We start from the raw sequence: 228325 nt of genomic DNA on the forward strand, positions 1-228325 counted from the left end.
CTACTGTCACGATCAGAAGCGTGCGCCCCAGCTTGAAATTGGCCGGGGCTCCGGCATGGGTGCCGGGCACGATCTCGCCCTCGTCGCCTTGTGTGCGCAAACGGATCGGCAGGACCACAAACATGGTCAGGAACCAGATCACGACGTAAAGAACGATGGCGGCGGTAATGGACATCAGACTTGTTCCAGTTCCACCAGAGTACCGGTGAAGTCTTTAGGGTGCAGGAACAGAACCGGCTTGCCATGCGCGCCGATCTTCGGTTCGCCCGTCCCCAAAACGCGTGCGCCCGAAGCTTGCAGTTGGTCACGTGCTGCAAGGATATCGTCGACCTCATAGCAGATGTGGTGGATGCCTCCCGACGGGTTCTTTTCAAGGAAGCCTGCGATGGGCGAGTTGTCACCCAGCGGGTACAGCAGCTCGATCTTGGTGTTGGGAAGTTCGATGAACACAACGGTGACGCCGTGATCGGGTTCGTCCTGCGGTGCGTTGACCTTTGCGCCAAGTGTGTCGCGATATTGTGCGCTAGCGGCTTCAAGGTCCGGCACGGCGATGGCTACGTGGTTCAGGCGTCCGATCATCTTGTCTCTCCCAATTCAAATTCTGAGCTGCTTATGCCCAAGCGGCCCGATTAGGGCAAGCGGCACTGTGCCACAGGCCCGGATTGCCGCTGCGTTTCGCAGGTTAACCGGTTGTTAGGTAGTTTTGCGTCAAGGTGATCCCTGAAAGGAGCATGAAGATGAGCGATGATCTGGAAAACTTCATGATGACCCAACCTCCGACGGCTGATCGCCCCCTGAACGGGATGACTGTTTTGGTGGTCGAAGACAGCCGATTTGCGTCCGAGGCGATACGCTTGTTGTGTTTGCGGTCAGGTGCGCGCATCCGCAGGGCGGACAATCTGGCCGCTGCTCATCGACACCTTCGCGTCTATCGTCCGACGGTCGTCATTATTGATATGGGGCTGCCGGATGGATTTGGCGCCGATCTGATTGAAGAGCTCTCAGGCGACGCAATCCGTGTGCCCGTCATCCTTGGGATGAGTGGCGACGCCGGGACCTGCGATGCGGCACTTGAGGCAGGGGCGGATGGATTTTTGGAAAAGCCAGTCGAAAGCTTGGCAGAGTTCCAGCAGGCGATCCTACAAGTCTTGCCGCAACAAGAGGGGCCGGTTATCCCGCGTTCCCTTCCGAACGAGGTGGTCGCCCCTGACGCATTGGCGTTGCAGGATGACCTGTCCCATTTGGCGCAGATCATGCGTGAAGGCGATGAAAGTGTAACGCAGGACTATATCGCACAGTTTCTTGGTGGCTTGGCGCTGTCCGCCCATGATCAACCCCTTGCTGCCGCAGCTAAGCGCCTTGCAGCGTCACGACTTGCGGGAAGATCTACCGGGGCTGAGATGGCCCATGTGACTCATCTGATCGACGACCGACTAAAAGAACGACGACATCTTTAAGGTGAATTTCAAAGTTAACCGGCACGAAATGGACTTTCGCCTTCCTCATTTCCGCCCTTTTTCGGGTGCAGATTGGAAAATGAGGAAGGGTGTAACATTCAATTTGCGAGGTTGAAGTCGTGAAAGATCTGATCAAGAAGTTTGCTGATGAAGAGCTGGGCAATGCCGTTATTGACTGGACCGTACTAATTGCGGGCGCAGTTATGATGGTGACTGCGGTGGTTCTTGCGGTGGTCGAACCGAATGCTCCGGTAAGCGAAGCAGTTGGTGACACTATCCAAACGCAGCCCTTGGCAGGTTGACCCGTCCTTATTTAAACGTTCTGTTGTTATGAGTATCGGGCGCGCTTTTCGAAGCGCGCCTTATTCTTTTTCAAGATCGGTTCAGGCGATAATGCTAGGCAATCCGGGTGACAGATCCAAACCCGGGAAAACGGTGCTTTCGATCTCGGACGGAGTGGCGCTGAACAGACCCTGCATTGCCGCCGCCGCATAAAGCCGAATGTCCGCCGTGGGCATCAAGTCGCGGCGGTTGTACAGATCTTCTTCCGCCAGACCTGGCCAATCTCCATAGATGGTCCCCCCGCGTATCGCGCCGCCTGCCATGACAATCGTACCACCTGTTCCGTGATCGGTGCCCTTGCTGCCGTTTTGACGGACCGTGCGGCCGAACTCGGTCATGGCCATCACTGTGGTCGTGTCCCAGATCGGGCCAAGCTCGGCTTTCAGCGTCATGATGGCATCCTGCAGATTGAGCAGTGCCCGCTTGAAGTTTCGCGCTTGTCCCACGTGTGTGTCCCAACCGCCGATCGAGAATGACGCGATGCGCGTATCTTGCTTCAGCATGTCAGCGGTGAACGACGCGATGCCCTTTGTGCCAGCGTGTTCCTTGGCCATCATCATCGCGTCAGACATAATCTTGGCGGGATCGTCCGGAATTTCATCCGCATTCAGCAGAAGTTCGGGGTGCAGTACATCAGTCAACTCAACCGCTTCCCCCAGCGCCGCCGAGAACAGTGGGTCACTTGCATGCACCTTTTCCATCAGAACGCGCGTGGCTTCGGACAAGGTCAGCGTCACATCCGGAGACCAACTCGACGTTGCCGCGTCCCCGCTGAGGATCAGAAGATCCTCGCGGCCCACGGCCAAAGCGGTGCGTAGTTGCGATTCGGGCATCGTTTGCACCAATCGATTCAGCCATCCATCGCGAATTGCGCCGTTCTGGCCGACACCGGCCTCAAGAATATCCTGCCCGTCGAAATGACTGCGTTTGTCGCGATAGGGTGTGGACACAGCCTGGCCAAACGCCAGTTCACCAGTGCGCCAAAGGCCGTGTAATCTATCGGCTGCAGGGTGCAGCGCGTAGAAATCATTCAAAGGCAGGGCCGGGTCATCCGACGACAAGCCCGGCCTAAGGCCGGCAAACAGCGGATCGCCCACTGGCCGTACAAGATCCAGCCCGTCCATACCACCGCGCAACACGATCACCACCAACCGGTGATCGCCGGGGGTGGCAGCCAGGCTAACCGGCGTAACAAGGGGGCTCGCCGCCAGAGAGCAGCCCAGTACGCCCGCATTTTTCAGGAACGCGCGTCGGGAAATGGAGGAATGTTTCGTCATGGTCAGTCTCCTTCCTAGCGGCGCTGAAACTCGGGCGAGGACAGGATGATCCCGATCCCTTCCCAGCGTGTCTCAGCTGCGCGAGCTGCGAATTGAGTCATCTCGGTTGCCTGACCTGCCAGCGCGATCTCAACAAAGTCGCGCGGGTCTGGCAGTGTGACATCCAAAGATGATGGGGCTGAGACCGCCCATTGAATGCGCGCAGCAAGACCCTGCGGGGTGATCCAATGTGCGGCGTCCTCGGGCCAGCCATCAGGTCCGCCGGGGCTTTCCCAGGGTTGTCCCATCAGTGCAAGGGGGGCAAAGAACACCAGTTTGCGGTCTCTGCGATTAAGCGACGTCAACATGTCAGCAGGAACATCCAAAGCACGTACAGCTGAGGCCACGAAATCAAAGGGCTGCTTGATCTTCATTTGCTCCGGTGCCCATGCGGCGGGATGATCTAGCAGGGTTTCATAAAGGGCCATAAGGTCGCCATCGCTTTCGGTGAAGCGGACGGTCAGGGCGTCGACCAACTCCGAGTCGGGATCGTCTGACACGAAATGAGTGGCCAGCTTGCGCGCGATATGGCGTGCCGTGTCCGGGTGGCGGGCGATGTCGTCCAGCGCCTCGAAAATATCCTTGATCCGAGGTTGTTGACGGCCATAGGACTTGCCCAGCACGATCTCGGGCCCTGGATTTCCGTTCTTTGGACGAAAACGATAACGGCCGTCTTTACCCAAAGCGAGCCCAGCAAGAAGGTTTGCGAACGCGCGCACGTCGTCTTGGGTATATTCCCCGTCCACCCCTAGGGTGTGAAGCTCTAGAATCTCGCGGGCTAGGTTTTCGTTCAGGCTGCGCTTGCCTTGCATCGCCAGCTTGCTGCCTTCCCCGGCCGAGGCAAACTGATCCAGATAGTGCAGCATCACCGGATGGGTGGAACTGGCGCGCAGCATATCGGCAAAGCGTCCGTTGACATGCGGGCGCACGACATCTTCGGGAAATGTTGCCGCTGCCCGTTTGAACCGAGGCCCCTTGCCAATCACCGTGAAGTGGTCAGCCCAGAAGCGCACCAGCCGCTCGCGAAATGCATCATTCGCCGTTGTGCAGCGGTTCATAGACGCCAGAAACCATGCGGCCCGCTTGCGATTCAGTTCTTGGTATTTTTCCTTGCGGGCGGCCTTTGCGATCTCAAGTCCCGGCCCGCCTTTTCGGCGTGCATTACGAAAGGCGTTGGTCAGGTTTTGGACTTCCTGAATGTCGTCGTAAATATCGACAAAACCCGGGATTGGAAAGCGCGCAGCCTGAGTGTCCGGCCCGGCCAGCATATCCAACATCTGCCGCGTTGAGGCCGGAGGTTTCACCCCCGGTCTCGGCCCATAGCCAAAGCGGTTTTGTGCAATAACTGGATCAAAAGGCATCAAATTCTCCTGGCGCCAGACTGGCGCGCACAGGGTGTGCGAGCAAGCCTGATTATGCCAGGGGAATTATTGATATGCGATGACAGTGATCAGATCACTCTTGCGGAATGACTCGTAGATGCAGTTCGCGCAGCTGTTCGTTCATCGGCTCGCTGGGTGCGTTCATCATCAGGTCTTCGGCGCGCTGGTTCATCGGGAACATCATCACTTCGCGGATGTTGTCCTGATCGGCCAGCAGCATCACGATCCGGTCGACACCGGCAGCACATCCACCGTGGGGCGGGGCGCCGTACTGGAATGCGTTGACCAGAGCACCGAAACGCTTTTCGACCTCGTCTTTGCCGTACCCGGCCAGTTCAAAGGCTTTGAACATGATCTCGGGCTTGTGGTTCCGGATCGCACCCGACACCAGTTCATAGCCGTTACAGGCCAAGTCGTATTGATAGCCCAGAACCTCGAGCGGATCGCCATTCAGCGCGTCCATTCCGCCTTGCGGCATCGAGAACGGGTTGTGTTCAAAGTCGATCTTGCCGGTTTCTTCGTCGGCTTCGTAGATTGGGAAATCCACGATCCATGCAAAGGCGAAGCGGTCCTTGTCGGTCAGGCCCAGCTCGTCCCCGATGACGGCGCGGGCGCGGCCTGCGACGCCTTCAAAGGCTTTCGGCTTGCCGCCCAAGAAGAAGGCTGCGTCGCCCACGTTCAGACCCAGCTGCTGGCGAATGGCCTCGGTGCGTTCCGGGCCAATGTTCTTAGCCAGCGGACCAGCGGCTTCCATGCCACCTTCGACTTCACCGGATTTCAGCTTGGCTTGTGCTTCTTTCACCGTGATGCCCAGCTCTTGTGCCACGCCATCTGCGGTTTTCTCGCGCCAGAAGATATAGCCCATGCCGGGCAGACCTTCTTGCTGAGCGAACTTGTTCATGCGGTCACAGAACTTGCGCGAGCCACCTTTAGGGGCCGGGATTGCGCGCACCTCGGTGCCTTCGTTTTCCAGAAGCTTCGCGAAGATCGCGAAGCCCGAGCCGCGGAAGTGATCCGAGACGATTTGCATTTTGATCGGATTGCGCAGGTCCGGCTTGTCGGTGCCATACCACAACGCGGCGTCCTTATAGGAAATTTGCGGCCAGTCCTGATCGACTTTGCGACCACCACCGAACTCTTCGAACACGCCTTTCAGAACCGGCTCGATCGTGTCGAACACGTCTTGCTGCTCAACGAAGGACATCTCCATGTCCAGCTGATAGAAGTCGGTGGGCGAACGGTCGGCGCGCGGGTCTTCATCGCGGAAGCACGGCGCGATCTGGAAGTATTTATCGAAGCCGGCAACCATCATCAGCTGTTTGAACTGCTGAGGGGCCTGCGGAAGCGCATAGAACTTGCCCGGGTGTAGACGCGACGGCACCAGGAAGTCACGCGCACCTTCAGGCGACGACGCGGTGATGATTGGTGTCTGATATTCGCGGAAGTCAGCACCCCACATGCGTTTGCGCATCGAGGCCACAACGTCCGAGCGCAGCTTCATGTTTTCCTGCATCACCTCGCGACGCAGGTCCAGATAGCGGTATTTCAGGCGGGTTTCTTCCGGGTATTCCTGATCGCCAAAGACGATCAGCGGCAGCTCGCCCGCGTCGCCCAGAACCTCAAGGTCACGGACGAATACTTCGACTTCACCGGTCGGGATCTTGTCGTTCACCAGATCGGCATCACGCGCTTTGACGTTGCCGTCGATGCGGATACACCATTCGGACCGCACCTTCTCCATTTCAGCGAAGACAGGGCTGTCAGGGTCACACAGAACCTGTGTCACGCCATAATGGTCGCGCAGGTCGATGAACAGGATGCCACCATGGTCGCGGACACGATGGACCCAGCCCGATAGGCGGACGGTCTCACCGACGTTAGATTTGTTCAGTTCAGCACAGGTGTGGCTGCGATAGGCGTGCATGTCAGGCTCCCACGAGCGGTTCTATAATCTCGAGCCGATACACCTGCCTTGGAAGACAAAGTCAAGCCGCAGAGGCAGCAATGGCGAAAAAGAGCTCCAACTAGGTGCAATTTTCTTGGCCTTCGTTACGCAATAAAGAAGAATCCCGCCTGAACCCGTAACAATGATGGGTTCAACGCAAACAGGGCTTGCAGAAACCCCGCTGGTGTCTATAACCCACGACAATTTGCGCGCGGTTGGGATTCCCGCGTGCGTTCAGTCTGCCGATGGGGGTTACCATGCCGAAAAGAACCGATATCAACTCGATCATGATCATCGGCGCGGGGCCCATTATCATTGGGCAGGCCTGCGAGTTTGACTACTCGGGCGCACAAGCCTGTAAGGCGCTGCGCGAGGAAGGCTACCGGGTCATTCTGGTGAACTCAAACCCAGCGACGATCATGACCGATCCGAATATGGCCGATGCAACGTATATCGAGCCGATCACCGCCGACGTCGTTGCCAAGATTATCGAGAAAGAGCGCCCCGACGCGCTGCTGCCAACCATGGGCGGCCAAACCGGTCTGAACACCGCGCTGGAACTGGATGATCTGGGTGTGTTGGACAAGTTCAACGTCGAACTGATCGGCGCAAAGCGCGACGCGATCGAAATGGCAGAAGACCGCAAACTGTTTCGTGAAGCGATGGACCGTCTGGGCATCGAAAACCCGCGGGCGACCATTGCAACGACGATGGAAGAGTGCATGGACGCGCTGGAAGATATCGGCCTGCCCGCCATCATCCGTCCCGCCTTCACCATGGGCGGCACCGGCGGCGGTGTGGCGTATAACCGCGAGGAATACGAACATTATTGCGGCACTGGCCTTGATGCCTCACCGGTCAACCAGATCCTGATCGACGAAAGTCTTTTGGGCTGGAAAGAGTTCGAGATGGAGGTGGTGCGCGACACTGCCGACAATGCGATCATTGTCTGTTCCATCGAAAACATTGATCCGATGGGCGTGCACACGGGTGACTCGATCACCGTGGCACCCGCTCTGACGCTGACTGACAAAGAATTCCAGCTGATGCGCACCCACTCGATCAACGTGCTGCGCGAGATTGGCGTGGAAACTGGCGGCTCGAACGTGCAGTGGGCTGTGAACCCCGCTGATGGCCGGATGGTCGTCATTGAAATGAACCCGCGTGTGTCGCGTTCGTCGGCGCTGGCATCGAAAGCCACCGGTTTCCCGATTGCGAAAATCGCTGCGAAACTGGCTGTCGGCTATACGCTGGACGAGCTGGACAATGACATCACCAAAGTCACGCCGGCTTCGTTTGAGCCGACCATTGATTATGTCGTCACCAAGATCCCGCGCTTTGCCTTCGAGAAATTCCCCGGCGCCAAGCCCGAATTGACCACCGCGATGAAATCCGTGGGCGAGGTAATGTCGATTGGCCGCACGATCCACGAATCGATGCAGAAAGCTCTGGCGTCGATGGAAACCGGCCTGACCGGATTCGACGAGGTCGAGATCGAAGGCGCCCCGGAAGAGGCCGCCATCGTAAAGGCCATCTCGGAACAGCGCCCTGACCGCATCCTGAAAATTGCTCAAGCGATGCGTCATGGCATGTCGAACTCGGATATCCAGCGCGTGACGTCCTTCGACCCGTGGTTCCTTGATCGTATCCGCGAGATTGTGGATGCCGAAGCTGTCGTCCGCGAAAACGGCCTGCCGACAGAAGCCGAAGGTTTGCGCAAGCTGAAGATGTTGGGCTTCACCGACGCCCGTCTGGCCAAGCTGTCGAGCCGCTCCGAAAAAGACGTGCGCGATGTACGCCGGAACGCGGGTGTGAACGCCGTGTTCAAACGCATCGACACATGCGCGGCAGAGTTTGAAGCGCAGACGCCTTACATGTACTCGACCTATGAAGCGCCGATGATGGGCGAAGTGGAATGCGAGGCCCGCCCCTCCGACCGCAAAAAGGTTGTCATTCTGGGTGGCGGTCCTAACCGGATCGGGCAGGGGATCGAATTCGATTACTGCTGCTGCCACGCCTGTTTCGCGCTGACGGACGCGGGTTACGAGACCATCATGGTCAACTGTAACCCTGAAACCGTGTCGACCGATTACGATACCTCGGACCGCCTGTATTTCGAGCCCCTGACCTTCGAACATGTGATGGAGATCCTGCGTGTTGAGCAGGACAACGGTACGCTGCACGGTGTTATCGTTCAGTTCGGCGGTCAGACCCCGCTGAAACTGGCCAACGCGCTGGAAGCCGAAGGCATTCCGATCCTTGGCACCACGCCGGACGCCATCGACCTGGCCGAAGACCGTGAACGTTTCCAAGACCTGGTCAACAAGCTGGGCCTGAAACAACCGAAGAACGGCATCGCCTCGACTGACGAACAAGCGCTTGCGATTGCTGAAGAGATCGGTTTCCCGCTTGTGATCCGCCCGTCTTACGTACTGGGTGGTCGCGCGATGGAAATCGTGCGCGACATGAGCCAACTGAAGCGCTACATCGCCGAAGCTGTTGTTGTGTCCGGTGACAGCCCCGTTCTGTTGGACAGCTATCTGTCTGGCGCGATCGAGGTTGATGTCGACGCGCTTAGCGACGGTGAAGATGTACACGTTGCGGGTATCATGCAGCACATCGAAGAAGCCGGCGTTCACTCGGGTGACAGCGGCTGTTCGCTGCCGCCCTACAGCCTGAGTGCCGACATCATCGCCGAGCTGCGTCGCCAGTCGCGCGAGCTTGCACTGGCCCTGAACGTGGTTGGCCTGATGAACGTCCAGTTCGCAGTTAAAGATGGCGAGATTTATCTGATCGAAGTGAACCCGCGTGCCTCGCGCACCGTGCCGTTCGTGGCCAAGGCGGTTCTGTCGCCCATCGCCTCGATTGCTGCACGCGTCATGGCAGGCGAAAAGCTGGACGCTTTCGAACTGGTGAACCCGGAAATCGACACCTACGCGGTGAAAGAGGCAGTTCTGCCCTTCGCACGTTTCCCCGGCGTGGACACGATCCTTGGCCCGGAAATGCGCTCGACCGGCGAGGTTATGGGCGCGGACAAGGACTTCGCCATGGCATTCCTGAAAGCCCAGCTGGGCGCGGGCACTATGCTGCCGACCGAAGGCACTGTGTTCCTGTCGATCAAGGATGGCGACAAGACCCCGCAGCTGGTTGAAACAGCCCAGCTGTTGACCGAACAGGGCTTCCGCATCATCGCGACCTCGGGCACTGCCAAGTTCCTTGCCGAAAATGCGGTCGAGGCCGACGTTGTTGCCAAGGCCTACGAGCCGGGTCGCTCGATCATCGACATCATGAAGGATGGCGAAGTGCATCTGGTTATGAACACCACCGAGGGTGCTCAGTCGGTCAATGACAGCCGCCAAATGCGCAACGTCGCTCTAATGGACAAGATACCTTACTACACCACTCTGGCCGGCAGCCATGCCGCAGCCCTTGCTATGAAGACTCGCGGTGAACGCGAGATCACTGTGAAAGCGCTGCAAGAGGCGTAAGGGAACCCCAAACGAACTGAACTTCCAAGGGCGCGGCACTTCCGCGCCCTTTTTCGTGCTCGGGGTGAAAACCTCACCGCATCTGTTTGACCTGTGTTATGCTTCCGGAAAAGAGAAGGAGAGCAGTGATGAAACCCTTTGCCCCGATGATCGTACCTGTCGCATGTGTTGGCCTTTTGGCAGGGTGCGAGGCGTTCAATCCGACCACCACCCCCACGACAAACGTCACCGACTTACCGCTGATGGGCGGATATCGTACCCCTGCAGATGAATGCGAAAAGCTGGGCGAGAACGAACTGACGGTCAATTACCTGGACCATACCGCCGATCTGGTGGGCTGTCCGGAAGACTATGAAGGTCTAGGTGTGTTCCAAGCGGACACGGGCGGCATCGAGGTCGCTCGTATTGATGGCTGGGTATTGTTCAGCGTCCCGAGCGGGAATTAACCGTATAGCTGCTGCGCTTGTGAGAATGACATCAGCTTTTTGCTTTTCTCGTCCCACAGGTGCAGTCGTGCACTGGCCAGACTTTCGCGGATCGTCATGCGATTGATCGTCGCCAGGTATTCGTTTTCTTTCAGGACTTCTGTCAGGCGATAGAACGGGATACGGCTGTGCAGGTGATGCACATGGTGAATGCCAATATTCGCGCTGAACCACTGAAGGATGGCGGGCATCACATAGTGCGAGCTGCCATGCAGTGCCGCATCGTGTAGCTGCCATTCTTCTTCAGCCTTCCAGTGCGTCTCTTCGAACTGGTGCTGGATATAGAACAGCCACATGCCAGCGGTGGCCGCTAGCAATGTGGTGGGCAAGAAGATCAACAGGACGGGCATCAGCCCTCCGAAATACCAGATCACGACAAGCGCTGCGACGATGACAAGGTTTGTCCCCATAGCGCTGATCCAATACCGCGCGGCGCTCATCAATCCGAACGGAAGGCGGTTTTGCAGCAGAAACAAGTATCCGGGTGCAAAGCCGAACAGAGTGATCGGGTTGCGATACAGCCGGTACTGGAACTGACGCATTGGCGACAGAGCTTTGTACTCTTCGACGGTCAGGGTCATGATGTCCCCGATTCCGCGTTTTCCAAGGTTGCCGGCCGAGTTGTGGTGGATGGAGTGGGTGCGTTTCCAAACGTCGTAAGGCGTCAAGGTGACGACCCCGATCACCCGACCAACCCAATCGCTGACTGTCCGATTTTTGAAGACCGAGCCATGCCCGCAATCATGCTGGATGGCAAACAGGCGCAGAAGGAAAGCGGCGTTGAACAGTGCAATGCCAAGGCTTAGCCACGGGCTGATCGACAGGCAGTACCATGCAAGTGCCCAGAGAAGCAGGAAGGGAACCGCACTGACTGCCAGCTCGAAGGTGCTGCGAAGCGTGCTTGGTTCGCGATACTTGGCAAGTGTTCGGACCCAGTCGCGTGCTGTGGTCTCATCTTGTTCTGGCAGCGGTATCTGTGAAAGCTCTGTCATGGGCCTGCTTTTGTGGTGTCAGGCCATTCGGATAGACTATCGGGTCAACATATCAAGCGAATAATGAAATATGTAGGGAACTCTCCTTTAGCGAGAATTCAAATCCGTCCACGCAAAAGAGCAGAAAATAGCTCAAGCACAGGCTTCTCTCTTATGCAGTTGATACGGTGAAAATGCTGGTTTGGAATACTCCAAAACCAGCTGTCAGTGCACGCTGTGTCAGTTGCAGGATTGGATGCCGCGTGCGGCGATCTCTTTCCAGTTTTCACCCAGCACGTCTTTAGCCCGGATTGCGGTCTCATAGCCCGGATCACGCGGCTTCAACATGCGGACGTACAGGTTGGCCTCGTGCGCGCCGGTTAAAAGAACCTTCTGATTTCCAAAATAGGCCACCGTGGCTCCATTGGCAGTGTTTCCGTATACATTGGCGCTGTCATACGCGTCTGCATCGGTGCGATTCAGGACGGTGGCGCGGGTGCTGTCGGACGAAGATGCCCCCAGTATTACAAATCGGTCATGGCCACGACGTAATGTCTCGACCGCGGCCAGTTCCACCTCGACTCTGGCCGCTGCTACGGGACCGCATCCGGCGGCTGCCGACGTCCTTAGAACAAACTGGCTTTGCAGATCGTTGGTGGATTTGCACCCCGCGCTTGCCGCCACAGTAAGGGCACACGCCAATCCAATAAGTCGCTTCATTTGGAAATGCTCCGAGTGGTTCGGCACCAATCTAGCCGAGCGCCCCGCCAGAGCAACCCTTGCGCCAGGATTAAGACGCGAGCTGCCCCCACAGGTCATACTCACCGGCCTCGTCGACCTCGACAGACACGATATCTCCAACATTCAGGCCTGCGGTGCCCTCGTCGATGAACAGGTTGCCGTCGATCTCGGGGGCGTCGGCTTTGGTGCGGCAGGTGGCAATTCCGTCTTCGTCGATGTCGTCGACGATCACGTCCATGACCTGACCGACTTTCGCCGCCAGCTTAGCTTCGGAAATCGCCTGCGCTTTCTCCATGAAGCGTTCCCAGCGGTCTTGTTTGACCTCGGCAGGGACGTGGTCGGGCAGGTCGTTCGAGCGTGCGCCCTCGACGTTTTCATATTGGAAGCAGCCGACGCGATCCAGTTGCGCCTCGTCCATCCAGTCCAGCAGGGTCTGGAATTCTTCTTCGGTCTCGCCGGGATAGCCGACGATGAAGGTCGAGCGCAGGGTGATGTCCGGGCAATCTGCACGCCACGCTGCAATCTCGTCCAGCGTTTTGGATGCTGCCGCTGGGCGGGCCATGCGCTTTAGCGTATCCGGGTGGGCGTGCTGAAAGGGGATGTCCAGATAGGGCAGGATCAGCCCGTCCGCCATCAGCGGGATCAGATTGCGCACATGCGGATAGGGATAGACATAGTGCAAGCGCACCCAAAGGTCCTTGCCCGCGCCCAAAGCCCCAAGATCACGCGCCAGATCTGTGATATGGGCGCGATGCCCACGTTCGTCCGCGTGTTTGATGTCGACGCCATAGGCCGAGGTATCCTGCGAGATCACCAGAAGCTCTTTCACACCAGCATCCACCAGCTTGCCTGCTTCGCGGACAACCGCATGGGCCGGACGGCTGGCCAGTTTCCCGCGCATGTCAGGGATGATGCAGAACTTGCATTTGTGGTTACAGCCTTCTGATATCTTCAGATAGCTGTAATGGCGTGGGGTCAGGCTGACGCCCGTGGCGGGCAGAAGGTCGATGAACGGGTCGGGGCTGGGTGGCACAGCACCATGCACCGCGTCCAGCACCTGTTCGTATTGATGCGGGCCGGTGACGGCCAAAACGCTGGGATGGGTGCCGCGGATATAATCCTCTTCCGCGCCCAGACAGCCGGTGACAATTACTTTGCCGTTTTCGTTCAGAGCTTCGCCGATCGCTTCAAGGCTTTCGGCCTTGGCGCTGTCCAGAAACCCGCAGGTGTTCACGATCACTGCATCCGCGCCAGAATAGTCCGGGCTGATTGCATAGCCTTCGGCACGCAGGCGCGTCAGGATGCGCTCGCTGTCGACCAGAGCCTTCGGGCAGCCAAGGCTGACCATGCCCACGGTGGGTTGGCCATCGCGGGCGGGCTCGGAAAAGCGGGCCTTGGGGGCAAGGTCGGGACGCAGGTTGGGCGGATTTACAGGATCTGTCATGGCGGGCCGTATAGCTAAAGCTGTGGACTATGGGAAGGGCGCGGGGCCGGAATGCAAAAGCGCGCCCGGTGGGACGCGCTTTCGAAAATCTGTGTCGATGGTGCTTACCGCTTGCGATCGCGACGCGAGGACATGGGTTGGAATGCCACGCCCACATGGGCTTCGCAGTACGGTTTGCCCTGCTGAACGGCCAGGCCGCAGAACCAGAAGTCGTCGGTGGCCGGATCGCCCACGGGCCATTTGCAGGTCTTCTCGGTCAGTTCCATAAGGTTCAGACGCTTGGCGTCTTTTTCGATTTCGCTGACCTTGGCCAAAGCCTCGGGGCTAATCTCGTTGGCTGAAGGCTGCGGGGGCAGGGGTTGGCCTGCCGGAATGATCGCTTTGCGTGCGGGTGAAACGGGCTTTGCTTCCGCCGCCGGCGCTGCTGCTGGTTTCGGCGCAGGCTCGGCTGCTTTCTTTGGGGCTGCCTTGGGCTTGGCCGCTGCCTTGGGCTTGGCGGCTGTCTTGGCCGTGGCTTTATCGCCTGCGGGGGCTTTGCTTCCGCCGCTCGAGCGGTTGGACAGGCCCAGACGGTGCACCTTGCCGATGACCGCATTGCGGGTCACACCGCCAAGTTCTTTCGCGATGACCGAGGCCGATTGACCCTCGCCCCACATCTTTTTCAGGATTTCAACGCGCTCGTCGGTCCAGGACATGCTTTTTTCCCGTCTGCTTGGGGGTGGCCGGATCCGGTCAGGCCCCTTTGAATTCACAAGCCCCTATTCTAGTCACCCGCGCGGCGGATACAAGCCAAGAAGCCGCTTTACTTGGCCTGCCGCCCTTCACGCCACGCCAGAATGGCACCGCCAGCGACGATAATGCCCGCCCCAAGCGCGCTGAGCCAGCCCGGCACCACGCCGAACAGGCCAAAATCGTAGAGTGCCGCGAAGATCAGCGTGGCATAGGAAAACGGCACAACAAAGCTGGCATCCGCGCGCCGGATCGCTTGCACATAGCATGCCTGCGCCGAGGCCATCATGAATCCAAGCGCTGCCAGCACACCCCATTGCGCTGGGGTGGGCGACTGCCAGACAAACAGCACCGCGCAGGATGCGATGGTCAGACCGATTGCGTTGTTGATGACAAGGATCTGCAAAGGGGCCTCGCGCCCGGCTAGTCGTTTGATGAAGATGGTTTCAAGTCCCAGCAACGCGGCTGCCCCCAACGCCAGTAATGCGGCTGGGTCAAAGCTGGATGCGCCGGGGCGGATCAGGATCAGCGCGCCGATCAACGCCATCGCAACGGAAAGCCACCGCCACGGGCCGACCCGTTCGCCCAGCAGAGGGATCGCCAGCAACATGGCGAAGACCGGGTTCAGGAAAGAGATCGCTGTGGCATCGGCCAGCGGGATCAGTGTCGCGGCGGCGAACATCAGGGTCACGCCAGTAAACCCAGCGGCAGATCGTGCCACGTGTAGCTTGATATTGGGCCGCGTGATCTTCAGTCGTCGGATCAAGGCAAATGTTCCGATGGCCAGAAACGCAAAGGTGAAGCGTCCATGGGTAATCTGGAATGGGTGCAGTGGATCGCCCAACAGGTCTTTGCCCGCCAACTTAGCCATCAGGGTTGTGCCCGCGATAAACACGGTCGCCACCAGCATGAAGCCGACGGCGGCTAAGGGAGAGTTGCGCGTTTCCATCTGTTCCTCCTACGCGCGCGTACGCAGATTGAAAAGGCTGGACAGCGCGGGTGTGATCCCCTATCTCGCCCACATGATCAAACGCACACATATCGCTGAGACCCGACGCCGACGCACCCGCGCCTGACGTCCGTCCCCGTTTGATCCTGCGCACCGTTTGCGCAAACCCACCCAAAACCATCTGGAAAATGTTGACTTGAGGCCTGCCATCCGGCACCCAAAGGCTTCTTTTTGAAGAGGATACCACTATGATCCCGTCGCTTCTGCCGACCTATAACCGTGTAGACCTTGCCTTCGAGCGGGGCCAGGGCAGCTGGCTTGTCACGGATGGGGGCGAGCGATACCTGGATCTGGGCGCGGGCATCGCGGTGAACGCGCTGGGCCACGCCCATCCTGCATTGGTCGAGGTTCTGGCCGAACAGGGTGCGAAGCTGTGGCATGTGTCGAACCTCTATAAGATCCCGCAGCAGCAGACGCTGGCGGATCAACTGGTTGATCTGACCTTCGCCGACACCGTGTTCTTCACCAACTCGGGCACCGAAGCGTGCGAGCTGGCTGTGAAGATGGCCCGGAAGTACTGGAGCGATAAAGGTGAAGACCGTGCGCGGATCATCGGTTTTGATGGCTCGTTCCATGGCCGCTCGTCCGCGGGGATCGCGGCTGCGGGTGGCGAAAAGCTGACCGCAGGCTTCGGTCCGCTTCTGCCCGGTTTCACCCATCTGCCGTTCGGAGACCTTGATGGTCTGACCAATGAACTGGCCGAAGGTGACGTGGCCGCCGTGATCATCGAACCCGTTCAGGGCGAGGGCGGTATCCGCCCCGTGCCAGATGACGAATTGAAAGCCATCCGCGCCGCCTGTGATGATGCTGGCGCTCTGCTGATCTTTGACGAAGTACAGTGCGGCATGGGCCGGACCGGCAAGCTGTTTGCACATGAGTTCTCGGGCGTGACGCCGGATATCATGATGGTCGCCAAAGGAATTGGCGGCGGTTTCCCGTTGGGCGCTGTTCTGGCGACCGAAAACGCGGCAAGCGGCATGGTTGCAGGCACCCACGGGTCGACCTATGGCGGCAACCCGCTGGCCTGTGCCGTGGGCTCGAAAGTGACCGAGATTGTCGCCGATCCCGAATTTCTGGCCGAGGTCAGCCGCAAGGCAGGCCTATTCCGTCAGAAACTGGAAGGGCTTGTCGCCGCCCATCCCGACGTCTTTGAAGGTGTGCGCGGGTCTGGCCTGATGCTGGGCCTGAAATGCAAAGCGACCAACATGGACGTGCTGGCGAATTGCTATGATGCGAACCTGCTCTGCGTTCCTGCGGGCGACAACGTGCTGCGCATCCTGCCCGCACTGACCATTGAAGACGAAGATATCTCTGAGGCGATTGTCCGCCTTGAAACCGCTGCCAAGGCTGTGGAGGGCCAGAGCGCATGACACATTTCCTTGACATCAACGCCACAGATACCAGCGACTTGAAAAGCATCATGTCCGAAGCGCACCGGATCAAGGCCGCGCGCGCTGGCCGCCCCAAGGGGGCATTGGATGACGAAAATCCGTTGGACGGCCATATGGTCGCGCTGATCTTCGAAAAGCCCTCGACCCGGACGCGCGTCAGCTTTGATGTAGGCGTGCGCCAGATGGGCGGGCAGACGATGGTTCTGTCAGGCTCGGAAATGCAGCTGGGCCATGGTGAAACCGTTGCGGACACCGCCAAGGTGCTTAGCCGCTATGTGGACATGATCATGATCCGGACCTTCGAAGAGGCGACCCTGCTTGAGATGGCCGAGCACGCCGACGTGCCGGTGATCAACGGGCTGACCAACCGCTCGCATCCCTGCCAGATCATGGCCGATATCCTGACGTATGAGGAACATCGCGGATCCATCGAAGGCAAGAAAGTGGTTTGGGCAGGCGACGGCAACAATGTCTGCGCCTCTTTCCTGCATGCTGCGGGCAAGTTCGGCTTCGACCTGACCTTTACCGGGCCCGAGCCTCTGGATCCGGAAATGGCCTTCGTGGAAGAAGCCCGCGCCAAAGGCGTGAATGTCGAGATCGTGCGCGATCCCGTGAAAGCCGTGGAAGGCGCCGACCTTCTGGTGGCCGACACTTGGGTCTCGATGCACGATGCGCCCTCGGCCCGCGAACGTCGCCACAACCTGCTGCGCCCCTATCAGATCAATGACGAATTGATGCGTCACGCCAAGCCGGACGCTCTGTTCATGCACTGCCTGCCCGCGCACCGGGAAGAGGAAGTGACGAACTCGGTCATGGATGGCCCGCAATCGGTGATCTTTGATGAGGCCGAAAACCGCCTTCACGCCCAGAAGGCCGTGATGCGCTGGTGTTTGGGGAAGTAAGCGGCACTCAGCTCCAATAGAAAAGGGCGCCCGCTAAGGCGCCCTTTTTGTTCGTAGATCCGTTTGCTTACGCCACGATGGCGTTCAGGATGTGGAAGATCACTGCTGACATGATCGCAGCTGCTGGCACGGTGATCACCCATGCTGCCACGATGGTCATGAAGTGCGAGCGGCGCACCAGTTTGCGGCGGCGGCGCTCTTCTGGTGCGATCCGCTTGGCATCGGGACGTGCGGCGCGTGAGTTGCGCAACCGGCGCTCCATGTGGAACTCGCGATAGAAGCCAACGCCAAAAACGCCACCCACAGCAATATGGGTCGAGCTAACGGGCAGGCCCAGCCAGCTTGCGACGATCACAGTGATCGCTGCCGACAGCGCTACGCAATAGGCGCGCATCGGGTTCAGCTTGGTGATTTGGCTGCCAACCATGCGGATCAGTTTTGGGCCGAACAGCATCAGGCCAAAGCTGATGCCAAACGCGCCGATCACCATGACCCATGTCGGGATCGATACTTTCGCGGCAAAGTCGCCCACGCTTTCTACGTGCACGATGGCGGCGAGCGGACCAACAGCGTTCGCCACGTCGTTGGCGCCGTGCGCGAATGACAACAGCGCGGCCGAGAAGATCAGCGGTAGGGCAAAGAGCGTCTTCAGCGACTTGGTGCGGTTCTCAAGCCCTTCAGCCTGACGGGCAATAAGAGGTGCGGTGACAACGTAAGCGACTGCTCCGACGGCTGCGCCAATCAGAAGCGCTGTGCCAAGGTCAATCTTGATGATCCGCTTCAGGCCTTTGATCGACAGATACGCACCAAATGCGGCTGCCATAATCCCGATCAGAATTGGCACCCAACGCTTTGCAGCAGCAATCTTATCCTCCTGATAGACAATCTTGTGCTTGATCAGGGCCAGGAACATGGCAGCAACGACGCCGCCCAGAACCGGTGAAATCACCCAGCTCGCTGCGATCTTTCCCATGGTTGGCCAGCTTACTGCTGCAAAGCCTGCAGCCGCGATACCAGCCCCCATAACGCCGCCCACAACCGAATGTGTGGTCGAGACCGGAGCACCGACCCACGTGGCAAGGTTCACCCACAGCGCAGACGAGATCAGCGCAGCCATCATTGCCCAGACAAAGGTGCGCGAGTGTTCGAAGCTCGAGGGGTCAATGATCCCTTTCGAAATAGTCGACACAACGTCTCCTCCAGCTAAAAGTGCACCGGCACTTTCGAATAATGCGGCAATAACGATAGCGCCCCCCATGGTCAGCGCGTTTGCACCAACGGCCGGGCCCATGTTGTTGGCCACATCGTTCGCGCCGATGTTCAGCGCCATATAGGCCCCAAACGCGGCGGCGATCACGACAACAAGAGAGGTTGGTGTCTGCCCAAAGAACACAGCCGCACCAAGGGCCGCGACTACGATAAAGGCCAAAGCCACACCCATCCCAACCAGCGGACGGGCCACCAGTTGCGTTGCATATTCCACTTGGGTGATTTTGTTCAGGTCCTTGTCCAGTGTTTTCCACTGGTTGCCGCTGTTCTCGCCGCTCATGTCCCATCCTCGCAAGCTGCTTGTCACACGGCTGTTGTGCAGCCGTTACAATTCAGCGCCTGCGCTAGCTTGTCAGGTCCGCGATTGCAACAGATTCTGTGATGGAAATGCCATGTGGCTTGGGCGGATCAGAAATCACGCAACAGTTTGCGCAAACCTTTTTCCTGCACCATTTCGGCAGCCTCGTCCGGTGACACCCATGTGCGTGTGCGCTCGTCGGCCTCGGGGAAGTCACTTTTCAGCTTCTCGACTTTCAAAGGGAACACGGTTGCTGAACAGTGGGCTAGCTCGCCGTCATCCAGCTCTTTGGCATAGCTGTATTCGCCAATGGGTGCGCGATCCAGCTGACCTTTCTTTACCCCGGCCTCTTCCCAAGCTTCCTGGGCAGCGGCATCGGCGTCATTCTTGCCTTCCATCGGCCAGCCTTTTGGAAGGATCCAGCGTCCGGTCCCGCGAGAGGTCACAAGCAAAACTTCCTTATCATCGCCATGGCCACGATAGCACAGCGCCGCAACCTGAGAGCGGCTGGGGCGTTTCAGCATTGGCGATAGGACTTCGTCCCAAGCTTGTTTCAAAAGCGACGACATAAGGGGCCTGTGGATTTCTTGCTCATTCTTTTACTTGTTGCGCTGTTAAATAGCTGTTTTTGCCGAAATTACAAGTAAATGGACCGTGATTGAGCATCCAAGGCCGGTTCTTGTGGCTATTTTCCCCTTGGTTTGGCACGAAGCGTTGGGTCCGCCACGGTGGGATCTTCGGGCCACGGATGCTTTGGATAGCGCCCGCGCATGTCCTTGCGCACATCGGCATAGCTTGTGGCCCAAAAGTTCGGGATGTCCGTCGTGGTCTGCACCGGTCGGCGGGCTGGTGACAGAAGTGTCACGCGCAGTGGGGTCTTGCCGACAGTGGGGTGGCGGGTGACTCCGAACATCTCTTGCAAGCGCAGGCTGATTTCGGGCGTGTCGCTGGAATAGTCGATAGGCGTTTTGTGACCCAAAGGCGTGATGAAGTGGGCCGGTGCCTCGGCGTCCAGCCGCGACATCTGGTTCCAATCCAACATTGCACGCAGGGCATCGAGGAGCTCAAACTTCTTCCAGTCAGCCGTCGTCTTCACGCCGGACAAGTGCGGCAGTAGCCAATCTTCAAGCGTCGCCATCAGGGCGGGTTCAGTCATTTCGGGTAGCCTGTCTTCGCCGGTCCGCACAAGCTCGACCCGCGCGATGAACCGTTTCGCGGCAGCCGAGGGTCGCAGCCCCATGTCGCGCACACCGTCGAGCATCGCGGAGGCCACAGCATCCCGCGGCGCGTCCTTCCAGATGCGGTCATCCAGTACCATCGCGCCCAGACATTCCTGCCGTCGCGCGATCACGCGACCTTCGCGTTTGGACCATGCGCAATTATCGACCCACGCGATCTGGTCCTCAAACAGCTCACGCACTTCGCCTTCGCTGATCTGGACCGCTTGTCGCACGCGCGCCTCGCGCGGATTGCCGTCCGTGTCGGTGATTACTAGCAAGCGCGACCCGGCCAGAGCATCACCTTCGTCCATGATGGCCCCTTTGCCACCAGACATGACGAAACGCGGGATGTCACCGGGGCGGCGCAGTGCCACCCTGTCGGGATAGGCCAAGGCGGCCATTTGTGCTGCACTTAGGTCTGGGCGGGCATCCCCTGCCATCCGGCGCAGGCGCTTTGCCTCGGTCCGAATGCGCTCAACGCCACCGCGATTGGCCTGAATGCCCCGCTTTGCTGCAAAGCCCTTCGGGTCGCGGATCGCCTCACACCGCAGGGTCAGGTCCATCGAGGCCCCACGGGGCAGGGGATCGCGGTCGCCCCAAAGCGCGGCCAGATCGGCAGCGTCCGAACCAGCGGTTAGCAGCATATGCCCAAGGCGTGGATGCAGCGGCAGACGCGCAAGTTTCGTACCGTGATCGGTGATCCGTCCGGTGTCATCCAGCGCCCCAAGCCCACGCAGCAGCGCCTGCGCTTCGGCCAACACGCCTTCATTGGGCGGCGTCAGAAACGCCAGCCCCGTGCCGTCTGGACTGCCCCACCCGGCCAGTTCCAACGCCAAGGGGGCAAGGTCTGCGGTTTCGATCTCGGCGGGCGCGAAGGGGGGCATCCCGCCGTCCTCGCCCTTAGTCCACAGCCGATAGCAGGTGCCGGGCGCGACACGTCCTGCACGACCGCGTCGTTGTTCGGCTTCGGCTTTGGACACGCGCTCGGTCACCAGTCGGGACATGCCTGAACCGGGATCGAACCGAGCGCGCCGCGCCTGTCCGGCATCCACCACCACGCGAATGTCCTGAATGGTCAGCGATGTTTCGGCGATTGCGGTTGCCAGCACGATCTTGCGGCCTTCTTTCGCGGGCTGAATGGCGGCGCGCTGGGCGGCGAAGTCCATCGCGCCGAATAGTGTGTGCAGGCGGCATTCGCCGGGTAAACGTCCCTTTAAAGCAGCCTCGCAGCGTCGGATTTCACCTTCGCCGGGCAGGAAGACCAGCACACCGCCTTTTGTTTCGGCCAACGCGCTCAGCACCAGATCCGCAGTCGCCTCGGCTAGCCGGGTGCCTTTTGCCAGGGGCCGCTCCAAGTGTCGCGTCTCGACGGGATAGGCACGCCCTTCGGACCGCACAATCGGCGCGTCGTCCAACAGCCGTGCCACTGGGTCGGCGTCCAGTGTGGCAGACATCACAACCAGCTTCAGATCATCGCGCAGTGCACCCATCGCTTCCCATGTCAGCGCCAGCCCAAGGTCCGCATTCAGGGATCGCTCGTGGAATTCGTCAAAGATAACTGCGCCGACGCCCTCAAGTGAGGGGTCAGATTGCAGCATCCGTGTCAGGATGCCTTCGGTCACGACCTCGATCTGGGTGGATTTGGATACCTTCGCCTCGCCGCGAATGCGGTAGCCGACGGTCTCGCCCGCACGCTCGCCCAGCGTTTGCGCCATACGCTCGGCGGCCCCACGGGCGGCTAGGCGACGTGGCTCTAGCATGATTAGCCGGCCGCTAAAGGATCCCGCTTTGAGCATCTCCAACGGAACAACCGTCGTCTTGCCTGCGCCCGGGGGGGCCATCAGCACCGCGCGCCCCTGATCGTGCAGGGCGGCCAGCAGATCTGGGATCGCGTCATGGATGGGCAGCAGGTCCGTCATCCTGCCCTTATCCGACGCCCCGCGCGCCGGGTCCAGCCCGGATCACCGCGCGCGCGGGCGCTAACATCATCCCGGCCTCTGGACAGGGGCGCGGCGGCGCGGCATGAACGGGGGCAAGAAGCGGAGGCGACATGGACATTCAGGATCTGGCCAAACGAGTGATTGCAGGCGAACGCCGTGCCTTGGCGCGCGCCATTACTTTGGTCGAAAGTGGCCGTGCAGATCACCGTGCGCAGGCGGTTGAGCTTCTGGAAGCCACAGCTCCTGAAGGTCGTCAGGCCCTTCGCATCGGTCTGTCCGGAACGCCTGGCGTTGGTAAATCGACCTTTATTGAAGCGTTTGGCATGTTCCTGATCGAAAAGGGCCTGAAGGTTGCGGTGCTGGCTGTGGATCCAAGCTCGGCCCGATCTGGCGGGTCTATTCTGGGCGACAAAACTCGCATGGAAAGCCTGAGCCGCGAGAAGAATGCCTTCATCCGTCCTTCGCCCTCGCAGGCGCAGATGGGCGGCGTGGCGCGCCGCACCCGCGAGGCTGTCGCGCTCTGTGAAGCCGCAGGCTTTGATATTGTTCTGATCGAAACCGTGGGTGTCGGCCAGTCCGAAACCATGGTCGCCGAGATGTCCGATCTGTTCCTTCTACTCCTCGCCCCTGCCGGTGGCGACGAGCTGCAAGGTGTCAAACGCGGCATCATGGAGATCGCCGACCTGATCTTGGTGAACAAGGCCGATGGCCCGCTGAAAGAAACTGCGATGCGCACCTGTGCGGATTATGCGGGCGCGCTGCGCTTGTTGCGCAAGCGCGTCTATGATCCTGAAGGTTTCCCCAAGGCGCTGATGGTGTCTGCCGTCACCCATAACGGCTTGCCTGAGGCGTGGGAGACGATGGAAGAGCTGGTCGCATGGCGGCGCGAGCATGGCCACTGGGAAAAGCGCCGCGCCGCGCAAGCCCGCCATTGGTTCGAAGAAGACCTGCGCATCGGCCTTTTGTCTGCGCTGGAAACCGGTGACGCTCGCGCGCAGATCGATGCGCTGGGCGGGCGGGTGTCTGCGGGTGAACTGTCAGCTTCACGCGCAGCGGACGAGATGCTGGCCTTTCTGAAATTGGCATCTGACAGCTGAAATCTGCCACCTGCCATCAGGGGTTGATTGGCGCTAACGGCTGGGTTAGCGTAACCCCGAAACATGCAGGAGAATGCAGGATGAATCAGTTCAGGACCCCACCGCGACACTAGACGCTGGTCCTGTTGGGCTGTCGTCAGCCCCGATTATCCTTTGTATTTCCTTTTAGCGCATGGAGCGCATCATGTTTCGGTTTTTCGAAAATCTTATCGACCCATTCCGTCCCTCGCCGGATGAAACCCCGCCTGCTACGCTGTGGGCCTATCTGAAAACGCAGTATGACGGTTTCGGAAAACTCATGGCGTTTATGGCCGTGTCAGGTGTCATCGTCGCATTGATTGAAACCAGCCTGATCTTCTATTCGGGCCGTGTGATCGACCTTATGGATGGGACCGACGCGCAGGGTTTTTTCCAAACCCATGGGCTCGAGCTGCTGCTCGCGGCCTTGTTCATTCTGTTCCTGCGCCCCGCCACCATCGGCCTGAACCACCTGCTGCTTGAGCAAACCCTTGTGGGCAACCTGCATGATCAGGTGCGCTGGCGGGCACATAAGCATCTGCTTGGTCAAAGCATGGGCTTTTTCCAGAACGACTTTGCCGGGCGGCTGTCCAACCGCGTGATGCAGCTGGGCGGCGCGGTCGAGGACGGCACCTATATGGCGTTCGAAGGCATCTGGTACGCGCTGACCTATGTGATCGCTGCGGCCCTTATCCTCAGCCAGATCGACCCGCGCTTGGCCGCGCCGCTTCTGATCTGGCTGGTGCTTTATGTGATCTACACGCGCTGGGTCGCGTTACGTGTGGCATCTGCGTCCGAGAAATGGTCTGACGCGCGGTCGCTTCTGTCGGGGCGGATCGTCGATGCCTATGCCAATATCGAAAGCGTTAAACTGTTCAGCCAGGGCGAAAGCGAGGAACGCTATGTCCTCTCGGCCCTCAAACGCCACCGCCTGCGGTTCCAGCGTTTCCTGCGCCTGATGACGGAACTTAGCTTCGGTCTGAACGTGCTGAACGGGCTGCTGATCACCGGCGTTCTCGGCACCTCGATCTGGTTCTGGACCCGTGGAGTTGTGACCGTGGGCGAGGTCGCGGCGGCATCCGCCCTGACCATCCGCCTGAACGGCATGTCCGGCTGGATCATGTGGGTCACCGTGCGGCTGTTTGAGCATGCGGGCGTGATCCGCGAAGGGCTGCGTTCGATCTCGGTCGAGCACGAGGTGGTTGATGCCCCCAACGCTCCTGCGCTGGTGCTGACCAAGGGCGAGATCCAATTTGACGGGCTGACCCATCACTATGGCAAAGGGTCGGGTGGGTTGGACAACGTGACCTTGGCGGTGCATCCCGGCGAAAAGGTCGGGTTGGTCGGGCGCTCGGGCGCGGGCAAGTCGAGCCTTGTGAACCTGCTGCTGCGTTTCCGCGATCCCGAAGGCGGACGCATCCTGATCGACGGTCAGGATGTGGCAGGTGTCACGCAGGATAGCCTGCGCGCGCAAATCGGTATGGTCACGCAAGACAGCTCGCTTCTGCACCGCTCGGTGCGCGCGAACCTGCTGTACGGTCGCCCTTCGGCCACCGAGGCCGAGATGATCGCCGCCGCTGTGCGCGCCGAGGCGCATGACTTCATCCAGTTGCTGGAGGACCCGAAAGGGCGCAAGGGCTATGACGCCCATGTGGGCGAGCGCGGCGTGAAACTGTCCGGAGGCCAGCGCCAAAGGGTCGCCATTGCCCGCGTTATGCTGAAGAACGCGCCTATTCTGGTGCTGGACGAGGCGACATCGGCGCTGGATAGCGAGGTCGAGGCCGCGATCCAGAAAACGCTCTATGGCATGATGGAAGGCAAAACCGTGATCGCCATCGCCCACCGCCTATCCACCATCGCCCAGATGGACCGCATTGTCGTGCTGGATCAGGGACGGGTGATCGAAGACGGCAGCCATGATGAACTTCTGGCCGCCAAGGGCACCTATGCGGGGCTTTGGGATCGCCAGTCGGGCGGTTTTCTGGCCGACGAGTAAACAATTGCAGCGGGGCAGAATTTTCCTGCCCCGCTGCCCCGCGACTCACTTGACGTCCCCCGATTAGGCGTCTATTGACCGCGGACGGAATTCGGGGCGCTGCCGTGGCAGTGCCCGTTTGTATTGACCGGCTGGACGTGAGCGGCGCGAGGGCGCGCTGAAATCTCACCAATCTGGCCCGAGAGAGCAAGGATAAGAGCCATGTCGCGTGTTTGCGAACTGACCGGAAAAGGCCCGATGACTGGCAACAATGTCAGCCACGCCAAAAACAGAACCCGTCGCCGGTTTCTGCCGAACCTGAACGACGTGACGCTTCAGTCGGAAGCACTGGGTCGCGCCTTCAAACTGCGCATCTCGGCTGCTGCCCTGCGTTCGGTAGATCACCGTGGTGGTCTGGACGCGTTCCTGGCAAAAGCCAAGAACGACGAACTGTCGGCCAACGCCCTGAAGATCAAGAAAGAAGTTGCGAAAGCTCAGGCAGCCGCCTAAGCCCCGCGCTTTTCTGGATCGACCAGATTTTGAACCGCCCCGGCTTTTGGCTGCGGGCGGTTTTCGCATGTTCTGCACCTGTTACATTTTGTCACTTGTTCCCCCTGAAAAAGAGGCATAGCTACAAGCCATGATCCGAGTGGCTTTCGCATATGTTCTGGCCTTTGCGCTGACTATCACCAGCTTTGCGCTGGCGGATGCCCGTGGTGAAAACCCGGATATAGGTGGTGCGTTTGAAATGGTGCTGTGTACCGGCACCGGCATGACCACCATCACGCTTGGTCCGGATGGCGAACCCATCGAATCGGTGCATCTGTGCCCCGATGGCACGTCGATCTTTGCGGCCTCGTTCACGCTTCCTGCCATGGATGCGCCCATTACGCGGCTTGTGGCCCAAACTGTCCCTTCGCAGGTCACGCCGCTTGTTGGGCGCGATGAACTGTCCCCGTCTGCCCGAGGTCCCCCGGCGCTGGTCTGATCCCTTCAATCAAGACCAAATCCAAGACCTAAGGAAAAGACTATGTTCCGTATGAAAACCGTTCTGGCTGCCGGTGCAGCTGCCCTTATCGCTATGCCTGCTTTCGCAGGTGACATCATGATCAATGACGCCTATGCGCGTGCCTCGGGCATGAACGCGAAGGCTGGCGCTGCCTTCTTCCATATCATGAATCACGGTGCTGAAGATGACCGCCTGATCGCCGCAAAATCGGGTGCGTCCAAACGGGTCGAGCTGCACACCCACAAAGATCTGGGTGACGGCGTGATGAAGATGATGGAAGTTGAAGAAGGCTTCCCGATCCCCGCTGGTGGCATGCACGCCCTGCAACGCGGCGGAGACCATGTGATGTTCATGGGCCTGACCGCACCCTTTGTTGATGGTGAAGCCGTGACTGTGACGCTGGTATTTGAAAAAGCCGGCGAGATGACCGTCGAGATCCCTGTCGATCTGAAACGCAATCCGATGGGTGGCGGCATGCAGCACGGCAAGCCCGAAGACGGGAAAATGGGCGAAGGTCACGGCGCGATGAACATGGGCGACGGCAAGTCGAACTAAGCACCGCCTTTCAGAATTGGGGGTGCGGGGCGTCAATGCGTCCCCAAGCCCCGTACCCCTAAAGGGGTTTCGTCAACCCCGGACGGCCGTAGCGTATAGCTGCGGCCTTTCCTGTTTTGGGACTGGCTGGTTAGCCCAAAACCTCGTCCACCCAAGTCGGCACAATCTGGGTCGCGGGTCCGAAACGTGCATCATCAAAGATGCCTGCCGTGTCGGATGGCTCCAGATTCAATTCCAGCGTCGGAATGCCCAGGGCACGCGCTTCGCCGACAAACCCAGCTGCAGGGTAAACGGTGCCCGAAGTGCCGATGGCTACGAACAGATCCGCCGTTTCCAGAGCCAAATAGATCTCGTCCATCTGATATGGCATCTCGCCGAACCAAACGATATCGGGTCGGGTGCGCGGGGCGCTGCAACTGGGGCAGGGCGCGGTCGAAGACATCTCGGGCGGGGCAGGCCAGCGATGGTCGCACGCGGCACATAATGTACCGGCCAGTTCGCCATGCATGTGGATCACATCACGCGCGCCGCCGCGTTCATGCAGGTCATCCACATTCTGTGTGACCAGCGTTACGAGGCCTTTGTACTCGGTTTGCAGACGGCCCAAGGCTCCGTGCGCTGCGTTCGGCGCTGCGTCCAAACAATTGGCGCGCCGGGCGTTATAGAACGCGTGCACCAGTTCTGGATTGCGGGCAAACCCTTCGGGGGTAGCCACGTCTTCCAAATCGTACTTTGTCCAAAGCCCGTCTACGTCGCGAAACGTCCCCAACCCGCTTTCAGCCGAAATGCCCGCGCCGGTCAGGATCAGGATATGTGTCATTTGAAGCCGCCATAGATGTCCATTGCCTTTTGCAACAGATCAAGCAACGCAGCCACTTGCAAGGGATCCTGCGCGGCGATCTCGCCTTGGGCGGCAAAATTGGCCACGCGCTGTTCGCCCTGCGCCACGGCCTCAAGATCTTGCCACGAAAAGCCCAGCCGCACCGGGGCCAGAGGCATCGGTCCTGCCACCATCGCGGCCCGCCCCTGTGACACAGTCAACGAAAAGGGCGCATCGTTCAGCCAGATCTCGGCGCGCAGTTCGTCCAGAGGTCCTGCGGCGCGCTCGATCGCGCCGGCCAGCACCGCAGTCCGCGACGACGGTGCATCAGTTGGAGCGGCATCCTCGGGCACCGAGATGTCCCGGCCAAACCGTGCCAGTTCAAACAAGATCCCACGCGTCGCTTGCCCACGATCCGTCAGCGCATAGACGCGACCGGATTTCGAGACCAACCCAGCCTCAACCAACTCGGCCAGGCGGGCAGACAGCATATTGGTCGCGATCCCCGGCAACCCGTCGCGCAGCTTTCCAAATCCCGATGGACCTGCGTGCAGCTCGCGCAGCACATGCAGCGCCCAGCGATTACCCAGAAGGTCGAGGGAGAGGGAAATTGGACAGTTTAGAGAGTAAGGCTTTGCACGCGACATGCGCTGCTTTTGACCCAGTGCAGAAGGGGCTGCAAGGGACGATATGCACCTTAAGCGAAACAGCGCCCGTTGACCTGTTCGTTATGCGCAGAGCATCCTAGTTGTATGACGCTGAAACGCCCGATTCATCCAATGCCAGAAGATATTGACCAACGGTTGAGGGCCGAGGGGCTACGAGGCGCTTATGATGCTCGCCCCCCCTATCAACGCAACGATTATCTCGGCTGGATTGCTCTGGCGAAACGTTCTGAGACACGACAGAAACGCATCGACCAGATGTGTGACGAACTGGCAGGTGGGCATCTCTATATGAAAATGGTCTGGCGCAAGGGCTAGCGGGTGACAGCCTGCAGCTGCGCCTTACAACCACCCAATGTCCACACGCGATAGCTGCCATGCGAATGGGTTTTGCCGCCTGGGCGATCTTAGTCGGCGAGCGGCGCTGAGCCAGCACCGCGTCGCCCAAAAAGCGCCCCGCCTTCTCACGTGTCTGATGAATCACTCGGCGTTGAACACAAATAAGGTTTCACCGTTGATTTTGTAATCGTTGATCAGCGCCTTCGCTGTGTCCGACACAAGCCACGCTTCCAGTTCTGCCGCAAGTTCGGTCCTTACGTGCTCGTGTTTGTCTGGGTTCACGGGCAGATAGGCGTATTGGTTGAACAGGATTGCATCGCCCGCATAAAGCAGCGCCAGATTGCCTTTGTTGCCAAAATTCAGCCAGCTTGCCCGGTCCGCCATGATATAGGCTTCCAAACCTGCGGCTGTGTTCAGGGCCGCGCCCATGCCGGCCCCAACGGCATTGTACCACGCACCCTCTGGCACGATCTTGGCCGCCGCCCACAGGCTGAGCTCTTTCTTGTGGGTGCCGCTGTCATCCCCACGGCTGATAAAGGGGGCTTGTGCGGCCATGATCCGCCCTAGCGCGTCAGCGGCGCTTTCGGCGTCCGCGATCATCGCGGCATCCGTGGACGGGCCGATGAAAACGAAATCGTTGTACATGATCTCGCGGCGGTGCATGCCATAGCCACCCGCCAGAAACGTGTCTTCGGCCTTGCGAGAATGCACAAGAATTGCGTCCACGTCGCCTGCCTCGCCCAGTTTGATCGCTTGACCAGTGCCGACGACCAGAAGCTGAACCTCGATCCCGGTATCTTCCTTGATCTGGGGTAACAGAATGTCGGACAGACCCGAGTTATGGAACGACGTGGTGACCGCAAGCTTCATCTCGTCCGCGAAAGCGCTGCTGGACAGAAGGGCTGAAGTGAGGGCGGCGACAATGGTCCGTTTCATTCGACGATATCTCCTTTGAGGAATGCTTGTGCTTGTGCGCTGGGGGCGCCGCCGAAAAACACATCGGCAGCACGGTGTTCGTGGATGTTGCCGTTCAGAAGGAACAAGACCTCGGTTGCCAGCCGTCTGGCCTGACCCATGTCGTGTGTCGACATGATCAGTCGGGTTCCTGCAGCTGCCGCCCGGGTCAGGATCTCTTCGATCTCGCGGGTGGCGCGGCCATCAAGCGAGGCGCAAGGCTCATCAAGGAACAGAAGTTCGGGTCGGGTGATAAGCGCGCGGGCAAGCGCCAGCTTTTGCCGTTCGCCGCCGGACAGGTGCGGGGCAGGGCGGTCCAGCATATCGCCCAACCCAACTTGTTCAGCCGCCTGCGCAGCCTGTTCGTTGGCCTCGGACCGTTTGTGACCTGCCAATCGCAGAGGATAGGCCAAGTTGCCCAGTACAGACCGGCGCATCATTATTGGGTGCTGAAACACAAATGCCTGATGGGCCCGAGCCTCTTCAGGGGGGCAGGCCCAGTGAATGCTGCCGCCTCCTAGTCGTGCAATGCCATGCATCATGCGCAGAAGCGATGTTTTACCTGCCCCATTTGGACCGATAACAATGGTTACGCCCTTGGCTTGCAGTTCAAGGTCTACGGGGCCGACAAGGGTCTTGCCAGCGCGGCGCAGCATGGCACCTTCCAGCGTGACGGGGAAAAGGTTGCTCACCAGCGGCCCCCCCGTTCAGTCTGCCCGATCATGTGGATGGCAAGGTTCACGGCGATTGCCATAGCGATCAGCACAAAGCCCAGACCAAGGGCCAGTGCGAACTCGCCCTTGCCAGTTTCAAGCGCGATGGCTGTGGTCAAAACCCTTGTGTGGTGGTCGATATTGCCGCCCACCACCATGATCGCTCCAACTTCACCAATGGCGCGGCCAAACCCTGCCAGTGCTGCCGTCAAAAGCGCGCGGCGTCCGTCCCAGAGAAGAGCTTGCACCCGCTGCGTTTGAGTTGTGTTCATCGAGATCAGAAGATCGTGATAGTCGGACCAAAGCTCGCGCAGGGCCTGATGGGCAATGGAAGCGATCAGCGGCACAATGATGATGACTTGTGCAATTATCATCGCGGTCGGCGTGAATAATAGGCCCAAGACCCCAAAAGGACCCGATCGGCTGAGCATCACATAGACAATCAGGCCGACGACAACCGGAGGAAGTCCCATAAGCGCGTTTAGAACGGCAATAGTGATCCGGCGCGCGCGAAACCGGCGTACGGCCAAAAGCGCACCAAGTGGTAAGGCGATGCCCGAAGAAACGATAAGCGCCGTCAATGTGACATACAAAGACCTTAGCGTGATTTCGACCAAGTCCGCGTCAAGCGTGACAAGCAGCCAAAATGCTTCGGTTATCCCGAACCATATTTCCAAGATGTCATCCCCTAACGCGTTTCGCAGGTGCATGGTCAGAATGTCCGACCCGCTGTTGACCGATCAAACATATCCCGGGCAAATCCAAAATAGATTTCTGTCAGGAAACCAGCAACTTGGACATTTTGACCGTCTCGCCGCCGCCTCCCGTGCCAATGCTTGCCAATTCGACCAATCATCAAACTACATTGCTGCCCTGATACTGGCGTGCGGGGTGGAGTCTGCTAAGCTTGCAACAGCTGTAAAACTCATGCCTGGAAGGACGCGATTTGAACTCTGTCAGACTGAAGCTCTTGGTGCTGGCTTTGGCGCCCTTGGGGGTGCTTTTGCCGCTGCTGATGTTGCTGGCAATGGCGCGCTGGACCGCGGATTATGACGAGCTTCTGATCTCGAAAGTCGACAGCGATCTTCGTATTGCCGAGCAATATCTGGGGCGCATTCTGGCCGGTACCGGGGCAGGAGTTGAAGCGATTGCGGATTCGCGTGCGTTCGAGGAGGTACTGGCCAAAGGCGATGACAGTCGCGCCGCCTTTATGGAAAAGGCACGCACTGACCAAGCGCTTGATTTTCTGTATTACCTGCCTGAAGGCGACGCTGTACACGCGCGCCGGTGGCCGGTCATTCAGGCCGCGCTGAATGGCCAGAGATCTTCGCAAATCGACATCTTCTCGGCCGATGATTTGGCAGCCTTTCCCGAGCTGGCAAACCGTGCCCGCATCGATTTGATCGATACACAGGCGGCCGTTCCAACAGATCGCACTGTCGAAGATCGCGGCATGGTTATTCACACTGCCGCCCCGGTTAATCTACCGGATGATCGGGGTGTTCTGGTTGGTGGGATCTTGTTGAACCGTAACCTTGATTTCATCGATACGATCAACGCGCTGGTCTATCTGAATGCCGCCACCAATGGGGATCGACAGGGGACGGCAACGCTGTTTCTTGAAGATGTCCGCGTATCGACAAATGTAAGGCTGTTCGAGGATGTGCGTGCGTTGGGGACCCGTGTTTCGGCCGAAGTTCGGGCTGAGGTTCTGACCGAGGGGCAGACATGGCTCGACCGCGCCTTTGTCGTGAACGACTGGTATATTTCCGGCTATCTTCCGTTGATCGATAGCTACGGCGAACGGGTCGGAATGCTATACGTTGGGTTTCTGGAAGCACCGTTTTCACAAGCTAAGCGCGCGGCTTATTTGGCTATGCTGGCCTCTATGGCGGCGGTTCTGATCCTGACCGCGCCGTTGTTCTTAAGGATGGCGCGCGGCATTTTTTCTCCGCTTGAGACGATGACAAGCACCATGAAACGGGTGGAGCATGGTGATCTTACCGCGCGGATTGGTGATGTCGGAAGAGAAGACGAAATTGGGCAGGTTGCAACCCACCTAGACACGCTTCTGGATCAGGTGCAGGAACGAGACCGAGCACTGCGCAGCTGGGCAGACGAGCTTAACGACCGGGTCGACAGGCGCACTGCCGAATTGCGCACCGCCAAGGACAAGTTGGAAGAGACCTTCCAGCAATTGGTCACATCCGAGAAGTTGGCCTCGATCGGTGAGATTACGGCGGGCGTGGCCCATGAAATCAACAATCCCGTGGCTGTGATCCAAGGCAATGTGGACGTGATGCGTCAGACATTGGGTGCAGATGCTGAGGATCTGAAAACCGAACTGGACCTGATTGATCGTCAAGTACAGCGCATCGATGGCATTGTGGGAAAATTGCTGCAATTTGCGCGTCCAACCGACTATTCAGCGACGGGCGAAGGTGTGGAACTATCTCAACTGGTCGAAGATTGTCGTGGCCTGATCTCTCATGTGCAGCCACAAGAAGACGTGCGCGTCACAACCGATTTCGCGGCTGCTCCGAACGTGGCGATCAGTGCGGGCGAGATGCAGCAGGTGGTGGTGAACCTGATGGTAAACGCCGTGCAAGCAATGAATGGTGTCGGAGAGATGGTGCTGACCATTCGGCCTGCCCGGCGTGACACTCAGGATGGTGTTGAACTGACCGTGGCCGACAGCGGGCCAGGGGTCGATGCGGACAATCTGAACCGTGTGTTCGACCCATTTCACACGACGAAGCTGGGTGAAGGCACTGGGCTTGGACTGTCAATTAGCCAGACTCTGATCCAACAGGCCGGCGGGACAATATCGGTGGCGAACCACCCCGAGGGCGGTGCTATCTTTACCGTCTGGCTTCCCGAGGCTAAGCGCGACAACTTGGACTAACCAAGTCCATCACATCCCCCACGAGGCGCATTTTCGGTCAACAGTCTTGCGTGACACGCCAAGACGTCGCGAGGCTTCGGCACGATTCCCGTCACAGGCATCCAGCACGTTCAGGATGTGGCGCTTGGTGACAAGATCAAGCGTCTCGATGGCTCGGCTTCCCGTGACTTGCCCGCCGCCTGCGAACTCTTCCGGGAAGGCGCCAAGGATCACTGAGCGTTCGATCATATTGCGCAGCTCGCGCACATTGCCGGGCCAGTCATAGCGGCTGATTTTCAGAAGCGTGTCATCATCCAAATCCAGATCTGGCAACGCCAGTGTTTTCGAGAATTGCCCCATGAACAGCGCTGCCAATTCGACGATATCTTCCGACCGATCTTTCAGGGGCGGCATATCGATATTGACCACATTGATCCGGTGATACAGATCTGCCCGGAACGTGCCTTTGGCCACGGCCGCTGGCAGATCGGCGTTGGTCGCAAAGAAGAACCGCAGGTTCAGAGGGATGTCACGTTCAGCACCAACTGGGCGGATACGCTGATCCTCTAAAACGCGCAGCAATGCGGCCTGCATCTTTTCGGGCATTTGTGCAATTTCATCCAGAAACAGCACACCGCCGTCGGCCAACAGAAACAACCCGTCCCGCCCTTGCCTGTCTTCGTTGATAACCCCGAACAGGTCTTCAGCGCATTTGGATTGCGAGATTGCGCCACAGTTCACCGCGACAAAGGGCTTGTCGGCACGGTCTGACATGGCGTGCAATGTGCGTGCTGCGACCTCTTTCCCTGTACCGGATGCACCGGTGAACAGGACCGGGGTTGGCATTGGGGCCAACCGGGTCAGCATTTCACGCACGTTGTTGATCGGGATAGAGTTCCCCAACAAGCGCCCGCGCGCCGTCCCGCCTTCGACCGAAAGTTCGTGCTTCAGAAGCGAATTGTCTCGGCGCAGGATTTTGCGATCCAAGGCGCGGGCCACCGCATTCAGGATCTGATTGGCGCGGAATGGTTTCAGCACGAAATCTGCTACGCCCACGCGTAAGGCTTCAATCGCGGTTTCCAGATCGGCATAAGCCGTGATCAAAATGGCATCTGAGAACAGACCGACTTTGCCCTGTTCCCGTAACCAGTCCAGCCCGGTTTTTCCGGGCATGATGTTGTCTAGGATCACAAGATCAAAATGGTTCCGGTCCAACGCATCCGAGGCTTCCATGGCCGAACCCGCTTGCTCCACCCGCTTGCAGCGCGGGGTCAGGATCTTGGTCAGGAAGTTTCGCATACCGGGTTCGTCGTCGATCACAAGGATCGACGCGCCGGCAAGGCTTTCTCCGTATTCGTCACGCATGATCGGACCTTAGTTTCTGACTGCAGCACCAGAATAGCGGTCGGACGAGGAATAGCCCAGCGTTCCAAGAATATTGCTGGCACCAATGGCAATCACGATGATCGCCACAAAGCCCAAAAGCATCGCTTTCATCTTTGTTTCTCCGTCTTGGCGCCCAAATGTGGGTCGCCGAAAATTTCTGATGTCCGCCGCCGCGTCCAAGGTCGTGGCGCGGCGGCGGACTGATTACTCAGCAGGGGTTGGGGCTTTGTTGCCGTCCGTATCCCGTTCGGCCGCTTTGTATTCTTCCAGCCAGATCGAGTGGTGTTGCTCGGCCCAGGCTTCGTCCACCTCGCCCGAGCTCATCGCGTCGTAAGCGCCTTCCATACCGACCGAGCCGATATAGATATGCGCCAGAACGATGGCCATCAGGACAAAGGCAAGGATCGCATGCCAGGCTTGCGCCAGTTGCATTTCCTCTTGCGGGGCAAGCTGCACGGGCAGCTCTCCGAACCCGACCAAATGCGGTAGGCCAGTGGCGTTCAGAAGATCAAATGTCTTGGCGAACAGCGGCAGGTCGAATGGGAACAATAGCGATACGCCGGTCAGCGAAATCGAACCTCCGAACAGTACAACTGACCAGAAGATCATCTTCTGACCCGCGTTGAACTTCTTCGCAGGAGGGTGATCGTGGCCAAACAGAATGCCGCCGCCCTTCTTCAGCCAGTGAAGGTCAGTGCGATTGGGGATGTTGTGAACAACCCACATCACAAAGATCATCACAAGACCAATGACGAAAGCCCAGGACACGTTGTTATGCACCCATTTTGACCACTCCAGCAGGAAGGCGTTGGCGCCCTTTCCAAAGACCGGAACAAGGAACACGCGGCCAAACAGGACCAGCAGTCCGGTAACTCCGAGCAGGATGAAAGATCCAGCCAGAAGCCAGTGACCGAAGCGCTCGATCGCTTTGAAGCGGGTTACGGTGGTTCCAGCGCGGCCATCGTCGATCTTGATCCGACCATGAAGAACATAGAAGGCCAGAAGCGCGACCAAAGTTCCGACCAACAGCCATCCGCCATAGGTTCGAAGCGTGGTGTCGCGGAATTCGAGCCAGCGCATGCCGCCGTCCTGAACCAGAACAGTTGCGACATCGCCACCGGCCGAGACCTTTACGTTCGCTGATCCATAGCGCAGGGCGCGCCATGTTTCGGCGTCCGACACGCCGCCCAGTGTGCCAAGTTGTGCAGCAATGTTTGCCGCACCGTCCGGGTCGCCCACGGCATCAGACCGAAAGCTGTCGTCAATCTGTTGTCCGGCCTGACGGGCCAGAATGTCTTCCAGCGTTTGCGCGCCGCCTGTGGCGGAACGGTCGACTGCCGGAGTGTCTTCCTGCGCGAACCCGGCCGGGGCCAGTGTAAGCATCAGGACAAGTGCGAGTGCCATGCGCAGCATGGTCGCTCCTCCTTGAAAAAGTGTTTGAAGCGGGGCGGCCCCGTTGCAGGGCCGCCCCATGAAGTGATCAAGACCGATCAGCCGCCCTTACGCTGATAGGCTGTACCCCAGCCCCAAGCGCCTGAGCCGAAGCCACGGGCCACCACACGCTCGCGATAGATGTTCGACACTTCGTCGCCATCCCCCGCCAGAAGCGCCTTGGTCGAACACATCTCGGCACAGATGGGCAGCTTGCCCTCGGCCAGACGGTTGCGTCCGTATTTGGCGAACTCGGCGGTCGAGTGGTTTTCTTCAGGGCCACCGGCGCAGAAGGTACATTTGTCCATCTTGCCACGGCTTCCGAAGTTGCCAGCCTGCGGGTACTGCGGCGCGCCGAAGGGGCACGCGTAGAAGCAATAACCACAACCGATGCACAGGTCTTTCGAGTGCAGCACCACACCGTCATCGGTCTGGTAGAAGCAGTCGACCGGGCAAACGGCCATACAGGGCGCATCCGAACAATGCATACAGGCCACCGAGATCGACCGTTCGCCGGGCTTACCATCTTCGATGGTTACAACACGGCGGCGGTTGATACCCCAAGGCACCTCATGCTCGTTCTTACACGCGGTTACACAGGCGTTGCACTCAATGCAGCGCTCGGCGTCACAGAGAAACTTTGCTCTTGCCATTCTCTTTCCTCCTTACGCTGCCCAGATTTTGCAGAGAGTCGTCTTCGTCTCTTGCATCTGGGTCACTGAGTCATAGCCATAGGTCTGCGCGGTGTTGGTGCTTTCGCCCAACACATACGGATCAGCCCCGTCGGGATATTTGTGCCGCAAGTCTTCGCCTTGGAAGTGACCGCCGAAGTGGAACGGCATGAAGGCAACGCCTTCGCCGACCCGTTCGGTGACCATTGCCATCACTTTGACCTTGCCGCCTTCTGGACCTTCGACCCAGACCTGTTCGCCATCACGCACACCAAGGTTGTTGGCGTCACGTGGGTTCACTTCGACAAACATGTCCTGCTGAAGCTCGGCCAGCCACGGGTTCGACCGGGTTTCATCCCCGCCGCCCTCGTATTCAACCAAGCGCCCCGAGGTCAGAACGATCGGATACTCTTGCGAGAAATCGTTCTTCTGGATCGAGGCATACAGCGTCGGCAGACGATAGTCGTGACGGTCTTCATAGGTCGGATAATCCGCCACAAGATCGCGACGCGGCGTATACAGCGGCTCGCGGTGCAGCGGGATCGGATCCGGGAAGGTCCATACGACAGCACGCGCCTTTGCGTTACCAAACGGCGCACATTCGTGCTTGATCGCAACCCGCTGGATGCCGCCCGAAAGGTCGGTTTTCCAGTTGGTCTTCGGACCAGCAACCGCATCAATCGCGGCGCGTTCCTCATCCGTCAGATCACCGTCCCACCCAAGGTCCATCAGCATCTGCATCGTAAACTCGGGATATCCGTCCTGGATTTCCGAGTTTTTCGAATAGACGCCTTCGGCCAGCAGGTTGTCACCGTCACGTTCCACACCGAAACGGGCGCGGAAGGTCAGGCCGCCTTCGGACACAGCTTTCGACATGTCGTAAAGGTTCGGCGTTCCGGGGTGACCCATTTCCGCCGTTCCCCAGCACGGCCACGGCAGACCGTAATAGTCGCCATCCGCTGGACCACCCACTGCTTTCAGCGTGGTGCGGTCGAACGTGTGCTGGTTTTCCATGTGCAGCTTGATCCGCTCGGGGCTTTGACCCGTATAGCCGATCGTCCACAGACCCTTGTTGAATTCACGCGTAATGCTTTCAACATTGGGGGTGACATCGTCTTCCATTTCAATGTTGCGGAAGAAGCGATCCGACCAACCGAACTTCTTGGCAAACAGGCCCATGATCACATGGTCTGGCTTGCATTCGAACAGGGGGTCGACGATCTTTTCGCGCCACTGAAGCGAACGGTTCGACGCCGTGACCGAGCCACGAGTTTCGAACTGTGTCGCTGCCGGAAGCAGATAAACGCCATCGGTGCGATCATGCAGAACGGCCGAGACGGTGGGATACGGGTCGATCACGACCAGCATGTCCAACTTCTCCATCGCCGTTTTCATTTCCGACTGACGAGTTTGCGAGTTCGGCGCGTGGCCCCAAAGAACCATGGCACGCACCTTGTCGGGGTTGTCCATATTCTCGGGATCTTCCAAGACGCCATCGATCCAGCGGCTGACAGGAATACCCTTCAGGTTCTGAAGGCTCTTTTCCTTACCGTCTGCGCCGGTCACCTTGGCAAACTGACCAGCCAGCCAATCGCCATCTTCGCCCCACACACGTGCCCAGTGGGCCCATGCGCCACCCGACAGACCGTAGTAGCCGGGTAGGGTGTGGCTGAGAACGCCAAGGTCGGTTGCGCCTTGCACGTTGTCGTGGCCACGGAAGATGTTGGTTCCGCCACCTTCAGCACCCATGTTCCCCAGCGCAAGCTGAAGGACGCAATATGCGCGGGTGTTGTTGTTGCCGTTGGTGTGCTGCGTACCACCCATACACCAAATCACGGTGCCGGGGCGGTTGTTGGCCAGCGTGTGCGCCACACGGCGAAGCTGTTCACCGGGGGTGCCGGTGACGCGTTCGACCTCTTCCGGCGTCCACTTCTTCACCTCGTCACGGATCTGATCCATGCCCCAGACACGGGTGCGGATGAACTCTTTGTCCTCCCAACCGTTCTCGAAGATGTGCCACAGAAGACCCCAAACAAGGGCCACGTCCGTACCGGGACGGAAGCGGACATATTCGTCAGCATGGGCGGCCGTGCGCGTGAAGCGCGGGTCGCAGACGATCAGCGGTGCGTTGTTTTCTTCCTTGGCCTTCAACACGTGCAGAAGCGACACGGGGTGTGCTTCGGCCGGGTTGCCACCAATGATGAAAATCGCGCGGCTGTTGTGGATGTCGTTGTAGCTGTTGGTCATGGCGCCGTAGCCCCATGTGTTTGCTACGCCAGCCACAGTTGTCGAGTGACAGATACGTGCCTGGTGATCCACGTTGTTCGTGCCCCAATAGGCCGCGAACTTGCGGAACAGATACGCCTGTTCGTTCGAGTGTTTGGCCGATCCCAGCCAGTAAACGCTATCCGGGCCACTTTCTTCCCGAATGTTCATCATGCCGTCGCCGATCTCGTCGATCGCTTGCTCCCAGCTGATGCGTTTCCACTCGCCGCCCTCTTTCTTCATTGGGTACTTCAGGCGACGTTCGCCATGTGCGTGTTCGCGCACGGATGCGCCTTTCGCACAATGAGATCCAAGGTTGAATGGGCTGTCATAACCGGGTTCCTGACCGGTCCAGACACCATTTTGAACTTCTGCAACGACCGTGCAACCGACCGAGCAGTGCGTACAGATCGACTTCAGAGTCTCTACTGCGCCATCGGCAGCCGTAGCAGCCGTAGCTTGCGTCACCGTACCTCCGGTGGCGCTGATTGCGGCAAGACCACCAATGGCCAGGCCGCTGCCACGCAAAAACGCGCGGCGGTCGACAGATTTCTCTGCGACATCGGAAAGGATACTTGTCCGCTGGGGGCGTCTCGCAACCCCGTTGGTCTTTTTCCTCAGCATGTTAACCTCCCTTGCTACCCCACTGGGGCTGGCTGGGTTGATGAATACCTTTGGCAGTCGGGCCTATCGCAACCAGTCGCCGCAGGTGCGGGTCGTTCGGCCTGTCAGAAACGGGCCGATGCGAAATAGGCGCGGGTCTGCGCCGTGTCCTGCAATTTGGTCGATTGCAGATCGGGCTCGGCGGCTGCTTCAGCCTCTTGCCCGCTGGCCATGACGGTCACTGCAGCCGCGGGGGCTGCCGTTCCGGCCAGTTTCAGAAAGTCGCGGCGGCTTGTCGCTTCCTTGTCCTTCTGGGTCATGAGAGTTCCTCCTCTCTGTTGGTGGCGGTTGCCCGCCGGGTCTTGCGGATCACTCCGCGCTCATCCGAAAGCCTTCGGCCTCGATCTCCATGAACACGCGGCCAACCTGACCGACGGCGGCATAGAGAACCGAGTTCTTCGCGGCTTCCAAATCTGTGAAAAAGTGACCGGCCCACGGGCCGATATGAGTGTTAAAGAACGCCTTCTGATCGGCCACGTCGCGCGCCTGCCCGAAGCGGCCCACGATCATCGCGCCCATCATCTCCATCAGTGATGCGATGTTGTCTTCTGGCTCATAGACATTCTCGGCGCGGGTCAGCCCGCGTGCGGCCATGTCCTGACGCAGCTTCGCCAAGGGCTTTTCGTTCAGGAAGCCGGTCAGATAATAGCTGGCATAGGGCAACAGCTCGCCGCGACCCAAGCCGATGAACAGCTTGTTGAACTCGCTTTCAACAGCTGCAGGTTTGGACAGTTTGGCGATCTTGGCCAACGCGTTGATCGCCACACCCAAGGGCGTGTCATCGCCGGTCAGTCCAGCCGTCATCAACAAGGTATCAGCGTTTGCAGGCGCAGACAGCAGAAGGCCAAGGAAGTTGTAAAGGTCCGCGCGCAAGCGGTCTTCATCAGAGACGCGAATGTCTTCAGCTGCACTCATATCGGTGTCCTTACTCATGCTCATGCGCGCGCCGCGTCTTCGGGCGCGTCGGCGTGTGTCTCAAATACAAATCGCATCCGGCGCGAAGGCACGAATGCGTCTGGGTCTTCTGGGTCGTCAAAAGTCGGGGGCAGGGCATGGGCGTCGGTTGCGGTCTCGGCCACAAGTACTGGCGCTTCATCCTCGGGCTCTTGAATCTCGGGGGCCGGGTCTTCTTCCTCGACAGCGTCGATTTCATCGGCCTTGGCAGCTTCTTCCGCGCGACGGGCCAGTTCCATCACATGTTCGGTCATGCCCTTGCCGACTTGATATGCAGTTTGCATGTTCTCGACGATGAAACTTGCGTCGTTAAAATCTTCGCCGTAATCCACCAGCCCATCGACATTGGCCAACACTGGGTTCAGACGCCACAACCGGCGCAAGGCACGGGTGCGGATGCGGGCGGGAACGGCGTCGGTCAGGAAGACTTTGAAGTCATCGCCTTCCTTCAAAGTGTCGGGGTCGGGCAGTTCAAGTTCGGCCAGAATGTCTTCGTCCGTACGCTCCGCCAGTTCGGCTTCTCGCTCGGCTTGTTCTTCTACCTCGACAAGGCGTGCGGCCTCTTGCTCTTCAGCCTGAACAGCAGCTTTTCGACGGGCCCAAAAGTCGCTCATTGCAACCGCTCCTTCTTGGCCTGAACAGGCGAGCGATACACATCGGCCAATTGCGAGATCCGGGCATCCCCGATCCCATCTTCAACAAGGCCAATGTCCTTCTTGTCCCGCTTGCGTTTCTTGAACACCTCTTCGCGGTGATGAGCGTCAACGAAATCGCTGACCCAAGCATGCACGGCGGGCGGCATAGCGATCTTTTCAACGATGTCTTCGCCATTATCCGCGTAATCCTGCGCCTCATAGGGCGAAGCCGTCAGCAGCACCACATCCAACGGGCGGGCCGCATCATCGGTTTCACGCAGTACGGCATAAAGCGAGGGTATCTGTGCATTCAGCCCGTGCAGATAGGCCTCGGTGTCGGCGCCATGCAGTTCGAGCGTTGGTGTGGCAGCGTGATAGAAAGTCACCTCGCCATCTTGGCGCAGAACCCGCCAGTCCGCTTGTCCGGCACCCGGCAATACATCCACGGCTTTCCAGACCCAGGCAGCCCAACGGGTCACACCTAGCGTGCGACGCAGAACGACGCCAACTGGCATCGTGTCAAACCTGTTCGGATCATGGATCACGGTTTGGATGTCCTCCCTTTCGTCATCCTGCTGCATGCTTGGGCACACGAAAACGGCTAATTGTGGCTTCGGTGGTATTCGGGACAATTTGTCGACGCTCCAACGGGCGGGGTGGCGGCGTGGGTCGAATTGTCCATCCCGACAAAATCAATCGGATTATTGGCGCGCGCACCAAACGACGAATCAACGACCGTTTTTCGGGCGGACCTGCCCAAGGGGCACCGAAGAAAACCAGTTTACGCCCGCCCGAAATCATGGCTAGTTGATTGCCGTTCAGCGCTTCAAAACGGGGCTGAAACGCAGAACAATCCTATGGGGGGAAACTTGGGTAAGACACTGATTTTATGCGACTGTTCGGGAAGCCAGGTCATCGATTCCTCGGCGCTGTCGGACGCGACCGGTGCCCCGGTCTCAAAGCTGCATTCCGCCCTTTGCACAACGCAAATCGAACATGCCGCGGCTGCCATTTCGGGTGGAGACGCAATTATTTGTTGCACTCAAGAACAGCGCCTGTTCGAGGCCTTGGCCGACGAAATCGAAGCCCCCGCACTCCCCGTTCTGGACCTGCGCGATCGGGCCGGATGGTCCAGTGATCCGGCCTCGAAACTACCCAAAATGGCCGCGCTGGTGGCCGAGGCTGCCCTGCCTGCCCCATCGGAAAAGGTGATGGATGTGCGGTCCGAAGGGTTGTGTCTGATCATCGGGGCCGAGCCCGTGGCGATCCCCGCTGCCGAGGCACTGAAGGAGCATCTTGGGGTCACGGTTCTGCTGACTGATGGCTCTGATTTGCCGGTCACGCGCGCCTATGACGTGATCCGAGGACAGCTGAAAACTGCCCAAGGCGCGTTGGGGCAATTCAGCGTCCAGATCGACGCGTTGGAGCAGTTGGAACCCGGAGGTCGCGGTGTTCCTCAGCTGACCGCACCGCGTGATGGCGGACGGTCCGAGTGCGACATCATTCTGGACCTGACCGGTGGCACCCCCTTGTTCCCCGCGCCGGAAAAACGCGAGGGATATCTGCGCGCCGATCCCGCCCATGCGCCCTCGGTTTCCGAGGCCGTGATGAAGGCGTCTCACCTTGTCGGAACCTTTGAAAAGCCCCTGTATATCAAAGCGGAACCCCTGCTCTGCGCCCATTCCCGCGCCAGCCAAACAGGCTGTTCGCGTTGTCTGGATGCTTGCCCAACCGGGGCCATCCAACCGAACGGAGATCACGTGGTGATCGACCCGATGATCTGCGCCGGCTGCGGGGCGTGTTCGTCGCTGTGTCCGTCGGGCGCAATCAGCTATGATGCGCCTCCTGTTGACCTGACTATGCGGCGCACCCAGACATTGGCGCGCGCCTATCTGGAAGCGGGCGGCGAGGCACCGCGCCTGTTGGTGGTAAACGATCACGGGTCCGAGATGATCCGCTTGTCGGCGCGCTTTGGTCGCGGCCTGCCTGCTGACGTGATCCCCTTGGAGATCCCCGCACTCGCCGCCTTTGGTCATGCCGAGATGCTGGCCGCATCTGCCGCCGGTTTCGCCGATGTCACCCTTCTGATGGCGCCCGGCGTGGACGCTGATGTCATCGCCTACGAGGTCGATCTTGCCCGCGCCATGGGCGCAAAGGTGACGCTTCTGGATGCCAGCGATCCCGACGCCATGTCGGACGCGCTTTACGATGCTGTTAGCCCCGCGCCTATCGCGACCCCGGTGCGCCCAGTGGGCAGCCGTCGCCAGATTGCACGACAGGCGGCAGTTGCCTTGAACCCGGAAGCCGAGGTGCTGCCTTTGCCAGACGGCGCACCTTATGGTGCGACGGTGATAGACACCGATGCATGCACGCTTTGTCTGTCTTGCGTGTCGCTTTGCCCCTCGGGCGCGTTGGGCGACAATCCCGATCTGCCGCAGCTGCGCTTTCAGGAAGACGCGTGTCTGCAATGTGGTATCTGCGCCTCGACCTGTCCGGAAAAGGCCATCACACTTGCGCCGCAAATGAACCTGACCCCGGCGGCCTTGGATCAACGGGTGCTTCACGAGGAAGAGCCCTTTGCTTGTGTTGAGTGCGGCGCGCTGTTCGGCGTGAAATCAACCATTGAGAAGATCACCGAGAAGCTTGCGGGCAACCATGCAATGTTTTCCAATCCGGAAGCTGTGCGCATGATCCAGATGTGTGATGACTGTCGTGTAAATGCGCAGTATCACGCCAAGAACAATCCGTTTGAAGGGGGTGAACGTCCCCGCCCGCGTACCACGGCAGACTACCTGTCCAAGCGGCGCGATCACTGAATAGGAGTCCCCATGAGCGACGATTTCAACATGTCGATGCGCAAGTTCCTGAAACAGGTCGGCGTAACCTCGCAACAGGCCATTGAAGAAGCCCTGCGCAACGCCCCCGAGACCGAAGGCAAAACCTTCAAGGCCCGCGCGGTCATCACCATCGACGAGCTGGGCATGACCCACGAGGTCGAAGGCGACATCAAGGCACAGGAGTAACCCGTGACCCGAGAACAGGTTCTGGACGCGCTTAAGGGCGTGAACGATCCCGCTGGTGGCGACATCGTGTCTTCGGGCACGATGCGCGCGCTGAATGTGGATGGCGACGCAGTGCGTTTCGTGTTGGAAATCGATCCGGCACGGGCCGAGGCCTATGAGGCTGTGAAGGCGCAGGCCGAGGCGGCTTTGGCTGCCATCGGGGCCACCGCGAATATCGTCATGACCGCGCACAGCGCTCCTGCCGCGCCGCCCGATTTGAAGCCGCAATCTGCTGCCGCCCCCAAGGGGCCAGAAAAGATCCCCGGCGTGGATCGCATTCTGGCCATCGCCTCGGGCAAGGGTGGGGTCGGGAAATCTACTGTGTCTGCCAATCTGGCCTGTGCCTTGGCCGCTGAAGGGCGTCGCGTAGGACTATTGGATGCGGATGTTTATGGCCCGTCACAGCCGCGTATGCTTGGCGTTTCGGGGCGGCCCTCCAGCCCGGATGGAAAGACCATTCTGCCTTTGCGCAATCACGGCGTAACAATGATGTCGATTGGCCTTATGACCAACGACGATCAGGCCGTGGTCTGGCGCGGACCGATGCTGATGGGCGCGTTGCAACAGATGATGACACAGGTGCAATGGGGCGCGTTGGACGTGTTGATCGTGGACCTACCGCCGGGCACCGGTGACGTGCAGATGACACTGGCGCAAAAAGCCCCTGTAGACGGGGCCGTGATCGTCTCGACCCCGCAGGATGTCGCTCTTCTGGACGCCCGCAAAGGTATCGACATGTTCAACCAGATGAACGTGCCGATCCATGGTATGATCGAAAACATGTCGACCCATATCTGCTCGAACTGCGGGCACGAGGAACACACGTTTGGCCATGGTGGTGTCGCTGCTGAAGCCGAGAAGCTGGGTGTGCCGCTTCTGGCTGAAATCCCGCTGGACTTGCAGATCCGTTTGGCCGCCGACGGAGGCGCGCCGATCGTGACCAGCCAGCCCGACAGCCCGCAGGCCGAAGCCTTCCGCAAAGTTGCGCGTGCCCTGATCGACGGGGGCCATGCATGACCGACGCGCTGGTCTTTCCTCCTATGATGTCAGGCCACGCGGTCAGTGGTGTCAGCGATGCGTTCGACACAGCACAGGCCAAGGCGGCGATGGGCTGTGACGCTGGGTTGATCGTCTATAATCTGGGGGCCAACAGCCTGTCTGCGGCTTTGGTCTTTGCGCCCGAGGTGCCCCTGTCGCGGGCCATGTCCATGCTGCCCACATGCGCGGTTGGATTTCAAAACGCTCTTGGCGCGCTTGCCCCGCCCGAGGTTGCAGTGCATTTGGAATGGGGCGGTGGCATCCGCGTGAACGGTGCGCGGTGTGGCACGTTTCGCGTAGCGGCGTCGGACCCGAATGTCGACGAAGTGCCGGACTGGTTGGTCGTGGGGTTCACCCTGCCGCTTTGGCCCGAAAGTGACCGCCCCGGCGACACGCCCGACGCCACAGCGCTTTATGCCGAAGGCTGTGCCGATGTAGAGGCGCCCCGCCTGCTGGAAGCTTGGGCACGCCACACATTGAACTGGATCAATCGCTGGGAACAGGACGGACCTCGCATGTTGCATGAAGAATGGCGCGGCTTGGCGCATGCGATGGGTGAAGAAGTCAGCCTGAACGGTATGACTGGCACCTTCATGGGTGTTGATGAGAACTTCGGAATGCTTTTGCGCGATGACGAAGGCACCACCCATCTTATTCCGCTGAGCGGCCTTCTGGAGACCCACTGATGAAACTTGCTATTGCGACCCATCTTGATGAAAGCGACACGCGGGTCTTCGCCAATCATGCGCGCACTGGGGAATGGTGCATCTCGGGCGGGTTCGAGTTTTCGAACTGGTCCCAAGGTGATCTCGTTGGCAAAGCACGTCAGGCGTTCTCAAACGGCTGGATTGGACTGGACACCGGTGGGCGCGTCACCTTCGTCGCTGTCACCGCCGTTGAGCCTGTTGAGATCGAGCGGCTGACCGATCAATTGGCGCAGCATTTCGTGACATATTATGGCGCGCCGGACATCGATGCGGCTCGTCCTGTAGCGGCTGAAGAGATCGCTCATATGGCCGACCTGTGCGACGAACATGAAGACGGTACGCTTCTAACCGTCGCGCGCGAACTGACCGATGCTGGTGTTCGCGAAAGCTATCGCGCGATCCAGCCGCAACAGGCAGAACTGGACCAGTTCGCAGTTCATGGATCTCTGGACGAATGAATTAGCGGTCGGTGTTAGCCGACCTTGGCTCGCAAGAACGACTTTCTGGGGTCGTAGCCCCACAAGCTGAGCAGGAAGAAGCCTGCCGTGCAAATAGACACCCACAGAAGCGCGACTGGTTCCAGTTTGAGGTAGAGCGCAAAGCGTATCAGCTCGACCGCGTATGTGAACGGGTTCCAGACCACCACAGCCGCGATGTAAGGCGCGTTTTCCTGCATCTGCCAAAGCGGATAAAGCGCGGTGGACAGGAAGAACATCGGGAAGATGACGAAGTTCATGACGCCGGCGAAGTTCTGAAGTCTGCGGATCATGGCGGACAGGAAAAGCCCCATAGCGCCCAGCATCAACCCGACAACGAACAGGGCAGGCAGCACCGCAAGATAGCCGCTCCATTGCATTCGGATATCGAACACCCAAGCGATGGCCAGAAAAACGACGCATTGCAGGACGGATACAAAGGCACTCGCCAGAAGCTTTGCCAATAGGATCCACCAGCGGGGAACCGGCGCGGTCAGCAAAAGCCTCATTGACCCCATTTCTCGGTCATAGACCATCGAAAGCGAGGACTGCATCGCGTTGAAAAGCACGATCATCGCGCAAAGACCGGGGACGATATACGTCTCGTAGCGGATATAGGTTTCGTATGGGGGGATGATCGACAGACCGAGAGCAGCACGGAACCCTGCGCCGAAAATAAACAGCCAGACCAGTGGTCGGACGAGCGCGGCAAGGAAGCGTTCGCGCTGGTGCAAAAAGCGTAAGAGCTCGCGGATGATGATGGCTTTCAGACAGATCATCATAGCTGAGGTCTTTCGTGGCTTGCATAGTGTCTCGAAAGCTCTTCTGCGCCTCCAAGTTCAGAAAACTTCCCACGACTAGCGATCTGACCTGATTGCAAAACGATCACGTCATCCTCGGGCCAAAGCTCATCCAAAAGGTGGGTAATCCACAGGACCGTCACGCCCTGAGCGCTCATGCCATGCACCGCGTCAACGATGGCTTGCTTGGACGCGGGATCAAGCCCGGTTGTGGGCTCGTCCAGCAGCAGGATCTTGGGGTTGGGCAACAATGCGCGTGCGATCTCAAGCCGGCGACGATGCCCGCCATTCAAGTCACGCACCGAGCTTTTCTCGCGCCCTTCAAGACCGAACTGCGCAAGAAGCTTTTCGATCCGGTCAGCTGGGTTCTTCATCCCGTGCAACCCAGCGAAGTAGCGCAGGTTCTGAGCAACTGAGAGTTCCAAATCCAAGGCGGATTGTTGAAAAACCATGCCGACGTCACGCAACCCCGCGCGTGTTTGTGACATGGATTGCCCCATCACCCGGACGTCACCGCGATCAGGCAGCAAAAGGCCCGCGATCAGGTTGAAGATCGACGATTTCCCGGCCCCATTAGGGCCGAGAAGAGCTGTAAATGACCCTTGATCCAACTGAAGTGAAAACTGAGATAGAACCTTGCGCGGCCCATAGCTCAGATCCACGGTTTCAAGGGTTACTGCATTGGTCATTTAATCTCGATCTGTATCGCCTGGCTTTCGCCGGTGCTGCTCGGAATGCGCAGCTCGTATTTGCCGGGTTTGATCGCGACGAAGCCAATTTCCATGGTACCCGCGTCGTCAAACTCGATCGAGTGTAGCGCGTAGGGGCGGATTTCCAACCCTTCGATGACAACTTCATCCACCCAGATCGCGCGAAAGAAATCATTCCCGGCCAGACCAATTTCGCCCGACCCATCTGCGGTGAACTCGACCTCGTAATATTTGCCGGATTTCAGTTTCCACGGAGCATCAGCAAGGGGTTCGCCGACGGACAGGATAACCTCGGGCAGGTCAACCTTGTTCGAGCCCGACAACAGTCCGGCCATACCCAGACCGTCATCATCGTCATCCGCGAATGCGGTTCCTGCGGCCAGAAGACTGGCAAGGATAATGGCTTTTTTCATTGGGAACTCCTTAATTGGTCGGGCGAGCAACCGCGCCCCAAGGGAAGCGGCCCACTTTGATCGATTTGATGGCTTTATTGGTGGCAAGGTCGATGACGCTGACGTCACCCGACACACCATTGGTCGTGAACAGCTTTGTGCCGTCTGGCGAAAATGCCATGTGCCAGACACGGCGACCCACCAGAACGTAATCAAGCACCTCGTAGGTTGCGGTATCGACCACGGCGACGTGATTGGATGGACCGAGTGCCACATAGGCGAGGCTGTTGTCTGCGTTCAACTCGACCCCAACGGGCTGAACCTTGTCGGGGTGAACGCCGGTGATCTCGAACGCGATCTTGGCGATCTGGCTTTGATCGGACGTGTTGAACACAGCGACCGTACCGCCGATTTCTGAACTGACCCAAAGCTTGGATCCGTCATCGGTGAACTCGGCATGGCGCGGGCGGGCATCGACAAGTGTGTTGGCGTAGATGCTGTTGGTTTCCGTGTCGATCCAGTGCGCCATATTGGTGGTTTCAGACGTTGTGATCGTTGTCTTGCCATCCGGGCTGACCGCCATCCCCTCGGGCTCGACGCCTACGTTGATCTGCGCGATCACGTGATGGGTTTCGGTGTCGACGACGGTGGTCACGGCGTCATCTTCATTGGCGATGTAAAGCAGCTTGCCATTGGGATGCAGCGCGAATTGCTCGGGATCTTCGCCGGATGGCAGATCGTGAATGATTTTACCGGCCTCGACATCAAGCACCTGAACCGAGTCGGAATCCGAAGCGCAGATGTAAAGATACTTGAAGTCGTTCGAGAACAGGATGCCACGCGGCCGTTCGCCGACCTCGTATTCTTTGACGACTTCCAACGTATCAACGTCGATCACGGAAACCGTATCGCTTTTTTCGTTCGAGACCCAGATCTCGTCACTGAAGGCCGTGGCAGGCATCAGGGCGATCAAAGCCGCCAGACAGGTGTTCAATCTCATAGCTCTATTCTCCGAATGCTGTGCATTGGCTTTCAGGTTCGTCAGCGCCAAGGCTGTCCAATTCGTTTTTCGCGTGCAGGAACCCCTCAAGCGGGGCCATCGCGACCAAAGCTGAGGCATGGGTCAGGCCAATAGGTTGACGCATCTGGCCGTTCCAATTGCGGAAGGATAAGGGACGACCCTTGAAACCAGCCAGTTCGATTCCGTCCAAAAGGAACGCGCGGATCCCGTCGATTGGCGCAAAGTTCGTTCTTAGATGGGCCTCGTCCACGGCCCGCAGTGCGGCCCAGGCAGCATAGTCGACGTCTTGCATGGTGCGCCCAGCCAAATCGTGAAAACGACTTTGCAGTTGGGCGGCACCCCATTGTTCATTCACCCGGTTCCAGCCTGTGGCACGCAATCCGTCACCGCCCAGAATGGGGCGCGGGGCCCATGTGTTATAGGCAAGGTATCGGGCGAAATCATTGTGTTCGTCGGCGACAAACAGAACGTCATAGTCGCCGAGCTTTTGCGTCAGCAGGGGCACCTCGGCACCAGCTTGCCTGCGCAAGTCACCGTCCAGCACCCAAGGTTCTTCTGCCGCGATGCTCAGGCCAAATTTGCGCGATGACTTGCGCAACGCATCAGCGAACATGGCATCTTCAGAAGCGGCCCCGGTGACAAGCGCCAACGCGTCCCAGCGTTTTTTCAGCACGAACTGCATCAACGCGTCTGTTCGCATCGCATAGCTTGGCAATGTGTGGAAAAGCGTGGGCTGGCAGTTCTCACCTCGCAAATCGTCGTCATAAGACCGCACGTTGAAAAAGAGCCGCGCTTCGGTTCCGTCAACAAGGCTGGTCATTTCCGAGGCGCTCATATCCAGCAGCACATAGGGCGCGGTGCTTCCCTGCAAAGCCTCACGCGCTGCCTCCAGATCGCCTTCGTCCAGATCGACCGTTTCCATGACGAACTGATATCCCATGAAGCCGCCGGTGGTGTTGTTATCTGCAACAGCCAGATTGGCGCCAGCAAGGCCTAGGTCTTTAGGGATCGGATCAAGATTTGACAAGACAGGGCGATCAGGAGTGGCAATCCTGAGATAAAGCACATTTATGTCGCGCTGATTGTCCGCGGCGCTTGCCGCACTGGCAAGCAACCCGACAAGCAACACGATGACAAGTGATTCCAACAATCGCGCCATCTGATCCTCCCTGCAAAAGCAGTGTCTCTGATTGGTAAACCTTCGAGTAGTTGGACAAAGGTCGAATAGTGCGCTCGCAGCAAGCCAATTAAAAAGTTTCAAAAGCTTGGAGGAGACACAATGAAACTCTCGACACGGATGCTTGTGCCACCGTTCATTCTGGCCGCTGCTGCTGCCTTTGCCCATGGCGACGTTGCCCCTCAGGCCGTCGATACGTCTGCACTTCCCAGCCTGGGAGAAGAATGGCTAGAGGAAAACCCATGGCGGGATCCAGCTGGCGAGAGCTGGCAGACTGCCATCGATATTGGAGCGTCTGGCTACAACCAGAACTGCGCACGCTGTCATGGGTTGGAAGTCGTATCTGGCGGGCTTGCCCCGGACCTGCGTTACTTAAGCGCGGATTGGGACGGCGATGAATGGTATCTTGAGCGGTTCCGCCACGGGATGACACAGAATGGGATCACAAAGATGCCCGCCTTCGGAGATCTTCTGGGACAGGAAGCCGCTTGGGCCATCCGCACCTATGTTGAAACCCGCCCAGATGACGGTGCCTTTGACGACCATCAGACCCGCCTGTCTGCAATCCGCGATGCGCTGAAAGACCGCGCAACCGAAGTCGAAGGTGGTGCTGACGCGTCGTCCCTGAGCGATGAAGTGGCCGCACTTCGGACCGAACTGGCCGACATCAACGCCTCTGCGGAAACTGGTTCCGACGCTCCAGTGGCTGAATCTGCAGTATCCCGCGCAGCACTTGCGCTGGATGGCAGCGCCGGCAGCTTCGCCAAGGCGGCCGAGCTTCTGACCATCGGCCTTTCGGCGGCGAACTGATCGCTTTGCGTCTCGGTATCCATATCGCATTGGTGCTCGGCCTTCTGGCCGGCACCATCGGACATGCGCTGGCAAGATGTGAGGATCTGGCCAAGGGCTATGGTGATGTGATCCCGAAGCGCTCGGACACACGGATCGATGTCGGGCAGGACTTCGATACGATCCTTGAGCGTGGTTTTCTAACCTTTGCTGTCTACGAAGATTTTGCGCCGTTCTCGTGGGAGGACGGCGGCAAACCCAAAGGCATTGATATCGAGATCGCGCGTATCATCGCCGAGGATATCGGTGTCGAGGCCCGTTTCAATTTCGTCGCGGCGGACGAAAATGTAGACGCGGATCTGCGCAATCAGATTTGGAAGGGACCACTGATTGGCGGGCAGGTGTCAAACATCATGATGCATGTTCCCTACAGCAAGGATTTGCAGTGTCGCAACGAGCTGGTGGTCCTGAACGGTCAGTATTTCAACGAGACACTGGCGACCGCCTATCGCATCGATGTGTTCCCCGATGATCCGCCAACCACGCCCTATTATCGTTTCCACAAAGTGGGCGTCGAGAACCACACCATATCGGATTTCTATCTGTCGAATTTCAATGGCGGCATGTTGCTTTCGAACATTCGCCACTATCCTGAACACGAAGATGCCTTCACAGCGATGGGAGCTGGTGAGGTTGATGCCGTCATGGGTGTGAAAAGCATCTTGGAGCATCTGGATCAAAGTGATGACATAGCAGTGGCCACACCGCCGCTTGTAAACTTCGCGCTCAACACATGGACGCTTGGAGTTGCTGTGCGTCATAATTTCCGAGAGCTGTCTTACGCCGCCGATTACGCGATTGCAGATGCGCTTGCGGACGGACGGATCACCGCGATCTTCGAGAAATACGGGGTCAGCCACGCCCCCCCGGATTACTAGGCACTAGCCCAACCGGATCACCGCGCCGTTTTGGCTTTCCAGCCAAACCTTGGTAATGCCCATTGCATTCAGATCCATCGCCTCGATCTTCGCGCGTTGAATAAGCGAAAGCGCGGTTGAATACGCGTCCGCGAGCGCTGAGGTCTGCGCCTGAACCGTGACGGTTTTCCAAACCGGAGCTTTTCCGAATGGATGCACGATATGGGCTTTCCCATTGGCGCGTCGCATCGCGCCCGGCGCGCTGGTTGCAAGCCCCAGATTGCTGAGATCTGTGTGTGTCAAACGTTGGGCATCGCCGTTCTCGATACCCAACCGCCAGTCGCCATCACCGGCTGCGAACTCTCCGAGATTGACCAGATGTGCAGCATGTCCCCGGTGCTGTAAAAGACGAGACAGCTGATCGCTCGCATACCCTTGGGCAATACCATTCAATGTCAGGGCAGTGCCCGGTTGTTTGAACCGGATCAGATCGTGCCTTACATCGACGGTATCAAAACCAGCAGGAGAGATTGGGTGGGTGTGCTTGGCTTGCCAGACTGATTGAACAGTCGGATCAAAGACCCCGTCGGTCGCGGCCCAAACGCATTTGGACTTCTCCAACAGGGTGACCAGATCTTTCGGCGGATTGCGCAGTTCGCCATCCCGGTTTAACCGTGAGATGGCCGAGCTTGGACGGAAGAGGCTGAACACTTGTTCCAGCCGTTCAACCTCGGCTTCAATCGCGGCAAAGCTTCGTTCGTGGTCTGCGCCGCTGTCGTGAAACACCACCGACAGATCGGCCCCAAAGCCACGCCCACGCCACTCGCGTCGGCTTGGCGTGTACCGCGTCAGGGCAAACGCCCCCAGTGCTGCGGCTCCAAGCTTGATAACATTTCTACGTTGCATCATGACGCCCGCGCCCTTTTCTTGTCGGTCACAATCAGGGGCACGCACTTGTTGCGGTCTTCGTAGATATCGACGCAATCCAGGCATCCAAAGCACTCGGAGTAGTCGATCTTACCCGATGGTTTGATAGCCTTGTATTCGCATTTGACTTTGCACAGCTGGCAGGGTGATCCGCAGTCCGCCCGGCGCGCGATCCAAGGGGTCAAGCGCAACCACCCGCCGATTGCCATAAGCGCACCAAGAGGGCAGAGGTAACGGCAATACGCTTTGAACACGACCGCCGACGCAAATAGGCAGATCACAGCGTAGAACACGTAATACCATTCGCGTTGGAAGAAGACCGAGATGGCTGTTTTGAAAGGTTCGACCTCGGCGGCGGTTTCAACGTGTTCCGGGCGATAGAACAAAATCGTGACCAGACCAGCCAGTACAACGTATTTCAGGAGCTTCAAACGTCGGTCCCATGTGCCCGAGATCGTCAGTTGCCGGACGCCCAAACGTTTGGCGACGGCCCCGATGAATTCCTGCATCGCACCGAAGGGGCAAAGCCAGCCGCAAAACAGCGCGCGTCCCCAGATGAAGAACCCGACGATCGCGGCAATCCAGATCAAAAGTGAAAACGGATCGTAGAGCAGAAAGCTTAGGGACTTTCCGGCCAGCGCGGCGGACAGGGTGGCAATCGGTGTCAGGATCGAAAGCTGGCCTTGGCCCCACCAGCCGACGAACCCCAATGTCACGGCAAGTGCACCATAGCGCACCAGTCGGTATTCAGGACGTTTCACGAAACGTCGGTTGAATGCCATGATCGCAAAGATCAGCGCCAAGAACGCTCCCAGTATCAACAAGTCTCCGCGGCGGTTCACCACTGCACTTTCGAACGGAGACAAAGGCTTGGGCGGTGTCAGCACATCAAAGAAACGTTCATCTGCGCGGACTGTCCAACTGAAGCGTGCCTGTCCCATCTCTGGCTGAAGCATCCCGTGTTGACGAACAGCTAGAAGGGTAAGTTGCCAGTCGCGCACAGGATTGAATCCCAGACGACGATCCAGCCGCAGCACCATCGCAATCCCATCAGGTACATCATCGTTTAGGTCGATCAGAAGGTCAGCATCCATGGCGGATACCGGAAACTCGTCTTGGGTCGCCTCGATCCAAGCGGGCGCAGTGTTTCTGACGAAATCCTCTGATACCAAGCCGTGGTCCCCGGCCTCGATCAGCAGCAATGTTTGGTCATCGGGCGAGATTCTTGCCAGCCGCTCCCAATCGCGCAGCATTCGGTTGCCCATAACCGCGCGCGCGACCGAAGGTGCCGTCACGTCCACGATCCAAAGGTCTATGAACGGGTCGCTGTCGGCTGCGTCAGGGTGGGGATCGTCGTTTTGCCATGTTGTGCCTGCAAACTCGGCCCGCACTTCGCCGTGCGTAGCCACCACATGCCGCACCAGCCCTTGTTCAACCAGCTCTTGCCACGTGAAGTCGAGGTCCTGATCAGGCTTCAGAACCACTTTTTCCTGTGGGCGGGCGATGCCCTTCAGCTTCTCGCGGGCGACTTCGCGCGCGGCGGCCATAATGCTTTCATGCGCGATCCTGACCGAGGCCGTCGCCTTGGTCACACCGTCCAGATAGACCAGTGATCCGCCGCCGGATGTCCCATAATTGGTGCCGATGGTGATGGGGGTGTTGATCGAGAGACCGCGGTATTGTTCAAGGAATTGTCGGAAAGGCGCTTCGCCCAGACCAGACACGAAAATGGGTTCGCTTTGATTAAGCAGCTTCACGTCGATGAACCCGCCATCCATATCGAGCACCACCATGATGTTGATCGCAGCCCCTGAAAACCCGGGAAGTGGTGATATGGCTTCGGATTGAATGACGTATCCCCCGCGTGCCCCGCTGCCGTTCAGCAGTTCCCAGACCCCGTCGATATCTGTCGGTTCGCCAAGGCTATAGGGTGCGATCACGGCATCCCGAAGCTCGGCTTCGTCGACCAGGTCGGCAGCCGCCCATTGAACCCCCATTGCAAGAAACAACACTGTTAGAGTGGCGCGAAACAGGCCGTGGATGATGCTGAACTTGGTCACAGCGCGGCGAACTCCACGCCGTTCTGGGGCACATTACGCAGTTCGTAGCATTTTGCCCCAAGCGCCTCGGCCTCGTCCTGAGCATGGGTTACAAGTACCAACGCGCTTCCGGTTTTATCCAAAAACGCGCGTGTAAGCTTCAGCATCTCTTGCCTGAGGCTCTGATCGAGCGAGGTAAATGGTTCGTCAAGCAGCACCAGCGGCGTTGGAGTTAAAAAGCACCGCGCCAGGGCCAAACGCCGCTGTTGCCCGACGGAGAGCTGACGCGGATAGTGATCTGCTTTGTCTTGCAAGCCGACTTGGGAAAGGGCCTCTTGTATGCCGTTTTCGTTCGAATTCGGATGGAAAATCTGAAGATTTTCTCTGGTCGTGCGCCAATCCAGTAGGGTCGGGTTTTGAAACATCAAAGCAATTTCATCGGGAGCTTCGCGCGTGCCCACAAAACGCTTGTCCAGCCCAGCAATAATCCGAAGCAACGTGGTTTTACCCACGCCAGAGGGGCCAAAAATCGCGACCCGCTCACCCTGTTTCAGGTCCAGATGGACGTCTTCCAAAACAGTGTGACCCGCGAAGGACTTGCGGTGAAGGTCAAGCTTCAGCATCGACGCGCCACCTTCCTACCCGCTTTTCACTGGGCTGCATGATCGCAAACTCAATGAACAGGATGCAGATGACGAAGCTGAGGGCATAGGCCAGCACGCCCGTCACATCGAACAGCGAAAACTGAGTGTGAATTTGCCGGCCAATCCCGTTTGGACGGCCCAAAAACTCGACCACCAGTACGATCTTCCAGATGACCGAGAAGCCGGTTCTTGCCGCCGACACGATATGCGGGAACAGCTCGGGGAAAATGATGTGGCGCAGCTTGGTCAGCGGGGACAGCCGATAGACGTTGGCCAGATCACGCAGAGCCGAAGACGAGTTGCGCGCGCCCTCGCGAATGATCGTGGTGGTCATGGGCACTTTGCTGAGCGTGACGGCCAAGACCGCTGCAAATTCGTTTAGACCGACCCAGAGGTAACACAGGACGATCAGGACAAGCGCGGGAATGTTCAGAAAGATGATCAGCCACGGATCAAGCCACGCGTCCAAGCTATCTGATCGGCCCATGGCGTAACCAAAAGCGCCGCCGATTAGCATCGCCAGCCCGAACGCCGCAGCCACGCGCCAAGCCGTGGCAACCAGATTTTCCTGTAGTTTGCCCTGCTGCCACAGCACGCTCATTTCGTGAAAGACTTGCAATGGGGACGGCAAAACCTGCGGATCACCCAACAAGACCGAGAGGCCGTTCCAAAACAAAAGGAACAGCCCCAAGGAAAAAATGCGTATGCTTGTGTTTCGGCGCATTGTCTGCGTCAGCTGCCGATGAACAACCCAGCTGGAAGAGATGTGGCTTTGCCGACAAGATCTTCACCACCAAGTTCGCCCATAAGCTTCAGCATATCCTGAACCGCATCGGTGTCGATCTCGGTTCCGGCGGGGATGCCGGCAATGAACCCGGCCTTAAGCGCCTCGAACTGAGCTTCGTTCTTGGGCTTCATACGCGGGCGGACAACGTCCCAGGCCGCGGCGTCGTTGCGCAGAATGTCCTTGGCTGCGCGCGAGGCGTTATAAAGCGCCTCGGACAGTTTGGGGTCCATTTCGCCGTTTACGATGTAACCCAGAAGGGGTGTCGTCGTGCTTAGACCAAGCGTTTCGGCAGCTTCTTGGACCGAGATGATCTCGACCAGACCTGCGGCCTTGGCTTTCGCCTGGAAGTGCCAGAAGTTGATCACCGCATCGACTTCGCCCGTGAGTGCGGATTTGAACATTAGCGGCGGTGCGCCAAATTCCTGGCTGGTCATGCCCTCAAGATCCAAGCCGCCCGTCTTTTCGGCATAGGCCTTCAGGATGAGCCAACTTTTGTCCAGCGGACCGCCAGCGATACCAACCTTTTTGCCTTGTAGGCCTGCCAGATCAGTGATGCCGCTTTCTGGCTTCACCATGATGCCGCCGACGGCGGTGGAGTAAGGAATGAATTTCAGATCGCGCCCTTCGGCGCGCTGTCGCGCAGCCCACACAACATCCGACACCATCACGTCGATCTCGCCGCCAAGGAAAGCAATGTCAGACGCGTTCCCGCCGCCCATCGGGACGACTTCGAGCGTGAAGCCATTTGCCTCGTCTAGACCGTTATGCTTGATCGTGTCGAGTTCCCAGTTCACCGTGCCAAACGACAAGGCACCAAGTTTGATGACAGGCAGGTCTGCCGCCAAAGCCACCTGTGCGACACAGGCAAATACCGCGCTGAACGCGGCCTTCTTGAATCTAAACATAACAGTCCTCCCTGTTTGTAAGCAGCGTAGGCAAACAGGGGTCGCATCTTCTATACGACCAATTGGCAATACCTTTCAGGCTCACTTTCCGCGAGTTTTTTGGGCGACAGGAATCTGGAGTTTCTGTCGTCTCGGAATGGGAGGACACAATGAAGAAATTACTTTTGGCGACGACAGCGACACTGATCGCTGCAACGGCGTCGATCGCTGGGGTGACCGAAGAGGACATCGCCAACGATCAAACCATCACCACACAGATCGTAAGCAACGGGATGGGGCGTCATCAACAGCGCTACAGCCCATTGGATCAAATCAACAAAGACAATGTGAAGAACCTGGTTCCGGCCTGGGCCTTTTCGATGGGGGGCGAGAAACAGCGCGGGCAAGAATCCCAGCCGCTGATTTATGACGGTGTCATGTATGTGACCGGTTCGTATTCGCGCATGTATGCCATCGACATTAAATCCGGTGAAGAGATCTGGCAGTACGACGCACGTCTGCCCGAAGGTATTCTGCCCTGCTGTGACGTGATCAACCGCGGTGGCGCAATTTATGGCGACAAGATTTATTTCGGTACGCTGGACGCACGGATCGTCGCGCTGGACCTGAAGACAGGTGACGTTGTCTGGAAAGACAAGATCGCAGACTACAAGGCTGGCTATTCCTATACCGCTGCGCCGCTTATCGTGAATGGACTGGTTGTCACCGGCAACTCGGGTGGCGAATTCGGTATCATCGGTGAAGTGCAGGCGCGCGACGCCGAAACTGGCGAAGTGGTCTGGACCCGCCCGGTGATCGAAGGTCACATGGGAACACTGAACGGTGAAGAAAGCACCATGACCGGCGAGCTGAACGCGACTTGGCCTGGTGACCTTTGGAAAACCGGTGGTGGCGCGACCTGGTTGGGTGGCAGCTATGACGCGGACACGGACACGCTGGTCTTCGGCGCGGGCAACCCTGCTCCTTGGAACTCGTGGCTGCGTGGTGCTGGCGACACCAAGGACGGAACTGCCGACAACCTGTATGCCGCGTCGCGGATCGGGATCGACCCGGCCAACGGTGAGATCAAGTGGCACTATCAGACCACCCCGCGCGAAGGCTGGGATTTTGACGGCGTGAACGAAGTGGTTCCGTTTGTCGATGCAGAAGGCAACAAGCGCTATGCAACGGCTGACCGGAACGGGTTCTTCTATGTTCTGAACCGTGAAGACGGCGGGTTTGTTTCGGCATCACCCTTCGTGAAAGACATCAGCTGGGCTGAAGGGATCGACGAAAACGGCCGTCCGATCTTCAACGAAGAAAACCGCCCCGGCAATCCTGCCGATGCGGCTGATGGCGGCAAAGGCGATGTTGTGTTCTCGGTTCCGTCCTTCCTGGGTGGTAAGAACTGGATGCCCATGGCACACAGCCCGGACACTGGCCTGTTCTATGTTCCGTCGAACGAATGGGGCATGGACATCTGGAACGAGCCTGTCAGCTATAAGGAAGGCGCGGCCTATCTTGGTTCCGGCTTTACCATCAAGCCAATCTTTGAGGACTACATTGGTTCCCTTAAGGCGATCGACCCGAATACCGGCGACATCAAATGGGAATACAAGAACGATGCGCCTCTTTGGGCGGGAGTAATGACCACCGCGGGTGGCCTTGTCTTCACCGGCACTCCTGAGGGCTATCTGAAAGCCTTCGACGCCGACACGGGCGAGGAACTTTGGAAGTTCCAAACCGGCTCGGGCATCGTTGGCCAGCCCATCACCTGGGATCAGGACGGCGAACAGTATGTTGCTGTTGCCTCTGGCTGGGGTGGCGCGGTTCCGCTTTGGGGCGGTGAGGTGGCCAAAAAGGTCAACTTCCTGAACCAAGGTGGCTCGGTCTGGGTCTTTAAAGTCCCGACCATTAACTGACCCAAGTCAAACTTTGCAGAGCCCGCGCCTTGTGGGCTCTGCACTTTCGTTATTAGATTAAAGGCGAAAATGAAAATGGCTGAGGTCGTTATGCCGAGTTTCGGTGAAACAAGTGAACTGAGATTGTTGTTGATCGACGATCACCCGTTGTTTTGCGATGCGATGGCTATGACGGTAGGTGAGATTTTCGACGCGCCACTGATCCAGACCGCGGCAACGCTTAAAGAAGCATTGAAGCGTGTCTCTGACACTCCACCTGACCTAATCGTGCTTGATTTGAACCTTCCGGACGTAGACGGCGTTGATGGACTGATCAGGCTGCGCTCGGCTGTGCCTGATGCAAAAATCGTTGTGGTTTCGTCGATGTCGGACAACCGTGTGACCTCAAGCGTTCTTGATTCCGGGGCAGTTGGGTTCGTCCCCAAGGGCAGCCCCCGAGACGAGCTTGTCCGCGCATTCCAGATCGTCGCGGATGGGGAAATCTATACACCCGAAGACTTCGTTGCACCGCAGGGGGATTTCCTGTCGCAGGAAAACCAGGACGTGGTCGAGAAGCTCTCGAGCCTAACACCTCAGCAGTCGGTCATTCTAAATTTGATCTGCGAAGGCAAGCTTAACAAGCAGATCGCCTACGACCTTTCCATCGCCGAAACGACGGTGAAAGCGCACCTAACCGCGATCATGCGCAAGCTTGGCGTTCAAAACCGGACACAAGCTGTATTACTCGCAAAAAAAGTCAGCTATGCTTCGCTTACGGGGGAAACTGGCGAAGGCTAGATTTCCAGGGAGGGGAACTGATTGAGCGAGTCTGACGCGCGTATCGTCGTGACCGTATCGGTCGACTTGTTGGCTGAAACGGACCCGGCTGGAAAGCTGGTCGAGGCATTGGGGGACGACCCTTATGCCTGCATTATCGTTTTGGCCTCGCCTGACGTTGAGCTGGAAGACTTCACCGCAGAACTGCAGACCCATCTGAACGCCCCGCATATCTTGGGCGCACGCACGGCAGGTGAGATATGCGATGAAGGCTATAGCGAGCACCGGATTGTCGCGCTTGGCTTCCCGCAGTCCCACTTTACCGCCAGTGCCCGCATGTTCGAAGCGCTGGACGACGCCGATGAAGTCGCAATTGGTCGCGAGGTTCTTGCGCTGCGCCATAGTGCTCAGGCGCAACGACATGATTTCAAGAATGAGTTCGCGTTTCTTCTGGTGGATGGCCTGTCACGCCGCGAGGACGCATTCGTCCTGAACATCTCGACGGCGCTTGGATCGACCCAATTGTTCGGAGGGTCATCAGGCGACGGATTGCGGTTTGAAAGCGCGCCAGTTTTCTACAACGGACAGGTCCGCAACAAAGCCGCAATCGTACTGGTCGTCCGCAGTAATTGTCGGTTCGAGGTGTTCCGCGAAGACCATTTTGAATCCTCTGAGAAACGCTTGGTCGTGACCGGCGCAATCCCCGAGAAGCGCCTTGTAACCGAGATCAACGCCGAGCCCGCAGCCCCAGAATATGCGCGCATTGTTGGCATTGACCCGAACCAACTGTCGCCCTTCATCTTTGCCTCGCATCCGATCGTAGTTTCTGTGGGCGACCAACACCATGTGCGCGCGATCCAACGAGTCGAAGAGAACGGGCATCTCAGGTTTTTTGCGTCAATTGACGAAGGGATGGTGCTGACGGTTGCAAAAGCCCGGAACATCTCGGAACATTTGAAAGAGGTGCTTGAAAGGCTTTCAAATGAGCGAGAACCAGACCTGATTTTTGCCTGCGACTGCATTCTTAGACGGTTAGAAGCAGAGCAAAAACAAGAAGTTACCAGCATGTCTGCTGAGCTGAAAAAGCACCGTGTCATAGGGTTTTCAACCTATGGCGAACAGCACAATATGCTGCATGTAAACCAAACCCTTACAGGAATAGCGATCTATCCACCTGACCATGAGTGACCCGCATTCGACAGATGGCCTATTGAAGGCAACCGACAGCCTTGAGCGTGAGAACGAGAAGCTCAAGGTCATTGTCGACAAGCTGATGTCACGCGTGGAACGGGCGACCGTCGACAGTGCAAAAGGGTATATGCATTTCGAGCGCGCGATCGCGTTGGAAGGCGAAGTCCAACAACGCACCAGCAAGCTGGAAGAAGCGCTGGACGTGCTTCACGCCACCAACGCACAGCTTGCCACCGCTCAGCGCGAGGCCGAGAAAGCCCGGCAAGATCTGTCGTCAGCGGTTGAAACAATTCAGGAAGGCTTTGCAATTTTTGACGCCAGCGAGACTCTGGTGATGAAAAACTCGCGATTTTCGACCATGTTTTCTGACGTTGTTGGCGAGATCAAGCGCGGCATCAGTTTTGAGAACTACCTGCGCCTGACAGCTGGCAGCGCACATATCGTGCGCCCCGGCGGGATGTCTATTGAAGATTGGGTGAACCGGCGCCTCGAGGTTCACGAAAGCAATTCGGTGAACTTCACGCTCGAGCTGAAGGACGACCTTTGGCTGCAGATCAGCGAGCAGAACACACCAGATGGCGGCACAATTGTCCTGCAAACCGACATCACCGATCACACGCGACTGGAACGAGAAGAACGCGCCAAAATTTTGGATCGGCAAGCCAAGATCGTCAAAGCAACGCTTGAGCATATCGAGCAGGGCGTTTTGATTTTTGACGCGGATCGAAAACTGATCGAGTGGAACGATGCTGCCATCGAAATCTTGAAAATTCATCGCAGACTAGCGCGGGCTGGAATGCGCTTGGCTCGGTTTGAACGGCTTTTTGAGCCCGGCGTGGTGTTTACCCCGGAAAGCCAGCCGCAAGTGGTGTTCGAGTGGGCGTCGATCCACAAAAACCGTGAAATCCTGCGTTGCGAATTGGAGGCCATGAATGGGTTCCAGTATGATGTTGTCGGGCAGGAAATGGCCGATGGATCGTTCCTTGTGTCCTTCAACGACGTCACGAAGCTGCGACAGACCTACAAGGATCTGCATCAGGTCAATGAAACCCTCGAACAGCGTGTTGTCGAAAGAACGGATGAGCTTCGAGCGGCCCGGGATTCTGCAGAACGCGCCAACGCGTCGAAATCGCGATTTGTTGCAGCGGCCAGCCATGACTTGTTGCAGCCGGTGAATGCCGCCAAGCTGTTCATCTCGTCCTTGGAACACACAGATCTTGATCCCAAACAGGGGTCTATTGTCGGGCGGATCTCGCAAAGCTTTCACTCGGTCGAAACGATACTGGGCGCTCTTCTGGACATCTCGAAGCTCGATTCCGGGCAGGCAACGCTAAACATCTCAGAGTTTTCGTTGGCGCAGATCTTCGAGCGCCTGCTGGAAGAGTTTTCAGGTGCGGCTGCCGCGAAGGGACTTGAACTGTCCGTCGTACCCACATCGGTCCATGTGAAATCTGATCCCGTATATCTTCGCCGCATTCTGCAAAACCTCGTCTCAAACGCGATCCGTTACACACAGACTGGCCGCGTATTGGTTGGTGCGCGCCATCGCAACGAAGGTATCGATGTGTATGTCATCGACACTGGCATCGGGATACCTGCTGAAGAGCAAGAGCTGGTCTTCAAGGAATTCCACAGATCCGACCCGAGCCAAGCAAGTGAATCTGCGATGGGGCTGGGGCTTGCGATTGTGGAACGCGCCTGTGTGATGTTGCAGCATGATCTGGAGCTAACCTCGGCTGTTGGTGTGGGCACGTCCATTCGCGTTTCGCTGCCGATTGCAGAACAGCAAGAGCTGGCCATCGAAACAGTGCAGCCCAGCCGGGATATCCCCGCGTCATTAAAGAACGCGCTGATCATGGTGATTGAAAATGACCCGACGGTGCAGGACGCGATGGAGCGGGTGCTTGAGGATTGGGGCGCAGCGCCCTTGATTGCAGCCTCGCAAGAAGAGGCCGAAGCACAGATTGAAGAGCTGGGCATTCTGCCCGATGTCTTCCTGGTGGATTACCATCTGGACGACAACAAGAACGGGCTTGATCTGATTGGAAATCTTCGGGGCAATCACGGTCCGCTGTTGTGTGTGTTGCTGACGGCGAACAGATCGCCCGAACTGGCGCGCGATGCGCTGCAGCAGGGTGTTTTTCTGCGCTATAAACCGCTTGATGTCGAAGACTTGCAAGATCTTATTGGCGGCTTGTTGGCAAGCCGTCCGCATGCTCAGACCTGAGGATCAACCTCCAACAGGATGAAAGAAAAAAAACCCGCCTCGTAGGAGGCGGGTTTCGAGTTCTCGTGACAGCCAGGGAACTGCCACGGCGGGAGTAGTCCTAGAAGAAGCCCAGCTTGTTGGGGTTGTAGCTCATCAAGATGTTTTTGGTCTGCTGATAGTGACCCAGCATCATCTTGTGGTTTTCACGCCCGATACCGGACTGCTTGTAGCCACCAAAGGCCGCATGTGCAGGGTAAGCATGATAGTTGTTCACCCATACGCGACCCGCCTCGATGGCGCGGCCAAAGCGGTAGCAGGTGTTGGCATCACGCGACCAGACACCGGCACCAAGACCGTACATCGTATCATTGGCGATCTGCAGCGCTTCTTCTTCGTCCTTGAAGGTCGTCACCGACACAACCGGGCCAAAGATTTCTTCCTGGAAGACACGCATCTTGTTGTGGCCCTTCAGGATTGTTGGCTGCACATAGTAGCCACCAGAAATGTCCCCGTTGAAACGGGCTGCATCGCCACCGACCAGAACTTCGGCGCCTTCTTCGCGACCGATGGACAGGTAGGACATGATCTTGTCTTGCTGTTCCTTGCTGGCTTGTGCACCGACCATGGTGTCGGCCAGACGCGGGTCACCTTGCTTGATCGCTTTTACGCGCTCGATGCAGCGGGCCATAAACTCTTCATAGATGTCTTCCTGGACAAGCGCACGGCTTGGGCAGGTGCAGACTTCACCTTGGTTGAAGGCAAACAGAACGAAACCTTCGATGGCTTTGTCCAAGAATGCGTCATCTTTGGCCATCACGTCCGAGAAGAAGATGTTGGGGGATTTACCGCCCAGCTCCAACGTTACGGGGATCAGGTTTTCTGTCGCGGCTTGCATGATCACACGGCCAGTTTCAGTCGAACCAGTAAAGGCGATCTTGGCGATGCGGTTAGAACGCGCCAGCGGGGCGCCAACTTCGGCACCGTATCCGTTTACGATGTTCAACACACCATCCGGCAGCAGATCGGCGATGATCTCCATCAGAACCATGATTGCAGCGGGGGTTTGTTCGGCCGGCTTCAGTACGATGCAGTTACCAGCAGCCAGTGCAGGTGCCAGTTTCCACGCTGCCATCAGGATCGAGAAGTTCCACGGAATGATCTGACCCACAACGCCCAGCGGCTCGTGATAGTGATAGGCAACGGTATCGGCATCGATTTCCGACATGGTGCCTTCTTGGCTACGCAGAACACCAGCGAAGTAACGGAAGTGGTCAACTGCCAGCGGGATGTCCGCCGCGGTCGTCTCGCGGATCGGCTTGCCGTTGTCCCATGTTTCTGCCGTCGCGATGATATCGAGGTTCTCTTCGATCCGGTCAGCGATCTTCAAGATAAGATTCGACCGCTCAGTCGCCGAGGTTTTCCCCCAAGCTTCTTTCGCGGCATGTGCAGCGTCCAATGCCAGCTCGACATCTGCAGCGCTTGAACGGGCAACTTCACAAACGACCTCTCCTGAGATCGGCGTGATATTGTCGAAATACTTGCCTTCAACCGGCGGAACAAATTTGCCGCCAATATAGTTGTCGTAGCGGGTCTTGAAGGGCGAGGCGAAAGCGCCTGCCTCTTGAGTCATCTCATTCATAACGTCTCCTCCCAAGATTGGTGAATGAAGTTCAGATGGCGAAATCATGGACCCAGTAAGGGGTTTCGACACCCCCGACTTTGGTCGGACATCCAGGAAGTGGATTGAAAAACGCTTGCGGGTTACTCTGTTTCTGACTTTTGAAACGCCGCCGGTGGCCCGCGGCCAGCAGCTTCAAGTAACTATGTCATGTGGGCGCAGATAGTCAGGAGATACCAATGACCCTGAAGAAGTTTGTACAGACCAGCATTGTGTTGTTGTTTTCCATTGGGGCTGCCCATGGCGACGACCGCGAGATGACGTCAGATGAGTTCGGCACGCATAACCCCGAAGAACTAACGCTTCACGGTGCGTTGGCACGACTCGAACACGGCGAAGCCCACCCGATGGAATACGCCATGGGGTACTTCGCAGCAAAAGCCGGACTGCATGACGAAGCAAAGAAACTGTTCGAAGGGGCCGTGGATGAATACGCAAGCCCGCAGGGTATGACATGGCTGTCGTGGATGGCCGACAATGGTCTGGCGGGGCCCGAAGACCCAGAGGCTGCCGCCGAATGGGATCGCAGGGCTGCCGAAGCCGGTAGCGAGGTCGGCATGTTTAATCACGGCCTGAACCTACTGCGTGGACGTGGTGTCGCTCGCAACGAGGAAGAGGGGCGCCGCATGATCGAATCCGCCGCAGCGATGGGCCAGCCACGCGCGCAACACCTGATCGACAATGACTATGATCTGGAAAGCGTCACGCCAGATGCGGACAGCTGGAAATACAACCCGCTTGCTTTCTAGCCAAGTTCAGCGGACATCAATACAGGATCGCCAGAATGGAAAACTATGCAGACCTGATGTTTCGCGGGCAAGTTGCCGAGATTCAGAAGGCCGAAGGGTGTCACGGCATTCACAAGGCCAATTATCAGCGGCGCACTCAGGCAGCGCTTAGCGATGACGACATGGCCTTCATCCAAACGCGTCAAAGCTTCTATATCGCCAGCGTGAACCCCGATGGATGGCCCTATATCCAGCATCGTGGTGGCCCGGCCGGATTCCTGAAAGTGCTCGGCCCGACCCGGATTGCCTGTCTTGATTATGTTGGCAACCGACAGTTCATTACCATGGGACATGTTGCAGAAGATCCGCGTGTCTCGTTGTTTTTGATGGACTACATGCGTCGTGGGCGCATGAAGCTGCAAGGGAACGCAACGCTGGTACGGCTCGCAGATGCTGATCCGGCGGTTCTGAAGCAGTTTCCAACCGAAGGAACGCCGGCTGAACGGTTGTTGGTCATCGATATTGCCGCAATGGATTGGAACTGTCCAAAATACATCCCGACCTTTGTGCCTGTCGATGTTGCGAATGCCGCAACCGAGAGCTATGCAGCCGAACTTCAGGCAGAAAACGACGCGTTGAAAGCTGAATTGGCGGCCCTAAAGGCAAGCCGCTAATAGCCTAGATCCACCCTCAGACTACAGCGCCTCTACGACTAAAGTCGTAGAGAGATAGCTTTGTTTTGTTGACATGCGTCAAACGGGCCGCAGGCGCTGCATTCTATGGTCGGGCATCAAATCGGAGGTTCCAATGAAACATCTCGCCCGCACTTTCAGCTTTGTATGCCTTGCAGTTTGCGCATCCCCCGCCTTGGCTGAAACCACTTTCGAAAAGATCAAGATTGAAGCTGGCGAAAAGCTGTTCAATTCGGAATGTCGCAAGTGTCATGCCGCAGATGCTTCGGGTCCCAGCTATGGCCCGCCGCTTGAGAATATCGTTGGACGTGGCGCTGGTATGGTTCAGGATTATGACTATTCGACCAGTCTAGAAGCCTCGGGCATCGTTTGGACACCCGCCGCGTTGCGCGCTTGGATGGAAGACAATGACGGCTTCATGCCCGGTACGAAGATGCGCCATGTCGGCATCGAAGACCGCACGGTACAAGATTTTATCATTGCCTATCTGTCGAGCATCACCACTCAGGACAACGCGGCGATTTCTGAATAACCTTTTAGCGCCATTGCGTTTAGACTTTAGTCGCATACTGCCAATCTAAGTTTCCAACTACGCTGTCTCCACAAACAAGGAGCCATGCGATGGTGGACGAAGTAGAAAAAGTTGTCGTAACCGAAGCCGCGTTGGCGCTGCTAGACGAAATTCGCGCCGAGCACGGGAATGTTGTGTTCAAGATCTCAGCCGGGTGCTGTGATGGCACCGGGCCCATGTGTTTCCGCGAAGCTGACGTCATGATTGGTTCGAATGACATCAAGCTGGGCGATGCGGACAATGCCGGTATCTGGGCAACCCCATCCATCGCGGATCTCTGGAAGAACTCGCAGATGATCCTTGATGCAGGGCCTGGAACCGGCGCGGGCTTTAGCCTCGACAATGGCCGAACGACTCACTTCCTGACCCGCTCGCGCATCATATCCTAGAATGAGCAACCGAGCCCGAGAGGGATGGGGTTCTACGTTCCGTCCTCTTCAGCACTGATCCCTTGTCAGTATCTTTCAAGAGTGCGTTGCTGTTCCGGAATGTCAGCATCTGCAACAACGGTCGAACATCGAATGTTCTGCCGTGGTTGTTGAAGGGTATTCGCGAATTCTGGCTGCGTAATTTCTTGAAGATAAGTGAAGATTTGTGAGCGGGGAAACCCGCCTTATGCGCCCGTACAAGCCGCTTCCAAATCGTGCGGGTTCGACCGGTCTGACCGTTGCGCGCGCATGCTCACAGCCCCGGGTTTCGACGATTGCGACCAGATTCTCAATCTGGTGCAGATCGCCTTAAAGGGGCTGATCAGGCACCTAGCTTAACCGCAGTGCTTTGACACCAGCGCGCCGAACCTTTTGTACTTCTGCCAGAACTTCTCGTCCGAGCTGCGGTCGGACTGACGTGTCGACTGGCTTTTGTGCGGGTCGCTAAAGAACTTGGCAACCTTCGTGCGTTCGCCGCCTGTCAAAGATGCGTTGGCCACTTTTTGAATGCAGCCGCACAGACTGCGCGTTGCATTCGGGCGATCCGCCTTCAAGCAGGCACGCTCAATTGTGCCGCCTGCCAATGCCGACTGACCGGGCATCATGGCTGCCGTCAGGGTTGCCGCAAGAACCACTCGTTTCATTCCATCACCTTACTAAATCTGCCTGTTCGGGTCTGTCGCCCGATTTGCTCTCAGAATATCGACAGAATGCACGGGATGCAATTTCCCCCCGACTTCAAATCTCGGTGATTGCGACGTCTGGGCGCAGCTGCAGGGTATCTTCAAGATGGCAAAGGTCGGTTGCAGGGGTCATGACCGCCGCGCTTGCCGCCGCAACGCCCCAGATCAGAGCGTCTTTCCAGTCCTCGCCCCGTGCCCGCGAAAGCGTGAAAGCGCCGACAAAGCTGTCCCCCGCGCCGATTTTGCTTTGCACCGGAACCAATGGGGTTTTCGCGTGCAGAACTTTGTCATCGGCCGCCATTACGGATCCATCCGCGCCTCGTGCCAGTACCACGCATTTTGCCGTGCCTTGCGCCACCAGAGCCTTCGCGAACTGCGCTGCATCGCGGATCGAGGGTAATGGCTGCCCCGCCAACGCCTCGCTTTCTTGGGCGTCAAGGCGCAGAACGTCCGGTGCCGTTGTCTTATCTTCCAGCAGCGAAAACAGGGCCGGGCCCGAGGTGTCCAGAGTGACTAATGCGCCTTTCCTGCGCGCCAAATCCGCCAGATCCGATGGAAAGGATGCAGGGAATCCAGGGGGCTGCGAGCCGGACAGAACCAGATGCATTCCGGGCATTGCCGTGCCCTCTAGCTGTTGGCACAGCTCGGAAATGCAAGCAGGGGTCCACACCGGGCCGGGCATGACAAACCTAAGTTGGCTGTCGTCGCTGCGATCTTTTACCACAAAAGACAGCCGGATTTCGCCTTCCATCTGGAAAATACGATGGGGCACCTGCTCTTGATACAGTAAGGCCGAAAGCTGCTGTCCACGAAATCCAGCCAGTGCCACGAATGCTTCGGCCCGCCCGCCGATCTGGCGAATGGCCCGGGCCACGTTGATACCTCCTCCACCCGGGTCCAGCACGGGCGCTTCGCAGCGCAGCTTTTCTTCCCGCCGGACAGCATCGACACTGGTCGACATGTCCAAGGCGGGGTTCAGGGTGATGGTCAAAATGTCAGATTGTTGGTCGGTCATGTGTCTCTGGCCTGTCTCAACCAAAGACTAGGCCGAGAACACGCCCGCGACAACGCCCCCTTCGTGTTACGCCGCGCGCGACGTCATTGAACGGGTGACCACATCCTGTGCAACAACAGCTGGGCTGACATCGGCATCTTTCGCGCTTGTCAGGATGTCGCCCATGGTTTTGTCCAGTGCACGCAACTTGTCGTCCACCCAGTCAACCTGATTCTCGACCCCAAGAATCTCGGTCGCCGCATTGATAATGCCGCCTCCGTTCGCAACATAGTCGGGCGCATAAAGGATGTCTCGACCATGCAGAAGCTCGGCATCTTGGGGCGTGGCCAACTGGTTGTTGGCACCTCCTGCCACGGCCTTCACCTTCAGCATCGGGATCGTGTTGGCATTCAGAATGCCGCCAATTGCACAGGGCGTGAAAATGTCGGCTTCGACAGAGTAGATTTCATCCAGCGAAACGGGTTTCGCTCCCAGCAATGTCGCGGCAGCCTTCACGCGGGCGGGATCAATATCGGTGACGATCAGCTCGGCACCGGCCGCTTTCAGGCGATGACAGAGGTTCCACCCCACGTGACCCAATCCCTGAACCGAAATCACACGCCCCTTCAATGACGTATCGCCAAGCGCATGCCCTGACACCTGACGGATCGCGTTAAAGATACCACGAGCGGTGATCGGCGAGGGGTCGCCCGATGCGAACTTGCCGTCTGCCAGGCCCGCGACATAGTGAGATTCCTTCGCCACTTCGGCCATGTCTGCGGGCGTCATGCCCATGTCTTCGGCCGTCCAGTATCGGCCCTCGCAAGCCTCAACCGCCTTGCCGAATGCGCGCAGCAGTTCGGGTGTCTTCAGCGTTGTAGGGTCGCCCATGATGACCGATTTTCCGCCGCCCAAAGGCAGCCCCGCCGCCGCGTTCTTATAGGTCATGCCCTCTGACAAACGCAGCGCGTCCGTCAGAGCCTCGTCTTCAGACCCATAGGGCTTCATCCGCAATCCGCCCGCCGCCGGGCCAAGCACGGTCGAGTGGATGGCGATAAACCCGACCAAGCCAAACTCGGCCGCTTCGACGCGGTAAACGCCTTCATGCGTGTGTGATGCCACTTGTGTGATGTTCATGGTGTCCTCCCTGTTCTTAACAGGCTAACAACGTGACTTAGGGGAATTTCACTAAAATCAGGCGTCGACTCGTGAAATGTTAGAGATTATCTAATGTCAAAGACGCCAAGACGAGAGAAACCCAATGGACGCCATCGACCGCCGTATCATCGCCGCCCTGCAAGAGAACGGACGCCAGAAGCTCGGCGACCTCGCCAGTGCTGTCGGCCTGTCCCCGACCCCCTGCGCCCGCCGCATCACCGCACTGGAAGAGGCCGGCGTCATCACCGGCTATGGCGCCCGCGTCGATCAAGCCAAACTTGGCCTGCCTGTGACCGTCTTCATCTCGGTCGAATTGGAAAGCCAGATGGGCGAGGCCGTCACCAAATTCGAGCGCGCGGTATCGCGTATGGACGAGGTGATGGAATGCCACCTGATGAGCGGAAACCGAGATATCCTTCTGCGCGTCGCCGTCGCCGACCTGACTGCGTTTGACCACTTCATGGAAGAGAAACTGATGCGCGTGGACGGCATCGCAAGAATGCGCTCGAGCTTCACTTTGCGGACTATGGTGAAGCGGAATGTTCTGCCGGTGGAGTAAGGGATGCATCGAAGTCCTTGACGGCCCTTTAAAACCACATCATATCCGGCCCATGACCGACCTGAAACACATCCGCAATTTCTCGATCGTGGCGCATATTGACCACGGCAAATCCACGTTGGCTGATCGTCTCATCCAAGAGACGAACACCGTTGCCGACCGGGACATGAAAGAGCAGATGCTCGACAGTATGGATATCGAGCGCGAGCGCGGGATTACCATCAAGGCCAACACCGTGCGGATCGAATACACCGCCGAGAATGGCGAGGATTACGTCCTCAACCTGATCGACACTCCCGGCCACGTGGATTTCGCCTATGAAGTCAGCCGCTCGATGCGTGCGGTCGAAGGGTCGCTCTTGGTCGTGGACTCGACCCAAGGTGTGGAAGCGCAGACGCTGGCCAATGTCTATCAGGCCATCGACGCGGACCATGACATCGTACCGGTTCTGAACAAGATCGACCTTCCCGCCAGCGACTGTGATCGCGTGGCTGAGCAGATCGAGGATGTGATCGGCATCGATGCCTCTGGCGCCATTCAGGTGTCCGCCAAAACCGGGCAGGGCATCCGCGAGACGCTGGAAGCCATCGTAAACGAATTGCCCGCCCCGTCCGGCGACCCGGATGCGCCGCTGAAGGCCATGCTGGTGGATAGCTGGTACGATGCTTATCTGGGCGTGATCGTTCTGATCCGCGTGATCGACGGCAAGCTGAAGAAGGGCGAGCGGATCCGTATGCTCTCGACCAATGCTGTTTATCCCGTTGACCGCGTGGGCGTCTTCACGCCCGAGATGCAGCCCATCGACGTGCTGGGTCCCGGCGAGATCGGCTTCCTGACCGCGTCGATCAAACAGGTGCGCGACACCCGCGTCGGCGACACGATCACACATGAAAAGAAGGGCACGACTGATGCGCTGGATGGCTTCAAGCCCGCGCAGCCGGTGGTGTTCTGTGGCCTGTTCCCGGTGGACAGCTCCGAGTTCGAAGACCTGCGCGACTCGATCGAAAAGCTCGCTCTGAACGACGCCTCGTTCAGTTACGAGATGGAGACTTCGGCCGCGCTGGGCTTTGGTTTCCGCTGTGGCTTCCTGGGTCTTCTGCACCTTGAAGTCATCCGCGACCGGATCGAGCGTGAATACAACATCGAACTGATCACGACCGCGCCGTCGGTGATCTATCACGTCTATATGAAAGACGGCTCGATGATCGAGCTGCACAACCCCGCCGATATGCCCGACCCGTCGACCGTCGATCACCTGGAAGAGCCGCGCATCAAGGCGACGATCCTTGTGCCGGACGAGTATCTGGGCGACGTGCTGAAACTGTGTCAAGACCGCCGGGGTATCCAGCTGGACCTGACCTATGCAGGGTCGCGCGCGATGGCTGTCTATGACCTGCCGCTGAATGAAGTTGTGTTCGACTTCTATGATCGCCTGAAATCGGTAACAAAGGGTTACGCGTCGTTTGACTATCAGATGGAGGGTTATCGCGAGGATAACCTTGTGAAGATGTCTGTCCTTGTGAATGACGAACCCGTCGACGCGCTGTCCACCATGGTTCACCGCGACCGCGCTGAACTGCGGGGCCGGGCGATGTGCGAAAAGCTGAAAGACCTGATCCCGCGCCACATGTTCAAAATCCCAATCCAAGCGGCGATTGGCGGCAAAGTTATTGCACGCGAGACTCTGTCCGCTCTACGCAAAGACGTGACCGCGAAATGCTATGGCGGCGACGCGACCCGGAAGAAGAAACTGCTGGAGAAGCAGAAGAAGGGTAAGAAGAAAATGCGTCAGTTCGGAAGAGTGGATATCCCGCAGGAAGCTTTCATTAGTGCGTTAAAAATGGACGACTAAAAGTCGTCTATTTAGCACTAATGAAAGACAGTGCGCAGCAGCGAATTGCGAAGCAAATCGCGTGCGCACCCCGTTGCAACTCCTTCGATACCGCCGCCATTCTTAATGCCCTAGCCTTCCACTCGGAGCGCTAACCCGTCGACCCATCCCAACACCCTTCCGTCCGGCTGACAAGCCGGACAGCGCCCGACCCTCCCCACGGGAGGGCGTTCCGCCCACCCAGGGCCGGGCGATGTCCTTTTGGTTCTCAGCATACCAGCTTCCGTGTCCCTAGAATTGGGGTGGCAATATCCCGACAGCAAACTATCATAGGGCGATTAAAGTTGATTTTAGCGTGGTGAGATTTGGTGAAGTATACACTCTACATTGATGAGAGCGGGGACCAAGGACTTAAAAAAATAAGATCAGGTATCAACGACTTTGGCGCCTCGCCGTTCATGAGTTTTGGTGCGGCATTGATCCCCAACACACACGCTGAAAGTCATCGTAGGGCGCTCAGGGATTTCACAACTAAGATTGGTGGTAAGTCACTGCATTGCTCAGATTTAGGTCATTTCGAAGTCGCTGCGTTTGCTAGGGAAGTAGCACAACTCAAGGTTCTTCTATTCGGCGTGATCTCGAAGAAAAGCACGCTTGGGGATTACAGAGAGAAAATCGAGGGAGAAACGCAGGCCGAAGACTATTACAATAAATGCACTCATTATTTACTCGAAAGAGTTGGGCACTGGATGTCCGAAAATGATGTCGGGTCAGATTGTGTTTCGGTGGTTTTCGAGGAGAAGCGACATAACTACCAGCGGCTTCGGTCCTATATACGACGTGTCCGCTCAAGCCCCATTGACCGGAGAGCTGCGTATCTTGCCCATATTGATCCGATGTCAATAACCGCGCAGGGGAAGTCTGATGAAGATCTTCTATCTATTGCTGATCTTGTGGCATTCTCGCTTCATCAAAGTGTTAACACTAGCAAGTCGAACTTCGGCATTGGTGAACAGCGCTATATTCGGGAATTGGAAAGAAAATTCTGGCGATGTTCAGAAACCGGAATGGTGGCGAATTTCGGTATGAAATACATCAAAGGCCCCGTAACGATGGGTCTATCTGGTTCGGAGTTGGCATTCGCGATGAAAATGTATGCAGAGCGGTCTCCCAAAGCGGATTAATTTTATTCACCTATTTCGATCTTGAGGAGTTTAACTTCCCTCCCTTCCCAATCCCCCCTATAGCTCCCTCACCCAACCTCGGAGCCCCCATGCCTTGCCCCCTCTGCGCCGCAGACGCGCCTCTATCCTCTTTCCCCGTTCCCGGCGGACCCGCTGACGCCTCGGCTGAGATCTGTGCCACCTGTGCCGCTCAGATCGACGACACGCCGGAGGAGAACCATTGGCGGGGACTTGCGTCCTCGATGTGGTCCGAGGAGGCTGCGGTTCAGGTATTGTCGGTGCGGATGCTCAAGCGGCTCGATGCCGCGTGGGCGCGGGATTTGTTGGATCAGGTTTATTTGGACGAAGACACGCAGGCGTGGGTCGACAATGTGGCCGCGGCCTCGCAACACAAGGACAGCAACGGGGTGACGCTGAATGCGGGGGACAACGTGGTGTTGATCAAGGATCTGCCTGTGAAGGGTGCTGGCTTCACGGCGAAGCGTGGCACGGCAGTGCGGGGGATCAGCCTTGTGGCCGACAACCCCGAGCATATCGAGGGTCGCGTGGAAGGGCAGCGCATTGTCATTCTGACGCAGTTCGTGAAGAAGAAGTAGGCAGCGCGGGCCCTGTGGGCTATGTCGCCCGCAAAAGGAGCCCCCCATGCGCGCACCGCTTTGGAAAATCGTCGCCACGTTTTACGGCATCATCGGTTCGACCGTCGCGTCGGTTCTGGTGGTGATCGCGCTTGTGAACGGCGTATCGGGTCTGTGGCCGCTTCTGGGCGCGGCGGCCGTTGGCTTCGTGATCGGCCTGCCGGTGAGTTACTATGTCGCGCGTGCGATGGCAGGCGATTGATCCGGATCAAAGCCGCGGTGCCTTTGGGTGCGCACAAATCTCTCTGCGAATATTATGCTAGGAGATTAACATGTTACGCCTTGCCGCCGTCATCTATATCCTTCTCGGCGCCACTCTGGCCGGGATTTTCATGGTCGCAGCCCTGACCATCGGGCAGGATACGTTGCAACCGATCCTGTGGTCCGCGATGGCAGGATTTGTTGTCGCTCTGCCCGTATCATGGGTCGTGGCCAAGCAGATCAACGGCTAAGCCACGTTTTCAGGTTGAAACAGGACCGCAGGCAGGGGTAATGCTCTGGCGTGCGGTCCCTTAGCTCAACTGGATAGAGCAGCTGACTTCTAATCAGCAGGTTGAGGGTTCGAGTCCTTCAGGGATCGCCATTCCAGATTAAGAGACAGAGACTGGGGTTCGATTGGCTTGGAGGACGGGTCTTTCTTGAGGGTGCTATCGATGCCGAAGATTGGGTCGTTACCACCCTCTGCAATTGAGAGCGAAGCCAACACACTGACTACAAATTGTGCTGCGAAGGCCGTGCGAAAAATCTGCTGTATCTAGAAAAATGCCAGCTAGTTACTGTCCTTGTGTTCTTGCCCAATTTAGAGAACAGGCGCATTATGCTTTAGAAGTCAGTTGGCTACGTACAGTCAGCGGAGGGTATCGCGCGGCTAGTCCTGCCGGATTGGCCCTTCCTTTGACGGCCTAAGTGCTTAGGGCCTATCTCACATCGATGGTGTTCACACTGCTCACATTTAGCCGCTTTCGCCGAAGGATGACGGTTTGGCGGCTGAAATGTGGAGATTAGCGAACGTCGCTCGCTCAGACATCATTCGGGTTTCTGAAATATATCCAAAAGGTTTGGTTTTCCTGACTTGACCCGACATGCGCTGTGCGGTCCCATCGTGGGAATTTATCACAATTATTTCAGATGTTTGGAGCTATTATGCCGCTAAGTGGAACCGCCGGAAATGACACGCTGACCGCAACAGCCCCTGATTACATCCTGAATGGGCTGGCTGGAGATGACACGCTAATTGGTGGCAGTACATACAACTATTTTGGCTACTACACCTACGATTTCAGTTGGATGCTCGGGTACCACGCTGTGGATCGAACCTATTTCGCCGCACCTGGTTTGGTTCAGCTGCCGGACCAGTTGAACGGTGGGTTGGGCGACGACATGCTAATAGGTGGTCAAGGATCGGATTGGTTGACTGGGGGCGACGGGAATGACCTTGTCAGAGGTCAATTGGGCGATGATTTTATGGTGAACGGGGCCGGGACAGACAGATATATCGGAGGCGATGGTCAGGATACGTTTGTAGTCGAAGCCAACGCCGGGTCGCAGAGATTTCGCATTAATCTGTCTCAGAACAAGATACTGAATGACAGTTTCGGAAAGGTCGAAAAAATCCTTGGTGTTGAACATGTCAGGGGCGCAACCGACCGTCCGAATGAACTCATTGGAAAGTCTGGCACCAACGTACTGACGGGGGGCAACAAGGGGGACAAACTGGTTGGCTTGGGTGGCGACGATGTGTTGAAGGGTGGTGCTGGGAGAGATGTCTATCTGGGCGGTCACGGCAATGACTGGGCAAATGTCGCGGCCAGTCAGGCGAATGGCATCAAAGTCAATCTGATGCAGCAAAAGGTCGTCGATGACGGATCTGGCAACACCGAGACCATCAAAGGCGTCGAAAACCTGTACGGAACCGCGAATTCCGACGTGTTGGTCGGAGACAATCGGGCGAATATTTTCGCCTCGAACGGTGGCGCGGACACTATCAACGGGAAGGGCGGGGTCGATACCTTGATTTCCGGACCCGAGGCCATGGTCGCAGATCTACGGGCTGGGACATTTTCGATCATGGGGGCTCAGGGTACGGTCAATAATGTCGAAAATCTGGTCGGATCGCTCTATGCCGCTGACACGTTGTTGGGAGACGGGGGTAACAATGTTCTGGTGGCGGGTGGTGCGCAGGTAATCACGGATTTCCTGATTGGTATCCAGCCAGGGGACGTACTGCGCGGACGTGGTGGCAACGACAAGCTGATCGGCACTGGTGTGGATGTTCAGATGTTCGGTGGCTCTGGCAATGACAGGCTGATCTCGGCTTTTGGCCACAATGATGAGTTGACAGGTGGCCCTGGTAGTGACGTGTTCGTCTTCAAAGGAAATGCGGGGGCTAGTGCGACCAGAACCGTGAAAGACTTCGAGGATGACGTGGATACGGTACGGATCAACGCCAGCGAGTTTGGACTGAACCCGAACCTGTCGGCCACTGATGTGATCAACACCTATGGGACCACGGTCAATGGACATGCTGCGTTGGACTTTGGCGGTGAGCTCATCGTCTTCGAGGGTGTCACCAACCTGAACGATCTGAGCGACGATCTGGTGCTGTTCTAAGGCGCACAGATTGCACTGTTGCCGGAGGCGCTGGGACGCTCAGCGAGTCTCGGCTTCTCGCAGTTCGGCGATCATTGTGACCAGCTCGTCCTTGGTGTTGCTGATGTGATGGGTCAGCAGCGCAGCTGCAGCGACGACGTCGCGTGTTTTGGCAAAAGCCAGCAAGCGTCGGTGTTCGTCCTTGGCAGACTCAAGCTGACCAGCGACGCTTAGGTGCATGCGCACATAGCGATCAGATTGCAGGTTTACCCGGTGCAGAAGCTCGTTCGTCAGGCCGCGCCCCGCCGCGGCATACAGCGCGGTGTGATAGTCAAAGTTCAGCGCACCCCACTGGGTCACGTCATCTTCGTCATACGAGGTTTCCATCTTGTCCAAAATATCCTCGCAGAGGTCGAAGTCGGCTTGCGTCATGTTGGGGATCGCGCGTTTGAATAGATCGACTTCGACCAGGATGCGCAGGTCGAAAATCTCGGCAATCTCGGCGATCGAGTGTTTGACCACGGATGCACCGCGATTGTTGGTCAGATGAACCAGGCCTTCAGAATCTAGGCGCTTCAACGCCTCGCGAATAGGCATGCGCGAGACGTCATATTCGTCAGCCAATGCTTCTTGCCGGATCACCTCGCCTTCGGACAGCTCGCCGCTGAGAATGCGTTCACGAAGGTCATTGGCGATGACATCCGGAAGGCTTTGGCGTGCGATCTTGCGTTTGGCGGTCATAAGGTCATCCCGGTTTATCGTTATCGGGCATTTTGGGGCGGGGGTGCAGGATGTGCAAGCGTTGGTTTAGTGCCCTCTACGCTCCCCACGTATCGCTCAGGCGATAGCCGCCGGGCCAGGGATCCTCAGGATCAAGCATGTGCTGGTGTGTCCCGGTTATCCAAGCTCGCCCCGAGATCTCGGGGGTGATCGCGGGGCGTCCATTCAGGTCAAACGTGCTGATGATGCGGCAGCGGAACTCGCTGTCGATGACGGACCGGGCGTGATAGTGATCCGTCGCTCGCATCTGTCCTTTCGCCAGAAGAACTGCCATGCGGGCGGATGCGCCTGTGCCGCAGGGCGAGCGGTCCAGCTTGCCGGGTTTGATGGCCACGGTGTTCTTGCCCGTCAGCACATCCCCATCGCGGGTCAGCGGACCCGCAATTTGACAGAACGAGATGTGGTTCCAGTCGGTCTGTGGGTGGTTGAAGCTCAGCTGCGTGTTGGCAGCATCGGTGATCTTTGCGCCAGTTCGGGCGAGGTCGCGGGCTTCGTCCGGGGTCAGTGAAAACCCAAGATCAGCAGCGTCCACAATCACGAAGCTGTCGCCGCCAAAGGCGGTGTCGACGCGCAGGGTGCCGATCCCCTCAACCTCGATCATTGCGTCCAGCTTGTCGGCAAAGCTGGCGACATTCTGGACGAAAACCCGCTCTGCCTTGCCGTTTCGGCATTCGGCGCGTACGCGGACCAATCCGCCGGGCGCTTCCAGCGTCAGGTGAGTCTCGGGTTCGGTCATGGGCAAGATGCCACTGTCCAACAGAACCGTGGACACGCAAATCGAGTTTGAGCCGGACATAGGCGGCGTGTCTTCTGGCTCCATGATGATCCACGCCGCGTCGGCGTCAGGATGTTTGGGTGGGACCAGAAGGTTCACGTGGCGAAACACACCGCCACGTGGTTCATTCAGAACGAAGTTGCGCAGGGTCTGGTCTTCGGCAATGAAATTGCGCTGCTCCCAAACCGTGTCGCCGGGGGGCGGGGCCACGCCGCCGACGATGACGTCGCCCACTTCGCCTTCGGCATGGGCGGACACCACATGGATGATCTTGCTGCTGCGCATCTGGTTCCTCGTGTTCTGGCTAGAAGCTTACATGCACTCGGCGATGACACCACCCTGTTTCGACCAATCCGCGAACCACGCCGTAAACAGCGCGTATTGCTGTTCGCAATAGTTGCGCTGGGCGTCCGACAGAGCGTCGGTTTCGTTGAAATGCAGGCGGTATTCGTCTTCGCCGTTCAGAACCAGCAGATGCTTGTAGTAGAGCACCAGATCCGTGCCCTCATCAAAGCTGGCAAGAACCCCAAAGGCAGCTTCCAGTTCCAGAGCGCGCGTGCGGGCTTCGGCGTTACCTTCAGCGGCCTTCTGGGACAGAGCCGCCAGCAGCAAAGCTTCTTTCGGAAGGGCGGTGCCAATTCCTGTGATGGATCCGGTCGCGCCGCAGTTGACGAAGCCATGATAGACCTCGGTGTCGACGCCGACCATCAGGGTCACGCTGTCGTCTTGGCTGGTGATGTGCTCGGCCGCATAGCGCAGGTCATCTTTGCCGCCAAATTCCTTGAACCCGATCAGGTTGGGGTGCTCTGCACGCAGAGCAAAGAAAAGGTCCGCTTTGGTCGCGAAGCCGTATACGGGGCTGTTATAAATGATGGCGGGCACGTCGGGTGCTGCGGACAGGATGGCTTTGAAGTGGTTCTTCTGCGCAGCCATCGACGACCCGCGCGACAACACACGTGGGATCACCATCAGGCCCACCGCGCCAACTTTCTGGGCATGAGCTGCGTGTGCCACTGCGGATTTTGAATTAATCGCGCCGGTCCCTACGACCACGGGAACGCCAGCTTGCACAAGGCGCTCAACGCCTGTCATCCGCTCTTCATCCGTCAGAAGCGGCCAGTCGCCCATCGAGCCACAATAGACCACGGCGGACATGCCTGCCGCGATCATCTGTTGTCCTTTGCGGACCAGCGCATCGTAGTCCGGTGTGCGGTCATCTTTGCAGGGGGTCATCAGGGCAGGCATTGTGCCAGCGAACACGGTTTTGGACATGGGGTTTCCTTTGTCGTTTGCGGGCCTTGCTAGGCACTAGGGTAGAGTATGGGATACTGTATCCAAAAACTAGTGATTTTTGCACTGCCAGAGGATTCTCTCGCTGGATCGCAAAGTTAAAAAACTATTTAAAGGTGTATTTAGCTGTGGTAGGCAATTTAAAGGATAGTTACTGGGATGCGTCCATAACTGCGACGTTGTGTGAATTTGAACATGCACAAGGCCACAAAAGGGGACATCAAGAGCAGATCTAGAAACTCAACACGCGTTGGGTGGAGGATGGACGCTTCTTCGCCATCTCATTCGGATCGCGCGCAAAATGGTTTCGACCTGGAGCGCGCGGGCGGGGTGAAACATGGCCACCTATAGTACCCAAGGGTGGGTTTGGTCTGGCACTGGAACCCCAATCACTTTGCTGCCGGTGACCATCGAAGATGACGACCCCTTTATGTCGCCCTACTTCACCGATGATCCCAGCGAACAAATCACCATTGACGGTACAACATATACAAATCCGCGCGGTGGCACTTATCAACTGACATTCATTGATTCAAATGGGGTCACCCACACCGAAGCATTCTATTCATGGGCCACGGGAACCACGAATATCTTTGTCCCTGCGCCGGGGTCGGCGTTCGACGACGGGTCCATAGTCACTATTCCCGGTGGATGGATTGAGTATCAATCTGGTTTCGCGTGGACGGATGTCACCTGCTTTGCTGCTGGAACACTGATCGAGACCGAAAGCGGCCCACGGGCGATCGAGGACATTCGCGTCGACGACCGGGTTTTTACGCCCGACGGCATGAAGACCGTGCGATGGATCGGAAGAAGCCCTGTCTCGACGCCCGAGCTTTTGAACAATCCCAAACTGTTTCCAATCCGCATCGTCGCCGGGGCCTTGGGGGCTGGGTTGCCGAAACGTGATTTGCTGGTGTCTCGACAACATCGGATGCTGGTCCAATCCCCCATTGCACAACGGATGTTCGGCACAACTGATGTGCTGGTCCACGCGATCAAGCTGACAGAACTTCCCGGGATCTATGTGGATCAGTCGGTCTGCGACGTGACCTATTATCATATGCTGTTTGACGATCATCAGATCGTGTTTGCTGAAGGCGCACCAAGTGAGAGCCTCTATACTGGCCCCGAGGCATTGAAGGCGATCAGCGACGAAGCGCGCGACGAGGTTCTAGCGCTTTTCCCTGAGCTTGCGAACCGGGACTATACCCCTGAGATGGCCACTTTCACGCCGGATGGAAAACGCCAAAAGAAGTTGGTCGCGCGGCATCTGAAAAACAGAAAGCCGGTCCTGTCGCATGTCTGATTATGCGTCCTGATCGGTCGGGGCAGGCGCACCACCTTCAAAGCAGTTTTCTTCGGTATAGCTGCATGGGTCTTGCTGCATTTCAAGATGCAGCCCATCGCCGGTATAGGGATGCGCGCGCATCAAGGCTTCGTCAGGATTGATGCCCAGCCCCGGCGCGTCGGGCGGGATCACAAAGCCATCTTCCCATTGGATCGTGTGGCCGATGAGGGCGAGGTGAAAATCGCCGCCCTGTTCAATGGTTTCAACCATCAGAAGGTTTGGAATGGACGCCCCCAGCTGCACGTTCGCCGCCCACTCGACCGGGCCAGCATACAGGTGTGGAGCCACAAGGGCATTGTGCGCCTCCGCGATGGCCGCGATTTTTTTGGTCTCCCAGATCCCGCCAGAACGTCCCAGCGCCGGCTGCAGGATCGACGCTGCACCTTGGCGAAGGACTTCTGCAAACTCGGCCTTGGTGGACAGGCGCTCTCCGGTCGTAACGGGGACAGAACTGGCGCGCGCGACTTTGGCCATCTCGGCGATGTTGTCGGGCGGGATCGGTTCTTCGAACCACAGCGGTTGATAGGGAGCAATGGCTTCGGCCATTCGGATCGCGCCGCCTGTGGTGAACTGGCCGTGGGTGCCGAAAAGAAGATCGGCACGATCACCGACGGCTTCACGGATCGCTTTGCAGAAAGCTACGGAGCGCGAGATGTCCTTCATCGACGGCATGTGGCCCGACCGAATGGTGTACGGCCCAGCAGGGTCGAATTTCAGTGCGGTGAAACCCTGTTCCACGCGTGTCGCTGCGGCCTCGGCCGCCATTTCGGGCGACGTCCAGAATTCGGGCAGGGCTTGACCGGGATTGGGATAGAGGTACGTGTATGAGCGCAAGCGCTCGTTCATCTTGCCGCCAAGAAGCGCCCAAACAGGCCGGTCGCGCGCTTTGCCCAGAATGTCCCAGCACGCAATTTCAAGCCCGGAAAATGCGCCCATCACCGTCGGATCAGGGCGCTGTGTGAAACCCGAGGAATAGGCGCGGCGGAACATCAGCTCGATGTTCTCGGGGTTTTCACCCTGCATATGGCGCGCGAACACATCCTCGATCACCGCGCGCATGGCATCGGGGCCGACGGCGCTGGCATAGACCTCGCCCCAGCCGGTGATCCCATCATCGGTCGTGACTTTTACAAAGATCCAATATCGCCCACCCCAGCCTGGGGCAGGGGGCGCAGTTACGATGATGTCGAGATCCTGAAGGCGCATGGGATCAGACCTTGTCGAACAGGATAACGTTGCGCCGCGCGGCCCCGGTCTTGGTGTCGGCAATTGCTTCGTTGATCTGGTCAAAGGACCAGCGGCCCGAGATCAATTCGTCCAGCTTCAACCGCCCTTGTTGATAGAGGTCGATCATCCATGGAATGTCGCGCTGAATGACCACGTCGCCCATTTTCGATCCGACCATGCCTTGACCTAGAGCCGCCAGCACCACGGGTTCATAGCTGGACATGTCACCTGAATGTGGCATGCCGACCATGACGACCTTGCCGCCGGGGGCCAGATAGCGCGGCGCAGTGTCATAGGCCGGGATCGCGCCCACGGTGACCAACACAGCATCTGCCCCGCGTCCAGCGGCTTGAATTGCAGCCTTCCAGGGATTGTCGGACGTCGCGAGCACACCATCGGTCGCGCCGAACTCCATCGCAACGGCCAGTTTTTCTTCGGACATATCCACCGCGATGATGCGCGAGGCACCTGCAATGCGTGCGCCCTGAATGGCGTTCAGGCCGACGCCGCCCGCGCCGATCACAACAACCACATCACCTGCCCGGACATTCCCTGCGTTCACCGCAGCGCCGACACCTGTAATGACGCCACATGCCAGCAGGGATGCGATGTCCATCGCCATATCCTCGGGCAGTTTCACCACTTGGCTTTGCTCGACTACGACACGTTCGGCGAAAGCTCCGGTGGCCATGGCCTGATGCATCTTGCCGCCGTCGACATCCGTGATCGGCCCGTGATCCCCATCATAGGGCGTTCCGCATGCCGTCGGTGTGCCAGACGCGCAGCTGGGGCAAGTTTGGCAGGCGCGGATCAGGGTCACGACGACTGGATCCCCGACCGACAGACCCTTTACGTGGTCCCCAACATTGGTGATCCGCCCGGCGGCTTCGTGGCCATAGACGGCAGGCAGGGACCCGCCCCACGCTCCATCCGCATAGGAAATGTCACTGTGGCAGATGGCGACGGCGTCCAGCGTCACTTCGACCTCGCTGCCTTCTGGCGGGCGGATGGCGATCTCTTCGATGACCAGCGGTTTCCCGAACTCGTGACAGACGGCGGCTTTGATCCGGTCCATGGCGGCTCCTGTTGGTGTCTTGTTTTCCGGAAGCTTGCGCGGAAAACGATGACTTGCCAACAAAGTTACGACAGGAAGGTCGGAAAACGACGTGGCGTCCGTCAGAAATGTCCGATGGCGCGCAAGAAGTCCGTGAGACACGCCGCGTACTCGGCTGGCTTCTCGACTGGCGACATGTGTCCTGTGCCGCGGATCAACTCAAAGCGCGATCCGGGGATCAGTGCTGCGGTCTCGCGCACCATGTCGGCAGGAACCGAGCCGTCCTCACTGCCCGCAATCGCGAGCGTCGGAAGCCGCAACCGCGCGGTGCTTTCGTAAAGGTCAGTGTCGGCGATGGCCTCCATGCAGCCCAAATAGCCCTGAAGAGGCGTGGCGCGCATACTGGCGCGGGCTTGGTCGCATAATTCTGGGTGGTCGCGACGGGTGGCGCGGGAAAACCAGCGTTCGATGTTGGCCTCGATGATTGCATCGATCCCGTTCTTGCGCACGGCGTCGATCCGCTCTGCCCAAATGGCCGAGGTGCCGCTCTTTACGGCTGTGTTCGAGATCACCATGCCGCGCACCAGATCCAGCCTTTCCGCCGCCAACCCCTGTGCGATGATGCCGCCGATGGACAGGCCAACGAAAACGCACTCATTGATGCCCAAATGGTCCAAAGCGCGCCCTGCGTCGGCTACTAGGTCTCCCATCGGGTAGGGGCCGTCCGGGCAGGGGCTTTGTCCGTGCCCGCGCATGTCCAATCGGATCAGGCGCAGATGATCGGGCAGTTCCGCCACCAGCGCGTCCCACATGGTTGAGTCAGTGCCAAGCGCGTGGGCGAACACAACAGCGGGCCCATCTTGTGGACCGCCTTCAACAAAGTGAAGCGCCACGCCCTGATTGTTGGGGATAGTGATCACTCCTCGTCACCCAGCATGGTCAGATGCGCCATGATCTGTCCGTGATCCGAGGCGAGCTTGTTGTAGGGTGCTTCGGGGTGAGAGCCGTCGGTGATGTGGTCATTCAGCACGCTGAAATAGGTCATGTCGGCGATGCGTTTCTGGTTGTCCGGATGGAAATGACGGCTGAGGAAAATCTGGTCGATGCTTTCAAACACGCCCCCAAAGGCCGAGGTATAGACCATGTCGCGCAGCGATTTGCGCACGAAGAGCTTCTCGGCGGAATGCAAGCGCACAGCTTCGACATTTGCCGTGATTTGCTTGTTCTCTTCACGGCTATACCGGTCGCGATCGGTCTTCGCATCATGGCGCAACATCCAAGAGTAGTTCTTGAACGGAACCTCGCCTGCGATGATTTCCGAGCTGACGGCGTGTTCGCCATCGTTGAAATCCCCCAGCACGGCGACGGGGTGCCCCGCCTTGATCTCGGCGACCACCAGTTTGCGCAGCACCCACGCCTCTGCCATCCGGCGCATGGCCGACCGGGCAGAGCCAAGAGCACGGCCAATGGCGTCATAGTTTGTTAAGTCTGCTTCGGGTGGAAAGGGCGCACCTTCGGGCCGGATGAACTCGCCCAGTTTTGATTTCAGGTGGCAGTTGAAGATGGTGATGACCTGATCTCCGACAGGTATGCGAACCTTCAAGATTGGGCGCGACAAGCGGGTCAGTGTATAATATCCGGCGTCACCTTCGTCACCGCGCAAGGCTGGGAAGGGGATGGTCAGCGGGTCCGGCAGATCCTGAATAATCTCGGGGTCTCCAACAAACCCAAATCGCGACAGGACTGCTACACCCGGTCGACGTTCGCCGGGACCGCCATCGGCCGAGTTCGGCGCGAATGCAAGGCCGTCTTTGGGCCATGGGTGAGTGGCCAGCTTCCGAAAGATCGCCTTGCGGTGATAGCGTTTGCTTTCGTCCGGAATGGTCGCGGCATTCAGATCATGGGCGCGGGTGTTGGCTTCACCAATCACATCCAACAGGGCATCTTCTTCGAAGATCTCCTGAAAGCCGATGATATCAGCGTCCAGCGACATCATTTGATCCGCCATCCAATCACGCTTCCACGCGTATTCTTCGGGCGTATAGCTTTGGAACTGGTAATACTCCTGGTCCGCACCAATCAGGTTTTTGACGTTGAACGAGGCAATCGTGAAATCAGTCATCGGGGTCTCCGGTTAAGCGAAGTGGGTAAGCGCGTCGGCGAAAAGCGGTGCGTCGACATTCCCGCCGGATGCCACCACGATCACCGCATCGCCGTCAATCATTTGAGGGTGGAACAGAGCGGCCGCCAAGGCAATAGCTCCGCCGGGTTCGATCACCAGTTTGAGACGGGTGAAGGCCTGCGCCATGGCCCGCAAGCAGTCCTTGTCCGGAACCACGATCCCGGCGCCGCAAAGGCGGCTTATGATCGGAAAGGTCATTTGACCGGGCGAGGGGGTGAGGATCGCATCGCAGATGGACCCGGACAGTTGGGTGTTCTTCTCGATCCGTCCGCTTGCAAGCGACCGAGTGACGTCATCGAACCCTTCAGGCTCGACTGGGCGAACGGTTATATCGGGCGCCTCGTGCTCTAACGCCAAAGCGACGCCGGAGGTCAGTCCGCCTCCACCACAGGGCACTAGAACCTGCGCGCTGCTTATCCCCTCTTCGCGTGCCTGATTGGCGAGTTCAAGCCCGATGGTGCCTTGGCCAGCAATCACTGCCTCATTGTCGAAGGGTTTGATCAGGGTCAGGTCCTGCTCTTTGGCCAGACGCGCGCCAATCTCGTCGCGATCTTCGGTCGCGCGGTCATAAAGGACAACTTTGGCCCCGAGCGCGCGGGTGTTGGCAATTTTAAGCTTGGGCGCATCGGCGGGCATAATGATCGTCGATGGCGTTTCGTTTTGGCGCGCGGCCAGAGCGATGCCTTGGGCGTGATTGCCCGAGGAAAAGGCGATCACACCCATCTCGCGCTGAAGCGGAGTTAGGGACGCAATCGCGTTATGCGCGCCGCGATATTTAAAGCTGCCCGTGTGTTGAAGGCATTCAGGTTTTACGAAAACGCGCCGCCCGGCGATCTCGTCCAGGAAAGGCGAGGCCAGCAGCGGCGTGCGCCGCACATGGCCCGCGTTGCGGCGGGCGGCATTGCGAATTTCGTTGATGTTCAACGCATTTTCTCCAGCCATTCATTGATGGTGGCAAGGCTTTCGGGTTCATCCAAAAACGGCACATGGCCACGGTCTGGAACTTTCGCATAGCCCATATCGGGGCGACGTTTTTGCATCTCGGCGACCGTGTCATCGGTCAGAAGGTCCGAGTTCGCACCGTGGATCAGCGCCAGCGGCAACCCATCCATCGCATCAAAGAAGGGCCAGAGATCCGGGGCAGGCTGGGCGCCAGCGGCTTCAACCGCATCGCGCAGGGCAGGGTCATAACGATTGGTCAGGCCTTTGTTGTCCTGTTCGAACAGGTTGTGGCATTCCTCAACCCAGCGCGCCATCGGCACACCCTTGAAGCCAAACCCGGCCATGAGCTTCGCACGCGCCTCGGCGGCTTCTTCGATGGTCTTAGCGCTTGGTTTGCGCCCGAGATACCCCATGATGTTGTCCAGCCCGTGTGGTGCAAGCTCGGGGCCGATATCGTTCATGCAGACACCCAGAAGCTTGTCCTTTACCGAGGCGGCAAGGCCCATGGCAATCAACCCACCGCGCGAGGTGCCAAGGATGGCGGCTTTCTCGATCCCCAGATGGTTCATCAGGAACAGTGCATCCAGCCCTTCCTGCGGCACCGAATAGGTCTTGTGATCCCCCCAATCCGACTGCCCGCGTCCGCGATAATCCATGCGGATCAGGCGGACACCCTTCAGGTGCGGTGCGACGAAGTTGAAGTCGTCCGAGTTGCGCGTCAGACCCGACAGGGCCAGAACAGGAAGGCCTTCGCCTTCGTCCCGATAGGCGATTTCAAGACCATCATTGGCGGTGAATGTCTGCATATTCCGATCCCTACTAGGTGTTTAGACGCAGTAAGCCTGAGAACCGGAATGGGGTCCAGAGGGACCTCACATAAAAAAGGCCCCGTCGCTGGGGCCCTTTCAATACTCTTTGATTTTAGATCACAGATTGTCTGGCTGCGGCATGCCCAAGACATGGAAGCCGCTGTCGACCGTGATGATCTCGCCGGTTGTGCAGTTGCCATAGTCCGAGGCCAGATAGACGGCGGTGCCGCCCACTGCTTCCAGTGTGGCATTCTGACGAAGCGGTGCGTTCTGCTCGGTATGGCGGAAGGTCTTGCGCGCGCCACCGATGGCCGCGCCGGCCAGCGTTTTCATTGGGCCGGGCGAGATGGCATTCACGCGAATGCCGTCCGGGCCAAGGTCGTTGGCCAGATAGCGCACGGAAGATTCCAGAGCTGCCTTGGCAACACCCATGACATTATAGAACGGCGTCACGCGGTTCGAACCGCCATAGGTCAGCGTCAGGATCGTGCCGCCATTGGTCATTTTTGGGGCCACGCGACGGGCGACTTCGATCAGCGAATAGCAGCTGATGTCCATCGAATGTTTGAAGTTCGCGCGGCTGGTGTCGACGAAGCGGCCAGTCAGCTCGTTCTTGTCGGAATAGGCAATCGCGTGGACCAAAAAGTCGATCGAGTCCCACTTGGACCACAGGTCGTCGAAGCCTTTGTCCAGCGCATCATCGTCCGTGACATCCATGTCGACCAGAATGTCTGAACCTACCGATTCCGCCAGCGGGGCGACTCGCCCACCGAACGCATCACCCTGATAGGAAAACGCCAGTTCCGCGCCTTCGTTTGCCATCGCCTGCGCGATGCCCCATGCGATGGAACGCTGATTTGCCACCCCCATGATGAGGCCGCGTTTGCCTTGCATTAGCCCTGCCATGTCAGTCCCTCGTTTTGTTGGTGCTTATCAGTCGTTGTACTTGCTCAGGATCATCGAGCCATTGGTGCCACCAAAGCCGAAGCTGTTGGTCATCACGCTGTCCAGCCCGGCGTTTTCGACCAGCGAGGTCGCGATCTCGCCGTCATTGATGCCAGGGTCCAGATTTTCCACATTGATCGACGGCGCGATGAAGTCGTTATCCAGCATCAGCAGGCAATAGACAGCCTCTTGCGCGCCGGTGGCACCTTGGCTGTGGCCTGTCATTGATTTGGTCGAGCTGATCGGAGGCGTCGAGCCTTCGCCAAAGACGCGGCGCACAGCTTCCACTTCGCCGACATCGCCAACCGGGGTCGAGGTGCCGTGGGCGTTAATGTAGCCAACCTTGCGGCCCTCGGGCAGCATGTCCATCGCCAGACGCATGGCGCGCTCACCGCCTTCGCCGGACGGGGCCACCATGTCGTGACCATCCGAGGTTGCGCCATAGCCGGTGACTTCGGCGTAAATTTTTGCACCGCGGGCCTTCGCGTGCTCCAAATCCTCCAGAACCAGAATTGCGCCGCCGCCACCGATCACGAACCCGTCGCGGTCGGCGTCAAACGCGCGCGAGGCTTTCTCGGGCGTGTCGTTGTACTTGGAGGACATCGCGCCCATCGCGTCAAAGAGACAGGACAGAGTCCAGTCCAGTTCCTCGCCGCCGCCAGCGAACATCACGTCCTGCTTGCCCATCATGATCTGCTCGGCCGCGTTGCCGATGCAGTGCAGAGACGTCGAGCAAGCCGAGGTGATCGAATAGTTGATGCCCTTGATCTTATAGGCGGTCGCGAGGTTGGCGGAGATCGTCGAGCCCATACATTTCGGAACCGCGAACGGCCCAATGCGCTTGGTCGCGCCGGATTTCAGCGCGGTCTGGTGGGCTGCAAACATTGCACTGGTCGACGGGCCACCGGAGCCAGCCACAAGACCGGTGCGCGGGTTCACCACGTCATCTTCGCCAAGACCGGCGTCTTCGATTGCCTGACCCATCGCGATATGCGCATAGGCCGCACCCGGCCCCATGAACCGCAACGCGCGTTTGTCCACATGTTCTTTTATGTCGATGTTCGGCATGCCAGCGATCTGGCTGCGGAAGCCATGCTCGACCATGTCAGCATTGGCGGTGATGCCGGACTTGCCAGCTTTGAGCGAGGCCAGAACCTCGTCCTTGTTGTTCCCGATGGCCGAGACAATGCCCAGACCCGTAACGACGACACGACGCATGCAGTCCCCCTTCTTTGGTCATTCACTGTCTACGCCAGTGAAGCGGGCAGGTGCAAGCACACTTGACCGCCCGGCTTGGATTGTTAGCCAATCAAACCCAAAAGTTTGTCGAGGCCAGACCACAAGATAAAGGCGGAAAGCGTTGCTGTGATCATCGCAGGTACGCCGTCTTTCCAGCTGTCAAAAATCAGATGGCAGGCAATGGCACCAAGCGATGTGCCCAGAAGGGCCAAGGCACCAAGCGGGCCTAGCAACGAGGATTGGAACCAGATTGCGATTGCGCCGAACAGCTCGACACAACCTACAAGGGCCATGATCTGCCGGTTCAGCCCATAGCTTTGGAACATGCCAAGCTGGATCTCGAAGATCTTCTTTTGCCAGCCAAATATCTTGATCGAGCTGGCAAAAAGGAAAAATGCGGATAGTAGTCCGACAAACAAGGTTACTGCGGTCATGTGCTGATCCCTCGATGCTCACTCAGGCGGTGTCGTCTGTTCTGTGGACATCCTAAGTGGGGTCAGCTCTCGCTCAATGCAACCTTCATGTCCTTGACCTGATAAATCACTTCGCCGTCGGCTTCGACGATCCCATCGGCCACACCCATGGTCAGGCGGCGAGTTTGGATCGCTTTGGTGAAGTCGATCTTATAGGTCAGCATTTTGCGGTCGGGGCGGACCATGCCGGTGAGTTTCACCTCACCTACACCCAGCGCATAGCCGCGACCCAGCCAGCCGCGCCAGCCAAGGTTAAAACCGGTCAGCTGCCACAGACCATCAAGGCCAAGACAGCCGGGCATGATCGGGTTTCCAGGGAAGTGGCAGTCGAAGAACCACAGGTCCGGGGTGATGTCGAACTCGGCCAGTACGTGACCTTTGCCGTGGGCACCGCCATCGCCTGAAATCTCGGTGATCCGGTCCATCATCAACATGGGCGGAGCAGGAAGCTGCGCATTGCCAGGGCCAAACAGATCGCCTGCCGCGCATTTCAAAAGGTCTTCCTTGCTAAAGCTAGTGGGATAGTCCGCCATTATCGCCCCATATCTTGTGTGTTTTCAGTCCAACACCCTCTAGCACCCGCATAAAGCCCGACGCAAGGGTAGGTGACGTGTCGCATGGGCAATCTAAGCCGCAAAGACCAGTTTTTATTGGCACTTACCGCCCGGACACCCTATATTCTCTTGGAAACTTCCGTTTGAGTTCAGAAGAGCCGGATCATGATGCAGGAAAAACGACAGACCGAAGCCGATTGGTTGTCCAGCGCTGGGCTGCGCCCGACGCGACAACGTCTGGCCTTGGCGCATCTCTTGATCGGGGATGGGCAACACCGCCATGTCACCGCCGAAAGCCTCTATGAGGCGACGCGCGATGGCGCGGATAAGGTGTCGCTTGCGACTGTCTATAATACCCTACGTGTGTTCTCGGATGCAGGTCTTTTGCGCGAGATTACGGTGAACGGCGCGCGCAGCTATTTCGACACAAACGTCACCAACCACCCGCATTTCTTCTGGGAAGACACGGAAGAGCTGATGGATGCGCCGGATAAAGATCTGAAGATCGCTCAACTTCCGGAAGCGCCCGCAGGGGCCGAGATTTCCAAAGTCGACGTGGTGATCCGCCTGCGCCGCAGCTGATCGGCACCTCCTTATTTTCTTACCAAAAGTATCCTGGGGTGAGCGCCCTCGGCGCGAGGGGCAAAGCCCCTAAAGGCCGCGCGCTATAGCGCGGCCCTCGGAACTTGCATAGGCGTTAGCCGATGCCAACAACTTCGAAATCAAAAATCAGAGTCTTGCCAGCCAGCGCGTGGTTGGCGTCCAGCGTGACGGTGTCGTCGGTCAGGTTGGTGACAGTGACTGGCACAGGCTGACCCTGCGGGCCGGACATCTGAAGCTGAATGCCAACTTCCAGCGGAATTTCGGCAGGGATATCACCGCGCGGGACTTCCAGAATGGCTTCGTCATGACGCGGGCCGTAAGCCTCTTCCGGGGCGATCGAGACTTTTTTCTTATCGCCCTCTTTCATGCCGGGCAGAGCTTTGTCGAGACCGGGAATAATCATGCCCGAGCCAACTTCGAACTCAAGCGGATCGCGACCTTCCGAGCTGTCGAAAACGCTGCCGTCTTCCAGAGTGCCTGTATAGTGAATGCGCACCTTCGCGCCTTGGGTGACTTCGGTCATGGGATCCTCGTGATGTCAGGAATTGAATGGACGAGGCCGAGGCGATGACGCGGCGGGTGCTCGTTTGTGGGATATGTGTGTTTAACGAAAGTTGGGCTGGATGGAAACGTCGCCTAGAACCACTGACCGGGTTCCATCAGGCCCAGATCCAGTAGTTGCTGAGAATTCCACTGGAATTTCGTGGTGTTGTGCCAGTTGAAGCTGTGGACGTCGTGCTTTGACCCGGCATTTGTTTTCAGCGCCTTGGCGGTGCGAAAACTGGCTACGGTGACGGTGATGTTGTGGTGCCACGGACAAGAAAAAGTGTTGTATTCCTCGTCATTGAAGGTGTGGTTTGCGCGCAGTTTTAGGCCCGGCTTGGCCTTGAACAGAGACACGCGGTCAATCTTGTGACCATTCAGGGGGACGTGTTCCTCGAATCGCCAGCGCAGGCCGCCGAAGAAGTCCAGCTGACGGTCCAGCGGATCGCCATCCGGGCCTTTGCGCCCATGTGCATAGTACCCTGACTTGTCGAGGCAGGCGTTCTCGAGCGACACTGCATTTGGGAATTGTCCCAAATCGTCCGCATACAAATCGACCACATAGCTGAGAACCGCGTCGCGGCGTTCTTCGGTCTGAAAGGCCACAAGCTCGCCCACGGTGCGGGATTCGCAGAAGGGGTGGAACAGGTATTCGGCGTTGAAGCAGTAATAAAGCCACGTGCCAGGGGCAGCGTCGATCACTTGATTGATCGCGTCCACGACCGCCCCGGCTGGTGAGGTGTTGAACGTGATGCGGTGAAGGGTATCTTCCAGATCTTCCGGCAGGATCAGTTCTTCGGGCGCAAAGACCAGAAGTGCCCGAAATCCGGCGTTCTGATGATGGCGGATTGTGCTTTCAACCTCGACCAGATCTTCAACGAAAATCATCGCAACGGGGCCCTTGGCCAACACCTGCCCCGAGGACTGTAGGAACTTATTAAGGTCGCTGTGGCGCATGATATGTCCCAGTGATTATCCGAGTGGATTGTAGGTTCTTGCCGATTGCTGACAGAAATTTCATGAAATCAACCTGTTTTGCAAGCGTTGCGGGCCTGATCCCTTTGCTATAACAGGCGGGAACTTGACCTCGTGCTGCAAAAACCTTGGGAAACGCGCAATGTCCGACAAGAAAAAACTCTTCATCCGCACCTATGGCTGCCAGATGAATGTCTATGACAGTGAACGCATGGCCGAAGCGCTGGGCGCGGACGGGTATGAGCAGACCGAGACGCCCGATGATGCGGACATGATCCTGCTGAACACATGCCACATCCGTGAAAAGGCCGCCGAGAAGGTCTATTCCGAACTTGGTCGCTTCAAGGGGCTGAAAGCTGAAAAGCCTGACTTGAAGATCGGTGTCGCCGGCTGTGTCGCGCAGGCGGAAGGCGAGGAAATTATGCGCCGTCAGCCGATGGTCGATCTGGTTGTTGGTCCGCAAACCTATCACCGCCTACCCACTATGATGGAGCAGGTCGCGAAGGGCGAAAAGGCGCTGGACACCGATTTCCCCGAGGAAGACAAGTTTGAACACCTGCCCAAGTTGCGCGGCACCAAGGCCAAGCGCAACCCGACCGCATTTCTGACGGTCCAAGAAGGTTGCGACAAGTTTTGTGCTTTCTGCGTGGTGCCTTACACCCGCGGCGCCGAAGTCAGCCGCCCAGCCGAGCGCATCCTGCGCGAAGCGCGCGATCTGGTCGAACGCGGCGTGCGCGAAATCACTCTGCTGGGTCAGAACGTCAACGCCTATCACGGCGCTGGGCCGGACGGCGACTGGTCGCTGGCCAAGTTGATTTGGGCGCTGGACGAAATCGACGGGTTGGAGCGTATCCGGTTCACCACCTCGCACCCCAATGACATGACCGATGACCTGATCGAAGCCCACGGCACCTGCGCTAAGCTTATGCCGTATCTGCACCTGCCGGTTCAGTCGGGCTCGGACAAGATCCTGAAGCGGATGAACCGCAGCCACACGGCCGAAAGCTATCTGCGTCTGATCGAACGGATTCGCGAAGCGCGTCCTGACATTCTGATCTCCGGTGACTTCATCGTGGGCTTCCCGGAGGAAGACGATCAGGATTTCGAAGACACCATGAGCCTGATCCGCGAAGTGAACTATGGTCAGGCCTTTAGTTTCAAATACTCGACCCGCCCGGGCACTCCGGCTGCTGAGCGTGCGCTGGTGGATGATGCGGTTGCATCCGAGCGTCTCTATCGTCTGCAAGCGCTGATCACCGAACAGCAACGCGCCATTCAAAACAGCATGGTCGGCAAAGAAGTGGGCGTTCTGTTTGAAAAGAAAGGGCGCCTAGAAGGCCAAATGGTCGGTAAGTCCGATCACCTGCACGCGGTCCACGTTCAATGTGATGCGGCAATGGGCGATCTGCGCCGTGTCCGGATCACCGATAGCAGCTCGAATTCCTTGGCTGGAGAGCTAGTGGAGTGATCCGGCAACCCGGCGATCACATGACAATCGCATGAAGTTTTGCGGATGGGGCTTGCTTGTCTCGTCCGCTCTTGGCACGATCAGGGTATAGACCTGACAGGAGACCCCATTTGGGAATAGCAGACCTGACCGCAGCACCCGAGGCCAAAGTAACCCCCGAAGTGCTGCTGGAATTTCCAGACAACCGCCTGCTTATTGATCTGTGCGGCGAGTTTGATCGCAACCTGACTCACATCGAAAGCCATCTGGGCGTGCAGATCATCCGGCGCGGCAATCAGCTTGTCGTGATGGGCGAGATGGACGCACGCGAAAAGGCGGGCGAGGTGCTGAGTGCGCTGTATACGCGGCTGGAAAGCGGCAAGGCGGTCGAACCCGGTGACATTGATGCCGAGATCCGCATGGGCGGGACGCAGGACGGCACCGGCACCCGCGACGGCGACCAGATGGAGATGTTCAAAGGCAGCGATGTCGAGATCAAGACTCGCAAAAAGACCATTGAACCACGTACCGAAGCACAAAAGGCCTATGTCCAAAGCCTGTTTAACAACGAATTGGCCTTCGGGATTGGCCCGGCGGGTACGGGTAAGACCTATCTGGCGGTGGCTGTTGGCGTGAACATGTTCCTTGGCGGGCATGTGGACCGCATGATCCTGTCGCGCCCTGCGGTCGAAGCCGGCGAAAAGCTGGGCTATCTTCCCGGTGACATGAAGGACAAGGTCGATCCGTATATGCAGCCGCTTTATGACGCGCTGAATGACTTTTTGCCCTCGAAGCAGGTCACCAAGCTGATCGAAGAGAAGAAAATCGAGATCGCACCATTGGCCTTCATGCGCGGGCGCACACTGGCGAATGCGTTTGTCGTGTTGGACGAGGCGCAGAACGCCACAACTATGCAGATGAAGATGTTCCTGACCCGTCTGGGTGAAGGTTCACGTATGGTGATCACCGGCGACCGGTCTCAGGTTGACCTACCACGCGGCGTGGACAGCGGTTTGCGGGATGCCGAGGGGCTATTGAAGGGGATCGACCAGATCAGCTTCAACTATTTCACTTCGAAAGATGTGGTGCGTCACCCGCTGGTGGCCAAGATCATCGAAGCCTATGACGAAGCCTCGCAAAAGGCGATGGCGCGCGCTGTTAAGCAGGCGCGTGACAAGTAATATGCTGATGGACATTGTTTTCGAGGATCCCCGCTGGGAAGCTGCGGGCCTGTCGGATTTGGCAGACGCTTCGGCACGTGCGGTGATCGCGCATCTGAAGCTAATGCCACCATTTGGTGACGGGTTCGAAATCAGCCTGTTGGCTTGTGATGACGCCCGCATTGCAGTCCTGAACGGCGACTTTCGTGATAAGCCCACGCCGACCAATGTGTTGTCATGGCCCTCCGAGGAGCGCGCAGCAGAGGATGCAGGTGGCGATCCGTTCCTTCCGGAAGATCCCGAACTGGGTGATATCGCCATTGCTTATGAAACCTGTTCCCGCGAGGCGGACGAGCAAGGTAAGGAATTCTCCACCCATGTCAGCCATCTTTTGGTGCATGGGGTGCTGCATCTGTTGGGTTATGATCACATTGACGACAAAGATGCAGCACTTATGGAGGGTTTGGAGGTTGAAATCCTTGGCAAGATGAACATTTCCAACCCATATGAAGAATGACGGCGCATATGCGCGAAACTGGAAAAGGACCAATGGGCGACACCGCAGACGGATCTTCTAATGCAGCGCAAAGCGCGCTGCAGGATGAAATACAACATCACAGGCCGGGATTTTTCAGCCGCATTTTCGGTGCGCGCAGTCCGGGCAAACCGGATCAGGTCGTACCCTCTGGTGCTGCGCCCGTAGGAAACGGGACGGCTCCCATCGCAGCCCCTGGCATGGTCAACCTGCGTCGGATGCGCGTGGAAGACGTCATGATCCCGAAATCCGAGATCGTGTCCGCCCCGGTGGATATCCTGAAAGACGAACTGGTGGACATGTTCCGCGAAAGCGGCTTGTCGCGTCTGCCCGTGTTCGACGGGACGTTGGATAGCCCCATTGGGATGGTGCACTTGAAGGACTTGGCTTTGAACCACGGGTTCAACGGTAGGCCCGGCAAGAAATCCGATCGCTTTGTCCTGCGCAAGCTGATCCGCCCGCTTCTATTCGTGCCGCCCTCGATGCCGATTGGCGTGTTGCTGCAGAAAATGCAGACCGAACGCATTCACATGGCTTTGGTCATTGATGAGTATGGCGGCGTGGATGGCGTTGTAACCATCGAAGATTTGATCGAACAGGTCATCGGCGAGATTGAGGACGAGCACGACCTTGAAGAAGGTGCGCTGTGGGTCGAAGAAAAGCCAGGCTGCTATCTGGTCGAAGCCAAGACGCCTTTGGACGAATTTGAAGCGGCAACTGGCGTGCGTCTGCAGCATGACGAAGCCGATGATGACGAGATCGAGACCCTGGGCGGGTTGGTGTTTGTCCTATGTGGGCAGGTGCCCGCGCGCGGCGAGGTGATTGCACATCCCGGTGGGGCCGAGATCGAAGTCGTCGACGCGGACCCCCGGCGTATCAAGCGTCTGCGCTTGCGTGTGCCGGGCCCAATGCCCGCACCTCACAAGGTTGCCGAGGCCAGCGCAGATGACGCGTCTGCAAAGAATGCCTGACATTGACGCCCGCGTGGCGCGTTTGGCTGCGCGCCCTCGGGCGCGGGTCATCGCACTGCTTTTGGCAGGCGCGTTTGCTGCACTGGGACAAGCTCCATTTCTGATCTGGGCGGCGACCTTGTTGGGGTTGCTGGCCGCGTTTCTGATGTGGCGACACAGCCCGTCCCCGCGTGCTGCCGCGCTTCAGGGCTGGCTCTTCGGTCTTGGCTATTTCACCGTCACAATGAGCTGGCTGGTCAATCCGTTTTTTGTTGAGCCAGACCGTCATGGTTGGATGGCCCCCTTTGCCCTGTTGGGCATGGCTGGGGGACTTGCGCTTTTGTGGGCGCTGGGCTGGGGGGCTGCGCGGTGGCTTTCCGGAGCTGACAACCGTCTAAGCTGGGTCGTTTGGCCAACTGGCATTAGCGCGGCTGAGCTTTTGCGTGGCAGTTTGTTCACGGGCTTTCCGTGGGGCGGGCCGGGACTGGCGTGGGTCGAAACGCCCATGGCGCTGCTGGCACGCTTGATTGGCGTGTCTGGGCTGACCTTCCTGACCGCGCTTTGGGTCGCTGTGTTGGCGGTGGCGCTAATCGGCAGAAATCGGAGAAACGTTGCCGGTGTGGTTGGACTGACCCTCGGTTTGGGGTTGGCCACAGTGCTGTCACCCACCTCCATGCCGAACGACACCCGCCACACGTTGCGCCTGATCCAACCTAATGCGCCTCAGCACCAGAAATGGGATCCCGACTATGCCGAGGGCTTCGTCCGTCGTCAGTTGGATCTAACCGCAACTCCATCCGACGGCGCACGTCCGAACCTGATCATCTGGCCTGAGACGTCAGTGCCTTATCTGTTGCAGCATGCCCAACTGCTGTTCCCGTTGGTGGCCGAAGCCGCCGCCGGGCCGCCGGTCTTGATGGGCATTCAGAGAGGCGAAGGGCAGAGATACTTCAACAGTCTGGTGCGGGTGACCCCCGACGGTATCGCGCATCCGGTCTATGACAAGCACCACTTGGTGCCGTTTGGTGAATATGTCCCCCTTGGCGATGCCATGGCCCGCTTCGGCATCCGTGCCTTTGCGTCGCAGTATGGACAGGGGTATTCATCAGGGCCGGGACCTCGGGTGCTGGACATGGGCACGCTGGGCGATGTGTTGCCCCTTATCTGCTACGAGGCCGTCTTCCCGCGCGACATCCGCAATGCGCCCAAGCGTCCGGACTGGATCTTGCAGGCGACAAACGACGCTTGGTTTGGCGGTTTTTCGGGTCCACAGCAGCATCTGATCCAAGCGCGTTTTCGCGCGATTGAGTTTGGCCTCCCGGTCATTCGGGTGGCAAATACCGGGATTAGTGCCGCGATTGATGTGAATGGAACGGTACGTTCCTCGTTGGGGCTGGGGCAGGCAGGGTATCTTGATACGCGCCTCCCCGGGGCCGCGTCGGCGACAGTTTATGCGCGTATGGGGGACTATCCCTTGGGCCTGCTGTTGATTTGCGTCGTATTCGTGACCATTTTGCGACGCGTACGCTTTTCACATTGACCTTTGCATAATTAGCCCAGATACCAAACGAGATCACCGTCACAACGGCTTCCTGGCGTGGCGGGCAGAAAAAATGGAGCATGTTTCATGTCACGACAGAATTATACCTTCACTTCGGAGAGTGTGTCCGAAGGCCACCCCGACAAAGTTTGCGACCGGATTTCCGATGCGGTTCTAGACGCGTTCCTTGCGGAAGAGCCGCAGGCGCGTGTCGCCTGTGAGACCTTTGCCACCAGCGGCATGGTCGTCATTGGCGGTGAGGTCGGATTGTCCGATCCAGAGCGCCTAAAGGTAATGATGGGCTCGATCAGTCAGATCGCCCGCGATTGTATCCGCGATATCGGGTATGAGCAGGAGCAATTCCACTGGAATACCTGCCACGTAATGAATTTCCTGCACGAACAATCGGCCCATATCGCACAAGGTGTGGACCGCGATGGCGCAGGCGATCAGGGGATCATGTTCGGCTATGCGGTGAACGAAACGCCCGAGTTGATGCCGGCCCCGATCCAGTATTCGCATGCGATCCTGAAGCGTCTCGCGGAAGTGCGTAAAAACGGCACCGAGCCGACGCTTGGTCCGGATGCGAAATCGCAGCTTTCGTTGCGGTATGAAGATGGCAAACCGGTCGAGGTCACCTCGATTGTGCTGTCCACCCAACACCTCGACGAATCCATGTCCAGCGACGACGTGCGCGCCGTGGTCGAGCCCTACATTCGCGAAGTCGTTCCTGCCGAATGGATCAACGGCGGCACAGAGTGGCACGTGAACCCAACCGGCAAGTTCGTTATCGGCGGACCGGATGGAGACGCAGGTCTGACGGGGCGCAAGATCATTGTGGACACCTATGGCGGTGCGGCCCCGCACGGTGGCGGTGCATTCTCGGGCAAAGACCCGACGAAAGTAGACCGCTCGGCAGCTTATGCCGCGCGCTATCTGGCGAAGAACATTGTTGCCGCTGGTATGGCGGAACGCTGCACCCTGCAGCTGTCCTATGCCATCGGCGTTGCCAAGCCGCTGTCGATCTACGTCGATACTCACGGCACTGGTCAGGTAGACGAAACAGGTATTGAGCGTGCCGTGGCACAGGTCATGGACCTGACCCCGCGTGGCATCCGCGAACATCTGGGCCTGAACAAGCCGATCTTCCAGCGCACCGCCGCTTACGGTCACTTTGGTCGCGCTCCGGAAGCGGATGGCGGCTTTAGCTGGGAAAAAGTTGATCTGGTCGACGCGCTGAAGAAAGCCGTCTAATCTTTGATCTAATCCACCGAAAGGGCGGGCCGTCACTTGACGTGCCCGCCCTTTGCATTGCATAGGCCCGGCCATGACCCAAGATGATGCATCGCAAAACAAACACCGCTCGGGCGCGCCATGGCGCAATTTCTACGGCCGTTTGAAAGGCAAAGGGCTGCGCGACAGCCAGCAAACCTATTTGGACGAGGATTTGGCCGCGCTCAGCCCCGGCGCTGTCGGTTGGGAAGAAAACCCCGACCGCACGCCCTTGGACCTGAAGGCGTTGTTCGACGACAAACCCGTCTGGCTGGAAACCGGCTTTGGCGGCGGGGAGCATATGGTCCATCAGGCCGCGACCTACCCGGATATCGGCATCATCGGCTGCGAGCCCTATATCAACGGCGTCGCCATGCTTCTTGGCAAAATCCGCGATGCGGGCTGCGATAACGTAGCGGTGCATCCGGGCGATGTACGCGATCTGTTTGACGTGCTGCCACCAGAAAGCATCGACAAGGCATTCCTGCTTTATCCCGATCCGTGGCCCAAGAAGCGCCACCATCGCCGCCGCTTTGTGACGCCCGAATATCTGGAGCCCTTCCACAAGGTGTTGAAACCCGGCGCCGAATTCCGCGTAGCCACCGACATCCCCGACTATGTCCGCCAAACGCTGGAAGAAGTCCCGCGCGCGGGCTTTGAGTGGCTGGGTGAACGCGCCGACGATTGGCGTACACCGTGGAGCGACTGGATCTCGACCCGTTACGAGCAGAAGGCGCTGCGCGAAGGCCGAACGCCGCACTACCTGACCTTCCGCCGGATCTGATCTCACTGGGCTTGCTTTCAAGCCCAATTGCTCTGGCTTCGCTGGAATGTCTGCGCTATCAGCGTTCTAAGAATACAGGAGAACGCCCATGTCCGGCCACGGCCCCGCCATCCCCATGACCGCCCGCAAATCCGGCCCGCTGAAGGGCACGGCCAATGTGCCGGGGGACAAGTCGATCAGCCACCGGTCTCTGATCCTAGGTGCGATGGCAGTTGGCGAGACCAACATTACGGGCCTACTGGAAGGTGAAGACGTTCTGGGCACCGCCGATGCCATGCGTGCGTTTGGTGCTGATGTGGAACGTCTGGGCGACGGCGAATGGCGCGTGAATGGCGTCGGTGTCGGCGGTTTTGCCGAACCCGAAGACGTGATTGATTGCGGTAATGCGGGCACTGGTGTGCGTCTGATTATGGGGGCGATGGCGACCTCTCCGATCACCGCGACGTTTACTGGCGATGCCTCGCTGCGCTCGCGCCCGATGGGCCGCGTGACCGATCCCATCGCGCTTTTTGGTGCGCAAAGCTATGGCCGTGACGGTGGCCGTATCCCGATGACCATCGTCGGCGCGCGTGAACCTGTGAACGTGACCTACACCACCCCGATGGCCTCGGCGCAGGTGAAATCGGCTGTGCTATTGGCGGGCCTGAACGTGCCCGGAAAAACCGTGGTGATCGAGAAAGAAGCCACTCGCGACCACACCGAACGGATGCTGGCAGGCTTCGGTGCCGAGATCACGGTCGAAGACACCGACGAGGGCCACAAGATCACCCTGACCGGTCAGCCTGAACTGAAACCGCAGACGATCACCGTTCCGCGCGACCCAAGCTCGGCCGCGTTCCCCGTCTGCGCGGCGCTGATCGTACCCGGATCGGACGTGCTGGTGCCGAACATCGGCCTAAACCCAACCCGCGCTGGTCTGTTCTATACACTGCAAGACATGGGCGCGGATCTGACGTTCGAGAACGAACGCCTTGAGGGCGGCGAACCCGTCGCGGATCTACGCGCAAAGTATTCGCCCAACATGAAGGGCATCGTGGTTCCGCCCGAACGCGCGGCTTCGATGATCGATGAATACCCGATCCTGTCAGTTGTGGCCTCGTTTGCCACCGGCAAGACTGAAATGCCCGGCGTACACGAGCTGCGCGTGAAGGAAAGTGACCGGATCGATGCGATGGCCAAGGGCCTGCGTGCCGCTGGCGTCACCGTGGACGAGGGCGAGGATTGGTGGGGCGTCGAAGGCCTTGGTCCCGACGGGGTCCCCGGCGGCTGCACCGTCGCCACCGTTCTGGACCACCGTATCGCGATGAGCTTTGCCTGCCTGGGCTTTGCCTCGCAAAAACCGGTCAATCTGGACGATGGCGGCCCCATCGCCACCAGTTTCCCAGTGTTTGAGCCTCTGATGTCTGGCCTTGGCGCGCAAATCGTACGCAGCAACGGATGAGCTTGAAACGGGCCTTCTGGGTGGTGTTTGCCGCGATGGTGCTTGTTTACTGCGCCATGGTGCTTTGGTCTTTGCCGATCATCATGAGTGACGCAAACGGGCTGATGCCGTTTGATTTGCGTCCAAGCGGATATTCCACCGAAGAAGCACGCGCTTTCCTGTTGGCCCTTAGCGATACTGGCCGGGCCCATTACTTGGGTGTTCAGCATAAGCTGGATACTCTTTATCCCGGTTTGATGGCCCTCTCTTTGATGTTGGGCTATTTTCTGTTGTTTCCGACGAAGTGGGCGGCGGGGTTTTCGGTGCTAGCTGTTCTGGCCGCTGTTTTTGACTGGAATGAAAACGGTGCCGTGGCGGATCTATTGCGCCTGGGCGCTGAAGGTATTGATGAAGAAGTTGTCTCGGTTGCAGCGCTGTTCACCATGTTGAAGTCGGGCTTTGTAACCGTCGCGTTGAGCATACTTCTTGTCGGAGTTGCCGGCATGATGTGGCGTCGTTGGAAAGGACAAGCAGCATGACATTCATCGTAGCAATTGACGGTCCCGCCGCCGCTGGTAAGGGCACCATTTCAAAAGCGGTCGCGGCGCATTTCGGATTTGCCCATCTGGATACTGGCCTGCTTTATCGTGCGGTGGGGGCGAAGACCCTGACGGGTGCTGATCCGATTGACGCGGCCAAGACGCTGACGCCCGCTGACATGCAGGGAGATTTGCGCACGCCTGAGGTGGCACAGGCAGCGTCGAAAGTCGCTGTGATTGCCGAAGTGCGCGCAGCGCTTGTCGACTTCCAGCGCAACTTCGCCACCCATGAAGTCGGGGCAGTGCTGGACGGGCGCGACATTGGTACGGTGATTTGCCCGGATGCTGACGTGAAACTCTTCGTCACCGCCAGTGCTGAGGTCCGCGCCGAACGCCGCTTTCTAGAGCTTTCCGCCAAGGACCACGACGTGACCCGCGAACAAGTGCTGGCCGATGTGATCGCGCGCGACAAACGCGACAGTGAACGGGAAGAAGCGCCATTGAAGCCAGCCGAGGACGCGGTGATTATCGACACGTCTGACCTGTCGATCGAGGACGCCGTGGCGCGGGCATGCAATGAGATCATGAACACACGCAAATGAAACGCTACATCCCGTTCGTGCTCATTTTTGGGTTTTTGTTTCTGACTTGGGGCTTTCTGTCCTTGAACCAAGTCTCCGACACGCGCGGCAAGCAGTTTGCCGCCGAGGCGCTTGAGGCGCTTGCATTGTGTGAGACGGCAATCATGCGCGGGCAACTGCCAGATGTCAGTGACTGGAAGACAGTCCGCCCCCTGTCTAGCGATAATCGCTCGGCCACGTACGTCGCACCCTCGCAAACTAAATGGATTGCAGTGAAGGTCGAGAGTGTGAAGTGGCTCGATGGGCCTCAACATAGTTGTGATATTCAGCACGTATGGAGTGAGGATTTGCTGACGCGAGCGGATGTCGCAGCGGTGGTTCTTACATTCATGGAAACACGGGCGGCGCGATTTGGGCGCGCGCCTCAAAAGCCTTTTGATCTCGTTCCTTTGTCTCAAGGAGATATCCTGTATGGCATACAAACGCGTGACCTTGTGAATGACGCCTGCCCATTGGGAACGACTATGACCGTGCTGGATGCCCCCTATCGCGTCTCATTTTCGGTTTCTGACCGATTTACGTGGTGCTCAAACTAACCATGTTCTTCTTGCGTGGTGGGTGCCGGACGCCTCACCACACTGTGCATCGTATGTGACGCGGCGCCGGGCTATGCTGGACGCAGACGGAGGTGCCTTGATGCGCAGTGTAAAAACCCTGATCCTTGCCATGATGCTGGCCATTGCGAGCCATTTGCCCGCGCTTGCGCAAGAGCAGGGCGAGCCTCCCATGACATACGAGCGGATCGGGCGGATTTTGGCCGCGATTGATCCCGAGTTGGAGCCGCAGGGGAATGGGTTTCAGTTGGTCATCGCGGGCGTTCCTTTGGTGGTGATCACCGACCCGGCGGCGGATCGGATGCGCGCGATGGTGCGGATCGGACCCGCGGGCGCAATGGATGAAGCGCTAATGCAGCGGATGTTGCAGGCCAATTTCGACGCGGTGTTGGATGCGCGATACGCGGTGGCGGGCGGGCAGATCTGGTCGGTCTTTATTCACCCGCTGTCTCCCCTTGAAACGCGGCAGTTCGTGTCGGGCCTGACCCAGACCGTTGTGGCTGCTCAGAGCTTTGGCTCTGCCTTCACGGGCGGCAGTGTTCAGTTTGGCGGAGGCGACAGTAACACGCTGCAGAAAGAGCTGATCGAGCAGCTTCAGAAGAAAGGCATCCCGCTGTAGTCACGCGGAATGCCCTTGATTTACAGGCAGAATCCCCGTAAATCCCGCCCTGTCGACAAGGTGCAATTGCCGCGACACAGGGAAAAACGAGCAGGGCCGAGGCTTCGGCCCTCTTTGTTTTGCGTCTAACCTGTTGACCAAATTGGGAAATCCAAGACCGGCGGAGACAACCGCTCGGCCCGTAAAAATGACTGTAAAGGAATGAAACGCCACATGGCTAACGCAACCATGGAGGAATTCGAAGCCCTCCTTAATGAAAGCTTCGAAATGGACACGCCCGATGAGGGTTCTGTTGTCAAAGGTAAAGTCATCGCTGTTGAAGCTGGCCAAGCCATCATCGACGTCGGCTATAAAATGGAAGGCCGCGTTGATCTGAAAGAATTCGCAAACCCGGGTGAAGCCCCTGAAATCGCCGTTGGCGACGAAGTGGAAGTCTACCTGCGCGCGGCTGAAAACGCCCGCGGCGAAGCTGTTATCTCGCGTGAGATGGCCCGCCGTGAAGAAGCATGGGACCGCCTGGAAAAAGCATACGCAGACGATGCACGCGTCGAAGGCGCGATCTTCGGTCGCGTCAAAGGCGGCTTCACTGTCGACCTTGGCGGCGCCGTAGCATTCCTGCCCGGTTCGCAAGTTGACGTGCGCCCCGTACGTGACGCTGGCCCGCTGATGGGTCTGAAGCAGCCGTTCCAGATCCTGAAAATGGACCGTCGCCGTGGCAACATCGTTGTTTCGCGTCGCGCTATCCTGGAAGAATCGCGTGCCGAGCAGCGTGCCGAAGTCATCGGCAACCTGTCGGAAGGCCAAGCAGTTGACGGCGTTGTCAAGAACATCACCGAATACGGTGCGTTCGTTGACCTCGGCGGTGTTGACGGCCTGCTGCACGTCACCGACATGGCATGGCGCCGTGTAAACCATCCTTCTGAGATCCTGACGATCGGCGAAACCATCAAGGTTCAGGTCATCAAGATCAACAAAGAAACCCACCGCATCAGCCTGGGCATGAAGCAGCTGCAAGACGATCCGTGGGATCTGGTTGCTGCCAAGTACCCGCTGGAATCGGTGCACACTGGCCGCGTGACCAACATCACCGACTACGGTGCATTCGTCGAGCTGGAGCCAGGTGTCGAAGGTCTGGTACACGTTTCGGAAATGTCGTGGACCAAGAAGAACGTACACCCCGGCAAGATCGTTTCGACCTCGCAAGAAGTCGAAGTCATGGTTCTGGAAATCGACGGCGCCAAGCGTCGCGTTTCTCTGGGTCTGAAGCAGACCATGCGCAACCCGTGGGAAGTGTTTGCAGAAACGCACCCCGAGGGCACCGAGGTCGAAGGCGAAGTCAAGAACATCACCGAATTCGGTCTGTTCATTGGTCTCGACGGCGAAATCGACGGCATGGTTCACCTGTCGGACATCTCGTGGGACGAGCGTGGCGAAGAAGCCATCCAGAACTTCAAGAAGGGCGACGTTGTCAAAGCCGTTGTTTCGGAAGTTGACACCGACAAAGAGCGTATCTCGCTGTCGATCAAAGCCCTGGACGGTGACCCCTTCGCAGAAGCCGTTGGCGGCGTGAAGCGTGGCTCGATCATCACTGTTGAAGTGACTGCAATCGAAGATGGCGGTATCGAAGTCGAGTTTGAAGGCATGAAATCCTTCATCCGTCGTTCGGACCTGTCGCGTGACCGCTCTGAACAGCGCCCTGAGCGTTTCCAGGTTAGTGACAAGCTGGACGTTCGCGTGACCAACGTCGACTCGAAGTCGCGTCGTCTGGGCCTGTCGATCAAAGCCCGCGAAATCGCAGAAGAGAAAGAAGCCGTAGAACAGTATGGTTCGTCGGATTCGGGTGCATCGCTGGGTGATATCCTGGGCGCCGCTCTGAAGCAGGACTAAGTCCTAACGCTTGAAAATTCAGGAACGGCCCTGCGCGATGCGTGGGGCCGTTTTGTTTTGAAGCAGGGCGAATCAGGCTTTTGCTTGGTCAGTGCTTCCAGAACCGGAAACGATGTGCATTTGCAGCATGGGAATTTTCGCACGGAAAACGGCTTAAATCCGTTTAATTTCCCCCAAGTTATAACCTAAGACTTGTATGCACGGGCTTGGTTTGCTCCTATACTTCGACAGAATAAGGATGCAAAATCCATTAGATAGACCAATTTGGGGGGACCAGAATGATCCGGTCTGAACTGATCCAGAAGATCGCGGATGAAAACCCGCACCTCTATCAGCGTGACGTTGAGCGCATTGTGAACACCATTTTCGAAGAGATCATTGAAGCCATGTCCCGTGGTGATCGGGTCGAACTGCGCGGCTTTGGCGCATTTTCGGTGAAGAAAAGAGATGCTCGTATCGGACGTAACCCGCGCACGGGTGAGTCGGTCGAGGTCGAAGAAAAGCACGTTCCGTTTTTCAAGACCGGCAAGCTTTTGCGGGATCGACTGAACGGCAAATAAGAGGTCCAAATGCGGTATATCCGTTACGCCTTTCTGGCGGCACTTGGTGTTGTGTTGATCACGGTGGCACTGGCCAATCGCGGCAGTGTGACGTTGAATATCTTGCCCGGCGAACTGTCGGGTTTCTTGGGGTGGAGCTGGTCCATCTCACTTCCGCTATTCGTGATTATCTTTGGCAGCGTCGTGGCGGGGATCCTGATCGGCTTTGTTTGGGAATGGCTGCGTGAACATAAGCTGCGCGCAGAAGGTGCGCGCAACCGTCGCGAACGTGACCAACTTGCGCGTGAGGTGAAAACCCTGCGTGAACCCAAGGCCCGTACTGGTGACGATGTCTTGGCCTTGCTGGACAAGACCAGCTAAAGAAGATGAGCATTTCAGTTAAGATTTGCGGGCTGAAAGACCCCGCCCAGCTTGCGGCTGCGGTCGAGGCTGGCGCGCGCTATATAGGGTTCAATTTCTTCCCGAAAAGCCCACGCTCGGTCACAGTCGCGCAGGCGGCCGCGCTGATGCTCGACGTTCCCATGGGCGTGGCTAAGGTCGCGCTGGTGGTGAACATGGACAATGCCGGGATCGAAGAAATCGTAAACGGCACAACCACCGACATGATCCAGCTGCATGGTTCGGAAAGTCCAGAGCGCGTGGCCGAGGTCAAGGCACGCTTTGGTTTGCCAGTCATCAAGGCCATCGGCATTTCCGGTCCCGAGGATGTCGCCCAGATTGAGCGGTATGCCGGAGCTGCAGATCAGCTTCTGATCGACGCCAAGGCTCCTAAGGGTGCGGATCTACCCGGTGGCAATGGCGTCCCCTTTGATTGGCGTCTGGTGCAGCGCAAATACTGGCCCTGCCCGTGGATGCTAGCCGGTGGTCTGACCCCTGACAACGTGGCCGAGGCGATCCGCTTGACCGGGGCCAAGCAAGTCGATGTGTCCTCGGGCGTAGAAAGTGCTCCTGGTGTGAAAGATCCCGCCTTGATGCGCGCCTTCGTGTCCAATGCGCTGGCCGCCAAGGTCTAGCCCTGTGCGCTTGGCGTAATGGAAGCCTAGCCGGCTTAAAAACCGCTGGAAAACCACGCCCCCCCAATCTATGCAGGTGTGAAATGCGCAGAGCGGGGGGCACCATGGCCAACGATCTTTTTAACAGCTTTATGAACGGTCCTGATGACAAGGGTCGGTTTGGCGACTTCGGTGGGCGCTTTGTGTCCGAGACACTGATGCCACTGATCCTTGATCTCGAGGCCGAGTACGAGAAGGCCAAGACCGACGACAGTTTCTGGGCCGAGATGAACGATCTTTGGACCCACTATGTCGGTCGTCCCAGCCCGCTTTATTTCGCTGAAGGGCTGACCAAACATCTGGGTGGTGCCAAGGTCTATATGAAGCGTGACGAGCTGAACCACACTGGCGCGCACAAGATTAATAATGTCCTGGGTCAGATCCTTCTGGCGCGCCGTATGGGCAAGACCCGCATCATCGCAGAAACTGGTGCCGGCCAGCACGGCGTGGCCACGGCCACCGTTTGCGCCAAGTTCGGTCTGAAATGCATCGTCTATATGGGCGCCCATGACGTACAGCGTCAGGCCCCCAACGTTTTCCGTATGCGTCTGCTGGGGGCCGAGGTTGTGGCCGTCGAAAGCGGCCGTGGCACCTTGAAAGATGCGATGAACGACGCGCTGCGTGACTGGGTGACGAACGTGGCCGACACGTTCTATTGCATCGGCACTGCGGCAGGCCCGCATCCCTATCCGGCGATGGTCCGTGACTTTCAGTCGATCATCGGCAAGGAAGCCAAAGAGCAGATGCAGAAGGCCGAGGGCCGTCTGCCCGACACGATCATCGCAGCCATCGGTGGCGGTTCGAACGCGATCGGCCTGTTCTATCCGTTCCTTGACGACGACAGCGTGAACATCATTGGCGTCGAAGCGGGCGGCAAGGGCGTGAATGAAGACATGGAGCATTGTGCTTCGCTGACCGGCGGTCGCCCCGGTGTGCTGCATGGTAACCGTACCTTCCTGCTACAGGATGATGACGGGCAAATCTTGGACGGCTATTCGATCTCGGCGGGTTTGGACTATCCCGGCATCGGGCCGGAGCATAGCTGGCTGCACGAGATTGGCCGAGCAGAGTATGTTGCGATCACCGACAAGGAAGCGCTGGACGCGTTCCAACTGTGTTGCTCGACCGAGGGGATTATCCCCGCGCTAGAGCCCTGCCACGCGCTGGCACATGTCGCGAAGATCGCGCCGAAGCTGCCCAAGGATCACATCATTTGCATGAACATGTGCGGACGTGGCGACAAAGACATCTTCACCGTCGCCAAGTATCTGGGCTTTGATATGTCGGATACAGAAGGGCGCGACGCGGACTGATCCACGTCCCTTTCAAGCGAATACCGGGCCGTCCAGTTTGGGCGGCCCGTTTCCGTTTGCCTTACAAGCTTGCTGCGATATGCCGGAACATGTCGATGTTCCCCTCGTTGACGCCATCGCTCCGAAACCCGCGATCCGCGCTGTTTAGCGTGATCACCACGCCGCGCGCTTTGTCGATATAGATGTACTGACCATAAATACCGCGCGCGTAATATTCGCCCTCAGTCGCGTCGGGGGCCATCCACCACTGATACCCATACTGCTCGTTGCCCGCTGTCGTTGGGGCAGACGGGCGGGTCGATGCCGTAACCCAGTCCGCCGGGACAATCTGCTGGCCATTCCACATGCCGTCCTGTCGGAACATCTCGCCAAAGCGGGCATAGTCGCGGGTGGTCAGGTTCAGCCCGCCCAAGACAAAGGCCACACCGTAACCGTCGGTCAGGTAGTAGGGATCAGCCTCAAGCCCCATCGGGGCGATGACGTGTTCCTGAAGCAGGTCGGGGATGCTACGCCCGGTGGCACCGCGCACGATCATTCCGATCACATGCGTGTCGATCGAGACATATTGCCAAGTTTCACCCGCAGGCGCGAAACTGTCCTGAAGCCCCGCCGCAAACTGATCCATCGACTGCCCCAACGCCAACACACGGCCCATGCGATTGATGTCCGAGTTGAAGTCCAGATAGTCCTCATTAAAGACGACACCCGAGGCCATGTTCAGAACGTTGCGAATGCTGGCCCCGTCATAGGCACTGCCTTTCAGTTCGGGCGCATATTGAACGACTGGGTCATCCAGTGATGCGATGGCACCCTGCTCCAGCACGATTCCGACCAAAGCCGAGAGATAGCTTTTCGCCATCGACCAACTGATCCGACGATCTTCCGGCGCTGTGCCAAGGTAATAGCTTTCGTGGCGCAGAAGTCCGTCTTTCAGAACCACCAACCCGGTTACCGCGCGATCCTTGATCCATGTGTTTACCGCCTCGTCGAGTACCCAGTGTGTCCCTTCAGGCAACGGGGTCACCGGAGCACTCCCCCGCGTCATGCTGCGCGTCAGAAAAGCGCTTTCCATGTTCGAAAAGTTCCCCACGATCTTCTCTTCCGAGAATAACGAGTTCACGGCCAAAAGCCGCGTGATTTGCTCGCGTTTCCAGAGGCCTACAAGGACCAGAAGCACAATAAGGACAAGCGCGGTGCGGGTAAGATATTTCAAAACGGTACGCATGAGATCTCCGAGTTTTCGGAGATTAAGGTGCCGACCAATCCACCCAACGTCCATGAAAATCTACACGACCAAGCGTCAACTTCTTGCCTTCGGGCCAGAGCGTCAGCGTGATGGCCGCGCCTTCACCTTTTCGATCATCCGCCTCCATTGACAGGTGGGCGATGGGCCCGAGCTGTGAGGCGGTCTCGATGGCCGCCAAGCAGCGGTTCTGGGTCTCGGCGGGGAAGTATTGCCACGCGATCGTGTGATAGATCATGGTCAGATGATCCGGCGCGACGGCTTCTAATTGCGCGTCCAGCCAATCGGCAGCGTCGCCCTGATCCACGTTCGCTGAGAAGATCGAGGCCGCGGCCCGGCTGCGCGCGAGCCGTTCAGGTTGGTCAGCCCACAGATAAGATGACATGCGCAACAGGTCGTCAGGATCCGTGATGTCCATCGGCATCAGATCGACCCCGCGCCGTGACTGCACCGTTGGCAGGGTGCCCGTGGGCAGATCTCCGCGCCAATCCGGGCTTAGAAGCACCTGTGCATCCGTTGGGCCCAGCCTTGTTTCCCCCGCCTGAAGTGCAAACTGATCCCACATCAGGTTCAGTCCTGCGCTGGCCCCTAATTCGAGGACATGCATGGGCAGGTTATAGCGTGCGGCCAGCCAATGACCTGCGGCAACCATGATTGCGGCACGCCGGACTTCATTGGTTTGAGGCGGAAGGTCAAGCCATCGGTCAAGTGTGGTGGCGTGGTCCGACAGCGCCACATGCAATGCGGCTTCGATCCGGTCATCGCTGGGGGCAGGGTTGGGCGGATAGATCGCCTTAAGTTCGGCGCAGTCACCGGTCAGAACCAGCGCGTGAAGCCCTGCAAGAAAGCGTAAGGGTAGGGACTGTCCGAACGCGCCGACATTGCCCTCCCAATCGAACATGCGATCGGTCAGGGGCGTGCCCGGTTTCAGCGTCGCGCCTGCGATGCGCAACACGCGCGCGGTGAACGGGCTGTCGAGCCGCGCGTTGTTGTCTGCCTGAACCTCGAAAGCTTCGCGCAATGTCACGAGAACTTGTCCATCAGTTTCTGAAGGGGGCTGCGCGCGTCTTCTTGCACTGCCTCCTGCGCGGGTTTCGGTCGGGGCTGAGGCGGTTCTTTTTTCTGGGCCTTCTGTGGAGCTGCGGATGCGGTTCCGCCCGAGGACCGGGGCGGGTTTACACGTCGTCCAATCGCGTTCATGAACTTGCCGCTGTCGCCCGCCGCAAGATCCGCTGCCCCGTCTGCGCAGCCACGCAACACATCATCCAGCCAATCCTGATCCGCCTTGGCAAAATCACGTAGTACAAATCCAGCCACTGCTGCTTTGTTGCCCGGGTGCCCGATGCCCATGCGGACGCGGTGATACTCGGCCCCGATATGTGCATGGATTGAACGCAACCCGTTGTGTCCAGCATGCCCGCCTCCGGTCTTCACCCGGCATTTGCCCGGCGCAAGATCCAGTTCATCGTGAAACACCACAATATCGTCCGGCGTCAGTTTGTAAAAACGCATAGCCTCACCCACGGATTGGCCAGACAGGTTCATGAAGGTTTCGGGGCGCAGAAGGATCACTTTTTCCGATCCTAGTTTTCCCTCACTGACACTGCCCTGAAACTTGCTGCGCCAAGGGGCAAAGCCATGGTCTTCGGCAATGCGTTCGACGGCCATGAAGCCGATATTGTGCCGATTGCCTGCGTATTTAGCACCCGGATTTCCAAGCCCGACGAACAGTTTCATATGCCACTTTTCCTTCTGGACATCGGGATCGGAACCCGAAATTATCATTTCCGGTAATCTACTTGGCCTGATCCGGCGTGGCAATTGCTGCTACGCGATCGGCCATCCAAGGAGAACAGCATGCCGCAATTCAAACTGGATGGCCTGAAGTTAAAAATCCCACAAGCTTGTATGAACGACAATATCCGGGATGCGATCACGCGAGGGAGCTACGAAGGAAATGAAACCCTAGCGACCAAGCGCCACGTCGAGGCCACGGATCGGGTGTTGGATCTAGGAGGGGGTGCTGGCTATGTCGCGTTCCAGGCTGCTCGGATCACCGGGGCCGCGAACGTAACAACAGTGGAAGCCAGCCCGGCCATGTTCAAAGCGATCGGAGAAAGCGCCGAGAAGAACGGTCTGGATGAACTTCGTGCCCTGCACGGGGCCGTTGTGCCTGACAGTCATCCCGAGGATACGGTCAACTTCGAAGTCCTGCCGGGCTTCTGGGCGTCATCGGTCGCTGTCGATGGAGAGAAGAAGAAAAAGGCGTCCAAACTGGTCTCTGTGCCTGCGATGAAGTTCTCAGACCTGCAAGAGATCGCGCAACCCACGGTCGTTACCATGGATATTGAAGGGGCTGAGGCTGATCTGGCGAAGGCGCATTGGTACCCCAGTGTTCGCATCGTCATCATGGAGATCCATCCGCAAAGCTATGGGCTTCATGGCTTGCGTCAACTGATCAGCGACATGTTCGCAAATGGGTTCGGCCTTATGCCTTGGGGGACGCGTGGCAGTGTCATGGTGTTCAAGCGTTTGGACCCCCCACCGAGCTGACACAAAAAAACGGGATCCCGAAGGATCCCGTTTCGCAACACCTTTTCAGGCAAAGCTTATTCTTCTGCAGCGACTTCATCTTCTGCTGCAGCTTCTTCACCGGCGTCGTCACCGTCATCCGACGAACGCAACGAGCTGGGGGCCGAGATGTTGGCGATGACGAAGTCACGGTCAACAGTAGTCTTGGCGCCTTCCGGCAGAGTTACGTCTGAGATGTGGATCACGTCACCGACGTCTTTACCGGTCAGATCAACAACGATCTTTTCAGGGATTTCGCCAGCCAGAACGTTCAGTTCGACTTCCGGACGTACGATGGTCAGAACGCCACCGCGCTTCAGGCCGGGTGCTTCTTCTTCGTTCTCGAACTCAACGTGAATGAACAGGCTGATCCGGCTGGTGCGGCGCAGGCGCATCAGGTCCAGGTGGGTCGGCAGATCTTTGACAACGTCACGCTGTACGTTGCGGCAGATCACGCGAACATCCTCTTCACCGTCGACCTTCAGGTTCCACAGGGTCGAAAGGAAACGACCGGCCTTCAGCTTTTTGAACAGTTCGTTGAAGGGGATGTTGATGGCCAGCGGGTCAGCGCCACCACCATATACGATACCCGGTACCTGGCCTTCGCGGCGAGCTTGACGAGCGGCCCCCTTGCCTGTCCCCGTACGTACCGTGGCTTCAAGATTCGGAATCTCACGTGCCATTGGTTTTCTCCATAATCAAATAGGTGCGGGAATCCTCCAAGGGTGTAAGCCCCGCAGTGAAGCCGTGCCTATAGACCGGATCGTGCCAGTTGAAAAGGGAATTGTGCGGTTCTGGCGTGGTTTTATTGGTGTTCCATGCGTCTGCGCTGCATGTCTCGTTCATCTGCGGCTTTTTTCGCGCGAATGGCATTTAGGGCGGTGTTGCGCCCAAAGGCAAGTCGGGTGTCCACCATCCTCTCTTCATGCTGTGCGCGGGCTTGGGCTAGCAGGGTATTTAGCTGCCCTAAACGGGTCCGCGCCTGCGTTTGCCATTGGTCGAAATGCCCGCTGGACAGGGCGGGATTCTGGCCTGTCTCGGCGTCGAGTCCGGGCAGCTGATTTAGGCGTGTTCTCAGGACTGCGATCTGATGTTCGAGCGTTGCGACCTTTGCGGCTGTATCCGAAAGCTCTGCCATAGCGCGGTCCAGTTGTAAGGCTGTCACGTCGGCAAGTTGAGATAGCGGGTCTGCCATATCAGCGCCTCAGTGAATTCTTGGCGCGTTGGCGCATGTTTTCGGCAAACCGGATCGCTGCGGCGACAGCCTGGTATTGATCGGGCGGCACTTCACTGCCGATCTCGACTGTTGCGTGCAGTGCGCGCGCGGTGGGTGGGTCGCGGTGGATCGGTACTCCATGCTCAGCCGCGATCTCGCGGATGCGGCTGGCGATCTCATCGACCCCCTTGGCGACGCAGATGGGCGCTTCGCCAGGCAGACGCGACCATTTCAAGGCAACCGCATAGTGGGTCGGGTTCACGACGATTACATCAGCATCCGGTACATCCTGCAGCATCTGATTGGTCGCGATATCATAGGCTTTCTGACGCCGTTGACCCTTCATGTGCGGATCACCTTCGTTTTGCTTGATCTCGTCCATAAGTTCCTTGTGAGACATGCGGTTTTTGCGCAGGTGTTCTTGGTGCTGCCAAAGGAAGTCGACGCCGCCGATGACCATGGCCACAAGAAGGACAATGGCAAAGAATTCGACCGACAGTTCCAACAGCAGAACCGAAACCATGCCGGGGTTCAGGGCAAGGGCCGCCAGCATGTCGGGCAGGTTGATCCAGATGAAAAACCCCAGAATGATGCTGTAGATCGACAGTTTCACGAAGCTTTTGAAAAACTCGAAAAGGCCTGAACGTCCGAATTTGTTTTTTGCATTTGATAAGGGGGAAATCCGGTTCAGTTTTGGCATCAGCTTTTCGGGCGAGATCACAAAACTGCGCGTCACCACGGTCAACCCCAGAACCGCCACCATGGGTACTAGAAGCCAGGGGGCCAGGTGCCATGCGATCGAGATAATCGCATGAGCAAAAACAGGGGCCCCTCGGCCCTGAAAGACATTTTCTGCAATCTGATCAGGCCGTTCGAGCAAAGTGGAAAACACGCCCCCAAGCCCCGTCATAGTGGACGCGCCCACTGCTGATGCAAGAAGCAACAGGACCAGGTAGGACATCGCAGTGTTCAGGTCAGAGGAACGGGCGACCTCGCCTCGTTTTCGGGCGTCGTCCAGTTTCTTCTGGGTTGGTTCATGTTGCTTACTGTCGTCGTCTTCGCCGGCCATCACCAACCTCCGAACGGGTCAATCAACAACGCTTCAAACGCGCGTTGCCAGATCGGCAGAAGCACTGGCGTAGTTAGGGCCAGCAGGATCAGGCCGCCTGCCGTAATGGCGGGTGCGCCGACAAAGGCGACCATCAGCTGTGGCATGGCGCGGTTGATGACGCCAAGTGCGACATTGTAAAGCAGGGAAACGATGACGAAGGGGGCCGCCAGCGTAAAAGCAAAGCCGAAGCTGCGAGAAATATGCTTGATGCCCCAGTCTGAAAAGCCCAGTGGGTTAGGCAGCTCGCCGACTGGAAAGACTTGATATGACAGAATGAACCCTTCGACAATCCGCACGTGCAGTCCAAGCATAACGGCCAAGGCCAGCCCCGAGATTGTCAGGACATGCCCGATGGCAGGTTGCGGGTCCGAGTTGTTTCCGCCCATCAATTGCGCAAGCGAAGTCGACTGCGCCGCAATACTGCCTGCGATCTGCAGTGTCATGATCGCCAGTCGCAGGACAATTCCGTATCCAAGCCCGATGATCGGTTCGCTCAGCAGAAATGGTGGAGCTGTCACCTCTGTTATTGCGGAGTTGATATGGCTTGCTACGGCGGGGGCGACGATAACGGTAAAGGCAAGCCCTAGAAACAAGCGCACCCGTGCGGGCACCATGGTTTCCCCAAAAGCTGGCAGAAGTGCCATTGCCGCGCCGACCCTTAAGAACACGACAAACCCCAGCATGAAAAACGCCTGAGACTGCGCCATGATCTGGGCGAGTTGCTCGTTCATGCAGGCACCAACCCGACCAGCGACGGTCGGGCCTCGGTCCCGATTTCTTCGAATGAAAGAACGGGATTGGCGATTCCTTTAGCTGACAAAACGGTACGCAAGAAACGGCGACGGCGAGACGAGGTGACGACGGCCGGATAGATGCCGGTTTCCCCTGCTCGTGCGATTTTATCTGCCACGGCGTTGGCCAGGCGGTTGAACTCTTCCGGGGGGAGGGCGACTTCGCCCCGGTCCGGGTCGAGTTGATGGGACTGGAAACAGGCCTCCCACTCTGGGGCCAGTTGGACAAGCGGGATGGTCCCATCGTCGCGCTTCAACTCGCCCAGAAGCTGGAAGTTCAATCGTTGCCGGACATGGTCGCAGATCGCCTCGGGCGTGCCCAGTACGGGCCGCGCTTCGGCAACGCTTTCCAGAATGACAGGAAGGTTGCGGATGGACACACGCTCTTCAAGCAGTAGACGCAAAACCGAATGCAGCAGATCAAGGGGCACTTTATCTGGCACCAGCTCGTCCAGCAGCCTGCGATTGGCCTCGGCCCGGGTGGGATCAGAGAGATTGACAAACTCGTCCAGTAACCGTCGCAACGCCTTAAGGCCAAGCAGGCGCGGGAAATTCTGTTTCATCACCTCCAATAGATGCGTGGCCAGGACTTCGGTGGGCGAGACCACGGCGCAGCCGGCCAATGCGGCCTGTTCCTGGTCACCGTCCGCGATCCAGCGCGCCGGTGCCTGATAGACGGGCTCTAAGACATCTTCACCCTCAGGCAAAAGGGCGTCATCCCCACTGAGGATGATAAGCGCTCTGTCCGGGATCAGGCGATTGCGTGCTTGCTCTACCCCCTGAATCTTAATCGTATAGGTTCCGGCGGGAAGTGACCCGTTATCAGTCAGCCGGATTTCGGGCAGGATCAAGCCAAACGCACTGGCGGTATGATTGCGAATGCTAGAAATGCGGGCGTCCAGGCCAGTGGCCGGATCCAAGACCATCGCAACCAGATCGGCTGCGAATTCCACATGAATATCGTCCAGATCAAGTATATCACCAATGCTTTCCTTGGGCGGTTCTGGGGTGCCATCTTGCAGTTCTTGTGCGCCTGACGCGGCAGCAGCTTCTTGTTGTTTCGCAGCCCACCAAGATGCGGTTCCTAACGCAATCGCGCCCAAGATGAACGGCACAAAGGGCAGGCCGGGAACCAACCCGAAAAGACCCATCAAGAATGCCACAGTTGCAAGGGCAGACGGGTGTTTTCCAAATTGCGAGAACAAGGCCAAATCGGTCGATCCCGAGGTCCCCCCGCGCGCCAACAATAATGCCGATGCGATCGAGATGATCACAGCCGGAATTTGTGTAACCAGCCCGTCCCCTACTGTCAGGATGGCGTAGGTTTGGAAGGCTGCAGACAGGTCCATCCCATGTATCACGACCCCAATGATCAGTCCCATGACAAGATTCAGGAAGGTGATCAGAAGCCCTGCAACGGCATCCCCCTTAACGAATTTCGACGCACCATCAAGAGACCCGAAAAACGTTGTCTCTGCCTGTTCCCGCTCGCGTCGCGCTTTCGCTTCGGCATGGTCGATCGCACCGGCAGACATGTCGCTGTCGATGGCAAGCTGTTTGCCAGGCATTCCGTCCAACGCAAAGCGGGCGCCGACCTCGGCCATGCGAGTGGCGCCTTTGGTAATGACGATGAAGTTGACGATCAGAAGTACACAAAAGACGACCAATCCCAACAGGATGCTGCCGCCCATGACAAAACTGGCAAATCCTTCGATCACGCTTCCCGCCGCCGAGGTGCCAGTGTGCCCATTTCCAATAATCAGTTTGGTGGATGACACGTTCAGCGAAAGCCTGAGCATCAATGAGGCGAGCAATACAGTCGGAAAGGCCGAGAAATCTAACGGGCGCTCGATAAAAAGTGTGACCGTGAACATCAAAATAGCCAGAGCAAAGGACGCGGCAAGGCCCAGATCCAACACCCAAGCGGGCATGGGCAGGATCATCATCACGATAATGGCCATCAAAGCCAACGCGAGCAATATTGTTGGGCGAAATACTCCTTGAATGTTCTTCATTTCCGACCACGTACCTGGCTGAAAAACCTACCATCCCCGATGAGTTCGCGTTGTAACGAACGATCTAGGTGCTTTTTTGAAGCGCCAATCTGCAAATCTGGTTTGCATGGGGTTTTAGAGCTGCCAAGTATTTCCATCGTCGCGCAATTCTTGCTGCTGAGTTCTGTATCAGCTTATGGGGACACGCTTAACGATCGGTTACCTAGTACCGTCAATGGTCGGAATAATGCCTAGTAAATCACTCAAGGCGGTGCGTGTCTCGCTGCTGTGATCCAGAATGCTTTGATAGGTTTTCAGGTCGGATTGAATGCTAACGGTCGAAGTAGGTGTTTCTGATGCAAGGAGCTTCTGAACCGTTGCCGGTAAGGAGTGTTCTGGTGTGTCCAGATTGCTCCGCACATCTGAGGCATAGCTTGTGGCCTGCATGGCGCTTGCGCTCTGACTATCTGGATTGCCGCTCTGGTTCACAGCCGCTTTGCGTAAGAAATTTGCGTTGTCGCTATCCAGACCCGCAAGGTAACCAAGCGCCACTTTTGGTTTGTTTTGAACGACAGCCACCTTGGCCAGAAACTCACGTGCGGTTCTGCTGGGGGGGGCGTTTCCCGATAGAACATGTCTTCGAGCGTGTTCGTGAAAACCCAACTCACTCAAACGCTCTGCCATTTCAAGCTTAACGTTCGCTGAAATAGTTCCCCAATCACGTCGTGTCAGACTGTAGGTTAAGAATTCTGCATCAGATCCAAGCGACACCAAATAGCTACCAGCGTCATTTAGCAGTTCGTCATGATTAACAACCGGCGTCGACCTGTCCAGAAGATCGAAGGCTGGGGTAAACCGACCCATGTGAAACAGCGCACGGATTTGAAGCCGCTGCATCCTGTCTCCTTCCGTGCTTCCCTTGTGTTCAAATGCAACTGACGCAAGCAAAGACAACTCATTGTCCGAGATGCCTTTGCCATTTTGAAGCTTGCTTTCGATAAGCGTTGAGATCGCGGGCTGAGTTTGGGTGAGGACGGTCTGAATAGTGTCGGCGAGCTCTTGCTCGGCCTTGTCCGTCTCGCCTTTTGTGAGGTCGATTTCAGCTTGTAGGATGGCCTCCTCGCCCGACGGTATGCGACCGGATCGAGTAGCCATATTGCGGATCTGTACGGCGGCCTCAACACGACCGGCATCTAGTAGTTTTCTAGCAAGTCCGGGTGCCAGATGTGCACGAAGATGGAGGGGGAGTTCTGAAAAGCTTCGAAGAACGGCGTTTGTGTTGATGCGACCCTGCAGGGTGGGTTGAGCAAGCGATGCCCATAGGGCGCCGCGGGTGTTGCAGATTAACTGGGAATCCCAGTGAGCGTGAGATTTGGCTTCTCCGTACTCAACAACTTCGGCCATCATGCGAAGGACTGAACCATCCCCCAGATTGTCGACGTAGTTTCCCATCAGCTGCAATGCTTCAAGTCCGAATGTCATGTAGATCTTTTGTCGAATATGCGAGACTAGAAGCGCCTTATCTGGGCGGTCAAACTCTCCTAGGTAGTTTGAAGATTCAAAGAGTGGAGCGTTGAATTCCGGCATGTAGGCACCCCATCGCGCGATGTCGAACTGTTCGTCGGGCAGGCAGGCGTGGTTTGCATCAGTGGTAACGCTGGCGCTCGATTGAGATGCTTGTGCAAGCTCGATCGCCGTTTGCATCCGAACGTGTTGATCGGGCGTGTGGGATGGTGACGGCCGTATAGGTGTTGGTTCTTCGGTGGCAGCTGGGAGCGCAATCTGCGAGTGCCCTGACGGAGTTATATTCGCGTCAACCAGACCTTGAGACGCGGCGCGTGAAAGCTGCCTGAGTAGTTCTTGCTTGTTGAGCTTTGGCGCCTCAACGGTCGAATTTAGCATTTCCTGAATTGAATCGTCGGAAGGCTTATCTTGGTTGTCAGCCAGTTCACTTTGATTAGCGGTCGCACTGAGAAGGGGCAAACTTGCCCGCTGTTGTTCTACATTGATAGCTCGGGGCAGGGACGATGAAATGGTCTCTACGCTAGTCCCGGCCTTCGGATCGGGACCATCAACTATGTCAATCACCAGTTCACCGGTCGGTAAACGAAAATCTGTAAGATGGCAGTCACAGCCTTGTTGGATGGCAATCTTCCCAGCTTCTTTGGGAATAAGTGCGTGGACACGAGAGCGGTTGATCAAATCGAACGCGCGCGACAGATTAAAGCTGGTGACGTTTGGAGAGAGGGACAGTAGATACCCCTCGTCGGTGTTCGAGACCTCAATTGTGTCAGTGGCCTTGGTATAGAAAACTAGGCGCGTGAAACCTGCATGCTCGCCTGAGCGGACAGAGATGTCACGCGCTTGCGCAGGCAGGGCCAAAAGGAAAATCGCCGCCAGATGTTGAACCCAGCTCCTCATGCCGCCGCTTTCTTGATTTCTTTCAAGGCCTCTTCAAGATCGGTAAAGCTAGGACGATGTGAGCCCGGTGTATTCTGGCGTCCGACCTCAATGCAGATGTTGACAGAGTGATTGTAGAGGTTGGCGACCAGCACTTCGCGGATTAGCTGATAGAAATGCGCTTCTTCCTCGGTCACGGATTTTACCTTGGCCGAAAATGGCCCGACCAGCCCATAGGCCAGAAACACCCCAAGAAACGTTCCAACCAAAGCCCCCCCAATCATTTTTCCCAAAATTTCCGGAGGTTGGTCAATCGAGCCCATGGTCTTAATAACGCCCAGAACGGCGGCGACGATGCCCAAAGCAGGCAGGCCATCCGCCATTGATTGTAGTGCGTGACTGGAGTGCAGCGCGTGGTGGAGATTGGCCTCCATCCGTTTTTCAAGGACTTCTTCCACCTGGTGTGGGTCGTCATAATTCATGGATGCGGATCGTAGCGTGTCGCAGATCAGTTCGATCGCCTCTTTGTCGGCAAGAATGTTTGGGTAGCGTTGAAAGATTGGGCTGTCTTCCGGTGTCTCAATATGTTCTTCCAGAGCAACTGCATTCTGCCGGGCTTGACGGATCAATTCGAAGAGCAAGCAAAGCAGGTCGCGGTAATCTTCCTGTTTCCACTTCGGTCCCTTGAAGACCTTTTTCACATCCTTAAGCGTGTGCTTGATGCCTGCCATATCGTTTGAGATCACAAACGCGCCTGCTGCGGCCCCGCCAATCATCGTAAATTCGAACGGAAGAGATTTCATAATGATCCCCATCTTGCCACCAGCAGCAAGATAGCCACCAAATACCATTACGAAGATCAGAGCGATGCCAACAAAGCCAATCATGACGTACCTTTAATAGTTCAAGTCAGGTCTCTAACGTCATCGCATGGACAGGTTAATTTCTGATTATTGGCTCACTGGGTTGGCGCTGCTGCATTCCGCCCGGCTAGGACAACGCTGATGGCATAGGACTTCTGAGGGTCTAGGCCAGCCATGATCTGGGCAGCTGTTGCCGGTTTCATCTGTGCGATGAAGCCCGCTGCGAAGTCAGGGTCCATAGCCTCAAAAAGTGGGATCGCCTGCTTTGGCTTCATGTTTTCGTAAAGCGTCGTCAGCCGCGACAAATCATCTACCGCCGCCGTCTTGGCCATTGCCATTGTCGCGGCAAGCGTTTCCTCGGCCTTGGTTAACTCCTCCAATTTCGAAGAAACGCGATCCTCGGCGAGGTTCAGAGCTTCAAGGCGTTGGGCGAGTTTCTTTTCGCGCGCCTCCAAAGTGGCCTCTCGCTCCTGCAATGCGGCAAGCACAACGGCGACATCCTGAAATTTGGGTGCCGAGATATCCGCGCTCTGATCGGCAGAGGTTCCAGAGAGTAGCTTGGTCAAATCTTCTGCAAACGCGGCAGATACAGGACCAAGTCGCAATGCGCCAGATGTTGCAAAGGCCGCAGCAAACAGGACGAGAATTCCTCGTGTACGTAACCGAAGACGAGGTTTGGTTTTTTTGATTTGTGCAGTGCTCATTCGGCGGCCTCCAAAAATCCGTGCCGCAAGAACACCGGGAGGTCTGTGGCGGCAGCGGGTTCAGCCAAGCGCGTCCTTGAAAACCCGTCTTGTTCTTGGCTGTCCTGTGGTGGTTTAGAAGAGTGCTGGACCGTTGGCTCGGGCAAGTCGTGTAGGCTAGCCATCATCAGCTCCAACTTGCGCGCAGAAAGCTCTGCCCGTTCAGTCAGCTCGGTCAGGACCGCCGCGCTTTGCCCCGCTGCGGATTGCGCATGATCGAGCGTTTTTGTCATGTCATCGACCTGCGCGCTGAGCACCGCGACGGCTCCACCCATGCCGTCCTGAAGATTGTTGAAGCGCTTTAAGCGGCGCGACAGGATCAAACAATAGAGGGCCGTACCGAAAGCGCCCAAGCCGAGGACGATATCCGCGATCAAGTCCATACCCTTACTCCTTAATTAAGTACGAATTCGAGGATCAGAAGATTGCGCACCCGCCCCTCGCCCGAGACAAGTTGGATCCGACGCAACATCTGAGCACGCAGCTTTACCAGCGAATGAGGGTCTTCGAGCATCGCCGTTTCCACCGCGCGCAAATAAGCGTTCAGTACATCCACGACGCGTGGCTTTAGCTTCACGACATCCTCTTCGTAGGCCGGTTCGACCTCGAGCGAGGCACGAAAGCGCAGGTGGCGATTACGTGCATTCGGCCCAAGAGAGATAACGAGCGGGTCAAGCTCGACAAAACTCACAGCGGGCAATTCATGCACGTCTGCGGCGGCGACTTCCTCCTCTTGCGGTGCGGATTGCCCACCGAGCATCCCTACATAGGCGGCATAGAAGCCCCCCCCTCCCAACAGCAGAGCACCCACCAAACCGATTGCTAGGCCCTTCTTGGATTTTTTACCTGAAGTCTCCACTTCCTCGACTTCTGCAGCGATGTCAGCGTCCGACATGTGATCCTCGAATCCAATTTCACTGCATCGATATAAACGTATGGGCACTAACCAATTATTAAGGCCGATCAGGGAAAACAGGTTGACATGACGGGGGTAGAAGCCCGCTCGGATAAGGAGTTACGTCTTGCAGCAGTTGATCTCGGTTTGGGGGGCGATGGACCTAAGGAAAAGGGCCATTGTAATCGCCGCGACCTTGGCCATGTTTTTGGCTGTCATTGGTCTTTCTCGCATGGCCACCAGCACTCAGATGTCGTTGCTCTATGCAGCGCTCGAAAGCAGTGCTGCGGGCGAGGTCGTGCAGGCCCTGGATGGCCGCAATGTCGCATACGAGATTCGAGGGGAATCAATCTTCGTTGATGCCACGCGTCGTGATGCCCTGCGCATGACCCTAGCCAGTGAAGGCCTGCCGGCAAACTCGGGCAAAGGATACGAGCTTTTGGATGGGCTTAGTGGGTTTGGTACGACGTCACAGATGTTCGACGCAGCCTATTGGCGTGCCAAAGAAGGCGAACTTGCGCGCACAATTGTGGCCAGCCCCATGGTGCGCAACGCGCGTGTTCATATCGCGAACGCGTCGTCACAACAGTTCCGACAGCGGAACGAACCTACGGCCTCGGTCACGCTTACGACGGCCGACGGGACGCTGCCGACACAGCAAATTAAGGCGTTCAAGTTTCTTGTCGCCTCGGCTGTGCCGGGTCTTTCGCCTGATAAGGTCTCGGTTATCGACAGTCGCGCGGGACTTATGGGGGGAGAAGACCTTTCGAATGGAGGGGCCGTCGCGGCACAAGATCGGGCGGAGCGTCTTAAGCAGAATGTTGAGCGCCTGTTGGAGGCACGGGTCGGCTTTGGCAATGCTGTGGTTGAGTTGAACCTTGAAACGGCGACCGAACAGGAACAGATCCGAGAGCGCAGATTTGATCCCGATGGCCGTGTGGCGGTGTCGACCGACACTTCTGAAAGCACGAACGCGGCTAAGGACAGCGCTGCAGGGGGGGTGAGCGTCGCGTCGAACCTCCCTGATGGAGACGGCGCAGCCGGTGGCGGATCATCGTCATCAAACAACTCGGAAACCCGCGAGCGCGTTAACTATGAGGTGTCCGAGACCACGCGCGAAATACTGAAATCTCCCGGGGCGGTGAAACGGCTGACAGTTGCTGTGCTGGTCGACGGCATTCGCACCACGTCGGAAGATGGAAGCACCAATTGGGCTCCTCGTCCCGACGAAGAACTGGAAAGCTTGCGAGAATTGGTTGCCGGTGCGGTCGGGTTTAACGAGGCGCGTGGGGACGTCATCACGCTGAAGACCATGGAATTCGAGCCGATGGCAGCTACAGGGAGCGCTCCTTCATCGGGTTTGCTTGGGAGCCTGAATATTGATGTCATGTCTGTGATCAAGTTGGTGATCTTGGCGATTGTCACCCTTGGCATCGGGCTGTTCGTACTACGTCCCCTGCTGATGGCACAAGCCGCGACACAGGGGATCGAGGCGCCTGGCAGCTTGCCAGTAATCGGATCACCGGATGCTAGCGTGGGCCTGGGGGATGCTCCGGAGCGCTCGGCCGGCACATTGGTGCAGCCGCAGCACACTCCGGCTGCTTTGATTGGCGAGGAAGCACCAGCAGCAGAGCTGTCAGACGCGCTGACACTGGCCGAACACGAAAATGACCCGGTCCAACGATTGCGGGATTTGATCTCTGAACGCCAAGCCGAAACGGTCGAGATCCTGCGTGGCTGGATGGAAGAAGATGAAGAGGTCACAGGATGAGCATTCGGTTCACTCTTGAAGACTTCGGCGACGCAATGACCTCGGTGGAGCCATCGCAGTCAAACGTCCAGATCACGCTGTCCCGCACGGACCTTGAAGCGCAACTAGAGGCGCGCAAACTGGAAGGGTACGAAGCAGGGTACCAATCCGGTTGGGATGATGCCGCGAAGTCCATGGACGAGGACAACGCGCGTGTGAAATCCGAATTTGCGCGCAATTTGGAAGATCTCGGGTTCACCTATCAAGAAGCGCGCAGTCACGTCCTTTCGGCTTTGGAACCGCTTCTAAACCAGATGCTTAAGGTCGTGTTGCCCAAGGCGGTTGATGAGGCAATCGGCCCAATCGTGTCCGAGGCCATGATGCCATTGGCCGCGGAAATGGCAGATACCCCCATCGATGTTCTGGTGTCGCCTGGCAGCCGTCCTGCGCTTGAAGCGTTCTTGGCAGATGTAGGGGCTGTCCCCTTCGAAATCGTTGAAAAAGATACCCTGCCAGATGGGCAGGTCTATCTGCGCTCGCGCGACAGCGAATGCAGTGTGGATCTGACAGATGCCATCGACCGTATCACCCGAGCGGTGCACGCTTTGTATCATGTGAATGAAAAGGTATTTGATCATGGCTGATCCAACCCCTCAACCCGAATTGGAAACCGACGCCAGCCCCTTCGCGCGCGTTCCGATCGAGGTAACGATCTCGGTCGGGATTGCACGTCCTACGATCAAAGAGCTGTTGCACCTAAAACAGGATGATGTGCTGGCTCTGGATAAGCGTATTGACGATCCGGTGGAGCTTTATGTGGGCGACAGGCTGATCGCGCAGGGAGAGCTTGAGGAGGTCGAAGGTGATCCAAACGGGCAGATCGCTGTGCGCCTGACCAAGTTGGTTGATCTGAAGTCGGGGCTGTAAGGCCAATGCGCATGTGGATGACGGTGTCGTGTTGGTTTTTGGCAGCAATGATCTGGGGGGCGTCTGGATCGGCTGGGTTGGCACAGGATATATCGATCTCGCTTGGTGATGATGGATCTCTGGCAACGCGTACGATTCAGATCTTCGTGTTGGTCACGGTGCTCAGCCTCGTACCTGGGCTGGCGATCATGATCACCTGCTTTCCATTCATTGTCACGGTACTGTCAATCTTGAGGCAAGCGATCGGCCTACAGCAATCGCCCCCAAATATGCTGATCATCAGTCTTGCGCTGTTCCTGACCTATTTCATTATGGAACCAGTGTTTATGGAGGCTTGGGAAAAAGGCGCGCAGCCCTTTTCGGAGGGAGTGCTCGAGTTAGAGCCCGCATTCACGGCCGCAATCGAACCTTTCCGCGTTTTTATGGCCAACCGGATTGATCCGGACACGTTCTCTCATCTGGCGACTTTGCGTGAAGAAACGGCGAATGTGGACCTAGGTGACAGCTCTCCTCTGTCGCTTCTGGTGCCGTCATTCTTGTTGTCCGAGGTCGAAAGGGCGTTTCAGATCGGCTTTTTGATCTTCTTGCCATTCTTGATCATTGATCTGGTAGTCGCAGCCATTCTGATGTCGATGGGTATGATGATGGTACCACCTGCCATCGTCTCGCTGCCATTCAAGCTGGCCTTCTTCGTGGTTGCCGACGGGTGGACCCTGATTTCCGGTGCTTTGGTTCGAAGTTATTTCTGAGGGCTCGCCAATCTGATGTCAGCCAGCCCTCAGATTTCATTTGGTAAAGATTAGTCTTCCCAGTCGCCCGAGAACCCTTTGGGAATGCGCAGGATGTTTCGATCAACAGCGTTGATGTCTGTGTGACCGCAAAAGGCCATTGAGATGTCCATTTCTTTGTGCAGAACCTCAAGCGCGCGCGTCACGCCTTCTTGTCCCATCGCGCCCAGACCATAGGTGAAGGCCCGACCGATATAGGTTCCCGTGGCGCCCATCGCGATTGCTTTCAAAACGTCCTGACCTGTCCGGATGCCACTGTCGAGATGCACCTCGACCTTGTCACCGACCGCGTCCAGAATGGCGGGCAAAGCCCGGATCGAGCTGAGTGCGCCATCCAGCTGGCGTCCGCCATGGTTCGAAACGATAATGGCATCTGCCCCGGCATTCACAGCGGCGATGGCATCTTCGGGTTCCATGATCCCTTTGACGATCATCGGGCCGTCCCACATCTTCTTGAACTGCTTGATGCGCTCCCAGTTCAGCGATGGGTCAAAGGCTTGCGCGGTCCAAGTGTGCAAAGATGACGGATCTTCGACCCCTTTTGCGTGCCCAACAATGTTGCCGAAGAAGCGGCGCTTGGTGCCCAGCATTCCCAAACCCCATTGCACCTTCGTCATCATGTCCGCCACTGATTTCACGGTCAGCTTGGGCGGCGCGGACAGGCCGTTTTTCAGATCCTTGTGGCGCTGTCCAAGCACTTGCAAGTCCACCGTCACAACAATGGCCGGACATTGCGCGGCGCGCGCGCGGTCAAACAAACGGCGCATGAAGTCGTCGTCTTTCAGGGTGTAAACCTGAAACCAAAAGGGGGCGTTGGTGTTTTCGGCCACATCCTCGATCGAGCAGATCGACATCGTGGACAGAGTAAACGGCACACCAAACTCTTCCGCGGCCTTGGCTGCCTTTATTTCACCATCGGCGCATTGCATGCCGGTTAGGCCAACAGGAGCCAGAGCCACGGGCATCGATACATCCTGTCCAAGCATCGTGCTGCGGGTCGAGCGGTTGTCCATATCGACTGCGACACGCTGACGGAAATAGATCTTGTCGAAATCCGAGGTGTTCTCGCGGAAAGTTTGCTCGGTCCAGCTGCCGCTTTCAGCATAATCATAGAACATTTTCGGCACGCGACGCTTATAGATACGTCGCAGGTCTTCGATCTCGGTGATGACGGGCATGTCACGCTCCTAAAAATTGGTAAGAAAATATTACCAATAGTGGGCAGGCCGTGCAAGCGCTCGTTTCGCGGTGGTTCCAGCGCGACTGATAACCGATCTGTTACCCTTCTGCGACAAGTCGCTCGTGACGATGACAAAGACTCTTATCAGCGTGATTCGCCCGTGGTACTCTTCAAAAAAAAATATAATGGCAGGTATAACCATGAATATGGGCTACGAAGGAACTTTCGTAATTTCATGGGCGCAAACTAAGGTCAATTTGACCGAGAATGCGCCTTTGGGAGCACTAACCGCAGGATCAAACTGGCAATGGAGTGGCGAAGCGTTGCGCGTTGACAGCTCGCGCGAGTTGGAATTGCTGCAAAACGTGGGCGACCAGACTGACAAGCGACGTCGTGCTGCGATTTTCGTTCATCAGCTAGCGGGGGCTGCAACGATTGGCGCCGCCGGTCTTGTGATGCTGGATGAGAACGACAGCAGACTGAATGTCGGCTTTGAAGTCACGGACGGGTATGAAAGCTATCGCGTGTCGCTGGTGGTGTCTCCAAACGGTGGCAGCCCGCTTTTGGTGTTTGCCGGATCAGTTCCGCGCGCCGATACGTCGTTGCGCGTGGTGCGCGCCAATATGGTCGCGACACATGATGATCCGCTAACCGAACAGCCATCTGGCGTCGTTAATTTGTCTGAAGGCACCCGAGTACGGACGCCCTCGGGCGAATGCGAAGTTGAGAGCCTGCGCGAAGGCAGTGTGGTTTTGACACGTGAACATGGTGGGCAACCGGTTCTTTGGGTCGGGCAGCGTCAAGTCTCTGCGGCGCGCATGATGATAGATCCCGGCGCTAAACCGATCCGCCTGCGAGCTGGGGCCATCCGGTCCGGGCAACCGGATGCGGACCTGTTGGTTTCTCCGCATCAACAGATCCTTGTCTCTGGTAGGCGGGCGCAGCAGTTGGTTGGGCAGGATGAAGTTCTGGCCAGTGCAGTCGACCTTGTGGACGGAAGCCTGATTTCTTCAGATCGCAATGCCTCTGAGGTTTCGTTCTACCAAGTGCTGCTTGGAAGACACGAAGTGATCTGGGCCAATGGTGTCCCTGTTGAAAGCCAGCACCCCGCCTTTTCGGATCTGGACACCACCAAGACCGAACATCGCGCGCGCCTGCAAAGCTTGTTCCCACAGTTGGATGACATGGCAACGCGCGCGGTGGCGGCATCTCAGGTGAATTACGCCAATTCAGCACATATCGGTGTCGCCTAGTCATTGACTCTGCTGAGCGTGGCGCTATAAGCCCCAAATCCGGTCCCGCAAGGGGCCGGTTTTCATTGGTGTTGGTGGCCTCCGCAAGGGGATCCCTGTCAGGCGCAAGCCAGAGGACAACGCCCTTCGAAACTTAAAGAAGGAGATCAGCAGATGACCAAAAGAACTGCTGCCAAGTACAAAATTGACCGCCGTATGGGCGAAAACATCTGGGGACGTCCGAAGTCGCCAGTAAATCGTCGTGAATACGGCCCCGGCCAGCACGGCCAGCGTCGCAAGGGTAAACTGTCGGACTTCGGTCTGCAGCTGCGCGCCAAGCAGAAGCTGAAAGGCTACTATGGCGACCTGACCGAGAAACAGTTCCGCCGCATCTATGGCGAAGCCGAGCGTGTTAAAGGCGACACCGGTGAAAACCTGATCGGCCTGCTGGAGCGTCGTCTGGATGCTGTAGTTTACCGCGCCAAGTTCGTGCCGACCGTTTTCGCAGCACGTCAGTTCGTGAACCACGGCCACGTGAAAGTGAACGGCCAGAAGGTTAACATTCCTTCGTACCGCGTCAAAGAAGGCGACGTCATCGAAGTGCGTGACAAGTCCAAGCAGATGGCTCTGGTTCTGGAAGCTGTTGGTCTGGCCGAGCGCGATGTACCTGATTACATTGAAGCCGATCATTCGAAAATGACCGCTACCTTCACCCGTACCCCCGGCCTGTCGGACGTGCCGTATCCGGTGCTGATGGAACCGAACCTCGTGGTCGAATTCTACGCGAAGAACTAATCTTCGCCGAACCGGAAGAATTCAGAAGGGCCGCGCCAGTCGCGGCCCTTTTTCGTTGTTGGGTGGCTATCTAGTGGCAGCCAACATGCGACCATTTTGCAATCCTGTTTGAAAATGTCCCCTTGTTCCAAACATCGCTGGTCTTGAATTTGGACTGGGTCTAAAACCGCGCTTACGAAGGAAAGGCCAAGTCATGACCAAACCTGTCCCCCAGCCGGGGATTATGCAGATCAAGCCCTATGTAGGCGGTGCCTCGGGCATCGACGGGATGACGAATGTGATCAAGCTCAGCTCGAACGAAAACCCGTTCGGGCCAAGTCCGCTTTCTGTTGAGGCATTCAAGAAAGCAGGTCATGCACTTCATCGCTATCCGAACACCGACCATGCCAGCCTGCGGGCGGCCATCGGCAAGCTGCACGGGTTGGATCCGGAACGGATCATCTGTGGTGTCGGCTCGGACGAGGTGATTACCTTTCTGTGTCAATGCTATAGCGGCCCTGAAACCGAAGTAATCTATACCGAGCATGGGTTCTCGATGTACAAGATCTCGGCTCTTGCTGCGGGGGCGACGCCGGTGATGGTGCCCGAGCGTGAGCGAATGGTGGACGTGGATGAAATCCTGAGGGCAGTGACCCCCAGAACATCGCTGGTTTTTGTGACCAATCCGGGCAATCCAACGGGCACGATGGTCAGCCGGGCAGATCTGTCACGGTTGGCAAGCGCGCTGCCTGATGACATCCTTTTGGTCATTGACGGGGCTTATGCCGAATACGTCGAGGGCTTTGATGGCGGTGCCTCTCTGGTCGAGAAATTCCCGAACGTGGTCATGACACGCACGTTTTCGAAAATGTACGGACTTGGCGGGCTGCGCATCGGTTGGGGCTATGCATCGACCGAGGTGATCGGCGTACTGAACCGCGTGCGCGGGCCGTTCAACCTGTCGATGCCGCAGCTTGACGCCGCCGAAGCCGCGCTGGGCGACCATGAACATGTAGAGCGCTGCCTGCGTGAAAACACGCGTTTGCGGGCGTGGCTGGCTGAGGCGCTGGCCGAGCTGGGTGTGCCATCTGACACGTCCTGCGCGAACTTTATTCTTGCGCGTTTTGCTGACGCTAATGAGGCGAATGCCTGTGACGATTTCCTGCAAAGCGAGGGCATCATCGTGCGCCGCGTGGCGGGTTACGCTCTGCCTAACTGTCTGCGCATCACGATCGGGGATGAAGCATCCTGTCGTCGTGTCGCGCATATGATCGGGCGGTTCAAAGGTGTGACGCCGGCGGCGGATGACGGCAAATCAGAAGGGGGTATTTCATGAGCGTGATCTACCAACGGGTCGCCTTGATCGGCTTGGGACTTATAGCGTCCTCGATGGCGCATGCGATGCGGCGCGCAGGTTTGGCGGGCGAGATTGTTGGCACCGCCCGCTCCGCTGAAACGCGCGAGACGGCAAAAGAACTTGGGTTCTGTGATCTCGTCGTGGACACGGCGGCCGAAGCCGCAGACGGCGCTGATCTTGTGGTTTTGGCAGTGCCGGTTGGTGCGATGGGTGCCGTTGCGCAGGAAATCGGGCCCGTGCTGAAAGACGGCGCGACGGTTACGGATGTTGGTTCGGTCAAGCGCGCGGTGATCGAAGCCGTGTCGCCACATTTGCCCGCGGGCGTGCATTTCATCCCCGGCCACCCGCTTGCCGGGACCGAACACAGCGGCCCACGTTCTGGCTTTGCCGAGCTATACGACAATCGTTGGTGCATTCTTGTTCCGAACGGGTCTGATGAGGCTGCGACCCAGCGACTGAGTGATCTGTGGCACCGCATGGGTGCGAATGTTGAGATGATGGACGCTGATCACCATGATCTGGTTTTGGCCGTTACCAGCCACGCCCCGCACCTGATCGCGTACACTATGGTAGGTGTCGCCGATGACCTGGGCCGGGTGACCGACACCGAGGTGATCAACTATTCGGCGGCGGGTTTCCGCGACTTTACGCGCATCGCAGCGTCTGATCCGACCATGTGGCGCGACGTGTTTTTGTCCAACAAAGAAGCGACCTTAGAGATCCTTGGCCGCTTCACGGAAGAGCTGTTTGCCCTGCAACGCGCGATCCGGACCGGCGATGGTGACCACCTGTTTGACTATTTCACTCGAACCCGCGCGATCCGCCGTGGTATTATCGAAGCCGGGCAAGACACGGAAGCGCCTGATTTCGGGCGTTCGGTAAAGCACGATTAAGCCGGATACGAGGGTGTGATGACGAGTGTGGTTTGTGGTTGGTTTGTACGGAACGCTGGGGCAGTTGCCGTGATGGCGGTAATGGGTGGCGCGGCGTTCGCCGAGGCGTCTCGCCCGGAACCTCGTCCGAGTGTCGAAGAGCCGCCTGCGCAATCTATCCACCTGCGTCCGGTGGCACGCCCTGCTTCCGCGTCTGTTTTGGTTGCGCCAGAACAGCCTGCCGAGCCGACAAAGCTTGCCGTTGCTACGTCACTGCGCCCTATCAGCCGCCCCAAGGGCTTTGCCCGAAAAATTGCTTCCTCGACGCCCAAGCCTGCAACCTCGGGTCGTCGTGGCCGGATTTGCGGTGTGAACGAGATCAAGGGACAAGCAATTTCGGCCATTCCGGGCAAGATTAGCGGGTGTGGTATTTCCTCCCCCGTTCGTGTGACCGAGGTATCGGGTGTGAAATTGAGCCAAGCGGCAGTGATGGATTGCACCACGGCCAAGGCGTTGAACAGTTGGGTGCGTGAAGGTGTCTTTCCTGCTGTCGGCCGACTAGGTGGTGGTCCGTCATCTCTGCGCGTTGTCGCGCATTACGCTTGCCGCACCCGCAACAACAAGCGCGGTGCGAAGATCAGCGAACATGGAAAGGGCCGCGCAGTGGATATTGCAGGGATCCGTTTGAAAAACGGGACCGAGCTGTCCGTGCTGCGTGGCTGGCGAGATCCGGTACAGGGCAAGGCATTGAAGAAAATGCACAAAGCCGCTTGTGGGCCGTTTGGCACCGTACTTGGCCCCAACGCAGACAAGTATCATCAGGACCATTTCCATTTTGACACCGCCCGCTATCGCAGCGGATCTTACTGTCGCTGACGTCTTAGCGGATCTTGATGATCGGGGCCGAGCCGACAGGAATTGGCCCAAGGAACACCGCCCCGCCGGACAGGCGCAGGGTCACATCCAAGGTTTCCGAGTTGCCGGACAGCCCTGCCACAAACTGAAGCGCGCCAGTGACAGTGTTGACCAGCTCGGGCGCAATGGCACCAGATGCTTCTGCAATCTCGATCATCTTACGCCAGTTCTTGGCCTTGATCGCGATTTCACCGTTGGGAATGCCTCGATCATCAACGTCGACCGTACCGACCGCTTTCAGACCTAGCTCTCCCCATTGTGCATCCAGCTCGCTCAGCTCAATCCGAGTGATCTGAGGGCGGGCGTCTTCGACCGCGTGCCGATCCCATGGGCCGGTGAAATCTATGCTGGCATCAAGAAATGCACGTTCGAACACCGGAGGAAGCAGATCTCCACCAGCAAAGCTTTGCACAAAGGACGAAGCCGGCAGAAGCCCCGTTGCCTCGAAATGAATGTCGTGGCGGTTCGGAGCAGCCGATGACTTGCGCGTCGCAATCTGCCCAGATTCAAGTCCCGCGGTCCAGCCAGCGTTGGATTGCATGGTCAGGTTCTCGATCACGATCGAGCTGCGATCCAGCGGCAAGTCTGGGCTTGGATCAAAGACCAGCGACCCTTTGAACGTGTCCGCTTGAAAGGTGATGTTCTGTTCGGGTGAAGATAGCACTTGCTGCCCCGGCCAGACCGCGATCACGTGATTGGGTTGATACGACAAGGCCAAGACTTGGAATTCGCCCGCGCTCCACGCAAGACCAGTCTCGGGATCCGCCAACTCCAATCCGGTGAAGATCGTGTCGAACCGGTTGGGGAAGCCTCTCGTCGAGACATCGGCTGCCTGCGATACCCATCCATCACTGCGGCGATCTTCAATCCAGCCCTTGAATGCGCTTTCGACACCCTTCGCGCCGATGAACCAATACCCAGCCCAAAGCCCGGCCAGAACCACTGCAATCACTACCAGCTTACGCATCTTCAATTCCCTTTTGCGCGACACATGCTTATAGGCGTGTTTACTGCGCGAATGACGGAAGGGCGAGTGAAATGAGCAACGGCGATTTGTGGGTGTTCGGCTATGGCTCGTTGATGTGGAACCCCGGCTTCGAACATGACGAGGCGCAGGTGGCCACTCTACCCGACTATCACCGCAGTTTCTGTATGCGCTCGATCCACCATCGCGGCACCGACGACCACCCGGGGCTGGTATTGGCTTTGGATGAATTGTCCGGCGCGCATTGTCAGGGGCTGGCCTTCCGTGCGCGCCCCGGCACCTATAACCAGACCATGGCCGATCTGCGCGAGCGCGAGCTTGTGTCCTCGGCCTATCTGGAGAAGCGTCTGATGATCGATCTGCGCGATGGCCGCCGGGTCGAAGCCGTGACCTATGTGATTGACCCCGATCATGTGCAGTACTGCCAGATTGAACTGACTGAACAGGCGCAGATAATCTCGACCGCTGTTGGGGGTAGGGGGCCGAATACCGAATATCTTTACAATACAGCAAGTCACCTGACCGAACTTGGCATTGAAGACGAAGATCTGTCGTGGTTGTCACGGCAGGTCCGTGTATTGACGGGGGCTTGAAGCCCGCGGACAGAAAGCTTGGCAGAAAATAAAAACCTGCCTATCCTGACGCCAATAACAATGGCGACAAGGACTTACCCCGCATGGATCACCCGGATCGCGGGACGCTGACCGCGCCCAAAAGAAAAGGCATCGAGCCGTCTTTTACCCATCCCGTGCGTCAGATCGTTCTGATGCTGATTGCCTTGGGCCTTGTTGGCTTCGGCACATTCGTGGCGTTGCCGCATGTGCTGCCAGTGTTCATGGCGAACCTGTATTTGAACGGGTTTATCCTGTTCGTCTTTGTCATCGGTCTGCTGGCCTGTTTCTGGCAGGTTTGGCAAGTCTTCGCCTCGGTCGGTTGGATCGAGGGCTTTGTACAGCAGCGCGACGCGCACGATCCCGACAGCGCCCCGCGCCTTTTGGCGTCGCTGGCGGCCCTGATGCGTTCAAATCGTGGGACGCAACTTCAGATCGGCGCGGCGTCATCGCGTTCGATCCTGGACAGTATCGCCACCCGGATCGACGAAGCGCGCGACATCACGCGCTACATCGTCAACTTGTTGATCTTCCTTGGCCTTCTGGGCACGTTCTTTGGCCTTGCGACAACCGTCCCCGCAGTGGTTGAAACCATTCGCTCGCTTGCACCGGGCGAAGGCGAAGGTGGGGTCGAGGTGTTCAACCGCCTGATGACCGGGTTGGAAGAGCAGCTTGGCGGCATGGGTACAGCGTTTTCGTCCTCGCTTTTGGGGCTTGCCGGATCGCTGGTCGTCGGATTGATGGAGCTTTTCGCAGGTCACGGTCAGAACCGGTTCTATCGTGAACTGGAAGAATGGCTGTCGACCATTACCAAGCTCAGCTATGCCTCGGGTGATGGTGAAGACGCGTCTGAAGCCGGCGCCTATCTGGGCATTCTGGCCGAGCAGATCGAAACCATGCAGACCATGTTTGTTCAAACGGATGCACAACGCACGATGATGGATGAGCGGTTGCGGTCGTTGGCAACCAATGTCGAAGCGCTGACAACGCAATTGGCGCAGGATGACGGGCAGACGCAAGCATTGATGCAGATCGCCGAAAGCCAAGAGGCCGTGCGCCAGATCCTTGAGACCAACGCTTCTGATGAGGAAACGCATGTGGATGCAGAAAGCCGGATGCGCCTGCGTTCGATTGACGTGCAGCTTTTGCGTATTCTGGAAGAAATGCAGGCGGGACGGCAGGAAAGCTTGGCCGATCTGCGCGGTGATCTGGCAACTCTGACCCACGCGATCCGTGTCGCCTCGGGTCAGGAGCAAGGCTAAGCCATGGCGCTGACCCGCCGATCAACCCAGCGCATGAGCGGGTCAATCTGGCCCGGATTCGTGGATGCAATGACCGCGCTTTTGCTGGTTCTGATGTTCGTTCTGACGATCTTCATGATTGTGCAGTTTATCCTGCGCGAGACGATCTCAGGGCAAGAAAACGAGTTGGATGAGCTGTCGGCACAGGTGTCCGAGCTAGCGGATGCACTGGGGTTGGAGCGCAACCGAACCGAGGCACTTCAGGGCGAAGTCGGCACACTGAATGCGACGCTCAGCGAGGCGCGTTCGATATCTGAGGCGCAGGCTGCGATGATTGCCCAGCTGACGACGCAGACTGAAAGCCAAGCTGCTGAGCTTACCGCTCAGGCTGCGAAGATCACCAGTTTCGAGGCCCAGGTGGCTACGCTTTTATCCGAACGGGATCGTGCCTTGGCCGAGGGTGAGGCACTTAGCGCGAGTGTTGAAGAGCTTGAAGTCGCCCGCACCCAACTGTTGAACGAACAAGAGGCGTTGCAACTGGCCTTGGCCAAAGCGCGTGACGAAGTTGACGCCAGCGCCGAGGATGCGCGTCTCGCTGCAGCCAAACGCGAGGCGTTGGAGGCATTGGTTGCTGATCTAGAAGTGAAGGTCACCGATGGACAGACGGCGCTGGACGAAGAAGAGGCCGGGCGTTTGGCCGAAGCCGCAGCTGCTGAAGCCCTGCGTGAACGGCTGCAGAATGCAGACACCGAATTGACCGCGATGACTCTGGCCCTTGAAGAAGAGCGCAAACGGGCGGAGGACACGCTGACCCTTCTGGCAGCGGCCAAGACCGCGGGCGTGGATCTGGACAAGCGGTTGGCGGCGGCCTTGTTGCAGCTCGAGGAACAGGCAGCTGATGGGCAGGACACAGCAGAACTGCGCGACCGGCTTGACGCGGAACTGGCAGCGCGTCTGGACGCCGAACAATTTGCGAGTGAAGCGCTTACCGAGTCCGAGCAACGTGCGCGCCTGCTGGCGGCTGCAAACTTGGCGCTGGCAGAGGAAGAGGCTCAAAGTGCTGAAAGCCAGCGCAAGATTGCGCTGCTAAACGAACAAGTCGCCGCATTACGGACGCAGCTGGGTAGTTTGCAGGCCATTCTGGATGAAGGATCAACACGCGATCAGGCTGCACAGGTTCAAATCCAAAAGCTGGGGTCCGAGCTGAATGCGGCCCTTGCGCGAGTTGCATCTGAAGAGCGCAGACGCGCCGAGTTAGAAGAGGCCGAGCGAAAACGGCTGGAGGAAGAGGCCAAAGAGCTGTCTGCTTATCGGTCCGAGTTCTTTGGCAAGCTGCGCGAGGTTTTGGGCAACCGCGAGGGTGTTCAGATCGTGGGCGACCGCTTTGTGTTCTCATCCGAAGTGCTGTTCGCCAGTGCTCGTGCAGAACTTCAGCCCGAAGGTCAAGCACAGGTTGCGCGTGTCGCCTTGTTGCTGTCAGACGTGGCCGGCGAGATCCCGGACGAGGTGGATTGGGTGATCCGCGTTGACGGACATACGGACAACGTGCCGTTGTCCGGCACGGGCGAGTTTCGCAACAATTGGGCCCTCAGTCAGGCGCGCGCCTTGTCGGTGGTCGAGTACATGATCGATGAGTTGGGCTTCCCGCCGGAACGGCTGGCCGCGACCGGCTTTGGCGAATACCGCCCGGTGAACCCTGAGAACACCCCTGAAGCCCGCACCCAGAACCGCAGGATCGAGTTGAAACTGACCGAGCGTTAGGGCGCTGTCAGGGTTGTTGTGATTGTGATGCGGTCGATTTCGTGGCCGCCGCGCATCAGAGACGCAATGCCTTGGTAATGACCGGGCTGCGTGTTTCCGTTGTGAAGAAGCCGCCCGGCCGCGCGCATGGCTCGGGCCTGCGTGGCATCCAATACCTCTTCGTGATCATGGAAGGTTCCCATTGGACCATGAATGACAAGGCGCATCAGGTCGCCCGTCTGTGCGCCAAACAATTGTGCCCAGAACACCAGTGCGCCATCCCCGATGTTGATCTGGCGATGGTGCGCCTGTCCCCATTTTACTTTGTCAAAATCAGGCAGTTGGAAACCGAACCCTGCATTCACAAAACCGCTGGGGAGATAGTCGATCTTGTCAGCCCAGAGGGAACGTGCATCATCCCCGCCGCAATAGGTCAATGGATCCGCGTTGAAGGGGTCGACGACCTGGCCGTCTTTGCGAACGGAAAGATGCAAGTGCGGAAATTCGGTTCGTCCGGACATGCCGATTTGGCCAAGTGTGGTTTGCAATCCTACGCGCTGTCCAATTTCGACAGTGACACTGCTATTGCGTAGATGGCAGTATTGGCTTTCCCAACCGCCGCCGTGATCAACCACGACTCCGTTGCCACAGTCCTGCCCGTGGAGATGTTCGAAAGAGGCCGAAAGAAATTGGTCTTTGGTGCCAACACGAACCCTACGCACCACGCCGGGCGCGACTGGCCTAACGTCAACGCCTGCCTGTGCAGCTACGTCCGAGATCAGCGCGATGTCCGTACCGGTATGGCCGTCGTTTGAGAGCGCGCCACAGGTGAAATCAGCGGCCCCTTTGCTGGGATCAGCATCCACATAGTTTTGGATGAAACAGTCTTTCCCTAGCGCGCAGTCTACAGGGAAGCTCAGAACCGGATCACGCGCCGCAACCGGAGTTGCGGCGCTGATCATCAATAGTGCAGCCCCAAGGGCACGCATCAGTCTGCGGGCAGAAGCGGGGGCTTCTTGCGGCGGCCAATGCGCGGTGTTTTGGGTTCTTCAAAACGAAGATCCAGCTTGCCACCTTTGATGCCCACCTGCACCAAACCACCTTTTGCCAGCTTGCCGAACAAAAGCTCTTCGGCCAGCGGTTTCTTGATGTGCTCTTGGATCACGCGGCCTAAGGGGCGTGCGCCCATGCGATCGTCATAGCCTTTGTCTGCAATCCATTCGGCAGCAGCGCGGGTCAGTTCGATGTGCACACCACGATCCATCAGCTGGGCCTCAAGTTGCAGTACGAACTTCTCGACCACTTGCAGGATCACTTCTTTGCCAAGCGGCGCGAAGCTGATCACCGCGTCCAGACGGTTACGGAATTCCGGCGTAAACGTGCGTTCGATGGCGGCGGTATCTTCGCCCTCGCGACGGTCGCGGCCAAAGCCGATTGCGGCCTTGGCTTGCTCGGACGCGCCCGCGTTCGAGGTCATGATCAAGACCACGTTACGGAAACTGACGGTGCGGCCGTTATGGTCCGTCAGTTCGCCGTTATCCATCACTTGCAGCAGGATGTTGTAGACATCCGGGTGTGCCTTCTCGATCTCGTCCAGCAGCAATACGCAATGCGGATGCTGATCAACGCCATCGGTCAGAAGACCGCCCTGATCGAAACCGACATAGCCCGGAGGTGCACCGATCAGACGGCTGACCGCGTGTTTCTCCATATATTCGGACATGTCAAAGCGCAGAAGTTCCACTCCCAGATTGTCGGCCAGTTGCTTGGCAACTTCGGTTTTACCCACACCGGTCGGGCCAGCGAACAGATAGTTGCCGATGGGCTTTTCGGGTTCGCGCAGACCGGCGCGTGACAGTTTGATCGCCGAAGATAGCGCCTCGATCGCGGTATCCTGACCGAACACAACGCGCTTCAGTGACTTCTCAAGATCGCGCAGGGTTTCCGCGTCATCTTTCGATACGCTTTTCGGCGGGATGCGGGCGATCTTGGCCACAACGGCTTCGATTTCCTTCGTGCCGATGGTCTTGCGCCGTTTCGAAGCGATCAGCAGATGCTGTGCGGCACCGGCTTCGTCGATTACGTCGATGGCCTTATCCGGCAGCTTGCGGTCGTTGACATAGCGATCCGACAGCTCGACGGCCGACTTGATCGCATCAGCCGTGTATTTCACGCCGTGATGCTCCTCGAAATACGGTTTCAAGCCTTGAAGGATCTTCACCGCATCATCGACCGTCGGTTCGTTCACGTCGATTTTCTGGAAACGACGCGACAGGGCGCGGTCTTTTTCGAAATGCTGGCGGAATTCTTTGTAGGTGGTCGATCCCATGCAGCGCAGCTTGCCGCCCTGAAGCGCAGGCTTCAGCAGGTTCGAGGCATCCATTGCCCCACCCGAGGTCGCACCGGCACCGATCACCGTGTGAATTTCGTCGATGAATAAAACCGCGTCGGGGTGGTCTTCCAGCTCTTTCATCACGGCTTTCAGGCGTTCTTCGAAATCTCCGCGATAACGGGTCCCTGCCAGAAGCGCACCCATGTCGAGCGAATAGATCGTGGTTTCCGACAGGATCTCGGGCGTTTCGCCGCCGACGATCTTGGTGGCCAGACCTTCTGCGATTGCGGTTTTGCCCACGCCAGGATCACCCACCAGAAGCGGGTTGTTCTTGCGGCGGCGGCAGAGCACCTGAATCGCACGCTCGACCTCATGGGCGCGTCCGATCAAGGGATCGATTTCGCCTTCACGCGCCTTGGCGTTCAGATCGACGCAGTATTTTGCGAGCGCACTATCGTTTTCTTCGGCGGGTTGGGCATCTTGCACATCCTCGTCATCGAATTCAGTCGAGCCAGAGATCGGGCGCGCCTCGCCAAAGCCGGCCTCTTTCGCGACTCCATGGGCGATATAGTTCACCGCGTCATAGCGGGTCATGTCTTGTTCTTGCAGGAAGAACGCCGCGTTCGATTCACGCTCGGCAAAGATGGCGACCAGAACGTTGGCGCCCGTCACCTCGGTCCGGCCCGAGCTTTGAACATGGATCGCAGCACGTTGGATCACGCGCTGGAAGGCGGCAGTAGGCACTGCTTCATTGCCCTCGATATCAGTAATCAGCGACGTCAGTTCTTCGTCGATGAATTCGACAAGCACCTTGCGCAGCACATCAAGGTCGACCGAACAGGCCTGCATCACTCGTGCAGCGTCTGGTTCGTCCAGAAGGGCCAGCAGCAAATGCTCTAGCGTCGCAAGCTCGTGCTTGCGGTCATTTGCCAAAGCCAACGCCTGATGGATGGCCTCTTCGAGGGGTTTTGAAAAAGATGGCATGTTGCGCACTCCTCGTAAGTTCAGCGGTGGACATCGCTGGCGATTGCTTCGCCTATTAACCGTTGCCTCATATAGTTAAGGTTCGGTTGTCCTTGCGTCGCTATCAAGACCTTTCTGGTCAATTTCTGCTCGCACAAGCGTGATTTCGCGGGATTTGACTTAAAAATCATCTTTCCGGGCGCGGATCTCGGCAAAGACGTCGGCATCGGTGGCGGTCTTCATATGTAGGGCCGCTTTGACGGACGACAAGTGCGCACGCAGAAATGGGTTGGTTTCCAGTTCGTCCGACAGAAGGGACGGGACCGTTGGACGGCGCTCTGCGCGGGCGGTTTCGACTTGTTCTCGGCGTGCACGCAAAGCGTCGTTCTCTGGCTCGATCGTGATCGCGAACGAGATATTGCCTGCCGTGTATTCGTGACCCGAACAGATCAGCGTATCAGGGGGCAGTTTGGACAGGCGTTGAAGGCTATCCCACATCTGCTCAGGGCGACCCTCGAACAAGCGGCCGCATCCCATGGCCATCAGGCTATCCCCGGTGAAGGCAGCATTGGCAGCGGGAACATACAGCGCAATGTGGCCAATCGTGTGGCCGGGGACGTCCAGAACTTCGACGGTGTGCCCCGCAAAGTCATAACTGGCTCCCGGCACAAGTGCCTGATCCAGCGGCGGCAGGCGATGTTTGTCTGCGTCGGCCCCAACAACGCGCGCATTTGTGGTGGCAACCAAATCGGCAACCCCGTCAATGTGATCCCAATGGTGGTGAGTCAGCCAAATTTCCGACAGGCTCCAGCCGCGTTTTGCCAGCTCGGCCTCGATTGGGGCAGATTCGGGAGCATCGATCAGCGCGGTTTTCCCTGACTTGGCGTCATGCAGTAAAAATGCATAATTATCCGAAAGGCAGGGAATTGTGACGAGTTCGAGCATATTGGTTCTCCGTGTTGGGGGATCAGTCTTGCTCAAACAACCCAGAGCCTCAATACTGGTTATGCGTCTGAGGGATAAAAATGGTGGGAGAAAAGCCTCATTCAGTTGCGCATGAGCGCGAAGATGGCCGCATGTCCGCGCCGTCTGCGGCACGTAATTTGTCGCCAATTCTCGAGGCCATGACCCGTTATGTGCCGTCGCAGGGTGTCGCGCTAGAGCTGGCCTCGGGGACCGGCGAGCATATCGTCGAATACGCAAGAAAGTTTCCGAACATTATTTGGCAGCCTACGGATATCGATCCCGAACGTCTGAACAGCATTGATGCATGGCGGGCTGAACGCGGCATTCAAAACATGCGGATGGCCCAGTTTCTGGATGCCAGCGCACCTTCTTGGCGCACCGGGCCGATGTCGATGGTCGTGACCGTGAACCTGATGCATCTGATCGATGCGCCCACAGCGCAGGCCGTCATTGCAGGCGTTGCGCGCAATCTGGCACCTGGCGCGTGTTGGTTCCTTTACGGTCCGTTCCGTACTGGCGGAGACTTCCGCAGCGATGGGGACAAGGCGTTTCACGCATCCCTGACAGCCCATGATCCGCAAATCGGATACAAGGATCTAGAGAAGCTTGAAGCTTGGGCTGCGGACGCTGGCTTGCGCCGCGCCGACTTGATCGAAATGCCAGCCAACAACCTTGCTCTGGTGTTGCGCCGCTCCGGAGCGTGAAGATCGGGCATTCCATTTTTAAAGTGATCAGGTAATCTCGGCTTAAACAGACCGGGGTCGACGGACGTTTCATGCATCTTGATGTGCAGGATCTAAGGAATTTCTATTACCGCAGCATGTTGGGGCGCGCGGCGCAAAAGGCGATCCGAGAGAAAGTGATCAGTTTGTGGCCCCAAGGCCAAGCCAAAGGGCAAACCGTAGCGGGTTACGGCTTTGCGGTGCCTTTGCTGCGACCCTACTTGCCTACAGCGCGCCGGGTGGTCGGGCTGATGCCCGCACCGCAGGGTGTGATGCCGTGGCCGGCCGGCATGCCTAATGTCTCGGTGCTGGTGGAAGATACCTTATGGCCCTTGGACACGGGTATGGTGGATCGGCTGGTTGTGATGCACGGGCTCGAAACCTCCGAGACGCCCAGCCAATTGCTGGAAGAATGCTATCGCGTGCTTGGCCCCGGCGGCCGCGCATTGTTTATCACGCCTAACAGGGCCGGATTGTGGGCGCGGTCGGATGCCACGCCATTTGGCTATGGGCGGCCATATTCTTTAGGGCAGCTGGAAGGCCAATTGCGCGAGCATGGCTTTCAGGTCGAGCGACACTTGTCGTCCTTGTATCAACCTCCGTCAGGAAAACGGTTCTGGCGCAAGACCGGCACCTTCTGGGAACGTGCTGGCCATCAGTTGCCTGTCATACTCGCTGGCGGCGTGTTGATGGTTGAGGTCACGAAACAGGTGCCGGCCCCCAAGCGCCCGGGACTGGCGCAGGCAGTCCGTCGACCCATGAAAGTGTTGGAAGGGCTTGGCGTACCCGAGCCCAGTGCCTCGCGGCAGGGCAAGCTTTAGGCACAGAATCAGTCGCGCTTTGAGCGCCGGTTTGAACTGCATACCAATAGATTATGCCTGAAAAGCACAGCTTCAGGGCTAAACGGTATGCAAAGGTATTCCGTTTTGAGGTGCCCATGTTTCGCCCGCTAATCGGCAAATTGTCCCTAGGGTTAAGGGGTATGCGCGGATTGGCGGCGAAATCTAACGAAACCTAAGCCTGAAATGTTGGCGATAAACCCGCGCAAGCCTGTTGCGAGGTAGGGTATTCCCTGTTACATGCGACGACGATTTAGATAGTACGCGCGAAAGTGCGGCTTCTGTAGGCCGCCCCGGTTTGCCACGCAAACCACGATGGGGCTTAGTACATCGGAAGGGTGGACGTGTCCGAACCAGTCTCGATCTCAACTGGCATTGCCCAACGTTATGCCACGGCCATCTTTGAATTGGCCAAAGAGGGCAAAGAACTGAAAGCAGTTGAAGCGGATGTTGCCGCTCTTGATGCTGCTCTCGCCGATAGCTCTGATCTTGTTGACCTGATCAATTCGCCGGTGCACACCCGCGAAGAACAGGCCGGCGTTGTCGCAGCTGTCGCCAAGAAAATGAAACTTTCGTCGACGGTCGCAAACGCACTGAGCCTGATGGCTCAGAAACGTCGTTTGTTCGTGCTTCCTCAGCTTCTGGACGCCATGCGCGCCCTGATCGCCGAGGATAAGGGTGAGATCACTGCAGAAGTGACCGCAGCCAAAGCCATGACCAAGGCGCAACAAGACAAACTTGCCAAGGCTCTGAAAGCCTCAACCGGCAAGGATGTAAACATCAACCTGGCCGTCGATGAATCGCTTATCGGTGGCCTGGTCGTGAAAGTGGGCTCGCAAATGATCGATACGTCGGTCAAGGCCAAGCTCGATGCACTTCAGAATTCCATGAAAGAGGTCGGATAATGGGTATCCAAGCAGCAGAAATTTCTGCGATCCTGAAGGACCAGATCAAGAACTTCGGCCAGGAAGCCGAAGTGGCCGAAGTTGGCCGCGTTCTGTCGGTCGGTGACGGTATCGCTCGTGTATACGGTCTGGACAATGTTCAGGCAGGTGAGATGGTCGAATTCCCCGGTGGTATCCGCGGGATGGCTCTGAACCTTGAAGCTGACAACGTTGGTGTTGTTATCTTCGGTTCCGACCGCGACATTAAAGAAGGCGACACTGTAAAGCGTACGAACTCCATCGTGGACGTTCCTGCTGGTGACGAACTTCTGGGTCGCGTTGTTGACGGTCTGGGTAACCCGATCGACGGCAAAGGTCCGATCAAAACCAAAAAGCGCAACGTCGCTGACGTTAAAGCACCGGGCATCATCCCGCGTAAATCGGTTCACGAACCGATGGCAACCGGCCTGAAATCGGTTGACGCTATGATCCCGATCGGCCGTGGCCAGCGAGAGCTGATCATTGGCGACCGTCAGACCGGTAAAACTGCCGTTGCTCTGGACGCGATCCTGAACCAGAAATCGTACAACGAAGCCGCTGGCGACGACGAGAGCAAGAAGCTCTACTGCGTCTACGTAGCTGTTGGCCAGAAGCGCTCGACTGTTGCGCAGCTGGTGAAGAAACTGGAAGAAAGCGGCGCGATTGAATACACGATCGTTGTTGCTGCAACCGCTTCGGACCCCGCTCCGATGCAGTTCCTGGCACCCTATGCCGCAACCGCGATGGCCGAGCACTTCCGCGACAACGGTCGCCACGCCCTGATCATCTATGATGACCTGTCGAAACAGGCTGTGTCGTATCGTCAGATGTCGCTGCTTCTGCGCCGCCCGCCGGGCCGTGAAGCTTATCCGGGTGACGTTTTCTATCTTCACTCGCGTTTGCTGGAACGTTCGGCCAAGCTGAACGAAGACTATGGCGCAGGTTCGCTGACCGCTCTGCCGGTTATTGAAACCCAAGGTGGCGACGTGTCGGCCTTTATTCCGACCAACGTGATCTCGATCACCGACGGCCAGATCTTCCTGGAAACCGAGCTGTTCTATCAGGGTATCCGCCCTGCTGTGAACACCGGTCTGTCGGTTTCGCGTGTTGGTTCGTCGGCTCAGACGAAAGCAATGTCGTCGGTTGCTGGCCCGGTTAAACTGTCGCTGGCTCAGTATCGCGAGATGGCTGCGTTTGCTCAGTTCGGTTCGGACCTTGATGCCTCGACCCAGCAGCTGCTGAACCGTGGTGCCCGTCTGACGGAACTGATGAAGCAGGCTCAGTATTCGCCGCTGACCAACGCTGAAATCGTTTGCGTGATCTATGCTGGTACCAACGGCTACCTGGACAAGATCGACGTATCCGAAGTTGGTCGTTTCGAAGCAGGCCTTCTGAACCACCTGCGTCAGAAACACGCCGATCTTCTTGCCGACATCACCGACAATGACCGCAAGGTTAAAGGTGAGCTTGAGGACAAGGTCAAAGCAGCGCTGGACGCGTTCGCCGCTGACTTCGCTTAAGGGGGCTCAGACAGATGCCCAACCTTAAGGACCTCAAAAATCGGATCGAAAGCGTCAAGTCGACGCGGAAGATCACGAAGGCCATGCAGATGGTGGCCGCCGCAAAACTGCGGCGGGCACAGGAAGCGGCCGAAGCAGGTCGTCCCTACGCAGAACGGTTCAACGCCGTTCTGGGTGGGCTGGCAGCTTCGTCGGGGGGCGACAGCGCTCCGAAACTGCTTTCGGGTACGGGTTCGGATCAAGTCCACATGCTTGTGGTCATGACTGCCGAGCGCGGCCTTTGCGGTGGCTTCAACTCGTCGATCGCCAAAATGGCGCGCGCCAAAGCTGAAGAACTGATCGCTTCGGGCAAAACAGTCAAAATGCTGACTGTTGGCAAGAAGGGTCGTGAACAGCTGAAGCGCGACTTCGAAGACCAGATGGTTGACCATGTGGATCTTTCGGGTGTGCGCAACGTCGGTTACGACAACGCGCAAGGCATCGCCAACGACCTTATCCATCGTTTCAACGAGGGTGAGTTCGACGTCGCGACGATCTTCTACAACAAGTTCGAAAGCGTGATCAGCCAGATCCCGACTGCCCAGCAGGTTATTCCGGCCAGCTTCGATGCCCCTGAAGAGGGTGCTGAAGAAGTGTCGACCGTATATGACTATGAGCCGTCGGAAGAAGGCATTCTTGCAACGCTGCTGCCTTCGGGCGTGGCAACGCAGGTCTTCACCGCGCTGTTGGAAAACGGTGCCTCCGAGCAGGGCGCGCGGATGTCCGCTATGGACAACGCAACCCGCAACGCAGGCGACATGATCGACAAACTGACCATTCAGTTCAACCGTTCGCGTCAGGCCGTGATCACCAACGAACTTATCGAAATCATTTCGGGCGCTGAGGCGCTCTAAGGAACCGGAGAAACAACAATGGCTAACGCTAAAGGTAAAATCACTCAGGTGATTGGCGCCGTTGTGGACGTTCAATTCGAGGATGCCCTTCCCGAAATTCTGAACGCGCTCAACACCGACAACAATGGCAACAAACTCGTCCTGGAAGTGGCGCAGCACCTCGGTGAAAACACCGTCCGCTGTATCGCTATGGACGCGTCCGAAGGTCTGGTTCGCGGCCAGGAAGTCACCGACACCGGTGCTCCGATCGCTGTTCCGATCGGCAACGCCACTCTGGGCCGTATCCTGAACGTCATCGGCGAGCCCGTTGACGAAAAAGGCCCCGTGAAATCGAAAGCCAGCCGCCCGATCCACGGCGACGCACCGGCTTTTGAAGACCAGTCGACCGAAACCGAAATTCTGACCACCGGCATTAAGGTTATCGACCTGCTGGCCCCCTACACCAAGGGTGGTAAAATTGGTCTGTTCGGCGGTGCCGGCGTTGGTAAAACCGTTCTGATCATGGAACTGATCAACAACATCGCTAAAGTGCACTCGGGTGTGTCCGTGTTCGCTGGTGTTGGTGAGCGTACCCGTGAAGGTAACGACCTGTACCACGAGATGATCGAATCGGGCGTTATCGTTCCCGACGATCTGGAGAAGTCGAAAATTGCGCTGGTCTACGGCCAGATGAACGAGCCTCCCGGTGCACGTATGCGTGTTGCTCTGTCGGGTCTGACCCTGGCGGAACAGTTCCGTGACGACACCGGTTCGGACGTTCTGTTCTTCGTCGACAACATCTTCCGCTTCACCCAAGCTGGTTCGGAAGTTTCGGCTCTGCTGGGTCGTATTCCTTCGGCGGTTGGTTATCAGCCGACGCTGGCCACCGACATGGGTGCCATGCAGGAACGTATTTCGTCGACCAAATCGGGTTCGATTACTTCGGTTCAGGCCGTGTACGTACCTGCGGATGACCTTACCGACCCTGCACCCGCAACCTCGTTTGCCCACCTTGACGCTACGACCGTTCTGGACCGTGCGATCTCGGAAAAAGGCATCTACCCGGCTGTGGACCCGCTTGGTTCGACTTCGCGTCTGCTTGACCCGCTGGTCATCGGTGAAGAGCACTACAAGGTTGCCACCGACGTTCAGGAAATCCTTCAGCGCTACAAGTCGCTGCAGGACATCATCGCCATCCTTGGCATGGACGAACTGTCGGAAGAAGATAAGCTGACTGTTGCGCGCGCTCGTAAGATCGAACGCTTCCTGTCGCAGCCCTTCGACGTGGCAAAAGTGTTCACCGGCTCGGACGGTGTTCAGGTTCCGCTGGAAGACACCATCAAGTCGTTCAAGGCTGTTGTGGCTGGCGAATACGACCACCTGCCCGAAGGCGCCTTCTACATGGTTGGCGGCATCGATGAAGTGATCGCCAAAGCCGAAAAAATGGCAGCTGACGCTGCTTAATCGGGACCGAGACGGGGGAGGTTACCCTCCCCCTGATCACCCCTGAAGGAGATCCCAAATGGCTGATACGATGCAATTTGATCTGGTGTCGCCCGAACGGAGCCTCGCTTCGCTTCAGGCAACCGCCGTTCAGCTGCCGGGCGCCGATGGCGACATGACTGCGATGCCGAACCACGCGCCGACGATTACCACGTTGCGCCCTGGTATCGTTCGCGTTGAATCGCCGGAAGGCAACGCCGAGTTCGCTGTGACTGGTGGGTTTGCTGAAGTGACCGCCAATGGCACCTCGGTTCTGGCCGAACGCGCCCTGCCTGTTTCGGAAGTGACACAGGATGTTCTGGACGGGTTCGTTTCGGATGCGGCTGCCGCATCGGAAAACGCAACCGCCGAGAACTTGGACGAACTGGCCAAACGCACGGTGGATATCGCTGCAATGGCAAGTGAACTGGGTCTGTCCGTGAAAGGCTAAGCCCGCGGAACATGATTATTGAAAAGCCCCGCCCTAATCGGCGGGGCTTTTTGCGTTTGCGCTTTGCCGTTCTTCGCGTCACAGATATGCGCAAAGGAGCGCATGATGCAAAACCGCGGGGCTATCTGGTTCATTTTGGCCACCATCCTTCTGGATGCTGTGGGCATTGGGATTGTGTTTCCAATCATGCCCGACCTGATGGAGCGTGTGGGGGCTGCCAACACCGCTGACGGTGCGTTTTGGGGCGGTATCCTTATGGCGTCCTATGCGGCGATGCAGTTCCTGTTTGCGCCGGTGATCGGCGGGATCTCGGATAGTCTTGGACGGCGTCCCGTGCTGCTACTGGCACTGGTCACTCTGGCTGTTGATTATGTGGTGATGGCATTGGCCACCACATTCTGGTGGTTGTTGATTGGGCGTGTGCTGGCGGGCATCGCAGGCGCGACCTATATTACTGCGACTGCCTATCTTGCGGATATCTCAAAGCCCGAGGAACGAGCAGCAAACTTCGGGTTGATCGGGGCCACGTTTGGCATCGGGTTTGTCATGGGGCCTGCGATTGGCGGCTTGGTTGCCAGCGTCCACATTACGGCCCCGTTTTGGCTGGCGGCTGCGTTGGCAGCGGTGAACGTAGCGTTTGGCTTGTTTCTGCTACCCGAAAGCTTAGCCCCAGAGAAGCGCCGGGCTTTTACAAAGCGCGACTTAAACCCATTTGGTTCGATCTTAGACGCCTTCCGTCTGCCCGGTCTGATGCTGCCGCTCATCCTGATCTTTGCATTTGAATTTGCCAACATGGTCTATCCCACACTTTGGGCATTCTGGACGCGCGAGGTCTTTGGCTGGGGGACGGCGCTGATTGGCATTTCCCTTGCCTCTTACGGGATCGCGGTTGCATTCACGCAAGGCGTTGTCATGCGCTTCATGCTGCCAAAGCTTGGAGAATACAGGACCCTGATCTTCTCGATCATTTGCGCTCTCGTGGCGTTCATTGCGTTCGGTCTGACCGGAAACGTCTGGGTGATGTTCTCATTCATTATCGTCGCAGCACTAGCTGACATGGCGCCCCCGACGATGACCGCCATGATGGCAAATATGGTCTCTGAAGATAGGCAGGGTTTGCTTCAAGGTGTTATCGCCAGCTTAGGGTCAATCGCTGCTGTGATCGCGCCAATGGTCGTAACAGGCGTCTTCCAGTATTTTGCGGATTCGGATGCTCCAATCTACATGCCCGGTGCTCCATTTCTGCTGTCCGGGCTGATCGTTTTGATCCTTCTGCCCTACTTTTTACGGCTGAAGACTCAACGTTAACTTGTTTTATCCATAGTTTTTGGGCATGAACTGTCTGAATTTTATGGACTACGTTAGATTATGAAGCGAATTCGACCCCATATGCTGGGCGTGGACCGAGGCAGCAAGGTACTGTTCTCGGATTTCGAACATGACGGAGAGATGTGGACTGGAAGTGGTCCGCGCAAACTGCGGTCGGCGATCAGTTTCTCTGAGCCTTTCCTGACGCCCCCCACAGTCACCGTCTCGATGTCGATGTGGGACATCGCGGGCGAAAGCAACCAACGGGCCGACATTCAGGCCGAGAATATAACGACGGAAGGATTTGATATCCTGTTCCGCACTTGGGGAGACACGCGGGTTGCGCGTGTTCGGACTGATTGGCTTGCGATCGGAGAAGTTACAGATGACGAAATCTGGGACGTTTAAAACCAAGACAGTTGAATAAAAAAAGGGCCCCGCGGGGCCCTTTCGTGTCTCTGGTCGCCGAGTTTAGGAATACATTCCTTCGTACAGCGGCTCTAGCGTGTCGTGGTCGAACAGCGACGAGACTGACGTGCCGCCCCAGATGTTCAGGATCGCTTGTGCAAACATCGGTGCGGTGGGCACGACGCGGATGTTCTTGGCATCCAGAACCGGCTTAGTCGGTTCGATGGAATCGGTGATCACTAGAGATTTCATTACCGAGTTCTGCACGCGTTCAACGGCAGGACCGGACATGACGCCATGGGTGATATACGAATGCACTTCCTGTGCGCCTTGCTCCATAAGAACTTCGGCGGCTTTGCACAGAGTGCCAGCGGTGTCGCAGATGTCGTCCACGATGATGCAGCGCTTGCCTTCTACGTTACCGATTACGGTCATCTCGGCCACTTCACCGGCTTTTTCGCGACGTTTGTCGACGATTGCCAGAGGCGCACCAATGCGTTTTGCCAGTTCACGGGCGCGGGCAACACCACCGACATCGGGTGAGATTACCATGACTTCGTCCAGGCAATCCTTGAAGTGATGCTTCACATCCAGCGCAAAGATTGGGCTGGCATAGAGGTTGTCCACGGGGATGTCGAAGAAGCCCTGGATCTGGGCCGCGTGCAGGTCCATTGTCAGAACCCGCTCGATGCCCGACTGTGCGATCAGGTTGGCCACCAGCTTGGCCGAGATCGGCGTGCGGGCCTTGGTGCGTCGATCCTGACGGGCGTAGCCGAAATAGGGGATCACAGCCGTGGCCGAGCGCGCCGACGACCGGCGCAGCGTGTCCGACATGATCAGAAGTTCCATCAGGTTGTCATTTGCCGGGTTCGAGGTCGACTGGATGATGAACATATCCTCGCCGCGCACATTCTCGTAGATCTCGACGAAGACCTCTTGATCGTTGAAGCGTTCGACACGCGCGTCGACAAGCCCAACATTCGAGCCGCGATGCATAGACATGCGTTTCGCAACAGCTTCGGCCAGCGGGCGGTTGGCATTGCCCGAGATAAGTTTCGGTTCAGTGATGGAAGGCATGGCAGCAGATCCCAGAATTGCTCTGTATGACAGAATCGTGACGTTGACACCCAATAGCATCGGGATAGATTTCGGGAAACAGCATTGGCGCAACAGGGGACCGAAAAATGAACCATATTGACTATTATTTCACAGTGCTTTCGCCGTGGGCCTTCTTTGGCGGCAGGCGGTTCGCTCAGATTGCGGACAAGCACGGGGTGTCGGTTACTTTCAAGCCGGTTGATATTGGACAGCTCTTTACCCGCACAGGGGGACAGTTGCCGAAAGATCGCCACCCGTCGCGCATGGAGTATCGCATGCAAGAGCTGAAGCGCTGGTCCAAGGCGCTGGACATGCCGATCAACTTCAATCCGGCGCACTGGCCCACCAATGGTGCGCCTGCATCTTATGCGATCATCGCGGCCCAAAACGCTGGGACAGGAGATGTTGGCGCGCTGGTCGATGCCTTGATGCGGTCGATCTGGATGGACGAGAAAGACATCGCCGAAGATGCAGTCATCAAGGAATGCCTGACCGAGGCCGGATTTGATCCGTCACTTGCGGACAGCGGTCTTCTGATGGGGGCCGAGACCTACGCGAAAAATACCGACGACGCGGTGAATGCGGGCGTGTTCGGATCGCCTTTTTATGTTTGCGACGATGGCGAAAAGTTCTGGGGTCAAGATCGTCTTGACCTTCTGGATGCATATCTGGCCGACAAGGGCTGAACATGTTGGAAGATCTGGGCGGGTGCCCGACCTATTGGGACCAGCAGGGCACCGGTCCGCGCGTGGGGCTGTTCATCCACTGTTCGCTGGCGCATTCAGGCGCATGGCGCGGTGTGCGGACAGTTTTGGGTGATTATATGACATCGCTGGCCTATGACCTGCCGGGGCATGGGCGCAGCGCGGATTGGGACGGGCAGGGCGACTATCAGGACGCCGCGACGCACGTGGCTTTGGAGTTGCTAGCGCGACGTGCGCAAGGACCGGTCGATCTGGTCGGTCACAGCTTCGGAGGGACGATCGCTCTGCGGGTGGCCCAAATCGCGCCAAGCAAGGTGCGCAGCCTGACCTTGTTTGAACCTGTCCTGTTCACCACCGCCAAAGATGATCCAGCCTATGCCGAGAACCACCGCTATATGAACGGTGTCTTTGCCGAGGCGATGCGCGCTGGCGACCGGATGGAAGCAGCGCGTCTGTTCAATTGCCAGTGGGGCGGCGATGCCGGATGGGAGGCGCTGCCAGCCCGTTTGAAACAAGACATGGCAGACCGCATCCACCTGATCCCAGCAGGACGCAGTGTGACGCATGAAGATGTGCACGGACAGGTCGCGCCGGGAGCCTTGGAAAAAGTGACCTTGCCGGTTCTGCTGTTAGAGGGGCAACGCTCGCCCGATCTAGTGCGTGCCGTTCATGATCGGATGCAGGCTCGTTTCCCGAATGTCAGCCGAAAAGTGATTTCCGGCGCGGGGCATATGGGGCCGATCAGTCACTCAAGTGACGTTGCCGCCTGTACTCGCGAACACATTGTGCAGGTCGAAGCCGCCTGATCAGCCTATCGGGCAGGGATTACCCCCGTGCCAGCTCGATAAACCGATCGACCTTCTCGTCCGACATGGACCAGTCTGCGACCATGCGGGCAGTCAGGATCTCGTCGGGATTTTCACCCTCAAGTTGGCCTTCCCAGATGTAATAGGCAGCACCCGCGTCATGCAGACGTTGATGGCCTGCCCGAGTCCAACCTGCAAAGCTCATGTTAGCTTCTGGCTCGTGCAGGAATACGACGCCGTCGATCTGTTTCAGGCCGCGCACCAACCGTGCGTTGGCCGTGTTCGACTGACGCGCCAGATCCAGCCACAGATCGCCATCCAGATAGGCCAGCATCTGCGCCGCCAGATAGCGGTTCTTCGAGAACAGATGCCCGCCGCGTTTACGGCGGAGTTCGAATTCCCATGCGTGTTTGGGGTCGAAGAAAATGACAGCTTCCACACCCATGCAGCCATTCTTGGTGCCGCCGAAGCTGACGACGTCCACGCCAGCCTTCCATGTCATCTCGGCAGGAGTGCATCCCAAAGCGACCAATGCATTGGCGAAGCGCGCTCCGTCCAGATGGACAGGGACTTCAAAGGACTTGGCCACATCGCACAGGGCCTTGATCTCGGCCACTGAATAGACTGTGCCGCGTTCGGTTACGTTGGTGATCGACACCGGGCCGCGCTGCGGGCCATGCACGCCGCGGCTTTCCTCGCCCGCGATGGATATGCGCAGCGCGTCAGGAGACATCTTCGCATTTTCGGCGGGCACCAGTGTCAGTTTCGCACCACCTGTATAGAACTCGGGTGCGTTGCATTCATCCTCGTGGATATGCGCTTCGGGTGAACAGAATATCGTGTCGAAAGGCTGCGTCAGCGTTGCCAGCGAGATCGAGTTCGCCGCTGTGCCCGTTGCCACCAGATACACCGCGGCTTCGGGGGCTTCGAACACCTCGCGAATGCGGGCGGTAACCTGTTCCATGATATCATCAGCCCCGTAAGGCATGGCGTAACCTTCGTTGGCGCGTGCCAAAGCGGCCATCACATTCGGGTGCACAGGACCTGTGTTGTCAGAGGCGAAAAACATCAGTGTGGCTCCTCGATCAGGTGGTCTTCCCATTCGTCTTCCGGGACTTCGAATTCCGGCACCGTCCAGCCCTGAACGCTGCGCCCAGCCTTGTGCACGCTGTCCGGATCGCCCGATACCAGCGGGTGCCAGTCGTACAAGGGTTTGCCTTCGTGACGTAGGCGATAGGCGCAGGATGCTGGCATGAAATAGGCTGTTTCGCCGATGTTTTCCGGCGTCAGGTGGATGCATTCCGGCACGAATTGTAGGCGAATATCGTATTGCGAGCACTGGCAGGTCTCGCCATCCAGAAGGCGGCAAGCGACGCGGGTAAAGACGACGTCTCCGGTGTCTTCATCTTCCAGCTTGTTCAGGCAGCATTTACCGCAGCCATCACACAGCGCTTCCCATTCCTGAGGTGTCAGCTGATCCAGCGGACGTTCCCAGAACTTCTTACGCAGAGAGTTCCCCATCAGTCGGCCAGAAAATCGGCCGCAATCCGCATCTCGCGCAGGGGGCGGACGCGGGCAATCGATTCCTGATACAGCGGATGCGCTTTATAAGCAGCCAGCTGGGCCTCGTCTTCAAACTCGCCATAGACCACCACATCGGGCGAGGGGCCGGGGATCGGATCCTCAAAACGGTTCTCGGCGATTTCCAAACGAATGCAGTCCGGGATGCCCTTTAAAAGCTCCAACCCTTCGCGGACGCGATCACGGTCTTCTGGGCGTTTGGCGGTGAAGAAAACGATATGACGGATCATGGGCGGCTCGAGAGTTGAGAGAGAATGTCGCGCGCGCGCGCGCAGTCCGCGTCCATCTGAGCGATCAGGGCGTCCAGCCCGTCGAACACTTCTTCCGGGCGCAGATAGTCGATCAGGGCGACGGACAGCTGTTCGCCATAGATGTCGCCCTTGAAGTCGAAAATGAAGCTTTCGATGTTGGGCAGGTTTTCCCCGAACATCGGACGTGTCCCCATTGAAGCCGCGCCTCCATAGACGCCTTGATGCGGGCCGGTCAGGATCTCGACCTCGACCACATAGACGCCGAATTTCGGCGGGTGGAGCCCTGCGATCGACATGTTGGCGGTGGGATAACCCAGATCGCGACCACGCTGGTCGCCGCGGATCACTTCACCATCAATGCGGTGCCAGTGGCCAAGCATACGGGCTGCGTCACGCGGGCGGCCTTCGGTCAGAGCGGTGCGGATCGCAGTCGAGCTAACTTCGCCCACATCATCCGACATCAAGGGCGCAACGGTGACGCCGAAGCCCAGCTTCTGGCCAAGCGCCTGAAGCACTTCGGGTGTGCCCGCACGATCCTTGCCGAAATGGAAATCAGCACCGACGAAGACGTGGGTCAGGCCCAGCCCATCGACGATCACGTCGCGGGCGAATTCTTCGGGTGTCAGGGCCGACAAGGTGTCGTTGAAGCTAAGTTCAAACAGCGCCTCGATCCCAAGTTTTTCAAGCCGGTGCGCGCGCGTGTCGGCGTTCATCAGGCGAAACGGAGGGGCTTTAGGGGCGAAATACTCGCGCGGGTGCGGTTCGAACGTCATGACGCCCAAAGGGGCACCCAGTTCGGTGGCTTTCTGGCGCGCGATGTCGATGACATACTGGTGGCCCAAATGCACGCCATCGAAATTGCCGATGACAGCCGTGGCGCCTCGGTCAGATGGGTCTACAAACTGATAGTCACGAATGATCCGCATATGCTGGCATTAGCGGTCCAGCGGGGCCTGTGCAAGCCCAAGGCAGCCTGCGGATCGAATTCGTGAAAGCTGCGCCTTAGTCCAGCTTGGCAGATGGTGCCAGAACCTTGGCCTCGCCCTTCAGAACGGGCTTGCCGTCCACAAGGCATACGGTCTTCAGCGTGACGCGGCGTTTGGCGTGGTCGATGTCCATCACAGTGACCTCTGCGCGCACGATGTCGCCGGGGCGTACAGGGGCCAAGAAGGTCAGTTGCTGACCCATATAGATGGTGCCATGTCCGGGCAGTTGTTCGCCAATCACGGCCGAGATCAGCCCAGCGCTGAGCATCCCATGGGCGATACGCCCCTGAAAGATCGTGTCTTTTGCAAACTCGTCATCCAGATGCACCGGATTGCGGTCGGTCGAGACCTCGGCAAACAGTTCGATGTCACGGTCCGTCACCTCTTTGATGATGTGACGTGACATGCCGATTTCAAGCTCTTCAATGCAGATCGTTCCGCGTGGGAAGTTGTCCAACATTTTGCCCTCCGAGTAGCAGGCTGGGTAACAAATGGACGAATATCCGCCCTGATTGGCAATAACATTACTTTGCAGCTGCAGAAAATCAAGAGGTAATCTGCGTAGAAATACGGCATGACGTCCGCGTCAGGTGGCCGCATGTGAATCCAATGCGGTCAAGTGGAGTCGGGGTCTTCGCTTTAAAATCAGCAGCTTATATCAGCGCAGATATCCGATCGCATATGTCGGGGTAATCATCTGCGACTGGATATACTGATCCAGCGCGTCTGGATCGGGTTGTATGCGGGTTGTTGTTTCTTCCCGCGCAAGCCCGCCCGTGATGAAAAGAGAATCGATATCCTCGCCCAAGGCACCTTTAATGTCGGTCGCGATGCCGTCGCCAATGGCCAGAATGCGATTGTCCGGGGTCGCCCGACCGTCTGCAATCATGCGACGGCGCGCAAGGTCATAGATGGGGGGGTGCGGCTTGCCGAAATAGAGGCTCTCGCCGCCCATCTCGGTATACATCTGCGCCACCGCGCCCGCGCACCATTCGCGTGCCTCGCCGCGGTCGACGATGATATCGGGGTTCGCGCAGAGCAGCTTTTGCCCCATCTGCTTGGCCATCATCAAGGCCGGACGCAGCTCTTCCAGATCGGCCATTGGGTCAAAGGGACCACAGCAGACGATGCCCTCGGCTTCGGCCACGGGGACGCGGGTGATCTCGGCCGGAGTGTCGATCACCTCCATCGGCTCGAAAAAGCCCGCGTCCCGTTCCCATTCGCCCATGAAATAAACCTTGTTGCCCGCGGCCCCGGTGAACATCGCCGCCCGCGCGCTGTCGCCCGACGTGGCGATGGTGTCATAGCAATCCGAGGGCACTCCGAATTCCGGCAATTGCTCCATCACGCCCGCGCGGGGTTTGGGCGAGTTCGTGACCAGAACCACATAGCCGCCATTCGCGCGATAGGCCTGCAGGGCGGCCACGGCATCATCAAACGCGGTGATCCCGTTATGCACACAGCCCCAGAGGTCGACGAACAGGGCGTCGTAGTTCGCGGAAATCTCGGACAGGCTGGTGATGATACGGGTCATGGCGCGGTCTCCTTGGGTGTCATCCGAGATATGGCAGAGGGGAAAGGAGGTGGCTAGGGGGAGTTTGGTGGCGCACTCGTCCGCCCGGCATCGCCGGGCAGCGCCCGACCGCCCCCATGGTCGGGCGCTTCACGCCCACCCGCGGTCAGGCGATGCCCTGTGTTGGCAATGATTATTTTTTTGGTGGGACAAAACCCCCCGATCAGTTTCTTGCGCGCTGCATCATCATCATGTGAACTGCGTGCATGCCTTGCGCTGCCATGGCTGAAACCTCTTCGGCGTGCAGTTGCAGTGCTTCAACAACAACAGGATCGTCCGATGTCTGAATCACTTCGATCCCGGCATCAGTTACATTGAACTCGGTTGCAATATGCTCGGCCCTTTCGAAGAACACATTCAGTGTTGGACTTTGAATGAGGATCTGAGGGTCATCTTTACGTTCAACGCGGTCGAGCATGCCCACGACATGGCTCACGAGCACTTCCATGACCTCGGGTTCGGTGGACCGTGTGACAGTTCGGATGCCATTTGGAAGGTTTTCCACGCTTCGTTCAAGCGTCGGAAAGTTGCGAAATAGTACCGCGAGCTCCTGGCTTTCCTCGGGTGTCGCGTTTGCACCACGCAAGCCGGGCATGGTGACCTCGTCATGGCCGGTACCATCTGCTCCATGCATATGCCCATGCCCAGCCATCTGCGCTTGGGCCAGAGATGTGCAAAGGATTAAGGCACAGGATAGAACACCCAAACGTGAAAGACGGGCGAGCTGTGTGGAAAGAGGTATATAACGCATTTGCTATCCTATCTGAGCTGTCGATTCACAGTATCATGGAATGTCGAATTTCGAAGAAATGAAGTTTCGTGCGTTCAAAATGAGAAGGCCCACGCAAATGCGCGGGCCTTCTCGATCCACATTTCCGAAGCGGTTTAAACAGCCAGGTTCGGAATGATCTGCTTTTTGCGGCTCATGATACCGGGCAGGACGACGGCGTCGCCCTCGACAGTGGCGCCAAAGCTCTTTTCAGCTACGCCTTTGACCACGTCGTTCGGGATCAGCAGGGTGGCTTCTTCCTTCAGGATGTCCACAACGAACAGCAGAACTTCGTCAACACCGTCTTCGGCAGCGACGGTTTTGAAGGTCTCGATCAGGCTGGCTTTACGGCCCAGCGGAATTTCCGGCGCGGTGGTTTCCAGAACCGAAACGCGGAACTTGGTACCCGACACTTCGTATTCTTTCGAGTCCATGCGGATCAGTTCAGCATCCGAGAACTCAGACACGTCCGACTTGGCGGCAAACATCTCGGCTGCATATTCAGTGACGTTCACGCCCAGATCAGCGGCCAGAGCGGCAACCACTTCGCGGTCGCGGTCAGTGGTGGTGGGCGAGCGGAATTCCAGCGTGTCCGACAGGATACAGGTCAGGGCGGCACCCTTGATGTTTTCCGGCATCTTGGCGGCGTCGTCACCCATCAGGTCGTACATGATGGTCGCGGTACAGGCCAGCGGGCGGATGGTGATGTCGATCGGGCCTTTGGTTTCCAGACCGCCAACCAGCTTGTGGTGATCGATGATGGCCTGAACGTCTGCGCCGTTGATGTTGGCGGGCAGCTCGGCCGGGTTGTTGGTGTCGACGACAACGCAGGGCTGGTCGTCGGCCACGTCGTCGATGATGTCCAGCATGTCAAAGCCCCAGCGCTTCAGCATGAAGGCGGCTTCGGTGTTGGGCTGGCCCAGCAGAACCGGCTTGGCGTCGACGCCTTTCACTTCATTCAGGTACCAAGCCCAAACCAGCGGCGAGCCGGTCGAGTCGGTGTCAGGGGATTTGTGGCCAAATACGAGGGTTGTCATATGCATCATCCGTCTATGTGTGATCGTGTTGCGTGCCTTATAGAAAGGCCAATGCGCCTTGTCATCCCTGATAGGGCCAACATCCGTGCAGTTGCAGAAACCCTGTCATGTGTCGGGCGCAAACCCCTTGCGGTCATCGGGTCGTGTGGTGAAACTGTGCAAACCGCTATTCGAAAGAGTGCCCTTGTGACCAAACCCGCTGAAACTGACCTGTACGCCCCCGTCAAATCCTGGCTCGAGGGCCTTGGCTATGAAGTCAAGGCCGAGGTCGGGGCGGCGGATGTGGTAGCCCTGCGCGAGGGCGACAGCGTGCCTGTGATTGTCGAGCTGAAGGCGGGGTTCTCGCTGACGCTGTTACAGCAAGCCGTTGCACGGCAAGCGATCAGTGATCTGGTTTATGTGGCCGTGCCGCGCTGGGCGGGTAAGCCGGGGTGGCGAGCGTTCAAGGGAAATGTCGGGCTGTGTAAGCGGCTGGGGCTCGGCGTTGTCTCGGTCCGATTGAAAGATGGATTCGTGCAAGTGCACGCCGATCCGGGCCCGTTCCAGCCGCGCAAGTCCAAGGTGAAGGCTGGTCGGCTGTTGTCCGAGTTCACCCGGCGCAAGGGGGACCCGAATACTGGCGGCACCAATGGCAAGCTCGTCACAGCCTATCGACAGGATGCCGAGAAGCTGCGTGCCTATTTGGTCGAACATGGCCCCAGCCGCGGGGCCGAGGTGGCCAAGGCGACGGGCGTAGGGAAGGCGACCAACATGATGGCGATCAACCACTATGGGTGGTTTGTGCGGGTCGAACGCGGGATCTATGACCTATCGCCAGTGGGGCGTAATCCGGAATGATCCAATATGGTTCTGCGGATCACAGTTTAATCTGATAATTTTGATCAGGATCAAGTTGCACTTGTGGCGCGGCGCGCTAGAACGGCGGGGTAACTCAAGGACAGTTCCATGCGCCCGCTTTTGACTTTGACCTTTCTGGCCGCCACGGTCTCTCCCGTCTTCGCGTTCGACACACTGGAAGAGCTGGGTGAGGCGCTGTTCTTCGACGTGAACCTGTCCAAGAATCGTACGCAGTCCTGCGCGACCTGCCATGACCCCGAGTTCGCTTTTGTGGACCCGCGCGAAACGGATGCCGGGCGCGCCGTGTCCTTGGGGGATGATGGCGAAAGTCTTGGGGATCGCAGCGCACCTACCGCAAGCTACGCAATGTTCACGCCGGATTTCGAGCAATTGGATCCGGCCGCGTGGCGTGGGGGGATGTTCTGGGATGGGCGTGCTGCCGGGTTGGTCGGGCAGGCAGGTGGTCCACCCTTGAATCCGATCGAAATGGGGATGCCTGACAGGGCGTCGGTTGTCACGCGTTTGCAAGAGGACGCGGGTTACGTCGCAGCCTTCAAAGCGCTGTTTGGCGACGATATCTGGGCGTCCGATGATGCGGCCTATGATGCCATGACCCAAGCCATCGCGTCCTTTGAAAGCACGCCGCTCTTCGCGCCCTTTGACAGCAAATACGACCGTTACCTCCGCGGTGAGGTCGAATTAACACCCGAAGAGGAACTTGGCCGTGTTCTGTTTACATCGCAGCAGTTCACCAATTGCAATCTGTGCCACCAGCTGCGTCCGTCCCCGATCGCGCCGGATGAGACTTTCACAAACTATGAGTACCACAATATCGGCGTTCCGGTGAACGCGATGGTCCGCGCCGTAAGCGGTGTATCAGGTCCAGATGCAGGGTTGCTTGACAACCCCGAGGTTGATGCGGCCTCGGCGGCCGGGCGTTTTAAAGTGCCCACGCTGCGCAATGTGGCCGTGACTGGCCCCTATATGCATAATGGCGTGTTCGAGGATCTGCGCACGGTTGTTCTGTTCTACAACAAGTACAACACGACGAACCCGGATCGGCAGATCAACCCAGAGACCGGCAAGCCTTGGGCGATGCCTGAGATTCCGCAAAACCTGTCCGTTATGGAGCTGACCGAAGGCCCTGCTTTGGATGACCAGCGGATTGACGCGTTGGTCGCTTTCATGAAGACGCTGACGGACCAGCGGTACGAGCATTTGCTGGAAGACTAAGGTGCTTGCTGCGCTGCGGCGTCGAAAATTGCCCGACCCTTGTTGACTCCCCTATTTGCCAACCCTAACTATGCGCCGTTAGCACTCGCATCAGGTGAGTGCTAAAGGAACGTAAACTGAGCTTAGGGAGTCTCAGAAATGGCTTTTACCCCGCTGCATGACCGCGTGCTTGTTCGCCGCGTTGAGAGCGACGAAAAAACCGCTGGTGGTCTGATCATTCCGGAAAGCGCCAAGGAAAAACCGGCTGAAGGTCTGGTTGTGGCCGTAGGCGCTGGCGCCAAGGACGACGATGGCGATCGTATCGCTATGGACGTCAAAGAAGGCGACAAGATCCTGTTCGGCAAATGGTCCGGCACCGAAATCACCGTCGACGGTGAAGAGCTGCTGATCATGAAAGAAGCCGACATCATGGGCATCCTGTCCTGATCGTCTGCTGACTGATTTATCTGAATTACACGAATTTACTGGAGTAAGCTAAATGGCTGCTAAGGACGTAAAGTTCGACACCGATGCCCGCAATGCAATGCTGCGTGGCGTCAACGTACTGGCTGACGCTGTCAAAGTGACCCTGGGCCCGAAAGGCCGCAACGTGGTACTGGACAAGTCGTTCGGCGCACCCCGCATCACCAAAGACGGTGTGTCGGTTGCCAAAGAGATCGAGCTGGAAGACAAGTTCGAAAACATGGGCGCGCAGATGGTGAAAGAAGTTGCCAGCCGCACCAATGACGAAGCCGGCGACGGCACCACCACTGCAACCGTTCTGGCTCAAGCCATCGTGCGCGAAGGTCTCAAGCAGGTTGCTGCTGGCCTGAACCCAATGGATCTGAAGCGCGGCATCGACCTGGCAACTGCCAAGGTTGTTGAGGGCATCAAAGCTTCGGCCCGCCCGGTTGCAGATAGCGACGAAGTTGCTCAGGTTGGCACCATCTCGGCCAACGGTGAAGCTGAAATCGGCCAGCAGATCGCAGACGCGATGCAGAAAGTTGGCAACGAAGGCGTTATCACCGTTGAAGAGAACAAGGGTCTGGAAACCGAGACCACTGTTGTTGAAGGCATGCAGTTTGACCGTGGCTACCTGTCGCCCTACTTCGTGACCAACCCCGACAAAATGATCGCTGATCTGGACGACTGTCTGGTTCTGCTGCACGAGAAGAAACTGTCGTCGCTGCAGTCGATGGTTCCGCTGCTCGAGCAGGTAATCCAGTCGCAAAAGCCCCTGCTGATCATCGCTGAAGACGTTGAAGGCGAAGCTCTGGCAACTCTGGTTGTCAACAAGCTGCGCGGCGGTCTGAAAATCGCTGCTGTTAAAGCTCCGGGCTTTGGCGATCGTCGTAAAGCCATGCTGCAGGACATCGCGATCCTGACCGGCGGCCAGGTGATCTCGGAAGATCTGGGCATGAAGCTTGAGTCCGTCACCATGGACATGCTGGGCACCGCCAAGAAAATCGAAATCTCCAAAGACGAAACGACCATCGTCGACGGTGCTGGCGAGAAAGCCGAGATCGAAGCACGTGTTGCTCAGATCCGCGCCCAAGCCGAAGAAACCACCTCGGATTACGACCGCGAGAAGCTGCAAGAGCGCGTTGCCAAACTGGCAGGCGGTGTTGCCGTGATCCGCGTTGGCGGCATGACCGAAGTCGAAGTGAAAGAGCGTAAGGACCGTGTGGACGATGCTCTGAACGCGACCCGCGCTGCTGTTCAGGAAGGCGTCATCGTTGGTGGTGGTGTTGCTCTGGTTCAGGCTGGCAAAGCTTTGGCTGGTCTTGAAGGCGCGAACTCGGATCAGAACGCTGGTATCGTTATCGTGAGCAAAGCAATCGAAGCGCCGCTGCGTCAGATCGCTGAAAACGCTGGTGTTGACGGTGCGGTTGTTGCTGGCAAAGTGCGCGAAAGCGACGACACTTCGTTTGGTTTCAACGCTCAGACCGAAGAATATGGCGACATGTTCTCGTTCGGCGTGATCGACCCGGCCAAAGTGACCCGCACCGCTCTGGAAGACGCTGCTTCCATCGCTGGTCTGCTGATCACCACCGAAGCCATGGTTGCTGACAAGCCGTCGAAAGACGGTGGCGCTGGCGCCGGCATGCCCGACATGGGCGGCATGGGCGGCATGGGCGGCATGATGTAATCAGAATTCGCTTAGCGAATTCTGTTGCGACAGGCGGTTGGCCATTCGGCCAATCTGCCGTTAGCCAAACAGTCCAAAGGCTTAAAGCAAAGGCGTCCCTCGGGGCGCCTTTGTTGCGTTTGACGGGTGTCAGGCAACCACGCGCACTGGGAACAGGCGATCGTATCCCAAGGTGAACGCATAGGTATAGAAGACGACGAAAGTGGTTACGGTCAGATCCGTGGCAATGGCCTCGATCAACCCAAGCTGCAGCCACCACATGTAGATCGGAAGGGATGTAACCAGCAGGGTTAGCTCAAACCCCGTGGCGTGCAAAAGCCGTCCGATGACCGAGCGATCAGACGAAATTCGACCCGCGCGGGCATCCACCCGATCAAAGACCCAGTTATAGACAAGGTTCAAGGCCATCGCTTTGAGGGATAGGATCAGCCCCAAGACCCCTATTTCATGTAAACCTTTGTCGAAATAGATCGCACCCACGGGCACAAGAAATGCAAGCAAGATCAGCTCGAAACTGATGGTGTATCTCAGCCGGTCTCGGCCGGTACGCATGGGGGTGTCCATCTGGTGCCCTTTCTTATTCCCCCTTCATCTATCAAAGATACTGCGGTAATAAAGTTCGAATGCATCTAATTATGAGATAGGTCATGGTGTCACAAGACGGGCTTACCGCGTTCATGCTGGCCGCCGAACTTGGATCGTTTTCAGCGGCCGCGCGTCGCATGGGAAAGGTACAGTCGGCCATCTCTACGGCCATCGCCAATCTTGAGATCGACACGGGTGTCACATTATTTGACCGTTCCGGGCGTTTGCCGGTGCTGACAGATGAGGGGAAGGCATTACTGCCCTATGCGCGTGCGATATCCCTGGGTCAGAAAGAACTTATGGCCAAGGCAGGGTCACTGTCCGAAGGTATCGAGCACCGGCTGAGCTTCGCAATCGAACAGGGGTTAAGCTTACCACCCGTTTTGGCGGCGCTAGCAGAGTTTGCCCAGCAATTCCCTACGGTCGAACTTGAATTGTTGTCACCAGGAGTGAATGACACCCCCGAACTTCTGATCTCTGGTCGAACTGATTTGGGGCTGATGTCCGAGCAAGAAAGCTATCCGCTGGGTTTTCAGTTTCGAGGTGTCGGACATACTGTCCTCGTTATAGTGTGCTCGCCCACGTATCCTCTCGCAGGAGACCAGCCAGTTGACCTAAAGGCTTTGCGTGAACACCGACAGATTGTCCTGCATAGTCGGTCGAAGGGGCGGGATGGCTCTTATGGAAACCTGAAAAGCCCGCTGCTGTGGGAGGCTGAGAACCCAAACTTGATCGTGGACATGGTATTCTCCGGCTTGGGTTGGGCCGAGCTTCCTTACCCGGTTGTCCATGACCAAATATCGCAAGGCAAGTTGGTTAAGTTGGCCACAAGCTTTCAGCAGAGTGATGATCTTGCGGGTGTGGATGTCGTCTGGACCGAACGCCGGGGATTGGGTGCGGCAGGCAGTTGGCTGCGTGATCGCTTGATGTCCCTGCCTCAAGAAGCGTGGCGCGGGTGAGAACTCATCTTGAATTCCGTTGGAATTCTTTCAAACCTCTCTTACAAATCTCATGAAATCACCTATGTTAAGGTTGATAACATCATTTGATTTGGCAGGGGACAGCCATGTTTCGTTCAATTCTTCTTCTATGCGCAACACTGATCACAACTCCTACACTCGCGGACGAGGTCTATCGCTTCGGTGATGATGCCTATATCGCGGGTGACAATGTAACCCTGTCTGGCGACGCGGTGGATGACGCATTTGTGGCGGGCAACACTGTGGTGATTTCTGCACCTGTGAACGGCAGCGCTCATGCGGGTGGCCGCTCGGTTTCGATTTCTGCGCCAGTGGGGCAAAGCCTTTACGCCGCAGGTATGAACGTCAATGTCTCGGCGCCTGTCGGAGGAGACGCACAGCTTTTCGGAGATACGGTTCTGGTTGCGGCCCCGATTTCGGGTGATCTGCGCCTGGGCGCTCAACGGGCGGAAATCACGGCACCCGTGGGTGATGACGCGTTGGTTGCAGCCGAACACATCCTGCTGACCGAGGTGATTTCCGGCGATGCCAGCCTTTCCACGAAATCCATCAGCTTCGGTGAAAATGCTCGGATCGAGGGCACGCTGTATTTGTATGCGGATGAACCGGATGCGATTGAAATCCCCGCGCATGTTATTCCCGCAGATCGGATCGAACGTCACGACGCGGACGCGTTTGACCCAACGGCTGATCCCGAAGGCGGTGCGACTGCGGAACCCAGTGGTGGTTGGATGTCTTGGCTGGGTGGCAAGGCGACTTCGATTCTGATCCTGACGGCCCTTGCGACATTGATCGCCGCACTGTCTCCGGCCTTCTTGATGAACCTGCGCGAGCGCACATTGGAAACACCGATGCGCGCCTTGTGGATGGGCTTTTTGTCGATCTCGGCGCTGGCTGGGTCGCTGTTCCTGTTCGCTCTGACGGGCTATGGTATCTTGCTGGTCCCTGCGTCGATCGTTCTGGCAGTCTTGTTGGGCGTCGCAGGCTATGTGATCGGCACCTATATACTGGGTGTGGGCGTGATGAGTGCGCTCAGCCGTCCGCTGCCGGAAACGCTCTCGGAACGCGCCATCGCTGCGGCTGTGGGTGCGGTTGCCGTAACGTTGCTGGCTTTGATCCCCGTGATCGGTTGGATTGGCGTGCTGGCCGTGGCTGTGGCCGGGGCAGGGGCGTTGATCATTCGCTGGTTCGCGCCGGGCTTCCACACCGAGGTGCGCTAAACCACGCGCAAATCGTCGGTTGAACGCCATTCGGTTCGTACCCTAGTGCAGTTACAAGTATCCTAACCTCATGAGACCAATTCTGCTTCTTGTGGCGCTTCTTGCCGCCAGCTGTTCAATCCCCGCAAATGCGACACGCGCGGATTGCGTAGTGCTGTTGCACGGGCTTGCACGATCGGCGTCATCCATGTGGGTGATGGAGGAGGCGCTTGAGGCCGAGGGATATAAAGTGGTCAACCTTGGCTACCCGTCGACCGAGGCTGAGATCCCAGTGTTGGCTAATACGGCCATCCCTCCTGCCGTCGCCGCCTGTGGCGAAGACCGAATGCATTTTGTGACGCACTCGATGGGGGGCATCCTTGTCCGGGTCTGGCTGGAAGACAATCGCCCCGCCAATCTGGGGCGGGTTGTAATGCTAGCCCCGCCGAATAAGGGGTCCGAACTGGTGGATGAGTTTGCCGAGTTGGAGCCGTTTGAATGGATCAATGGCCCTGCTGGACTGCAGCTGGGCACGGGGCGGAACTCGGTGCCCAACCAAACGGGCCGTCCCCGGTTCGAGCTGGGCGTAATTGCCGGAAATCGGTCGTTGAACCCGATCTATTCGGCGGTGATCGACGGCGAGGATGACGGGAAGGTCTCGGTCGAAAGCACCCGAATTGATGGGATGGACGACCACATAACTCTGCCCGTGACGCACACATTCATGATGGTGAACCCGCTGGTGATCACCCAAGTCGATAGCTTTCTGCGCGACGGCGCGTTCGAACACGGGCTGACCCTTGCAGACGTTCTGGACCGTATCGCCATCGAAGCGGGATATCGCAAAAAGTCGCCTTAACGACTTTGTTTCTTGTCGGCAGGTAGGGCAGGCGGTGATTATACCGCCTGACTATGACCGCTTTCATTCATTTCGTACGCGTCAAAGTGACGGGCGATGATGCGGGCCAGTGGACGGGATTCGTCGCGGATTGTCAGAACGTTCTCAACCAGATCCGTTGTGCCAGGCATTGCCGCCTCAAGCCCATCGACCCACTCAAGCAGGGTTTCGATTGGAAGGGATTGTTCCTTGGCCAGCGCTGCCAGATCTGCACGGAAATAGCACAGAAGCTCTTCGATCACTCGTCCACGGGCGATGTCGTCACCTTTAAACGCGTGTCCCTTGGCGGCGGTCAGAATGCCGTCACGCGCGGCGGCTTGATACTTGGCGGTGGCTGGCTGGTTCTGCACATAGCCTTGCGGGTATCGCGCGATCGAGCTTGCGCCCACACCCATCAACACCTCGGACGCGTCCTCGGTATAGCCTTGGAAATTCCGCTTCATCGTGCCGGCCTTGTGCGCCTTGGCCAGTCCGTCCGAGGGCAGGGCAAAGTGGTCGATGCCGATCTCGTCATAGCCACTAGCGACAAACAGGTCTCGGGCGGTGTTGAATAGCTCCAACCGTTCTTCGGCAGACGGCAGCGCTTCGGTCGGGATCAGGGTCTGGCGGCGTGCCATCCAAGGCACGTGGGCATAGCCAAACAGGGCCACGCGGTCGGGGCCAAGGCTGATCAGCTTCTCAACTGAATCCGTTACCCGTGCGATGTTCTGATGCGGCAGACCGTACAGGATATCCATGTTCAGACTGTCGATCCCACGGGACCGCAACCCGTCCACCACCTCTTTGGTGATTTCATAGCTTTGCGGGCGACCAATGACCTCTTGGATCATCGGATCAAAATCCTGCACGCCGATGGACGCGCGGTTCATGCCTGCTGCGGCCAAGGCATCCAGACGGGCGTCATCGACTTCGGAGGGATCAATCTCGACCGAGAACTGCGCGCCTTCGGCAAGCGGCATCGTGTTCAGAATGGCTTCGGTCAGATCGGCGATCATCTCGGGCTGTAACAGGGTCGGGGTCCCGCCACCCCAATGCAGGTGTTCAATCTCGATCCCGGGCGCTAGAAGCGACTTGATCGTCGCCAGTTCGGCTTTCAGGCTATCCACATAGGCGGCAACAGGTTCGGCGGTCGATGTGCCTTGGGTGCGGCAGGCGCAAAACCAGCACAGACGCCGGCAAAATGGAATATGCACATACAACGAAACCTTGTTGCCCGAAGGGATGGCGCTGATCCAATTGGCAAGAGTCTCGGGACCGAAGCCTGCCTTGAAATGAGGGGCGGTCGGATAACTGGTGTAGCGGGGGACGCGCGCGTCAAAAAGACCAAGGCGTTTCAGTTGCGTAAGTGTCTGCATTCGAATACGCTGTAACACCAAACGCGCCACTGACTTTGATCAGGATCAAAGCAAGATACTTCTCTTGTTCAGGAAACCATGAACGACACCAGTTTTGACTCCAGGGATTGCGGGACGTGCCCGATTCGCCACCGTGCCGTGTGTTCACGGTGCGAGCCGGACGAGTTGGATCATCTTGACGACATCAAGTACTACCGCACCTATGAGGCAGGCCAGCCCGTTATCTGGGCAGGTGACCCGATGGAGTTCGTTGCCAGCGTGGTCACGGGCATTGCGACGTTGAGCCAAACGATGGAGGACGGGCGGACCCAGATGGTTGGTCTGTTGCTTCCGTCGGATTTCATTGGTCGTCCGGGGCGTGAACATGCGCCCTTCGATGTGGTCGCCGTCACCGATTTGACCTTGTGCTGCTTCCGCAAGAAGCCCTTTGAGACTCTTATGGGCTCGACGCCATCGATCGGTGGACGGTTGTTGCAGATGACGCTGGATGAATTGGATAGCGCACGGGAATGGATGCTTGTTCTGGGGCGTAAAACTGCGCGTGAGAAGATTGCCAGCCTTCTGATGATCATCGCGCGCCGGGATGCTGCGCTGCATAAACGGTTGCCCAAAGATGGCATGGAATTCGATCTGCCACTGACGCGTGAAGCAATGGCAGACTATCTTGGCCTGACGCTGGAAACGGTCAGCCGCCAGATCTCGGCATTGAAAAAGTCCGGGGTAATTTTGCTTCAGGGTAAACGCCAAGTGCAAATCCCCGACCTGCAAAGACTGGTGTCCGAGACCGGGGATGATGTTGACGGCGGCGCAATCTTCTAGGCCACCGTCTGGCAGGAACTAGTGCGCCATCAGCACCGGAACCGCAGCAATTTCAAGCATATGCCGGGTGGCCCCGCCCAAAATCGATTCGCGGAAGCGCGAATGGCCGTATGCCCCCATCACGATCAGGTCAGCATTCTTGTCGCTGGCGTGACGGTTTAGGATATCGGCAATACGCGGCATGGTTTTTGCCAACACCGAGACTTCAGCCCTTACACCATGACGTGCCAGCATCTGACTGAGCGCACCGCCCGGGTCTGACCGCTCCGGTCCATGCTGAGGCGGATCAATAACTGCGATCGAAATTGATTCGGCTGCCTTCAAGAACGGCATAGCTGCGCGAATCGCTCGGAGTGATTCGGAGCTTTCATTCCATGCGATCACCACATTTGACGGGCATTTCGACATCGAGACGTCGTCTGGCAGCACAAGAACCGGAACGCCCCCGTCAAACATGGCGCTTTCGATTATGGCCTCGGCATTATGTCCACGGCCTTCGCCATAGGGGCGTGGCAAGATGACCAAATCCGCGAATCGACAGCGATGTGATACAACATGGTTCAGCGTGACGGATTGCGTTGCCAGCGCGGTGGTTGACCAAGGCATTACATTCGATGCCAGAATCTGCCGGACGTCCTTCTCAAGTGCTTCGATATCGTCCCGCACCTGAGCCATATTGTCCTGCACCATCATTGCAGAGGCTCCAGCGTAGTAAAAGCCTTGCTGTGAAGGGTCTACGCCAAGGCACAAGGCCTCAAGATGGGCGTCAAATCGCTCGGAAAGGCAGCGCGCGGTGTCCAAAACAGGACGGTAAAGCATGTCGTCTGAGAAGATGGTCGTAATCGTTTTGTAGTCCATGTCAGGCCTCCTGCGAGTGTCACTGAAAGGGTGCCAAGCCTTCCCCGGCGATGCATTGACATGGGTCAAGCGCCGAAAACTGCCCGGGTGCGGCAAGTTTTGACATGGATCAAGGCGAGGGGCAGGGGTTAAGTCCAAACCGACAAAAGTCGAAAGGTGCCCCGAGTCTGTTTTGGGTCAAGTGGGCATATGACAATGACGAAGGGACGCAAAATGTGGGATTACCTCAAATTGGTGATTTTCGCGCTAATCACAGTATTGGCCGCAATCGCCGCAAGCTATGCCCGCGACGTAGCCTACCAAGTACACGCTATTCTGGTGGTTCTGATCGCGGCTGGCCTGTTCGTTTACACACTTCGAGGTGTGGGAAGCGAAAAGGTCGTTGAAACTGGATATATGGATGGGCCCATTCGCGTGGGCGTCGCCTTGACGGCCTTTTGGGGCGCCGTAGGCTTCTTGGTCGGGACGTTCATCGCGTTCCAGCTGGCCTTTCCTGAACTGAACTTTGCCTGGGCCGAGGGTTATTTGAACTTTGGTCGCCTGCGCCCACTGCACACCTCTGCAGTGATTTTCGCATTTGGCGGTACAGCTCTGATCACCAGCTCGTTCTACGTGGTGCAGCGCACCTCGGGTGCACGCCTTTGGGGCGGCAACTTGGCGTGGTTCGTGTTCTGGGGCTACCAGATCGTAATCCTGCTGGCAGCAACCGGTTATCTGCTTGGGGCAACCCACGGTAAAGAATACGCTGAACCCGAATGGTACACCGACCTGTGGCTGACCATTGTTTGGGTCGCCTACCTGGTGGTCTTCATGGGCACACTGATGAAGCGGAAAGAGCCGCACATCTACGTGGCCAACTGGTTCTTCCTGTCCTTCATCATCACCGTTGCCATGCTGCACGTTGTGAACAACCTGGCTGTTCCCGTGTCGATCTTCGGCTCGAAATCGGTACAGCTGTTTGCTGGTGTGCAAGATGCGATGACCCAGTGGTGGTATGGCCACAACGCTGTGGGCTTCTTCCTGACCGCTGGCTTCCTGGGCATGATGTACTACTTCGTGCCGAAGCAGGCTGAACGTCCTGTCTTCTCGTACAAGCTATCGATTATCCACTTCTGGGCTCTGATCTTCCTGTACATCTGGGCTGGTCCGCACCACCTGCACTACACCGCTCTGCCGGATTGGGCTTCGACCCTTGGCATGGTGTTCTCGATCGTACTGTGGATGCCCAGCTGGGGCGGTATGATCAACGGTCTGATGACCCTGTCGGGTGCATGGGACAAACTGCGCACCGACCCGGTTATCCGTATGATGGTTGTGTCCATCGGCTTCTACGGCATGTCGACCTTCGAAGGTCCGATGATGTCGATCCGCGCCGTGAACTCGCTGTCGCACTACACTGACTGGACCATTGGTCACGTGCACTCGGGTGCTCTTGGCTGGAACGGTATGATCACCTTCGGTATGCTGTACTTCTTGGTCCCCAAACTGTGGAACCGTGCAGGTCTTTACAGCCTGAAACTGGTCAGCTGGCACTTCTGGCTCGCCACCATCGGTATCGTGCTCTACGCGGCATCGATGTGGGTAACTGGTATCATGGAAGGCCTGATGTGGCGTGAAGTTGATGCGCAAGGCTTCCTGGTGAACTCGTTCGCAGACACCGTTGCCGCTAAGTTCCCGATGTATGTGGTCCGTGGCCTGGGCGGGGTTCTGTTCCTCGGTGGTGCTCTGATTATGTGCTACAACCTCTGGATGACCGTGAAGCGTGCACCGGCTGCTGAAGCAGCAGGCGACGCAGCAGCGGCACCGGCAGAATAAGGAGGGAATGACTAATGGGAATTCTCGACAAACACGGCGTCATTGAGAAAAACGCCACCATCCTTCTGGTCGGTAGCCTTCTGGTTGTGACCGTGGGTGGCATCGTAGAGATCGCACCGCTCTTCTACCTCGAAAATACAATCGAGGACGTAGAAGGCATGCGCCCCTACTCGCCGCTCGAGCTTGAGGGCCGGAACATCTATATCCGCGAGGGCTGCTATGTCTGTCACTCGCAGATGATCCGCCCGATGCGCGACGAAGTTGAGCGTTACGGCCACTACAGCCTTGCTGCTGAAAGCCAGTACGACCACCCGTTCCAGTGGGGCTCCAAGCGGACAGGGCCTGACCTTGCCCGCGTCGGTGGCCGCTACTCGGACGAATGGCATGTAGATCACCTTGTTGATCCGCAGTCGGTCGTGCCGGAATCGGTGATGCCGAAATACGCTTTCCTTTTGGATAAGCTGATCGAGCCGAAGTACATCCAGGACGTGATGAAGACGAACCGGATCGTTGGTGTGCCTTACACCGACGAGCAGATCGCAAATGCGGAAGCAGACTGGCTGAGCCAAGCTGACCCGGATGGCGACAATTCGGACGTCGACGCGCTCCAGGCTCGCTATCCGAAGGCGCAAGCGCGCAACTTCGATGGCAAGCCGGGTGTGTCCGAGATGGACGCTCTGGTCGCCTATATGCAGATGTTGGGTACTCTGGTCGACTTCTCGACTTTCACACCTGACGCAAGCCGGTAAGGAGCTGGGATGATGGATACCTATGGAATTATGCGTGCCTTCGCAGACAGTTGGTTCCTGATCGCGATGTTCGCCTTTTTCGTCGGGGCTGCTCTGTTTGCGTTCCGCCCGGGAGCGAACAAGGTCCACAAGGACATCGCGAACATCCCCTTCCGCCATGAAGACAAACCTGCCGGTGACCGGGACTGATGTTCCCGGGCGCTCAGCTCAAAAGGAGTTGCGGCAATGAGTAAAAAACCTGTTGAAAAGAAAGAGCCCGAAACGACGGGCCACGAATGGGACGGCATTCAGGAGTTTAACAACCCGCTGCCCCGTTGGTGGGTCTGGGTGTTCTACCTGACGATCGTTTGGGGTATCTGGTACACAATCGCCTATCCTGCATGGCCGATGATCAAAGGCGCCACCGCTGGCTACCTTGGTTTCTCGACCCGTGCGGAAGTTGCTGAAGAGATCGACCGCTTCAAGGGCATGAACAGCGAGTTGGAAGCCCAGCTGGCTTCTGCTGACCTGACCACACTGGATCAAGGTTCGGACCTGCACAACTACGCTATTCAGTCCGGCCGTGCGACCTTCGCCACTTGGTGTTCGCAGTGTCACGGTTCGGGTGCAGCTGGTAACGTTGGCTACCCCAACCTCTTGGACAATGACTGGCTCTGGGGCGGTACGTTGGAAGACATCCAGATGACGGTTGCCCACGGTATCCGTTCGGAAGATGACGACGACACCCGTTATTCGGAAATGCCCGCCTTCGGCGATGACTATCTGAGCGATGAAGAAATCGCACAGGTTGTTGCTTACGCCATGTCGCTGTCGCCAGTCACCAAAGACGCAGCTGACATGTCGTTGGTTGCTGCCGGTGCCGTGGTCTACGAAGACAACTGCTCGTCCTGCCACATGGAAGACGGCATGGGTGACCGCGCCCAAGGTGCTCCGAACCTGACCGACGCCATCTGGCTGTTCGGCGAGGACAAAGACACGATCACTTCAATCGTTTCGGAAGGCCCCTACGGCGTAATGCCGGCCTGGAGCGGCAAGCTGACCGACAGCCAGATCAACGCTGTTTCGGCTTACATCCACCAGTTGGGCGGCGGCGAATAAGCCACCGGCCAGCACCTGAGATCCGGGGCCTCACTCCCCGGTCGAAGGCACCGACCTCTGATCCTGTTCGCGCGTTTCTCCGAGGTCGGTGCCGACAAATTCAAACCCGAGTGCTTCGGCGCTCGGGTTTTCTTTTTTGGGAAAAGGGAATCAGAACTGCATCCGGAATTCGTACACGACCCCTGCGACCTTTTTGCACTGCGACACTGTGCAAACTCGTAGTTTCTCAGGGGCTTAGATAGGCAGTCGATGAAAGCCTTCAGAGAAAAGTCTTGATCCACATCAAGGCTTAAATCTGGAATAGTTCCTAAGTGGAACCTCAAGCGAAACACAGGATCCGAGAAACAGTCATGTCTGACGCCCCAGAACAGCTATACGCCCCGCGCGAGCCAATCTTCCCGAAACGGGTAAAGGGCACTTTCCGTAGCCTTAAGTGGTGGATCATGGGGATCACCCTTGGCATCTACTATCTTGCCCCTTGGATCCGTTGGGATCGAGGGCCGAACTTGCCCGATCAGGCGATCCTTGTGGACATGGCCAACCGCCGTTTTTTCTTTTTCTGGATCGAAATCTGGCCGCATGAGTTCTACTTCATCGCGGGTCTGCTCATTATGGCGGGGCTTGGACTCTTTCTGTTTACCTCGGCCGCTGGGCGCGTGTGGTGTGGTTATGCCTGCCCACAGACCGTCTGGACGGACCTCTTTATTCTTGTTGAGCGTTGGGTCGAAGGCGACCGAAACGCGCGCCTGCGTCTTCACCGCCAGAAATGGGACGCCGAGAAAATTCGCAAACGGGTGATCAAGTTCATCCTGTGGATCGGTATTGGCCTTGCCACCGGTGGTGCGTGGATTTTCTATTTCGCAGATGCTCCGACACTCGCAATGGACCTTTTGAAAGGCACTGCACACCCGCTGGCTTACACTACGATGTTTGTGCTGGGTTCGATTACTTTCTTCTTTGGGGGCATCGCGCGCGAACAGATCTGTATCTATGCCTGCCCGTGGCCGCGCATTCAGGCCGCGATGATGGACGAAGACACCATCACCATTGCCTATCGTGAATGGCGTGGCGAGCCGCGCGGCAAAGGCAAGAAGCGCGATGACCTTGGCGATTGCATTGACTGTAATGCCTGCGTGAACGTCTGCCCGATGGGGATCGACATTCGTGACGGTCAGCAGTTGGAGTGCATCACCTGCGCGCTGTGTATCGACGCTTGTGACGAAATGATGGTGAAGGTCGGCAAAGAACGCGGCCTGATCGACTATCTTGCGCTCAAAGATGAAGCTTACGAGCGCGCCGGGAACCAGAAAATTCCGGTGATGAAGCACCTTCTGCGTCCGCGCACGATTCTGTACACGTCGCTCTGGGCGCTTGTAGGGGTCGCCCTGACCGTGGCTCTGTTTGCGCGTCCCAAGGTGGACGTCACCATTCGCCCCGTGCGTAACCCGACCTATGTGACGCTGTCGGACGGTTCGATCCGCAACACCTATGATGTGGGCGTTCGCAACCGCCACGGCGAAGAATGGCCCTATTACTTCACTCTGACTGATGGCAGCCCGCTGACGGTAGAACTGGAAGGTTCGGACAAACTTGTGCTAGTAGCTCCACCTGATACCGAGGCAAAACAGCGTGTCTACGTTGTTGCGCCTCCGGGAACGGAAGCCGCCAAGCTGGACCGTACGGATCTTCGCATCTGGGTCGTGGACGGCGTGACCGGAGACCGTGCCCACCTTGACACTGTCTTTAACGGAAGAGGGCGCTAAGCCATGGCTGAGAAGACCGAGAAGAAAGAGTTCGAACTGACTGGCAAACATGTTCTGGCCATCGTGGTCACTGCATTCTCGATCATCATCGGTGTGAATGTTTTCATGGCCTATTCGGCCGTGGGGACATTCCCCGGGCTGGAAACCAAGAATTCCTACGTGGCCAGCCAGAAATTCGACGCCCAACGTACCGCGCAAGAGGCGCTTGGTTGGGATGTTGCTGCCCGGATCGAGGGCGAGACGCTGTTTTTGGACATCAAGGACGTGAACGGCGACCCCGTGACCGTCACCTCGCTTTACGGCCTTCTGGGCCGGGCGACCCATGTGAACGAAGATCAGGAACCAGAGTTCAACCAAAGCTCGACCGGGACTTATATCGCCCAAGTCGGTACGCTGGGTGGGGGAAACTGGAACCTGCGTATGAATGCAGTGGCTGAAGATGGCACCAGCTTTCAGCAACGCATCCCGATCTTTCTGAAGGCCAACTAGGCCTTCACCTGACGCGCGAACAAGGAAGATACTATGGCTGCTCCGATTTCTGCCTGTCCGGCCTGTGACGCTGCCCCGCTTGCTGAAGCGCAGGCAGGCAAGGGCTATCGTGGCAATGGGATGGAGGCGAAGCGGATCATGTTGTCGCTGCCCCAGATCTACTGCGCTGCCTGTATCGCGGGCGTCGAACGTGGCTTGGCCAAACAGGATGGCGTGCGCGCAGCGCGTGTGAACTTGACTCTGAAACGCGCTGTCGTGGATGTGGATCCCGATATCGAGGCGCAGACACTTGCCGATTACCTGACGGGTATCGGGTTCGAAGCCTACGAGTTAGATCCGGGTCAGCTGACCGGGACCGCTACAGACAAACATGGCAAAGACCTTCTGATGCGTTTGGGCGTGTCCGGCTTTGCGATGATGAACGTGATGCTTCTAAGTGTTGCGGTCTGGTCCGGTGCCACGGACGCCACCCGCGATCTGTTCCATTGGATCAGCGCGGGCATCGCAATTCCGACGGTTGGCTTCTCTAGCCAGGTATTTTTCAAGTCCGCGTGGTCGGCCCTTCGGGTTCGCCGTTTGAACATGGATGTGCCGATTTCACTGGCAATCCTTCTGGCGCTGGGCATGTCGATTTACGAGACGATGCACTCGGGCGCACACGCCTATTTTGATGCGGCGCTGTCGCTGACATTCTTCTTGCTGGCGGGTCGCTATCTGGACTATCGCACGCGCGCTGTTGCCCGATCCGCTGCCGAGGAGTTGGCGGCACTTGAGGTGCCCCGCGCGCTGCGTGTGGTGGATGGCCAAGCCGATGAACAGGTCCCCGTATCCGAATTGGAGCCGGGTCAGATCGTGCGCGTTGTGCCGGGATCCCGTGTGCCTGTGGACGGCATCGTTACCGGCGGCGAAAGCGAACTGGACCGCTCGCTTCTGACCGGGGAAAGCCTGCCGGTGGCTGCGTCTCCTGATAGCATCGTGTCGGCTGGCGAGGTGAACTTGACCGGCCCGCTAACCGTGCGCGTAACAGCTGCTGGTCGCGACAGCTCGTTGCACCGCATGGCCGATCTGGTCGCCATCGCCGAGACCGCGCGCAACCGCTATACCTCTCTCGCAGACAAGGCCGCGGCGGTTTATGCGCCGGTTGTGCACCTGTTGTCCTTCGCGGCCTTCCTGTTCTGGTTCTGGTATTCCGGCGATTGGCGCATGTCGATGAACATCGCTGTGGCCACCCTGATCATCACTTGCCCCTGTGCACTGGGTCTTGCTGTGCCTGCTGTGACCACCGCAGCCTCGGGCCGTTTGTTCAAGCAAGGTATGCTCCTGAAATCCGCCACCGCGATGGAGCGTCTGGCCGAGGTTGATCACGTCGTCTTCGACAAGACTGGAACGCTGACCGAAGGCAAACCCGCGCTGGACGCGCTGGCCCGTCACAAAGACCGCGACCTGCAGGTGGCGCTTGCCCTTGCCGAAGGGTCCAGCCACCCGCTGGCGCAATCTCTGACCCAAGCCGCACGCGCCGCTGGTGTGCAGCCTGCCGAGGTCGCACAAGTTACCGAAGTGCCGGGCAAGGGCATCGAAGGGCAGTGGAACAGCAAAACCGTCCGCCTTGGCCGTGCCGAATGGCTGGGCGCCAACGCTGTTGGGCAGACTGCGACATACCTATCGATCTCGGGCGCCAAACCGGTGGCCTTCACTTTCACCGATGCATTGCGTCCGGGTGTCGAAGAAGCCATCACCGCCCTCAAAGCCAAGGGCATGGGCGTCACGCTAATTTCGGGCGACGTGCCCGCCGCTGTGGCCGATATTGCTGGCCGCGTGGGCATCGAAGACTGGAAAGCTGACACACTGCCCGAAGACAAGGCCGAGTATGTGGCCCGTCTGGGCAAGTCTGGTCGCAAGGTTCTGATGGTCGGGGACGGCCTGAATGACACGGCGGCCTTGGCCGCAGCGCATGTCTCGATCTCGCCCGCATCGGCATTGGAGGCCGCCCGCGTGGTGTCCGACATTGTGCTTCTGGGCAAATCGATGGAGCCGCTGGCCGGTGCCATCGACATGTCGAAATCCGCCACCCGCCGTATCAAGGAAAACTTTGCAATTGCTGCGGGCTATAACGCCATCGCCATTCCGATTGCATTGATGGGTTTCGCCACGCCTTTGGCTGCGGCGCTTGCCATGTCGACCTCGTCGGTGACAGTGTCGCTGAACGCTCTGCGTTTGAAGAAAGGCTAAGCCGATGAACGTCCTTGTATACCTGATTCCCATTTCCCTGCTTCTGGGTGGTCTGGGTCTGGCCGCGTTCTTTTGGACCTTGAAGACAGAACAGTATGACGATCCCGATGGGGATGGTCAGCGCATTCTCAGCGATCGATGGGATGAAGAGCCGCCCGAAGATTAAGGGCGTCAGACAATCCCGTTGCGAAGCGCAATCATCGCGGCATGGGTGCGGTTCTTTGCGCCCAATTTGTTGATGATTGACCGCATGTGCATTTTCACGGTGACTTCCTGAATGCCGAACATATGCGCGATTTCCTTGTTCTGCTGACCTTCGCACAAGCTGTCCAGAATTTGCATTTCGCGCCGCGACAATCCTGTCTCGTCCCGCTTGAAGTTTGGCTTCTGCGCCTTTGGGAAAACCTTCAGGCAGAGATCTTCGTTGACCAGTTTCAAAATGCAGGCCAGCGCGGTCTCTGAAATCTCAACCGGAGCCCCAACACAGGCGCCTGTTCGAAGCGCCTGACGTGAGGCCTCAATCTCTTTTTTAGGCAGAAGTATAACAACCGTCAGACGCTTGTTTCGGCGGCACAGCTTTTCGACGGTTTTCAGGCCGCCCAGATCTGGAAGGCGATAGTCGATCAAGGCGCAGTCAAAGCCGGGACCGCTTCCAAGCGCATCCAAGGCTCGTTGCATCGTGTCGAAGCCGGCCGGAATTGGCATACCGCAGGTCTCTGCGGCGGTAAGAGCCTTGCGCTGTAGCGCAGGATCGTCTGAGGCGATCAATATTTTCAAAGCGGCGCTCCGCACCTTGGCATCGAGCGTCAAGGCTCGACCTGCTACAACGGGTGGCAAGATTGCATAGCCAAGAAAACCCGCATAGGTGTCTCAAGGGATAGGTTTTATGCAGGTCACCCGTCGGAAAACCGTCTATGCAACGCATGTTGTGAAGGCGCGAAGATAGGGTTTTATCTCATTAAGGATACCACAGAAGGGGTTATTTTGTCCACAATCAGGGACACACCCTTCTGGTTAGGGTGCAACCCGTCTGCCTGAAGATACAAGCGCTGTGCTTCGGAAAACGATCCGGCTTGGGCAATGCCTTCTAAGAAATTCGGAAACAGATTGACGCTGAAGTCTTGCGCGAGATTGGGATAAACACTTTCGAATTCAGCGCGATAGCCTTCGCCAAAGTTTGACGATGCAAGGACGCCGATTAGAAGGGTGGGAATGCCCTTGTCATTCAGTTCCGTCAGGATCGTGGCAAGGTTGCGCTGCGTTTCTTCCGGCGAGATACCGCGCAACATGTCATTGCCGCCAAGCGCAACTAAGGCGACGTCGATATCGTCTGTCAGGATCCAACCAAGGCGCGCGGCGCCTCCGGCCGAGGTGTCTCCGGATACGCCCGCGTTGACGACATGGACATCAAAGCCTTGGCCGATCAATGCTGCTTCCAATTGGGGGACGAACCCCTCGCCTTGTGGCAGGCCATATCCTGCCGTCAAACTGTCGCCCAATGCCAGAATAGTGGTGGTTTCCGCCTGAGCGGCACAGGTCATGAAAACTGTCGCGAAAAGCCCCTTGAGACTGCGGGTCAAAACCCCATATGCAGCTGATATCATGCCATACTCCTAAAGAAGGTCCGCCCAATGACGACCCCGGTTCTATCGCTGCGCGACGTGCGCCTGACTCTTGGCAATAATGCAGGCCGGACCGAGATCCTCAAGGGCATTGACCTAAATGTGACCACCGGGGAGACCGTAGGCCTGACGGGGCCATCGGGGTCGGGCAAATCCTCGCTTCTGATGCTAATGGGCGGATTGGATCAGGCAACTGGTGGAAGTGTTCAGGCGCTTGGGCAGGATCTGGGTGCGATGAACGAAGATCGGCTTGCACGGTTTCGGCGTGACCACATGGGCGTGGTGTTTCAGTCCTTTCACCTGATCCCGACTATGACCGCCTTGGAAAACGTGGCGACGCCGTTGGAACTGGCCGGTGTAGTCGACGCATTCGATCGCGCCACGCAAGAGCTTGAGGCCGTTGGCCTGTCTCATCGCCTACATCACTATCCCAGCCAAATGTCGGGTGGTGAACAGCAGCGTGTTGCCTTGGCCCGCGCCGCAGCGCCCCGACCCGAGATCCTGCTGGCGGATGAGCCGACCGGTAACCTGGATGGCACCACAGGGGCGGCCATCATGGACCTGCTATTTGGCCTGCGCGACCGCCACGGATCGACGCTGATCCTTGTCACGCACGCCCCCGAACTGGCCGAGCGTTGTGATCGTGTTATCCACATCCAAGACGGGCGGCTTGCATGATCCAGAACATCGCAATGGCCTTGCGCCTGACCCGGCGCGAGTTGCGCGGCGGGATCAAGGGCTTTCGCATCTTCCTTGCCTGTCTGATCTTGGGCGTCGCAGCCATTGCCGCTGTTGGATCGGTGCGCGAAGCCTTACGTGCGGGACTTGCCAGCCAAGGGGCGGTGCTTTTGGGGGGCGATGCCTCGATCTCTTTCACCTATCGCTTCGCCGATGACGCCGAGCTGACCATGATCAACGAGGCGGCGGACGATCTTTCGGTCATCGCCGATTTCCGCTCGATGATCGTCGTGGGCGAGGAACGAGCCCTTACCCAAGTGAAGGCCGTTGATGACGTCTATCCGCTTTATGGCGAAGCACGACTTGATCCCGTGATGACGATGGCGACCGCGCTGGACGGAACGGACGGACAGCCGGGGATCGTCATGGATGACCTTCTGATCGACCGGCTTGGACTCCAGATTGGAGATACCCTGACACTGGGTGAAATTCCCTTCGTCCTGATGGCCGAGCTTGTCAGCGAACCGGACAATGCCACCGGTGGGTTCGGTCTTGGACCACGCTCGATCCTACGACGCTCTGCGCTGGACGGCTCCAGTCTGCTCTCCGAAGGTACTCTGTTTGACAGTCACTATCGCCTACGCTTGCCCGAAGGCGGTATCGGTCCGGCTTATGCCGCACTGATGCCCGACCTCGAGCCAAATGGCGCACGCTGGCAGGACGCCCGCGACGGTGCGCCCGGAATGCGGCGCCTGATCGACCGTTTGGGCGCGTTCTTGGTGTTGGTCGGATTGGCGGGGCTGGCTGTCGGAGGCGTCGGTATCTCTGCCGCGATCCGGTCCTATCTGGACGAGAAAACCGGCACGATTGCGATCCTGCGTGCGCTCGGTGCTGAACGTCGCGTGATTTTTCTGACCTACTTCTTGCAGATCGGCATCCTGACCTTGTTGGGACTCGCTCTCGGTGTGATCCTCGGCGCGGTGATACCAGCCTTGCTGGTCCCGGTCATCGCACAGTCGTTGCCCGTATCCGCCGAAATAACACTCTATCCCCGTCCGTTGGCCGAGGCCGCCCTATACGGCGCCCTCGCCGCGCTTCTGTTCACACTCTGGCCGCTTGCACGCACGGAAGAGGTCAAAGCCGCCGATCTGTTCCGCGACGCGGCCCTTGGGTCAAACCGTCTGCCGCGCCCGTTATTCATAGGACTATGTGTCGCCATTCTGGCATTGCTTGTTTGGGTGGCCGCACGGTTCTCGGGCATGCCCCCGTTGGCGATGTGGAGCTTCATTGGCCTTGGCGGGGCATTCGCCACTCTGGTCCTGACCGGCATAGCCGTGAAATACTCTGCCCGCTGGCTGGGTCACCGCCAAATCTTGCGCCGCGTCCCGACCCTGCGCATGGCCTTCACTGCCGTCGGTGGGCCGGGGGGCGAGGCGGGGGCCGTCGTGCTTTCGCTGGGCCTTGGGTTGGCCGTATTGGCTGCCGTCGGACAGATCGATAACAATCTGCGTGGAGCTATATCGCGTGACCTGCCGGCTGTGGCTCCAAGTTTCTTCGTGGTCGATATCCAACCCGACCAGATCGACGCGGTGAAAACCCGTCTGGAAAGCGATCCCTTCGTCAGCCGCATCGATACCGCGCCGATGCTGCGCGGGGTCATAACCAAAATCAACGATCGCCCATCGCGCGAGGTGGCAGGTGGTCATTGGGTCATTCGTGGGGACCGGGGCCTGACCTACTCGGCCATACCCACCCGCACCACGGTCGTCGAGGGAGAATGGTGGCCCGAAGACTATCAAGGCCCGCCCCAGATCAGCTTCGCCGCAGAAGAGGCGCGCGAGATGGGCATCGGCATAGGGGACCACCTGACCATCAACATTCTGGGTCGCGACATCACAGGTGAAATCACATCCTTGCGCGAGGTCGACTTTAGCCAAGCCGGGATGGGCTTTATCCTGACGATGAACCCCTCGGCTCTGGCCGGCGCCCCGCACAGCTACATCGCCACGATCTACTCGGAACAGGAAGGCGAGGCCGCGATCCTGCGGGATCTGGGCAATGCTCATCCGAACATTACGCTGATCTCGGTGCGTGACGCGATTACCCAGATCACCGGGTTGATGGGGCAGGTAGCCGCCGCGATCACATACGGGGCGCTCGCCACGTTGGTCACCGGCTTCGTGGTCCTTATGGGGGCAGCCGCCGCCGGCGAACGTGCACGCACCTACGAGGCCGCAATCCTGAAAACACTGGGTGCAACCCGCGCTGGCATCCTGCTGAACTTTGCCATCCGATCGGCGGTGCTGGGTGCAGCAGCAGGGATCGTGGCAGTGGTGGCTGGTGGCATCGCGGGTTGGGCCGTGACGCACTACATCATGGAAGAAAGCTTTGCCTTTGATCTGGCAAATGCGCTTGCCATCGTGTCCGGAGGTGTCTTAGCCACGGTTCTCGCAGGAATGTTCTTCGCCTTCCGTCCACTGTCCGCCAAACCCGCGCGCGTTCTGCGTGCCCGCGAGTAGCTGGCCGCTCATTTTCTTACTGAAAATATCCCGGGGAAGCCTGACTGGACGAAGTCTGGTCAGGCTGGGGCAGAGCCCCGTACAGGTCTGCCAGCGTCGCTAGATTAACAACTCTTTCAGAACCAGAGCCATGACGCCAGCACTATCGACCATATCCTGAACGCCCACCCATTCGTCGGGCTGATGCGCCAAATCCAGAATACCGGGCCCGTAGGCGATGCAGTTCTTCAACTTGCCGATACGGTCGATATGCTTCTGATCATATGTGCCCGGGCTGACCACATAAGACGGCTGCGCGCCCAGCACCTTTTCGATCGCCGCCGCAGTCGAGGCGACAACCGGCGCGTCCTTGTCGGTCATGGTCGGAATGACCTCGTGCATGTCGCGGATTTCATACTCGAAATTGGGGCGCTCAGCCCGGATTGCCTCCAGCATCCGGCTGACCTCTGCCTTCACCTCGGTGATGTCTTCTTCCATCAGGAAGCGTCGGTCGATCACGATGCGGCAGCGGTCGGCCACACATGGCGCGGGTAGGCCGGTGAAATCAGGGTCCTGTTCGGCCTCGCCTCCGTGGATCGAGTTTATGTTCAGCGTTGACTGCTTCGCACCTTCTGGCACCACAGGCATGTCGGTGCGTTTTGTGGCCAATAGCGGAAACAGATGCCGCTCCATTTCCTCAAGCACTGCGCCCATGTGTCGGATCGCGCTGTCGCCCAGAAACGGCATCGAGCCATGGGCGATCCGCCCTTTCGTCTCGATCTCGGCCCACCAAACACCGCGATGGCCTAGACAAATACGGTCTTTGTTCAAAGGCTCGGGAATGATCACATGCTGCACGCGATCCGGATCGAAATACCCCTTCTCGGCCAGATAGGCGACGCCGCCATAGCCGCCGGATTCCTCGTCCGCCGTGGCGCTGATTTCCACCGTGCCAGCGTGATCGGGGTAAAGCGCAACGAAGGCCTCTGCCGCAATAATGGACGCCGCTAGCCCGCCCTTCATATCGCACGCCCCGCGTCCATAGATCTTGCCGTCTTCCAGCTCGCCGCCGAACGGGTCTTTGGTCCAGCCGTGGCCCACCTCGACCACGTCATGGTGACTGTTGAAATGCACACATTCGCCCGGCGTCTTACCCTCGTGGCGGCAAATCACATTCCAGCGTGGATAGTCAGCGCAGTCGCCCGGCGTCCCTTCGGCGCGGATCAGCTCGACCGTCCACCCCTGCGCGCCCATGCGCTCAGCGATATAGGTGCAGATCGTCCGATAATCGCGTCCGGGTGGGTTCAGTGTTGGAATGCGGATCAAGTCTTGGGTCAGGGCGATCAATTCGTCCTGACGGCGTGAGATTTCGGCTAATAGAGGATCATTAAACTCGGTCATGCTGAAAACCTAGGCGGCAAGCGACCTTATCTCAATGGTGGAATTCGCAACCGACGGATTTCACGGAAAACGAGAGCGAAAACGCTGTCACGGGTCTTTAAATCGCGGTAAGCTCAACCTAAATACAAATGTAACAGTGATTAACATACTTCGCACAGGCACAAAGACCTGACCGAAGAATTTGGTGGATAGAAGGAGGGCATATGTCCAGTTTTGATAAGCAGATTCGTGAAAGCCAGGAACAGGTGCAGGAAGCACAGGCTAAGATTTCCGAACTGACCACGCGGATTGAAACCGCGCGCGCGAAGGCCGCCAGCGGGGAAGATATCTCGATTGATATCGAAAACGCGACGCTGGACGATGTGCATGCCCATACCGAAGCGATGAACGCGAATATCGCCGAGTTGATCATGGGTCTTGATGACGTAACCTCAGGTTTCTCGACGGATTTTGACCAGATGCGGTCGAAAACCGGGTGGGAAAGTTTCGTTGGCATCTTCTCGAAGGGGAAATCCGAAAGCATGCGTCAGGAACGGATGCGCACGGCGTCTATCGACGACAAGCTGCAAGAGCTGATCGCGCAGTCGGATTCGATTGTGAACCTGCTGGAGGGTCAGCTGGCAATGCTGAACGAGCAGAAGGAAAAGGTGGGCGCGAACCTGTCCACAACACTGGACGAGCGCGAAATGACGGTGGGTGAGCTGGAAAGCCTGCGCGCCGAAATCCTTGGCATGGACCCCAAGATCATCGAGCTTGAGAACAAGATCGCCAACGAACAGGACGCCGCCGCGCGTACACAGCTTGAAACCGAGCTGGCTGATCTGAACAGTAAATACAACGAGATGGTGCAGGAAGAGCAAGTGAAGCTGGCCCAGTCTCAGACGTTGGAACGCTATATCGAGAAGGGCAAGACCTGGGTCGATTCACTGCAAAACCAAGCGGCGACGCAGATGGTGCTGATCAACAAGCTGCAGACCGACACCAAGCAGCGCGTGGTGCTGTATGATGCGCTGACCAAGTCATTGAAAACGGCGCAGCAACAGGATGTGGCGCACCGGATCAATGAAATCGGCGTCGAGACCGACAAGGAAGCCCAAGCCGCGATGGCCGCGATTGGCACAGCAACGAACCAGCGTATGGCCGACATGATGGAAGCCCACGAAGACCAGATGGTCTTTGCCCGCGACGTGCTGGAGCAGAAGGCAAAAGCCGACGAACGCTTCGCCCGCCGCTTCGCCGAGATCGTCGAGAAGCACGACAAGAATTTGTATGGGGGGTGAGGCCTTCCGCCCGGTCGATAGACCGGGCAGCGCCCGACCCTCCCCACGGGAGGGCGCTTTGCGCCCACCCAGGGTCAGGCGCCGCCCTCTGAATTTCAAGGATGTGGATGTTTAGTCGGACAAATCAATTTCGGGAAGCGATGCGCACGCGTCGCGATAGGTTGCGTATTGCAGGGATTGCAGTTCTTGTAGTGAGTATCGTTGGCGTGGTTTTAGGCGTGCTTATGAGCTCAGGTTTGGTGTTCGAAATCGGATTGGCAGCCTTCTTTATCTCGATTTTTGTGTGGGACCTTTTTGCAAGAGATGGAGCAAGCAGAATCCTATTTGCCCTTTCAAATTGGATGCCGGGTTTTGCGGCGTATGCCCTCACACTGGAGAAATGGCTGGAGACACCAGTGAAGGGACACTCGACAGGAGCTCAATCTGATGTCTGACAACATCAAAACTTCCGAACGCGCCTCGGCAGGCTTCGCCCGCCCGGATCATGCCGAGCTGACGGACACACAGATTACGCGGCGCTATTTCTCGAAGTTCGAGAAGATCACTGCGCATCTGGCCCGTGTGGCCGGGCAGATGGAGGTTGAGGGCAAGCTGAGCCGGGACGAGGTCGACGTGCTGGCCCGGTACGTCATCAAGCTGGGTCTCAGCTTCAAGGCGCTGGCCAACAAGTATCACATGTCCGAAACGGCCTATGGGTTGGGCGGCAAGACGCTTACTTTTGACCGGCGCGACAGCGGGTTTCCGATCCATGCGGAGCTGCTTCAAATGGCGTCCGACGCGGCACAGGCGGGTACGCATTTAAAGGGCATGGCCTCGGCCGAAGATCTCAAAAGCCAGATGGTCAGCCAGATTGTCGGTGACTTGTCGGTTCCGAAACGGCTGCAATACGCCCTGTCGCAACGGCTTTACTATGAAGAACTCCAGCGCGGCGATCTGTTCTGGCCACAGATGCATCCGGATGTGGTCTGGCGTCACAACAAGGGCGAAGGCCGCGACACCCGCCGCGTCTATCTGGCCCATTGGGCGGTCTATGACAGCGAAGTGAATCTGCCCACCATCTATCTGATGGAGCTTGAGGACACGGGCCGCACCGCTCTGCCCAAAGACGAACGCCGCTGGCCGCAAGTGCAGTCGCATTTGATGGCGCAGTCCATGGCGGGTTTGCAGCTGGTGACCATCGCCACTGGGTTCGACAAGGATTTCGACGACCTTCACCCGAAACGTCTGCGCCGCTTCCATGTAGGCCCGATGTATAGCCACACGTTTACCCGCCAGACCGGCCCGCTGCGCGAGGTGTTGGAGCAGGCGAAAAGTCCGCCGGGAGAAGATTGGGCGCTGGCGTGGACCGTGGAAGAACTGAAAAGCCAAAGCGTCAAGGAAGAGAAGTCCGGTTGGTTTGGCAAAGTCGAGCGTGAGATTTTCGCGATTGATCCCTTTGCCGGGTCCGGCTCGGGGATCGGTGCAACCGCGATGGAACGCGCCATCATCATGCCCGAACGCCCGTTTCAGGTATTGGCCGAAAAGAACCCCGCGGGGTTCCACGACGTGCGCAAATTTGTTGTCAGCCCGGGTGGCCGGGTGCTGTCTTACCGTTGATTTTAGGAGTATTCGATGTCTTTACCCGCTGATCTGATGGAGCTTCGCGAAGAAGAAATCCGCGCGCATTACGGCGCGGCTGCGGGGCATCTGGATGGGTTCGATCACACGCCCCGGATTGCCAAACCGAAGGAAGCCCCCAAGGCGGAACGCAGCCCCGGTATCGGGCGGGCGCGCCGCTTCCGATCCACAACGCCGGGTCTGGTGACACGCTCGACCGCGCGGCCCGAAGGTGTGCATTTGGTGGAACGAATCGAGGGATCGGACGGGGACGATCCGCTAGTGTCTCCGCTTCAGGCGACCGTTCTGCACACGCTCCGCCGCGCCATCGCGATAGCGTTGGCGGTGGGTGAAGGGTTCGCAGAACAAACTGAACTCGCCGCTCTGCGCCGCGCGAACCTTGAAGGTCGCTTGGGTGCGGATAAGTCCGCGGCATTCTCCGAACTCCTGACTGCTGAGTCTTTGATCGTCCTTTATGTCTTCGGTAATGCGACTTCGTATCTGCTGGCAGATCACGCAAGCGAAACCCCGATTGAGGTCGGTGCGGTCGAAGAGATCCTGACCGACAACGCCCCACTCGCTCTGAACGGCGCATTGTGGGAGCTGGATCAGGAACTCGCTACGTTTGTCACGTCCGAAGACAAGTTGGTCCCAACTGTTTTGGCCTATGTCGAACAGCTGATGGAAAAGGTTGCCCTGCGCGCCCAGACCGCCAGCCACCTTGGCCCGTTCACATCCGTAAACTACCGGGTCGAAGCGGACGACCTGACCATCTCGGGCTTCACGCCGTCCCGTGCGCATCGTGGATCGAAGATCACGATGACCTTCAAGAAACCGAACGAGGTCGTGGGCAACCACATCGCCAAATACCAAGCGATGAAGCTGTCGAAAATGCTGATGGCTTACGACTTCGATCGCAAACTGAACCCGTTTGCGGAACTGGGCGGTTTCATCTTCACCTTCATGGGCGACGGCAAACCGGGTACGGGTAAAACCACGCTGATCCAGATGATGGCCGGGCTGGTCAACGATTACTGCGCGGTGGCGGGCTATCCGTTCCGCTATCAGAATTTCGGCATCGACAATATCGACAGCTATCAGGGCAAGTCGGGCCAGAACGCGAAGGCGTTCATCAACAACGTGCTCGACCCCAATGTGATCGGCTTTGGCACCGTGGATGACATCGACCAGATCGCGGGCAAACGCGGGGATCGTCAATCCAGCGCGGGCCAACAAGAGGTCACAGCGGTTCTGATGGAAAGCTTCGCGGGCGCCAACACCGTGGTGCGCGGCAACTGCACCTTCGGCATGTTCTCGAACTATCCCGAGAATGTGGACGATGCCCTGCGCCAACGCGCCGGCGCGCGTTTCCTGGTGGATGGACCCCAAACGCGCGAGGACTATATCGACATCCTGCACCTCTTGATGGGCAAGAACCACGACATCCCGCTGGGCAAGCACGACCTTTACGGCGCTCAGGAAATCAAATCCGCCGTCGCCCGCAGTTTCGAGGCGCATAACAAGCCGCAGGAAGCGGGCCTGATGAACGTGTTCGACCGCGTGCATGACCAGATCGGAGAGCTGGACGACATCGCCAAAATCGGCACCTATCTAAAGGGCATTCAAGAGGCCGACGAACGCTTCACGGGCCGTTCAATCAAGAACATCACCGACGCGGTGAAAGTCCGCGCGATGGACTTTGAACTCCCCGACGAATGGATGGAAAACCCCGAGCTGTTCTTGGTCAAAGACTATGACACCAAGAAAGACATGATCGCTGAACTGCGCGTGCCCATCACCACCGACATGGTGATCCAAGAGGTCAACCGCTACGCCGATTCAGAGTTCCGCTATGCCGACAAATCCGACGAGGTCGCTATCGAGGCGATGGTCCGTGATTTTGGCCGTCAGGAAGAGGCGAAGAAGCGGTATTTGGAGGGGAAGTGAGTGATTGAGATCGCTTACATACTGTGGTGCGTGATCGCGTCCTACTTGGGTTGTCGTTTCGTCGTTTGGGCCATGAAACGAAATTTACCTGTGCCGTCCGGAGCGTTCGCCGCGATCCGGTTTTTCGTCGTTTGGTGCCTGACATTGGTGGTTAGTGTGTTTCTCTATATGCTGGTTGCGGCGGGTCCATTTATCTATTTAATCAGCAATCCTGATCGATTTGGCGGAATGGAAGAAAGCGTATTGATCTTCGGTGGGTTGATCTTGCAACTTCCTTATTGGGTCGGGTTCTTTAAGGGCATCGATCTCCAAGTTACGCGGAGGTTCAGCACATGACTTATGTGTCTTTGCAATTTCGAGATAGCTTGATATCTGCCAATCCTATGACGGTCTTGATCTACGCGGCAACGCCGCGACGCGCCCGACCCGCCCCACAGGGCGGGCGCGTTCCGCACCCACCCTCGGGCCGGACGCATCGCTCATATTGTGAATGCAAGGGAGGCACATCATGAAACGCCTCATCCAACGCGGCCTTATGTTTGGCAATCTGATCCGGGTCGACAGCCCGGCGCTGATCGAGCGGTATAACCGTGCGCTCAAGGGGCTAGCGGGCAAGCAGACGAAGCTGAAGGAATTCCATATCGACGTCTCGGGGTTCTCGCCCGAGATCGGCGAGGAGTTCAAAGACCCGCTCTACCTCAACCCCAATGGCTGCAACCGGCAGTTCATCATTCTGACGGTGGACCAGAAGAAGGCGCCGCTGTTGAACGCCATGTTCTCGACCTCGCGCGGGATACTGCGGCAGTTCATTGCGGATAACGAGGCGAAGCTTTTCGCGCTGACTGCCCACGACGCGGTGGCGGGCGAGTTGATGAACTCGGTCTATGACATCTCGGATCCCGCGCGTCTGTTTGATATCCGCAAGATCATGATCGAGGCCGACACGACCCAAAGCCACGTCAAAAACGCGCGCGAGTTGGCCGAGAAGATCGACCATTTCCAGACCGCGCCGAACGCGTGGTATGACGATGATCTAATTGCCGAAATGATCGAACTGGCCCGCGAAACCGGGGACGTGACCAAGGTTCCGGTTGATTTGGGCGTGCAGGAATACGAGCAAGGCAATTTCTGGACCGCGCATTTCGGCGGGCTGTACATCTTCCGCGATGTGGAAAGCCCCTGTGTCGTGGTCTCGGGCGACAAAGATCGGATGGAGCGGTTCCCGCGTCTGCCCTTTGTTGACACGACCGAACCCAACCGCATCGCCAGTTTCCTGCGCAAGAACGATCTGGTCGAGCCTTTGGTGTCCTCGCGGGGCGCGACTGGCGCGCGCATTCTGCGTCAGAAGATGGAGTTCATTTTGGTGGACGCCGCGACCTCGGCCGGGATGGAGCTGGGCGACATGTCCTCGCGTACCTTAAGGCACGTGGCGCAACGGATGGGCCGCAACCTGCCGCAGGCTTTCCACGGGCTGGCAGCCCTTGTGCGCTGGGCCGAGGCTGGCGGGCAGTGGCCCCGGATCGACAGCCGACACCCGGCCTATTTCTATACCCTGCGCGCGCGCCCCGATCATCCAGACCGCGACCTGATCAACCGGCTGTTGTCGGAACTCGCGCCGATGGATTTCCGACAGCTTTTCATCTGCCACAAAGAGCTGTTCTATGCTTCCTACGCCACATGGCCGGACGAAAAGCGCGAGTTTGTGGCAGAATTCCTGCATCGTGACTATATGGCAAATAAGGCGGGGGCTCGTGATAAGCTGTTCGGAGGACGCAAGGATGCGCTGAAAGTGCCGGGCACAACGCGCAAGCGCACCCGTGAGCAAGTGATTGAAATGGTTGGCCCTTGGGGTGCCGTGAAAGGAAAGTAGGGATGGGGTTTCTTCGACTGATCGTTTTTGGCTTTATCGGGCTTAGCATTATCTATGTGCTGGTCAGCCTGTATTCCCGATCGGTCCGTATGGAGAAGCTGGAAGAGCAATGGGCCGAAGAGCATCCCAGCGGCGATGAAAGCGACCGTGAAGAATGGTTGCGCGAGGGGATGGAGGACTATCAAAAAAGCTTCCGCCCCAAGCTGATCTTGCTGGTCTATGTGGTGCCCGCTTTGCTGGTTCTGCTGTCGATAATACTTATTAACTGAGGTTCAAAATGCGCCGTTTCCGTATCATTACTCGCAGCCTGATCGCACTTATCCTGTTTGGTGTGCTGCACTATACGCTGCCCCAACATGACGTCGTGCGCGTTGTGAACACCTATCAGGAACGTCAGGATCTGGACGACTGGACTCGGATTTTCTGGTCCAAGCCCGATGATCAATCCGCAGGCTTGATCAACCGTGATGTGCAGTTTGTTCAGACGGTGAAGAAAAAGACATACCTTCTTGGTTTCATCCGCACGGATGCGGACGAGGTCATGGTCTATCGGAACGAGGACACCGGCTGGTCATGGCCGCCCTATTTCAAGTTTGATACCGCCAGCTTGCAGACCGAGGTCGACGACCTTCGCTCGACCGCCGAGGAGCCAAAATGGGCGGTAGTCACGCATTATGGCTGGCGGAACGAGCTGATTTCAACCTTCCCCAATGCCGTGGGTATCCGCCCTGTGGCGGGCCCTGACGTGACGATCATCCCGTGGTTCAACATCGCGTTCTTTCTGTTCCTTGCCATCGCACTGGGCTTTATCCGCGCGCTGTGGCGCCAGTTCCGCCAGCGTTCGATTGATCCCGCGCTGGAAGACGCAAGCGAGGCTTGGGATGCAGTGGACGCACGAGCAGACGAGGCCAAGGGCCGGTTCTCACGTTGGTTGGGAAGCTGGCGAAGCAAGTAAGTCAGCGCGCCTCGATAAAGGCGCGCTTGTTCTTGCGCAGGCGACGCATCAGATTGCGTTGCGGTGCGTTGTCCGGCATGTGATGGGCGGGCTTGGGTGCATCCAAGCCGTCCACCAATTCAGGAAAAATCATCCGGATCTCGTCCAGTGCTTCTGGCGACATGCTTTTCTTGGTGTATTTGCCCAGATACAGCGTCTCGGCGGGTGTGCCATTTGCGAAGACCACCTCGTGGTTGTCACACAGGATGTGGCAATAAGTGATGTGGTCCATGCTGTCGTCTTGACGTACGCCAGACAGAAGGGTCAGCTTATTCGCCGCAATCAGCACCTCGGGCGTGTCGAACATACGTGCGGCGATCTTAGATCTGCACAACATGCGATGTTGGCGCGACACCCATAGATCCCGATCGGGGAGGTCGTGACCCAAGGCACCCGCCTTGATCCGAATTGGGGCCAGATCGCCCGTTGCCGGCACCCGACGTATGCCAACCCAGCGGATGGTCTGGACGCCGCTGCCCAACGTGCAAACCTTGTCCCCGGGCGAAAGCTGTTCAACCGGAACCTCGCCTTTCGGGGTTAGGATGCTTGTTCCTGTGGCAAAACAGGTAACGAAGTCCCAAGTCTCGCGTGTGCCAGTCAGGCCCGAATAGGTGCCGCCGATCAGGCTGTCCAACGATATGGAGCGAATTGCGCCAGATTCATACGCCGCCTGATCCGCGTTCGAAGAAAACTCGGGCGCCAGATAGGTGTTGCCTGCCGTATCCTGAAAAACCACTGCGGTGACTGTCGCTGTCGATCCATCGATGAAGGTAATCGTCGCAGTATACGGTGCCACAGCATCGAACGTTTGCGGTGGTCCGCCGTCTATCGAGAACTGGTCGTTCGAGTTGCTGTTATTGTTGTCATAGGCGGTGCCGTTGCCACCCGTGAAACCTGAACCTGCCGAAGTGAACGAGACGAAGTTATCAAGCAGCGGATCACCAAGGCCACCGACAGTCAGCCCGACAAGCGCCGAGGCATTCTCGATCGTGTCATTGCCTTCTGTCGGGTCAATAATGGCGTGATTTCCCAGCGAGATCACATTGAATGTGGTCGGCATCGCCTTCCTCGATTTGCTGTATGAATGCGCTCTAGATGCGACTTACTTGGTCGCTTAAGTTGGATCTATATCTAAAAAAGAGCGCCAGAGCACCAATTATCGTTAAAAATAGGTAAAATTCGCGGAAGGCGGTTAACTTGGGGAAAATGGCCGGCGCGGTTTGCGCTCCGGCCAAAAATCAAACCAAATAGTTGGGGGCTGTGCACCCCTTTTATTCGCCGTAAGGCACCCAGACGGTTTTCACCTCGGTCGCGTGGCTTAGGAACTCGCGTCCTTCGCCAGCGGCCCCCATCCAGTCACGCGCTTTGGCATTGTTGACCCAGCTGCGCTTCAGATTGCCCGCGCTCTCCAGTTCGACTGTGGCCGAGATGTCTGCGCCGGAATGCGACCAGACCGCATCCACGCCCAAGTGACCGGCCAAGGGCGCGGCAAGTTCGGCGTGATCGCCGGTGACGATGTTCACCACACCGCCTGGCAAGTCCGAGGTTTCGAGCACCTGATAGAAATCCGTTGCAGCCAGCGGGTAGGGTTGCGAGGCGGCCAGCACCACACGGTTCCCCATGGCAATCGCAGGCGCCATCAGGGACACCAGACCCAGCAGCGGGGCTTCGTCCGGGCAGAACCCGCCGATCACGCCAACCGGTTCGTTCATCGCCAGCGCCACGCCGCGCATTGGAACAGGTTTGGCGGCCCCGTCAAATTTGTCAGCCCAGGCGGCATAGGTGAACAGGCGCGAGATTGCGGCGTCGACTTCTTTTGTGCCGCTGCGCCCACCTGTCATGGCGTCGATCCGGGCTGCGAACTCGTCTGCACGGGCCGAGAGGTTCTCGCCGATGTAATACAGGATCTGCGCGCGGGCATGGCCGGTGGTTTTCGCCCATCCTTTTGCCGCCGTCGCGGCCTCGACCGCGTTGCGAATGTCCTTGCGGTTGGCGATGCCTACATGACCCAGAAGCGCGCCGGATTTAGACCAGACCGCTTGGCTATAGCCTCCGTCTGGGCGCGCCTGTTTGCCGCCGACATAGAATTTGGCGGTGCGGTCCAGCGCATCCACCTTGGCGTCTTTCGGGGCAGACACGGGTGCAATGGGTTTTAACGAAACAGCTTTGCCGCGTGGCTTGGTATACGCTTGCAAGCCTTCCCAACCGCCTTCGCGCCCAAATCCGCTTTCGCGCACACCACCGAAACCGGCAGCGGCGTCAAACATGTTGGTGCCGTTCACCCAGACCACACCGGCCACCAATTTGGGGGCCACATCCAGCGTCAGGTTTACATTCTCGGACCAGACCGAGGCCGCCAACCCGTATCGGGTGTTGTTGGCAATCTCGACCGCCTCGGACGGGGTGCGGAAGGTGGTTGCGGCAAGTACGGGACCGAAGATTTCTTCCTGCATCAAGGTTGATGCCGACGACAGCCCGGTGATCAGTGTGGGCGGATAGAAGCAGCCCTGATCGGGAAGCGGGCAGGGGGCTTGATACAACTCGCCCTCGCCAGCGCCTGCGTTGACCATATCGGTGATCCGCTGATGTTGGATCGGGTCGACCACGGCGCCAACGTCAATGGATTTGTCCAAGGGATTGCCGATGCGCAGCTTTCCCATGCGGGCCTTCAGCTTGGCATAGAACCGATCCGCGATGCCTTCTTGCACGACCAGGCGCGAGCCTGCACAGCAGACCTGACCTTGATTAAACCAGATCGCATCGACCAGACCCTCGACCGCTGAATCAAGGTCCGCGTCGTCGAAGACGATGTAGGGCGATTTGCCGCCCAATTCCAAGGTCAGCGACTTGCCCGATCCGGCGGTAGCGCGGCGGATCTGACGGCCCACATTGGTGGAGCCGGTGAAGGCAATCTTGTCGATCCCTTCATGGGTCACGATCGCCTCGCCCACGCGGCCGTCTCCGGTCACGATGTTCACAACGCCCTTGGGCAGTCCGGCCTCGTCGCAGATCTGCGCGAACAGAAGCGCGGTCAGCGAGGTATATTCGGCAGGTTTCAGCACCACGGTATTGCCCATCGCAATCGCGGGCGCGATTTTCCACGCGAGCATCAGAAGTGGGAAGTTCCACGGGATGATCTGTCCGCAGACGCCCAACGCTTCGCGGTCGGGAAGTTCGGCGTCCTGAAGTTGCGCCATGCCCGCGTGGTAATAGAAGTGACGTGCGACCAGTGGGATGTCGATATCGCGGCTTTCGCGGATCGGCTTGCCGTTGTCCATGCTCTCCAGCACAGCGAACAGACGTGCGTGTTTCTGCACAAGACGCGCCAGCGCATAGAGGTATTTGGCACGGGCATGGCCGGGCAAAGCCCCCCAGTTTTTCTGCGCTTTGCGCGCAGCGATTACAGCCACATCCACATCATCTGCACTGGCTTGCGTGACCTGCGCCAAGACCTCGCCAGTGGCGGGGTTGCGGCTGTCAAACAGCTCGCCAGGTTTGGTCATTGCGCCATTGATATAAAGGCCGAACGCACCGTCCCGCGCGGTGATCCACTCCAGCGCTTCACCGGCGCTTTCCGGGGCCGGGCCATAATCCATGCTGTCGAATTTTTCTTTCACGGTCATGTCTGTGTCCTTATCCCATCGGATGGCGGTAGGTGGCCGAGTAGTGGCCGGTCACGTGGTGTTCCAGCTGGCGTTCGATGTCGCCCAGAAGCGAACTGGCACCGAAGCGGAACAGATGCGGGTCCAGCCAGTCATCGCCCAGCTCTTCTTTGATCAGTGACAGGTAAACCAGCGCATCCTTGGCTTTGGATATCCCACCGGCGGGCTTGTAGCCGACCTTGTATTCGGTGGCCTCGTAATAGTCGCGAATGGCGCGGATCATCACAAGGCTGACGGGCAGGGTGGCGTTCACGCTTTCCTTGCCGGTCGAAGTCTTGATGAAGTCAGCCCCCGCCATCATGCAGACTAGCGAGGCGCGGGCGACATTGCGCAGGCTGCCCAGCTCTCCGGTCGCGAGGATGGCTTTTACATGGGCATCGCCGCAGGCTTCACGGAAGTCCCGCATCTCGTCATAAAGCGCCTGCCAATTGCCGGTCAGCACATGGCGGCGTGAGATGACGATGTCGATCTCCTCGGCGCCGGCGCGCACGCTTTCGCGGATTTCTTCGACGCGCAGGTGATAGGGGCTGAGACCGGCAGGGAAGCCGGTGGACACGGCCGCGACCGGCATCGTAACGCCAAGTGCTTTCAGCGACGATACGGCGGTTTCAATCATGTCGTGATAGACGCAGACGGCACCGGTGGTCACAGGCTCCATCCCGAGGGCGGCCATGATCTCGGGCCGGACGGGTTGGGCGGCTTTGGCGCACAGGCGGCGCACGCGGCCTTCAGTGTCGTCGCCCGACAGGGTGGTCAGATCGATCATGGTGATCGCCTTCAGAAGCCACGCGGCCTGATAGTCCTTCTTCACGCTACGCCGTCCCGACAGGGTCGCGCAGCGGCGCTCAATGGCGGATGTGTTGGCCTGCACGGCACGCACCCAGTTCATATCCAGATCCATCCCCGGATTGCGCGGCAAGGCCAGTTGCGGCAACTGGTCTGACGACGCTTTCAGCCCCTCGTCCGAGGATGTTTGCGGTTCGCTTTTCACGGATTTCACCCCTTGGGCAACTGTTGTGTTTACGGTTTTGACAAGGGTCGCACGCAAAACAACGAATGGCAATAATCACCGTGACGTCAGAGGTGGTGACGCAAACACGCGACATATTGACGAAGCTCCATGTGATATTGACGGAAAAACTCGGTAAATACGCCGAAAAAGCGGGAAACCTTGGTGGATGTCTTGTCGCACCGTAAATGGTTGTTTCCCTGTTTGTGTTGCGCTTAGGATGCTCCATCGACAGGAGAAAACAGGCTGAGTCTTTCTTGGCCCAAGATCAATCAGAATCCACCTGTCCCACTGCTTAATTGAATAGGGAGAACTTTCATGAACATCTCGATCAAAGCTGCCCTTCTGGGCTCGGCTCTAGCACTTGCTGGTCCGGCCTTCGCAGACATGATGCACCCGAAAACCGGCGAGAAGCTGGCCGAAAACCAGACCTTCACCTATCGCGTTCTGGACGAGCACACCTCGGTTGACCCGCAGATTGTTGAAGACGTGTCGGGTTCGGAAATCGTACGTGACCTGTTCGAAGGTCTCTACAACCAGAACCGTGCTGGTGAACTGGTGCCGGGTGTTGCGCTGAGCCACACCACCAATGACGACAAGACCGTCTATACCTTCACCCTGCGTGATGATGCTAAATGGTCCGACGGCAAGCCCGTAACCGCTGGCGACTTCGTTTATGCGTGGCGTCGTCTGGCCGATCCGGCCACCGCCTCGGAATATCAGTGGTACATGGAAGTTATGGGCATCAAGAATGCCGCCGAAGTTATGTCGGGCGACATGGGTGTGGAAGAGCTGGGCGTGAAAGCCATTGACGACCATACGCTGGAAGTCACGCTGGGAAGCTCACTACCCTATTTCGCGCTGACCACCACCCACACCTCGACCTTCCCGACCCCGGCTTGGGCAATCGAAGCCCACGGTTCGGATTGGATCAAGCCCGCAAATATCGTTGTGAACGGCGCCTACAAGCTGACCGAGCACGTCGCCAACGAACGTCTGGTGCGCGAGCGCAACGAGATGTACTGGGATAACGACAACACCATCATCGACACCGTGACGTCGCTGGTGATCAACGACGAAAACGTCGCGCTGACCCGCTATCAGGCTGGCGAACTGGACCGCACTGAGATCCCCGCTGGTCAGTATCCGTCGCTGAAAGTGTCGAACCCGGATGAGGCAACCGCCTTCCCGCGTCTGTGCTCGTACTACTACACGATCAACGTGTCCGACAGCACGCCGGAATTCCTGAAAGACGATCGCGTCCGTCGCGCTCTGTCCTATGCGATCAACCGTGACATCATCACCGAGAAGGTTCTGCAGGGCGGCCAGACGGCAGCTTATACCTTTACTCCGGGCGCAACCGCGGGCTTTGAAGTGCCGTCGGTTGACTACGCAGGTTGGAGCCAGGACGAACGTAACGCCAAAGCTGTCGAGCTGATGGCTGAAGCTGGTTACGGCGCGGACAATCCGATCGACCTGACCCTGCTGTACAACACGTCCGAGGCCCACAAAAAAGTGGCCCTGGCTGTCAGCCAGATGTGGAAGCAGAACCTTGGCGTGAACGTCACCTTGGAAAACCAGGAATGGAAGACCTATCTGACCACCCGCGGCGAGCAGAACTATGAAATCGCGCGCGCTGGTTGGTGTGGTGACTATAACGAAGCATCGACCTTCCTGGATCTGGTCCAGTCGGGCTCGGGCTATAACGACGCCAAGTATGCCAACGACATGGTCGACGGCCTGCTGGCAGACGCCAAAACGATGGACAACCCTCAGCCGAACTACACCAAGGTTGAAGAGATCATCGCAGCCGACATGCCGATCATCCCGATCTACCACTATGCCGGTAGCTTCATGATCAAGCCCGAGCTGATCGGCAGCTGGCCTGTCGAAAACGTGGAACAGAACTGGTACTCGAAAGACCTGTACAAGGTCGCCAAGTAAGCCGGATCTGATCCGAAACAGGGGCACCGCGCATCGCGTGCGGTGCCCCACCCGCATCTGCGTTTCTGATCCAGATCAACGAAGACTGTTAACCAAACTGTCATAGGCGCCTGATCCGGCTTTACGTAGGGTCCGCCTTTTTCGTGTATCGTAGGTCCGACAACGCCGCATCTCCTAGGAGTAAGGATGCTTAATTTCATCATACGCAGGGTCGCCGTCGCGATCCCGACACTTATCATTCTTCTGGTCGCCTCGTTCTGGCTGATGCAGACCGCGCCCGGCGGACCGTTCACGTCTGAGCGTCCCCTGCCTGCGCAGGTCCTCGCCAATATCGAGGCGAAATACGGGCTGGATCAGCCCGTTTATAAGCAGCTTTGGGACTATGTCGTGGGCATCGTGACCCAGTTCGACTTTGGTCCGAGCTATAAATACAAAGACCGTTCGGTGAATGACATCATCGCGCAGGGCTTCCCGGTGACGCTGACCTACGGGATCATCTCGTTCCTTGTGGCGATTATAATCGGTGGAGCACTGGGCGTTTCAGCCGCGATCCGTCAGAATAGCTGGCTGGACTACTTTGCCGTTGGCGTCACGATTGGCGCGCAGGTTTTGCCGAACTTCGTCATGGCGCCGATCCTGATCCTTGTCTTCACGCTGTGGCTGGGCTGGCTGCCCGGCGGCGGCTGGAACGGAGGTCAATGGCAGCACATCATCATGCCTGTCATCGCGCTGTCGACCAGCTATATGGCGTCGATTGCCCGACTGACGCGCTCGTCTATGCTGGAAGTGCTGCGGTCGAACTTCATTCGTACCGCTCGCGCCAAAGGGCTGCCCGACAACGTGATCATCTGGCGCCACGCGTTGAAGCCGTCGCTTCTGCCGGTGATATCCTATCTGGGACCGGCCTTCGTGGGCATGGTTACCGGCTCGTTCATCATCGACGCAATCTTTGGCACGGGGGGCATCGGGTACTTCTATGTGAACGCCGCTTTCAACCGTGACTACGCTGTAATGATGGGGCTGACGATCCTTCTGGGGTCCATGACAATCATGTTCAATATGGTGGTTGATATCCTCTATGCGTGGATCGACCCGAAGATCCGGTTGTGAGGGTAAAGCAATGACAGACAGAATTGTTCAGCCCCTCCAGCAACCTAAAACGGCTGAAATGGCCAGCCGTATGACCGAGGACGTCAAAGGGCGGTCCCTTTGGGCAGACGCGCGCCGGCGCTTCGTGGCCAACAAAGCCGCGATGGTGTCAGTGGTCGTGCTGACGCTGATCGTGCTCTTCTCGCTCTTTGGGCAGGCCATCAGCGAATATGATATCGAGACGATCGACTGGGACGTGCTTGGTAACGTGGCGACCGTGGGGCAACCCTCGATCTCGAACGGCCACTATTTCGGCTTCGATGAAAACGGGCGCGACCTGTATAATCGCGTCATCCAAGGCTCGCGTATTTCGCTTGCTGTGGGCGTGATCGGTGCGATGGTCGCGGTGATCGTTGGGACCATCTATGGCGCGACGGCTGGGTTCATCGGCGGGCGTGTAGACAGCATCATGATGCGACTGGTCGATATCTTCATGTCGATCCCATACATGTTCGTGCTGATCCTGCTGCTGGTCGTTGCGGGCCGCTCGATCACCATGATTTTCGTCGGCATCGGACTGACCGCTTGGCTGGACATGAGCCGCATCGTACGTGGCCAGACCCTGTCCATCAAGAACCGCGAGTTCGTCGAAGCGGCGATTGCCATCGGCGTACCCACATGGCGCATCATCATCCGCCACATTGTACCCAATTTGTTGGGTGTGGTGGTGGTCTATGCGACGCTTCTGGTGCCGCAAATGATCCTGACGGAAAGCTTCATTTCGTTCCTTGGCCTTGGCGTTCAGGAACCCTTCACCAGCTGGGGTGCGCTTCTGTCCGAAGGCACCAAGACCATGAACTACGGAACGCTTTGGCACCTTGCCTTCCCGCTGTTCTTCTTCGTGGTCACCATCTTCTGTTTCTTTTTCATCGGCGATGGTCTGCGCGACGCGCTGGACCCGAAAGACCGCTAAGGGAGGCGTGAGTTATGGCACTACTTGAAGTCCGTGACCTGAGCGTCAACTTCGACACACAGGATGGTACTGTGACCGCCGTGGACAAGATCAGCTTTGATCTGGAAGCCGGCGAAACCCTTGGCGTGGTGGGAGAAAGCGGATCCGGCAAAAGCCAGACTGTCTTCGCCATCATGGGCCTTTTGGCGCAGAACGGTAAGGCAACTGGATCGGTGAAGCTTGAGGGACAAGAGATCCTCAATATGCCGGTTGCACAACTAAACAAGATCCGCGCCGAGCGGATCGCAATGATCTTTCAGGATCCGATGACCTGTCTGAACCCGTTTTTGCGGGTGTCCGATCAGATGGCCGAGGTGTTGACCCATCACCACGGCATCTCGAAGAGGGCAGCGGTGAAACAGGCGGTCGAGATGCTGGATGCCGTGCGCATTCCCGAAGCGAAGAAACGCGTCACCATGTATCCGCACGAGTTCTCCGGCGGGATGCGCCAGCGCGTGATGATCGCGATGTCGCTTCTGTGCAAGCCTGACATTCTGGTGGCGGACGAGCCCACGACGGCGCTGGATGTAACCGTACAGGCGCAGATCATGAAACTGCTTGAAGACCTGCAAAAGGACTTCAACATGTCGATCATTCTGATCACCCATGACCTAGGTGTGATTGCCGGATCGTGCCGCGAAACGCTGGTCATGTATGGTGGGCAGCAGATGGAATATGGCACCACCAAGGGCCTGTTCGAGATGCCAACCCATCCTTATACGATGGGCCTTCTGAAAGCTGTGCCGCGTCTGGACATCGAAAGCGATACGCTAGCAACCATTCCCGGCAGCCCGCCCAACATGATGAACATGCCAAAGGGCTGCCCGTTCTCGCCGCGCTGCGAATTTGCGGATGATCGCTGCGTCGTCGAACGTCCGATTCTGGAGGGCGTTGCGGGACGCGCGGTGCGCCAGCGGGCTTGCCTGAAATCCTTGGAGGAGCTGTCATGAACGTGCAATCGCCTCTTCTGTCCGTCCGTGATCTTAAGGTCTGGTTCGACATCAAACGTCAGGGCGCGATGCCCTGGACCCCAGTCGACAAACTGAAGGCTGTGGATGGGATCGACTTCGACCTGATGCCGGGCGAGACGCTGGGCATCGTGGGTGAAAGCGGTTGTGGAAAGTCCACACTGGCCCGCGCGATTATGCGTATGGTTCCAGCCGAAGCTGGGACGGTTTTGTGGCTGGGCGATGACCTGTTGCAGCTGAACAAACATGATATGCGCGAACATCGCAAAGAGATGCAGATGATCTTTCAGGATCCGCTGGCATCCCTGAATCCGCGCATGACCATCGGCCAGATTGTGGCCGAGCCGCTGAAAACCCACCATCCGGGCCTGTCAGCGTCCGAGGTCAAAGACCGGGTGCGCGAGGTGCTGGATCGCGTTGGCATCCTGCCCAACATGATCAACCGCTACCCGCACGAGTTTTCAGGCGGGCAATGCCAGCGGATCGGGATCGCCCGTGCCCTAATCGTGAAGCCGCAGCTGATCATCTGTGATGAACCTGTGTCTGCGCTGGACGTGTCCATTCAAGCTCAGGTGATCAACCTACTGATGGAAATTCAGGAAGAGATGGGGCTGAGCCTAATCTTCATCGCGCATGACCTGTCGGTGGTGAAACACATCTCGACCCGCGTGATGGTGCTGTATCTGGGCAATGTCGTCGAAATCAGCGAGGCTGCGCAGCTGTATCGGTCGCCTGGTCATCCCTATACCGAGGCACTGATTTCTGCGGTGCCAATCCCGGATCCGAATGCGGAAGCCGCGAAAGAGGTGATGATCCTGGATGCCGATCTGCCGTCGCCGCTGAACCCGCCATCAGGCTGCGTGTTCCGCACCCGCTGTCCGATTGCCGGGCCGGAATGCGCGGAAACGAAGCCGCCGTTGACGGATCGCGGCAATGGGCAGCAAGTGGCCTGTCACAAACGCTAAGATAAACCCCGGCCACGCGTCGGGGTTTTTATTTTGCGGTTGCAGGAAAGCCGATCTCGTCCAGCGCGTCGATGACGGTGGCGGTCTCCAGACCGTCCACCTGTACCTCGCGTGCGTCCATGTCGAAGCTCAGGGTAACCTTGCCCAGCCCTTCCAGCGCTTCGGTGATCGAGGCTTTGCAATGGCCGCAGCTCATATCGGGGACGTGGAAAGTGTTCATGGTGGCTCCTTCGTGTTCCGTATTCTGAATACAGCGCCTAATTCGGTGGTCAACATGGCAAATTCACCGCGCACCCCTTGACCTTCCAGTCACTGGAACCCCTATCTATACTCCGTCACACCGGAGAATCTCATGGCTGCCCTGAAAACACTCACTGTCGAGCTGGAAAATCTGTCCTGCGCGTCCTGCGTTGGGCGGGCCGAGCGTGCGTTGGACGCGGTCGAGGGTGTGGATGCAGCCCCTGTGAACCTTGCGACTGAAACGGCACGGGTGACCTTTGCAGCCCCGGCCAATACCGAAAGCCTCGCCACAGCGCTTGATAGCGCAGGCTACCCGGCGCGTCGCGACACGGTGGTGTTGGACGTACAGTCGATGTCCTGCGCGGCATGTGTGGGGCGGGTCGAGCGCATGTTGAAAGCCACGCCCGGCGTGTTGGACGCGCGGGTGAACCTCGCCTCGGAACGCGCATTCGTGACCTTCCTGACGGGATCCGTGATGCCTGATGCGCTGTCTGCGAAGATCACCAAGGCGGGCTTCCCGACGACACCGCGCACCGACAGCACATCGTCCGGACCCCGCGACAAAGCTGACGAAGCACGGGAGCTGAAGCGCAAAGCATTGCTCGCGGCGGCCCTAACCCTGCCGGTTTTCGTGATCGAGATGGGCGGGCATCTGTATCCGCCGTTTCACCATTGGGTCATGCACAATATCGGGCAGGGGGTGTCGCACTGGCTTCAACTAATCCTGACGACGATTGTCTTGTTCGGTCCCGGTCGCCTGTTCTTTGCCAAAGGCATCCCGGCACTTCTACGCGGTGCGCCCGAAATGAACGCGTTGGTCGCTCTGGGTGCTTCGGCGGCTTATCTCTACTCGCTGGTGTCCGTGTTGACTCCCGGCATCCTGCCTCCGGGCACTGTGAACGTGTATTTCGAAGCCGCCGCCGTCATCGTCACCCTGATCCTTGTAGGTCGCTGGATGGAGGCCCGCGCCAAAGGCCGCACCGGCGAAGCGATCCGCGCGCTGGTGAACCTCGCCCCGGACGAGGCCACAGTTGAAGTTGAGGGTCGCCAGATCACTCGACCCGTCGCACAGGTTATCACCGGAGAGGTGATCGTCATCCGTCCCGGCGAACGTGTGCCGCTGGATGCCGAAATCATCGAAGGCGAAAGCCTTGTCGATGAAAGCATGATCACCGGGGAGCCCGTTCCCGTCGCGAAAACCAAAGGCTGCCCGATCACAGGCGGCACGGTGAACGGCACGGGCGCCCTGAAGGCCCGCGTGACCGCCGTTGGTCCCGACACGATGCTATCCCAGATCGTACGCATGGTCGAAGACGCCCAAGGCGCGCGTCTGCCCATTCAGGCACTCGTCGACAAGATCACGGCCGTTTTTGTGCCGGTTGTTATGGCCGTGGCGGCTTTAACCGTGGCGGTTTGGCTTCTGATCGGCCCCGATCCCGCGCTGGGTCTGGCGCTGGTTGCGGGCGTGTCAGTGCTGATCATTGCCTGCCCTTGCGCGATGGGCTTGGCCACGCCGACCTCAATCATGGTGGGTACTGGGCGAGCCGCGCAGCTGGGGGTGCTTTTCCGGCGCGGAGACGCGCTTCAGGCGCTGCAATCGGTGGATGTCGTGGCGTTTGATAAAACCGGCACGCTGACCGAGGGGCGGCCCGTGTTGACAACATACGAGGTTGACGAAGGGCAGGACGCCGATGCGCTTCTTGCCATGATCGCAGGGGCCGAGGCGCAAAGCGAGCACCCCTTGGCACAAGCCATACTGTTTGGTGCAACAGATCGCGGGATAACGCCTGCCACGGTCAGCAATGTCCAATCCGAAACCGGCTTTGGTCTATTCGCAGAGATTGACGGAAAACGTCTGCTGATCGGCTCGCAGCAATACATGGCGCGCGAGGGAATTCCCCTGACAGAGCTTGTCGACCGGGCCGACCCCATGCGTGCTGAGGGTCAGACCGTGTTCTTCGCCGCATATGACGGGAAGCTTGCGGGTTTGATTGGCGTGTCCGACCCAGTCAAACCCGACACGCCGAAAGCGCTTGCGGCCTTGCGCACCCTAGGCAAAGAACTTGCGATGATCACCGGCGATGACCCTGCCACTGCAGCCGCCATCGCCGACCAACTGGATTTGGATCGCGTGGTCGCGGGCGTTGTCCCCGGCGAGAAACTGCAAACCATTGCAGAGATGCAGGCCCAAGGACTAAAGGTTGCCTTCGTTGGCGATGGTATCAACGACGCCCCAGCGCTGGCCCAGGCCGATGTGGGCATCGCCATCGGCACTGGCACGGATGTCGCCATTGAAGCTGCAGATGTGGTCCTGTCTTCTGGCGCATTGTCTGGCGTAGTGAACGCATTGCAAGTCAGTCGCCGCACCATGACCAACATCCGTCAGAACCTCTTTTGGGCGTTTGGCTACAACGTCGCTTTGGTGCCGGTTGCGGCAGGTGTGCTGTATCCTGTCTGGGGGGTGCTTCTGTCACCCATGCTGGGGGCTGGGGCGATGGCGGCGTCCTCGGTGCTGGTGTTGACCAATGCCCTGCGCCTACGTTTCATCAAACCTGTTTTGGAGGATGTATCATGAATATTTCCGGCGCTGCCGAACAGACTGGACTGCCCGCCAAAACGATCCGCTATTACGAAGATATCGGGCTGGTTACGCCGCTGCGTGACACAAATGGCTATCGTGTCTTTGGCGAGACCGAACTGCATAAGCTGACCTTCCTCGCCCGTTCCCGTGCGCTTGGTTTCTCGGTCGAGGATTGTCGCGCCCTTCTGGCCCTGTACGAGGATCAGTCCCGCGCCAGTGCTGATGTCAAACGTATCGCGCGCACCCATCTGGACGAGATCGAGGCGAAGATCGCAGATTTGATTGCCATGCGGGATACGCTGTCCCATCTTGTGAATGCCTGTGCAGGTGACAACCGCCCAGATTGTCCGATCTTGAAAGGCATCGAGGCCACATCAGGCCCAAAAGCTTGAGGCATATCAAAGACGCCGCGGTCAGTGTGGCGTTTATCCAAACATAAGATACGGACGTATATTTTGCTCTGTTACCAAGGATAGTTCCGATGGACACCAGCCCGCTGACTCCGCTTTTTGACCCCACATCCGTCGCTGTGTTTGGGGCCAGTCCCACGGGCAACTCGGTTGGCGCGATGGCATGGCGCAATCTGCTGGCAGGCGGGTTCGAGGGCGCGCTGTACCCGATCAATCCAAAACACAAATCGATCGGAGATACGACGTGCTATCGACGCATCACGGATCTGCCAGATGAAGTGGATCTGGCGGTGATCGCTACGCCCGCTCGCACGGTGCCAGGGATCATGCGCGACTGTGCAGAAGCGGGGGTGAAATCTGCCATCATCCTGTCGGCAGGCTTTGGCGAAGGTGACGGGCGCGGCAAAGATCTGGAAGCACAGGTCGTGGCCGCAGCGCGTAAGGGTGATATCCGTTTTATGGGGCCGAACTGCGTAGGACTGGTGCGCCCGTGGCTTGGGCTGGACGCGAGCTTCTTACGCTCGGACCCGCCGAAGGGGCGGTTGGCTTTCGTGTCGCAATCGGGCGCGTTGGTGTCGGCCATTGCCGACTGGGCTGGGCCGCACCATTCGGGCTTTTCCGCGATGGTCAGCCTTGGCAATTCGACAAATATCGATTTCGGAGACGTTCTGGATTTTCTGGCGATGGACCCGCGCACGGACGCTATTTTGCTGTACATCGAAGGGATCAAGGACGCGCAGAATTTCATGTCAGCGCTGCGCCGGGCGTCGCGCCTGAAACCAGTGATTGTCCTGAAATCAGGTCGCCACGCGACAAGCTCGCAAGCGGCGCATACGCACACGGGTGCGCTGATCGGCTCTGATGATGTGTTTGACGCGGCGCTGGAACGTGCGGGTGCGGTACGGGTCGGTACCTTGGGCCAATTGTTCGCAGCGGCCGAAATCTTGGCCAACACGCGCAAGGTAAATGGCGAACGGCTGTGCATCATCACGAATGGCGGCGGGTCAGGCGTTCTTGCCGCCGACCGCGCTGGCGATTTGGACATCGCGCTGCCCCCATTGTCAGATGCGACCAAAACCAAGCTGGACAAAGTGCTGCCCGCTTATTGGAGTCACGCTAACCCCGTTGATATTTTGGGCGATGCAGACCCTGCAACTTATGCCGCAGCAGTCAAGGCCGCGCTCGCCGATCCTGACAATGACGGGGTGCTGGTAATGCTGACTCCGCAGGCGATGACAGATGCCGTAGCCACGGCGCACGCCGTTGTAGACGTACTGCCCCGGCGCAGGAAAAAGCCGGTTCTGGCCTGCTGGTTGGGAGAGCCATCAGTCGAAGAGGGCCGAGAGATCCTGTCCAAAGCCGGCGTGCCGGATTTCCAAACGCCTGAGCGCGCGGTCGAGGGTTTTAGCTATCTGGTTCAACACCGTCGCAACCGCAAACTGGCACTGGAGGTTCCCCGCGCCCGTGCGTTTGAGAAGGGGCTGGATCTGGACGGCGCGCACCTGATCATCGCCTCGGCTCTGTCAGACGGACGCAAGATGCTTTCGGACACGGAAAGCAAGGCGTTGCTGAAGGCCTTCAACATCCCTGTGAATATGACGATTGAGGCAACGACGCCCTCGCAGGCCTTGGTAGCTGCGGAAACCGTGGGCTATCCGGTGGCAATGAAAATCGCTTCACCCGACATCACGCATAAAACCAATGTGGGCGGTGTGCGGGTGAATGTGGCCCATGCCACCTCGGTCTCGCGGGTGTTCCACGAGCTGGTCAAATCTGCCAAGGCTGCGCGACCCGATGCGAAGATCAATGGGGTCACTGTCGAACCAATGGCCAACCTGAAAGACCCGCGCGAGCTGGTGATCGGTGCCAGCCGCGATCCGGTTTTCGGTCCCACAGTCCTGTTCGGAGCAGGCGGCACCATGGTCGAGGTTATGAAAGACAGCGCGGTGGCGCTTCCACCTCTGAACTCTGTGCTGTCTGAACGTTTGATCAACAAGACGCGCGTGTCAAAGGCCTTAGAGGACTTCCGCGATGCCGACCCAGTGGATCGCGATGCGCTGGTCGATGTTCTGAAACGTGTGTCCATCATCGTCAGTGAACTGCCTGAAATCACCGAATTGGACATCAACCCACTATTCGTCAGTCCGGACGGGGTGTTGGCGGTGGACGCGCGGATCTCGATCCAGAGGGCACCTGCGAAGGATGGCCCATATGACCACATGGCGATCCATCCCTATCCCCGCCACCTAGCGCGCGAGACTTTCCTGTCGGACGGCACGCTTCTTGTGATCCGCCCGATCCGGCCCGAAGACGCTGAGTATCTGCAATCCTTCATGCGGGACCTGTCACCCGAGGCCAAGCAGATGCGTTTCATGGGGTCGGTGAACGAACTTAGCCCAGAATTGCTCGCCCAGTTTTCGGCCATCGACTATCGCCGTGAAATGGCCTTATGCGCCATGGCCGAGATTGACGGAAAGGATGTATTGGTTGGGGTGGCGCGATATGTGATCAACCCCGATCAGAAAAGCTGCGAGTTTGCGATCGTCGTATCGGATCGGATACAGCATCAGGGACTTGGAACGCGCCTGATGAAGGGGCTGTTTAGTGCGGCACAGGATCATGGATTGGATGTGATTGAAGGGACTGTTCTGAAGAAGAACGACCCGATGTTGCGCCTGATGAAAGAGCTGGGCTTTACCCAGCGGCCAGACCCCGATGACCGCGATGTGGTCATCGTTGAACGCTGGCTTTGAAAAAGGGATTGGGGGAGGAGACCATATGCTATCCATCATTTCGCATAACGAATGTCGTGACCACGACGCCGGGCCATTGCACCCGGAAAGCAAGGCACGGCTGGATGCGATCAACAACCAGCTGATCATGTCGGGCATGGACTATGTAGTGCGTCATCACGATGCGCCGCTGGTCACCCGTGAACAGCTGGAGCGTGTACATGACGGCGATTATCTGGATCGCGTCTATGCGTTGGCACCTGGGCAGGGCATGGAAAGCGTCGAGGTGGATGGGGATACCGTGATGAGCCCGGGCACTTTGAAGGCTGCCGAACGGTCCGCCGGATCGGGCTGTATGGGCGTTGATCTGGTCATGTCCAAGGAAGCCAACCCGATCTTCTGCATGGTCCGTCCGCCCGGCCACCACGCAGAAAGCGACAAGGCGATGGGTTTTTGCCTGTTCAACAACATTGCCGTAGCCGCCGCGCATGCGCTCGAGGCCCATGGGCTTTCGCGTGTGGCAATCATCGACTTCGATGTACACCACGGCAATGGCACCGAAGAGATCTTCAAGGCCGAACCGCGCGTGCTGTTTTGTTCCAGCTTCCAGCACCCGTTTTATCCTTTCACCGGGCACGAGAAAGAGACCGACAATCTGGTTGATATTCCTCTGTCGGCTGGCGCCGGCAGTGCCGAATTCCGCGAGGCCGTGTCAGGCCACTGGATCCCACATCTGCGCGATTTTAAACCGGAGTTTGTCTTTATCTCAGCCGGTTTTGACGCCCATGCCGCCGACGATATGTCCAGCGTTCAGCTGACCGATGCCGATTACGCGTGGGTCACGCGCGAGCTGAAGGCCGTTGCGGATGAATTCGCCGAAGGTCGGATCGTGTCGATGCTGGAAGGTGGATATGAACCTGACGTGCTGGCACGCTCGGTTGTGAAACACTTGGATGTCTTGTTGGGATAAGGGGCTTTGCCCCTCGAGCCTGCGGCTCTCACCCCAGGATATTTGTGGTAAGAAAATGCGCAGAGGTGGGGCTGAGCAGTTATGCGAAGCGTGCGGCGCTGAGGCTGGCGACAGTCTTGGCGTCCAGCTCGGATGGGGTGCCCTCCACGATATCCGCCAGCAATTGCGATGCCGCTGGGCTGGACTGCATGCCATAGCCGCCTTGCCCGGCAAACCAGACAAAGTTTGGATCATCTGCAGCAGGCCCGATGGCAAGGTTCCCATCGGGCGTGAAGCTGCGCAATCCGGCCCAGTTTGAAATGACGCGGGTGACGGGTTCCGTGACCATCTCTTCAAATCGGGCCAGTCCTTCTGCCAACACCATGTCATCGGCCCATGCATCATGGGGTGTGGTCAGATCCGCGTCAGCAGGCGACACGATCAACGCGCCCGCATCAGGTTTCGAATACCACGTCTCGCCTGCGTTCAGGGTCATGGGCCAGCCGGACACGTCCAGCCCGCCCGGAGCAGGAATGCGCGCCATCGAGCGGCGTAGGGGGCGGATGCCGAGAGGGTTAACCCCAGCCATGGTGGCGATTTCGTCCACCCAAGCGCCTGCTGCGTTGACCAGTACACGACCTGAGAACACGCCTTTCGGCGTTTCGACCTGCCAGCCATCGGGCAGCCGGGTAATCGCCGTGGCTTTCGCTCCGGTGACGATATCTCCGTTCTGGCGCAGCTCACGTGCGAAGCCTTGCACAAGCTGATCGGTGTCAATGTCCCATGCCTCGGCGTGATAGCCCGCGCCGCACAGCGCGTCGGCGTTCAGGATCGGCATCAGGGACCGTGCTTCCTCTATGCTGATGGCGTCCAGCTTCATCATCGCCAGATCATCGGCCAGAAGGTCGTCCTGCCCCTTGGCCCCCACTATCATCAATCCGCGCGGCGACAGAAGATCGGCAGCCTTGTGATAATCGTGCGAGGCGTGGTTCATCGCCACAACGGCGGGCGTGCCATAGCTTTCCTCAAACAGCGCCGCCGACCGCCCCGAGGCGTGATAAGCTAACGCATCCTCGGCTTCCAAAAGCCGCACGCGACCCAGTTTCGCCAAACGCGCCCCGGCAGAGGTTCCAGCGACGCCACCGCCAATGATCAGAAAATCATCCATGTTCTTCGATCCGGTCTGTTGCTGGGGCCGGCGTGGGCGTCAGCGCGGTTAGTTGGGCGCGTAGCGCCGAGGTCATCTTGAATGACAACGCGTCCAGAGACGGCTGTAGTTGTTCTAGCGACCGTGCCGACAGGATGGGTGCGGGGCGGGCTGAATGGTGGGCTACCCACGCCACGGCCAGTGTTGCCGGATGGGTGTTCAGGTCCTGCGCGATCTCGGGCAGTGCCTTGGCAGCGTTGTGCATCCAGTCCACCCCATAGCGCGCAGCATAGCGATCGTCTTCGGACAATCTGCCCGTGCCGCCTTTGGCGTACTTGCCGGTCAATAGCCCGCCGCCAAGCGGAGAATATGTCGCGGCTAGAATGCCCTCGGACGCACACATGGGCAGAAGTTCAACTTCGGCCTGACGCTTAACAAGGCTGTACATCGGCTGGATCACGTCGATCCGGGTGCTCAGCCCTCGAGCAATCGACTGTGCCTTCATCACTTGCCACGCCGCAAAGTTGGAGAGCGCCAGATACCGTGTCTGACCTGCCGCCTGAAGCTCGGCCAACAGCTCGATCTGGGCTTCCATCGCCAAGTTCGGATTGAAGCGGTGCAGATAGAGAATATCGACCGTATCCAGACCCAATCGCGCACGCGACGCGTCGAATTGAGATCGCAACGCGGCAATACTGTTAGGAGCGTCATACCCGATTTTCGTCGCGATGATCAGACGCTCGCGAAGGGGCGCGATAAGCTTACCCAAGATCGTCTCAGAAGCGCCGCCTGTATACAGATTGGCAGTGTCGAAATGGGTGATGCCGGCCTCGATGCAAGCTTCAAACATGGCGCGCGAGGCGTCTTCATCTGCTGTGCCGCCAAACTGCATGGTGCCAAAGGCAAAGCGCGGGGCAGGGGAACCATCAAGGGAAATCAGATCTGTCATGGCGCGACACTGCCACGAGGTCGCGCAAAGGAAAAGGCCCCGCGCGATGCGGGGCCTGATCTTCGGACGGCTCACCTTGAAGGAGAGCAGGGACGCACTTACTGCCGCCCGAAATCCTCTTTCGAGATGACGCCATCCCCATTGCGATCCTGTTTCGGGAACCACATATCGACGCCTGCGATGAACTCTTCGCGGGTCACCTGCCCGTCGCCGTTAAGGTCAGCGTTTTCGCGGGTCATGGACATGGCGGCGCTGTGTTCGCCCATGCCTTGGCCTTTACCTTGGCCATGACCTTTGCCTTTGCCCTGCCCCTGACCTTTGCCCTGACCTTGGCCTTGGCCTTGGCCACCGCCTTGTCCTTGGCCGATGCCATGCTCTTTCATGTCGGCCTCGCGGGCCTCGTCGAACAAAACATAGTCCTCGGCGCTGAGCACACCGTCATCATCGGCATCGAAAGTGTGGAAAATATCGCCTCGGCGTTCACGAGCTTCCTCGATCGAGACCGAGCCGTTCTCGTCCAGATCCCACATCTCGATGAAATGGGCGCCGGGTTGGTTTTGAGCCAGTGCAGGCAGTGCAATTACAAGTGCCGCAGTGGCCAGAAAAGGTGTTGTCTTGCGCATCGTTACGCTCCGTTTGTTGTCCCTATATTCGTATAACGGAATGTGATGCTGTTTCCGTCGCGCTTTTTGCATAAAAAAATGCCCCACCTTTCGGCAGGGCATTTCGGTGTTCGATTTCGGTCGATTAGTTCGACGGGATTTCGGCTTCGATGCCTTCAACATAGAAGCCCATGCTGGCCAGACCATTGTCGCCATAGTCGGCAGCGGTTTCACCTTCTGCCAGCCACGGGGTGCCGTCCTGTTTGTTCAGCGGACCGGTGAAGGCGTGATATTCGCCCGAAGCAAGTGCGTCGCGCAGAGCTTCTGCTTCGGCTTTCACGTCAGCCGGGACAGCGTCCGAGATCTCGCCGATGCCAACCATGCCAGCGCCAATGCCGTCCCAGGTTGAAACGCTTTCCCAAGTGCCGTCCATTACGGCTTGCGTGCGGGCAACATAGTAGGGTGCCCAGTCATCGATGATCGACGAGACGCGCGGGAACGGAGCATAATCGCCCATATCCGAGGCCTGACCGAAGGTGACAACGTTGCCAGCTTCTTTGGCAGCCGCCTGCGGTGCGGTCGAGTCAGTGTGCTGCAGGATCACGTCTGCGCCCTGCTCGATCAGAGCTTTGGCTGCGTCGGCTTCCTTGGCCGGGTCAAACCACGTGTAGGCCCAGATGATCTTGAACTGAACGTCCGGGTTTACTTTCTTGGCGTGGATATAGGCCGAGTTGATGCCACGGATAACTTCCGGGATCGGGAACGAGGCGATGTAGCCGATGATGTTCGACTTGGTCATCTTACCTGCGATGTGACCCTGAACGGCGCGACCTTCATAGAAACGGGCCGAGTACACCGACACGTTGTCAGCTTGCTTGTAACCGGTGGCGTGTTCGAATTTCACATTCGGGAACTTTTCAGCCACGGCAACGGTCGCGTCCATGAAGCCAAACGAGGTTGTGAAGATCAAGTCAGCGCCCGACAGGGCCATCTGAGTGATCGGGCCTTCAGCGTTCGCTTCCGACACGCTTTCGACATAGACGGTTTCAACCTTGTCGCCGAAGGCAGCTTCGACGGCTTTACGGCCTTGGTCATGTTCATAGGTCCAACCACCGTCACCGACGGGGCCAACGTAAATAAAGCCGACCTTGGTCTTGTCTTCGGCCGTTGCAACGCCGGCCAGACCAGTGGTCAGTGCCGCTGCAAGAAGCATCTTTTTACCAAATTTTTTCACGAGCAGATTTCCTTCCTTCTGTATGGTTATGTCGGCACAGGACATGCTTAGAGCAACCGTGCCATGCTTTCATCTTGGTTGTACATATTTCCCAACCATTGATAGTCGACCTTGGTAATGACGCGCAAAATATCTTTCTGATCTGCAGTCAAAGATATCTCACGCCCCACCCAGCCCGACGCATTCTTGTTCGAGAAATTAACATCTTTGTCGGCGAGTCCTGACAGGTGTTCGGCCAGCGTCCCGAGTTCTTCGAGTTTGAAAACTTGCGTGAAGTGACTTCTGTCCGGACCCAAGTGCCATTCAAGCGGAAAAGTATGGACACGCACAGCGCGCGAGTTGAACCGATAGGCATCATAGTTTTCGAGAAACTCACCAAAGCTGGGCCGTGTCGACAGCAGCTCGTTCTCGAGGTCTCCGATTTCATCACGTCGCTTGAAAGTGTCGTAGTTGACCTTGTTTTTCCAAGCCGAGATTAGTCGATCAACCGGATCACGAACAACGGCCAGTGACTGATACCCTTCTGGCGGTGGCACGCTGGATTTGAAGCTGCGCGTTCGCGTCTCGGGGCGGTGGTGAACACTTCTTCTTGCGACGTCTTCGGCAGGTTTCTTCTTGCCAAGAAAGCGCCGGGTTAAGCGTTCTTGCGGTTCCGCCTGCTCTTCGTTCTCAAACTCCCAAAACCATGTTTTCAGACTGGTACAGGCAACTTTTGGCACAAAGTAAAACGCGACGCCAAGCCGGCGGGACACAAATGGCATCTAGGGATCCTTCTCGGTCTCGCGATTTTCGCGGTCTTCACGCAGCCGTCGCTGGATGTTGGTTTCGCTTTCCAAAAGCGCGGTGGTGATGATGGCAGAGGGCACGGCAATCACGCCCAAACCGATGAACAGCACGAAGGTGGTAAAGATCCGACCTCCGGCAGTGATGGGGAACATATCGCCATATCCCACCGTTGTGAAACTGGCGACCGCCCACCACAGGCTGTTGGGGATGGATGAAAATACTTCCGGCTGTGCGTCATGCTCGAAGATATAAATTCCCACAGCGGAAACATAAAGCATCAGAGCTGCGATAACGCCAAAGATTGCCAACTCGCCCCGCACTTCGCGGAAAGCGACGACCAGACGCTCCATCGCGTGGCTGCCCCGGAAAAGCTTCAGCAGTCGGACGAGGCGCAACAGGCGGAAGGTGCGCACGACCTGCCATTGCGGTGTCAGAAGCGCCATGGCAGGTGCGAAAGAGAGGAAATCGACCAACCCCCAGAAGCTGAACGCATAACGCAGAGGGCGGGCGGAAGTGGCAAGACGCAGAACGTATTCAGCTGCGAAGATCACCAAAAGAAGGACCTCGAAATTGAACAAAAGCCCGCGCAGATGGTCGGGCAGTTCGGGCATTGTCTCTAGGCTGATCGCAATAGCCGAAAACAGGATTAGCACGTCCATGACACGCGCGACGTTTACGCCGCCAAACGGCTTGTGTCCGTCAAGAATGTCCTGGATGTCGGCTTTGGTCATGTGACTGCCTTAATGGGTTGCATGGAATTCGCGTCCCAATGATCCGGGGGCCCCGTGATTGCCACGTAGCGAGATCACGACCAGCACCAGAATGGTGATCAGATACGGGCTCATCGCTAGGACTTCGACCGGGATGGCGACACCCGCGGCTTGAAGGTTTAGCTGCAAGACCGAGATCCCGCCGAAGAGATACGCGCCCAGCAGCACACGCCACGGACGCCAGCTGGCGAAGACCACGATGGCTAGGGCGATCCAGCCCGCGCCTGCGGTCATGCCTTCGACCCATTGGGGGACGCGGACAAGGCTGATATAGGCTCCGCCCAACCCGGCACATGCACCACCGAAGGCGATTGCCATCAAACGAACGCGGATAACCTTGTATCCCAACGCGTGCGCGGCGTTATGGTTTTCACCGACACCGCGTAGGATCAAGCCCGCCCGGGTGCGCGCCAGAACATACCATGTCAGCGCCACGATGATGATGCTGATATAGACCATCGGGTCGTGGCGAAACAGGATCGGTCCCAGTACAGGGATATCTGACAAAAGCGGGATCTCCCACTTGGCCATTGTCGGGGCTTTGATGCCTTCGTAGGGCTTGCCGATCAGGGCAGACAGCCCCAGCCCGAACAACGTCAGGCCCAGACCCGTCGCCACTTGGTTTGACTTTAAATACAGGACGAGCACGCCAAAGAGCATCGACAGCGCAGCCCCCGCAACGGCTGCTGCGATAAAGCCGATAGAGGGCGCGCCGGTGTTCACGCCTATGGCAAAGCCAACCACTGCGCCGGTGATCATCATACCTTCTACGCCCAAATTCAGAACGCCTGATTTCTCGACCACGGCCTCACCGATGGCAGCCAGAAGGATGGGCGTGGCGGCCACCATAAGGGATGCCAGAAGCAGAAGCGGGTTAATCTGTCCAAGGTCCATCTTGTCGCCCTTTCTTACCCAGCCACCGGGGTTTTCCACCGCACGCGGTAATGTGACAGCACGTCCATCGCCAGAAGGAAGAACATTAGCATCCCCTGGAACATCTGGATTGCGGCGCCCGGCAGACCCAGCATCAGCTGCGCCAGTTCTCCGCCGATATAGGTCAGGGCCATCAACAGCCCTGCCAGTAGAATGCCGATCGGATGCAGGCGCCCAAGGAAGGCCACGATGATGGCGGTGAACCCGTATCCTGCGTTAAAGTCGATCGAGATCTGGCCCGATGGGCCCGAAACCTCGAACAGTCCGGCAAGCCCCGCCAGCGCGCCCGAAGTGCCAAGGCAAAACAGGATCAGTCGCGTGGGGTTCACGCCTGCAAAGCGTGCTGCGCGCGGTGCCTCGCCCGTCAGGCGGACTTGAAAGCCCAGCATGTGGCGGGTCAGCAGGATATAGGCAAAGATCACCGCGATGAACGCTGCGGCGACGCCCCAGTGCATGCCGGTACCCTCGATCAGATCAGCGTTGTATGCTGCGGGGAAGTCGCGGAAGTTCCGCGAGCCAGGAAAGCCCATGCCATCGGGGTTTTTCAAAAGCCCCTGACTAACCGAGGCCAGAATGTTCTCTGCCACATAAACTAGCATCAGGCTGACCAGAATTTCGTTGGTGCCGAACTTTACCTTCAGAACGCCCGGGATCATCGCCCAAGCCCAGCCACCGAGAGCGCCTGCCAGCACCATGGCCGGGAAGATCAGAGCGTTGTCCGAGGGGTAGAACGCCAGCCCGACAGCCGCACCACAGACGGCGCCCATGATGTACTGACCCTCGGCGCCGATGTTCCAGATCCCAGCGCGAAAGCCCAAGGACAGGCCAATGGCGATCAGTATCAGGGGGCCGGCTTTCACCATCAGCTGAGGCCGTGAATACGGGCCGAATGTCTCGTGGAACAAGGGATCCCAGAATATCGTACGAATGGCCTCAAGCGGGTCTTTGCCCAGCATCCAGAACAGGAAGCCGCCCGCGATCATCGTGGCGATCACGGCCAAAACCGGTGTGATAGCGGCCCAAAACTGGGACGGCTGTGGACGTTTTTCCAAACGGATCATGCGGCCACCTCATCACCTTCTGCACCGCCCATCATCAGGCCGATCTCTTCAACACTCAGCCCTTGCATGGGCACAGGTCGGGCCAGGCGGCCTTCGTTCAGCGCCGTGAACCGGTCCGAAATTTCCATTAGCTCATCCAGATCCTGAGAGATCACGATAACCGCAGCCCCCTTATGCGCCAGATCCAACAGAGATTGCCGGATCGAGGCCGCCGCAGCTGCGTCTACGCCCCATGTGGGCTGGTTTACGACCAAGACGTCCGGGTCTTGTAAGACTTCGCGCCCAATGACGAATTTCTGCAAATTGCCACCCGATAGTGATCCGGCGGCATTGTCTGGGCCGGGGGTGCGGACATCGAAAGCCTCGATGATGCGACGGGCGAACTTTTCCGTCTTGTTCCAACGCAGGAACCCTCGGTCGACGAGCTTCTCGCGCACGGATCCGGTCAGCAGAGCGTTCTCTGTCAGGCTCATTTCCGGGGCGGCGGAATGGCCCAAGCGCTCTTCCGGGGCGGTCAACAATCCGCGCGCACGTCGGGCGCCGGGTGAGAGCGTGTTTATTTCGTCGCCGTCCAAGGTGATGGAACCTTCTCGCGCCCGCGACTCGCCTGATAGAACCGCCAAAAGCTCGTCCTGCCCGTTGCCCGCCACGCCGCCGATGCCAAGCACCTCGCCTTTGCGCACCTCAAGCGAGACGTTGCGCAGATCGGTGCCAAATTCGCTTGGCGACGGCATGGATACGCCTGATAGAGCCAACGCCACCGCGCCCGGCTCTGCTGGTTCTCGTGATGGTACATGCAGCGTGTCACCGACCATCAGTTCGGCCAGCTCACGCGCGGATTTTTCACGGGGGTCGCAGGTGTCGACCACAACGCCAAGACGCAGGATTGTTGCGTGTTCACACAGCGCCCGGATTTCCTCGAGCTTGTGCGAGATGTACAGGATCGAAGTTCCCTCGGACGTCAGCTTTCGCAAGGTTTCGAATAGGATCTCGACCTCTTGCGGCGTCAGAACGCTGGTGGGTTCGTCCATGATCAGCAGCTTGGGATTCTGAAGCAGGCAGCGAATAATCTCGACCCGCTGTCGTTCGCCCGCGGACAGATCGCCAACGATCCGGTCTGGATCCAGCGGCAATCCATAAGCATGGCTGACCTCGCGGATGCGGCCTGCCAGTTCGCGTGCGCTGGGCGGGTTGTCCATCCCAAGGGCGATGTTTTCGGCCACCGAAAGCGCATCAAACAGGCTGAAGTGCTGAAACACCATCGCAACACCGGCGGCACGGGCGGCGGCGGGGTTCAGCGGGGTGAAGGCCTCGCCGTTCAGGGTCATCTGACCTGCATCTGGTTTCACCAGACCGTAGATCATTTTGACAAGCGTCGATTTCCCAGCGCCGTTCTCGCCCAAAAGCGCGTGCACTTCGCCGGGCAGCAGCGAAAACGAAACCTGATCATTGGCCACGACGCCGGGATAGGCCTTGGTCAGGCCCTCCAACGTCATCAGCGCGTCACCTTGGCGCATGTCCCCTGTCACTAGACACTCCCCTGTCGAGTTTATTGTTATATGCGACGCTCTTAAGTAGCGCGGTCCCAACCCCTAGAGCAATGGCCTGAGGGTGTTTTCCCAAGCTGGGATCCCCAATTGGGCAGTTGATTTGATCAATTTCTGTGCAGCCGTGCCCCAAAGCGGTCAGTCGCTTCCTGAAACGCGCCCATTTGGTCGCGGACCCGATCAATCCAGCGCTGGCAAAGCTGTGCGAAAGAATCGCGTGACAGATCTCAAGATCCATCACGTGGCTATAGGTCAGAACAAGGTGGTGGGCGTCGATCGGTGCAAGCGCTACAGCCTTGGATGGATCGGCGGCAGGCAGGCAAGTGACGCTGTCGGGCACTTCATCAGGATAACGCGAAAGGTCCACATCGACCCAAGTGATCGCCAGTTCGGGCAGCGGTGCGAGGGTCTGAACCAGCGCCCGCCCGACATGGCCTGCGCCATAGATCCAAATCGGGGATTGCGGGCGGGTGATTGGTTCGATCATCCAGCCTTGCGTCAGGACAGGTTCTGGGATCTCTCCCTGATTTCGTGCCTTTGCAATCATGCGGCTAACGGCGAGCGGCGCGTCCTCTTCACCCGTGGTCGAACGTGCGTGAATGGAGGTGTCCGCCAGACGGGTGATGTCCTCGGCCCGATAGATTTCGGTCAGAAGCGTCACCGCGCCGCCGCAGCACTGCCCCAGAGTGGGGCCAAGGGACAGGCGAACCAAGCTGGTGCCTTGTCCTTGCTGAAGCTGCGCCCGTGCGTCGTGGGCTGCGCGGAACTCCAGTTCTCCGCCGCCAATGGTGCCGGATTGCCCGCAGTCCCAGACCAACATCGCCGCGCCGATCTCGCGAGGGGTCGATCCTGCGGTGTCCGCCACGACGACCCGGGCCACGGGACCATGCGCTGTAATGGTGCGTTCCAGCTGGAGCAGATCAATCGCCATCGCGCACCCTTTCCACGGCGGCCAGAACTTCTTCCGCGGTCGCAGGTGCGTTCATGTTGTGGAACCCGCCGCCACAAGCGGCCACTGCATCGGCCAGTGCAAGCCATGCCGAGATCCCCAGCATAAAGGGCGGTTCGCCTACCGCCTTGGACCGGAAGATTGTGCCTTCTTCGTTCGGTTGATCCCACAAATCCACGTTGAACACGCGCGGCCGGTCCGAGCAGGCCGGGATCTTATAGGTCGATGGCGCATGGGTGCGCAGAACACCTTTGTCGTCCCAGACCAGCTCCTCGGTCGTCAGCCAGCCGACGCCCTGTACATAGCCGCCTTCCACCTGCCCGATGTCTAGCGCCGGATTCAGACTGGTGCCCGCGTCATGCAGGACATCGGCGCGCAGCACGCGGTTTTCACCGGTCAGCGTGTCGATCACCACCTCGGTTAGTGCGACGCCATGGGCAAAGTAAAAGAACGGTCGACCCCGTCCGCGCACCCGATCCCAGGTGATCTCGGGTGTTTTGTAAAATCCAGTGGCCGACAGGCTGACCCGCGCCTCATAAGCGGCTTTGGCGGCTTCTTGGAACGAAATACTCTGCGCCGGGCCATGAACCTGACCATCCGAAAAGGCGATTTCGGCCGGCGTGCATTGCCAGATTTTGGCCATGTGCTCTGCCATACGATTGCGTATAGTCAGGCAGGCGGCTTGCACTGCCATTCCGTTCAAATCTGACCCGGACGACGCCGCTGTGGCCGAGGTATTGGGCACTTTCCCGGTGTCCGTCGCGGTGATCTTCACCAGCTCCAACGGCACGCCAAAGCTGCGCGCGGCCACCTGTGCGACCTTCTGGAACAGCCCTTGCCCCATCTCAGTCCCGCCATGATTCATCTGGATCGAGCCGTCCTGATACACGTGCACAAGCGCGCCTGCTTGGTTCAGATGGGTCAGGGTAAAGCTGATCCCAAACTTGACCGGAGAGAACGCCAAACCTTTCTTCAGCAACGGATTTTCAGCGTTGAATGCCGCCACCTCGTCGCGCCGCTGGTCATACTCTGCGCTGTTCAGTAAAGCGTCCGTCATCGCAGGGATGTGGAAGCCACGGATCTCTTGCCCATAGTGGGTCGTCTGCCCGTCGCGATAATAGTTTACCCGCCGCACATCCATCGGATCCAGTCCACGTGCCCGCGCGATATGATCCAGAATCCGTTCGATCCCGAACACGCCCTGCGGCCCACCGAACCCGCGAAACGCGGTGGCCGAGGCTGTGTGGGTTTTCAACCGGTGGCTTTCGATCCGCACATCCGGCAGGAAATAGGCATTGTCCGCGTGAAGCATCGCGCGATCCGCCACAGGCAAGGAAAGGTCTTGTGCCCACCCGCAGCGGGTCATCTGCGTGACGTCCAGTGCTATCAAACGCCCGTCTTCGTCCACGCCCGCGCGGTAGGCGATGCGAAAGTCATGGCGCTTACCCGTGATGACCATATCGTCATCGCGGTCGTATCGCATCTTGCAAGGCCGCCCGGTCAAACGCGTGGCCACTGCGCAGGCAACGGCCAGCGCGTTGCCCTGGCTTTCCTTGCCGCCAAACCCGCCACCCATCCGGCGCGTTTCGACCCGCACAGCGTGCATGGGAACACCAATCGCATGGGCCACCTTATGCTGAATTTCGGTCGGGTGCTGGGTCGAGCTGTTGACCAACATGTCCCCATCATCCTGCGGCACGGCTAGTGCGGCTTGGCCTTCAAGATAGAAGTGTTCCTGCGCGCCCATTTCGAATTGACCTTCGATGAGGTGGGCGGCAGAGTCCATTGCCGCGCCCGCATCGCCGCGCGACCAGACGACCGGCCCGTCTTCGAACCGACTGTTTGCGGCCAGTGCATCGTCGATGGTCAGGATCGCCGGACGCGGGTCGATGGTGATCTGTCCCAACCGCGCCGCTTTGCGCGCGGCCAGATGGCTGGTGGCGACGACCAGAAAGATCGGTTGACCGTGATAGAAGACCTCGCCCTGCGCCAACAAGGGTTCATCGTGGATGGACGGAGATACGTCGTTCTCAAACGGTAAATCAGCGGCGGTCAGAACGGCGACAACGCCGTCGGCCTCGCGCACCTTCGACAGATCCGCCTGCGTGATCACGCCACGCGCGACGCCGCTAAGTCCGAACGCCAGATGCAGGCAGTTCGCGGGCATCGGGATGTCATCGACATAGCGCGCAGCTCCGGTCACATGCAGGGCGGCCGCGTCGTGGGGAAGGGGGGCTCCGGCGCTCATGGGGTTACCTCCAGCACCGAGGTTTTGGCCCCAGAATCCTCATGGAAGCAGCGGATCAGCATGTTTTGGCACGTGCGCAACCGATAATCGGCCGAGGCGCGCATGTCGGTCATAGGTGTATAGTCCTTGCTGAAGGCCTGCGCGGCTTTTTCAACGGTATCCAAGTCCCACGACTGCCCGATCAATGCCTTTTCGACATGGTGCGCCCGCTTCGGAGTTCCAGCCATACCGCCAAAGGTAATCCGTGCCGAGGCGATGTTGCCATTTTCGACTGCGATATTGAACGCGCCCAGCACGGCCGAGATGTCCTGATCGAACCGTTTCGACAGTTTGTACACACGTAAATGGTCCGGCCCGCGCGGAACCGAGATCACCTCGACAAACTCGCCCGGCTGACGATCCTGTTTGCCGTAGTCGATAAAGAAGTCCTCAAGCGCGACCTGTCGTCGAACGTCTCCACGTCGCAGATGCAACACCGCATCCAACGCGATCAGAGGCGGCGGCCCGTCTCCGATGGGCGAGCCATTGGCGATGTTCCCGCCGATGGTGGCCACGTTGCGAACCTGAACAGACGCAAACCGGCGCAGCATTTCCGCGAAATGCGGGTGGTGGTCGAGCATCAAAAGGCGCAAGGCCTCGATGCTGACACCTGCGCCTATGTGGATATGAGAGTCGGTCACTTCGATCTGTTTCAGGTCTGCGACGCCGTTCATGAAAATGGCCGGACGAATGTCGCGCAGCGCCTTGGTGCTCCAAAGCCCCACATCCGTCGCCCCAGCCACTAGCGTTGCGTGGGGATGCTCCATCAGCGAATGCGCTAAGGTGTCCGCTGTAGTGGGGCGCATCGCGTTGTCGTCTGTTTTTGGAAGGTCTGGTACGGCAGCAATCCCCTTTGGCACTGGGTTACTTGCTGCCCGTTCTGCTGCGCGGATGATGGGCGCATAGCCCGTGCAGCGGCAGAGGTTCCCGGCCAGCACATCATCATGTGCCTGATCCCCGTTTAGATGTGCGGTGGCCAAGGACACTGCGATTCCCGGTGTGCAAAACCCACATTGCGACCCGTGTTCTTCAACCAGAGCCTCCTGTACGGGATGCAGGGTGCCAGCGTCCGCCAGTGCTTCGACTGTCGTGACGGATTTCCCATCCAGCTGCCCCAGAAACAGGATGCAAGCATTCACCGCCCGCGCACCATCTGCATCGCGCAGCATGACGGTGCAGGCCCCGCAATCGCCTTCGTTACAGCCTTCTTTCGTACCCGTCAGGCCGCGTGCGTCGCGCAGCCAGTTCAGCGTGGATTGCGTGGGATCAACATCGCGCAGGGTCACGCTCTCTCCGTTCAGAAGAAAGGTGATGTTCATTGTAAAGTCCTGCCGCCTTACCCTGTTGGTGGCCCCGATGTTAGCGTCCTCGATGCGGCGTAGAAAACGCGCGGGGGTATGTTTTTTATGTCTACAGGAAAGCCGGGAAAGAGTGATCGGTCAAGCCCCGTGGCAAAATCTTGTCCTCGGGCGCCCACTGCCCTTTCGTATGATCGGGCGCTAGTCTAACTTGGCGAAATGAGCAGCCAACCCCGATTCATCCACCTTCGCACACATACGCAATACTCGCTTCTGGAAGGCGCAGTCCCGGTCAAGAAACTGCCTGGTCTTTGTGCCGCGCATGACATGCCTGCCGTTGCCATGACGGATTCCAATAACATGTTCGCAGCATTGGAGTTTTCCGTGACTGCTGCGGATGCAGGCGTGCAGCCGATCATCGGTTGTCAGGTCGATGTCTGTTTTGATCCTGCCGCGCCCGGCGAGGCACCCAAAGCCCCCGCCGCCGTGGTGCTTTTGGCCCAGACGGAAGAGGGCTACGAGGGCCTGATGCGCCTGAATACTTGCCTTTACGTGGACAAGCACGGCGCGCTGCCGCAGGTCACGTTGGAGGATCTGGAAGCCAATGCCGAGAGCGTGATCTGCCTGACTGGCGGGGCTGAAGGTCCTGTGGGGCAGTTCCTGCAAAACGGTCAGCGTGACAAGGCCGAAGCCTTGATGCGCCGCCTGCACGTGGCTTATGGCGACCGTCTGTATGTCGAGCTTCAGCGCCATCCGGGCGAGGGTGGCCAGCCCACCGAACCTGAGCGTCTGACCGAACGTGGCTTTGTCGAAATGGCCTATGCGATGGGCATTCCTCTGGTCGCCACCAACGACGTCTATTTCCCGGCGCAAAAGCTTTATGAAGCCCATGATGCACTGATCTGCATCAAGGAAGGTGCCTATGTGGACCAGCAGGACGGACGTCGCCGTCTGACACCTCAGCATTATTTCAAAAGCCCCGAAGAAATGATTGCGCTGTTTGCCGATCTGCCCGAGGCGATCGAAAACACAGTGGAAATCGCCAAACGCTGCGCTTTCATGGCCTATCGCCGCGACCCGATCCTGCCAAAATTCGCTGATGACGAGGTCGCAGAATTGCGGCGACAGGCCGAGGCAGGTCTGGAATACCGCCTCTCGATGATCCCTCATGCCGTCAGCGTTGAGGAATACAAGAAACGGCTCGATTTTGAGCTGGGAATCATCGAAGGGATGGGCTTTCCGGGCTATTTCCTGATTGTGGCGGACTTCATCAAGTGGAGCAAAGACAAGGGCATTCCAGTGGGGCCGGGCCGTGGCTCGGGTGCGGGCAGTCTTGTGGCTTATGCCCTGTTGATTACCGACCTTGATCCGCTGCGCTATTCGCTGCTGTTTGAACGCTTCTTGAACCCGGAACGTGTGTCGATGCCCGACTTCGACATCGACTTCTGCATGGATCGACGCGAGGAAGTCATCCGCTACGTGCAAGAGAAGTACGGCCGCGACAAGGTGGGGCAGATCATCACCTTCGGTGCGCTTTTGTCGAAAGCTGCCGTGCGGGACGTGGGCCGGGTGCTGCAAATGCCGTACGGGCAGGTGGATCGCCTATCCAAGATGATCCCGGTCGAGGGCGTGAAACCTGTCTCGATCGAGAAAGCCTTGGCGGATGAACCCCGCCTGCGCGAAGAAGCTCGCGCGGAAGAGGTCGTCGACCGTCTTCTAAAATATGGCCAGCAGCTTGAAGGTCTGCTGCGCAACGCCTCGACCCACGCGGCGGGTGTTGTGATTGGCGACCGTCCGCTGGACGCGCTGGTGCCGCTCTATCAAGATCCGCGCTCGGATATGCCCGCCACCCAGTTCAACATGAAATGGGTTGAACAGGCCGGTCTGGTGAAGTTCGACTTTCTGGGCCTGAAGACTCTGACCGTCATTCAGAACGCCGTTGATCTGATCCGGGGGCAGGGGCGTGACCTCCATACGGGACCGAATGGTGATGCGCTATATGACCCGCCCGAGGGCGCGGTGAATGAAATCAACGCCATCCCGCTGGATGACGAACCGACCTATAAGCTTTACGCCGCTGCGAAGACCGTCGCCGTGTTCCAGGTGGAAAGTACGGGCATGATGGATGCACTTCGGCGCATGAAACCGACCTGTATCGAGGATATCGTGGCGCTGGTTGCGCTTTATCGTCCTGGCCCGATGGAGAACATCCCGACCTATTGCGAGGTCAAAAACGGTCTGAAAGAAATCGAGTCCGTTCACCCCCTGATCGACCATATTCTTGAGGAAACTCAAGGAATTATCGTTTATCAGGAGCAAGTTATGCAGATTGCGCAGGTCATGGCGGGCTACTCGCTTGGTGGCGCGGATTTGCTGCGCCGCGCGATGGGTAAGAAGATCAAAGAGGCGATGGACGCAGAACGTCCGAAGTTCGAAAAAGGTGCTGCCGAAAACGGCGTGCCCGCCAAGAAAGCGTCGGAAGTTTTCGACCTTCTGGAAAAATTCGCCAACTACGGCTTCAACAAATCCCACGCCGCTGCTTATGCGGTGGTCAGCTATCAGACCGCATGGCTGAAAGCGAACCACCCGGTCGAGTTCATGGCGGGCGTCATGAACTGCGATATCCACCTGACGGACAAGCTTTCTGTTTACGCCAATGAAGTTCGGCGCGGCATGGACATCGAGATTGTGCCGCCCTGCGTAAACCGCTCTATGGAAACCTTCAGCGTTAAGGATGGCAAGGTGGTGTACGGTCTGGGCGCCTTGAAGAACGTTGGGATCGAAGCGATGAAACTGGTGGTCGAAGGCCGCAAGGTGGATGGCGTCGACAAACCCTTCGCTACGCTCTTTGACGTCGCCCGTCGGGTCGATCTGAAACGCGTCGGCAAACGCCCGATGGAGATGCTGGCCCGCGCAGGCGCCTTTGATCAGCTGGACAAGAACCGTCGCCGCATTTTCGACAGCCTAGATGGTCTGGTCAGCTATTCGGCGGCAATCCACGAGCAACGCGCGTCCAATCAGGTGTCTTTGTTTGGCGAGGCAGGCGACGACCTGCCCGAGCCGCGCCTGTCCCCCGTGGGTGACTGGCTGCCCAGCGAACGGTTGGCCGAAGAGCAGAAAGCAATTGGCTTCTATCTGTCCGGCCACCCGCTAGACGACTACATGGCCGCGCTGAAACGCAAGCAGGTCATGTCGCTGGCCGAGCTGGAAAAGAAAGCCGAGCGCGGGGCATCTATCGCCAAAATCGCAGGCACCGTGGCCGGACGGCAGGAACGCAAATCCGCGCGCGGAAACCGGTTTGCCTTCGCCCAGCTGACCGATCCGACCGGGCAATACGAGGTCACGATCTTCTCGGAGGCGCTGGAAAAGTGCCGCGACTATCTGGAAACGGGGGCCAATGTGGTCGTGACCGTCGAGGCGACGATGGAGGCTGATCAGTTGAAGCTTCTGGCCCGCTCAATCTCGCCCATCGACAATGTGGTGTCGGATGTGGGGGGCATGGCGCTGAAGCTTTATCTGGAAGAAGCGACGGTGCTGGAACAGGTGGCCTCGCTTCTGAATGATGCGGCCGAAAAAGCCCGCAATGTCCGCCCCGGCGAGGTCTCGGTCTGCCTGATGGATCCCAGCTTGCCGGGCGAGGTTGAGATGACTCTTGGCCAATCCTTCCCTCTGAATCCGCAGATCAAGGGTGCACTGAAATCACTAAACGGCGTTATTGATGTCGAGGAAGTGTAGACATCATTTCCATTTGTGGTAGAGCGGCGCTTCTCGAATAGTTTATTCAGGAATGGAATATGAAAAACTCAATTGTGATCCTGCTTTGCGCGGGGCTGTTGGCGGCTTGCCAGTCGGGTCAGGGAACTAATTCTTCGCAGACTAATGCAGATCTCAAATCGGTGTCTGACCCAAAGCTCTTGGCCGAGATGCAGCCCGGGGCAAAAGATACGCGCACGGTTCTGAAAAATTCGCCTACGCTCCCACAGCGGACGGTTGTGGTTAGCGTTCGGGCGACTGTGAAGGGAAAGTCTGTACCTGCTCGCTGCCGGCTGCAGAGCCCCTATGAGAGAATTGTTGTTAGCGTGCCAACGAAAATCAGCCTGCCGGACTACAGTACCAAGTCGCCCGAGTACGCTGTTTTTTGCCAGGCTGGCGACTTGAAAGGGACAGCTGTGGCGGAGCCGAAAAGCGTTCAGAAACGTGAAGCAACGACGGTGGCATTCCTGTTCGCCGGAGCCGTTGGCGCGTCACTTGCAAGTGGTGTGAAACCTGAAGAGGGTAGTAAGTTCACTTATAGCAATATCAACGTGACGCTAAAGTAAGCTGCGTCTCAAACGCGTTCACGGCGCCCCTAGAGGCGCCGTTTTCGCGCCATTAGGTGTCAGTAATGCGGCGGACGCTCATCGCCCAAAACAACACCACCCGAGTTGCCTTGTTCGCGCTCAGCCTCGCGCTCGGTCAGGATGCGGACAAGATGCGACAGACGGGAAAGCTCCGCGTCCTGTTTGGTGACAACCTCGTTCAAGTCATCGACCACAAGGGTCAGATGCGCGATGGTTTCTTCAAGCTGAGTGATGCGATCTTGTGACATGGCGGCGTGATAGCGTGTCTGTCGGGCAAGACCCAGCGAAATCCACACGTGGCGGTAAATTGTGAAGAAACACAGGCTTTCCTTGCCCCTGACGCCCCCATCCGCTAGACCGCCCGCGACACATATATGAACCGGGACCAGACATGGCCAAGCAGAAAAAACAGCCCCGCCCCAAGGCAATCACGCCTAAGGGATTTCGCGACTATTTCGGAGCGGAAGTGGACGAGCGCAAACATATGCTCGACCAGATTGCGGCGGTGTATCATCGCTATGGCTTTGACGCGCTGGAAAGCTCGGCTGTGGAAACGGTCGAGGCGCTGGGCAAGTTCCTGCCCGACGTGGATCG

The 228325-nt window shown here is 58.0% G+C and carries 222 protein-coding genes, 1 tRNA gene and 1 riboswitch (2 of these 224 cut by a window edge); of the genes, 117 read left to right on the plus strand and 106 right to left on the minus strand.

The features are described 5' to 3' along the window. Both ACP15F_RS00875 and mce read right to left on the minus strand, forming a co-directional pair. Window positions 1-175, minus strand: partial view of a DUF1467 family protein gene (locus ACP15F_RS00875; protein WP_424938969.1) — the 5' portion only. It extends 104 nt beyond the left edge of the window; only the first 175 of its 279 coding nucleotides appear in the window; it begins with the start codon at window positions 173-175; the stop codon falls past the left edge of the window. After that, a complete protein-coding gene (mce, locus tag ACP15F_RS00880) occupies window positions 175-579 on the minus strand; it encodes a methylmalonyl-CoA epimerase (protein WP_163037903.1) in 405 nt (134 codons plus the stop codon). Before mce ends, ACP15F_RS00875 begins: the two co-directional genes overlap by 1 nt. Before the next feature lie 158 nt (window positions 580-737). Between mce and ACP15F_RS00885 the strand changes: the two genes are divergently transcribed. After that, entirely contained in the window at window positions 738-1457 is a 720-nt protein-coding gene (locus ACP15F_RS00885) for a response regulator (protein ID WP_424938970.1), read from the plus strand. Between the two features lie 119 nt (window positions 1458-1576). Continuing rightward, window positions 1577-1759: a hypothetical protein gene (locus ACP15F_RS00890; RefSeq protein ID WP_424938971.1), complete on the plus strand. Its 183-nt coding sequence runs from the start codon at window positions 1577-1579 to the stop codon at window positions 1757-1759. Window positions 1760-1840: 81 nt separating this feature from the next. On the opposite strand, the gene ACP15F_RS00895 is transcribed toward ACP15F_RS00890, so the two are convergent. From ACP15F_RS00895 to aspS, 3 genes are all read right to left on the minus strand, one after another. After that, window positions 1841-3076: a DUF1501 domain-containing protein gene (locus ACP15F_RS00895; RefSeq protein WP_424938972.1), complete on the minus strand. Its 1236-nt coding sequence runs from the start codon at window positions 3074-3076 to the stop codon at window positions 1841-1843. Between the two features lie 14 nt (window positions 3077-3090). Next, on the minus strand, window positions 3091-4476 hold the full coding sequence (locus tag ACP15F_RS00900) for a DUF1800 domain-containing protein (protein ID WP_424938973.1): 1386 nt from the start codon (window positions 4474-4476) through the stop codon (window positions 3091-3093). Between the two features lie 94 nt (window positions 4477-4570). Then, on the minus strand, window positions 4571-6421 hold the full coding sequence (aspS, locus tag ACP15F_RS00905) for an aspartate--tRNA ligase (RefSeq protein WP_424938974.1): 1851 nt from the start codon (window positions 6419-6421) through the stop codon (window positions 4571-4573). 278 nt (window positions 6422-6699) lie between these two features. Here aspS and carB point away from each other — a divergent pair, with 278 nt between their 5' ends. After that, a complete protein-coding gene (carB, locus tag ACP15F_RS00910; protein WP_424938975.1) occupies window positions 6700-9930 on the plus strand; it encodes a carbamoyl-phosphate synthase large subunit in 3231 nt (1076 codons plus the stop codon). A gap of 128 nt (window positions 9931-10058) precedes the next feature. Then, entirely contained in the window at window positions 10059-10376 is a 318-nt protein-coding gene (locus ACP15F_RS00915; RefSeq protein ID WP_424938976.1) for a hypothetical protein, read from the plus strand. On the opposite strand, the gene ACP15F_RS00920 is transcribed toward ACP15F_RS00915, so the two are convergent. From ACP15F_RS00920 to ACP15F_RS00940, 5 genes are all read right to left on the minus strand, one after another. Then, a complete protein-coding gene (locus ACP15F_RS00920; RefSeq protein WP_424938977.1) occupies window positions 10373-11407 on the minus strand; it encodes a fatty acid desaturase in 1035 nt (344 codons plus the stop codon). The genes ACP15F_RS00915 and ACP15F_RS00920 overlap by 4 nt on opposite strands. A gap of 219 nt (window positions 11408-11626) precedes the next feature. Further along, the gene (locus ACP15F_RS00925; protein ID WP_424938978.1) at window positions 11627-12106 is read right to left on the minus strand and encodes a hypothetical protein; all 480 of its coding nucleotides are present in this window, start codon (window positions 12104-12106) and stop codon (window positions 11627-11629) included. Window positions 12107-12176: 70 nt separating this feature from the next. Then, window positions 12177-13571, minus strand: a complete 1395-nt coding sequence (gene rimO, locus ACP15F_RS00930) for a 30S ribosomal protein S12 methylthiotransferase RimO (RefSeq protein ID WP_424938979.1) — start codon at window positions 13569-13571, stop codon at window positions 12177-12179. 104 nt (window positions 13572-13675) lie between these two features. Further along, window positions 13676-14266 carry a GcrA family cell cycle regulator gene (locus ACP15F_RS00935; RefSeq protein ID WP_424938980.1) on the minus strand — a complete coding sequence of 197 codons (591 nt, stop codon included), beginning with the start codon at window positions 14264-14266 and terminating at the stop codon, window positions 13676-13678. A gap of 107 nt (window positions 14267-14373) precedes the next feature. Beyond that, window positions 14374-15249 carry a DMT family transporter gene (locus ACP15F_RS00940; protein ID WP_424938981.1) on the minus strand — a complete coding sequence of 292 codons (876 nt, stop codon included), beginning with the start codon at window positions 15247-15249 and terminating at the stop codon, window positions 14374-14376. A 248-nt stretch (window positions 15250-15497) separates the two neighbouring features. Here ACP15F_RS00940 and ACP15F_RS00945 point away from each other — a divergent pair, with 248 nt between their 5' ends. Then, complete coding sequence (locus tag ACP15F_RS00945; protein ID WP_424938982.1) at window positions 15498-16679, plus strand: aspartate aminotransferase family protein; 1182 nt, start codon at window positions 15498-15500, stop codon at window positions 16677-16679. Next, complete coding sequence (argF, locus tag ACP15F_RS00950; protein ID WP_424938983.1) at window positions 16676-17602, plus strand: ornithine carbamoyltransferase; 927 nt, start codon at window positions 16676-16678, stop codon at window positions 17600-17602. Before ACP15F_RS00945 ends, argF begins: the two co-directional genes overlap by 4 nt. A gap of 67 nt (window positions 17603-17669) precedes the next feature. Here the strand turns inward: argF and ACP15F_RS00955 are convergent, their stop codons facing one another. The 3 genes from ACP15F_RS00955 to hrpB all read right to left on the minus strand — a co-directional run bounded on the left by ACP15F_RS00955 (window position 17670) and on the right by hrpB (window position 22308). Then, complete coding sequence (locus tag ACP15F_RS00955) at window positions 17670-19151, minus strand: inorganic phosphate transporter (RefSeq protein ID WP_424938984.1); 1482 nt, start codon at window positions 19149-19151, stop codon at window positions 17670-17672. Window positions 19152-19279: 128 nt separating this feature from the next. Next, window positions 19280-19693, minus strand: coding sequence for an NUDIX hydrolase (locus ACP15F_RS00960; protein ID WP_424938985.1), 414 nt, complete (start codon window positions 19691-19693; stop codon window positions 19280-19282). Between the two features lie 161 nt (window positions 19694-19854). Further along, window positions 19855-22308: an ATP-dependent helicase HrpB gene (hrpB, locus tag ACP15F_RS00965; protein WP_424938986.1), complete on the minus strand. Its 2454-nt coding sequence runs from the start codon at window positions 22306-22308 to the stop codon at window positions 19855-19857. A 131-nt stretch (window positions 22309-22439) separates the two neighbouring features. Here hrpB and meaB point away from each other — a divergent pair, with 131 nt between their 5' ends. The 5 genes from meaB to ACP15F_RS00990 all read left to right on the plus strand — a co-directional run bounded on the left by meaB (window position 22440) and on the right by ACP15F_RS00990 (window position 26983). After that, window positions 22440-23426 (plus strand): methylmalonyl Co-A mutase-associated GTPase MeaB, encoded by a 987-nt coding sequence (gene meaB, locus ACP15F_RS00970; RefSeq protein WP_424938987.1) that lies wholly within the window; start codon window positions 22440-22442, stop codon window positions 23424-23426. Between the two features lie 184 nt (window positions 23427-23610). Next, window positions 23611-25440, plus strand: coding sequence for an ABC transporter ATP-binding protein (locus tag ACP15F_RS00975; RefSeq protein WP_424938988.1), 1830 nt, complete (start codon window positions 23611-23613; stop codon window positions 25438-25440). 201 nt (window positions 25441-25641) lie between these two features. Then, entirely contained in the window at window positions 25642-25929 is a 288-nt protein-coding gene (gene rpmB / locus ACP15F_RS00980) for a 50S ribosomal protein L28 (RefSeq protein WP_108855324.1), read from the plus strand. Between the two features lie 130 nt (window positions 25930-26059). Then, complete coding sequence (locus ACP15F_RS00985; protein ID WP_424938989.1) at window positions 26060-26407, plus strand: hypothetical protein; 348 nt, start codon at window positions 26060-26062, stop codon at window positions 26405-26407. 51 nt (window positions 26408-26458) lie between these two features. Then, window positions 26459-26983 carry a copper chaperone PCu(A)C gene (locus tag ACP15F_RS00990; protein ID WP_424940919.1) on the plus strand — a complete coding sequence of 175 codons (525 nt, stop codon included), beginning with the start codon at window positions 26459-26461 and terminating at the stop codon, window positions 26981-26983. A 130-nt stretch (window positions 26984-27113) separates the two neighbouring features. Here the strand turns inward: ACP15F_RS00990 and ACP15F_RS00995 are convergent, their stop codons facing one another. Further along, a complete protein-coding gene (locus ACP15F_RS00995; RefSeq protein ID WP_424938990.1) occupies window positions 27114-27803 on the minus strand; it encodes an NAD-dependent deacylase in 690 nt (229 codons plus the stop codon). Continuing rightward, window positions 27800-28450: a winged helix-turn-helix transcriptional regulator gene (locus ACP15F_RS01000; protein ID WP_424938991.1), complete on the minus strand. Its 651-nt coding sequence runs from the start codon at window positions 28448-28450 to the stop codon at window positions 27800-27802. Before ACP15F_RS01000 ends, ACP15F_RS00995 begins: the two co-directional genes overlap by 4 nt. Before the next feature lie 132 nt (window positions 28451-28582). Between ACP15F_RS01000 and ACP15F_RS01005 the strand changes: the two genes are divergently transcribed. After that, on the plus strand, window positions 28583-28786 hold the full coding sequence (locus ACP15F_RS01005; RefSeq protein WP_424938992.1) for a YdeI/OmpD-associated family protein: 204 nt from the start codon (window positions 28583-28585) through the stop codon (window positions 28784-28786). A 162-nt stretch (window positions 28787-28948) separates the two neighbouring features. Here the strand turns inward: ACP15F_RS01005 and ACP15F_RS01010 are convergent, their stop codons facing one another. From ACP15F_RS01010 to ACP15F_RS01020, 3 genes are read right to left on the minus strand one after another with little or no spacing between them, the layout of a single operon-like run. Continuing rightward, window positions 28949-29743 (minus strand): substrate-binding domain-containing protein, encoded by a 795-nt coding sequence (locus tag ACP15F_RS01010; RefSeq protein ID WP_424938993.1) that lies wholly within the window; start codon window positions 29741-29743, stop codon window positions 28949-28951. Further along, on the minus strand, window positions 29740-30453 hold the full coding sequence (locus tag ACP15F_RS01015; RefSeq protein ID WP_424938994.1) for an ATP-binding cassette domain-containing protein: 714 nt from the start codon (window positions 30451-30453) through the stop codon (window positions 29740-29742). The genes ACP15F_RS01010 and ACP15F_RS01015 overlap by 4 nt, the downstream gene beginning before the upstream one ends. Then, window positions 30450-31184, minus strand: coding sequence for an ABC transporter permease (locus ACP15F_RS01020; protein ID WP_424938995.1), 735 nt, complete (start codon window positions 31182-31184; stop codon window positions 30450-30452). Before ACP15F_RS01020 ends, ACP15F_RS01015 begins: the two co-directional genes overlap by 4 nt. Window positions 31185-31420: 236 nt before the next feature. Here ACP15F_RS01020 and ACP15F_RS01025 point away from each other — a divergent pair, with 236 nt between their 5' ends. Then, a complete protein-coding gene (locus tag ACP15F_RS01025; protein ID WP_424938996.1) occupies window positions 31421-33379 on the plus strand; it encodes a sensor histidine kinase in 1959 nt (652 codons plus the stop codon). Between the two features lie 9 nt (window positions 33380-33388). Here ACP15F_RS01025 and ACP15F_RS01030 read toward each other — a convergent pair whose 3' ends face one another. The 9 genes from ACP15F_RS01030 to ACP15F_RS01070 form a co-directional block, all read right to left on the minus strand. Beyond that, a complete protein-coding gene (locus tag ACP15F_RS01030; protein WP_424938997.1) occupies window positions 33389-34723 on the minus strand; it encodes a sigma-54-dependent transcriptional regulator in 1335 nt (444 codons plus the stop codon). 9 nt (window positions 34724-34732) lie between these two features. Next, window positions 34733-34855 (minus strand): hypothetical protein, encoded by a 123-nt coding sequence (locus tag ACP15F_RS01035; protein ID WP_255464818.1) that lies wholly within the window; start codon window positions 34853-34855, stop codon window positions 34733-34735. Window positions 34856-34948: 93 nt separating this feature from the next. Beyond that, window positions 34949-36157 (minus strand): formate dehydrogenase subunit gamma, encoded by a 1209-nt coding sequence (locus tag ACP15F_RS01040; protein WP_424938998.1) that lies wholly within the window; start codon window positions 36155-36157, stop codon window positions 34949-34951. Window positions 36158-36234: 77 nt separating this feature from the next. Beyond that, window positions 36235-36828 (minus strand): formate dehydrogenase FDH3 subunit beta, encoded by a 594-nt coding sequence (fdh3B, locus tag ACP15F_RS01045; protein ID WP_424938999.1) that lies wholly within the window; start codon window positions 36826-36828, stop codon window positions 36235-36237. A gap of 12 nt (window positions 36829-36840) precedes the next feature. Continuing rightward, the gene (locus ACP15F_RS01050) at window positions 36841-39735 is read right to left on the minus strand and encodes a molybdopterin-dependent oxidoreductase (protein ID WP_424939000.1); all 2895 of its coding nucleotides are present in this window, start codon (window positions 39733-39735) and stop codon (window positions 36841-36843) included. Between the two features lie 104 nt (window positions 39736-39839). After that, window positions 39840-40034, minus strand: coding sequence for a twin-arginine translocation signal domain-containing protein (locus ACP15F_RS01055; RefSeq protein ID WP_246936230.1), 195 nt, complete (start codon window positions 40032-40034; stop codon window positions 39840-39842). Between the two features lie 49 nt (window positions 40035-40083). Continuing rightward, window positions 40084-40689 (minus strand): TorD/DmsD family molecular chaperone, encoded by a 606-nt coding sequence (locus ACP15F_RS01060; RefSeq protein WP_424939001.1) that lies wholly within the window; start codon window positions 40687-40689, stop codon window positions 40084-40086. A gap of 20 nt (window positions 40690-40709) precedes the next feature. Then, on the minus strand, window positions 40710-41342 hold the full coding sequence (locus tag ACP15F_RS01065; protein ID WP_424939002.1) for a DUF3306 domain-containing protein: 633 nt from the start codon (window positions 41340-41342) through the stop codon (window positions 40710-40712). Continuing rightward, window positions 41339-41944: a DUF3305 domain-containing protein gene (locus tag ACP15F_RS01070; RefSeq protein ID WP_424939003.1), complete on the minus strand. Its 606-nt coding sequence runs from the start codon at window positions 41942-41944 to the stop codon at window positions 41339-41341. The genes ACP15F_RS01065 and ACP15F_RS01070 overlap by 4 nt, the downstream gene beginning before the upstream one ends. Before the next feature lie 288 nt (window positions 41945-42232). On the opposite strand from ACP15F_RS01070, the gene ACP15F_RS01075 reads away from it, so the two are divergent. Genes ACP15F_RS01075 through ACP15F_RS01095 form a run of 5 tightly spaced genes read left to right on the plus strand, consistent with a single transcriptional unit; the run spans window position 42233 to window position 46628 of the window. Then, window positions 42233-44179, plus strand: coding sequence for a 4Fe-4S binding protein (locus ACP15F_RS01075; RefSeq protein WP_424939004.1), 1947 nt, complete (start codon window positions 42233-42235; stop codon window positions 44177-44179). A 12-nt stretch (window positions 44180-44191) separates the two neighbouring features. Continuing rightward, entirely contained in the window at window positions 44192-44386 is a 195-nt protein-coding gene (locus ACP15F_RS01080) for a DUF6494 family protein (RefSeq protein ID WP_424939005.1), read from the plus strand. 3 nt (window positions 44387-44389) lie between these two features. Then, window positions 44390-45442: a P-loop NTPase gene (locus ACP15F_RS01085; protein ID WP_424939006.1), complete on the plus strand. Its 1053-nt coding sequence runs from the start codon at window positions 44390-44392 to the stop codon at window positions 45440-45442. Continuing rightward, complete coding sequence (locus ACP15F_RS01090) at window positions 45439-46149, plus strand: DUF4444 domain-containing protein (RefSeq protein WP_424939007.1); 711 nt, start codon at window positions 45439-45441, stop codon at window positions 46147-46149. The genes ACP15F_RS01085 and ACP15F_RS01090 overlap by 4 nt, the downstream gene beginning before the upstream one ends. Beyond that, complete coding sequence (locus ACP15F_RS01095; protein ID WP_424939008.1) at window positions 46149-46628, plus strand: DUF6505 family protein; 480 nt, start codon at window positions 46149-46151, stop codon at window positions 46626-46628. Before ACP15F_RS01090 ends, ACP15F_RS01095 begins: the two co-directional genes overlap by 1 nt. 14 nt (window positions 46629-46642) lie before the next feature. On the opposite strand, the gene ACP15F_RS01100 is transcribed toward ACP15F_RS01095, so the two are convergent. From ACP15F_RS01100 to ACP15F_RS01120, 5 genes are read right to left on the minus strand one after another with little or no spacing between them, the layout of a single operon-like run. Further along, window positions 46643-47428: an ABC transporter permease gene (locus tag ACP15F_RS01100; protein ID WP_424939009.1), complete on the minus strand. Its 786-nt coding sequence runs from the start codon at window positions 47426-47428 to the stop codon at window positions 46643-46645. Further along, window positions 47425-48135, minus strand: coding sequence for an ATP-binding cassette domain-containing protein (locus ACP15F_RS01105; RefSeq protein WP_424939010.1), 711 nt, complete (start codon window positions 48133-48135; stop codon window positions 47425-47427). Before ACP15F_RS01105 ends, ACP15F_RS01100 begins: the two co-directional genes overlap by 4 nt. Next, window positions 48132-48569, minus strand: a complete 438-nt coding sequence (locus ACP15F_RS01110; protein WP_424939011.1) for a hypothetical protein — start codon at window positions 48567-48569, stop codon at window positions 48132-48134. The genes ACP15F_RS01105 and ACP15F_RS01110 overlap by 4 nt, the downstream gene beginning before the upstream one ends. Window positions 48570-48579: 10 nt before the next feature. Continuing rightward, window positions 48580-49548 (minus strand): YVTN family beta-propeller repeat protein, encoded by a 969-nt coding sequence (locus tag ACP15F_RS01115; RefSeq protein ID WP_424939012.1) that lies wholly within the window; start codon window positions 49546-49548, stop codon window positions 48580-48582. A 4-nt stretch (window positions 49549-49552) separates the two neighbouring features. Further along, complete coding sequence (locus ACP15F_RS01120) at window positions 49553-50728, minus strand: ABC transporter substrate-binding protein (protein WP_424939013.1); 1176 nt, start codon at window positions 50726-50728, stop codon at window positions 49553-49555. 120 nt (window positions 50729-50848) lie between these two features. Here ACP15F_RS01120 and pedF point away from each other — a divergent pair, with 120 nt between their 5' ends. Both pedF and ACP15F_RS01130 read left to right on the plus strand, forming a co-directional pair. Continuing rightward, window positions 50849-51556, plus strand: coding sequence for a cytochrome c-550 PedF (pedF, locus tag ACP15F_RS01125; RefSeq protein ID WP_424939014.1), 708 nt, complete (start codon window positions 50849-50851; stop codon window positions 51554-51556). Between the two features lie 5 nt (window positions 51557-51561). Further along, window positions 51562-52473, plus strand: a complete 912-nt coding sequence (locus ACP15F_RS01130; protein ID WP_424939015.1) for a substrate-binding periplasmic protein — start codon at window positions 51562-51564, stop codon at window positions 52471-52473. Between the two features lie 3 nt (window positions 52474-52476). On the opposite strand, the gene ACP15F_RS01135 is transcribed toward ACP15F_RS01130, so the two are convergent. The 5 genes from ACP15F_RS01135 to ACP15F_RS01155 all read right to left on the minus strand — a co-directional run bounded on the left by ACP15F_RS01135 (window position 52477) and on the right by ACP15F_RS01155 (window position 57754). Next, on the minus strand, window positions 52477-53361 hold the full coding sequence (locus ACP15F_RS01135) for an FAD:protein FMN transferase (protein WP_424939016.1): 885 nt from the start codon (window positions 53359-53361) through the stop codon (window positions 52477-52479). After that, on the minus strand, window positions 53358-55439 hold the full coding sequence (locus ACP15F_RS01140) for a 4Fe-4S binding protein (RefSeq protein ID WP_424939017.1): 2082 nt from the start codon (window positions 55437-55439) through the stop codon (window positions 53358-53360). The genes ACP15F_RS01135 and ACP15F_RS01140 overlap by 4 nt, the downstream gene beginning before the upstream one ends. Continuing rightward, entirely contained in the window at window positions 55436-56041 is a 606-nt protein-coding gene (locus ACP15F_RS01145; protein ID WP_424939018.1) for an ATP-binding cassette domain-containing protein, read from the minus strand. The genes ACP15F_RS01140 and ACP15F_RS01145 overlap by 4 nt, the downstream gene beginning before the upstream one ends. Beyond that, on the minus strand, window positions 56028-56663 hold the full coding sequence (locus ACP15F_RS01150; protein WP_424939019.1) for an ABC transporter permease: 636 nt from the start codon (window positions 56661-56663) through the stop codon (window positions 56028-56030). The genes ACP15F_RS01145 and ACP15F_RS01150 overlap by 14 nt, the downstream gene beginning before the upstream one ends. A gap of 131 nt (window positions 56664-56794) precedes the next feature. Next, the gene (locus ACP15F_RS01155) at window positions 56795-57754 is read right to left on the minus strand and encodes an ABC transporter substrate-binding protein (RefSeq protein ID WP_424939020.1); all 960 of its coding nucleotides are present in this window, start codon (window positions 57752-57754) and stop codon (window positions 56795-56797) included. Between the two features lie 149 nt (window positions 57755-57903). On the opposite strand from ACP15F_RS01155, the gene ACP15F_RS01160 reads away from it, so the two are divergent. The 4 genes from ACP15F_RS01160 (at window position 57904) to ACP15F_RS01175 (ending at window position 63829) form a co-directional block, all read left to right on the plus strand. Next, window positions 57904-59655 (plus strand): PQQ-dependent methanol/ethanol family dehydrogenase, encoded by a 1752-nt coding sequence (locus ACP15F_RS01160; protein ID WP_424939021.1) that lies wholly within the window; start codon window positions 57904-57906, stop codon window positions 59653-59655. A gap of 75 nt (window positions 59656-59730) precedes the next feature. Continuing rightward, window positions 59731-60432 carry a LuxR C-terminal-related transcriptional regulator gene (locus ACP15F_RS01165; protein WP_424939022.1) on the plus strand — a complete coding sequence of 234 codons (702 nt, stop codon included), beginning with the start codon at window positions 59731-59733 and terminating at the stop codon, window positions 60430-60432. Between the two features lie 21 nt (window positions 60433-60453). Continuing rightward, entirely contained in the window at window positions 60454-61599 is a 1146-nt protein-coding gene (locus ACP15F_RS01170) for an FIST N-terminal domain-containing protein (protein WP_424939023.1), read from the plus strand. Then, the gene (locus ACP15F_RS01175; protein ID WP_424939024.1) at window positions 61592-63829 is read left to right on the plus strand and encodes a PAS-domain containing protein; all 2238 of its coding nucleotides are present in this window, start codon (window positions 61592-61594) and stop codon (window positions 63827-63829) included. Before ACP15F_RS01170 ends, ACP15F_RS01175 begins: the two co-directional genes overlap by 8 nt. 100 nt (window positions 63830-63929) lie before the next feature. Here the strand turns inward: ACP15F_RS01175 and adh are convergent, their stop codons facing one another. Next, the gene (gene adh, locus ACP15F_RS01180) at window positions 63930-65450 is read right to left on the minus strand and encodes an aldehyde dehydrogenase (protein ID WP_424939025.1); all 1521 of its coding nucleotides are present in this window, start codon (window positions 65448-65450) and stop codon (window positions 63930-63932) included. A gap of 218 nt (window positions 65451-65668) precedes the next feature. On the opposite strand from adh, the gene ACP15F_RS01185 reads away from it, so the two are divergent. The 4 genes from ACP15F_RS01185 (at window position 65669) to ACP15F_RS01200 (ending at window position 67869) form a co-directional block, all read left to right on the plus strand. After that, complete coding sequence (locus ACP15F_RS01185) at window positions 65669-66238, plus strand: tetratricopeptide repeat protein (protein ID WP_424939026.1); 570 nt, start codon at window positions 65669-65671, stop codon at window positions 66236-66238. Window positions 66239-66273: 35 nt separating this feature from the next. Beyond that, complete coding sequence (locus ACP15F_RS01190) at window positions 66274-66891, plus strand: pyridoxamine 5'-phosphate oxidase family protein (RefSeq protein ID WP_424939027.1); 618 nt, start codon at window positions 66274-66276, stop codon at window positions 66889-66891. A gap of 133 nt (window positions 66892-67024) precedes the next feature. Next, entirely contained in the window at window positions 67025-67441 is a 417-nt protein-coding gene (locus tag ACP15F_RS01195; protein ID WP_424939028.1) for a c-type cytochrome, read from the plus strand. 89 nt (window positions 67442-67530) lie between these two features. After that, window positions 67531-67869, plus strand: a complete 339-nt coding sequence (locus ACP15F_RS01200; RefSeq protein ID WP_424939029.1) for a DUF779 domain-containing protein — start codon at window positions 67531-67533, stop codon at window positions 67867-67869. A gap of 374 nt (window positions 67870-68243) precedes the next feature. Here the strand turns inward: ACP15F_RS01200 and ACP15F_RS01205 are convergent, their stop codons facing one another. From ACP15F_RS01205 to ACP15F_RS01215, 3 genes are all read right to left on the minus strand, one after another. Then, entirely contained in the window at window positions 68244-68552 is a 309-nt protein-coding gene (locus ACP15F_RS01205) for a hypothetical protein (protein ID WP_424939030.1), read from the minus strand. A gap of 94 nt (window positions 68553-68646) precedes the next feature. Then, entirely contained in the window at window positions 68647-69606 is a 960-nt protein-coding gene (locus ACP15F_RS01210; protein ID WP_424939031.1) for a 1-phosphofructokinase family hexose kinase, read from the minus strand. Window positions 69607-69672: 66 nt separating this feature from the next. Next, on the minus strand, window positions 69673-70722 hold the full coding sequence (locus ACP15F_RS01215) for a Glu/Leu/Phe/Val family dehydrogenase (protein WP_424939032.1): 1050 nt from the start codon (window positions 70720-70722) through the stop codon (window positions 69673-69675). 124 nt (window positions 70723-70846) lie between these two features. On the opposite strand from ACP15F_RS01215, the gene ACP15F_RS01220 reads away from it, so the two are divergent. The 8 genes from ACP15F_RS01220 to ACP15F_RS01255 all read left to right on the plus strand — a co-directional run bounded on the left by ACP15F_RS01220 (window position 70847) and on the right by ACP15F_RS01255 (window position 77562). Further along, window positions 70847-71302 carry an Lrp/AsnC family transcriptional regulator gene (locus tag ACP15F_RS01220; RefSeq protein WP_424939033.1) on the plus strand — a complete coding sequence of 152 codons (456 nt, stop codon included), beginning with the start codon at window positions 70847-70849 and terminating at the stop codon, window positions 71300-71302. A gap of 52 nt (window positions 71303-71354) precedes the next feature. After that, on the plus strand, window positions 71355-73154 hold the full coding sequence (gene lepA / locus ACP15F_RS01225) for a translation elongation factor 4 (RefSeq protein ID WP_424939034.1): 1800 nt from the start codon (window positions 71355-71357) through the stop codon (window positions 73152-73154). Window positions 73155-73501: 347 nt separating this feature from the next. After that, window positions 73502-74317: a DUF3800 domain-containing protein gene (locus ACP15F_RS01230; protein ID WP_424939035.1), complete on the plus strand. Its 816-nt coding sequence runs from the start codon at window positions 73502-73504 to the stop codon at window positions 74315-74317. An 89-nt stretch (window positions 74318-74406) separates the two neighbouring features. After that, a complete protein-coding gene (locus tag ACP15F_RS01235) occupies window positions 74407-74913 on the plus strand; it encodes a PhnA domain-containing protein (protein WP_424939036.1) in 507 nt (168 codons plus the stop codon). Window positions 74914-74959: 46 nt separating this feature from the next. After that, window positions 74960-75154: a CTP synthetase gene (locus ACP15F_RS01240; RefSeq protein WP_424939037.1), complete on the plus strand. Its 195-nt coding sequence runs from the start codon at window positions 74960-74962 to the stop codon at window positions 75152-75154. 70 nt (window positions 75155-75224) lie between these two features. After that, window positions 75225-75404 (plus strand): CTP synthetase, encoded by a 180-nt coding sequence (locus ACP15F_RS01245; RefSeq protein ID WP_247092553.1) that lies wholly within the window; start codon window positions 75225-75227, stop codon window positions 75402-75404. 54 nt (window positions 75405-75458) lie between these two features. Further along, window positions 75459-75535: transfer RNA gene (locus tag ACP15F_RS01250), tRNA-Arg, on the plus strand. Window positions 75536-76095: 560 nt separating this feature from the next. Then, the gene (locus ACP15F_RS01255; RefSeq protein WP_424939038.1) at window positions 76096-77562 is read left to right on the plus strand and encodes a calcium-binding protein; all 1467 of its coding nucleotides are present in this window, start codon (window positions 76096-76098) and stop codon (window positions 77560-77562) included. A 39-nt stretch (window positions 77563-77601) separates the two neighbouring features. Here ACP15F_RS01255 and ACP15F_RS01260 read toward each other — a convergent pair whose 3' ends face one another. From ACP15F_RS01260 to ACP15F_RS01270, 3 genes are all read right to left on the minus strand, one after another. After that, window positions 77602-78282, minus strand: coding sequence for a GntR family transcriptional regulator (locus tag ACP15F_RS01260; protein ID WP_424939039.1), 681 nt, complete (start codon window positions 78280-78282; stop codon window positions 77602-77604). A 76-nt stretch (window positions 78283-78358) separates the two neighbouring features. Beyond that, window positions 78359-79381 carry a trans-3-hydroxy-L-proline dehydratase gene (locus ACP15F_RS01265; RefSeq protein WP_424939040.1) on the minus strand — a complete coding sequence of 341 codons (1023 nt, stop codon included), beginning with the start codon at window positions 79379-79381 and terminating at the stop codon, window positions 78359-78361. 27 nt (window positions 79382-79408) lie between these two features. Further along, window positions 79409-80368 (minus strand): dihydrodipicolinate synthase family protein, encoded by a 960-nt coding sequence (locus ACP15F_RS01270; protein WP_424939041.1) that lies wholly within the window; start codon window positions 80366-80368, stop codon window positions 79409-79411. A gap of 355 nt (window positions 80369-80723) precedes the next feature. Here ACP15F_RS01270 and ACP15F_RS01275 point away from each other — a divergent pair, with 355 nt between their 5' ends. Continuing rightward, the gene (locus ACP15F_RS01275) at window positions 80724-81695 is read left to right on the plus strand and encodes a Hint domain-containing protein (protein WP_424939042.1); all 972 of its coding nucleotides are present in this window, start codon (window positions 80724-80726) and stop codon (window positions 81693-81695) included. Here ACP15F_RS01275 and ACP15F_RS01280 read toward each other — a convergent pair whose 3' ends face one another. From ACP15F_RS01280 to fabA, 10 genes are all read right to left on the minus strand, one after another. After that, window positions 81696-82943 (minus strand): mandelate racemase/muconate lactonizing enzyme family protein, encoded by a 1248-nt coding sequence (locus ACP15F_RS01280; protein WP_424939043.1) that lies wholly within the window; start codon window positions 82941-82943, stop codon window positions 81696-81698. Between the two features lie 4 nt (window positions 82944-82947). Beyond that, window positions 82948-84039, minus strand: a complete 1092-nt coding sequence (locus tag ACP15F_RS01285; protein WP_424939044.1) for a zinc-binding dehydrogenase — start codon at window positions 84037-84039, stop codon at window positions 82948-82950. Between the two features lie 101 nt (window positions 84040-84140). Continuing rightward, on the minus strand, window positions 84141-84938 hold the full coding sequence (pcaD, locus tag ACP15F_RS01290) for a 3-oxoadipate enol-lactonase (protein WP_424939045.1): 798 nt from the start codon (window positions 84936-84938) through the stop codon (window positions 84141-84143). Continuing rightward, complete coding sequence (locus ACP15F_RS01295) at window positions 84935-86140, minus strand: endonuclease/exonuclease/phosphatase family protein (RefSeq protein ID WP_424939046.1); 1206 nt, start codon at window positions 86138-86140, stop codon at window positions 84935-84937. The genes pcaD and ACP15F_RS01295 overlap by 4 nt, the downstream gene beginning before the upstream one ends. Before the next feature lie 12 nt (window positions 86141-86152). Then, the gene (locus tag ACP15F_RS01300) at window positions 86153-87142 is read right to left on the minus strand and encodes a threonine ammonia-lyase (protein ID WP_424939047.1); all 990 of its coding nucleotides are present in this window, start codon (window positions 87140-87142) and stop codon (window positions 86153-86155) included. Further along, window positions 87121-87948: an alpha/beta fold hydrolase gene (locus ACP15F_RS01305; protein ID WP_424939048.1), complete on the minus strand. Its 828-nt coding sequence runs from the start codon at window positions 87946-87948 to the stop codon at window positions 87121-87123. The genes ACP15F_RS01300 and ACP15F_RS01305 overlap by 22 nt, the downstream gene beginning before the upstream one ends. Window positions 87949-88068: 120 nt before the next feature. Then, entirely contained in the window at window positions 88069-88857 is a 789-nt protein-coding gene (locus ACP15F_RS01310) for an enoyl-ACP reductase FabI (protein ID WP_424939049.1), read from the minus strand. 27 nt (window positions 88858-88884) lie between these two features. Next, window positions 88885-90114 carry a beta-ketoacyl-ACP synthase I gene (gene fabB, locus ACP15F_RS01315; protein WP_424939050.1) on the minus strand — a complete coding sequence of 410 codons (1230 nt, stop codon included), beginning with the start codon at window positions 90112-90114 and terminating at the stop codon, window positions 88885-88887. A gap of 83 nt (window positions 90115-90197) precedes the next feature. After that, a complete protein-coding gene (locus ACP15F_RS01320; protein WP_424939051.1) occupies window positions 90198-90569 on the minus strand; it encodes a DoxX family protein in 372 nt (123 codons plus the stop codon). A 62-nt stretch (window positions 90570-90631) separates the two neighbouring features. Further along, the gene (fabA, locus tag ACP15F_RS01325; protein ID WP_424939052.1) at window positions 90632-91141 is read right to left on the minus strand and encodes a bifunctional 3-hydroxydecanoyl-ACP dehydratase/trans-2-decenoyl-ACP isomerase; all 510 of its coding nucleotides are present in this window, start codon (window positions 91139-91141) and stop codon (window positions 90632-90634) included. A 186-nt stretch (window positions 91142-91327) separates the two neighbouring features. Between fabA and irrA the strand changes: the two genes are divergently transcribed. Continuing rightward, entirely contained in the window at window positions 91328-91744 is a 417-nt protein-coding gene (gene irrA / locus ACP15F_RS01330) for an iron response transcriptional regulator IrrA (protein ID WP_424939053.1), read from the plus strand. A gap of 115 nt (window positions 91745-91859) precedes the next feature. Here irrA and ACP15F_RS01335 read toward each other — a convergent pair whose 3' ends face one another. Continuing rightward, a complete protein-coding gene (locus ACP15F_RS01335) occupies window positions 91860-92288 on the minus strand; it encodes an FKBP-type peptidyl-prolyl cis-trans isomerase (RefSeq protein ID WP_424939054.1) in 429 nt (142 codons plus the stop codon). 113 nt (window positions 92289-92401) lie between these two features. Beyond that, a complete protein-coding gene (locus ACP15F_RS01340; protein ID WP_424939055.1) occupies window positions 92402-93265 on the minus strand; it encodes a hypothetical protein in 864 nt (287 codons plus the stop codon). 160 nt (window positions 93266-93425) lie between these two features. Between ACP15F_RS01340 and miaB the strand changes: the two genes are divergently transcribed. The 17 genes from miaB to trpB all read left to right on the plus strand — a co-directional run bounded on the left by miaB (window position 93426) and on the right by trpB (window position 109556). Next, the gene (gene miaB / locus ACP15F_RS01345) at window positions 93426-94751 is read left to right on the plus strand and encodes a tRNA (N6-isopentenyl adenosine(37)-C2)-methylthiotransferase MiaB (RefSeq protein ID WP_424939056.1); all 1326 of its coding nucleotides are present in this window, start codon (window positions 93426-93428) and stop codon (window positions 94749-94751) included. A 110-nt stretch (window positions 94752-94861) separates the two neighbouring features. Beyond that, entirely contained in the window at window positions 94862-95911 is a 1050-nt protein-coding gene (locus ACP15F_RS01350) for a PhoH family protein (protein WP_424939057.1), read from the plus strand. A gap of 1 nt (window position 95912) precedes the next feature. Then, a complete protein-coding gene (ybeY, locus tag ACP15F_RS01355) occupies window positions 95913-96407 on the plus strand; it encodes an rRNA maturation RNase YbeY (protein ID WP_424940920.1) in 495 nt (164 codons plus the stop codon). 32 nt (window positions 96408-96439) lie between these two features. Next, window positions 96440-97396, plus strand: coding sequence for a hemolysin family protein (locus ACP15F_RS01360; RefSeq protein ID WP_424940921.1), 957 nt, complete (start codon window positions 96440-96442; stop codon window positions 97394-97396). After that, the gene (gene lnt / locus ACP15F_RS01365) at window positions 97371-98915 is read left to right on the plus strand and encodes an apolipoprotein N-acyltransferase (RefSeq protein WP_424939058.1); all 1545 of its coding nucleotides are present in this window, start codon (window positions 97371-97373) and stop codon (window positions 98913-98915) included. Before ACP15F_RS01360 ends, lnt begins: the two co-directional genes overlap by 26 nt. 33 nt (window positions 98916-98948) lie before the next feature. Continuing rightward, a riboswitch (SAM-SAH riboswitch) is annotated at window positions 98949-98996 on the plus strand. Between the two features lie 6 nt (window positions 98997-99002). After that, the gene (metK, locus tag ACP15F_RS01370; protein WP_424939059.1) at window positions 99003-100169 is read left to right on the plus strand and encodes a methionine adenosyltransferase; all 1167 of its coding nucleotides are present in this window, start codon (window positions 99003-99005) and stop codon (window positions 100167-100169) included. Window positions 100170-100242: 73 nt separating this feature from the next. After that, complete coding sequence (trmB, locus tag ACP15F_RS01375; protein ID WP_424939060.1) at window positions 100243-100971, plus strand: tRNA (guanosine(46)-N7)-methyltransferase TrmB; 729 nt, start codon at window positions 100243-100245, stop codon at window positions 100969-100971. A gap of 88 nt (window positions 100972-101059) precedes the next feature. After that, window positions 101060-102412 carry a 3-phosphoshikimate 1-carboxyvinyltransferase gene (gene aroA / locus ACP15F_RS01380; RefSeq protein WP_424939061.1) on the plus strand — a complete coding sequence of 451 codons (1353 nt, stop codon included), beginning with the start codon at window positions 101060-101062 and terminating at the stop codon, window positions 102410-102412. Continuing rightward, complete coding sequence (locus ACP15F_RS01385; protein WP_424939062.1) at window positions 102409-102930, plus strand: hypothetical protein; 522 nt, start codon at window positions 102409-102411, stop codon at window positions 102928-102930. The genes aroA and ACP15F_RS01385 overlap by 4 nt, the downstream gene beginning before the upstream one ends. Next, window positions 102927-103532, plus strand: a complete 606-nt coding sequence (gene cmk, locus ACP15F_RS01390) for a (d)CMP kinase (RefSeq protein ID WP_424939063.1) — start codon at window positions 102927-102929, stop codon at window positions 103530-103532. The genes ACP15F_RS01385 and cmk overlap by 4 nt, the downstream gene beginning before the upstream one ends. Further along, entirely contained in the window at window positions 103529-104107 is a 579-nt protein-coding gene (locus tag ACP15F_RS01395) for a hypothetical protein (protein WP_424939064.1), read from the plus strand. The genes cmk and ACP15F_RS01395 overlap by 4 nt, the downstream gene beginning before the upstream one ends. 100 nt (window positions 104108-104207) lie before the next feature. Then, a complete protein-coding gene (locus ACP15F_RS01400) occupies window positions 104208-104744 on the plus strand; it encodes a hypothetical protein (protein ID WP_424939065.1) in 537 nt (178 codons plus the stop codon). 201 nt (window positions 104745-104945) lie between these two features. Then, the gene (gene rpsA, locus ACP15F_RS01405) at window positions 104946-106631 is read left to right on the plus strand and encodes a 30S ribosomal protein S1 (protein ID WP_424939066.1); all 1686 of its coding nucleotides are present in this window, start codon (window positions 104946-104948) and stop codon (window positions 106629-106631) included. 278 nt (window positions 106632-106909) lie between these two features. Continuing rightward, the gene (ihfB, locus tag ACP15F_RS01410; RefSeq protein WP_424939067.1) at window positions 106910-107191 is read left to right on the plus strand and encodes an integration host factor subunit beta; all 282 of its coding nucleotides are present in this window, start codon (window positions 106910-106912) and stop codon (window positions 107189-107191) included. Window positions 107192-107200: 9 nt separating this feature from the next. Next, a complete protein-coding gene (locus tag ACP15F_RS01415) occupies window positions 107201-107551 on the plus strand; it encodes a LapA family protein (RefSeq protein WP_163037772.1) in 351 nt (116 codons plus the stop codon). Window positions 107552-107556: 5 nt separating this feature from the next. Continuing rightward, window positions 107557-108204, plus strand: a complete 648-nt coding sequence (locus ACP15F_RS01420; protein ID WP_424939068.1) for a phosphoribosylanthranilate isomerase — start codon at window positions 107557-107559, stop codon at window positions 108202-108204. A gap of 104 nt (window positions 108205-108308) precedes the next feature. Continuing rightward, a complete protein-coding gene (trpB, locus tag ACP15F_RS01425; RefSeq protein WP_424939069.1) occupies window positions 108309-109556 on the plus strand; it encodes a tryptophan synthase subunit beta in 1248 nt (415 codons plus the stop codon). Window positions 109557-109617: 61 nt separating this feature from the next. On the opposite strand, the gene ACP15F_RS01430 is transcribed toward trpB, so the two are convergent. From ACP15F_RS01430 to pth, 3 genes are read right to left on the minus strand one after another with little or no spacing between them, the layout of a single operon-like run. Further along, window positions 109618-110781, minus strand: coding sequence for a serine hydrolase domain-containing protein (locus ACP15F_RS01430; protein WP_424939070.1), 1164 nt, complete (start codon window positions 110779-110781; stop codon window positions 109618-109620). 22 nt (window positions 110782-110803) lie between these two features. Further along, the gene (locus tag ACP15F_RS01435) at window positions 110804-111826 is read right to left on the minus strand and encodes a DUF2332 domain-containing protein (RefSeq protein ID WP_424939071.1); all 1023 of its coding nucleotides are present in this window, start codon (window positions 111824-111826) and stop codon (window positions 110804-110806) included. Beyond that, window positions 111823-112536 (minus strand): aminoacyl-tRNA hydrolase, encoded by a 714-nt coding sequence (gene pth / locus ACP15F_RS01440; protein ID WP_424939072.1) that lies wholly within the window; start codon window positions 112534-112536, stop codon window positions 111823-111825. The genes ACP15F_RS01435 and pth overlap by 4 nt, the downstream gene beginning before the upstream one ends. Window positions 112537-112656: 120 nt before the next feature. Between pth and ACP15F_RS01445 the strand changes: the two genes are divergently transcribed. After that, complete coding sequence (locus ACP15F_RS01445) at window positions 112657-113352, plus strand: FkbM family methyltransferase (RefSeq protein ID WP_424939073.1); 696 nt, start codon at window positions 112657-112659, stop codon at window positions 113350-113352. A gap of 56 nt (window positions 113353-113408) precedes the next feature. On the opposite strand, the gene ACP15F_RS01450 is transcribed toward ACP15F_RS01445, so the two are convergent. The 10 genes from ACP15F_RS01450 to ACP15F_RS01495 all read right to left on the minus strand — a co-directional run bounded on the left by ACP15F_RS01450 (window position 113409) and on the right by ACP15F_RS01495 (window position 123383). Beyond that, window positions 113409-114053: a 50S ribosomal protein L25/general stress protein Ctc gene (locus ACP15F_RS01450; protein WP_424939074.1), complete on the minus strand. Its 645-nt coding sequence runs from the start codon at window positions 114051-114053 to the stop codon at window positions 113409-113411. Window positions 114054-114175: 122 nt separating this feature from the next. Next, a complete protein-coding gene (locus tag ACP15F_RS01455) occupies window positions 114176-114565 on the minus strand; it encodes a hypothetical protein (RefSeq protein ID WP_424939075.1) in 390 nt (129 codons plus the stop codon). Window position 114566: 1 nt separating this feature from the next. Next, entirely contained in the window at window positions 114567-115655 is a 1089-nt protein-coding gene (flhB, locus tag ACP15F_RS01460; RefSeq protein ID WP_424939076.1) for a flagellar type III secretion system protein FlhB, read from the minus strand. Next, a complete protein-coding gene (locus tag ACP15F_RS01465; RefSeq protein WP_424939077.1) occupies window positions 115655-116428 on the minus strand; it encodes a flagellar biosynthetic protein FliR in 774 nt (257 codons plus the stop codon). The genes flhB and ACP15F_RS01465 overlap by 1 nt, the downstream gene beginning before the upstream one ends. Further along, window positions 116425-118503 carry a flagellar biosynthesis protein FlhA gene (flhA, locus tag ACP15F_RS01470; RefSeq protein ID WP_424939078.1) on the minus strand — a complete coding sequence of 693 codons (2079 nt, stop codon included), beginning with the start codon at window positions 118501-118503 and terminating at the stop codon, window positions 116425-116427. The genes ACP15F_RS01465 and flhA overlap by 4 nt, the downstream gene beginning before the upstream one ends. 198 nt (window positions 118504-118701) lie before the next feature. After that, window positions 118702-120903 (minus strand): hypothetical protein, encoded by a 2202-nt coding sequence (locus ACP15F_RS01475; RefSeq protein WP_424939079.1) that lies wholly within the window; start codon window positions 120901-120903, stop codon window positions 118702-118704. Next, window positions 120900-121769 carry a flagellar motor stator protein MotA gene (gene motA, locus ACP15F_RS01480; RefSeq protein ID WP_424939080.1) on the minus strand — a complete coding sequence of 290 codons (870 nt, stop codon included), beginning with the start codon at window positions 121767-121769 and terminating at the stop codon, window positions 120900-120902. Before motA ends, ACP15F_RS01475 begins: the two co-directional genes overlap by 4 nt. 71 nt (window positions 121770-121840) lie before the next feature. Next, a complete protein-coding gene (locus ACP15F_RS01485; RefSeq protein ID WP_424939081.1) occupies window positions 121841-122449 on the minus strand; it encodes a MotE family protein in 609 nt (202 codons plus the stop codon). After that, window positions 122446-122871: a hypothetical protein gene (locus tag ACP15F_RS01490; RefSeq protein ID WP_424939082.1), complete on the minus strand. Its 426-nt coding sequence runs from the start codon at window positions 122869-122871 to the stop codon at window positions 122446-122448. The genes ACP15F_RS01485 and ACP15F_RS01490 overlap by 4 nt, the downstream gene beginning before the upstream one ends. Before the next feature lie 11 nt (window positions 122872-122882). Next, window positions 122883-123383 carry a flagellar basal body-associated FliL family protein gene (locus ACP15F_RS01495; protein WP_424939083.1) on the minus strand — a complete coding sequence of 167 codons (501 nt, stop codon included), beginning with the start codon at window positions 123381-123383 and terminating at the stop codon, window positions 122883-122885. 127 nt (window positions 123384-123510) lie between these two features. Here ACP15F_RS01495 and fliF point away from each other — a divergent pair, with 127 nt between their 5' ends. From fliF to fliP, 4 genes are read left to right on the plus strand one after another with little or no spacing between them, the layout of a single operon-like run. Next, window positions 123511-125154 carry a flagellar basal-body MS-ring/collar protein FliF gene (fliF, locus tag ACP15F_RS01500; protein WP_424939084.1) on the plus strand — a complete coding sequence of 548 codons (1644 nt, stop codon included), beginning with the start codon at window positions 123511-123513 and terminating at the stop codon, window positions 125152-125154. Then, on the plus strand, window positions 125151-125777 hold the full coding sequence (locus tag ACP15F_RS01505; protein WP_424939085.1) for a flagellar biosynthesis protein: 627 nt from the start codon (window positions 125151-125153) through the stop codon (window positions 125775-125777). Before fliF ends, ACP15F_RS01505 begins: the two co-directional genes overlap by 4 nt. Next, window positions 125770-126060, plus strand: a complete 291-nt coding sequence (locus ACP15F_RS01510; protein ID WP_424939086.1) for a FliM/FliN family flagellar motor switch protein — start codon at window positions 125770-125772, stop codon at window positions 126058-126060. Before ACP15F_RS01505 ends, ACP15F_RS01510 begins: the two co-directional genes overlap by 8 nt. A 17-nt stretch (window positions 126061-126077) precedes the next feature. Beyond that, entirely contained in the window at window positions 126078-126809 is a 732-nt protein-coding gene (gene fliP / locus ACP15F_RS01515) for a flagellar type III secretion system pore protein FliP (RefSeq protein WP_424939087.1), read from the plus strand. A 50-nt stretch (window positions 126810-126859) separates the two neighbouring features. Here the strand turns inward: fliP and ACP15F_RS01520 are convergent, their stop codons facing one another. After that, a complete protein-coding gene (locus tag ACP15F_RS01520; RefSeq protein WP_424939088.1) occupies window positions 126860-128026 on the minus strand; it encodes an alpha-hydroxy acid oxidase in 1167 nt (388 codons plus the stop codon). Between the two features lie 187 nt (window positions 128027-128213). Between ACP15F_RS01520 and ACP15F_RS01525 the strand changes: the two genes are divergently transcribed. From ACP15F_RS01525 to ACP15F_RS01545, 5 genes are all read left to right on the plus strand, one after another. Beyond that, the gene (locus tag ACP15F_RS01525) at window positions 128214-129281 is read left to right on the plus strand and encodes a Hint domain-containing protein (protein WP_424939089.1); all 1068 of its coding nucleotides are present in this window, start codon (window positions 128214-128216) and stop codon (window positions 129279-129281) included. Between the two features lie 153 nt (window positions 129282-129434). Next, on the plus strand, window positions 129435-130055 hold the full coding sequence (gene rpsD / locus ACP15F_RS01530) for a 30S ribosomal protein S4 (RefSeq protein WP_424939090.1): 621 nt from the start codon (window positions 129435-129437) through the stop codon (window positions 130053-130055). 193 nt (window positions 130056-130248) lie between these two features. Then, window positions 130249-131370: a histidinol-phosphate transaminase gene (hisC, locus tag ACP15F_RS01535; protein ID WP_424939091.1), complete on the plus strand. Its 1122-nt coding sequence runs from the start codon at window positions 130249-130251 to the stop codon at window positions 131368-131370. Next, on the plus strand, window positions 131367-132284 hold the full coding sequence (locus tag ACP15F_RS01540) for a prephenate/arogenate dehydrogenase family protein (protein WP_424939092.1): 918 nt from the start codon (window positions 131367-131369) through the stop codon (window positions 132282-132284). Before hisC ends, ACP15F_RS01540 begins: the two co-directional genes overlap by 4 nt. An 18-nt stretch (window positions 132285-132302) precedes the next feature. Further along, window positions 132303-133139, plus strand: coding sequence for an extensin family protein (locus tag ACP15F_RS01545; protein WP_424939093.1), 837 nt, complete (start codon window positions 132303-132305; stop codon window positions 133137-133139). A 4-nt stretch (window positions 133140-133143) separates the two neighbouring features. Here the strand turns inward: ACP15F_RS01545 and ACP15F_RS01550 are convergent, their stop codons facing one another. After that, window positions 133144-134145, minus strand: coding sequence for a DUF2125 domain-containing protein (locus ACP15F_RS01550; protein ID WP_424939094.1), 1002 nt, complete (start codon window positions 134143-134145; stop codon window positions 133144-133146). Window positions 134146-134216: 71 nt separating this feature from the next. Between ACP15F_RS01550 and ACP15F_RS01555 the strand changes: the two genes are divergently transcribed. The 3 genes from ACP15F_RS01555 (at window position 134217) to ACP15F_RS01565 (ending at window position 137776) form a co-directional block, all read left to right on the plus strand. Further along, window positions 134217-134756 (plus strand): gamma-glutamylcyclotransferase, encoded by a 540-nt coding sequence (locus tag ACP15F_RS01555; protein ID WP_424939095.1) that lies wholly within the window; start codon window positions 134217-134219, stop codon window positions 134754-134756. An 83-nt stretch (window positions 134757-134839) separates the two neighbouring features. After that, a complete protein-coding gene (locus tag ACP15F_RS01560; RefSeq protein WP_424939096.1) occupies window positions 134840-136036 on the plus strand; it encodes a biopolymer transporter ExbB in 1197 nt (398 codons plus the stop codon). A gap of 3 nt (window positions 136037-136039) precedes the next feature. Beyond that, complete coding sequence (locus tag ACP15F_RS01565; RefSeq protein WP_424939097.1) at window positions 136040-137776, plus strand: peptidoglycan -binding protein; 1737 nt, start codon at window positions 136040-136042, stop codon at window positions 137774-137776. On the opposite strand, the gene ACP15F_RS01570 is transcribed toward ACP15F_RS01565, so the two are convergent. The 3 genes from ACP15F_RS01570 to gloB form a co-directional block, all read right to left on the minus strand. Next, window positions 137773-138717, minus strand: a complete 945-nt coding sequence (locus ACP15F_RS01570; protein ID WP_424939098.1) for a M23 family metallopeptidase — start codon at window positions 138715-138717, stop codon at window positions 137773-137775. The genes ACP15F_RS01565 and ACP15F_RS01570 overlap by 4 nt on opposite strands. Window positions 138718-138743: 26 nt before the next feature. Continuing rightward, window positions 138744-141071: an ATP-dependent Clp protease ATP-binding subunit ClpA gene (clpA, locus tag ACP15F_RS01575; protein WP_424939099.1), complete on the minus strand. Its 2328-nt coding sequence runs from the start codon at window positions 141069-141071 to the stop codon at window positions 138744-138746. A gap of 159 nt (window positions 141072-141230) precedes the next feature. Further along, complete coding sequence (gene gloB, locus ACP15F_RS01580) at window positions 141231-141995, minus strand: hydroxyacylglutathione hydrolase (RefSeq protein ID WP_424939100.1); 765 nt, start codon at window positions 141993-141995, stop codon at window positions 141231-141233. Window positions 141996-142126: 131 nt separating this feature from the next. Here gloB and ACP15F_RS01585 point away from each other — a divergent pair, with 131 nt between their 5' ends. The 9 genes from ACP15F_RS01585 to ACP15F_RS01625 all read left to right on the plus strand — a co-directional run bounded on the left by ACP15F_RS01585 (window position 142127) and on the right by ACP15F_RS01625 (window position 150541). Continuing rightward, window positions 142127-142720: a DUF938 domain-containing protein gene (locus ACP15F_RS01585; RefSeq protein ID WP_424939101.1), complete on the plus strand. Its 594-nt coding sequence runs from the start codon at window positions 142127-142129 to the stop codon at window positions 142718-142720. Window positions 142721-142791: 71 nt separating this feature from the next. After that, on the plus strand, window positions 142792-143559 hold the full coding sequence (locus ACP15F_RS01590) for a class I SAM-dependent methyltransferase (RefSeq protein ID WP_424939102.1): 768 nt from the start codon (window positions 142792-142794) through the stop codon (window positions 143557-143559). Between the two features lie 362 nt (window positions 143560-143921). After that, window positions 143922-144482, plus strand: a complete 561-nt coding sequence (locus tag ACP15F_RS01595) for a F0F1 ATP synthase subunit delta (protein ID WP_424939103.1) — start codon at window positions 143922-143924, stop codon at window positions 144480-144482. Beyond that, window positions 144482-146020 carry a F0F1 ATP synthase subunit alpha gene (gene atpA, locus ACP15F_RS01600; protein WP_424939104.1) on the plus strand — a complete coding sequence of 513 codons (1539 nt, stop codon included), beginning with the start codon at window positions 144482-144484 and terminating at the stop codon, window positions 146018-146020. Before ACP15F_RS01595 ends, atpA begins: the two co-directional genes overlap by 1 nt. A gap of 14 nt (window positions 146021-146034) precedes the next feature. Then, window positions 146035-146913, plus strand: coding sequence for a F0F1 ATP synthase subunit gamma (locus tag ACP15F_RS01605; RefSeq protein ID WP_424939105.1), 879 nt, complete (start codon window positions 146035-146037; stop codon window positions 146911-146913). An 18-nt stretch (window positions 146914-146931) separates the two neighbouring features. Beyond that, window positions 146932-148356 carry a F0F1 ATP synthase subunit beta gene (gene atpD / locus ACP15F_RS01610; protein ID WP_424939106.1) on the plus strand — a complete coding sequence of 475 codons (1425 nt, stop codon included), beginning with the start codon at window positions 146932-146934 and terminating at the stop codon, window positions 148354-148356. 58 nt (window positions 148357-148414) lie between these two features. Next, a complete protein-coding gene (locus tag ACP15F_RS01615; protein WP_424939107.1) occupies window positions 148415-148825 on the plus strand; it encodes a F0F1 ATP synthase subunit epsilon in 411 nt (136 codons plus the stop codon). Window positions 148826-148930: 105 nt separating this feature from the next. Continuing rightward, entirely contained in the window at window positions 148931-150133 is a 1203-nt protein-coding gene (locus ACP15F_RS01620; RefSeq protein ID WP_424939108.1) for an MFS transporter, read from the plus strand. A 60-nt stretch (window positions 150134-150193) separates the two neighbouring features. Then, window positions 150194-150541 carry an H-type lectin domain-containing protein gene (locus tag ACP15F_RS01625; protein WP_424939109.1) on the plus strand — a complete coding sequence of 116 codons (348 nt, stop codon included), beginning with the start codon at window positions 150194-150196 and terminating at the stop codon, window positions 150539-150541. Between the two features lie 63 nt (window positions 150542-150604). Here the strand turns inward: ACP15F_RS01625 and ACP15F_RS01630 are convergent, their stop codons facing one another. Next, complete coding sequence (locus ACP15F_RS01630) at window positions 150605-151618, minus strand: ribose-phosphate pyrophosphokinase (RefSeq protein ID WP_424939110.1); 1014 nt, start codon at window positions 151616-151618, stop codon at window positions 150605-150607. Between the two features lie 107 nt (window positions 151619-151725). Between ACP15F_RS01630 and ACP15F_RS01635 the strand changes: the two genes are divergently transcribed. After that, on the plus strand, window positions 151726-152325 hold the full coding sequence (locus tag ACP15F_RS01635; RefSeq protein ID WP_424939111.1) for a 2-hydroxychromene-2-carboxylate isomerase: 600 nt from the start codon (window positions 151726-151728) through the stop codon (window positions 152323-152325). Window positions 152326-152327: 2 nt separating this feature from the next. Further along, the gene (locus tag ACP15F_RS01640; protein ID WP_424939112.1) at window positions 152328-153149 is read left to right on the plus strand and encodes an alpha/beta fold hydrolase; all 822 of its coding nucleotides are present in this window, start codon (window positions 152328-152330) and stop codon (window positions 153147-153149) included. 19 nt (window positions 153150-153168) lie between these two features. Here ACP15F_RS01640 and ACP15F_RS01645 read toward each other — a convergent pair whose 3' ends face one another. The 8 genes from ACP15F_RS01645 to ACP15F_RS01680 all read right to left on the minus strand — a co-directional run bounded on the left by ACP15F_RS01645 (window position 153169) and on the right by ACP15F_RS01680 (window position 159346). Further along, window positions 153169-154218 carry a threonine aldolase family protein gene (locus ACP15F_RS01645; RefSeq protein WP_424939113.1) on the minus strand — a complete coding sequence of 350 codons (1050 nt, stop codon included), beginning with the start codon at window positions 154216-154218 and terminating at the stop codon, window positions 153169-153171. Further along, entirely contained in the window at window positions 154218-154670 is a 453-nt protein-coding gene (locus tag ACP15F_RS01650) for a YcgN family cysteine cluster protein (protein ID WP_424939114.1), read from the minus strand. The genes ACP15F_RS01645 and ACP15F_RS01650 overlap by 1 nt, the downstream gene beginning before the upstream one ends. Continuing rightward, entirely contained in the window at window positions 154670-154960 is a 291-nt protein-coding gene (locus tag ACP15F_RS01655) for a Dabb family protein (protein WP_424939115.1), read from the minus strand. The genes ACP15F_RS01650 and ACP15F_RS01655 overlap by 1 nt, the downstream gene beginning before the upstream one ends. Beyond that, window positions 154957-155907: a bifunctional riboflavin kinase/FAD synthetase gene (locus tag ACP15F_RS01660; RefSeq protein WP_424939116.1), complete on the minus strand. Its 951-nt coding sequence runs from the start codon at window positions 155905-155907 to the stop codon at window positions 154957-154959. The genes ACP15F_RS01655 and ACP15F_RS01660 overlap by 4 nt, the downstream gene beginning before the upstream one ends. A gap of 76 nt (window positions 155908-155983) precedes the next feature. Beyond that, window positions 155984-156427, minus strand: a complete 444-nt coding sequence (locus tag ACP15F_RS01665) for a MaoC family dehydratase (RefSeq protein WP_424939117.1) — start codon at window positions 156425-156427, stop codon at window positions 155984-155986. Between the two features lie 198 nt (window positions 156428-156625). Further along, on the minus strand, window positions 156626-157501 hold the full coding sequence (locus ACP15F_RS01670) for a TIGR01459 family HAD-type hydrolase (RefSeq protein WP_424939118.1): 876 nt from the start codon (window positions 157499-157501) through the stop codon (window positions 156626-156628). A gap of 202 nt (window positions 157502-157703) precedes the next feature. Continuing rightward, a complete protein-coding gene (locus ACP15F_RS01675; protein ID WP_424939119.1) occupies window positions 157704-158291 on the minus strand; it encodes a hypothetical protein in 588 nt (195 codons plus the stop codon). A 134-nt stretch (window positions 158292-158425) separates the two neighbouring features. Further along, on the minus strand, window positions 158426-159346 hold the full coding sequence (locus ACP15F_RS01680) for a manganese-dependent inorganic pyrophosphatase (protein WP_424939120.1): 921 nt from the start codon (window positions 159344-159346) through the stop codon (window positions 158426-158428). Window positions 159347-159532: 186 nt separating this feature from the next. On the opposite strand from ACP15F_RS01680, the gene ACP15F_RS01685 reads away from it, so the two are divergent. The 4 genes from ACP15F_RS01685 to groL all read left to right on the plus strand — a co-directional run bounded on the left by ACP15F_RS01685 (window position 159533) and on the right by groL (window position 163544). Further along, window positions 159533-160183 (plus strand): DUF2161 domain-containing phosphodiesterase, encoded by a 651-nt coding sequence (locus tag ACP15F_RS01685; RefSeq protein ID WP_424940922.1) that lies wholly within the window; start codon window positions 159533-159535, stop codon window positions 160181-160183. A gap of 108 nt (window positions 160184-160291) precedes the next feature. After that, window positions 160292-161416, plus strand: a complete 1125-nt coding sequence (locus ACP15F_RS01690; RefSeq protein ID WP_424939121.1) for a cytochrome-c peroxidase — start codon at window positions 160292-160294, stop codon at window positions 161414-161416. A gap of 138 nt (window positions 161417-161554) precedes the next feature. Then, window positions 161555-161842 carry a co-chaperone GroES gene (locus tag ACP15F_RS01695; protein ID WP_108855428.1) on the plus strand — a complete coding sequence of 96 codons (288 nt, stop codon included), beginning with the start codon at window positions 161555-161557 and terminating at the stop codon, window positions 161840-161842. Between the two features lie 52 nt (window positions 161843-161894). Further along, on the plus strand, window positions 161895-163544 hold the full coding sequence (groL, locus tag ACP15F_RS01700) for a chaperonin GroEL (RefSeq protein WP_424939122.1): 1650 nt from the start codon (window positions 161895-161897) through the stop codon (window positions 163542-163544). A gap of 129 nt (window positions 163545-163673) precedes the next feature. Here the strand turns inward: groL and ACP15F_RS01705 are convergent, their stop codons facing one another. After that, a complete protein-coding gene (locus ACP15F_RS01705; RefSeq protein ID WP_424939123.1) occupies window positions 163674-164108 on the minus strand; it encodes a PACE efflux transporter in 435 nt (144 codons plus the stop codon). Between the two features lie 83 nt (window positions 164109-164191). On the opposite strand from ACP15F_RS01705, the gene ACP15F_RS01710 reads away from it, so the two are divergent. The 3 genes from ACP15F_RS01710 (at window position 164192) to ACP15F_RS01720 (ending at window position 167167) form a co-directional block, all read left to right on the plus strand. Further along, window positions 164192-165088 carry a LysR family transcriptional regulator gene (locus ACP15F_RS01710; protein ID WP_424939124.1) on the plus strand — a complete coding sequence of 299 codons (897 nt, stop codon included), beginning with the start codon at window positions 164192-164194 and terminating at the stop codon, window positions 165086-165088. 107 nt (window positions 165089-165195) lie between these two features. Then, window positions 165196-166329 carry a hypothetical protein gene (locus ACP15F_RS01715; RefSeq protein WP_424939125.1) on the plus strand — a complete coding sequence of 378 codons (1134 nt, stop codon included), beginning with the start codon at window positions 165196-165198 and terminating at the stop codon, window positions 166327-166329. Between the two features lie 70 nt (window positions 166330-166399). Then, window positions 166400-167167, plus strand: a complete 768-nt coding sequence (locus tag ACP15F_RS01720; protein ID WP_424939126.1) for an esterase/lipase family protein — start codon at window positions 166400-166402, stop codon at window positions 167165-167167. 38 nt (window positions 167168-167205) lie between these two features. On the opposite strand, the gene hemN is transcribed toward ACP15F_RS01720, so the two are convergent. Continuing rightward, window positions 167206-168561: an oxygen-independent coproporphyrinogen III oxidase gene (gene hemN / locus ACP15F_RS01725; RefSeq protein WP_424939127.1), complete on the minus strand. Its 1356-nt coding sequence runs from the start codon at window positions 168559-168561 to the stop codon at window positions 167206-167208. 78 nt (window positions 168562-168639) lie between these two features. Between hemN and fnrL the strand changes: the two genes are divergently transcribed. Beyond that, window positions 168640-169380, plus strand: coding sequence for a transcriptional regulator FnrL (gene fnrL, locus ACP15F_RS01730; protein WP_424939128.1), 741 nt, complete (start codon window positions 168640-168642; stop codon window positions 169378-169380). Window positions 169381-169398: 18 nt separating this feature from the next. Here the strand turns inward: fnrL and ACP15F_RS01735 are convergent, their stop codons facing one another. Next, a complete protein-coding gene (locus tag ACP15F_RS01735) occupies window positions 169399-170238 on the minus strand; it encodes a universal stress protein (RefSeq protein WP_424939129.1) in 840 nt (279 codons plus the stop codon). 213 nt (window positions 170239-170451) lie between these two features. Here ACP15F_RS01735 and ccoN point away from each other — a divergent pair, with 213 nt between their 5' ends. The 8 genes from ccoN (at window position 170452) to ccoS (ending at window position 178547) form a co-directional block, all read left to right on the plus strand. Further along, window positions 170452-172053, plus strand: a complete 1602-nt coding sequence (gene ccoN, locus ACP15F_RS01740; RefSeq protein WP_424940923.1) for a cytochrome-c oxidase, cbb3-type subunit I — start codon at window positions 170452-170454, stop codon at window positions 172051-172053. A 14-nt stretch (window positions 172054-172067) separates the two neighbouring features. After that, window positions 172068-172802 carry a cytochrome-c oxidase, cbb3-type subunit II gene (gene ccoO, locus ACP15F_RS01745; RefSeq protein WP_424939130.1) on the plus strand — a complete coding sequence of 245 codons (735 nt, stop codon included), beginning with the start codon at window positions 172068-172070 and terminating at the stop codon, window positions 172800-172802. Window positions 172803-172811: 9 nt separating this feature from the next. After that, window positions 172812-172991: a cbb3-type cytochrome c oxidase subunit 3 gene (locus ACP15F_RS01750; protein WP_424939131.1), complete on the plus strand. Its 180-nt coding sequence runs from the start codon at window positions 172812-172814 to the stop codon at window positions 172989-172991. 36 nt (window positions 172992-173027) lie between these two features. Then, window positions 173028-173900: a cytochrome-c oxidase, cbb3-type subunit III gene (ccoP, locus tag ACP15F_RS01755; protein ID WP_424939132.1), complete on the plus strand. Its 873-nt coding sequence runs from the start codon at window positions 173028-173030 to the stop codon at window positions 173898-173900. A gap of 350 nt (window positions 173901-174250) precedes the next feature. After that, on the plus strand, window positions 174251-175663 hold the full coding sequence (ccoG, locus tag ACP15F_RS01760) for a cytochrome c oxidase accessory protein CcoG (RefSeq protein WP_424939133.1): 1413 nt from the start codon (window positions 174251-174253) through the stop codon (window positions 175661-175663). 3 nt (window positions 175664-175666) lie between these two features. After that, window positions 175667-176152 carry a FixH family protein gene (locus tag ACP15F_RS01765; RefSeq protein ID WP_424939134.1) on the plus strand — a complete coding sequence of 162 codons (486 nt, stop codon included), beginning with the start codon at window positions 175667-175669 and terminating at the stop codon, window positions 176150-176152. 33 nt (window positions 176153-176185) lie between these two features. Further along, entirely contained in the window at window positions 176186-178381 is a 2196-nt protein-coding gene (locus ACP15F_RS01770) for a heavy metal translocating P-type ATPase (protein WP_424939135.1), read from the plus strand. 4 nt (window positions 178382-178385) lie between these two features. After that, entirely contained in the window at window positions 178386-178547 is a 162-nt protein-coding gene (gene ccoS / locus ACP15F_RS01775) for a cbb3-type cytochrome oxidase assembly protein CcoS (RefSeq protein ID WP_424939136.1), read from the plus strand. A 5-nt stretch (window positions 178548-178552) separates the two neighbouring features. On the opposite strand, the gene ACP15F_RS01780 is transcribed toward ccoS, so the two are convergent. Together ACP15F_RS01780 and ACP15F_RS01785 are read right to left on the minus strand one after the other, a co-directional pair. Next, the gene (locus ACP15F_RS01780; RefSeq protein ID WP_424940924.1) at window positions 178553-179173 is read right to left on the minus strand and encodes a LuxR C-terminal-related transcriptional regulator; all 621 of its coding nucleotides are present in this window, start codon (window positions 179171-179173) and stop codon (window positions 178553-178555) included. A gap of 158 nt (window positions 179174-179331) precedes the next feature. Further along, the gene (locus tag ACP15F_RS01785; RefSeq protein ID WP_424939137.1) at window positions 179332-179985 is read right to left on the minus strand and encodes an arylesterase; all 654 of its coding nucleotides are present in this window, start codon (window positions 179983-179985) and stop codon (window positions 179332-179334) included. Between the two features lie 27 nt (window positions 179986-180012). On the opposite strand from ACP15F_RS01785, the gene ACP15F_RS01790 reads away from it, so the two are divergent. Together ACP15F_RS01790 and ACP15F_RS01795 are read left to right on the plus strand one after the other, a co-directional pair. Beyond that, entirely contained in the window at window positions 180013-180681 is a 669-nt protein-coding gene (locus ACP15F_RS01790; RefSeq protein WP_424939138.1) for an ABC transporter ATP-binding protein, read from the plus strand. Beyond that, window positions 180678-183200 (plus strand): ABC transporter permease, encoded by a 2523-nt coding sequence (locus tag ACP15F_RS01795; protein WP_424939139.1) that lies wholly within the window; start codon window positions 180678-180680, stop codon window positions 183198-183200. The genes ACP15F_RS01790 and ACP15F_RS01795 overlap by 4 nt, the downstream gene beginning before the upstream one ends. Before the next feature lie 99 nt (window positions 183201-183299). Here ACP15F_RS01795 and ACP15F_RS01800 read toward each other — a convergent pair whose 3' ends face one another. Beyond that, entirely contained in the window at window positions 183300-184580 is a 1281-nt protein-coding gene (locus ACP15F_RS01800) for an acetylornithine deacetylase/succinyl-diaminopimelate desuccinylase family protein (RefSeq protein ID WP_424939140.1), read from the minus strand. Between the two features lie 203 nt (window positions 184581-184783). Between ACP15F_RS01800 and ACP15F_RS01805 the strand changes: the two genes are divergently transcribed. From ACP15F_RS01805 to ACP15F_RS01840, 8 genes are all read left to right on the plus strand, one after another. After that, complete coding sequence (locus ACP15F_RS01805) at window positions 184784-185860, plus strand: hypothetical protein (RefSeq protein ID WP_424939141.1); 1077 nt, start codon at window positions 184784-184786, stop codon at window positions 185858-185860. A 107-nt stretch (window positions 185861-185967) separates the two neighbouring features. Next, a complete protein-coding gene (locus ACP15F_RS01810; RefSeq protein WP_424939142.1) occupies window positions 185968-186294 on the plus strand; it encodes a hypothetical protein in 327 nt (108 codons plus the stop codon). After that, the gene (locus tag ACP15F_RS01815) at window positions 186287-187456 is read left to right on the plus strand and encodes a hypothetical protein (RefSeq protein WP_424939143.1); all 1170 of its coding nucleotides are present in this window, start codon (window positions 186287-186289) and stop codon (window positions 187454-187456) included. The genes ACP15F_RS01810 and ACP15F_RS01815 overlap by 8 nt, the downstream gene beginning before the upstream one ends. A gap of 15 nt (window positions 187457-187471) precedes the next feature. Further along, window positions 187472-189403, plus strand: coding sequence for an ATP-binding protein (locus tag ACP15F_RS01820; protein ID WP_424939144.1), 1932 nt, complete (start codon window positions 187472-187474; stop codon window positions 189401-189403). Continuing rightward, complete coding sequence (locus tag ACP15F_RS01825; RefSeq protein WP_424939145.1) at window positions 189404-189739, plus strand: hypothetical protein; 336 nt, start codon at window positions 189404-189406, stop codon at window positions 189737-189739. It abuts the gene before it with no gap. A 172-nt stretch (window positions 189740-189911) separates the two neighbouring features. Next, window positions 189912-191273, plus strand: coding sequence for a DUF6638 family protein (locus ACP15F_RS01830; protein WP_424939146.1), 1362 nt, complete (start codon window positions 189912-189914; stop codon window positions 191271-191273). Window positions 191274-191275: 2 nt separating this feature from the next. After that, the gene (locus ACP15F_RS01835) at window positions 191276-191542 is read left to right on the plus strand and encodes a hypothetical protein (protein ID WP_424939147.1); all 267 of its coding nucleotides are present in this window, start codon (window positions 191276-191278) and stop codon (window positions 191540-191542) included. Between the two features lie 8 nt (window positions 191543-191550). Further along, the gene (locus tag ACP15F_RS01840; protein ID WP_424939148.1) at window positions 191551-192228 is read left to right on the plus strand and encodes a DUF1523 family protein; all 678 of its coding nucleotides are present in this window, start codon (window positions 191551-191553) and stop codon (window positions 192226-192228) included. 1 nt (window position 192229) lies between these two features. Here ACP15F_RS01840 and ACP15F_RS01845 read toward each other — a convergent pair whose 3' ends face one another. From ACP15F_RS01845 to deoC, 3 genes are all read right to left on the minus strand, one after another. Then, entirely contained in the window at window positions 192230-193327 is a 1098-nt protein-coding gene (locus tag ACP15F_RS01845; RefSeq protein WP_424939149.1) for a Hint domain-containing protein, read from the minus strand. A 211-nt stretch (window positions 193328-193538) separates the two neighbouring features. Further along, entirely contained in the window at window positions 193539-195890 is a 2352-nt protein-coding gene (locus ACP15F_RS01850; RefSeq protein ID WP_424939150.1) for an aldehyde dehydrogenase family protein, read from the minus strand. Window positions 195891-195900: 10 nt separating this feature from the next. Further along, the gene (gene deoC / locus ACP15F_RS01855; protein ID WP_424940925.1) at window positions 195901-196884 is read right to left on the minus strand and encodes a deoxyribose-phosphate aldolase; all 984 of its coding nucleotides are present in this window, start codon (window positions 196882-196884) and stop codon (window positions 195901-195903) included. Between the two features lie 372 nt (window positions 196885-197256). Between deoC and ACP15F_RS01860 the strand changes: the two genes are divergently transcribed. From ACP15F_RS01860 to oppF, 5 genes are all read left to right on the plus strand, one after another. Next, entirely contained in the window at window positions 197257-198882 is a 1626-nt protein-coding gene (locus ACP15F_RS01860) for a peptide ABC transporter substrate-binding protein (protein WP_424939151.1), read from the plus strand. 186 nt (window positions 198883-199068) lie between these two features. Then, window positions 199069-199992, plus strand: a complete 924-nt coding sequence (gene oppB / locus ACP15F_RS01865; RefSeq protein ID WP_424939152.1) for an oligopeptide ABC transporter permease OppB — start codon at window positions 199069-199071, stop codon at window positions 199990-199992. 58 nt (window positions 199993-200050) lie between these two features. Next, the gene (locus tag ACP15F_RS01870; protein WP_424940926.1) at window positions 200051-200944 is read left to right on the plus strand and encodes an ABC transporter permease subunit; all 894 of its coding nucleotides are present in this window, start codon (window positions 200051-200053) and stop codon (window positions 200942-200944) included. A gap of 14 nt (window positions 200945-200958) precedes the next feature. Further along, complete coding sequence (locus tag ACP15F_RS01875; RefSeq protein ID WP_424939153.1) at window positions 200959-201933, plus strand: oligopeptide/dipeptide ABC transporter ATP-binding protein; 975 nt, start codon at window positions 200959-200961, stop codon at window positions 201931-201933. Then, the gene (gene oppF / locus ACP15F_RS01880; RefSeq protein WP_424939154.1) at window positions 201930-202916 is read left to right on the plus strand and encodes a murein tripeptide/oligopeptide ABC transporter ATP binding protein OppF; all 987 of its coding nucleotides are present in this window, start codon (window positions 201930-201932) and stop codon (window positions 202914-202916) included. Before ACP15F_RS01875 ends, oppF begins: the two co-directional genes overlap by 4 nt. Window positions 202917-202944: 28 nt before the next feature. On the opposite strand, the gene ACP15F_RS01885 is transcribed toward oppF, so the two are convergent. Beyond that, window positions 202945-203136 carry a heavy-metal-associated domain-containing protein gene (locus ACP15F_RS01885; RefSeq protein ID WP_424939155.1) on the minus strand — a complete coding sequence of 64 codons (192 nt, stop codon included), beginning with the start codon at window positions 203134-203136 and terminating at the stop codon, window positions 202945-202947. Window positions 203137-203268: 132 nt separating this feature from the next. Between ACP15F_RS01885 and ACP15F_RS01890 the strand changes: the two genes are divergently transcribed. The 4 genes from ACP15F_RS01890 to ACP15F_RS01905 all read left to right on the plus strand — a co-directional run bounded on the left by ACP15F_RS01890 (window position 203269) and on the right by ACP15F_RS01905 (window position 209849). Then, entirely contained in the window at window positions 203269-205731 is a 2463-nt protein-coding gene (locus tag ACP15F_RS01890) for a heavy metal translocating P-type ATPase (RefSeq protein ID WP_424939156.1), read from the plus strand. Continuing rightward, on the plus strand, window positions 205728-206129 hold the full coding sequence (gene cueR / locus ACP15F_RS01895; RefSeq protein ID WP_424939157.1) for a Cu(I)-responsive transcriptional regulator: 402 nt from the start codon (window positions 205728-205730) through the stop codon (window positions 206127-206129). The genes ACP15F_RS01890 and cueR overlap by 4 nt, the downstream gene beginning before the upstream one ends. An 89-nt stretch (window positions 206130-206218) precedes the next feature. Next, the gene (locus ACP15F_RS01900) at window positions 206219-208900 is read left to right on the plus strand and encodes a GNAT family N-acetyltransferase (protein ID WP_424939158.1); all 2682 of its coding nucleotides are present in this window, start codon (window positions 206219-206221) and stop codon (window positions 208898-208900) included. Between the two features lie 25 nt (window positions 208901-208925). After that, window positions 208926-209849, plus strand: a complete 924-nt coding sequence (locus ACP15F_RS01905; protein ID WP_424939159.1) for a histone deacetylase family protein — start codon at window positions 208926-208928, stop codon at window positions 209847-209849. A gap of 79 nt (window positions 209850-209928) precedes the next feature. Here ACP15F_RS01905 and ACP15F_RS01910 read toward each other — a convergent pair whose 3' ends face one another. From ACP15F_RS01910 to xdhA, 12 genes are all read right to left on the minus strand, one after another. Further along, window positions 209929-210996, minus strand: a complete 1068-nt coding sequence (locus ACP15F_RS01910) for an NAD(P)/FAD-dependent oxidoreductase (protein ID WP_424939160.1) — start codon at window positions 210994-210996, stop codon at window positions 209929-209931. Further along, window positions 210989-211924 carry an aldo/keto reductase gene (locus ACP15F_RS01915; protein ID WP_424939161.1) on the minus strand — a complete coding sequence of 312 codons (936 nt, stop codon included), beginning with the start codon at window positions 211922-211924 and terminating at the stop codon, window positions 210989-210991. Before ACP15F_RS01915 ends, ACP15F_RS01910 begins: the two co-directional genes overlap by 8 nt. A gap of 98 nt (window positions 211925-212022) precedes the next feature. Then, on the minus strand, window positions 212023-212547 hold the full coding sequence (locus ACP15F_RS01920) for an EF-hand domain-containing protein (protein WP_424939162.1): 525 nt from the start codon (window positions 212545-212547) through the stop codon (window positions 212023-212025). Between the two features lie 124 nt (window positions 212548-212671). Continuing rightward, window positions 212672-213739 (minus strand): BMP family ABC transporter substrate-binding protein, encoded by a 1068-nt coding sequence (locus ACP15F_RS01925; protein ID WP_424940927.1) that lies wholly within the window; start codon window positions 213737-213739, stop codon window positions 212672-212674. A 68-nt stretch (window positions 213740-213807) separates the two neighbouring features. Continuing rightward, the gene (locus ACP15F_RS01930; RefSeq protein WP_424939163.1) at window positions 213808-214521 is read right to left on the minus strand and encodes a sulfotransferase family 2 domain-containing protein; all 714 of its coding nucleotides are present in this window, start codon (window positions 214519-214521) and stop codon (window positions 213808-213810) included. Further along, complete coding sequence (locus ACP15F_RS01935; protein ID WP_424939164.1) at window positions 214522-215277, minus strand: ion transporter; 756 nt, start codon at window positions 215275-215277, stop codon at window positions 214522-214524. A 9-nt stretch (window positions 215278-215286) separates the two neighbouring features. After that, window positions 215287-216210 (minus strand): ABC transporter permease, encoded by a 924-nt coding sequence (locus ACP15F_RS01940; RefSeq protein WP_424939165.1) that lies wholly within the window; start codon window positions 216208-216210, stop codon window positions 215287-215289. A gap of 14 nt (window positions 216211-216224) precedes the next feature. Continuing rightward, complete coding sequence (locus ACP15F_RS01945) at window positions 216225-217310, minus strand: ABC transporter permease (RefSeq protein ID WP_424939166.1); 1086 nt, start codon at window positions 217308-217310, stop codon at window positions 216225-216227. Further along, on the minus strand, window positions 217307-218827 hold the full coding sequence (locus tag ACP15F_RS01950) for an ABC transporter ATP-binding protein (protein ID WP_424939167.1): 1521 nt from the start codon (window positions 218825-218827) through the stop codon (window positions 217307-217309). The genes ACP15F_RS01945 and ACP15F_RS01950 overlap by 4 nt, the downstream gene beginning before the upstream one ends. Beyond that, window positions 218814-219788 (minus strand): xanthine dehydrogenase accessory protein XdhC, encoded by a 975-nt coding sequence (gene xdhC / locus ACP15F_RS01955; RefSeq protein WP_424939168.1) that lies wholly within the window; start codon window positions 219786-219788, stop codon window positions 218814-218816. Before xdhC ends, ACP15F_RS01950 begins: the two co-directional genes overlap by 14 nt. Further along, window positions 219778-222054 carry a xanthine dehydrogenase molybdopterin binding subunit gene (xdhB, locus tag ACP15F_RS01960; RefSeq protein WP_424939169.1) on the minus strand — a complete coding sequence of 759 codons (2277 nt, stop codon included), beginning with the start codon at window positions 222052-222054 and terminating at the stop codon, window positions 219778-219780. Before xdhB ends, xdhC begins: the two co-directional genes overlap by 11 nt. Beyond that, entirely contained in the window at window positions 222051-223412 is a 1362-nt protein-coding gene (gene xdhA, locus ACP15F_RS01965; RefSeq protein WP_424939170.1) for a xanthine dehydrogenase small subunit, read from the minus strand. Before xdhA ends, xdhB begins: the two co-directional genes overlap by 4 nt. Window positions 223413-223610: 198 nt before the next feature. Here xdhA and dnaE point away from each other — a divergent pair, with 198 nt between their 5' ends. Together dnaE and ACP15F_RS01975 are read left to right on the plus strand one after the other, a co-directional pair. Continuing rightward, complete coding sequence (gene dnaE, locus ACP15F_RS01970; protein ID WP_424939171.1) at window positions 223611-227126, plus strand: DNA polymerase III subunit alpha; 3516 nt, start codon at window positions 223611-223613, stop codon at window positions 227124-227126. A gap of 59 nt (window positions 227127-227185) precedes the next feature. Then, a complete protein-coding gene (locus ACP15F_RS01975) occupies window positions 227186-227710 on the plus strand; it encodes a hypothetical protein (RefSeq protein ID WP_424939172.1) in 525 nt (174 codons plus the stop codon). A gap of 59 nt (window positions 227711-227769) precedes the next feature. On the opposite strand, the gene ACP15F_RS01980 is transcribed toward ACP15F_RS01975, so the two are convergent. After that, complete coding sequence (locus ACP15F_RS01980) at window positions 227770-227979, minus strand: SlyX family protein (RefSeq protein ID WP_424939173.1); 210 nt, start codon at window positions 227977-227979, stop codon at window positions 227770-227772. A 143-nt stretch (window positions 227980-228122) separates the two neighbouring features. Between ACP15F_RS01980 and hisS the strand changes: the two genes are divergently transcribed. Further along, window positions 228123-228325 carry the start of a histidine--tRNA ligase gene (gene hisS / locus ACP15F_RS01985; RefSeq protein ID WP_424939174.1) on the plus strand. Its footprint extends 1288 nt past the window's final position, so the window shows 203 of its 1491 coding nt (coding positions 1-203); it begins with the start codon at window positions 228123-228125; its stop codon lies beyond the right edge, outside the window.

This window comes from Aliiroseovarius sp. S253 (assembly GCF_049800855.1).
Classification (GTDB): domain Bacteria; phylum Pseudomonadota; class Alphaproteobacteria; order Rhodobacterales; family Rhodobacteraceae; genus Aliiroseovarius.

Coding starts and splice junctions, on each gene's coding strand:
- mce (WP_163037903.1), bottom strand. CDS start 579: ATGATCGGACGCCTGAACCACGTAGCCATCGCCGTGCCGGACCTTGAA.
- ACP15F_RS00885 (WP_424938970.1), top strand. CDS start 738: ATGAGCGATGATCTGGAAAACTTCATGATGACCCAACCTCCGACGGCT.
- ACP15F_RS00895 (WP_424938972.1), bottom strand. CDS start 3,076: ATGACGAAACATTCCTCCATTTCCCGACGCGCGTTCCTGAAAAATGCG.
- ACP15F_RS00900 (WP_424938973.1), bottom strand. CDS start 4,476: ATGCCTTTTGATCCAGTTATTGCACAAAACCGCTTTGGCTATGGGCCG.
- aspS (WP_424938974.1), bottom strand. CDS start 6,421: ATGCACGCCTATCGCAGCCACACCTGTGCTGAACTGAACAAATCTAAC.
- carB (WP_424938975.1), top strand. CDS start 6,700: ATGCCGAAAAGAACCGATATCAACTCGATCATGATCATCGGCGCGGGG.
- ACP15F_RS00915 (WP_424938976.1), top strand. CDS start 10,059: ATGAAACCCTTTGCCCCGATGATCGTACCTGTCGCATGTGTTGGCCTT.
- ACP15F_RS00920 (WP_424938977.1), bottom strand. CDS start 11,407: ATGACAGAGCTTTCACAGATACCGCTGCCAGAACAAGATGAGACCACA.
- ACP15F_RS00925 (WP_424938978.1), bottom strand. CDS start 12,106: ATGAAGCGACTTATTGGATTGGCGTGTGCCCTTACTGTGGCGGCAAGC.
- rimO (WP_424938979.1), bottom strand. CDS start 13,571: ATGACAGATCCTGTAAATCCGCCCAACCTGCGTCCCGACCTTGCCCCC.
- ACP15F_RS00935 (WP_424938980.1), bottom strand. CDS start 14,266: ATGTCCTGGACCGACGAGCGCGTTGAAATCCTGAAAAAGATGTGGGGC.
- ACP15F_RS00940 (WP_424938981.1), bottom strand. CDS start 15,249: ATGGAAACGCGCAACTCTCCCTTAGCCGCCGTCGGCTTCATGCTGGTG.
- ACP15F_RS00945 (WP_424938982.1), top strand. CDS start 15,498: ATGATCCCGTCGCTTCTGCCGACCTATAACCGTGTAGACCTTGCCTTC.
- argF (WP_424938983.1), top strand. CDS start 16,676: ATGACACATTTCCTTGACATCAACGCCACAGATACCAGCGACTTGAAA.
- ACP15F_RS00955 (WP_424938984.1), bottom strand. CDS start 19,151: ATGAGCGGCGAGAACAGCGGCAACCAGTGGAAAACACTGGACAAGGAC.
- ACP15F_RS00960 (WP_424938985.1), bottom strand. CDS start 19,693: ATGCTGAAACGCCCCAGCCGCTCTCAGGTTGCGGCGCTGTGCTATCGT.
- hrpB (WP_424938986.1), bottom strand. CDS start 22,308: ATGACGGACCTGCTGCCCATCCATGACGCGATCCCAGATCTGCTGGCC.
- meaB (WP_424938987.1), top strand. CDS start 22,440: ATGGACATTCAGGATCTGGCCAAACGAGTGATTGCAGGCGAACGCCGT.
- ACP15F_RS00975 (WP_424938988.1), top strand. CDS start 23,611: ATGTTTCGGTTTTTCGAAAATCTTATCGACCCATTCCGTCCCTCGCCG.
- rpmB (WP_108855324.1), top strand. CDS start 25,642: ATGTCGCGTGTTTGCGAACTGACCGGAAAAGGCCCGATGACTGGCAAC.
- ACP15F_RS00985 (WP_424938989.1), top strand. CDS start 26,060: ATGATCCGAGTGGCTTTCGCATATGTTCTGGCCTTTGCGCTGACTATC.
- ACP15F_RS00990 (WP_424940919.1), top strand. CDS start 26,459: ATGAAAACCGTTCTGGCTGCCGGTGCAGCTGCCCTTATCGCTATGCCT.
- ACP15F_RS00995 (WP_424938990.1), bottom strand. CDS start 27,803: ATGACACATATCCTGATCCTGACCGGCGCGGGCATTTCGGCTGAAAGC.
- ACP15F_RS01000 (WP_424938991.1), bottom strand. CDS start 28,450: ATGTCGCGTGCAAAGCCTTACTCTCTAAACTGTCCAATTTCCCTCTCC.
- ACP15F_RS01005 (WP_424938992.1), top strand. CDS start 28,583: ATGCCAGAAGATATTGACCAACGGTTGAGGGCCGAGGGGCTACGAGGC.
- ACP15F_RS01010 (WP_424938993.1), bottom strand. CDS start 29,743: ATGAAACGGACCATTGTCGCCGCCCTCACTTCAGCCCTTCTGTCCAGC.
- ACP15F_RS01020 (WP_424938995.1), bottom strand. CDS start 31,184: ATGCACCTGCGAAACGCGTTAGGGGATGACATCTTGGAAATATGGTTC.
- ACP15F_RS01030 (WP_424938997.1), bottom strand. CDS start 34,723: ATGCGTGACGAATACGGAGAAAGCCTTGCCGGCGCGTCGATCCTTGTG.
- ACP15F_RS01035 (WP_255464818.1), bottom strand. CDS start 34,855: ATGAAAGCGATGCTTTTGGGCTTTGTGGCGATCATCGTGATTGCCATT.
- ACP15F_RS01040 (WP_424938998.1), bottom strand. CDS start 36,157: ATGCTGCGCATGGCACTCGCACTTGTCCTGATGCTTACACTGGCCCCG.
- fdh3B (WP_424938999.1), bottom strand. CDS start 36,828: ATGGCAAGAGCAAAGTTTCTCTGTGACGCCGAGCGCTGCATTGAGTGC.
- ACP15F_RS01050 (WP_424939000.1), bottom strand. CDS start 39,735: ATGCTGAGGAAAAAGACCAACGGGGTTGCGAGACGCCCCCAGCGGACA.
- ACP15F_RS01055 (WP_246936230.1), bottom strand. CDS start 40,034: ATGACCCAGAAGGACAAGGAAGCGACAAGCCGCCGCGACTTTCTGAAA.
- ACP15F_RS01060 (WP_424939001.1), bottom strand. CDS start 40,689: ATGAGTGCAGCTGAAGACATTCGCGTCTCTGATGAAGACCGCTTGCGC.
- ACP15F_RS01065 (WP_424939002.1), bottom strand. CDS start 41,342: ATGAGCGACTTTTGGGCCCGTCGAAAAGCTGCTGTTCAGGCTGAAGAG.
- ACP15F_RS01070 (WP_424939003.1), bottom strand. CDS start 41,944: ATGCAGCAGGATGACGAAAGGGAGGACATCCAAACCGTGATCCATGAT.
- ACP15F_RS01080 (WP_424939005.1), top strand. CDS start 44,192: ATGAGCGACGATTTCAACATGTCGATGCGCAAGTTCCTGAAACAGGTC.
- ACP15F_RS01090 (WP_424939007.1), top strand. CDS start 45,439: ATGACCGACGCGCTGGTCTTTCCTCCTATGATGTCAGGCCACGCGGTC.
- ACP15F_RS01095 (WP_424939008.1), top strand. CDS start 46,149: ATGAAACTTGCTATTGCGACCCATCTTGATGAAAGCGACACGCGGGTC.
- ACP15F_RS01100 (WP_424939009.1), bottom strand. CDS start 47,428: ATGATGATCTGTCTGAAAGCCATCATCATCCGCGAGCTCTTACGCTTT.
- ACP15F_RS01105 (WP_424939010.1), bottom strand. CDS start 48,135: ATGACCAATGCAGTAACCCTTGAAACCGTGGATCTGAGCTATGGGCCG.
- ACP15F_RS01110 (WP_424939011.1), bottom strand. CDS start 48,569: ATGAAAAAAGCCATTATCCTTGCCAGTCTTCTGGCCGCAGGAACCGCA.
- ACP15F_RS01115 (WP_424939012.1), bottom strand. CDS start 49,548: ATGAGATTGAACACCTGTCTGGCGGCTTTGATCGCCCTGATGCCTGCC.
- ACP15F_RS01120 (WP_424939013.1), bottom strand. CDS start 50,728: ATGGCGCGATTGTTGGAATCACTTGTCATCGTGTTGCTTGTCGGGTTG.
- pedF (WP_424939014.1), top strand. CDS start 50,849: ATGAAACTCTCGACACGGATGCTTGTGCCACCGTTCATTCTGGCCGCT.
- ACP15F_RS01135 (WP_424939016.1), bottom strand. CDS start 53,361: ATGATGCAACGTAGAAATGTTATCAAGCTTGGAGCCGCAGCACTGGGG.
- ACP15F_RS01145 (WP_424939018.1), bottom strand. CDS start 56,041: ATGCTGAAGCTTGACCTTCACCGCAAGTCCTTCGCGGGTCACACTGTT.
- ACP15F_RS01150 (WP_424939019.1), bottom strand. CDS start 56,663: ATGAGCGTGCTGTGGCAGCAGGGCAAACTACAGGAAAATCTGGTTGCC.
- ACP15F_RS01155 (WP_424939020.1), bottom strand. CDS start 57,754: ATGTTTAGATTCAAGAAGGCCGCGTTCAGCGCGGTATTTGCCTGTGTC.
- ACP15F_RS01160 (WP_424939021.1), top strand. CDS start 57,904: ATGAAGAAATTACTTTTGGCGACGACAGCGACACTGATCGCTGCAACG.
- ACP15F_RS01165 (WP_424939022.1), top strand. CDS start 59,731: ATGGCTGAGGTCGTTATGCCGAGTTTCGGTGAAACAAGTGAACTGAGA.
- ACP15F_RS01175 (WP_424939024.1), top strand. CDS start 61,592: ATGAGTGACCCGCATTCGACAGATGGCCTATTGAAGGCAACCGACAGC.
- adh (WP_424939025.1), bottom strand. CDS start 65,450: ATGAATGAGATGACTCAAGAGGCAGGCGCTTTCGCCTCGCCCTTCAAG.
- ACP15F_RS01185 (WP_424939026.1), top strand. CDS start 65,669: ATGACCCTGAAGAAGTTTGTACAGACCAGCATTGTGTTGTTGTTTTCC.
- ACP15F_RS01190 (WP_424939027.1), top strand. CDS start 66,274: ATGGAAAACTATGCAGACCTGATGTTTCGCGGGCAAGTTGCCGAGATT.
- ACP15F_RS01195 (WP_424939028.1), top strand. CDS start 67,025: ATGAAACATCTCGCCCGCACTTTCAGCTTTGTATGCCTTGCAGTTTGC.
- ACP15F_RS01200 (WP_424939029.1), top strand. CDS start 67,531: ATGGTGGACGAAGTAGAAAAAGTTGTCGTAACCGAAGCCGCGTTGGCG.
- ACP15F_RS01205 (WP_424939030.1), bottom strand. CDS start 68,552: ATGAAACGAGTGGTTCTTGCGGCAACCCTGACGGCAGCCATGATGCCC.
- ACP15F_RS01210 (WP_424939031.1), bottom strand. CDS start 69,606: ATGACCGACCAACAATCTGACATTTTGACCATCACCCTGAACCCCGCC.
- ACP15F_RS01215 (WP_424939032.1), bottom strand. CDS start 70,722: ATGAACATCACACAAGTGGCATCACACACGCATGAAGGCGTTTACCGC.
- ACP15F_RS01220 (WP_424939033.1), top strand. CDS start 70,847: ATGGACGCCATCGACCGCCGTATCATCGCCGCCCTGCAAGAGAACGGA.
- lepA (WP_424939034.1), top strand. CDS start 71,355: ATGACCGACCTGAAACACATCCGCAATTTCTCGATCGTGGCGCATATT.
- ACP15F_RS01235 (WP_424939036.1), top strand. CDS start 74,407: ATGCCTTGCCCCCTCTGCGCCGCAGACGCGCCTCTATCCTCTTTCCCC.
- ACP15F_RS01240 (WP_424939037.1), top strand. CDS start 74,960: ATGCGCGCACCGCTTTGGAAAATCGTCGCCACGTTTTACGGCATCATC.
- ACP15F_RS01245 (WP_247092553.1), top strand. CDS start 75,225: ATGTTACGCCTTGCCGCCGTCATCTATATCCTTCTCGGCGCCACTCTG.
- ACP15F_RS01255 (WP_424939038.1), top strand. CDS start 76,096: ATGCCGCTAAGTGGAACCGCCGGAAATGACACGCTGACCGCAACAGCC.
- ACP15F_RS01260 (WP_424939039.1), bottom strand. CDS start 78,282: ATGACCGCCAAACGCAAGATCGCACGCCAAAGCCTTCCGGATGTCATC.
- ACP15F_RS01265 (WP_424939040.1), bottom strand. CDS start 79,381: ATGCGCAGCAGCAAGATCATCCATGTGGTGTCCGCCCATGCCGAAGGC.
- ACP15F_RS01270 (WP_424939041.1), bottom strand. CDS start 80,368: ATGTCCAAAACCGTGTTCGCTGGCACAATGCCTGCCCTGATGACCCCC.
- ACP15F_RS01275 (WP_424939042.1), top strand. CDS start 80,724: ATGGCCACCTATAGTACCCAAGGGTGGGTTTGGTCTGGCACTGGAACC.
- ACP15F_RS01280 (WP_424939043.1), bottom strand. CDS start 82,943: ATGCGCCTTCAGGATCTCGACATCATCGTAACTGCGCCCCCTGCCCCA.
- ACP15F_RS01285 (WP_424939044.1), bottom strand. CDS start 84,039: ATGGACCGGATCAAAGCCGCCGTCTGTCACGAGTTCGGGAAACCGCTG.
- ACP15F_RS01295 (WP_424939046.1), bottom strand. CDS start 86,140: ATGACTGATTTCACGATTGCCTCGTTCAACGTCAAAAACCTGATTGGT.
- ACP15F_RS01300 (WP_424939047.1), bottom strand. CDS start 87,142: ATGGCTGGAGAAAATGCGTTGAACATCAACGAAATTCGCAATGCCGCC.
- ACP15F_RS01305 (WP_424939048.1), bottom strand. CDS start 87,948: ATGCAGACATTCACCGCCAATGATGGTCTTGAAATCGCCTATCGGGAC.
- ACP15F_RS01310 (WP_424939049.1), bottom strand. CDS start 88,857: ATGGCAGGGCTAATGCAAGGCAAACGCGGCCTCATCATGGGGGTGGCA.
- fabB (WP_424939050.1), bottom strand. CDS start 90,114: ATGCGTCGTGTCGTCGTTACGGGTCTGGGCATTGTCTCGGCCATCGGG.
- ACP15F_RS01320 (WP_424939051.1), bottom strand. CDS start 90,569: ATGACCGCAGTAACCTTGTTTGTCGGACTACTATCCGCATTTTTCCTT.
- fabA (WP_424939052.1), bottom strand. CDS start 91,141: ATGGCGGACTATCCCACTAGCTTTAGCAAGGAAGACCTTTTGAAATGC.
- irrA (WP_424939053.1), top strand. CDS start 91,328: ATGATGCAGGAAAAACGACAGACCGAAGCCGATTGGTTGTCCAGCGCT.
- ACP15F_RS01335 (WP_424939054.1), bottom strand. CDS start 92,288: ATGACCGAAGTCACCCAAGGCGCGAAGGTGCGCATTCACTATACAGGC.
- ACP15F_RS01340 (WP_424939055.1), bottom strand. CDS start 93,265: ATGCGCCACAGCGACCTTAATAAGTTCCTACAGTCCTCGGGGCAGGTG.
- miaB (WP_424939056.1), top strand. CDS start 93,426: ATGTCCGACAAGAAAAAACTCTTCATCCGCACCTATGGCTGCCAGATG.
- ybeY (WP_424940920.1), top strand. CDS start 95,913: ATGCTGATGGACATTGTTTTCGAGGATCCCCGCTGGGAAGCTGCGGGC.
- ACP15F_RS01360 (WP_424940921.1), top strand. CDS start 96,440: ATGGGCGACACCGCAGACGGATCTTCTAATGCAGCGCAAAGCGCGCTG.
- lnt (WP_424939058.1), top strand. CDS start 97,371: ATGACGCGTCTGCAAAGAATGCCTGACATTGACGCCCGCGTGGCGCGT.
- metK (WP_424939059.1), top strand. CDS start 99,003: ATGTCACGACAGAATTATACCTTCACTTCGGAGAGTGTGTCCGAAGGC.
- trmB (WP_424939060.1), top strand. CDS start 100,243: ATGACCCAAGATGATGCATCGCAAAACAAACACCGCTCGGGCGCGCCA.
- aroA (WP_424939061.1), top strand. CDS start 101,060: ATGTCCGGCCACGGCCCCGCCATCCCCATGACCGCCCGCAAATCCGGC.
- ACP15F_RS01385 (WP_424939062.1), top strand. CDS start 102,409: ATGAGCTTGAAACGGGCCTTCTGGGTGGTGTTTGCCGCGATGGTGCTT.
- cmk (WP_424939063.1), top strand. CDS start 102,927: ATGACATTCATCGTAGCAATTGACGGTCCCGCCGCCGCTGGTAAGGGC.
- ACP15F_RS01395 (WP_424939064.1), top strand. CDS start 103,529: ATGAAACGCTACATCCCGTTCGTGCTCATTTTTGGGTTTTTGTTTCTG.
- ACP15F_RS01400 (WP_424939065.1), top strand. CDS start 104,208: ATGCGCAGTGTAAAAACCCTGATCCTTGCCATGATGCTGGCCATTGCG.
- rpsA (WP_424939066.1), top strand. CDS start 104,946: ATGAAACGCCACATGGCTAACGCAACCATGGAGGAATTCGAAGCCCTC.
- ihfB (WP_424939067.1), top strand. CDS start 106,910: ATGATCCGGTCTGAACTGATCCAGAAGATCGCGGATGAAAACCCGCAC.
- ACP15F_RS01415 (WP_163037772.1), top strand. CDS start 107,201: ATGCGGTATATCCGTTACGCCTTTCTGGCGGCACTTGGTGTTGTGTTG.
- ACP15F_RS01420 (WP_424939068.1), top strand. CDS start 107,557: ATGAGCATTTCAGTTAAGATTTGCGGGCTGAAAGACCCCGCCCAGCTT.
- trpB (WP_424939069.1), top strand. CDS start 108,309: ATGGCCAACGATCTTTTTAACAGCTTTATGAACGGTCCTGATGACAAG.
- ACP15F_RS01430 (WP_424939070.1), bottom strand. CDS start 110,781: ATGCGTACCGTTTTGAAATATCTTACCCGCACCGCGCTTGTCCTTATT.
- pth (WP_424939072.1), bottom strand. CDS start 112,536: ATGAAACTGTTCGTCGGGCTTGGAAATCCGGGTGCTAAATACGCAGGC.
- ACP15F_RS01445 (WP_424939073.1), top strand. CDS start 112,657: ATGCCGCAATTCAAACTGGATGGCCTGAAGTTAAAAATCCCACAAGCT.
- ACP15F_RS01450 (WP_424939074.1), bottom strand. CDS start 114,053: ATGGCACGTGAGATTCCGAATCTTGAAGCCACGGTACGTACGGGGACA.
- ACP15F_RS01455 (WP_424939075.1), bottom strand. CDS start 114,565: ATGGCAGACCCGCTATCTCAACTTGCCGACGTGACAGCCTTACAACTG.
- flhB (WP_424939076.1), bottom strand. CDS start 115,655: ATGGCCGGCGAAGACGACGACAGTAAGCAACATGAACCAACCCAGAAG.
- ACP15F_RS01465 (WP_424939077.1), bottom strand. CDS start 116,428: ATGAACGAGCAACTCGCCCAGATCATGGCGCAGTCTCAGGCGTTTTTC.
- flhA (WP_424939078.1), bottom strand. CDS start 118,503: ATGAAGAACATTCAAGGAGTATTTCGCCCAACAATATTGCTCGCGTTG.
- ACP15F_RS01475 (WP_424939079.1), bottom strand. CDS start 120,903: ATGAGGAGCTGGGTTCAACATCTGGCGGCGATTTTCCTTTTGGCCCTG.
- motA (WP_424939080.1), bottom strand. CDS start 121,769: ATGATTGGCTTTGTTGGCATCGCTCTGATCTTCGTAATGGTATTTGGT.
- ACP15F_RS01485 (WP_424939081.1), bottom strand. CDS start 122,449: ATGAGCACTGCACAAATCAAAAAAACCAAACCTCGTCTTCGGTTACGT.
- ACP15F_RS01490 (WP_424939082.1), bottom strand. CDS start 122,871: ATGGACTTGATCGCGGATATCGTCCTCGGCTTGGGCGCTTTCGGTACG.
- ACP15F_RS01495 (WP_424939083.1), bottom strand. CDS start 123,383: ATGTCGGACGCTGACATCGCTGCAGAAGTCGAGGAAGTGGAGACTTCA.
- ACP15F_RS01505 (WP_424939085.1), top strand. CDS start 125,151: ATGAGCATTCGGTTCACTCTTGAAGACTTCGGCGACGCAATGACCTCG.
- ACP15F_RS01510 (WP_424939086.1), top strand. CDS start 125,770: ATGGCTGATCCAACCCCTCAACCCGAATTGGAAACCGACGCCAGCCCC.
- fliP (WP_424939087.1), top strand. CDS start 126,078: ATGACGGTGTCGTGTTGGTTTTTGGCAGCAATGATCTGGGGGGCGTCT.
- ACP15F_RS01520 (WP_424939088.1), bottom strand. CDS start 128,026: ATGCCCGTCATCACCGAGATCGAAGACCTGCGACGTATCTATAAGCGT.
- ACP15F_RS01525 (WP_424939089.1), top strand. CDS start 128,214: ATGGCAGGTATAACCATGAATATGGGCTACGAAGGAACTTTCGTAATT.
- rpsD (WP_424939090.1), top strand. CDS start 129,435: ATGACCAAAAGAACTGCTGCCAAGTACAAAATTGACCGCCGTATGGGC.
- hisC (WP_424939091.1), top strand. CDS start 130,249: ATGACCAAACCTGTCCCCCAGCCGGGGATTATGCAGATCAAGCCCTAT.
- ACP15F_RS01540 (WP_424939092.1), top strand. CDS start 131,367: ATGAGCGTGATCTACCAACGGGTCGCCTTGATCGGCTTGGGACTTATA.
- ACP15F_RS01545 (WP_424939093.1), top strand. CDS start 132,303: ATGACGAGTGTGGTTTGTGGTTGGTTTGTACGGAACGCTGGGGCAGTT.
- ACP15F_RS01550 (WP_424939094.1), bottom strand. CDS start 134,145: ATGCGTAAGCTGGTAGTGATTGCAGTGGTTCTGGCCGGGCTTTGGGCT.
- ACP15F_RS01555 (WP_424939095.1), top strand. CDS start 134,217: ATGAGCAACGGCGATTTGTGGGTGTTCGGCTATGGCTCGTTGATGTGG.
- ACP15F_RS01560 (WP_424939096.1), top strand. CDS start 134,840: ATGGATCACCCGGATCGCGGGACGCTGACCGCGCCCAAAAGAAAAGGC.
- ACP15F_RS01565 (WP_424939097.1), top strand. CDS start 136,040: ATGGCGCTGACCCGCCGATCAACCCAGCGCATGAGCGGGTCAATCTGG.
- ACP15F_RS01570 (WP_424939098.1), bottom strand. CDS start 138,717: ATGATCAGCGCCGCAACTCCGGTTGCGGCGCGTGATCCGGTTCTGAGC.
- clpA (WP_424939099.1), bottom strand. CDS start 141,071: ATGCCATCTTTTTCAAAACCCCTCGAAGAGGCCATCCATCAGGCGTTG.
- gloB (WP_424939100.1), bottom strand. CDS start 141,995: ATGCTCGAACTCGTCACAATTCCCTGCCTTTCGGATAATTATGCATTT.
- ACP15F_RS01585 (WP_424939101.1), top strand. CDS start 142,127: ATGTCCGCGCCGTCTGCGGCACGTAATTTGTCGCCAATTCTCGAGGCC.
- ACP15F_RS01590 (WP_424939102.1), top strand. CDS start 142,792: ATGCATCTTGATGTGCAGGATCTAAGGAATTTCTATTACCGCAGCATG.
- atpA (WP_424939104.1), top strand. CDS start 144,482: ATGGGTATCCAAGCAGCAGAAATTTCTGCGATCCTGAAGGACCAGATC.
- ACP15F_RS01605 (WP_424939105.1), top strand. CDS start 146,035: ATGCCCAACCTTAAGGACCTCAAAAATCGGATCGAAAGCGTCAAGTCG.
- atpD (WP_424939106.1), top strand. CDS start 146,932: ATGGCTAACGCTAAAGGTAAAATCACTCAGGTGATTGGCGCCGTTGTG.
- ACP15F_RS01615 (WP_424939107.1), top strand. CDS start 148,415: ATGGCTGATACGATGCAATTTGATCTGGTGTCGCCCGAACGGAGCCTC.
- ACP15F_RS01620 (WP_424939108.1), top strand. CDS start 148,931: ATGCAAAACCGCGGGGCTATCTGGTTCATTTTGGCCACCATCCTTCTG.
- ACP15F_RS01625 (WP_424939109.1), top strand. CDS start 150,194: ATGAAGCGAATTCGACCCCATATGCTGGGCGTGGACCGAGGCAGCAAG.
- ACP15F_RS01630 (WP_424939110.1), bottom strand. CDS start 151,618: ATGCCTTCCATCACTGAACCGAAACTTATCTCGGGCAATGCCAACCGC.
- ACP15F_RS01635 (WP_424939111.1), top strand. CDS start 151,726: ATGAACCATATTGACTATTATTTCACAGTGCTTTCGCCGTGGGCCTTC.
- ACP15F_RS01640 (WP_424939112.1), top strand. CDS start 152,328: ATGTTGGAAGATCTGGGCGGGTGCCCGACCTATTGGGACCAGCAGGGC.
- ACP15F_RS01645 (WP_424939113.1), bottom strand. CDS start 154,218: ATGTTTTTCGCCTCTGACAACACAGGTCCTGTGCACCCGAATGTGATG.
- ACP15F_RS01650 (WP_424939114.1), bottom strand. CDS start 154,670: ATGGGGAACTCTCTGCGTAAGAAGTTCTGGGAACGTCCGCTGGATCAG.
- ACP15F_RS01655 (WP_424939115.1), bottom strand. CDS start 154,960: ATGATCCGTCATATCGTTTTCTTCACCGCCAAACGCCCAGAAGACCGT.
- ACP15F_RS01660 (WP_424939116.1), bottom strand. CDS start 155,907: ATGCGGATCATTCGTGACTATCAGTTTGTAGACCCATCTGACCGAGGC.
- ACP15F_RS01665 (WP_424939117.1), bottom strand. CDS start 156,427: ATGTTGGACAACTTCCCACGCGGAACGATCTGCATTGAAGAGCTTGAA.
- ACP15F_RS01670 (WP_424939118.1), bottom strand. CDS start 157,501: ATGACCCGTATCATCACCAGCCTGTCCGAGATTTCCGCGAACTACGAC.
- ACP15F_RS01675 (WP_424939119.1), bottom strand. CDS start 158,291: ATGCGTTATATACCTCTTTCCACACAGCTCGCCCGTCTTTCACGTTTG.
- ACP15F_RS01680 (WP_424939120.1), bottom strand. CDS start 159,346: ATGACAACCCTCGTATTTGGCCACAAATCCCCTGACACCGACTCGACC.
- ACP15F_RS01690 (WP_424939121.1), top strand. CDS start 160,292: ATGCGCCCGCTTTTGACTTTGACCTTTCTGGCCGCCACGGTCTCTCCC.
- ACP15F_RS01695 (WP_108855428.1), top strand. CDS start 161,555: ATGGCTTTTACCCCGCTGCATGACCGCGTGCTTGTTCGCCGCGTTGAG.
- groL (WP_424939122.1), top strand. CDS start 161,895: ATGGCTGCTAAGGACGTAAAGTTCGACACCGATGCCCGCAATGCAATG.
- ACP15F_RS01705 (WP_424939123.1), bottom strand. CDS start 164,108: ATGGACACCCCCATGCGTACCGGCCGAGACCGGCTGAGATACACCATC.
- ACP15F_RS01710 (WP_424939124.1), top strand. CDS start 164,192: ATGGTGTCACAAGACGGGCTTACCGCGTTCATGCTGGCCGCCGAACTT.
- ACP15F_RS01715 (WP_424939125.1), top strand. CDS start 165,196: ATGTTTCGTTCAATTCTTCTTCTATGCGCAACACTGATCACAACTCCT.
- ACP15F_RS01720 (WP_424939126.1), top strand. CDS start 166,400: ATGAGACCAATTCTGCTTCTTGTGGCGCTTCTTGCCGCCAGCTGTTCA.
- hemN (WP_424939127.1), bottom strand. CDS start 168,561: ATGCAGACACTTACGCAACTGAAACGCCTTGGTCTTTTTGACGCGCGC.
- fnrL (WP_424939128.1), top strand. CDS start 168,640: ATGAACGACACCAGTTTTGACTCCAGGGATTGCGGGACGTGCCCGATT.
- ACP15F_RS01735 (WP_424939129.1), bottom strand. CDS start 170,238: ATGGACTACAAAACGATTACGACCATCTTCTCAGACGACATGCTTTAC.
- ccoN (WP_424940923.1), top strand. CDS start 170,452: ATGTGGGATTACCTCAAATTGGTGATTTTCGCGCTAATCACAGTATTG.
- ccoO (WP_424939130.1), top strand. CDS start 172,068: ATGGGAATTCTCGACAAACACGGCGTCATTGAGAAAAACGCCACCATC.
- ACP15F_RS01750 (WP_424939131.1), top strand. CDS start 172,812: ATGATGGATACCTATGGAATTATGCGTGCCTTCGCAGACAGTTGGTTC.
- ccoP (WP_424939132.1), top strand. CDS start 173,028: ATGAGTAAAAAACCTGTTGAAAAGAAAGAGCCCGAAACGACGGGCCAC.
- ccoG (WP_424939133.1), top strand. CDS start 174,251: ATGTCTGACGCCCCAGAACAGCTATACGCCCCGCGCGAGCCAATCTTC.
- ACP15F_RS01765 (WP_424939134.1), top strand. CDS start 175,667: ATGGCTGAGAAGACCGAGAAGAAAGAGTTCGAACTGACTGGCAAACAT.
- ACP15F_RS01770 (WP_424939135.1), top strand. CDS start 176,186: ATGGCTGCTCCGATTTCTGCCTGTCCGGCCTGTGACGCTGCCCCGCTT.
- ccoS (WP_424939136.1), top strand. CDS start 178,386: ATGAACGTCCTTGTATACCTGATTCCCATTTCCCTGCTTCTGGGTGGT.
- ACP15F_RS01785 (WP_424939137.1), bottom strand. CDS start 179,985: ATGATATCAGCTGCATATGGGGTTTTGACCCGCAGTCTCAAGGGGCTT.
- ACP15F_RS01790 (WP_424939138.1), top strand. CDS start 180,013: ATGACGACCCCGGTTCTATCGCTGCGCGACGTGCGCCTGACTCTTGGC.
- ACP15F_RS01795 (WP_424939139.1), top strand. CDS start 180,678: ATGATCCAGAACATCGCAATGGCCTTGCGCCTGACCCGGCGCGAGTTG.
- ACP15F_RS01800 (WP_424939140.1), bottom strand. CDS start 184,580: ATGACCGAGTTTAATGATCCTCTATTAGCCGAAATCTCACGCCGTCAG.
- ACP15F_RS01805 (WP_424939141.1), top strand. CDS start 184,784: ATGTCCAGTTTTGATAAGCAGATTCGTGAAAGCCAGGAACAGGTGCAG.
- ACP15F_RS01810 (WP_424939142.1), top strand. CDS start 185,968: ATGTTTAGTCGGACAAATCAATTTCGGGAAGCGATGCGCACGCGTCGC.
- ACP15F_RS01815 (WP_424939143.1), top strand. CDS start 186,287: ATGTCTGACAACATCAAAACTTCCGAACGCGCCTCGGCAGGCTTCGCC.
- ACP15F_RS01820 (WP_424939144.1), top strand. CDS start 187,472: ATGTCTTTACCCGCTGATCTGATGGAGCTTCGCGAAGAAGAAATCCGC.
- ACP15F_RS01830 (WP_424939146.1), top strand. CDS start 189,912: ATGAAACGCCTCATCCAACGCGGCCTTATGTTTGGCAATCTGATCCGG.
- ACP15F_RS01835 (WP_424939147.1), top strand. CDS start 191,276: ATGGGGTTTCTTCGACTGATCGTTTTTGGCTTTATCGGGCTTAGCATT.
- ACP15F_RS01840 (WP_424939148.1), top strand. CDS start 191,551: ATGCGCCGTTTCCGTATCATTACTCGCAGCCTGATCGCACTTATCCTG.
- ACP15F_RS01845 (WP_424939149.1), bottom strand. CDS start 193,327: ATGCCGACCACATTCAATGTGATCTCGCTGGGAAATCACGCCATTATT.
- ACP15F_RS01850 (WP_424939150.1), bottom strand. CDS start 195,890: ATGACCGTGAAAGAAAAATTCGACAGCATGGATTATGGCCCGGCCCCG.
- ACP15F_RS01860 (WP_424939151.1), top strand. CDS start 197,257: ATGAACATCTCGATCAAAGCTGCCCTTCTGGGCTCGGCTCTAGCACTT.
- oppB (WP_424939152.1), top strand. CDS start 199,069: ATGCTTAATTTCATCATACGCAGGGTCGCCGTCGCGATCCCGACACTT.
- ACP15F_RS01870 (WP_424940926.1), top strand. CDS start 200,051: ATGGCCAGCCGTATGACCGAGGACGTCAAAGGGCGGTCCCTTTGGGCA.
- ACP15F_RS01875 (WP_424939153.1), top strand. CDS start 200,959: ATGGCACTACTTGAAGTCCGTGACCTGAGCGTCAACTTCGACACACAG.
- oppF (WP_424939154.1), top strand. CDS start 201,930: ATGAACGTGCAATCGCCTCTTCTGTCCGTCCGTGATCTTAAGGTCTGG.
- ACP15F_RS01885 (WP_424939155.1), bottom strand. CDS start 203,136: ATGAACACTTTCCACGTCCCCGATATGAGCTGCGGCCATTGCAAAGCC.
- ACP15F_RS01890 (WP_424939156.1), top strand. CDS start 203,269: ATGGCTGCCCTGAAAACACTCACTGTCGAGCTGGAAAATCTGTCCTGC.
- cueR (WP_424939157.1), top strand. CDS start 205,728: ATGAATATTTCCGGCGCTGCCGAACAGACTGGACTGCCCGCCAAAACG.
- ACP15F_RS01900 (WP_424939158.1), top strand. CDS start 206,219: ATGGACACCAGCCCGCTGACTCCGCTTTTTGACCCCACATCCGTCGCT.
- ACP15F_RS01905 (WP_424939159.1), top strand. CDS start 208,926: ATGCTATCCATCATTTCGCATAACGAATGTCGTGACCACGACGCCGGG.
- ACP15F_RS01910 (WP_424939160.1), bottom strand. CDS start 210,996: ATGGATGATTTTCTGATCATTGGCGGTGGCGTCGCTGGAACCTCTGCC.
- ACP15F_RS01915 (WP_424939161.1), bottom strand. CDS start 211,924: ATGACAGATCTGATTTCCCTTGATGGTTCCCCTGCCCCGCGCTTTGCC.
- ACP15F_RS01920 (WP_424939162.1), bottom strand. CDS start 212,547: ATGCGCAAGACAACACCTTTTCTGGCCACTGCGGCACTTGTAATTGCA.
- ACP15F_RS01925 (WP_424940927.1), bottom strand. CDS start 213,739: ATGCTTCTTGCAGCGGCACTGACCACTGGTCTGGCCGGCGTTGCAACG.
- ACP15F_RS01930 (WP_424939163.1), bottom strand. CDS start 214,521: ATGCCATTTGTGTCCCGCCGGCTTGGCGTCGCGTTTTACTTTGTGCCA.
- ACP15F_RS01935 (WP_424939164.1), bottom strand. CDS start 215,277: ATGACCAAAGCCGACATCCAGGACATTCTTGACGGACACAAGCCGTTT.
- ACP15F_RS01940 (WP_424939165.1), bottom strand. CDS start 216,210: ATGGACCTTGGACAGATTAACCCGCTTCTGCTTCTGGCATCCCTTATG.
- ACP15F_RS01945 (WP_424939166.1), bottom strand. CDS start 217,310: ATGATCCGTTTGGAAAAACGTCCACAGCCGTCCCAGTTTTGGGCCGCT.
- ACP15F_RS01950 (WP_424939167.1), bottom strand. CDS start 218,827: ATGCGCCAAGGTGACGCGCTGATGACGTTGGAGGGCCTGACCAAGGCC.
- xdhC (WP_424939168.1), bottom strand. CDS start 219,788: ATGGCGATTGATCTGCTCCAGCTGGAACGCACCATTACAGCGCATGGT.
- xdhB (WP_424939169.1), bottom strand. CDS start 222,054: ATGAGCGCCGGAGCCCCCCTTCCCCACGACGCGGCCGCCCTGCATGTG.
- xdhA (WP_424939170.1), bottom strand. CDS start 223,412: ATGAACATCACCTTTCTTCTGAACGGAGAGAGCGTGACCCTGCGCGAT.
- dnaE (WP_424939171.1), top strand. CDS start 223,611: ATGAGCAGCCAACCCCGATTCATCCACCTTCGCACACATACGCAATAC.
- ACP15F_RS01975 (WP_424939172.1), top strand. CDS start 227,186: ATGAAAAACTCAATTGTGATCCTGCTTTGCGCGGGGCTGTTGGCGGCT.
- ACP15F_RS01980 (WP_424939173.1), bottom strand. CDS start 227,979: ATGTCACAAGATCGCATCACTCAGCTTGAAGAAACCATCGCGCATCTG.